This is a genomic window from Myxococcus sp. SDU36, assembly GCF_030168875.1.
Taxonomy (GTDB): domain Bacteria; phylum Myxococcota; class Myxococcia; order Myxococcales; family Myxococcaceae; genus Myxococcus; species Myxococcus vastator.
Genome location: NZ_CP077414.1, coordinates 4,817,941 through 5,044,095, shown reverse-complemented (window position 1 = coordinate 5,044,095; position 226,155 = coordinate 4,817,941). Strand labels below are relative to the sequence as shown.

Annotated in this window: 191 protein-coding genes and 1 pseudogene (1 of these 192 only partly in view); 76 read left to right on the top strand and 116 right to left on the bottom strand. The window is 70.2% G+C overall.

Annotation, left to right across the window (positions count from 1 at the left end; all coding sequences use genetic code 11):
* Positions 1-10: 10 nt before the first annotated feature.
* Positions 11-853, bottom strand: a complete 843-nt coding sequence (locus tag KGD87_RS19980; RefSeq protein WP_284661858.1) for a sigma-70 family RNA polymerase sigma factor — start codon at positions 851-853, stop codon at positions 11-13.
* Positions 854-910: 57 nt separating this feature from the next.
* On the bottom strand, positions 911-3,835 hold the full coding sequence (locus KGD87_RS19975; protein WP_284661856.1) for a serine/threonine-protein kinase: 2,925 nt from the start codon (positions 3,833-3,835) through the stop codon (positions 911-913).
* 89 nt (positions 3,836-3,924) lie between these two features.
* Between KGD87_RS19975 and KGD87_RS19970 the strand changes: the two genes are divergently transcribed.
* Entirely contained in the window at positions 3,925-5,682 is a 1,758-nt protein-coding gene (locus tag KGD87_RS19970; RefSeq protein WP_284661855.1) for an RCC1 domain-containing protein, read from the top strand.
* Between the two features lie 48 nt (positions 5,683-5,730).
* Here KGD87_RS19970 and KGD87_RS19965 read toward each other — a convergent pair whose 3' ends face one another.
* The 8 genes from KGD87_RS19965 to KGD87_RS19930 form a co-directional block, all read right to left on the bottom strand.
* Complete coding sequence (locus KGD87_RS19965) at positions 5,731-6,807, bottom strand: lipase family alpha/beta hydrolase (protein ID WP_284661854.1); 1,077 nt, start codon at positions 6,805-6,807, stop codon at positions 5,731-5,733.
* Between the two features lie 218 nt (positions 6,808-7,025).
* On the bottom strand, positions 7,026-10,253 hold the full coding sequence (locus KGD87_RS19960) for a hypothetical protein (RefSeq protein WP_284661852.1): 3,228 nt from the start codon (positions 10,251-10,253) through the stop codon (positions 7,026-7,028).
* 12 nt (positions 10,254-10,265) lie between these two features.
* Entirely contained in the window at positions 10,266-11,216 is a 951-nt protein-coding gene (locus KGD87_RS19955; protein WP_284661851.1) for a hypothetical protein, read from the bottom strand.
* The gene (locus tag KGD87_RS19950) at positions 11,213-11,575 is read right to left on the bottom strand and encodes a hypothetical protein (protein ID WP_240358323.1); all 363 of its coding nucleotides are present in this window, start codon (positions 11,573-11,575) and stop codon (positions 11,213-11,215) included. Before KGD87_RS19950 ends, KGD87_RS19955 begins: the two co-directional genes overlap by 4 nt.
* 150 nt (positions 11,576-11,725) lie before the next feature.
* A complete protein-coding gene (locus KGD87_RS19945; protein ID WP_284661849.1) occupies positions 11,726-12,415 on the bottom strand; it encodes a helix-turn-helix transcriptional regulator in 690 nt (229 codons plus the stop codon).
* A gap of 12 nt (positions 12,416-12,427) precedes the next feature.
* A complete protein-coding gene (locus tag KGD87_RS19940; protein WP_284661848.1) occupies positions 12,428-12,838 on the bottom strand; it encodes a DUF1761 domain-containing protein in 411 nt (136 codons plus the stop codon).
* Between the two features lie 103 nt (positions 12,839-12,941).
* Positions 12,942-14,420, bottom strand: coding sequence for an FAD-dependent monooxygenase (locus tag KGD87_RS19935; RefSeq protein ID WP_284661847.1), 1,479 nt, complete (start codon positions 14,418-14,420; stop codon positions 12,942-12,944).
* 192 nt (positions 14,421-14,612) lie between these two features.
* Entirely contained in the window at positions 14,613-15,722 is a 1,110-nt protein-coding gene (locus tag KGD87_RS19930; protein ID WP_284661846.1) for a sensor histidine kinase, read from the bottom strand.
* Positions 15,723-16,252: 530 nt separating this feature from the next.
* Here KGD87_RS19930 and KGD87_RS19925 point away from each other — a divergent pair.
* The 4 genes from KGD87_RS19925 (at position 16,253) to KGD87_RS19910 (ending at position 20,826) form a co-directional block, all read left to right on the top strand.
* The gene (locus KGD87_RS19925) at positions 16,253-17,296 is read left to right on the top strand and encodes an oxygenase MpaB family protein (RefSeq protein WP_284661845.1); all 1,044 of its coding nucleotides are present in this window, start codon (positions 16,253-16,255) and stop codon (positions 17,294-17,296) included.
* Positions 17,297-17,432: 136 nt separating this feature from the next.
* Complete coding sequence (locus tag KGD87_RS19920; protein ID WP_284661843.1) at positions 17,433-17,924, top strand: hypothetical protein; 492 nt, start codon at positions 17,433-17,435, stop codon at positions 17,922-17,924.
* Positions 17,925-18,079: 155 nt separating this feature from the next.
* Positions 18,080-18,865, top strand: a complete 786-nt coding sequence (locus tag KGD87_RS19915) for a transposase (RefSeq protein WP_284661842.1) — start codon at positions 18,080-18,082, stop codon at positions 18,863-18,865.
* A gap of 350 nt (positions 18,866-19,215) precedes the next feature.
* The gene (locus KGD87_RS19910; protein WP_284661841.1) at positions 19,216-20,826 is read left to right on the top strand and encodes a tryptophan halogenase family protein; all 1,611 of its coding nucleotides are present in this window, start codon (positions 19,216-19,218) and stop codon (positions 20,824-20,826) included.
* 22 nt (positions 20,827-20,848) lie between these two features.
* Here the strand turns inward: KGD87_RS19910 and KGD87_RS19905 are convergent, their stop codons facing one another.
* From KGD87_RS19905 to KGD87_RS19895, 3 genes are all read right to left on the bottom strand, one after another.
* Positions 20,849-21,988 carry a Rieske 2Fe-2S domain-containing protein gene (locus tag KGD87_RS19905; RefSeq protein WP_284661840.1) on the bottom strand — a complete coding sequence of 380 codons (1,140 nt, stop codon included), beginning with the start codon at positions 21,986-21,988 and terminating at the stop codon, positions 20,849-20,851.
* Positions 21,989-22,050: 62 nt separating this feature from the next.
* Positions 22,051-23,748 (bottom strand): NAD(P)/FAD-dependent oxidoreductase, encoded by a 1,698-nt coding sequence (locus KGD87_RS19900; protein ID WP_284661839.1) that lies wholly within the window; start codon positions 23,746-23,748, stop codon positions 22,051-22,053.
* A 57-nt stretch (positions 23,749-23,805) separates the two neighbouring features.
* A complete protein-coding gene (locus KGD87_RS19895) occupies positions 23,806-24,918 on the bottom strand; it encodes a monodechloroaminopyrrolnitrin synthase PrnB family protein (RefSeq protein WP_284661838.1) in 1,113 nt (370 codons plus the stop codon).
* Positions 24,919-25,215: 297 nt separating this feature from the next.
* Here KGD87_RS19895 and KGD87_RS19890 point away from each other — a divergent pair, with 297 nt between their 5' ends.
* Complete coding sequence (locus KGD87_RS19890) at positions 25,216-25,701, top strand: hypothetical protein (protein WP_502887949.1); 486 nt, start codon at positions 25,216-25,218, stop codon at positions 25,699-25,701.
* Entirely contained in the window at positions 25,677-26,018 is a 342-nt protein-coding gene (locus KGD87_RS37080) for a hypothetical protein (protein WP_502887948.1), read from the top strand. Before KGD87_RS19890 ends, KGD87_RS37080 begins: the two co-directional genes overlap by 25 nt.
* 184 nt (positions 26,019-26,202) lie before the next feature.
* On the opposite strand, the gene KGD87_RS19885 is transcribed toward KGD87_RS37080, so the two are convergent.
* From KGD87_RS19885 to gstA, 3 genes are all read right to left on the bottom strand, one after another.
* Positions 26,203-27,276, bottom strand: a complete 1,074-nt coding sequence (locus KGD87_RS19885) for a GIY-YIG nuclease family protein (protein ID WP_284661837.1) — start codon at positions 27,274-27,276, stop codon at positions 26,203-26,205.
* Between the two features lie 133 nt (positions 27,277-27,409).
* The gene (locus tag KGD87_RS19880; RefSeq protein ID WP_284661835.1) at positions 27,410-27,769 is read right to left on the bottom strand and encodes a VOC family protein; all 360 of its coding nucleotides are present in this window, start codon (positions 27,767-27,769) and stop codon (positions 27,410-27,412) included.
* Positions 27,766-28,374, bottom strand: a complete 609-nt coding sequence (gene gstA / locus KGD87_RS19875) for a glutathione transferase GstA (protein ID WP_284661834.1) — start codon at positions 28,372-28,374, stop codon at positions 27,766-27,768. The genes KGD87_RS19880 and gstA overlap by 4 nt, the downstream gene beginning before the upstream one ends.
* 208 nt (positions 28,375-28,582) lie before the next feature.
* On the opposite strand from gstA, the gene KGD87_RS19870 reads away from it, so the two are divergent.
* A complete protein-coding gene (locus KGD87_RS19870) occupies positions 28,583-29,431 on the top strand; it encodes a hypothetical protein (RefSeq protein WP_284661833.1) in 849 nt (282 codons plus the stop codon).
* A 197-nt stretch (positions 29,432-29,628) separates the two neighbouring features.
* The gene (locus KGD87_RS19865; protein ID WP_284661832.1) at positions 29,629-30,480 is read left to right on the top strand and encodes a DUF1206 domain-containing protein; all 852 of its coding nucleotides are present in this window, start codon (positions 29,629-29,631) and stop codon (positions 30,478-30,480) included.
* 8 nt (positions 30,481-30,488) lie between these two features.
* On the opposite strand, the gene KGD87_RS19860 is transcribed toward KGD87_RS19865, so the two are convergent.
* The 4 genes from KGD87_RS19860 to KGD87_RS19845 form a co-directional block, all read right to left on the bottom strand.
* Entirely contained in the window at positions 30,489-30,863 is a 375-nt protein-coding gene (locus KGD87_RS19860) for a hypothetical protein (protein ID WP_284661830.1), read from the bottom strand.
* A 220-nt stretch (positions 30,864-31,083) separates the two neighbouring features.
* The gene (locus KGD87_RS19855) at positions 31,084-32,781 is read right to left on the bottom strand and encodes a sensor histidine kinase (protein WP_284661829.1); all 1,698 of its coding nucleotides are present in this window, start codon (positions 32,779-32,781) and stop codon (positions 31,084-31,086) included.
* Positions 32,782-32,787: 6 nt separating this feature from the next.
* Positions 32,788-34,047: a hypothetical protein gene (locus KGD87_RS19850; RefSeq protein ID WP_284661827.1), complete on the bottom strand. Its 1,260-nt coding sequence runs from the start codon at positions 34,045-34,047 to the stop codon at positions 32,788-32,790.
* Positions 34,048-34,141: 94 nt separating this feature from the next.
* A complete protein-coding gene (locus tag KGD87_RS19845; protein ID WP_502887947.1) occupies positions 34,142-35,212 on the bottom strand; it encodes a hypothetical protein in 1,071 nt (356 codons plus the stop codon).
* Between the two features lie 228 nt (positions 35,213-35,440).
* On the opposite strand from KGD87_RS19845, the gene KGD87_RS19840 reads away from it, so the two are divergent.
* The 3 genes from KGD87_RS19840 (at position 35,441) to KGD87_RS19830 (ending at position 41,166) form a co-directional block, all read left to right on the top strand.
* Complete coding sequence (locus tag KGD87_RS19840; protein WP_284661823.1) at positions 35,441-38,650, top strand: ATP-binding protein; 3,210 nt, start codon at positions 35,441-35,443, stop codon at positions 38,648-38,650.
* An 89-nt stretch (positions 38,651-38,739) separates the two neighbouring features.
* Positions 38,740-40,476: a DUF6311 domain-containing protein gene (locus KGD87_RS19835; RefSeq protein ID WP_284661822.1), complete on the top strand. Its 1,737-nt coding sequence runs from the start codon at positions 38,740-38,742 to the stop codon at positions 40,474-40,476.
* A gap of 45 nt (positions 40,477-40,521) precedes the next feature.
* Positions 40,522-41,166 carry an HAD family hydrolase gene (locus tag KGD87_RS19830; protein WP_163785570.1) on the top strand — a complete coding sequence of 215 codons (645 nt, stop codon included), beginning with the start codon at positions 40,522-40,524 and terminating at the stop codon, positions 41,164-41,166.
* Between the two features lie 91 nt (positions 41,167-41,257).
* Here KGD87_RS19830 and KGD87_RS19825 read toward each other — a convergent pair whose 3' ends face one another.
* The 3 genes from KGD87_RS19825 to KGD87_RS19815 form a co-directional block, all read right to left on the bottom strand.
* On the bottom strand, positions 41,258-41,824 hold the full coding sequence (locus tag KGD87_RS19825; RefSeq protein ID WP_284661821.1) for a hypothetical protein: 567 nt from the start codon (positions 41,822-41,824) through the stop codon (positions 41,258-41,260).
* Positions 41,825-41,960: 136 nt separating this feature from the next.
* Positions 41,961-42,545, bottom strand: a complete 585-nt coding sequence (locus KGD87_RS19820; protein WP_284661819.1) for a nucleotidyltransferase family protein — start codon at positions 42,543-42,545, stop codon at positions 41,961-41,963.
* A complete protein-coding gene (locus KGD87_RS19815; RefSeq protein ID WP_284661818.1) occupies positions 42,542-43,654 on the bottom strand; it encodes an XdhC family protein in 1,113 nt (370 codons plus the stop codon). The genes KGD87_RS19820 and KGD87_RS19815 overlap by 4 nt, the downstream gene beginning before the upstream one ends.
* A 177-nt stretch (positions 43,655-43,831) precedes the next feature.
* Here KGD87_RS19815 and KGD87_RS19810 point away from each other — a divergent pair, with 177 nt between their 5' ends.
* Positions 43,832-44,233: a hypothetical protein gene (locus KGD87_RS19810; RefSeq protein WP_163785578.1), complete on the top strand. Its 402-nt coding sequence runs from the start codon at positions 43,832-43,834 to the stop codon at positions 44,231-44,233.
* A gap of 43 nt (positions 44,234-44,276) precedes the next feature.
* On the opposite strand, the gene KGD87_RS19805 is transcribed toward KGD87_RS19810, so the two are convergent.
* Complete coding sequence (locus tag KGD87_RS19805) at positions 44,277-45,254, bottom strand: NADPH:quinone oxidoreductase family protein (RefSeq protein ID WP_284661816.1); 978 nt, start codon at positions 45,252-45,254, stop codon at positions 44,277-44,279.
* 317 nt (positions 45,255-45,571) lie between these two features.
* On the opposite strand from KGD87_RS19805, the gene KGD87_RS19800 reads away from it, so the two are divergent.
* Complete coding sequence (locus tag KGD87_RS19800; protein ID WP_284661815.1) at positions 45,572-47,806, top strand: M4 family metallopeptidase; 2,235 nt, start codon at positions 45,572-45,574, stop codon at positions 47,804-47,806.
* 83 nt (positions 47,807-47,889) lie between these two features.
* Here KGD87_RS19800 and KGD87_RS19795 read toward each other — a convergent pair whose 3' ends face one another.
* A complete protein-coding gene (locus KGD87_RS19795; RefSeq protein WP_284661813.1) occupies positions 47,890-48,720 on the bottom strand; it encodes a metallophosphoesterase family protein in 831 nt (276 codons plus the stop codon).
* 20 nt (positions 48,721-48,740) lie between these two features.
* Positions 48,741-49,100: a response regulator gene (locus tag KGD87_RS19790; RefSeq protein ID WP_284661811.1), complete on the bottom strand. Its 360-nt coding sequence runs from the start codon at positions 49,098-49,100 to the stop codon at positions 48,741-48,743.
* A gap of 141 nt (positions 49,101-49,241) precedes the next feature.
* On the opposite strand from KGD87_RS19790, the gene KGD87_RS19785 reads away from it, so the two are divergent.
* Positions 49,242-49,607 carry a helix-turn-helix transcriptional regulator gene (locus KGD87_RS19785; protein WP_011556052.1) on the top strand — a complete coding sequence of 122 codons (366 nt, stop codon included), beginning with the start codon at positions 49,242-49,244 and terminating at the stop codon, positions 49,605-49,607.
* Between the two features lie 8 nt (positions 49,608-49,615).
* Here KGD87_RS19785 and KGD87_RS19780 read toward each other — a convergent pair whose 3' ends face one another.
* Both KGD87_RS19780 and KGD87_RS19775 read right to left on the bottom strand, forming a co-directional pair.
* Positions 49,616-50,821, bottom strand: coding sequence for a DUF790 family protein (locus tag KGD87_RS19780; RefSeq protein ID WP_284661808.1), 1,206 nt, complete (start codon positions 50,819-50,821; stop codon positions 49,616-49,618).
* A 1-nt stretch (position 50,822) separates the two neighbouring features.
* Positions 50,823-52,202: a DEAD/DEAH box helicase family protein gene (locus tag KGD87_RS19775; RefSeq protein WP_284661807.1), complete on the bottom strand. Its 1,380-nt coding sequence runs from the start codon at positions 52,200-52,202 to the stop codon at positions 50,823-50,825.
* Between the two features lie 105 nt (positions 52,203-52,307).
* Between KGD87_RS19775 and KGD87_RS19770 the strand changes: the two genes are divergently transcribed.
* From KGD87_RS19770 to KGD87_RS19760, 3 genes are all read left to right on the top strand, one after another.
* Entirely contained in the window at positions 52,308-52,757 is a 450-nt protein-coding gene (locus KGD87_RS19770; RefSeq protein ID WP_284661806.1) for a DMT family transporter, read from the top strand.
* Between the two features lie 13 nt (positions 52,758-52,770).
* Positions 52,771-53,178 carry a response regulator gene (locus KGD87_RS19765; RefSeq protein ID WP_176413325.1) on the top strand — a complete coding sequence of 136 codons (408 nt, stop codon included), beginning with the start codon at positions 52,771-52,773 and terminating at the stop codon, positions 53,176-53,178.
* Between the two features lie 802 nt (positions 53,179-53,980).
* Positions 53,981-54,586, top strand: coding sequence for a hypothetical protein (locus KGD87_RS19760; RefSeq protein ID WP_284661804.1), 606 nt, complete (start codon positions 53,981-53,983; stop codon positions 54,584-54,586).
* A gap of 31 nt (positions 54,587-54,617) precedes the next feature.
* On the opposite strand, the gene KGD87_RS19755 is transcribed toward KGD87_RS19760, so the two are convergent.
* From KGD87_RS19755 to KGD87_RS19735, 5 genes are all read right to left on the bottom strand, one after another.
* Positions 54,618-55,589: a hydrolase gene (locus tag KGD87_RS19755; protein ID WP_284668667.1), complete on the bottom strand. Its 972-nt coding sequence runs from the start codon at positions 55,587-55,589 to the stop codon at positions 54,618-54,620.
* A gap of 57 nt (positions 55,590-55,646) precedes the next feature.
* A complete protein-coding gene (locus KGD87_RS19750; protein ID WP_284661802.1) occupies positions 55,647-55,994 on the bottom strand; it encodes a YkgJ family cysteine cluster protein in 348 nt (115 codons plus the stop codon).
* Positions 55,991-57,133: a hypothetical protein gene (locus KGD87_RS19745; RefSeq protein ID WP_284661801.1), complete on the bottom strand. Its 1,143-nt coding sequence runs from the start codon at positions 57,131-57,133 to the stop codon at positions 55,991-55,993. Before KGD87_RS19745 ends, KGD87_RS19750 begins: the two co-directional genes overlap by 4 nt.
* A gap of 21 nt (positions 57,134-57,154) precedes the next feature.
* Positions 57,155-58,111: a GNAT family N-acetyltransferase gene (locus KGD87_RS19740; protein WP_284661800.1), complete on the bottom strand. Its 957-nt coding sequence runs from the start codon at positions 58,109-58,111 to the stop codon at positions 57,155-57,157.
* Positions 58,112-58,187: 76 nt separating this feature from the next.
* Positions 58,188-58,859, bottom strand: a complete 672-nt coding sequence (locus KGD87_RS19735) for a hypothetical protein (protein WP_284661799.1) — start codon at positions 58,857-58,859, stop codon at positions 58,188-58,190.
* A 166-nt stretch (positions 58,860-59,025) separates the two neighbouring features.
* Between KGD87_RS19735 and KGD87_RS19730 the strand changes: the two genes are divergently transcribed.
* Positions 59,026-60,012 carry a DUF481 domain-containing protein gene (locus tag KGD87_RS19730; RefSeq protein WP_284661798.1) on the top strand — a complete coding sequence of 329 codons (987 nt, stop codon included), beginning with the start codon at positions 59,026-59,028 and terminating at the stop codon, positions 60,010-60,012.
* Between the two features lie 74 nt (positions 60,013-60,086).
* Here KGD87_RS19730 and KGD87_RS19725 read toward each other — a convergent pair whose 3' ends face one another.
* From KGD87_RS19725 to KGD87_RS19645, 17 genes are all read right to left on the bottom strand, one after another.
* Entirely contained in the window at positions 60,087-60,542 is a 456-nt protein-coding gene (locus KGD87_RS19725; RefSeq protein WP_284661797.1) for a cytochrome C oxidase subunit IV family protein, read from the bottom strand.
* Between the two features lie 14 nt (positions 60,543-60,556).
* On the bottom strand, positions 60,557-61,225 hold the full coding sequence (locus KGD87_RS19720; RefSeq protein WP_176413461.1) for a cytochrome c oxidase subunit 3 family protein: 669 nt from the start codon (positions 61,223-61,225) through the stop codon (positions 60,557-60,559).
* Positions 61,215-62,885: a cytochrome c oxidase subunit I gene (gene ctaD / locus KGD87_RS19715; protein ID WP_163786618.1), complete on the bottom strand. Its 1,671-nt coding sequence runs from the start codon at positions 62,883-62,885 to the stop codon at positions 61,215-61,217. The genes KGD87_RS19720 and ctaD overlap by 11 nt, the downstream gene beginning before the upstream one ends.
* A complete protein-coding gene (coxB, locus tag KGD87_RS19710; RefSeq protein ID WP_163786617.1) occupies positions 62,869-63,915 on the bottom strand; it encodes a cytochrome c oxidase subunit II in 1,047 nt (348 codons plus the stop codon). Before coxB ends, ctaD begins: the two co-directional genes overlap by 17 nt.
* Positions 63,912-64,793, bottom strand: coding sequence for an SCO family protein (locus tag KGD87_RS19705; protein WP_284661795.1), 882 nt, complete (start codon positions 64,791-64,793; stop codon positions 63,912-63,914). Before KGD87_RS19705 ends, coxB begins: the two co-directional genes overlap by 4 nt.
* Before the next feature lie 36 nt (positions 64,794-64,829).
* A complete protein-coding gene (locus tag KGD87_RS19700) occupies positions 64,830-65,315 on the bottom strand; it encodes a hypothetical protein (RefSeq protein WP_284661793.1) in 486 nt (161 codons plus the stop codon).
* Positions 65,312-66,550 (bottom strand): hypothetical protein, encoded by a 1,239-nt coding sequence (locus KGD87_RS19695; protein ID WP_163786895.1) that lies wholly within the window; start codon positions 66,548-66,550, stop codon positions 65,312-65,314. Before KGD87_RS19695 ends, KGD87_RS19700 begins: the two co-directional genes overlap by 4 nt.
* The gene (locus KGD87_RS19690) at positions 66,547-67,140 is read right to left on the bottom strand and encodes a c-type cytochrome (protein WP_163786894.1); all 594 of its coding nucleotides are present in this window, start codon (positions 67,138-67,140) and stop codon (positions 66,547-66,549) included. The genes KGD87_RS19695 and KGD87_RS19690 overlap by 4 nt, the downstream gene beginning before the upstream one ends.
* Positions 67,137-67,682, bottom strand: coding sequence for a DUF3341 domain-containing protein (locus tag KGD87_RS19685; protein ID WP_163786893.1), 546 nt, complete (start codon positions 67,680-67,682; stop codon positions 67,137-67,139). Before KGD87_RS19685 ends, KGD87_RS19690 begins: the two co-directional genes overlap by 4 nt.
* A 4-nt stretch (positions 67,683-67,686) precedes the next feature.
* Positions 67,687-69,102, bottom strand: a complete 1,416-nt coding sequence (nrfD, locus tag KGD87_RS19680) for an NrfD/PsrC family molybdoenzyme membrane anchor subunit (RefSeq protein WP_163786892.1) — start codon at positions 69,100-69,102, stop codon at positions 67,687-67,689.
* Positions 69,103-69,105: 3 nt separating this feature from the next.
* Positions 69,106-72,300 (bottom strand): TAT-variant-translocated molybdopterin oxidoreductase, encoded by a 3,195-nt coding sequence (locus KGD87_RS19675; protein ID WP_284668666.1) that lies wholly within the window; start codon positions 72,298-72,300, stop codon positions 69,106-69,108.
* Positions 72,297-72,959 carry a cytochrome c3 family protein gene (locus KGD87_RS19670; protein ID WP_163779600.1) on the bottom strand — a complete coding sequence of 221 codons (663 nt, stop codon included), beginning with the start codon at positions 72,957-72,959 and terminating at the stop codon, positions 72,297-72,299. The genes KGD87_RS19675 and KGD87_RS19670 overlap by 4 nt, the downstream gene beginning before the upstream one ends.
* A 398-nt stretch (positions 72,960-73,357) precedes the next feature.
* Positions 73,358-73,723 (bottom strand): HNH endonuclease, encoded by a 366-nt coding sequence (locus KGD87_RS19665; protein ID WP_163779602.1) that lies wholly within the window; start codon positions 73,721-73,723, stop codon positions 73,358-73,360.
* 1 nt (position 73,724) lies between these two features.
* Positions 73,725-74,378 (bottom strand): ligase-associated DNA damage response endonuclease PdeM, encoded by a 654-nt coding sequence (pdeM, locus tag KGD87_RS19660; protein ID WP_284661787.1) that lies wholly within the window; start codon positions 74,376-74,378, stop codon positions 73,725-73,727.
* Positions 74,348-76,819, bottom strand: coding sequence for a ligase-associated DNA damage response DEXH box helicase (locus KGD87_RS19655; protein WP_284661786.1), 2,472 nt, complete (start codon positions 76,817-76,819; stop codon positions 74,348-74,350). Before KGD87_RS19655 ends, pdeM begins: the two co-directional genes overlap by 31 nt.
* A complete protein-coding gene (locus KGD87_RS19650; RefSeq protein WP_284661785.1) occupies positions 76,806-78,401 on the bottom strand; it encodes an ATP-dependent DNA ligase in 1,596 nt (531 codons plus the stop codon). The genes KGD87_RS19655 and KGD87_RS19650 overlap by 14 nt, the downstream gene beginning before the upstream one ends.
* A 3-nt stretch (positions 78,402-78,404) precedes the next feature.
* Entirely contained in the window at positions 78,405-79,460 is a 1,056-nt protein-coding gene (locus KGD87_RS19645) for a ligase-associated DNA damage response exonuclease (protein WP_350099240.1), read from the bottom strand.
* A gap of 182 nt (positions 79,461-79,642) precedes the next feature.
* Here KGD87_RS19645 and KGD87_RS19640 point away from each other — a divergent pair, with 182 nt between their 5' ends.
* Both KGD87_RS19640 and KGD87_RS19635 read left to right on the top strand, forming a co-directional pair.
* A complete protein-coding gene (locus tag KGD87_RS19640) occupies positions 79,643-81,136 on the top strand; it encodes an anthranilate synthase component I family protein (protein ID WP_284661783.1) in 1,494 nt (497 codons plus the stop codon).
* Entirely contained in the window at positions 81,133-81,696 is a 564-nt protein-coding gene (locus tag KGD87_RS19635; RefSeq protein WP_284661782.1) for an anthranilate synthase component II, read from the top strand. The genes KGD87_RS19640 and KGD87_RS19635 overlap by 4 nt, the downstream gene beginning before the upstream one ends.
* 1 nt (position 81,697) lies before the next feature.
* Here the strand turns inward: KGD87_RS19635 and KGD87_RS19630 are convergent, their stop codons facing one another.
* From KGD87_RS19630 to aroF, 9 genes are all read right to left on the bottom strand, one after another.
* Positions 81,698-82,303 (bottom strand): histidine phosphatase family protein, encoded by a 606-nt coding sequence (locus KGD87_RS19630; RefSeq protein WP_284661781.1) that lies wholly within the window; start codon positions 82,301-82,303, stop codon positions 81,698-81,700.
* Between the two features lie 62 nt (positions 82,304-82,365).
* The gene (locus KGD87_RS19625; RefSeq protein WP_284661780.1) at positions 82,366-82,899 is read right to left on the bottom strand and encodes a hypothetical protein; all 534 of its coding nucleotides are present in this window, start codon (positions 82,897-82,899) and stop codon (positions 82,366-82,368) included.
* Positions 82,900-83,135: 236 nt separating this feature from the next.
* Positions 83,136-87,665 (bottom strand): CARDB domain-containing protein, encoded by a 4,530-nt coding sequence (locus KGD87_RS19620; protein ID WP_284661779.1) that lies wholly within the window; start codon positions 87,663-87,665, stop codon positions 83,136-83,138.
* Between the two features lie 129 nt (positions 87,666-87,794).
* Positions 87,795-88,586, bottom strand: coding sequence for a tryptophan synthase subunit alpha (gene trpA / locus KGD87_RS19615; protein ID WP_284661778.1), 792 nt, complete (start codon positions 88,584-88,586; stop codon positions 87,795-87,797).
* Positions 88,583-89,788: a tryptophan synthase subunit beta gene (gene trpB / locus KGD87_RS19610; protein WP_284661777.1), complete on the bottom strand. Its 1,206-nt coding sequence runs from the start codon at positions 89,786-89,788 to the stop codon at positions 88,583-88,585. The genes trpA and trpB overlap by 4 nt, the downstream gene beginning before the upstream one ends.
* A 5-nt stretch (positions 89,789-89,793) precedes the next feature.
* Entirely contained in the window at positions 89,794-90,432 is a 639-nt protein-coding gene (locus KGD87_RS19605) for a phosphoribosylanthranilate isomerase (RefSeq protein WP_284661776.1), read from the bottom strand.
* The gene (locus KGD87_RS19600) at positions 90,429-91,217 is read right to left on the bottom strand and encodes an indole-3-glycerol phosphate synthase TrpC (RefSeq protein WP_284661775.1); all 789 of its coding nucleotides are present in this window, start codon (positions 91,215-91,217) and stop codon (positions 90,429-90,431) included. The genes KGD87_RS19605 and KGD87_RS19600 overlap by 4 nt, the downstream gene beginning before the upstream one ends.
* Positions 91,214-92,230, bottom strand: a complete 1,017-nt coding sequence (trpD, locus tag KGD87_RS19595) for an anthranilate phosphoribosyltransferase (protein ID WP_284661774.1) — start codon at positions 92,228-92,230, stop codon at positions 91,214-91,216. The genes KGD87_RS19600 and trpD overlap by 4 nt, the downstream gene beginning before the upstream one ends.
* A gap of 3 nt (positions 92,231-92,233) precedes the next feature.
* The gene (aroF, locus tag KGD87_RS19590) at positions 92,234-93,259 is read right to left on the bottom strand and encodes a 3-deoxy-7-phosphoheptulonate synthase (protein WP_090492163.1); all 1,026 of its coding nucleotides are present in this window, start codon (positions 93,257-93,259) and stop codon (positions 92,234-92,236) included.
* Positions 93,260-93,466: 207 nt separating this feature from the next.
* On the opposite strand from aroF, the gene KGD87_RS19585 reads away from it, so the two are divergent.
* From KGD87_RS19585 to KGD87_RS19570, 4 genes are all read left to right on the top strand, one after another.
* Positions 93,467-94,717, top strand: a complete 1,251-nt coding sequence (locus KGD87_RS19585; protein ID WP_284661773.1) for an NAD(P)/FAD-dependent oxidoreductase — start codon at positions 93,467-93,469, stop codon at positions 94,715-94,717.
* Positions 94,714-95,376, top strand: coding sequence for an Isoquinoline 1-oxidoreductase subunit (locus KGD87_RS19580; RefSeq protein WP_284661772.1), 663 nt, complete (start codon positions 94,714-94,716; stop codon positions 95,374-95,376). Before KGD87_RS19585 ends, KGD87_RS19580 begins: the two co-directional genes overlap by 4 nt.
* Positions 95,377-95,409: 33 nt before the next feature.
* Positions 95,410-96,387: a sigma-70 family RNA polymerase sigma factor gene (locus KGD87_RS19575; protein ID WP_284661771.1), complete on the top strand. Its 978-nt coding sequence runs from the start codon at positions 95,410-95,412 to the stop codon at positions 96,385-96,387.
* Positions 96,388-96,481: 94 nt separating this feature from the next.
* Positions 96,482-96,901, top strand: a complete 420-nt coding sequence (locus KGD87_RS19570) for a VOC family protein (protein ID WP_284661770.1) — start codon at positions 96,482-96,484, stop codon at positions 96,899-96,901.
* 63 nt (positions 96,902-96,964) lie between these two features.
* On the opposite strand, the gene KGD87_RS19565 is transcribed toward KGD87_RS19570, so the two are convergent.
* The gene (locus KGD87_RS19565; protein ID WP_284661769.1) at positions 96,965-97,504 is read right to left on the bottom strand and encodes a hypothetical protein; all 540 of its coding nucleotides are present in this window, start codon (positions 97,502-97,504) and stop codon (positions 96,965-96,967) included.
* A 163-nt stretch (positions 97,505-97,667) separates the two neighbouring features.
* Between KGD87_RS19565 and KGD87_RS19560 the strand changes: the two genes are divergently transcribed.
* Positions 97,668-98,678: an AraC family transcriptional regulator gene (locus KGD87_RS19560; RefSeq protein ID WP_284661768.1), complete on the top strand. Its 1,011-nt coding sequence runs from the start codon at positions 97,668-97,670 to the stop codon at positions 98,676-98,678.
* Between the two features lie 37 nt (positions 98,679-98,715).
* Here the strand turns inward: KGD87_RS19560 and KGD87_RS19555 are convergent, their stop codons facing one another.
* On the bottom strand, positions 98,716-99,564 hold the full coding sequence (locus KGD87_RS19555) for an alpha/beta hydrolase (RefSeq protein WP_284661766.1): 849 nt from the start codon (positions 99,562-99,564) through the stop codon (positions 98,716-98,718).
* A gap of 83 nt (positions 99,565-99,647) precedes the next feature.
* A complete protein-coding gene (gene budA, locus KGD87_RS19550) occupies positions 99,648-100,466 on the bottom strand; it encodes an acetolactate decarboxylase (RefSeq protein WP_284661765.1) in 819 nt (272 codons plus the stop codon).
* 108 nt (positions 100,467-100,574) lie between these two features.
* On the opposite strand from budA, the gene KGD87_RS19545 reads away from it, so the two are divergent.
* A complete protein-coding gene (locus tag KGD87_RS19545) occupies positions 100,575-101,558 on the top strand; it encodes a LysR family transcriptional regulator (protein ID WP_284661763.1) in 984 nt (327 codons plus the stop codon).
* Here KGD87_RS19545 and nhaA read toward each other — a convergent pair.
* The 3 genes from nhaA to KGD87_RS19530 all read right to left on the bottom strand — a co-directional run bounded on the left by nhaA (position 101,491) and on the right by KGD87_RS19530 (position 105,759).
* Positions 101,491-102,903 carry a Na+/H+ antiporter NhaA gene (nhaA, locus tag KGD87_RS19540; RefSeq protein WP_284661762.1) on the bottom strand — a complete coding sequence of 471 codons (1,413 nt, stop codon included), beginning with the start codon at positions 102,901-102,903 and terminating at the stop codon, positions 101,491-101,493. The two genes, KGD87_RS19545 and nhaA, sit on opposite strands and share 68 nt — an antisense overlap.
* Positions 102,904-103,081: 178 nt before the next feature.
* Positions 103,082-105,295 carry a xanthine dehydrogenase family protein molybdopterin-binding subunit gene (locus KGD87_RS19535; protein WP_284661761.1) on the bottom strand — a complete coding sequence of 738 codons (2,214 nt, stop codon included), beginning with the start codon at positions 105,293-105,295 and terminating at the stop codon, positions 103,082-103,084.
* Complete coding sequence (locus KGD87_RS19530) at positions 105,292-105,759, bottom strand: (2Fe-2S)-binding protein (RefSeq protein WP_284661760.1); 468 nt, start codon at positions 105,757-105,759, stop codon at positions 105,292-105,294. Before KGD87_RS19530 ends, KGD87_RS19535 begins: the two co-directional genes overlap by 4 nt.
* Positions 105,760-105,999: 240 nt before the next feature.
* Between KGD87_RS19530 and KGD87_RS19525 the strand changes: the two genes are divergently transcribed.
* Positions 106,000-107,376 (top strand): sensor histidine kinase, encoded by a 1,377-nt coding sequence (locus KGD87_RS19525; RefSeq protein ID WP_284661759.1) that lies wholly within the window; start codon positions 106,000-106,002, stop codon positions 107,374-107,376.
* Positions 107,377-107,473: 97 nt separating this feature from the next.
* On the opposite strand, the gene KGD87_RS19520 is transcribed toward KGD87_RS19525, so the two are convergent.
* From KGD87_RS19520 to KGD87_RS19510, 3 genes are all read right to left on the bottom strand, one after another.
* Positions 107,474-108,952: a tetratricopeptide repeat protein gene (locus KGD87_RS19520; RefSeq protein ID WP_284661758.1), complete on the bottom strand. Its 1,479-nt coding sequence runs from the start codon at positions 108,950-108,952 to the stop codon at positions 107,474-107,476.
* Between the two features lie 184 nt (positions 108,953-109,136).
* Positions 109,137-111,089: a molecular chaperone HtpG gene (gene htpG, locus KGD87_RS19515; protein WP_284661756.1), complete on the bottom strand. Its 1,953-nt coding sequence runs from the start codon at positions 111,087-111,089 to the stop codon at positions 109,137-109,139.
* 98 nt (positions 111,090-111,187) lie between these two features.
* A complete protein-coding gene (locus KGD87_RS19510; RefSeq protein WP_284661755.1) occupies positions 111,188-112,003 on the bottom strand; it encodes a carbohydrate-binding protein in 816 nt (271 codons plus the stop codon).
* A 163-nt stretch (positions 112,004-112,166) separates the two neighbouring features.
* On the opposite strand from KGD87_RS19510, the gene KGD87_RS19505 reads away from it, so the two are divergent.
* The 4 genes from KGD87_RS19505 (at position 112,167) to msrQ (ending at position 116,391) form a co-directional block, all read left to right on the top strand.
* The gene (locus tag KGD87_RS19505; protein WP_284661754.1) at positions 112,167-113,861 is read left to right on the top strand and encodes a DUF8614 domain-containing protein; all 1,695 of its coding nucleotides are present in this window, start codon (positions 112,167-112,169) and stop codon (positions 113,859-113,861) included.
* 79 nt (positions 113,862-113,940) lie between these two features.
* Positions 113,941-114,729, top strand: a complete 789-nt coding sequence (locus KGD87_RS19500; RefSeq protein ID WP_284661753.1) for a fatty acid desaturase — start codon at positions 113,941-113,943, stop codon at positions 114,727-114,729.
* A 33-nt stretch (positions 114,730-114,762) separates the two neighbouring features.
* Positions 114,763-115,752, top strand: coding sequence for a protein-methionine-sulfoxide reductase catalytic subunit MsrP (gene msrP / locus KGD87_RS19495; RefSeq protein ID WP_284661752.1), 990 nt, complete (start codon positions 114,763-114,765; stop codon positions 115,750-115,752).
* 12 nt (positions 115,753-115,764) lie between these two features.
* Positions 115,765-116,391: a protein-methionine-sulfoxide reductase heme-binding subunit MsrQ gene (gene msrQ, locus KGD87_RS19490; protein ID WP_284661751.1), complete on the top strand. Its 627-nt coding sequence runs from the start codon at positions 115,765-115,767 to the stop codon at positions 116,389-116,391.
* A 21-nt stretch (positions 116,392-116,412) separates the two neighbouring features.
* Here msrQ and KGD87_RS19485 read toward each other — a convergent pair whose 3' ends face one another.
* The 4 genes from KGD87_RS19485 to KGD87_RS19470 all read right to left on the bottom strand — a co-directional run bounded on the left by KGD87_RS19485 (position 116,413) and on the right by KGD87_RS19470 (position 122,337).
* Positions 116,413-116,889 (bottom strand): response regulator, encoded by a 477-nt coding sequence (locus KGD87_RS19485; protein WP_284661750.1) that lies wholly within the window; start codon positions 116,887-116,889, stop codon positions 116,413-116,415.
* Positions 116,890-116,975: 86 nt separating this feature from the next.
* Positions 116,976-118,217: a hypothetical protein gene (locus KGD87_RS19480; protein ID WP_284661749.1), complete on the bottom strand. Its 1,242-nt coding sequence runs from the start codon at positions 118,215-118,217 to the stop codon at positions 116,976-116,978.
* Positions 118,214-120,736: a TonB-dependent receptor domain-containing protein gene (locus KGD87_RS19475; protein ID WP_502887946.1), complete on the bottom strand. Its 2,523-nt coding sequence runs from the start codon at positions 120,734-120,736 to the stop codon at positions 118,214-118,216. The genes KGD87_RS19480 and KGD87_RS19475 overlap by 4 nt, the downstream gene beginning before the upstream one ends.
* Entirely contained in the window at positions 120,736-122,337 is a 1,602-nt protein-coding gene (locus tag KGD87_RS19470; RefSeq protein ID WP_284661747.1) for a serine/threonine protein kinase, read from the bottom strand. The genes KGD87_RS19475 and KGD87_RS19470 overlap by 1 nt, the downstream gene beginning before the upstream one ends.
* A gap of 269 nt (positions 122,338-122,606) precedes the next feature.
* On the opposite strand from KGD87_RS19470, the gene KGD87_RS19465 reads away from it, so the two are divergent.
* Complete coding sequence (locus tag KGD87_RS19465) at positions 122,607-123,476, top strand: ABC transporter substrate-binding protein (RefSeq protein ID WP_284661746.1); 870 nt, start codon at positions 122,607-122,609, stop codon at positions 123,474-123,476.
* Here the strand turns inward: KGD87_RS19465 and KGD87_RS19460 are convergent.
* Positions 123,473-124,735: an endonuclease gene (locus tag KGD87_RS19460; RefSeq protein ID WP_284661745.1), complete on the bottom strand. Its 1,263-nt coding sequence runs from the start codon at positions 124,733-124,735 to the stop codon at positions 123,473-123,475. The genes KGD87_RS19465 and KGD87_RS19460 overlap by 4 nt on opposite strands.
* 136 nt (positions 124,736-124,871) lie before the next feature.
* Between KGD87_RS19460 and KGD87_RS19455 the strand changes: the two genes are divergently transcribed.
* Positions 124,872-126,644 (top strand): BamA/TamA family outer membrane protein, encoded by a 1,773-nt coding sequence (locus KGD87_RS19455; protein WP_284661743.1) that lies wholly within the window; start codon positions 124,872-124,874, stop codon positions 126,642-126,644.
* A gap of 13 nt (positions 126,645-126,657) precedes the next feature.
* On the opposite strand, the gene KGD87_RS19450 is transcribed toward KGD87_RS19455, so the two are convergent.
* Entirely contained in the window at positions 126,658-127,434 is a 777-nt protein-coding gene (locus KGD87_RS19450) for a hypothetical protein (RefSeq protein ID WP_284661742.1), read from the bottom strand.
* 122 nt (positions 127,435-127,556) lie between these two features.
* Here KGD87_RS19450 and KGD87_RS19445 point away from each other — a divergent pair, with 122 nt between their 5' ends.
* Positions 127,557-129,761: a DPP IV N-terminal domain-containing protein gene (locus KGD87_RS19445; protein WP_284661740.1), complete on the top strand. Its 2,205-nt coding sequence runs from the start codon at positions 127,557-127,559 to the stop codon at positions 129,759-129,761.
* Positions 129,762-129,867: 106 nt separating this feature from the next.
* Here KGD87_RS19445 and KGD87_RS19440 read toward each other — a convergent pair whose 3' ends face one another.
* The 3 genes from KGD87_RS19440 to KGD87_RS19430 form a co-directional block, all read right to left on the bottom strand.
* Entirely contained in the window at positions 129,868-130,074 is a 207-nt protein-coding gene (locus tag KGD87_RS19440) for a cold-shock protein (RefSeq protein WP_176421346.1), read from the bottom strand.
* A 157-nt stretch (positions 130,075-130,231) separates the two neighbouring features.
* Positions 130,232-131,440: a 2-oxoglutarate dehydrogenase complex dihydrolipoyllysine-residue succinyltransferase gene (odhB, locus tag KGD87_RS19435; RefSeq protein ID WP_284661737.1), complete on the bottom strand. Its 1,209-nt coding sequence runs from the start codon at positions 131,438-131,440 to the stop codon at positions 130,232-130,234.
* The gene (locus tag KGD87_RS19430) at positions 131,430-134,321 is read right to left on the bottom strand and encodes a 2-oxoglutarate dehydrogenase E1 component (protein WP_284661736.1); all 2,892 of its coding nucleotides are present in this window, start codon (positions 134,319-134,321) and stop codon (positions 131,430-131,432) included. The genes odhB and KGD87_RS19430 overlap by 11 nt, the downstream gene beginning before the upstream one ends.
* Before the next feature lie 209 nt (positions 134,322-134,530).
* On the opposite strand from KGD87_RS19430, the gene fabI reads away from it, so the two are divergent.
* From fabI to KGD87_RS19390, 8 genes are all read left to right on the top strand, one after another.
* Positions 134,531-135,349 (top strand): enoyl-ACP reductase FabI, encoded by an 819-nt coding sequence (gene fabI / locus KGD87_RS19425; protein WP_284661734.1) that lies wholly within the window; start codon positions 134,531-134,533, stop codon positions 135,347-135,349.
* A gap of 181 nt (positions 135,350-135,530) precedes the next feature.
* Positions 135,531-135,917 carry a response regulator gene (locus KGD87_RS19420; protein ID WP_163784769.1) on the top strand — a complete coding sequence of 129 codons (387 nt, stop codon included), beginning with the start codon at positions 135,531-135,533 and terminating at the stop codon, positions 135,915-135,917.
* Between the two features lie 5 nt (positions 135,918-135,922).
* Positions 135,923-136,789 carry a response regulator gene (locus tag KGD87_RS19415; protein ID WP_284661730.1) on the top strand — a complete coding sequence of 289 codons (867 nt, stop codon included), beginning with the start codon at positions 135,923-135,925 and terminating at the stop codon, positions 136,787-136,789.
* Positions 136,786-138,024 (top strand): CheR family methyltransferase, encoded by a 1,239-nt coding sequence (locus KGD87_RS19410; protein WP_284661729.1) that lies wholly within the window; start codon positions 136,786-136,788, stop codon positions 138,022-138,024. The genes KGD87_RS19415 and KGD87_RS19410 overlap by 4 nt, the downstream gene beginning before the upstream one ends.
* Positions 138,021-138,569, top strand: coding sequence for a chemotaxis protein CheW (locus KGD87_RS19405; RefSeq protein ID WP_176419879.1), 549 nt, complete (start codon positions 138,021-138,023; stop codon positions 138,567-138,569). Before KGD87_RS19410 ends, KGD87_RS19405 begins: the two co-directional genes overlap by 4 nt.
* A complete protein-coding gene (locus tag KGD87_RS19400; protein ID WP_284661727.1) occupies positions 138,559-140,703 on the top strand; it encodes a hybrid sensor histidine kinase/response regulator in 2,145 nt (714 codons plus the stop codon). Before KGD87_RS19405 ends, KGD87_RS19400 begins: the two co-directional genes overlap by 11 nt.
* The gene (locus tag KGD87_RS19395) at positions 140,700-141,767 is read left to right on the top strand and encodes a chemotaxis protein CheB (protein ID WP_284661726.1); all 1,068 of its coding nucleotides are present in this window, start codon (positions 140,700-140,702) and stop codon (positions 141,765-141,767) included. Before KGD87_RS19400 ends, KGD87_RS19395 begins: the two co-directional genes overlap by 4 nt.
* 76 nt (positions 141,768-141,843) lie before the next feature.
* Positions 141,844-143,439: a methyl-accepting chemotaxis protein gene (locus KGD87_RS19390; protein ID WP_284661725.1), complete on the top strand. Its 1,596-nt coding sequence runs from the start codon at positions 141,844-141,846 to the stop codon at positions 143,437-143,439.
* A gap of 81 nt (positions 143,440-143,520) precedes the next feature.
* On the opposite strand, the gene clpA is transcribed toward KGD87_RS19390, so the two are convergent.
* From clpA to KGD87_RS19370, 4 genes are all read right to left on the bottom strand, one after another.
* Positions 143,521-145,818, bottom strand: coding sequence for an ATP-dependent Clp protease ATP-binding subunit ClpA (clpA, locus tag KGD87_RS19385; RefSeq protein WP_284661724.1), 2,298 nt, complete (start codon positions 145,816-145,818; stop codon positions 143,521-143,523).
* A 3-nt stretch (positions 145,819-145,821) separates the two neighbouring features.
* Complete coding sequence (locus KGD87_RS19380; protein WP_011555974.1) at positions 145,822-146,145, bottom strand: ATP-dependent Clp protease adaptor ClpS; 324 nt, start codon at positions 146,143-146,145, stop codon at positions 145,822-145,824.
* Positions 146,146-146,185: 40 nt separating this feature from the next.
* Entirely contained in the window at positions 146,186-147,346 is a 1,161-nt protein-coding gene (locus KGD87_RS19375) for a GNAT family N-acetyltransferase (RefSeq protein ID WP_284661722.1), read from the bottom strand.
* Positions 147,347-147,413: 67 nt separating this feature from the next.
* Positions 147,414-147,854 (bottom strand): hypothetical protein, encoded by a 441-nt coding sequence (locus KGD87_RS19370; RefSeq protein ID WP_284661720.1) that lies wholly within the window; start codon positions 147,852-147,854, stop codon positions 147,414-147,416.
* A 313-nt stretch (positions 147,855-148,167) separates the two neighbouring features.
* Here KGD87_RS19370 and KGD87_RS19365 point away from each other — a divergent pair, with 313 nt between their 5' ends.
* Positions 148,168-148,734, top strand: a complete 567-nt coding sequence (locus KGD87_RS19365) for a NifU family protein (protein WP_163785332.1) — start codon at positions 148,168-148,170, stop codon at positions 148,732-148,734.
* 143 nt (positions 148,735-148,877) lie between these two features.
* A complete protein-coding gene (locus KGD87_RS19360; RefSeq protein WP_502888041.1) occupies positions 148,878-149,660 on the top strand; it encodes a class I SAM-dependent methyltransferase in 783 nt (260 codons plus the stop codon).
* A gap of 59 nt (positions 149,661-149,719) precedes the next feature.
* Here the strand turns inward: KGD87_RS19360 and KGD87_RS19355 are convergent, their stop codons facing one another.
* From KGD87_RS19355 to KGD87_RS19345, 3 genes are all read right to left on the bottom strand, one after another.
* Positions 149,720-151,399, bottom strand: coding sequence for an RluA family pseudouridine synthase (locus KGD87_RS19355; RefSeq protein WP_284661717.1), 1,680 nt, complete (start codon positions 151,397-151,399; stop codon positions 149,720-149,722).
* 93 nt (positions 151,400-151,492) lie between these two features.
* On the bottom strand, positions 151,493-152,644 hold the full coding sequence (locus KGD87_RS19350) for a THUMP domain-containing class I SAM-dependent RNA methyltransferase (protein ID WP_284661715.1): 1,152 nt from the start codon (positions 152,642-152,644) through the stop codon (positions 151,493-151,495).
* Between the two features lie 34 nt (positions 152,645-152,678).
* Positions 152,679-153,431, bottom strand: coding sequence for a lysophospholipid acyltransferase family protein (locus KGD87_RS19345; protein WP_284661714.1), 753 nt, complete (start codon positions 153,429-153,431; stop codon positions 152,679-152,681).
* Positions 153,432-153,625: 194 nt separating this feature from the next.
* Between KGD87_RS19345 and KGD87_RS19340 the strand changes: the two genes are divergently transcribed.
* A complete protein-coding gene (locus KGD87_RS19340; protein ID WP_284661713.1) occupies positions 153,626-154,516 on the top strand; it encodes a ferredoxin reductase domain-containing protein in 891 nt (296 codons plus the stop codon).
* Here the strand turns inward: KGD87_RS19340 and KGD87_RS19335 are convergent.
* The 3 genes from KGD87_RS19335 to KGD87_RS19325 form a co-directional block, all read right to left on the bottom strand.
* A complete protein-coding gene (locus KGD87_RS19335) occupies positions 154,494-156,122 on the bottom strand; it encodes a sensor histidine kinase (RefSeq protein WP_284661711.1) in 1,629 nt (542 codons plus the stop codon). The two genes, KGD87_RS19340 and KGD87_RS19335, sit on opposite strands and share 23 nt — an antisense overlap.
* A 239-nt stretch (positions 156,123-156,361) precedes the next feature.
* Positions 156,362-157,432: a TIGR02266 family protein gene (locus KGD87_RS19330; protein WP_284661710.1), complete on the bottom strand. Its 1,071-nt coding sequence runs from the start codon at positions 157,430-157,432 to the stop codon at positions 156,362-156,364.
* A 16-nt stretch (positions 157,433-157,448) separates the two neighbouring features.
* Entirely contained in the window at positions 157,449-157,823 is a 375-nt protein-coding gene (locus KGD87_RS19325; RefSeq protein ID WP_284661708.1) for a response regulator, read from the bottom strand.
* An 82-nt stretch (positions 157,824-157,905) separates the two neighbouring features.
* Here KGD87_RS19325 and KGD87_RS19320 point away from each other — a divergent pair, with 82 nt between their 5' ends.
* Positions 157,906-159,306: a M20/M25/M40 family metallo-hydrolase gene (locus KGD87_RS19320; RefSeq protein WP_284661707.1), complete on the top strand. Its 1,401-nt coding sequence runs from the start codon at positions 157,906-157,908 to the stop codon at positions 159,304-159,306.
* A gap of 96 nt (positions 159,307-159,402) precedes the next feature.
* Positions 159,403-160,230 carry a YhfC family intramembrane metalloprotease gene (locus KGD87_RS19315; protein ID WP_284668663.1) on the top strand — a complete coding sequence of 276 codons (828 nt, stop codon included), beginning with the start codon at positions 159,403-159,405 and terminating at the stop codon, positions 160,228-160,230.
* 3 nt (positions 160,231-160,233) lie between these two features.
* Here the strand turns inward: KGD87_RS19315 and pip are convergent, their stop codons facing one another.
* Positions 160,234-161,202: a prolyl aminopeptidase gene (pip, locus tag KGD87_RS19310; protein WP_284661706.1), complete on the bottom strand. Its 969-nt coding sequence runs from the start codon at positions 161,200-161,202 to the stop codon at positions 160,234-160,236.
* A gap of 230 nt (positions 161,203-161,432) precedes the next feature.
* On the opposite strand from pip, the gene KGD87_RS19305 reads away from it, so the two are divergent.
* Positions 161,433-161,624, top strand: coding sequence for a hypothetical protein (locus KGD87_RS19305; protein WP_163783317.1), 192 nt, complete (start codon positions 161,433-161,435; stop codon positions 161,622-161,624).
* Between the two features lie 48 nt (positions 161,625-161,672).
* On the opposite strand, the gene KGD87_RS19300 is transcribed toward KGD87_RS19305, so the two are convergent.
* The gene (locus KGD87_RS19300) at positions 161,673-162,887 is read right to left on the bottom strand and encodes a small ribosomal subunit Rsm22 family protein (RefSeq protein ID WP_284661704.1); all 1,215 of its coding nucleotides are present in this window, start codon (positions 162,885-162,887) and stop codon (positions 161,673-161,675) included.
* Positions 162,888-163,012: 125 nt separating this feature from the next.
* Here KGD87_RS19300 and KGD87_RS19295 point away from each other — a divergent pair, with 125 nt between their 5' ends.
* The 5 genes from KGD87_RS19295 to KGD87_RS19275 all read left to right on the top strand — a co-directional run bounded on the left by KGD87_RS19295 (position 163,013) and on the right by KGD87_RS19275 (position 169,260).
* Positions 163,013-164,020, top strand: coding sequence for an ABC transporter ATP-binding protein (locus tag KGD87_RS19295; RefSeq protein WP_284661702.1), 1,008 nt, complete (start codon positions 163,013-163,015; stop codon positions 164,018-164,020).
* Entirely contained in the window at positions 164,017-164,820 is an 804-nt protein-coding gene (locus KGD87_RS19290) for an ABC transporter permease (protein WP_284661701.1), read from the top strand. The genes KGD87_RS19295 and KGD87_RS19290 overlap by 4 nt, the downstream gene beginning before the upstream one ends.
* Position 164,821: 1 nt before the next feature.
* On the top strand, positions 164,822-165,628 hold the full coding sequence (locus KGD87_RS19285) for an ABC transporter permease (RefSeq protein WP_284661700.1): 807 nt from the start codon (positions 164,822-164,824) through the stop codon (positions 165,626-165,628).
* A 165-nt stretch (positions 165,629-165,793) separates the two neighbouring features.
* Positions 165,794-167,974 carry a Kelch repeat-containing protein gene (locus KGD87_RS19280; protein ID WP_284661699.1) on the top strand — a complete coding sequence of 727 codons (2,181 nt, stop codon included), beginning with the start codon at positions 165,794-165,796 and terminating at the stop codon, positions 167,972-167,974.
* 170 nt (positions 167,975-168,144) lie between these two features.
* Positions 168,145-169,260, top strand: a complete 1,116-nt coding sequence (locus KGD87_RS19275; protein WP_284661698.1) for an esterase/lipase family protein — start codon at positions 168,145-168,147, stop codon at positions 169,258-169,260.
* 12 nt (positions 169,261-169,272) lie between these two features.
* Here the strand turns inward: KGD87_RS19275 and KGD87_RS19270 are convergent, their stop codons facing one another.
* The 4 genes from KGD87_RS19270 to KGD87_RS19255 all read right to left on the bottom strand — a co-directional run bounded on the left by KGD87_RS19270 (position 169,273) and on the right by KGD87_RS19255 (position 172,844).
* A complete protein-coding gene (locus KGD87_RS19270) occupies positions 169,273-170,175 on the bottom strand; it encodes a helix-hairpin-helix domain-containing protein (protein WP_284661697.1) in 903 nt (300 codons plus the stop codon).
* A gap of 119 nt (positions 170,176-170,294) precedes the next feature.
* Complete coding sequence (locus KGD87_RS19265; RefSeq protein WP_284661696.1) at positions 170,295-171,686, bottom strand: sensor histidine kinase; 1,392 nt, start codon at positions 171,684-171,686, stop codon at positions 170,295-170,297.
* Positions 171,683-172,372 carry a response regulator transcription factor gene (locus tag KGD87_RS19260; protein ID WP_284661695.1) on the bottom strand — a complete coding sequence of 230 codons (690 nt, stop codon included), beginning with the start codon at positions 172,370-172,372 and terminating at the stop codon, positions 171,683-171,685. The genes KGD87_RS19265 and KGD87_RS19260 overlap by 4 nt, the downstream gene beginning before the upstream one ends.
* A 76-nt stretch (positions 172,373-172,448) precedes the next feature.
* On the bottom strand, positions 172,449-172,844 hold the full coding sequence (locus tag KGD87_RS19255) for a RidA family protein (protein ID WP_284661694.1): 396 nt from the start codon (positions 172,842-172,844) through the stop codon (positions 172,449-172,451).
* Positions 172,845-172,957: 113 nt separating this feature from the next.
* Here KGD87_RS19255 and KGD87_RS19250 point away from each other — a divergent pair, with 113 nt between their 5' ends.
* Complete coding sequence (locus tag KGD87_RS19250; RefSeq protein WP_284661693.1) at positions 172,958-174,583, top strand: peptide chain release factor 3; 1,626 nt, start codon at positions 172,958-172,960, stop codon at positions 174,581-174,583.
* A gap of 69 nt (positions 174,584-174,652) precedes the next feature.
* On the top strand, positions 174,653-176,335 hold the full coding sequence (locus KGD87_RS19245; protein WP_284661692.1) for a sensor histidine kinase: 1,683 nt from the start codon (positions 174,653-174,655) through the stop codon (positions 176,333-176,335).
* A 10-nt stretch (positions 176,336-176,345) separates the two neighbouring features.
* Here KGD87_RS19245 and KGD87_RS19240 read toward each other — a convergent pair whose 3' ends face one another.
* Positions 176,346-176,888: a hypothetical protein gene (locus tag KGD87_RS19240; RefSeq protein ID WP_284661690.1), complete on the bottom strand. Its 543-nt coding sequence runs from the start codon at positions 176,886-176,888 to the stop codon at positions 176,346-176,348.
* A gap of 70 nt (positions 176,889-176,958) precedes the next feature.
* Here KGD87_RS19240 and KGD87_RS19235 point away from each other — a divergent pair, with 70 nt between their 5' ends.
* From KGD87_RS19235 to KGD87_RS19220, 4 genes are all read left to right on the top strand, one after another.
* Positions 176,959-178,452 carry a carboxypeptidase M32 gene (locus KGD87_RS19235; RefSeq protein ID WP_284661688.1) on the top strand — a complete coding sequence of 498 codons (1,494 nt, stop codon included), beginning with the start codon at positions 176,959-176,961 and terminating at the stop codon, positions 178,450-178,452.
* Between the two features lie 375 nt (positions 178,453-178,827).
* A complete protein-coding gene (locus tag KGD87_RS19230; RefSeq protein ID WP_284661687.1) occupies positions 178,828-180,198 on the top strand; it encodes an NHL repeat-containing protein in 1,371 nt (456 codons plus the stop codon).
* Positions 180,199-180,356: 158 nt separating this feature from the next.
* Entirely contained in the window at positions 180,357-182,609 is a 2,253-nt protein-coding gene (locus KGD87_RS19225) for a tetratricopeptide repeat protein (RefSeq protein ID WP_284661686.1), read from the top strand.
* Between the two features lie 158 nt (positions 182,610-182,767).
* Positions 182,768-183,382, top strand: a complete 615-nt coding sequence (locus tag KGD87_RS19220; protein WP_284661685.1) for a hypothetical protein — start codon at positions 182,768-182,770, stop codon at positions 183,380-183,382.
* 1 nt (position 183,383) lies between these two features.
* Here the strand turns inward: KGD87_RS19220 and KGD87_RS19215 are convergent, their stop codons facing one another.
* Positions 183,384-183,737 carry a four-helix bundle copper-binding protein gene (locus KGD87_RS19215; protein WP_284661684.1) on the bottom strand — a complete coding sequence of 118 codons (354 nt, stop codon included), beginning with the start codon at positions 183,735-183,737 and terminating at the stop codon, positions 183,384-183,386.
* 98 nt (positions 183,738-183,835) lie between these two features.
* Here KGD87_RS19215 and KGD87_RS19210 point away from each other — a divergent pair, with 98 nt between their 5' ends.
* Positions 183,836-184,477 (top strand): O-methyltransferase, encoded by a 642-nt coding sequence (locus KGD87_RS19210; RefSeq protein ID WP_284661682.1) that lies wholly within the window; start codon positions 183,836-183,838, stop codon positions 184,475-184,477.
* Positions 184,478-184,479: 2 nt separating this feature from the next.
* Here the strand turns inward: KGD87_RS19210 and KGD87_RS19205 are convergent, their stop codons facing one another.
* Both KGD87_RS19205 and KGD87_RS19200 read right to left on the bottom strand, forming a co-directional pair.
* Complete coding sequence (locus KGD87_RS19205; protein ID WP_284661681.1) at positions 184,480-187,257, bottom strand: M1 family metallopeptidase; 2,778 nt, start codon at positions 187,255-187,257, stop codon at positions 184,480-184,482.
* Positions 187,258-187,301: 44 nt separating this feature from the next.
* A complete protein-coding gene (locus KGD87_RS19200; RefSeq protein ID WP_284661680.1) occupies positions 187,302-188,471 on the bottom strand; it encodes a ribonuclease D in 1,170 nt (389 codons plus the stop codon).
* 65 nt (positions 188,472-188,536) lie between these two features.
* Between KGD87_RS19200 and ttcA the strand changes: the two genes are divergently transcribed.
* The 4 genes and pseudogenes from ttcA to KGD87_RS37075 all read left to right on the top strand — a co-directional run.
* Entirely contained in the window at positions 188,537-189,391 is an 855-nt protein-coding gene (ttcA, locus tag KGD87_RS19195; RefSeq protein ID WP_284661679.1) for a tRNA 2-thiocytidine(32) synthetase TtcA, read from the top strand.
* Positions 189,370-190,194, top strand: a complete 825-nt coding sequence (locus KGD87_RS19190; RefSeq protein ID WP_163783195.1) for a TerB family tellurite resistance protein — start codon at positions 189,370-189,372, stop codon at positions 190,192-190,194. The genes ttcA and KGD87_RS19190 overlap by 22 nt, the downstream gene beginning before the upstream one ends.
* A gap of 12 nt (positions 190,195-190,206) precedes the next feature.
* Positions 190,207-191,031, top strand: a complete 825-nt coding sequence (locus KGD87_RS19185) for a phosphate/phosphite/phosphonate ABC transporter substrate-binding protein (protein WP_284661678.1) — start codon at positions 190,207-190,209, stop codon at positions 191,029-191,031.
* A 25-nt stretch (positions 191,032-191,056) separates the two neighbouring features.
* Positions 191,057-191,290 (top strand): annotated as a pseudogene (locus tag KGD87_RS37075) (GFA family protein); the annotation flags it as partial.
* 8 nt (positions 191,291-191,298) lie between these two features.
* On the opposite strand, the gene KGD87_RS19180 reads toward KGD87_RS37075, so the two are convergent.
* The 6 genes from KGD87_RS19180 to KGD87_RS19155 all read right to left on the bottom strand — a co-directional run bounded on the left by KGD87_RS19180 (position 191,299) and on the right by KGD87_RS19155 (position 201,387).
* A complete protein-coding gene (locus KGD87_RS19180) occupies positions 191,299-192,411 on the bottom strand; it encodes a serine/threonine protein kinase (RefSeq protein WP_284661677.1) in 1,113 nt (370 codons plus the stop codon).
* A gap of 104 nt (positions 192,412-192,515) precedes the next feature.
* Positions 192,516-195,512 carry a choice-of-anchor D domain-containing protein gene (locus tag KGD87_RS19175; protein WP_284661676.1) on the bottom strand — a complete coding sequence of 999 codons (2,997 nt, stop codon included), beginning with the start codon at positions 195,510-195,512 and terminating at the stop codon, positions 192,516-192,518.
* Between the two features lie 229 nt (positions 195,513-195,741).
* The gene (locus KGD87_RS19170; RefSeq protein WP_284661675.1) at positions 195,742-196,596 is read right to left on the bottom strand and encodes an alpha/beta fold hydrolase; all 855 of its coding nucleotides are present in this window, start codon (positions 196,594-196,596) and stop codon (positions 195,742-195,744) included.
* A gap of 79 nt (positions 196,597-196,675) precedes the next feature.
* The gene (locus KGD87_RS19165) at positions 196,676-196,855 is read right to left on the bottom strand and encodes a hypothetical protein (protein WP_240358890.1); all 180 of its coding nucleotides are present in this window, start codon (positions 196,853-196,855) and stop codon (positions 196,676-196,678) included.
* 214 nt (positions 196,856-197,069) lie between these two features.
* Entirely contained in the window at positions 197,070-198,989 is a 1,920-nt protein-coding gene (locus KGD87_RS19160; RefSeq protein ID WP_284661673.1) for an AAA domain-containing protein, read from the bottom strand.
* Positions 198,990-199,077: 88 nt separating this feature from the next.
* Positions 199,078-201,387 carry a S8 family serine peptidase gene (locus tag KGD87_RS19155; RefSeq protein WP_284661672.1) on the bottom strand — a complete coding sequence of 770 codons (2,310 nt, stop codon included), beginning with the start codon at positions 201,385-201,387 and terminating at the stop codon, positions 199,078-199,080.
* Positions 201,388-201,654: 267 nt separating this feature from the next.
* Between KGD87_RS19155 and KGD87_RS19150 the strand changes: the two genes are divergently transcribed.
* Complete coding sequence (locus KGD87_RS19150; protein WP_284661671.1) at positions 201,655-202,125, top strand: ATP-binding protein; 471 nt, start codon at positions 201,655-201,657, stop codon at positions 202,123-202,125.
* Positions 202,115-202,882, top strand: coding sequence for a tRNA(His) guanylyltransferase Thg1 family protein (locus tag KGD87_RS19145; RefSeq protein ID WP_284661670.1), 768 nt, complete (start codon positions 202,115-202,117; stop codon positions 202,880-202,882). Before KGD87_RS19150 ends, KGD87_RS19145 begins: the two co-directional genes overlap by 11 nt.
* A 12-nt stretch (positions 202,883-202,894) precedes the next feature.
* Here KGD87_RS19145 and KGD87_RS19140 read toward each other — a convergent pair whose 3' ends face one another.
* From KGD87_RS19140 to KGD87_RS19125, 4 genes are all read right to left on the bottom strand, one after another.
* Entirely contained in the window at positions 202,895-203,755 is an 861-nt protein-coding gene (locus KGD87_RS19140; protein WP_284661669.1) for a hypothetical protein, read from the bottom strand.
* Positions 203,752-204,294: a DUF350 domain-containing protein gene (locus KGD87_RS19135; protein WP_350102570.1), complete on the bottom strand. Its 543-nt coding sequence runs from the start codon at positions 204,292-204,294 to the stop codon at positions 203,752-203,754. Before KGD87_RS19135 ends, KGD87_RS19140 begins: the two co-directional genes overlap by 4 nt.
* Before the next feature lie 63 nt (positions 204,295-204,357).
* Complete coding sequence (locus KGD87_RS19130) at positions 204,358-204,966, bottom strand: CAP domain-containing protein (protein ID WP_284661667.1); 609 nt, start codon at positions 204,964-204,966, stop codon at positions 204,358-204,360.
* 60 nt (positions 204,967-205,026) lie between these two features.
* The gene (locus KGD87_RS19125) at positions 205,027-207,258 is read right to left on the bottom strand and encodes a S41 family peptidase (RefSeq protein ID WP_284661666.1); all 2,232 of its coding nucleotides are present in this window, start codon (positions 207,256-207,258) and stop codon (positions 205,027-205,029) included.
* 77 nt (positions 207,259-207,335) lie between these two features.
* On the opposite strand from KGD87_RS19125, the gene KGD87_RS19120 reads away from it, so the two are divergent.
* Positions 207,336-208,367: an MFS transporter gene (locus tag KGD87_RS19120; protein ID WP_284661665.1), complete on the top strand. Its 1,032-nt coding sequence runs from the start codon at positions 207,336-207,338 to the stop codon at positions 208,365-208,367.
* Between the two features lie 4 nt (positions 208,368-208,371).
* Here KGD87_RS19120 and KGD87_RS19115 read toward each other — a convergent pair whose 3' ends face one another.
* Both KGD87_RS19115 and KGD87_RS19110 read right to left on the bottom strand, forming a co-directional pair.
* Entirely contained in the window at positions 208,372-209,244 is an 873-nt protein-coding gene (locus KGD87_RS19115) for a phosphatase PAP2 family protein (RefSeq protein WP_284661664.1), read from the bottom strand.
* On the bottom strand, positions 209,237-210,196 hold the full coding sequence (locus tag KGD87_RS19110; RefSeq protein ID WP_284661663.1) for a fatty acid desaturase family protein: 960 nt from the start codon (positions 210,194-210,196) through the stop codon (positions 209,237-209,239). Before KGD87_RS19110 ends, KGD87_RS19115 begins: the two co-directional genes overlap by 8 nt.
* Here KGD87_RS19110 and KGD87_RS19105 point away from each other — a divergent pair.
* The 5 genes from KGD87_RS19105 (at position 210,195) to KGD87_RS19085 (ending at position 214,200) form a co-directional block, all read left to right on the top strand.
* The gene (locus KGD87_RS19105; RefSeq protein WP_284661662.1) at positions 210,195-211,184 is read left to right on the top strand and encodes a DUF3419 family protein; all 990 of its coding nucleotides are present in this window, start codon (positions 210,195-210,197) and stop codon (positions 211,182-211,184) included. The genes KGD87_RS19110 and KGD87_RS19105 overlap by 2 nt on opposite strands.
* The gene (locus KGD87_RS19100) at positions 211,181-212,101 is read left to right on the top strand and encodes a GNAT family N-acetyltransferase (protein WP_284661660.1); all 921 of its coding nucleotides are present in this window, start codon (positions 211,181-211,183) and stop codon (positions 212,099-212,101) included. Before KGD87_RS19105 ends, KGD87_RS19100 begins: the two co-directional genes overlap by 4 nt.
* The gene (locus KGD87_RS19095; RefSeq protein ID WP_284661659.1) at positions 212,071-212,778 is read left to right on the top strand and encodes an iron-containing redox enzyme family protein; all 708 of its coding nucleotides are present in this window, start codon (positions 212,071-212,073) and stop codon (positions 212,776-212,778) included. Before KGD87_RS19100 ends, KGD87_RS19095 begins: the two co-directional genes overlap by 31 nt.
* Positions 212,779-212,915: 137 nt before the next feature.
* Positions 212,916-213,662, top strand: a complete 747-nt coding sequence (locus KGD87_RS19090; protein ID WP_284661657.1) for a hypothetical protein — start codon at positions 212,916-212,918, stop codon at positions 213,660-213,662.
* On the top strand, positions 213,655-214,200 hold the full coding sequence (locus KGD87_RS19085) for a PIN domain-containing protein (RefSeq protein ID WP_284661656.1): 546 nt from the start codon (positions 213,655-213,657) through the stop codon (positions 214,198-214,200). Before KGD87_RS19090 ends, KGD87_RS19085 begins: the two co-directional genes overlap by 8 nt.
* A 60-nt stretch (positions 214,201-214,260) precedes the next feature.
* Here the strand turns inward: KGD87_RS19085 and KGD87_RS19080 are convergent, their stop codons facing one another.
* Positions 214,261-215,559: a glycosyltransferase family 39 protein gene (locus tag KGD87_RS19080; RefSeq protein ID WP_350102567.1), complete on the bottom strand. Its 1,299-nt coding sequence runs from the start codon at positions 215,557-215,559 to the stop codon at positions 214,261-214,263.
* A gap of 199 nt (positions 215,560-215,758) precedes the next feature.
* Between KGD87_RS19080 and KGD87_RS19075 the strand changes: the two genes are divergently transcribed.
* Positions 215,759-217,849 (top strand): thioredoxin domain-containing protein, encoded by a 2,091-nt coding sequence (locus KGD87_RS19075; RefSeq protein ID WP_284661654.1) that lies wholly within the window; start codon positions 215,759-215,761, stop codon positions 217,847-217,849.
* Positions 217,850-217,871: 22 nt separating this feature from the next.
* Here KGD87_RS19075 and KGD87_RS19070 read toward each other — a convergent pair whose 3' ends face one another.
* The 3 genes from KGD87_RS19070 to KGD87_RS19060 all read right to left on the bottom strand — a co-directional run bounded on the left by KGD87_RS19070 (position 217,872) and on the right by KGD87_RS19060 (position 220,893).
* Positions 217,872-219,371, bottom strand: coding sequence for a transglutaminase-like domain-containing protein (locus KGD87_RS19070; RefSeq protein ID WP_284661653.1), 1,500 nt, complete (start codon positions 219,369-219,371; stop codon positions 217,872-217,874).
* Positions 219,372-219,434: 63 nt separating this feature from the next.
* The gene (locus KGD87_RS19065) at positions 219,435-219,902 is read right to left on the bottom strand and encodes a GNAT family N-acetyltransferase (RefSeq protein ID WP_163778801.1); all 468 of its coding nucleotides are present in this window, start codon (positions 219,900-219,902) and stop codon (positions 219,435-219,437) included.
* Positions 219,814-220,893: a D-alanine--D-alanine ligase family protein gene (locus KGD87_RS19060; RefSeq protein WP_284661650.1), complete on the bottom strand. Its 1,080-nt coding sequence runs from the start codon at positions 220,891-220,893 to the stop codon at positions 219,814-219,816. The genes KGD87_RS19065 and KGD87_RS19060 overlap by 89 nt, the downstream gene beginning before the upstream one ends.
* 134 nt (positions 220,894-221,027) lie before the next feature.
* On the opposite strand from KGD87_RS19060, the gene KGD87_RS19055 reads away from it, so the two are divergent.
* Both KGD87_RS19055 and KGD87_RS19050 read left to right on the top strand, forming a co-directional pair.
* Positions 221,028-222,323: an HD domain-containing protein gene (locus KGD87_RS19055; protein WP_284661648.1), complete on the top strand. Its 1,296-nt coding sequence runs from the start codon at positions 221,028-221,030 to the stop codon at positions 222,321-222,323.
* The gene (locus tag KGD87_RS19050; protein ID WP_284661647.1) at positions 222,320-223,849 is read left to right on the top strand and encodes an MBL fold metallo-hydrolase; all 1,530 of its coding nucleotides are present in this window, start codon (positions 222,320-222,322) and stop codon (positions 223,847-223,849) included. Before KGD87_RS19055 ends, KGD87_RS19050 begins: the two co-directional genes overlap by 4 nt.
* 8 nt (positions 223,850-223,857) lie before the next feature.
* Here the strand turns inward: KGD87_RS19050 and KGD87_RS19045 are convergent, their stop codons facing one another.
* From KGD87_RS19045 to KGD87_RS19035, 3 genes are all read right to left on the bottom strand, one after another.
* On the bottom strand, positions 223,858-224,820 hold the full coding sequence (locus KGD87_RS19045) for a WD40 repeat domain-containing protein (protein ID WP_284661645.1): 963 nt from the start codon (positions 224,818-224,820) through the stop codon (positions 223,858-223,860).
* A gap of 153 nt (positions 224,821-224,973) precedes the next feature.
* Positions 224,974-225,654: a hypothetical protein gene (locus KGD87_RS19040; RefSeq protein ID WP_284661644.1), complete on the bottom strand. Its 681-nt coding sequence runs from the start codon at positions 225,652-225,654 to the stop codon at positions 224,974-224,976.
* A gap of 128 nt (positions 225,655-225,782) precedes the next feature.
* Positions 225,783-226,155, bottom strand: the final stretch of a protein-coding gene (locus KGD87_RS19035) for a GlsB/YeaQ/YmgE family stress response membrane protein (protein ID WP_284661643.1). 392 nt of this gene lie beyond the right edge of the window; 373 of the gene's 765 nt are visible here — the last part of the coding sequence; its start codon lies off the right edge, out of view; its stop codon occupies positions 225,783-225,785.

Here is a 226,155-nt window from a genome sequence, read left to right as displayed (position 1 = left end):
CGCGGCCCGCTCACCGGTCCCCCACCCGGAAGATGCTGCTCAGGGACAGGCCAAGCTGGCTCTGGACAATTCCGATGAGGCTCTCCACCTCTCCTCTTCCGATGCGCAGCCGCTCCGTGAGCAACTGATGCGTGCCTCTCAGGAGCGCCTCCCGGCCTCGGGACACCCAGCGCGCCACCGTGGCGCGATGGACGCCGTAGACGGCGGCGATCCGCTCGGTGCTCAGCCCGTCCAGGAAGTGCAACCGCAGGACGTTGCGCTCATCGGCGTCGAGCCCCGCCAGCGCATCCTTCAACGCCCGACAGACTTCGTCCCGGTAATGCGACTTGAGGAAGGCGAGCTCCGGATCCGCGGTGGCGGGCTCGCGGACCTCGTCCACGGCATCGCCCAGCCGCAACGGGTCTCCCCGCTGCTGCTCGAGGAAGTTGAGCGCCGCGCGGACCGCCGCCACCCGCACCCATCCCCCGAGCGGCCCTCGCCCCGAGTAGTCGCCGACCTTCGCCAGCGCGCCCTTCTGTCCCACGAGGAGCTTCTCCCAGAAGTCCTGCATCAGCTCGTCGCGCGCGTCCGGCGGGACATTCCGGCCACGCAGCGCGGCCAGGGCTGTGGCTCCGTGGCGCTCCTGGAACGAGGCGACCGCGCCACGAACCCCTTCGGTACAGGCACAGGCCAGGTAGAGGTCCGCTCCATGCAACCCCGCCAGGTATTCCTCGGGGCTGCGCCGCTCGGGGACGTGGCGAGAGACATGCCGCGCGAACGCCTCGGATGAGAGCGGCAGCGACGGCCAGGCCGCTCGCCCGTCCTGAAAGAGCCGCGCCAGCGCTCGCTCCATCGCGTCTCGCCCACCCGCCATGGCCTCTTCCCGGGAGCGTGAGTCGAAGAGCGCTCCCGGACCCGGAGGATAGCACCCTCACCGCGGGAGCGGATGCGCGGACAGCCACCGCTCCAGCACGGGGACCTCCTTCACGACTTCGCCGCTTCCTCCGCGCGCCAGCTCGAGCGCGCCCGTCACCAGGGAACGCGCCTTCCCGTGCTCGCGACGCAGGGCCCAGAGGGTCTCCGCCAGGGCCTTGCGAATCTCCACCCGCACCTCCCGCCCGCTGGCGGTCGCGCTCGTGAGGGGACGTGACTCGGCGATGGCCAGCGCCCGCTCCAGGAGCGGCAGGGCCTTGGCGGGTGCGCCGAGCCGCTCATGCGCCTGTCCCATCAACAAGAACGAGTGCCCCAACTCCGGGGCATCCGGGGCCAGGACCTTCTGCTCGAGCGCCAACGACTGGCGCGCGTAGTCGAGCTGCTCCACGGCGTGCCCGAGCAGGCCGTGGTTGACGGCGAGGTTCTTCAGGATGAAGACCCTGTCGGGCTCATCCCCCTGGGAGGACTGCTGGTGGAGCGCCAGGGCTCGCTCCAGCAGCGGGACGGCGTCCGCGGCCTCGCTCTGGACGTTCGAGAGGATGATGAGCGACTTCAAGATGGCCGGGTGCTCCGGGCCAAGCGCCCGCTCCTCGATGGCCAGGGCCCGCGCCGCGTGGGGAAGTGCCTCGGGGAGCCTGCCGATGACCGACAGGACGAACGCGATGGCGTGCAGCGACGTCACACACTGCGGATGATGAGGGCCCAGCAGCTTCTCCTGGATGGCGAGGGCGCGCTGTGCGTGCGCGAGCGCCTCCGAGGGGCGTTCGAGCGCCGCGAGCACGAAAGCCAGGCGCCCCAGCGTCCTCGCGACATTGAGGTGCTCGGGGCCCAGGACCCGCTCCTGGAGCGCGAGCGCCTCTTCGAGGAGCGGGAGGGCCTCGGTCGTGTGTCCCTCGTCGTTCAAGAGGTTGCCCAGGACGAACAGCCGCTCCGCAGAGAGCTCCGGCGCCGGCCCGAGGCGCTCCAGCAGCGCTCCACAGAACGCCCCCCAGAAGTGTCCCTGCGCATGTCGGCGCTGGCGCAGCCCCTGGACCAGCGCCAGCATGCAGGCCGTCCTGGCGGAGACCTCCACGTGGCCGCCCGCCTCCGCGGCCACCAGGGCCCGCTCGAGCGCCTGCTCCGCCGGGGCGGTCTCCTCGAGCCGCTCGTGCGCGAGGCCGAGGGCCAGGAGCGCCTCGGCTTCGAGTGGCTTGTAGGCCAGGGCGCTCGACGCTTCGACGGCCGACTCCGTCAGCGCGCGGCTGGGCGCATACCGCCCCGCCGACAGCAACGCCTTCGCATCGGCGAGCCGTGAGCGGACCTGGTCGATGCTCGCCCGGGTCGCCGCGTCCTGGGGCGGGCGCAAGGGCGCCATGAGCGCCTCCGTCGAAGCGCACCCTTCGAGCGAGGGGAGCTGCCCCGCCGCCTCCACGGCCCGCTCCACGACGCCCGTGTCCGCGGAGCCCAGCACCTGGGACAGCGCGCGCAGCGACTCGCGGCGCTGCGCGAGGCAGGCCATGCGCAGGTCCAGGAGCTCCCCGGACTGTTCGCCGCGCACATGCGTGGCCTCGCACGCGTCGGTGCGCATCTGGACCCACGCGTTCGCGAAGCGGTCCACGAGGAGCTCCGTCCCGGACCAGGCGGCCGGGGCATGCGGCGAACCGGTCGCGAGGAAGGCGGCGTGTATCTCGCGCTTGCGGGCCTCGTCCCAGGCGCCGGCGAGCCGCTCCCGGGCTCCGGCGCACACGTCCCTGGCGCGCTCCCTCCCGCCGAAGAGCCCGAAGCCCGCCGCGAGCAACCCCACCCCGCCAAGAAGCGCCAGCGCCCTCTGGCGCCGCTTGCGCCGCGACGCATGCCCGCGCTCGAGCGCGTCGAGCAGCGCGGCCAGGGAGGGGAAGCGCTCCTCGGGCCGTGCCGACAGGCCGCGCGTCAGACTCCGTCGCCACCTTGGAGGGATGCGACCGGCCCGTGGCAACTCGCGTCCTCCGGGCCACCTTCCTCCGTCCGCCAGTTCCTCCACCGTGAAGGGGCGCTCGCCCTGGAGCGCCTCGTAGAAGGCCACGCAGAACGCGAATTGATCGCTGCGCGCATCCGCCGGGGCGCCGCGCCACAGCTCGGGCGCCATATAGACTGGCGTCCCGAGCCGCCCTCCCGTCTGGGTCCGGGCCTCCGCGCCAGCGGGCAGCGCGCGCGGAGACAACGCCACGTCACCGGATGGCGGCTCCCCTGGGAGGGCCATCCTCGCGAGCCCGAAGTCCGTCACCCGCACCCGTCCATCCCGGCCCACCAGGACGTTGTCCGGCTTGAAGTCGCGGTGCACGAGCCCGGCGCGATGGGCCGCCGCGAGCCCCCGTCCGGCGTCGAGGAACATCGCCAGGACCTCGTCCGCCGAGCGTGGCTCCGCGCGCAACCATTGCCCCAGCGTGCCGCCCTCCATGAACTCCATGGCCAGGAAGACCTGCCCGTCGAAGCGCCCCCCATCGAACACGGTGATGACGTGCGGATGGGAGAGCCGGGCCAGCGCCTGCGCCTCCCGGAGCAGCCGCGAGGCCGCCTCCTCCCGCGAGGCCGCGGGGAGCACCTCGTCGTGGACCAGCTTCAGCGCGACGCGGCGGTCGAGCTCCGGGTCATACGCCGCGTAGACGACGCCCATTCCGCCCGCGCCGACCAGGTGGAGCACGGTGTAGCGCCCGATGCGCTCACCCGAAGCGAGGCGCGGCCTGGCCTCCACCGGCGCCCTGGCGGAGTCCGTGCGTGGTGTCGCGGTGCCAGGGGGGCTCATCGCCTGCCCCAGCGCGGCCAAGAGCCGCCGGCAGTCGTCGCACCCGTCGAGGTGGCGCGCGGCGGCCTCACGCTCCTCGGGAGTCAAGAGCCCGCGACTCAACCCATCCAGGGTGTTCTCTCCCAGGCAGCGCCGCTCGACCTCTTCCGTGGGACCGCTCATCCAGCGCTCCTTCCACACTTTGATGCGACGACTGGCGGGACCGCCTGTCACTCCCCATGAGGCTCGAACCGATGAGCCCAGGAGAACCCATGTCCGTCCGCCGAATGACATCCATGTCCCACCCCGCCCATCCGGAGCCTGGGGCCACCCCGCCACTCGCCGCAACCCTGGCCCTGACCGCCGCCATCGTGGCCACGCTGCTCCTCCCGTCCGTGGGCCACGCCTCCAGCACGGGCCATGTGACGGTCCTCTGCGGCAGCCCGGCGCCGCTCCCCTGGGGCTACACGGGCAGCAGCCCCACACCCCAGTGCGAGGGGGTGTGCTACTCGGGCTGGACCGACGGCGTCTGCAATGATCCCGCGGACCCGGGGAGCCGCGTCGTCGTCTACGGCTGTGCCGGGAAGACCTCGGGCAGCGGGTACTCGTGTGACGGCGACACCAACGGAGGGGTGCTGCTGGCGACCTTCACCGCGGGGGAGGCGGTGTCCATCTCCTCCTTCCTCGGCAACACGGACTACTGCACCTTCCAGCTCGACGTCCTGCGGCCGCACGCGCAGGACCCCATCGGCCTGCGCGACTTCATCGTCTGGGAGCGCGACGAGTGCGAGCCGCCCGAGCCCCCCTGCTACTGCCCCAACGGCACGGACCACCAGGGCAACCCCGTCACCTCGCACACGTGTGGCGAGCCCGTCTGTGGCGCCGACTTCCAGTGGTACTCCTGCCAGCCGGGCGGCTGGTCCTCCGAGGGGGGCGCCTGTGGAGACCCGGGGAGCGACTGCTCGTGCACCGGCACCGACTTCCTGGGCCACACCGTCACGGTCGACTCGTGCGGTGAGCAGGTCTGCGGCGCCGACTTCCAGTACTACGCCTGTGGGACGACGGGCTGGACCGCGCAGGGCGTCTCGTGCGGCGCGCCTCCCGAGGAGTGCTCGTGCACCGGAACCAACGCCCAGGGCCATCCCGTCACCATCGACATGTGTGGCGAGCCCGTCTGCCTCGACGACTTCCAGTCGTATACCTGCGAGGAGAGCGGCTGGGTCTCCCAGGGGAGCTCGTGCTCCGGTGGGACGTCCTGGAGCGCGGTGAGCGCGGGCGGCTACCACACCTGCGGCCTGCGCGCCGACGGCAACATCCAGTGCTGGGGCGATAACTGGTGGAACCAGGCGCCCGCCTTCGTCCAGGGCCCCTTCACGCAGGTCAGCGCCGGCTTCGACTTCAACTGCGGCCTGCGCGCCGACGGCAACATCCAGTGCTGGGGTAGCAACGTGTACGGGCAGGCCCCCAGCTTCTTCTCGGGCCCCTTCACGTCCCTCAGCGCGGGAACCACCCACGGCTGCGCCGTGACGTCGGTCGGCACCATCGCCTGCTGGGGGATGATGAATGGCACCGCCCCGACGGGGCTCTTCACGCAGGTGTCCGCGGGCGGCTACCACTCGTGCGCGCTGCGGACCAATGGCACCCTGGCCTGTTGGGGCGACAACGGCTCGGGGCAGGCCACCCCGCCCTCCGGCACCTTCGTGGAGCTCAGCGCCAACTACACGACGAGCTGCGGAAGGCGGAGCAATGGCACCGTCGAGTGCTGGGGCCAGGACATCGGCCAGCTCGACGACCCTTCATGGCCGTTCACGCAGGTCGCCGCCGGGTACGCGACCCACTGCGGTGTGAAGACCGACAGCCAGGTGGCGTGCTGGGGCAATGGGTCCATGTACCCGGAGATGCTCGCCGTTCCCCAAGGCTCGTTCACGCAGGTCGCCACGGGCTACCAGCACACCTGCGCGCTCAGCACGTCGGGAGCGCTGAGCTGCTGGGGCGACAACGACGTCGGACAGCTCGACGTCCCCAACTGACACGACGCGCTCCGAAGCGCGCTCACCCCCGCGCTTCGGAGCCGCCGCTCAGCGCTCCTTGGGCATGTTCAGCGCCATGGCGACCAGCGAGAGGGTCAGGTCCTCGGGCTGGTAGGGCTTGAACGGGTTCAGCGTGGTGCCGGTGGCGTCCAGGTGGTCCAGGCCGGACAGCGTCACGGACTTGGAGCCGGGGATGAACGCGTCCTGCGGGAGCACCAGGCCGTCGGACTTCACGCCGTAGCGCTGCTGCATGTAGCCCTCTGCGGCGAACAGCGGCGAGGTGGGGTTCGAGGTGGTGGAGGCCATGCACACGGTGGGGATGCCCGGGGGCATCGGGTGCCTGGCCAGGAACGCCTTGCGCGAGTCGTAGGTCAGGTCCTCTCCGGCCTGGATGCTGCCGCCCAGGGCCTCGATGGCGCCGCCCACGCCGTAGCGCACGAGCGGGTTGTCCAGCAGGTCCTGCGCCATGGGCGAACCCCCGTACGGCGACTGGAGGGTGACCAGGGCGCGCACGTGCTCCTGGAGTTCCGGGTACATGGCCAGGGCCGCCGCGGAGTCCAGGCCGCCCTTGCTGTGACCGATGAGCACCACCTGCTTGCCGTCCTTCGCGGCGTCGAGCACCGCCTGGCGGACGATGGCCGCGTTGTTCTCCACGCCCATGTCCGTGTCCACGGGGACGCGGCCGACCTGGAGGCCCTGGGCTTCCAGCGCGTCCAGGTTCCGGTCGAAGTAGAGCTGCTTGGGCGCCGCTTCGGAGAGCAGTCCGCCCACCGCCAGGTACACGCAGTCCTTGGCCTCGGCGGGCAGCACGTCCTTGCCCGCGCGCACGGCCTGGTTGAGCTTCGTGAACTCCGCCGTGGAGTCCTTGGCGGGCGGATACGCCTTCTGAATCCAGCCAATCTTGTCCGCCTCGCCCTTCCCAGGCCAGGGAATGGGGAGGCGCAGGGCGTTGGCCTGCGCCAGCGCGTTCGACCGCTGCATTGCCGCCGGGGGGCTCGCCGTGAAGCTGTCGCCCTCCACCACGGCGTTGATGCCCTGCGCGGCCTTGGCCGGGACAGGCGCCTCCGGCGTGGCCCGCGTCCGCGTGGAGGGCGTGAGGCTGGAGGGACGTGTGACCTGGACCATGGAGGACCTCGGGAGGGGGAGCCGAGCTGAGGATCGGGGAGGCTTGCCTCCATTGTCGGGGCGTGGCGCCGGAAGTTGCGCCCCATTCCAAGGTCGTGAGAAGACGAGAACTCCGAGTGTGTGTCGCGGCGCGGCAGGTGGACGCGCCAGAGGCGCCGCGGCTTCTCCTGGTGCCGCGGAGCGCTCCACCTGACTGGAGGCTGCGCGGTCATCGTCGCTCAGGGCACGAAGTCCACCGGGGGGATTGGGGTGGCGTTGTAGACGACCACGTGCCCCTTCTCCTCGAAGTAGTTGGCGTCTTCGCTGAGGGGGACGGGCGTGGGGCCGCTCGCGACGGTGAGGAGCGACCCGATGGGCGCGAAGGGCTTCGGGCAGCGCCAGGGTTGAGGGGCGAGCGTGGGGTGCTGCGGACAGGGCCCTGGCGTGGCGTACATGAACTCGCAGAGCGCGGGCGGCTGATTCCAGCCGCAGCCGCACGCGAGGTTCACCGGGGGGACGGGGGTCCACGACGGCGCATGCCCCATGGCGCACGTACTCTGGAGCCAGCGGGGGTAGGGGCCCGCGTGATTGATGCACGGAGCGAACGCTCCGCAGCCGCATACGGAGACGTACTGGGCCGTGTTCGGCGCTCCACCACAGGTGGCGCACATGGGGGCCGCCGGAGCTCCCCAGTGGGGCTGGTTGCAGGCGGTGTTCGCGCAGACGACCACCGGCCTGGGAACGGCTGGCGCCAAGGGGTGGGTCACACAGGGGTACGCGCCCGAACAGGACTGGCACACCCAGTAGAGCTGGAGCTTCGGGTGCGCGCACTTGTGATAGGTCGTCACCGGGTTCGCGCACCGTGAGCAGGCGCCCGTCGCCGACCGGGTCGCGCCGCAGGTCCCGCACCACCGTGTCTCGGTGACCCGCTGACAGTATCCCGCGACACCGGAGTAATTGTCGGGATGGTCATCGCAGTAGAGCTGTCCATCGTGGATGCGCGCCGTCGAGTCACACCTCGCGCCGTCGACGTTGAGGACGGGGCCATTGGGAGCGGGGGCGCACACCGCGCCGCCGCCAATGGAGCTGCCCCACGAGGGGATGAGGTGGACCTGGACCTTCGGCTCGTCTTGCACCGCGCGGTTCGTGTAGAAGTCGTGGAGCTTGCTCTTGTTGTGGTCGAGGCACACCTCGATGCCGAAGGTGACGCCGTCGATGGTCACCACGGAGCCCCCTCCGAGCCCGGAGGTGGTGACCTCCGTGTTCACGTTGGGCCTGGCCCCCAGCGTGTCCCGGGAGCCGCTCGTAGGCAGGGCGAGGCGGTTGGGGTCGTTGTGAATCTGGATGAGCCGGCCGCTCCCGTCCACGGTGTTGAAGTTGGCATTGGCGAAGTTCGGCCCGAGGAAGTCGATCCAGGAGATGTTCTCCTTGTCGACCACGGCGCTCTTCAGCCCTCTTTCCCCGACGTGGGGCGCCGGCCAGCCCTTCTGCAGGAGGGCCACGTTGAACACCTCCGTGGCCTGCGGCTCGAGGAGCTCCGCCTTGCCCGCGACGAACAGCTTGTTGCCCGCGAGCGTGAGCTCGTATCGCCCCGGCGCGAGCTGTGTGCAGGTCTCAATGTCGTCATCGGTGCCCGCCGCGTCCGTGATGCTCCAGCGCGCCGTGGGAGCGACGTTGTTCTGAATCCAATCGCAGACCCTGGAGGCGACGACCAGCTTCGTCTTGGGAGGTGTCGGGTCGCTCGACTCAATCCACACCCGGGGCTGGGCGAGCACCGCCGGCGCCGGAATCAGGGCGGGCTTGCCCTGGAGCGTGAGCTTGTATTGGTTGAGCCCGTCATCCACGACGGCCTGGATGGCCGCCGTGACGAGGCCCTGCTCGACCTCCCACGCCGGGTCTGGCTTCGTCGCCGCGCCGATGACGGTGAGCACGGTGTCGGCGCCCGTCTCGTCGACTTCGGAGACCGTCACCGCGTGCTTCACGGGGTCCTTGTGGGCGAGCCGAGGGCCGCCCGGCTCGCCGTGCGGCAGGTATCCGATGGCGGTGCCGAAGACGAAGAGCCAGTCGGCGTAGTCGACCTTGTCCGTCTCCTCTCGCATCGTGTGGACGATGGATGAGAGCTTCTCGACCGGGTAGCCGCCCTTCTGTCCGCGGAAATAGAACTCGGGCGCCATGAAGACCTTGAGGACGTCCTCCGAGGGGTCGACGTTCGGCGCGGCGAGCTGGATGGCCTCCTTCATGGCGTCGCAGCGCGTGGTGATGTCGGTGTCGTCGTCGACGTCCCCGAGGTACGCGCCCGCCTGGGTGCCCGGCTTGACGTTGAACGCGACGAACTGCACCTGCTGGTAGTTGAAGGCGCGCACCAGTGTGGGCATCACCGCGACGGCCAGCCCCAGCTCCTCGTCCTCTCCGCTGTGCGCTTGGAGTTGCACGCGGTAGGGCATCCTGGCGCGGTCGACTTCGGACCGGTCCCACCGCTTGCGCGGGTCGTTCAGCAGGTCGTACTGCCGCTGTGTCCGGAGCGTGTCCTCGGAGAGCGGCGCGAAGAAGACGCGCTGGTCGTCCTTGTCCCAGATGCTGAGCTGCCCGCGGACGAGCTTGTCGTTGTCGCCATCGAGCGTCCACTTGACGATGAGGGAGGCGTCGTCGAGCGGCGCGGTGGGTTCGTGCTTCCAGCGCGGGCTCCACGGCTCGATGAGGAGCCGCGCCTTGTCGTCCGCGTCGTCCTGGTAGTAGCGGACGAGCACGTTGTACGGGGCCGGGCCCGGGCCGACGTAGACGTCGGACACGCCCGCCTTTCGCAGGACGCCCTTCGTCGCTTCGCTCTTCCCCTGCCAGTCAGGGGCCTGCTGGGCGTCGGCGGGCGGGCGCTTGTCCACGACCACCTGGAAGCTCCGCCGCTGGAAGAGGTGCGTGGTGCCCGGCTCGTCCAGGGTATCGCAGGGCACCTCCACCCACTCCTTCGGCTGGGTCATCACCACGGGGTCGGAGCGGCGGACGTCGTAGTACCGCGTCGCGTGGACCTCGAAGTCGACCTTGCTCGCGCGGGCCGACACGCCCTCGAGCTGATACTCGACCTCACAGGTGTCCGTGCCGGGCTTGAACCAGCGGGTGAGCTGGGTGATGGAGACGGCGGGGACGGGGCGCCTGCGCTTGACCTTGATGGTGTGCGCCTTCTCCAGCTCCAGCGCGGGCGCGGGCTGCCACGGCACGGGCTTGTAGATGACCTTCGTCGTGCCGAGGTCCGGGTCAAGCTCGGACTGGAGCGGGTCGGCGTCCACCTTGGCGCAGCCCACGAGCTCGACGAGCGCGCGGTTGATCTCCGCCGGGACGCGGGTGCCCCAGTTGTAGAGGGCGACCTCATCGAGCTTTCCCGTGAGGTCATGCTCGTCGAGAAGCGCGCCGAGCGTCTTCTTTCCGAGCGGGAGCTCATGCTTGGGGGCGCGTGCATCGAAGACCTTGCTCATGACCGCCTCACCTCACGCCGTGGTCATTTCCACGAACTCGTACACCTCGGGCTCGCCGTCGTCCGGGAGCTCGAGTGAGACCACCTCGCACCGCGTCGCGGGGCCGCTGGCCTGGGGGATGTCGTCTATCTTCATGGGCTCGCCCGCGGTCTCGAAGGTCTTCGGGTCCGCGCCCTCTGGCCATTGGACGGTGAGCCGGGCCTGGTCGAGCCGCTGGGTGTCGGCGCCCGGCACGTCATGCACCACGTCGAACGTGAGCCACGAGAGCCGCTCCACGTAGAAGGTGAAGCAGTGCGCGCCGCGCGGCAGCTCGACGGTGGCCGCATCCAGGAGCTGCTTCGCGGGGTCGAAGAGCCGGTGTGGCGCGTTGTCGCCGAAGGTGAGCGTGAGGGAGTAGGCCTTGGGTTCCAGCGGCTCGCCTTGCCACCGGGCGCGTCCGTCACCGTCGGTGGGGTGCTCGAACTCCAGGTCGCCGAGCTGGACGCGAACGCCGGGCACCCCGGCGTCATCGTGCTTGAGGCGCAGCAGGACCTCGGGCCTGGCCAGGACGGGCACGGGAATCACGCGCACCGGGCACTCCTGCGCGGGGACCCGCAGGAGCTCCTCCGCGGGCTTCCCGAAGATACCCTCCGGGTCCGGCAGCCCGACGGCGGTGACGTGGTACTCCCCTGGGTTGCAGGGCAGGAAGCGGGCGATTCCATCCGCGTCGGTGGGCTCCTGCCGGTCGATGCGGACGTCGGAGCGGCGGTAGCGGGGCGGCTTCTTCTTGCCGACCCGCTCCTCCGTGTACATCCGCCCAATCCCTGAGATGGCTCCGGACGCGCCCTGGATGCCCTCGCCGTCGTCCTCCCGGTACACGATGAGCAGCAGCCCCGTTTTCATGAAGGGGCAGGGCATGACCGCTTGCCCCAGGAACCGCTTCGCGGCCCGCTGCGCCACACGTTTGGCGGCCTCGAAGTTCACGGGAGCCCCTTGCCGGAGGAGGCCTCCAGCCGTGCATAGACAGCATCCATCCGCACGGAGGGCGGGAGCTCGGGGTCGCGCAGGAGGCGGCCCATCCAACGCGTCCTGGCCGCGTCCTCGAAGCCGGGGCCCAGTTCGTGCAGCAGGAAGACGTAGCGGGAGACCTCACCGCCTCCCGTGAGCCCGAGGCGGCTCGCGCGGGCAATGCCATCCTCGATGAGCGCGCGCATCGGTTGGCGCTCGAGGACCCGCGCATCCCCGGGGAAGACCTCGGGGAGGGCGCTGAGGATTTCCTCGATGAAGTGCTCTTGAGCTGGTGCGTCAAGGGCCTCCAGTTGCGCGTGTCGGATGACGAGCATCCTCGAATAAGAACGGCAGGGTATTCGAGTGTCAATCCTGCTCAAGACATTCTGGCGCTGCCAGCAGTTGCGTGGCCATCAGGGCAATCCACACGGTGCAGCTCGAGCGGCGCTTCCTGCCATCGGGGGACGTGTGCCCCCCGGTCCAGGCTACTTCGTGTGGCTCAGCTGGGCTTCCCAGCGTCGGCGCAATGCAGAACGGCGCTCGGGGTAGGGCGCGTCGAGGAACTCCACGCTGAGCAGTCGCTCCGTCCTGAAGATCCGAAAGTCCCGACGCAGCTCACACCATGCGATCAACACGCGAACGCCGGTCACGTAGCCCACGAGAATCGGCCAGACGGTACGCTTGCTCGCTGTGCCTTCCGCATCGGCGTAGTGGATGTGGAGCTTCAATTGCTTACGCGACCACTCACGCAGTCGGCTCAGGTCGACGGTTCCGTCCGGATGCCGCTGCTTCGCCGGCGGAGTGCCCACCACCGGGTCGTCGACCAGCTCGCGCAGGTGCTTCGGTACGATGGCGGCGACCTTCGCCAATACATCCCCCGCTGCTGCCGACAACGTCTTGTCTGCGTTGGCCGCCACCCACTGTGCGCCGAGCACCACCGCCTCGATTTCGCTCGGCGTTAGCATCAACGGCGGCAGGTCGAAGCCGCGCTCGAGCACGTAGCCGACACCCGCTTCTCCTCGAATCGGCACGCGACGCGCCATCAACGCCGCGAGGTCCCGGTACACCGTGCGCTGACTCGTCTCGAGCTGCTCGGCGATCGCGCTGGCCGTCATCGGCCCCCTTGCCCGCCGCAGCACCTGCAGAATCTCGAACAACCGGTCAGCGCGTCGCATGGGTCCTCTGCCCTATGCCATCGCGGTAAGGATAGCGCAGCTCACGAGGTTGCTGAGCAGGAAGTAGGGAGCGTTGATGGCACCGTACAGAACCGGCCGCGGGATGTTCGGGTTGATGGCCACGTTGAACACCGTGGCGACGAGATAGCCGATTCCGCTGATGGCTCCGAACACGAGCGCATTCGACATCGAGTCGATGTGAAACGAACGCAGCAGAATCGCGTTCGCCATCGTCACCACGAGTCCGCAGAGCAAGGGCCCTGCGATGAAGATCGGCTCCGGCTTACGGCCCACGAGGTCGGTGCGCTCGAGCGCCAGCGCATACGGCTTCGGGATGACACCCATGAACCACGCCGCGCCGAGCATCTGCAGCGCCACGGCCGAGAGAAGAACCGCGAGCCAGTTGATCGAAAGAGTGAACATCGTGTGCGTCTCCAGTTGAGGTGAGACGCATGAAGTACCGCCACCCTGTTGCCACCGTGGTGGCAGCAGGGAATCGCTTGTCCGCGGTGGCAGGCGAAACGCGTTACGTCGCACGCGGCGGACCGAACCATCGGGTCAGCGCCTCACGCAGCCCCTGGTCCGTGCCCTCCCCGACCCACGCGACGTGTCCGTCCGGTCGAATCAGCACCGCAACGGGCGCGGTGACCGCGCCGAGCACCGGGAGCTCCCACTCCCCCGTGTAGCGAGCAGCGACCCGCCGAACCCGGTCCTCCCAGGGCGTGACGTCGAGCGTGCCGGGCTCGCCCAGGTTGAGCAGCACCGGCCGCGCGTCGTGCAACAGGTGGAATACGCGCCGCGGGCCGTCGGCGGTGACCAGGTCGAGGTCCGGCATGCGGCGCCCGAGCAGCGGGTGTCCATTGCCCAGGTCGTAGTGGACGTCCAGCCCCGACATCATCGCCGCGTACTGCTTGCGTGGCTCGTCCATCCGCAGCAACTCCGCCAGCGTCTCGCGCACGGCGTCCATCCGCGCGTCACCGCGGCTCAGCGCGGTCTGCGCCATCGTCTTCCGCAGCGCACGGGCCGCGACGGGGTGCCGCTCGGCCTGGTACGTGTCGAGCAGGTCCTCCGGCGAGACGCCGCGCACGACCTGGGCCAGCTTCCACCCCAGGTTCACGGCATCCTGCACGCCAAGGTTGAGCCCCTGTCCTCCCATCGGCGAGTGCACGTGGGCCGCGTCGCCGGCCAGGAGCACCCGCCGCTCCCGGTAGGACGCCGCCTGCCGCGTCATGTCGGTGAACCTCGAGAGGGACGAGGCGCCGCGCAGGCCGTAGTCCGTCCCGTAGAGCGCGACGAGCCCCTCGCGCAGCCCCTCGAGGGTCGGCGCGTCGCCCGTGCCGACCCGCTCCTCTCTCAGCACGACGCCCACGCGCCCGTCCTCCAGCGGGCCCATGGCGTAGGTGCCCTTCTCGTCCCGGCGGATGCCGAACGCGGGCGCTTCGGTCATCTCGACCTCGGCGATGAGGTAGCTGATGGACGCGTCCCACCCCGGGAACTCGATGCCTGCCGCCTTGCGGACGAGGCTGCGGCCCCCGTCGCACCCGACGAGATACTTCGCCCGCAACGCACGGCCGTCGGACAGCTCGACGTCGACGCCGGTATCGTCCTGCGCGAAGCCCGTCACCTCGCACCCACGGTAGATGGGCACCGCCAGCTCACCCACCCACTCCGCCAGGATGCGCTCGAAGCGCTCCTGCAAGAGCGCGAGCCCATGGTTGTGACGCGTCGGGAAGTCGCTGAGGTCCAGAGGCGCCTGCCCGAACGCGACGTTCTGGACCGCTTGCCCTTGCGAGACGAAGCGCTCGACGACCCCGCGCTGGTCGAGCACCTCCAGGCTGCGCGCGTGCAGGCCGCGCGAGCGCGAGCCGGCGACCTCCTGGCTGGCGCGCCGCTCGACGATGGCCACGTCCACCTGCGCCAACGCCAGCTCCGCCGCCAGCATCAGCCCGGTCGGGCCCCCTCCCGCAATCACCACTGTGTGCTGCGTCACCACGTCCGTGTGCATCTCTCCGCCCTCCCGTTCATGGAGCGAAACGGGTGATGGTGGAGCACGACCGGGGGGGCTTGCGGCAACACCCGGGGTCTGGCATCTGCTGGCAGTGGAAAGAGCGGAGAGGGTTGCCGTGGCTCCTCCAGCGGCCCGTCGCGTGCCCGGAAAGCGCGCGCGCCTCCGTCGCGGTCCGCCTTGAAGTGGCCCCTATGTGGGTGAGGCAAAAGCACCCGGCAGCGTGAACGAGAAAGTACTGCCCTTTCCAGGCTGACTCTCAGCCCAGATCCGCCCACCGTGCGCTTCAACAATGCCCTTGGAGATGGAGAGACCGAGCCCCAATCCTCTGCGGTCTTCGCTGCGGGCTTGCCAGAACCGCTGGAACACCTCCTCCAGTTGATGGCGCGGAATTCCAGATCCGGTGTCCACCACCGAGAAGCGAACGTCCTGGCCCACCGGCTCTAGTCGAAGAGAAATACCACCTCCTGCCGGAGTGAACTTGATGGCATTGGTCAACAGGTTGGCGAGCACCTGAAGGATGCGCTCATGGTCAAGCTTCGCCATCAGCGAGTCTCCGCGTATCTCCATATCAAGCGAGAGATTTTGCACGGAGGCCAGAGGCTGAAACGCCTCGAGCGACTCCCGCACGGTCGCGGTCGCATCCTGTAGCGTGGGGTCGACGCGGAGTACGCCCGCCTCGATGCTGACCAAATCCAGCAAGTCGTCAATCAGCCGGGTCAGCCGCGCGGTGAAGCGCTGGATTTTCACAGCGGCTTGGAGGGCCTTCCCGCCCGCCTCGGTTTCGGCAGCATCCCGCTTGAGCATGGAAGCCTGCAACGCGATGCCCCCGAGGAGCGCACGCGAGTCGTGGCTGACCATCGCCATGAACCGGTCCCGCGCCGCCAGTCCGTCATCGGCGCTGGCCCGCTCAATCAGCAGCCGAGAGTTGGTCGCCTCTCGTTCCGTCTGAAGGAGGGCAGCCAAGGCGCGCTGGCGCTCCGCGCGTTCGTCTCGCAGTTCGCCATCAGCGGTCGCACGCTCTCCTAGCAAGGCTACGTCCTCATGTGCCCGCTCCCGCGAAATGCTCTGACGCGCCTGGGCGGATGCCTGGCCATGGGCCATCCGCGCATCTGCGTTCTGGCGGCTCTCTCGTAAGACTTCGTCAGCCCTTCCCCGGGCCTTTTGGACGGCAGCATCTGCCTCCTCCTCAATCGATGCCTGCCTGTTGCTGTATTCGTCATCAGACCGCTCCCGCTCGAAGCGCAGGCTCTTGTCTGTGTCGTCACGCTCAGGTTGCGATTTCTTGTCCTTTGCGGCCATGGAGAAGTCCCCCCGTCCTTGGAATACCCGCTATAGCTTGGAACACCCGCTACAGGAAGAGTAATGTCCAGGAGGCAGGCGACCTTGGGTCGACGCTCGTGTGTTGGGCATGCGCCCACCTTCGTTCGGAAAGATAGGTAGCGACTGAAATGAGGCGGTGCCAACTGCTGCTTCAGTTGGGCGCAAGAGCGGCTGCTTGCTGCCCCTGCAGCGGTGCATGGCCATGGTGGATGTGGCCTGGAGCGAGAGTTGCCATGTCACAGGCAGGCTTGCACCCGGAGACGTGTGGTAGCGGGTAAGACGGACGCGGTGGCGGCCGGGAGGTCGGCTCCCCGGTCAAGGTCTACGACGCCGCCGTGAAGCGCTGGACCCTCAAGAAACCCTGGACGACGCCAACTCCACCATCGGCAAGACCCTTTGCCCAGTCGCTACTCCGGTGTCGCCGGGGGGATGGCGCGCTGGCGCGGACGTGATAGGGGCCGACCTGCTAGAGAAGTGACGGGCGTGACTCGCATGATGGGGATGGATTCATGAATACGCATACGAACCCGAGGCGGTGGCCGCCCCCTCCGGAAGTGGAACAGCAGCTCAACCAGGACCGCGAGCGTTTCCGCAGGTGTCTCGACTACATGCGAGAACACGCGCCAGGCGAGGTCGAGGGCGTTTACGGCCCCGACAGCGTGACCTGGGTGCTCTATCGCGAGCCGGTGGTCCTCCTCGGCGGACTGCGCGCCATCCTGCTGCAGCTCGCCCATCCGGCAGTGGCCTACGGTATCTCCCAGAACAGCAACTTCCGGAATGACCTGCTCGGCCGTGCACGACGCACCTATACGGCGATGTACCAGCTCACGTTTGGTGGCCTCTCGGAAGCGACGGGCGCCGCGAAGCGGATCCACAGCGTGCACAGCCGCGTCTACGGCGCACTTCCGGACGGCGCCGGCCCGCAGGGCTCCGGCACCTATCGCGCGAACGATCCTTCGCTGCTGCGTTGGGTGCACGCCACCCTCATCGACACCGCCATGCGGGTCTTCGACACCTTCGTGCGGCCGCTCAGCGTCGAGGAGAAGCGCCGCTACTATCAGGAGACGCTGCGCGCCGCGGCGTACTTCGGGATCCCGCCGGAGCAGGTGCCGCCCACGCTCGAGGCCTTCTACGAGTGGTACAACGGAGAGCTGGTGGGGCAGCGGCTGCGCGTGGGAGACACGGCGCTTGAGCTGGCGGGCCTGCTCTTCAATTCGCCGTTCACCCAGGGACAGTTCGATGAGGTGCTCACCGCCGGCCTCCTACCGGAGCGCTGGCGCGAGGCGTACAGGCTGCCTTGGGGGCCGGGACAGCGGCTCACGTGGAGGCTCCTGAAGGGCTCGATGCGTCGGGGAATCCACCTCACCCCGCCAAAGCTCCGCTACGTCACGGCCTGGCATCAGGCCCAGATGCGGCTGGCCATGGCTCGGGGAGAGCGGCCGACGCTCATGGCCCGGGTGCTGAACACCATCGACTCCTACGTCGACGTGCCGTTCAGCATCCGGCCGGTCGCGGCGAAGGCCCCAGTGGACAAGGATGTAGATGCCGCGTGAGAGGATTCAGCCGATGCGCTTCAACTCCTCCGCTCAACCGGGTTCTTGTTCGCGCCAGACGTCGAGCATGGTTGAACGCGGGGCTTCTTGAGTTTCTGCCGACGGGGTTGTGTGTGTGCTGCTGGGAGGGTGTTGGATGACGGCATTGTTCATTCGGACCCAGTCGGGTCGTCTCCTGGTGATGCGCGGTCACTCCGGACAATCGGGCGAGCTGTCCGAGGTGTGGCCGGGCGAGGATTTCTACGGTGTGACTTACTCCGAGCTGCGGAGGTTGGGGGATGGTCGACATGAGGTCGAATTCGCGACGAACCGTTCTTCGCGCACTGGATTGGCGCAGCGGATCGTTTCGATTGTCGAGGAGGTCGGAGCCATTGAGTTTGAATGCTCTCTCGGAATGCTCAGTAAGCAGATGGCTGCGCGTGAAGTCGCTCTGCTGTGCATGTCGAATACGATAGATGCAGTGCTGGCTGGCGCGTCCGCGGAGATGCGCGAGCATGTCTGTTTGTTCGTCCGGGCGGCGAACGCGGTGCCGGGCGATGAAGACGACGTCTCGATCGGTCGTCCCAACCTCCCGCGAAGTGTGATTCGGGAAGTCGTCGCAGCCTGTGAGGACGAGCGTTGCGTATGAGTTGGTGACCGCCGGGGATGAGGCGGCGCCGAGAAGTTCCGCCGTCCGATGGGACTCATCCCCTGAGCGATCCCCGCATTTAAGCGAGTGGATCGCCAGGCGCCTACCTGACAGCTCCGTGCGAAGCGGAGTGGTGGGGTACAGGAGGAGAGGCCATGCTGGTACGCAAGGTGGCCATCAACGAAGAGCAGGTGCGGGCGTTCCTGGAGAACTTGTTTGAGGAGGACCTGCACGCCAAGCGGGTGCTGTCGCTGTCGCGTGCGACGTTGGGAGTGGTGCACGCCGCATCCTTGTCGGTGCACGCCATAGGCCAGGCGCTGGCATGGGCCCGAGGCGGCGTGCAGAAGCACGGCATCAAGCAAGTGGACCGCCTGCTGTCCAATGACGCGGTGGACGTGTGGAAGCTGGCGGTCAAGTGGATTCCTGCCAGTGGCCACGCCAAGAAACTGACGGACGTGCGCGTCACCGCGGGCCGGACATCGGTTCCCGCGGTGGTGCTGGTGCACCAGAAGGGCATGAAGGAGCCTTGGTGTCTGGCCACCAGTCTGGACAGCGCCAGCGCGCGCCAGGTGGTGGACCTCTACTCTCAGCGCTTCTCGTGCGAGGAGACGTTCCGTGACGTCAAGGACTTGAGATTCGGGATGGGGCCGTCCACGGTGCGCGTGAAGAGTCCCGAGCGCAGGGACAGGTTGCTGCTGGTGAGCGCCCTGGCCCAGGTGCTGCTGACGCTGCTGGGCGCCGCCGGGGAGAGTCTCGGTATGGAGAAGGGCTTGAAGGCCAACACCGTCAAGACGCGCACCTACTCGCTCTTCCGTCAGGGCTGCATGTATTACCAGGCCATTCCCATGATGAAGGAGGAGCGCCTACGGCCTCTCGTCGAGTGCTTCGCCGAACTCCTTCACGGCCATCGGGTTTTCCAAGAAACGCTCGGTTTCATTTGAGGGGATGGCTCAGACCTCCGCCCCCGTCTATCCCAGCGTGCCTCGAGGCTCCTTCATCCTTGGAGTCTCTTTCCGCAAGCCCGCCCATGCCATCACGCACTCCCATCTCTGGATCCGAATCTGTGGTAGACATACATGTCTGGAGATTCGTCCACCCGTCACGACAACCGGTTTGCAGCAGCATTGACGCGCGCATGACGCAGCGACCGAATCTTGGGTAGGGACAGGAGAAAGGGAAATATGATTGACTCCTGCCTCCTGAGGGACGGGCGGGGCCTCTCATCGAGCCGACGCACCAGTCGCGCTCGCTCCCAGTCTATTCCTCACGTGACACAGCCCAAGGGAAAGCCATGGACCAGAGCACACCTGAAAGTGACAACAGGGTCAGGAAGATCATCATCGTCGGCGGCGGAAGCTCGGGATGGATGGCGGCCGCCTACCTGAACAAGGCCTTGAACTTCAACGTCGACATCACCCTGGTCGAATCGCCCAACATCCCCAGGATTGGCGTTGGCGAGGCCACCATTCCCACCATCAAGGAGGAACTGTTCGACTTCCTGGAGATTCCAGAAGAGGAATGGATGGCCGAATGCAAAGCCACCTACAAGCTGGGCATCCGATTCCAGAACTGGAAGAAGCCGGCCTCGCAGGGGGGCGATCACTACTATCACAACTTCGGTGAGATGCCCCAGGTGAAGGGAGTGCCGCTCTCCCACATCTGGATGTACAGCCATCAACAGCGTGGCTTCGCCGAGCCCATGGAGTACACCTGCTACCCCACCTCTCCCATCTGTGACGCCCAGAAGTCGCCCCGGTACATGGATGGCACCAAGGCCGTTCATTACGCCTACCACTTCGACGCGCTGTTGATGGCCAATTACCTGAAGAAGTGGTCCATTGAGCGAAACCTCACCTACATCAGCGACGACATCGTCGAAACCCAGCTCGACGAGGGAGGAAGCATCAAGGCCCTGCGGGGCGCCAGCGGGCGACTCTACGAGGCGGACCTCTACATCGATTGCAGCGGCTTCGCGGGCCTGCTCATCGAAAAGGCCCTGGGCGAGCCGAAAATCACCTTCCACGACTGCCTGCTCACGGATCGCGCCGTCGCCCTCAACGTCCCCTCGGACCCGACGGAGGAAGGCATCCGCCCCTACACGACCGCGACCGCCTTCAGCTCCGGGTGGACGTGGGAGATTCCCCTCTACGGCCGCTCGGGCAACGGGTACGTCTACTCCAGCGCCTTCCAGACCGCCGAGGACGCCGAACGCGAGCTGCGCTCCTGGTTTGGAAAGAAAGCGGACGCCCTGGACGCGCGCCACATCCGGTTCATCTCCGGCAGGCGCCGCCGCTCCTGGGTGAAGAATTGCGTGAGCTTCGGACTGGCCAGCAGCTTCCTTGAACCGCTGGAGTCCACGGGCCTCTACTTCGTGTACGCCGCGCTCTACCAACTCGTGGCGTGCTTCCCGAACAAGCAGATTGAACCGGCCCTGAGAGACAAGTTCAACGAACGCGTGTCCTTCATGGTGGATGACGTGCGCGACTTCATCGTGCTGCACTTCTGCACGTCACCGCGCACCGACACGCCCTACTGGAGGGCCAACCAGAACGAGCTCAAGCTGCCCGACACCCTCAAGGAAGTCCTTGAGCTTCAGCGGGCGGGCATTCCCATCCGCAAGAGCTACCACTCGAACGAGGCGCTCTACTCCTCCTTCGAGGCGGGCTTCGACAGGTTCTGGACCAACAGCAACTTCCAATCAATCTTCGCCGGGGTGGGCTACCTGCCACGGCAACCCATGCCGTTGCTCCACCACCGCCCCGACATCCTGATGGAAGGGGAGCGGATGTTCGACGACATCCGGAAAAAGACTGCCCAGATGATGTCGCGGCTGCCCTCCCAGTACGACTACCTGACCGCGCTGTACGCGCGGGGGGAGCGAACCAGGGAGGCCAGCCGGTAGCGGGCAGGCCCGCGCATCGAGGCTAGCCGTGTGTGCCAGTCCTTGAGTCCGCACGGCTGTCCCTCATGCGGCCCGGGTGATCCAGGGCGACCTTGTTCACCCAGCGCCGGTAGAAAGCGCGGTACTTCAAGACGAGCTGGTCGTACTTGCAGAAGGCCCCGCCCCCATCCGACTTCATGCTGTTCCAGATGGCCACATCGTAGCCGGCGGCCGCCCAGGTCTGCAGGCCAAAGAGGATGAAGTTGGCCGCGCTGCCCACCACCCCCTCGCCCTTCTTGATGGCGAGGAACATGTGCATGACGGTCTCGTCCTTGTCCACGGGCGTGACGCACTGGAGCAGCCTGTATTTCATGTCGCCATCGAGGCTGACCGTCATGAGGCAGCCACCGGGGTAGCCATCAAAATGCAGTTGCATCCTGCTCATGCTCAAGCCCAGCGCCCGGGAGACGATTCCCACGGGCCCGAAGTAGCGCTCGACCTGGAACTCGATGCCCGCGCCAAACCAGGCCCCCTCCCGGGCCAGCACCTCCTGTCCCGGAGGAGGGCTCGACTCGTCGAGGAGCTTCAGTTCGAAGGCAGAGATGGGCAGTTGATGCACCGGAGCCGCGTGTTGGGCGTCGTAGAAGTTCTCGACGATGCGCAGCACCGACGTCCGAGTGTCATAGGCGAAGCGCAGACACAGGTGATTCCGGGGGCTCTCCGCCTCCGGCATCTCTGGCAATGGGAACAGGGGGGCCTGGGTGCCGTACCAGACCCAGACGAAGCCATACCTCTCCGCCGTGGCGTAGACGGACTGGCGGGCCGTGGGAGGAATGGGCTCCAGCCGGGGCACCGCCGTGCTGTGTCCCGGCACATAGCTGCAGGCCCCCGTACTGTCATAGCGCCAGTGGTGGAAGGGGCATTGAATGCACCCCTCCACCACCCTGCCCTTCGCGAGACTCGCGCCGAGGTGCGAGCAGTAGCGCTCCATGATGACCGGCTGGCCGGCCCCATTGCGCCAGGCCACCAGCGGCTGCCCGAAGAGCTTGATGGCGACAGGCTTGTCCTTCAACGCGTCCGACCTCATGGCGACATACCAACTCGCCGCGAGCTGGGTCGTGATGTCGTTCGCCCCAGAGGGTTGCCTGATGCGTTCCTGCTCCTGGTGGATGTCGCCACTCATGCGTGCCACTCCTGCGAGTTCGTGATGGGCCTGCCCGCCCCAGGGGCCGGCTGCGCGACCGCCTACTTCAGCGCGAGTTCCAGCCGGCTCCCGACGTACGACTTCAGCAACGAGAACATGGGGTTGTAATCGAAGTACTTCTTGACCTCGGGAGGAGCGCCCGTCTGGGTCCAGTTCAGCAGCCGCAACGCGGGCACGAGGCTGTACTTGGAGTTGTTGAGGTGCCGGTTGGCGCCGGTGATGCAGTAGCCGAAGCTGAAGAGCGGCCGCGCGAACTCCTGCTGTTCAATCAGCTCATGGATGCGGACCGCGGCCTCCTTCGGGGACTTGCGCTTCTCCGTGACGGCGTCCACCTCCGCCTTCGCCGCGTCGAACAGACGGCAGTACTCGTCCATGTCCGCGCACAGGTAGCCCAGGTGGGGCGGGTTGTCGTCCAGGTGGTCCAGGTGGGCCTCGTTCCGGTCCACCTTGAACCGAGCATGGGCCTGTATCAGCCGGAACTGTCCGAGCATCGTGCCCACGGCCCACAGACGATGGAAGGCGTCCCAGAGCTCGAAGTCGGAGAAGGCCGTGTAGCAGCAGCTCACGAAGTCGTCGTTGTGCTCCAGGAGCTTCTGCTGCAAGCGGTCGATGTACTCGAAGCGCTCCGGAGAGAAGTCGTCATCGCGCAGCGCCTTGATGAGGCGCGCCGCGAGGGCATGGATGGTCACGGACGTGTTTTCGAGCCCCCGCGAGAAGAGCGGATCAATGAAACCCGCCGCGTGGAGCATCAAACAGTAGCGGTCCCCCACGGTACTCTTGGACGAGTACTGCAACCGGTCCGTCTTCACCCAGTCGCGCACGGGCTTCGCGTCCTTGAACTGCGCGGCGATGGTCGGGAAGCGCGCGAGGAACTCGTCGAACTCCTGCTGCGCCGGAATATCCGTCTTCGGGTGGATGCGGGGATCCAACTGCAGGCCCACGCTGACGAGCTCATTCGTCGCGCGCGAGTGGTTGTTGAACGGAATCACCCACATCCAACCCCCGTGGAACATGTGGTGCAGCGTGCCCTCGTGCCACCGCCACCGCTGCCCCTTGGGCTTGAAGATGTCGTCGAAGGGTTTGACCCCCACCATGTGCGTGTAGAGCGTGCGCGAGTGCGTCTTGTAGCGGCAGGGCTCTTCCCGGAGGCCGAACTTCATCGCCAGCGGAGCCCGGGGGCCACCACAGTCAATCATGTAGCGGCCCGTGAAGCGCTCGCCCTGGGTGCTGGTGACGGCCACGCCCGTCTTCCCCAGCTCGTAGTCCTTGATGGTGGTCTTCTGCTTGACCGTGCACCCATGGCGAATTGCCGCGTGCATCAGATAGGCATCCACGTCCTGCCGGTAGAAGTGGCTCTCCGGCCCCCAGGGCAACTCCGGGATGACGCACTGGGTGAACTGCGTGGGATCGTGCTCCTCGCCGGGCTTGTGGAAGACGAAGCCAAAGTTGCGCTTGATGCCGGTGCTCGACGACACCTTCTTGAAGGCGGAATAGAACGAGGTGATGTCGTTGATCTCCGGGACGCCATAGCGGTCCGCGATGATGCGGTTCATCAACGACGTTTCGGGGATGGAGGACTCGCCAATCGTGAAGCGGGGATGGGATGCCTCCTCGACAATCAGGACCCGGAAGCCCTGCCGGGCGAGGATGGCTCCCATCTGACTGCCCGACATTCCCGAGCCCAGGATGATGACATCGAAATGATGGCTGTCGTGACTCGCATTGACCGTCGGCTTCATGGACGTATTTCTCCCTGAGGTGGGACGTCGAACTGATGAGGGGTGACCTCCGTGGGCTCACCTCGCGTTGCGCGTCCAGAGCGGCTCCTCGCCCACGGCGGGAGCACGCGAAACCGGGGCCAGACGCAGCCGGGCCTCCCGGGTCAGCGCAAGGAGTTCATCGAGCATGCCGGGCGCGTAGCCTCCGCTTCCCACGGCGTGCGCCTCGCGCTCGGCCAAGTAGGCCTGTTCCGCCAACTTCACGTGGGGTGCACGAAAGCGCAACAGCACCTCGAATATCCTGTCGAGGGACTTCAGACCGCGCCGGTGGTTTTCCGTCAGGAGTTCGGATGCGCCCGCCTCGTCCAGCACCCGATCGAGCAGAGAGGGCTGCCCTGAGAACCGGCCGTAGACCGCCCGGAACTGGGGAAGCACGTAGGGCACATACGTCTCCTTGAAGTCCTTGTAGCCCTGGTGCTCCGAACGCGAGCCCCACAGGACATGCTCCAGCACGAAGAGTGGCATCTCCACGGCGCCAGGCCCCAGGTATGACTGGCCTCCCACGCGGATAGGCTCGTAGTAGGGCCTGAGCTCCTGCATGAAGGTGCGGGGTGAGATGTTGCGGTATGCGTAGACGATGGAATCCACCATCTTCCTGAGCTGGTCTGCGATGTCCTCACACATCGGAGCGAACAAGGTGGAGTCCAGCGGCACGTCGTACAGTTCCACCGTGCGGTGAAGCGCCGACTCCAGCGCCGCCATGGAAATCCTGACACTCTCCAGCAGGTGGACCTCGTCGCGGCAACAGGTGTACCGGCGCTCCAGGCCCTCCGCGGAGGGGTTCCAGACCGTCACGTGGAGCAGGGTCTCCCGGGGAGGGAGCTGTGTCGTCCGGGCGAGCGCCAGCAGGATGGGCTCCAGGCCGGGAACCACCTCGACCGGCTCATGCCCATGCCTTTTGAGCGAACCCAGGAAGAAGCCAATGTCACGCATGGCTGCCGCTGCCACCGGAAAATCCCACCGCTCGACGAGCCCCAACTTCGGGAGGATTCCCTGGAGCAGCCCCAGAACCCCTCTCACATCGCTCCGCTGATTCAGCTCCGGAAGGCGCTGCAGGGTCGCCACCGCATCTAGAGGATCCAGAGCAGCGATCATTTCATGGGTAAATGGAAAATTCCGCACCGGATTCATCAATGACAACCTCAAGGAAGCGCCGCCGAGTGCCGTATCCAGACTCTAACAGATACCTGTGCCAATCCCAAAGCCGGTCGCCGCGTCACGAGCGCGTCAAGGCGGCATCAGCAGTGCTTCCTGGCAGACAGGCTCTATGCGAGACTTGGCCGACGGGTCTCCCGTCTGAGTCGTCCCCTCATTGGAGCCGAGCGTCAAGGGCCGTCCCCAGCGGTTGAATGGGGCCGGAGCAGCGAGGGAAGCAGCAGTGAGGCGCGCTCTTTTCAGCGCCAGAGGCTCTCCTTCCGCGTGCGGAGCATGTCGAAATCCATCACGCACGCCGAGGTGCATCGGTTCATTGAGGAAGCCGTCGGCCCGGACACCCATGCCAAGCGTGTGCTGGCGCTGGCCAATGCCACCTTGGGCGCCGTGCACGCCGCCAGCCTCTCGGTGAGGGCCATCGGACTGGCGCTCTCCCAGGCGCGGGGGTTGGAAGGCAAGCACGCCATCAAGCAGGTGGACCGGTTGCTGTCCAACTCTGGCGTCGACGTGTGGCGGTTGTTCGCGCGGTGGGTGCCTTTCGTGGTGGCCGAACACAAAGCGGTGACAGTCACCATCGACTGGACGGACTTCGAGTCGGACGACCACACCACGGTCGCCATCCAGCTTGTCACCCGGCACGGCCGCGCCACGCCGTTGCTGTGGAAGACGGTGCCCAAGAGCGAGTTGGCCGGGCAGCGCAAGCCCATGAGGACGCGTTGCTGGAGCGGTTGCACCAGGTGCTGCCCTCCGACGTGGAGGTGACGGTGCTCGCGGACCGAGGATTCGGAGACGTCGCCCTGTATGAATTGCTGGACAGACTCAGCTTCGGCTACCTCATTCGCTTTCGTGGCGTCGTGCACGTCGAAAGTGCCGGAGGGGAGGTGCGCAAGGCGAAGGAGTGGGTGCCCCCAACTCATTTGATCAAAGGCGTGGTTGAATCGCTCAAAGAAGGCGCTGGGCGGCAGCGTCTGTCTGGTGAGCGCGATGTCGTTGGCGAAGGCCGTTGTCTGTGTGCCGGGCCGCGGCGTCACCTCGGCCACCGTGGACGCCACCAGGGCCACCTTGCGCTGGCGCTGTAACGCGCCCAACCGCCGCGCCGCCTCCAGGATGTCCTCGGCCGACTCCAGCGCTCGGAGTACCTCCGCCACCTGCGTCCTCGGCGTGTTCTCCTTCATGCCGGAAGAATGTTCCTGGCCACCCTGTTTCGGCGGACCTGCCTGCTCGGCTGCACTCAGGTCCTTGATTCTGCGCCACTTTTCTCCATCACGTTGAACGGACGCGGATGGCCGGCTGGCAGGGCCCTTCGTTCAGCTCCTCCGGGTGCAGGCGGAACCAGCGGGCGATGAGCATCACCTCCTGCGCTTCATGCGCGCGGAAGCCCAGCGTCTCAGGCTCGGGCCGCTCGAGGATTTCACGGGCCTGGGCCTCCAGCGCCTGGTGTTGCTCAATCGTGACGGGCGCGGGCAGCTCCGCGCGCACGCTGCCCCGGCGCACCACGTAGACGCGGTCCTCACCGCCATGGCCAGGCACCGTGTAGACGAAGGAGAGGCGCCTGAGCATCTGGCTCAGCTCCACCACCCAGCCGCGCATCAGCTCCAGCCGCTCCGCCCTGTCCCGCAGCTCCGCGGCGTATTCGAACTGGAGCCTGCGCGCCGCCAGCGCCATGCGCTCGCGCAGCAGCGTCAGCGGCGTGTCGGACGTGCCTTCGAGGAAGGCGCGGGCCTGGGCGACGCGCGCGTCGTACTCCGCATGCGTACAGCCGCCGGCACAGGGCGCCAGGCAGCGTGAGAGCTGCCCGCGCATGCACAGCGGCTCCTGCTTCAACGGGAAGAGCTGGCCCTGGTCCGCCAGGCGCATGGGCGTGTCCGCCGCGCAGTCCCGCAGCTCCAGCAAGTCACTCACCGCGCGCACCACGTCGGACACGGCGCTCCGGCCGTGGAAGGGCCCGTAGTAGTCGCCGCGCTCGCCGGTGGCCTGACCCACCACGCGCAGCCGGGCGACGGGCTCGCGCGTCAGGTGGATGAAGCAGTGGCCCCGGTCCCGCTTGTGCTCCACGTTGTAGAGGGGGCGCTGGGACTTGATGAGGCGGAACTCGAGCAGCAGCGCCGCGAACTCGCTGGGCGTGTACTCCCAGACGATGCGGTGCGCGTGGGCGATGATCTCCGCCGCCTTCTCGTGCGCCTCCGCGCGGAAGTACGACAAGAGCCGCGTGCGCACCCGCACGGACTTGCCCACGTAGAGCACTTCATCCGAAGGCCCCAGCATCCGGTAGACGCCAGGACGGTTCTCGGCGTGCTCGCGGACGTGGGCGAAGAGGGCGGCGACGCGGGGTTCCATGAGGCAGGCGGCCCGCACCGTACCGCGTGCGAGGCCCACGGTGTGGCGCACGCCGGCCGCCTCGCCCGAGCCGCCTCGGTGGGCGGGCAGCCTCGGGTGGAGGCCGCTCACCCTGTCCCGTGGTGAAGCCTGGCTACGCCGGCTCGATGAAGTTCAGCCGGTAGCCGTCCGGGTCGGTGACGATGAGCTCCCGGGTGAACCAGGGCTGCACCGCGGGGCCATCCACGGCGGCGCCCTGCGCTTGAGCCCGCAGGAGCACCTCGTCCACGCTGTGAGGCGCCTCGGCGCGGAGGCCGACGAGCACGCCCGTGCCGCGCCGCCCTTCCAGCTTCAACTGCGGCGGCGGCGTGACGAGGTAGACGTCCAGGGCCTCCGCCCACCGGAGGTGGACGAAGGGGGGCTCGGCGCTCACACGCTCGAAGCCCAGCGCCTCATAGAAGGCCACCGAGCGCGCACTGTCCGTGACGAGCAGCTTGACGAAAGCCGCCGTCACTTCGCGAGGCCTTCCGCCTTCAGGGCCTCCTGCACGGAAGGCCGGTCGGCCACGCGAGCGTGGTAGGCGCGCAGCCCGGGGAAGGGCTCCAGGTCCACCTTCGTGTGCCCAACCCAGTTGAGCGTCGTGAAGAGGTACGCGTCCGCCACGGTGAACTGGTCGCCCAGCAGGTACGGCTGCTTCGCCACCACCGCCTCCAGCACGCCCAGGCGCAGCGCGAGCCGCTCACGCGTCAGCCGCTTGCCTTCATCCGGGAACGCCGGGTTGAAGAGGGGGCTGAAGCCCTTGTGAATCTCGGTGGAGATGAAGTTGAGCATCTCCTGGAGGCGGTAGCGCTCCAGCGTGCCGTTGGCCGGGGCCAGCTTCTTGTCGGGGACCTGGTCGGCGAGGAACTGGACGATGGCGGGGCCCTCCGTCAGCAGGCTGCCGTCATCCAACTGGAGCGCCGGGACGTAGCCCTTGGGGTTGATGGTGACGAAGTCCTCGCCCGCCGCCGTCTTCTTGGCGCGGATGTCCACCTTCTCGGTGGTGAAGGAGAAGCCGCCCTCGCGAAGGATGATGTGGGGCGACAGCGAGCAGGCGCCGGGAGCGTAGAAGAGTTTCATGGCGCGGATTCCTGCACGACTCCGACGCCGTCCGCCATGAATTCGGATGCAGGTCGGGCCCGCCCCCTGGGTCCGCCCTGCCCAGGTGACCCGCGGGCACTGTGGGTGATAGGGATTCGCGAAGGTCGGCACCGGTCCGGGGAGCCCGCCCGACCGCGTCCCCTCAGCGCATGCCCGGCCCCGCGGGCCTGTCCGGATACCTGAACCTATGCGTCTCAAGCCGTCTCTCCTGCTCCCTCTCGCGGTCCTGTCCCTGGGCGTGTTGCCGGCGTGCTCGGACGAGGGTGACGACAACCCTCCCGGCACTGACGCGGGCACCGACGCGGGGACGGACTCCGGCACCGACGCGGGCGACGACAACCCGGGGCCCAGCACCGAGCCCGGCACCTGTCCCTCCAACGCGCTGCTCTGCGAGCTGTTCGACAGCGGCAACGACACCAGCGGATGGACGGCCAGCGCGGAGAACGCCTCCATCCAGGTGGACAGCACGCGGACGCGCAACGGCCCGGGCGCGCTGCACGTCCTCACCGAGGATGGACACGACGAGCGGCAGCAGGCCGGCAAGGCCATCGCGCAGTGGCAGCAGCGCATCCCGGCCTTCAAGACCCGGCTCTTCGTGCGCGCGCACGTCTACATGCGCTCGCTGCCAGGGGTGTTCGGGCAGATGGGGACCTTCTTCGTCCTGTCCAACTTCGACGCGGACTTCGGCGGCTTCGAGCTCCAGGTGATGCAGGACAGCGGCTTCGCGCTGGATGACTGGTCCTTCCGCGAAGGGCAGGGCTGGAACCGCCAGCCCGAGCCCGTCCAGCTGGGCATGGAGGCGGGGCGCTGGGTGTGCCTGGAGTGGGAGGTCCGCCGCGACAGCACGTCGAGCACGCACGGCAACACGCGCGTCTACGTGGACGGAACGCTGGCGCACGACTTCACCCACATCGGCATGCGCGCCTTCAACAACTTCTCCGTGGGCTACGGCTTCGTCCACCCGCTGGGCGCGTCCGGCTCCGAGACGTGGATTGACAACGTCGTGGTGAGCACACAACGCGTCGGCTGCGACTGATGCGCGGAAGTGGCATGGCCCCGCGGCCCTCCTGACGGGCTGCCTGGCCGTGCCCTTCAAGGTGGCTGGATGAAGCGCACAAGCCACCCCAGTGTCCTGAGCGGGCAGCCGAGCGAGCGCCCGTTGGGGGCCGCCGCGTCCATGTGCATCGTTCCCCCCTCGGATGTGGCAGGAGCACCGGAAAGGAACGAGGACACATGGCGACGGGGACATGGCGCCGGCCCGACCTCCAGCGGGCGGCCCGGGCGGGGCAGGACGCGAGCCGGAGCGGCGTGGAGTGGGCGGCCCGCGTGGGCTACGCCGCGCGCGGGGCCGTCTACGCGGTGATTGGGGTGCTGGCATTGATGCTGGCCGCGGGTGAAGGAGGCCAGGCGACGGACACCCATGGCGCCGTGGAGGAGGTGGCGCGCCAGCCCTTCGGCTCGGTGCTGCTGGTGCTGCTGGGGGTGGGACTGGTGGCCTTCGCGCTGTGGCGCTTCGCCCAGGCCGCCTGGGACCTGGAAGACAAGGGCCGCTCCGGAAAGGGCATCGCGGCGCGCGTGGGCATGGCGGGCAGCGGCGTGATTCACGCCAGCCTCGCGCTCACGGCCTTCAACCTCCTGCGCGGCCAGGGTGGCGGTGGTGGCGGCGGCAATCAGGGGCTCACCGCCAGGTTGATGTCCCAGCCCTTTGGCCAGGTCCTGGTCGTCCTGGTGGGGCTGGGGGTGATGGGGTTCGCCGGGTACCAGCTCCACCGGGCCTGGAAGGGGCGCATGCTGGAGAAGCTGTCCCTGTCCGGATTGGCGGCGCGCCGGCGGACCGAGGTGGAGCGCATCTGCAAGGCCGGCGTCGCGGCCCGCGGCGTGGTGTTCCTGCTGGTGGGCTCGTTCTTCATCCAGGCGGCGCTGCGCGCGGACCCGGGAGAGGCGGGTGGCCTGGGCGAGGCGCTGGGCACGTTGGCGCGTCAGCCCTTCGGCCCCTGGCTGCTGGGCCTGGTGGCGTTGGGGCTGGTGGCCTACGCCGTCTACCAGCTCTTCGCGGCGCGCTACCGGCGCATCCCCACGCCGTGAAGCGGGCCCTACACGCGCCGCTGCAGGTGGGGCATGGCCGAGGTGAGCAGGGCCTCGGGGGCCACCTGGCCCTGCGTGCCGACCAGCGCGGGGTAGACGTCGATGGGCGCCGCGCTGCCCACCACGAAGTCCGCGGCTTCGCGCAGCTTCGCCAGCGCGAAGTCCGTGCAGTGGATGGTGATGACGGGCAGGAGGCCGGGCTCGCTGAGCCACCTCACGCCGTCCGACAAGTCGTGGGCGCTCACGAAGCGCTGCACCGTGTCGCGCAGCTGGTGGCTCTCCTCCAACGCCGCCGCGAGCCCGCCGCGCCGGTCCCTCCGCGGCGCGGGGACGTAGGGCTCCGAGTCGTCCTCGCGCGGCATGATGATGCTCTCAATCCACATCGGGGCGCCTCCTGACGGAACGGTCATGACGGGCAACGAACCCACACCCGCTGGACGCCGAACCGGCATGACATGATGCACGCCTTCGGCGAACCCCGATTCACTGATGGCGCCAGGTCCTTCACGAAAGGCGTCAAGGTGTAAGAAATCGGAGGAAGGGCCGGGTGTCACCGCGTGGGCGGCGCCCCGCATGTGTCCATGAGTGGATGCCGCACCTGCCCTACCGTGGCAGCTCCACCACGAAGGCGGCGCCGCCTCCGGGCGCCTCCTCCACGTGGACGCGCCCGCCGTGCGCCTCGATGATTTGCCGGACGATGTGGAGCCCCAGCCCCAGGCCCCCGCGCCGCTGGGCGTTGTCGCCCTGGGTGAAGCGCTCGAAGACCCGGTCCCTGTCCGCGGCGGGGATGCCCGGTCCGCTGTCCTGCACCACCAGCCGCATCGTGTCCGGTGCGTGCGTCAGCGACACCTTCACCGGCTTGCCCGCGCCGTAGCGGAAGGCGTTGGTGAGCAGGTTGCTCACCACCTGCTCCATGCGCAGCCGGTCGAAGCGGCACGGGGCCGGCGCGTCCACATGCGAATCAAGGAGCACGCCCGCCAGACGCGCCTCCTCGGTGAAGCGGGACACGACGTCCGACACCACGCCGGCCAGGTCCCCGTCGGCGAACTGGAAGTCCAGCTTCCCCGTCTGGATGCGGCTGACGTCCAGCAGGTTGTCCACCAGCGCGCCCAGCCTGCGCAGCTGGCGCTCCGTGTTGTCCAGCTTCCCCGCGACCTTGTCCGAGCCGAGCGTCGCGCCAGGCGTGGAGTCGCCCAGGCGCCGCAGCAGCTGCAACTGGAGTCGCAGGGACGTCAGCGGTGTGCGCAGCTCGTGGCTGGCCATGGAGAGGAAGTCATCCCGCGTGCGCACCGCCTGCTGCAGCGCGGCCTCCGTCTCCTTCAGCGCGGTGATGTCCAGGATGGCCCCGCGCACCACCGCGACGTTGCCGGAGGCATCGCGAATCACCGACGCCCGGCTGGTGAGCCAACGCCAGCTCCCGTCCGGCCAGCGGGTGCGGAAGGTGGACGTGTAGGCGTCCACGTGCCGGGTGAAGAGGGAGGACACCTGGGCCTCCACCTCCGCGCGGTCGTCCGGGTGGATGGAGGCGAGGAACTTCTCGTGCGTCCACTCCGCCTGCGGCTCGGCGTAGCCGTAGAGCCGGTCATGGGCCTCGGAGCGGAACACCTGGCCGGTGACGAGGTTCGTCTCCCACACGGCCATCTGCGCGGAGTCGAGCGCTACCTGGAAGCGCTCGCCCAGCTGGCGGAAGCGCTCCTCGGTGCGCGCCACTTCATTCTCCGCGTGCTGGCGCTGGGTGATGTCCGCGGCCAGCACCCACGTCTCCTCACCCACCACGCGGACCGTCACCTCCAGCCAGGTCCGCGACGGCAGCTCGGCCAGGAAGCGGCCGCCCTCGCGTGCAGTCAACGCCGTCATCAGCCGCTCGTGCAGCACCGTGCCCGAAAGCCCGGGCTGGGCAAGCCAGGGCTCCTGGCCGCGCACCTGCTCGGCCGGCACACCCAGCAGGGCGGCGGCGCGCGCGTTCAGCTCGCGGACGCAGCCGTGGGCGTCGAGCGTGAAGAAGGCCTCGCCCATCATCTCCCGCAGCACACACAACCGGGCCTCATCGGACAGGCTGACCTCGTCGGCGGCGTGAGAGGGCAGCTCGGTGGTGGTGACGGCGGGGCGAGGCTCCAAGGGACGAACGGGCTCGGAGGACGGAGCGAGTCTCATGGGGGCTGGAAGGGTCTCCCGGCCATCCGGAGGCGTCAAGCCGCCCGGCCCGGCGCTCGCAGGGCCCCCTGGCGTGTCAGGAGGCTCACGGCGCCGGTGCCCGCGTCCCCGTTTCCGGCCCCCCCCAGGCCGCCCCGACTCACCCATTCGCGCTCAGCCTCCGTTCGCTGCCGCCGTGGGGTCCACCAGGGGTTCAGGCATGACCCAGAGCGCCGTGGGCTGAAGATAGGCCGCATCGAACGCGAAGAGAATGCCCGTCCAGCGGTCCCAGAAGTGGGCCCAGTTGTACTCAGTGGGCGGCGAGGTGAGCGGGTTGCCGTCGCGGTCCGGCTGGCTGTAGGCGAAGTCCGCGTACGTCCACGTCATCGTCCCGAAGTCCGTGGACAGCAGCGGGGTGATGGCGCGCAGCAGCTCGACGCGCGACACCTCGTCCGGCCGCTGGACGGCGGGGGAGAAGACAGGCTGGGCCATGTCGTGCTGCTCGCGCCAGGCGATGTAGTTGTTGCCCATGGCAATCAGCGCGTCGCGCGCGGCCGGCGTGGGCGCCAGGCGGGCCTCTTCGTACAGCGCGAAGGCCGCCACCAGCAGGCTCTTCCAGTGCATGTCAGGGAAGAGGGTGTCGAATTCGAACGGGCGCGGCGTGTCGAAGGCGTGCGCGAGCGCGTAGTCATAGGCCTGCCGGGACTGGGCGGGCACCGCGTCCACCAGCGTGAACTCCGTCAGCACGCGCTCGGGCGTCACCACGCCGGCCCCCGCGCGCCAGTCCAGGTAGAGGCGCCCCGAGCCGCCGATGTCCGTGAAGATGGCGAGGTTGCTCTCGTTGAGCGTGCGCTCCAGCGTGTCCACGATGCGCTCCGCCTTGTCGAGCGGGAGCACGCCGGGTGCGCTCGCGTAGAGCGCGGCGAAGCGCGCCGTGGTGGTGAAGAGCGTGCGCGGGTCCAGCAGGGCGGCGCCGTTCAGCGCCGTGGTGAGCGAGGCGAGGGAGGCCGCCACGTCGAAGGGCAGGCCCGACAGCACCAGTTGAAGGCCCAGTTGCTCGACGGACAGATGCAGGGTGCCCGTGAGGCCCACGCGCCCCAGCGCCTGCTGAAGCGACAGGGAGGGCTGGCCGCGGGCCGCGCGGATGATGCTCCGGGCCAGTGACGCGCCCAGGAGGCCTTCGCCGCCGGTGCGCGAGGCATGCGGCGCGAAGACGAACCAGTTGGGCCGCACGGCGCTGGTGCCACCCGGGGTGAGGGTGGGGTCCAACAGCCCGCCGACTTCATAGGCCAGCTCGATGTAGCCCGCGGTGATGCGGTTGTTGTCCTCCAGCGGCGTGGTCTGGGCGTGGGACGTCGAGGCCAGCAGCACGCTCGCGACGAGCAGCGCGCGGGGCAGGGCCAGGGGGATGGGACGGGACGGGGTTGGGTGCATGGGAGAGGGAAGTAGCCACGCCCATGCGCCTTCCAATCCATTCCGTCACGCGCGCGCGAAAAGCGTCTGACAGCGGACGCTCGCGGGGCTCACCTCACGGGCAGGGGCCGCAGTCCTGTGCGCAGCTGTCGTACCGGTCGGAGGTGCCACATTGCTCCGTGGCCTGGCACACGCCGTCCCCACATTGATTCACATTCGCGGGGGACAGCCGCGTGGTGAGGGGGCGGTAGGTGATTCCGCCGAGCGTGCACGTCTCGTAGTAGAGGCCGCTCGCGTCCAGCGTGCAGTGGGACGCGCAGGCGCCCACGTACACCATGGGCGCGCAGGGCACGAGCGCCTCCGTGCCGTCGTGGAGCAGGCCCGCGCAGGCGCGCGAGGTGCTCTCCTGGGGCCCCAGCGGAGCGCGGTCCGCGCCCACGTGGATGCCCTCGGAATTGAAGAGGTTGCCGAAGAAACACGACTCCTGCCGGGCGTGCGTGGCGAGCTCCTGCGCCGTGTAGGGAATGACGGCCCCCGCGCCGTCCAGGCCGAGGAGGGAGATGAGCAGCTCCTCTCCCATCCGGTTGACGTGGGCTGCCAGGCACGCGGAGACGACCTGCTGTTCGGCGAGCGTGGCCGCGCTCCCACCGGCCCAGTCCGGCGCCAGTCCCAGGCCGCCCTCCCAGGTGTACGACTGCTCCAGCGCGGGGGCCGTGTAGGTGCGCGTCTGCCCCGCTGGCACGGCGCAGCGGACCACGTAGCGCATCGCCATGTCGGCCAGGGAGGGGTCGGCCTGGAACCAGGTGTTGAAGGCCTCCGACGACAGGCCATTGAAGGTCAGCCCGTTGAAGGACAGGCCATTGAAGGACAGCCCGTTGAAGGACAGGCCATTGAAAGACAGCCCGTTGATGGACTCCTGTGGCTGCGTCAGCGCGCCGGTCGGAGACGCGGCGTCGGGTGGCAGCGGCTCGCAGCCCGCAATGCCAAACATCGTCAGGGCGAGCATCGGAAACGTCTTCGGAGACAGTGGCTTTTTCATCGACTCCCCAGTGGGTCCAGGTCGCCGGACGGCTCGCGGTGCGAGTGTCCCGGCGGGGCCACCCCGAGGAGTGCGGGCCGGGTGAAGGGTGGCGGGCGCGAAAAATTGCACCGGGGACGCATGCGGGCAACCCGTACCCACGGGCAATGTTTGCAGTCGCGGACAGTCGAGGCGGGCCGGAGGTGGGCACGGGGTTCACACCGGCGGTGCCTCCGGGGGCGAGGGCGGCGTGGCGTTGTGGACGGGTCCGCGCGCGAGCGTCGCGTGCCGGATGCTGTCTGTGTTGAGGCCCGGAGCATGTGCCCGTCACGCATGGGCGGTGTTCGTTCCGCGTGGTGTCATCGCCTCCGCGTGGTGTCATCGCAGGAGCGTGCGATGGGTGATGTGTCCTCCAGAAGGTTGGCAGGCTCCTCGGCGGGCATGCTGAGGGCACTGCCCGGTGAGGACGCCCAGCCGTTCTCCGCGACGCCTCCCGAGGGCTCGGTGGCGCTGGTGTTCACCGACGTGCAGGGCTCCACGCGGCTGTGGGAGCGGTGTGGCGCGGGCATGCGTGACGCGCTGGAGGTGCATGACCGCGCCCTGCGCTCCCTGCTGGCCGGCGGCACCGGCTACGAGGTGAAGACGCAGGGGGACTCCTTCATGATTGCGTTCCCCTCGGTGATGGAGGCGCTGGCGTGGTGTCTGGAGGCGCAGGACGTGCTGCTGCGCGCGCCCTGGCCGGTGGACATCCTCTCCCAGCCCGAGGCCGCCGAAGAGGTGGGGCCCGGAGGGCTGCTGTTCCGGGGCCTGCGGGTCCGCATGGGCGTACACGTGGGCGAGCCGGAGTGCCGCGTGGACGCGCGCACCGGCCGGACGGACTACCTGGGCCGCATGGTGAACGTGGCGGCGCGCGTGGCGGCCGCGGGCCATGGCGGTCAGGTCCTGGTGAGTGGCGGCGCCTGGGCGCAGGCCGCGCAGGTGCTGGAGGCGCTGGGCCGGCCCGCGGTGCGTCCCCTGGGCGCGTTCCGGCTGAAGGGCATTGATGATGCCGTGGCCTTGGTGGAGGTGCTGCCCGCGCACCTGTCGGAGCGGCGCTTCGGCGTTCCACGAGCGCCCAGAGACAGACAGGGGAATGTGCCCGTGCTCCAGGCCGGACTGGTGGGGCGGAGCATGGAGCTCGGGTGGCTCCGCCGCGAGTTCGCGGACGGCACGCGGCTCGTCACGCTGCTGGGGCCCGGCGGCATGGGAAAGACGCGGCTGGCCACGTCCTTTGGCGCGCTGGAGCTGGAGTCGGGGGACTGGGAGGGCGGGGTGTGGCTGTGCGAGCTGGCCGAGGTCCAGACGGCGGAGGCGCTCTGCCTGTCGGTGGGCCATGCGCTGGGCATCCCCCTGCGCGCGGACGGAGACCCGACGGAGCCGGCGGAGCGGCTGGGGCGCGCGCTGAACGACTGTGGTGACGTGCTGCTCATCCTCGACAACCTGGAGCAGGCCGTGCAGCACCTGCCCGCCACGTTGGGGCGCTGGCTCCAACTGGCGCCTGGCGCGCGCTTCCTGGCGACGTCGCGCGAGGCCCTGGGGCTCCCCGGTGAGCGGCTGCTGGACCTGGCGCCGCTCTCCGTGCCGGAGGAAGGTGAGTCCCGGCTGGAGGAGCTGGTCCGTTCGGACGCGGTGCGCCTGTTCGCGCAGCGAGCGCGTGAGGCCCGAGGCCACTTCGAGCTGACGGCCGGCGAGGCGCCGATGGTCGCGGACATCGTGCGGCAGCTGGATGGAATCGCCCTGGCCATCGAGCTGGCCGCCGCGCGCATGGCGCTGTTGAGCGTGAGCCAGCTTCGGGAGCGGCTCACGCGTCGCTTCGAGCTCCTGCGCACGGGACGGCGTGACGGCTGCGCGCGACAGGCGACGCTGAGAGGGGCCATCGACTGGTCCTGGAACCTGCTGGAGCCGGAGGAGCGGGCCGCGCTGGCGCGCTGCTCGGTGTTCCGTGGCGGCTTCACGCTGGAGGCGGCCGAAGCGGTGCTGGGGCTGCCCCCGGACGGGCCCGCCGTGCTGGACGTGCTCCAGTCGCTGCGCGCCAAGTCGCTGCTGCGCGTGCTGGAGGCGGAGCTGCCCGGCGGTGACTCCCGGCTGGGCCAGTACGAGAGCATCCGTCAGTACGCCGCGGCCCGGTTGGCCGAGGAGGGCGTGGCAGACGCGGCCGCGTTGGCGGAGCGGCACGCGGATTGGTACCTGTCGCTGGCCCGCGGCCTGCGCGCACAGGTGCGCAGCCAGGGCGGCGCGGAGGCATTGCGGTGGCTGGCGCTGGAGCGGGAGAACCTCCTGGCGGCGTGTGACAACGCCCTGGCCGTGACGCCCGCGACGTCGCGCTCGGTGGAGCGGGCGCTGGAGGCGCTGGTGGCGCTGGAGCCGGAGGTGGTGACGCGGGGCCCGGTGCGCCTGCTGCTCGAACGGCTGGACGCGGCGCTGGCGCTGGCGGACCGGGTGACGGGCGCGCCCAGGCGGGTGGCCGAGGCCGTGGCGGTGCGTGGCCGCGTGTTCCTGGAGGCGGGCGACCTGATAGCGGCCCGCGGGAATCTGGAGTGCGCGCGCGCGTCGCTGCGGGTGTTGGGCGCGGTGGCGGGCGAGAAGCGCGTGCTGGTGGACCTGTCGATTGTGGCCCGTCACGAAGGCGCGCTGTCCCAGGCCTGGGAGCTGGTGCGCGAGGCGCGGCTGTTGTCGTCGGAGGGCGACCGCTGGCTGGACGCCTACACCGTGGGCAACCTGGGGCTGGTGGAGCAGGCGCGCCGCGGCGCGGAGGCGGCCATCCCCCACCTGCGCGCGGCGCAGGCGCTCTTCCACGGCGTGGGGGACGTGACGTTCGAGGTGGGCTTCCTGTCCAACTGCGCGGTGGCCATCGGGGAGATGGGGCGCACGAGCGAGGCGATGCGCCTGCTGGAGGAGGCGATGGCGCGCTCGGCCAGCGTGGGCGACAGGGCGGGGCACGCGCTGGCTCGCCTCAACCTGGGCTGCTACCTGCTGGAGGAAGGACGGCCGCAGGAGGCGCGCGCGCACCTGCTGGCCGCGGCGCGCATCGGCCGGCAGTTGGGGCAGCGGCTCTTGGAGGGCACCGCGCTGGGCGAGCTGGGGCGCGCGGAGCTGGCCCTGGGGGCGTGGAGCGACGCCTGGGCCCGGCTGTCGGAGGCGGTGTCCGGCCTGGGCCGCGTGTCGCGGGGGCAGGTGCTGCGCTTCGCGGTGTACCGGGCCGTGGTGGAGGCGTGCATGGGAGACGCCGCGGCGGCGGAGGCGAGCTTCGTCGTGCTGGAGGGCGCGCCGGAGCTGCGGGATGACCCGGTGCTGCGCGAGCTGGCCGCGCTGCTTCGCGCGGCGGTGGACCTGGCGGAGGCGCGGGCCGCCTGGGACGACGTCGCGCGGGCGCAGCGGGCCTTCGCGTCGGCGCGCCAGCGCATCGCGCGGGCCCGGAGCGCCCCTCCGGAGGCCGCCTCGTCGGACCTGCGTGGCGCGCTGGGGTTCCTGGAGGGCGCCCTGTGGCGGCTCACCTCGGAGCCCGAGGACGTGGAGGCCGTGGAGGTGGAGGGCAGGGGCGCCCCTGTCTGCGTCGGGGCCGCTTGACGCCCCTGAAACGGCTGTGCTTCAAGCGGCGCTCCCATGCCCGAAGCGCGCGTCACCTTCGTCTCCGTCGCCTCGCGTGAGTGCCGTTCATGACGCCCGCCCTGCTGCCCGAGCGGCCGCGGCGCATCCTGGACACGCTCGCATCGTTCGTCATGGCGAACGCGGGCCCGCTCGGGGCCGGCGGGGTGGGGCTGCTGGCGTTCCTGGCCATCTACGGGCCGGCGGCGCTGAATCCCACGCGCCTGTCGTGGCTCATCCGTGACGACTTCAGCCAGCACCTGCTGGGCTGGCTGTTCTTCCGCAACGAACCGCTCCGCTTCCCGCTGGGCGCCATCGACGGCTACCTGCATCCGCTCGGGACGACGCTCGGCTACATGGACGCCATCCCCTGGGTGGCGTTGGTGCTGCGGCCGTTCTCCGGCCTGCTGCCCGCCGACTTCCAGTACATCGGTCCGTGGATGTGCATGTGCCTGGTGCTCCAGGGCGCCGCGTCCGCGTGGGTGGCGCGGCGGATGGGCGCGACGGTGCCGCAGCAGTGGCTGGTGGGCGCGCTGCTCGTGCTGTCGCCCACGCTGCTGGCGCGCATGAGCATGGCGCACGAGGCGCTGTGCGCGCACTGGACCCTCGTGCTGCTGGTGGGGCTGAACCTGCTCCCGCAGCGGGACGCGCGCGAGGCGAAGCAGGCGCTGGGCATCGCGCTGGCGCTGTGCGTGTTCGCCGCGGGCGTGCACCCCGTGGTGACCGCCATGGTGCTGGCGCTCGCGTTGGCGCTGTGCGCGCGGACCGCGCTGGAGCGGAAGCTGCCCTGGCGGTGGCCCCTGCTGGGCGCCGGGGTGAACGTGGGCGTGGTGCTGGCGCTGTTCTACGTGCTGGGCTACCTCGGCACGGTGCGCACCCTGGGCGCCGGCGCCTTCGGTGGGTTCTCCGCGGACCTCCTGACGTTCGTCAATCCAATGGGCTACCGGGACTCCTGGTCGCGCTTCCTGGACTCTCTGCCGAGACAGGGCGCCCAGTACGAGGGCTTCGGCTACCTGGGGCTGGGCGTGCTCTTCGCGCTCTGGGCCGCGCTCATCCTGCTGGTGCGGGACGCGCCGCTCGTCGCGCGGCATTGGCGCAGGCTGGCGCCGGTGGGGCTGGTGGCGCTGGGCCTGGGCTTCTTCGCGCTGTCCTCGCGCGTCACCCTGCGAGGCGAGCTCATCGCGGACCTGTCGGGCCTCTACGCGCCGGTGATGCGATGGGTGGAGCCCTTCCGTTCCTCCGGCCGCTTCGTGTGGCCGCTGTACTACCTGCTGGCGCTGGGCTCCGCGCTCGCGCTCATCCGCCTGCCCCGGCCCACGGTGGCGCCGTCGCTGCTGGCGCTGGCGCTGGCGCTGCAAGCCTTCGATGTGAACCTGGGGCGGGGCCATCAGGCGAAGGAGGGGCCGGCCTGGAACACGCAGCCGTCCCAGGCGCTTCGCGAGGCCGCCGTGGGGCGCAGGCACCTGGTGCTCTACCCACCGCAGATGCATGACGGCTCCGGGCGGGGCTGCCGCGCCGGGCCCATGGACTTCCACCGTTGGGCCTACCGCGCCTACCTGCTGGGGCTCACCTTCAACAGCGGCTACGTCGCGCGGCTGGATGACGCGCGCGCGCAGCCCTACTGTCTGGGGCTCGACGACGATATCCGGGCGGGCAGGCTCGACCCGGAGGCCGTCTACCTCTCCATTCCGCAGCGGCTCCACGAGTTCCGCGCCATTCGCGGGACGCGCTGCGTGCAGGAGGAGCGGCTGTGGCTGTGCGTCCTGGAGCAGGCGCCCGCGGCTCCGGCGGAGCGCGCCTCGCCCTGAGCCCGGAGGGAGGACAGGGGACACGAGAGGGGGTATGGAAGGTGCGTGAGCGCTTCCTCTTCTCGCGGCATCCTCTTCGACCTCGACGGCACGCTGGTGGACTCGCTGCCGGACATCATCGACAGCTTCCTCCATGCCTTCGGGCACCTGGGGCTTCCAGCGCCGACGTATGAGCAGGTGCGCGCGCTCATCGGCCACCCGCTGGACTGGATGTACAGCCAGTTCGCGCCGGACCACGTCCCCGCGTTGTGCGTGGCGTACCGTGAGCACTACCCGCTCCACTTCCACCGGCGCTCGCGGCCCTATCCGGGCGTGGTGGAGGTGCTGCGCGCGCTGCGCGAGCGGGGCTACCTGCTGGCGGTGGCCACCACCAAGCGCCCCGACATGGCGCGCAAGTTCGTGGACGCCATGGGCCTGGGCCCGCTGCTCCACCACGTCCAGGGCACTGAGGGCTTCGCGCACAAGCCCGCGCCCGACGTCATCCACCACGCCCTGGCGGCGCTGGGCACGGGCGGGCTGTGGATGGTGGGGGACACCGCGCTGGACTTGCGCGCGGGACAGGCTGCGGGGCTGCGGACCTACGCCGTCACCTGGGGCACGCATCCGGTGGACGTGCTCGCGAGCGCCTCGCCGGACGAGCTGCAGCCGGACCTGCAGCGGCTCCTGACGCACCTGCCGCCACTGGCGTGACGGCGGGCGTCTTCGGGGGATGAAGCCAGCGCCTGGCCCACCTGGACGACGTGGGGGGGGCGGGACCTGGGGCGCTGGCCTCAGGCCGTGTTCAGTCCGCCGCCATCCCCGGGCACTTGCCCGTGGCCAGGTACTCCGCGTTCCGGTGGATTTCGGAGCTCAGCTTGTCCTGCCGGGCCGGGTCGACGGCGGTGTAGACGATGACGACGCCCTCCGGAGAGTCGTGCACGCTGGCGATGGACGGCACCGACGGCGCGCCCGCGGAGCCCGGCTCCTCGCGGCCGCCCATCTCGTCGTAGTCGACGCCCGGTGGCTGGGCCATGCCGCTGCCGCCCGTGCCGCGCTCCTGCTGGAACTGCATCATCCTCCGGCTGCGCTGCTGGAGGTCCGCCACCCTGTCGGTTTCGGGCGTGACGATGATGAGGGCCACGCCCTCCGGGATGTCCTCCGCGCGCGCCTGTGCGCCGGACACGTCCATGGGGCAGTCCCGCTTCATCTCCGCCTGCGCGTCGGGCGGCAGGCCTTCGTCCTGCTGTGGCATCTGCTGCGCCGTGGGTGGCATCCCGCCCTGGGATGTCTTGGCGTTTCTGGAGCAGCCGACCGACAAACACATCACCGCCGAGGCGGCCAGCGCCGCCGGGAACCTGAGTCTGGACATGAGCCCCCCTTTGCTGAAAGTCCTGCGCGCAGAAGGTGGGGCGCGGTGCGTGGTGGTGGCAATACGCACTGCCGTCCCAGAGGGCGCGCCTCGGGGCCGATGCGCGTATCCGCGACGCGACGGATGAGGCTTCGGCTCACGTCAGCCGCGAGACATCCTCGGGCGTGTCCACGTCTTCACCACCGCCGGGCAGCGGGACGTCCACCACGCGCGAGGGCACGCGCGCAATCACGCCGCGCGCGCCCTGGGCCGGGCTCAGCGCCTCCAGCTCCGGGAAGACGGCGCGCGCGAAGAGGGCGGGGACGCCCCGGGTGTCCTCGTAGGCGGAGGCCACCACGGACGCGCGAGTCCGTTCGAAGGTCTCCAGCAGCGCACTCAAGTGTGCGGCCTCCACGCGGAGTTGGTCGCACAGCAGCACGAGCACGGCGTCCAGCGCCGGTGGCTCCGTCTCCCGCAGCGCGCCGAGCCCCACGCGCAGCGAGCCTCCAGGGCCCGCGGCCCAGCCCGCATGGTCCACGGTGCGCACGGCGAGGCCCGTCAGCTCCGCTGCCACCGCATCCCGCGACGCGCCCAGCACCACCACCACGGGGCCGCACCGCAGGGACGCCGCGGCCTCGGCGGCGCGCCGCACCAGCGTCGTGCCCTGGTAGCGCACCAACTGCTTGGGGTGGCCCAGCCGCGAGGAGCCGCCCGCGGCCAGCAGCACCACGCCCACCGTCACGCGAGCCTCCGCACCGGTGGGGGCGCGGCGGTGTGGATGGGCGCGCGCCGCTCGCGAAGCTTGCCGCCCTGGCGTCCGGCGACCACCGCTTGAAGCTCGGCGATGATGGACAGGGCAATCTCCTCCGCGCCTTCCGCGCCCAGGTCCAGGCCCACGGGCGCGTGCAGCTTCTCCAGGTGCGCGTCGGTGGGCGCGGAGGGCAGCTCCGCGAGCAGCCGGTCCGTGCGCGAGCGAGGTCCCAGCACGCCCAGGTAGCGCAGGGGCCCTGGGAGCAGCCGCGCCAGCAGCTCGCGGTCCTGCGGCAGGCTGTGCGTCATCAGCACGGCCAGCGTGCGGGGTGACAGGGGCAGCGCGCCGGGAGCGTCCGGGGCCTTCGCCGACACCACCGCGTGGGCCTGGGGAAAGCGGCGCCGCAGGGCCTGCGCGGGCCGGTCCGCCACCACCGTGACGTGCCAGCCCAGGGCCGCGGCCTGGTTCACCACCGGGGCCACGTCGAAGCCACTGCCGAAGAGCACCAGGGGGTGGGGCGGCTCCACGACTTCCACCAGCACGTCCGCGCCGCCGCAGGGGCCGCTCCACGTCCGGCCCGCCACCAGCGCCTCGCGCGCCGCTTCACGCACGGCGTCTTTCAGCGCGCCGGACAGGTGTCCCGCTTCGGTGCCGTCATCGCGGAGCATCCACCGGAAGCCCACGGCGCTCGCGGGGCCCCGGTACACCGTCACCACCACCGCCCGGCGTCCCGCTTCCCGCGCCTCGGCGGCGAAGGTGAGGGCCTCGCCCGCGCCCGCCTCCCAGCGCTCCAGCAGCACGTCCACCACGCCGTTGCAGCCCAGCGCGAAGGAGAAGGCCCCTTCGTCCTCCGCAGTGTCGCTGGTGGAGTCGTAGCGCAGCAGGCGAGGCCCGGTGGTGGTCCAGAAGAAGGCCTTGCGGACGACGTCGGCCTCCAGGCAGCCACCGCTGATGCCGCCCGCGAGCCATCCGTCCTCGCTCATCAACATCCGCGCACCTGGCCGCCGGTAGGCGGAGCCCGACACCTCGACCACCGTGGCCAGGACCAGGGGGCCGCGAGCTTGCGCCCGCGCGCGGAGGATGGCGTCCAGGTCCTTCATGTCTCGTCGTCCTTGGCGGGGGGTGACTGGAACGCGACGGGAAACTGTAGTCGGCGCCATTCCATCCCGGCCAGTGACGTTCTTTCGCGTCGGGGCCTCAAGGTGGGCCTGGGTGCGGCACTCGACACACGTGGTGACTGGATGAATCCCCGCGGCTGGGGTGTAGTTCCCATCCGCATGCCCGTCCTGCGTTACGCCTTCACCCTGAATGCCGTGCGTGAACTCGGCCGCCTGGCTCCGGACATCGCCCGGGCGCGGGCGGAGGCGGCCCTGGACACGAGCCTCCTGCACATCCGCGAGGCCTGCACGGCCACGCTGGGCATGGAGTTCGACACGCTGGTGTGCTTCGACGCGCGCTCCGTGGTCCGCCTGTTCTCACACGCGGAGCAGGCCCGTATCCTGGCCCGGCTGGTGGACGAGCGGGCACGCACGCTGGCGCGGGTGGGCCGCTTCCAGGAGGCGCTCGAGGACACCGTCTATGCGGGGCAGTTGCTGGCGTGCTCGCGCCAGCGCTTCGGCCTGCCCAAGGACGCGCGCGCGGCGGAGACGCTGGAGCGCGAGGTCCCCGAGCTTCGCTGACCCACGCGGGGTGGGCCGCGCTTCACCGGGAGCGCCCGCCAGGTCAGCCTTCGCGCATGCGCAGCACCACCTTGCCCGTGGCGCGCCGTGCATCGAGCTCGCGCAGGGCCTGCGCGCCCTGCTCCAACGGGAACACCGGGCCCACGACGGGCGTGAGCACCCCGCGCTCCGCCATGGCCTCCAGGTCCTTGGCGATGGTGGGCGTCAGGGACGGCTCGTGCAGGAGGAAGCCGCCCCAGGCCACGCCGACCACGTCGATGTTGCGCAGCAGGAGCCGGTTCACCTGGACCTCGGGGATGCGCCCGCTCGCGAAGCCCACCACCAGCAGCCGGCCTTCGGGCGCCAGGCACTTGAGGCTCTTGTCGAAGACGTCGCCGCCCACCGGGTCCACCACCACGTTGGCGCCCAGTCCGCCCGTCTTCTCCCGCACCTGGGAGAGCCAATCTCCGGTCGACAGCAGCACCTCATGCGCGCCGGCCCGCCGGGCGACGTCCGCCTTGCGCTCGTCGCTCACCACGGCGATGACGCGCGCCTGCGCGCCGCGCGCCACCTGCACCGCCGCCGTGCCCACGCCGCCCGCGGCGCCATGGACCACGACCCACTCCTCCGCCTTGAGCCGGCCTCGCCGGTGCAGCGCGAAGTGCGCCGTGTGGTAGTTCATCACCACGCCCGCGGCCGCCTCGAAGCTCCAAGCCGCGGGGATGGGGAACACCATCTCCGGCTGAATCGCAGCCACCTCCGCGAAGCCGCCCAGCCCGAAGCTGAAGGCCATCACCCGCTGCCCGGGCTTCACCGCCGCGCCCGCCGGCGCCCGCCGCACCACCCCCGCCACCTCCACGCCCGGGATGAAGGGCAGGGCGGGCTTGAGCTGGTACTGCCCCCGGGTGAGCAGCAGGTCCGGAAAGCTCACCCCGGCCGCCACCACGTCGATGAGCACCGAGTCCCCCGCCTCGGGCTCGGGCACGTCCACCAGTTCGAGCCCGTCAGGGCCGTCCAGCCGCTGTAGCTGCAATGCGCGCATCGTTGCCTCCCGGACAGGCAGCGTAGTGGCCAGCCACGACGATGCCAGTGTTGCCGTACGCGCGCGGGCGGACCCGCGGTTCGGTACGGAGTTCACGCGACTCGTGGAAAACCGAGGCCTGCTTGGATGACCCGTCACGTCATGTGCCAGGTGGCCCGCATTGCCAGTAGACCCTGTAAGTCCATGAAACTAAAGGATTAATCGTGATTGGCCTGAAATCTTAGAAGTGGATAATAGCTGAAATAATCGCGCAACCTTGAAATTCGTGTCATCCCTGTGGCATCGTGCTTCCTAATCTTTCCACTTAGGAGGATTACATGGTGCAGAAGAGAGTGCGCGGAGCGCTTGGTATCGCGGCGCTGTCTGTCGTCGTCGGTTGCAATGAGTCCACCCCTGCCCCCGAGGCCGACAAGCCTACGGATGCCGCGAAGGCGGCGACGCTGGAGAATGGCGCGAAGGTCATCCTGACGGACAGCCAGAAGGTGGCGAAGTTCGTCACCGGTCTGTCGATTCCCCTGCCGGAGATTCCCGCCGCGGGCCCCAAGGCGCTCAACGCCGCCGCGCTGGCGCCGGTCATCGACACCCTGGCGCCGATGTTCCGCCTGGACCCGGCCAACCTGGTCTTCAAGAAGGCGCAGACGGACAAGCAGGGTGACGTCCACTACCGCTATGCGGTGAAGCACAACAACATCCCGGTGCTGGGCGGCGAGCTGCGCGTGCACGCGCGCAACGGCAAGGTGTTCGCGGCGAACACCAACGTCCGCGGCGACCTGCGCGCCGAGCTGAAGCCGGCCATCGCGGGTGAGATTGCCACGTCCTCGGTGGACTCCGACCGCGAGACGCTCGCGGGCTGGGTCACCGACAAGAACCCGGAGCTGGTGTACTGGCGCATCGATGACGAGCTGCGCCTGATGTACAAGGTCGTCCAGCACGGCAACAAGGCGGACGGAACGCCTGTGCGCGACTGGGTCCTGGTGGACGCGCGCAACGCCGATGTGATGCTGCGCATCCCGCAAATCAAGGAAGCGCTCGACCGCCGCCTCCACGACGGCAACAACACCACCACCCTGCCGGGCGCGGTCGCGCGCACCGAGGGCCAGGCGCCGGTGGCGGACCCCGTGGTCAACACCAACTACGACCACCTGGGCACCGTCTACGACTGCTACAGCACCCTGTTCGGTCGCGACTCCATCAACGACGCGGGCGCCACGCTCATCAGCACGGTGCACCACCGCGTCAACTACGTGAACGCCTTCTGGGACGGTACCCAGATGGTGTACGGCGATGGCGACGGCGTGACGGCCACCAACCTGGCCAACTCGCTGGACGTGACGGCGCACGAGCTGACCCACGCCGTGACGGACAACGAGTCGGACCTCATCTACTCGGGTGAGTCCGGCGGCCTGAACGAGTCGATGTCCGACGTGTTCGGCGCGGTGTGCGAGTGGTACGGCGACGGCGCGGACGAGGTCTCCCCGCGTCACTGGCTGATTGGCGACGACGTGTGGACCCCGTCCATCCCGAACGACGCCCTGCGCTACATGAACGACCCGGCGCTGGACGGCGACTCGCTGGACCACTACCACAACTACGTGCCCGGCACCGGCGTGCACTACAGCTCTGGTATCTCCAACCTGGCGTTCTACCTCCTGTCGCAGGGTGGCACGCACCCGCGTGGCAAGAGCCCCATCGTGGTGGCGGGCATCGGCATCGAGAAGGCCGCGCAGATTTTCTACAAGGCCAACACGTTGATGGTGCCGACGTCCAACTTCGAGGCCGCCAAGGCGATCACCGAAGAGGCCGCGCTGGAGCTCGGCTACGACGCCGCCACCATCGAGTCGGTGTCGAACGCGTGGAAGGCCGTGGGCGTCAGCGTCCCGGTTCCTCCGCCGCCGACGGACCCCATCGTGAAGGACGAGCCCATCGTCGTGTCGGGTGGCGCCAACGAGAAGAAGTACTTCGAGGTCACGATTCCGGAAGGCGCCTACAACCTGAAGTTCACCCTGTCGGGTGGCACGGGTGACGCGGACCTGTACGTCCGCTACAACAGCGCGCCCACCACCGCGCTGTACGATTGCCGCCCGTACGCCGGTGGCAACAACGAGGTCTGCAACTTCCCGTCGCCGCAGCACGGCAAGTGGTACGCGATGCTGAACGGCTACCGCGCGTACTCCGGCGCCACCCTGACGGTGACCTGGGAGGGGGGCTTCGTCCCCATCGAGAGCGGCATCGCCGTGGAGAACCTCACGGGCGCGGCGGGCTCCTCGCAGGTGTTCATCCTCGACGTGCCGGAGCGTCGCCCGGGCCAGGGGAAGAACAACATCTACATCCAGACGGGCGAGGGCAAGGGCAACCCCGACCTCTACGTCAAGCGCGGCGGGGCCCCGACGCACGCGGACTACGACTGCCGCAGCGTGAAGGACCACCAGTCGGAGAAGTGCAACCTCATCAACGCGCCGGCCGGCCGCTACTACATCGAGGTCTACGGCGCGAAGGATGGCTACGAGGGCATCGTCCTCATCGGCTCCTTCCTCGAGCCGCAGACCAAGTAGCTTGAAGTGACGGCGCGGCCCTTGTCCGCGCCGATGAGGCCCCGGGTGCTCCGCTTCACGCGGCGCCCGGGGCTTCGCATTTTCTACGGCGTGGGGCCGGGCAGGATGACGCGCAGGCAGCTGTCCCACGCGTGCACGCCCCGGTACTTCCACTGCATGGGGTAGCCCAGCGACACCTCTTCGAAGCGCACGCCGTCACGCCACAGCGTCGCGGGCATGTGGAGGTGGCCGGTGACGACGACCTCCGCGCGGTAGCGGGTGTGCCAGTCCTCGGTCTGCTTCGTCCCGCACCAGATGGAGAAGCGGGGGATGCGCGGCAGCCGCACGTGCTCGTGGCGCAGCGGGTAGTGGTTGATGAGGACGGTGGCGCAGCCCGGGGGCAGGGCGTCCAGCCGGGCCCGCGTGGATTCGACGCGCGCGGCGCACCAGGCGGAGCGGCTGGCGTGGGGCTCGGGGTGCAGCAGCACCTCGTCGGTGCACAGCAGGTCATCCTCCCAGGCCCACTCCAGCGCCTTGTCCGCGGGCACATGGTCCGGGCGGAACGTGTAGTCGTAGCCCAGGAACATGGGGACGATGACGCGCTCGGGGCCAGGGCCGGGCCAGCGGGGGTAGGGGTCCTCCGGCGTGAGGGCGCCGTAGCCGCGGCACAGGCTCACCAGCCGCTGGTAGCGCGCCTCGCCCTTCAGCTGCGGCTGCTCCGACGGCAGGGTCCACAGCTCGTGGTTGCCGGGCACCCAGATGACCTGCCGGAAGCGCTGGGTGAGGGTGCTCAGCATGAGCTCCATCTCCGACAGCGTCTCGCCCACGTCCCCCGCGACGATGAGCCAGTCCTCCGGGTGGGCCGGAAGCGCCTGGAGCGCCAGGCGGTTGTCGTTGTGGCGCAGGTGCAGGTCGCTGATGGCGTAGAGCTTCATGGCGCGTCCAGGGGGGCACCTTAACGCGGGCTTCCCGCGGATGTCGCACCGATGCCCAGCATTCGCAGCAGGGCATGCACCTCCCAGGGCGGCGCGGCGCGGTCCATCCAGGTGATGTCCCGCGCCAGGGGCGGCATCACCGCATGCAGCGCGCAGGCGGTGCGTGGGTGGCGCGCGCGCACCTGCTCCAGCAGGCCCAGCCCGTCCCCGTCCGGGAGCAGCTCGCCCGTCACCACCACGGACGGCGCCTCTTCCTTCACCAGCGCGAGGGCTTCCTCCATGCAATGGGCGAAGCGCTTGCCGCCGGGCAAATCCCTCACGAGGCGCCGCAGCGCCGCGAGTGAACGTGGGTCTTCATCCACGAACAAGAAGGTCAGCATGTTCTTCGCGCCAGCAGGGTGAGACCTGTGTGGTTGGCCAAACGCACGAGGTTGCCTACCTACAAGACTACTCAGGAAGTTCTTGGATGCCAACCTCTCAAGTCATATCGACATGGGCGGACCCGCCAGGTTAACGACCCCATGGAAAAGACTCTCGCATCCCGCCTTGGCGGAGCGGCTCGCCTTGCTCGGACCCGCCTGAACCTGACGCAGGCCGACGTGGCGGAGCGGATTGGCATCGCGAGCGAAGTCTATGGCCGGCTCGAGCGCGGCCACATGCTGCCGAGCATCCAGACGTTCCGCAGGTTGTGCACGGTGCTCTCCATCTCCGCGGACGAGGCGCTGGGCCTCAAGCCGGTGCAGGAGGTGAAGTGGGCCGCCGAGCCGCCCAGCGACTACGGCGAGTCCGCCGAGCTGCGGCGGCTCATGCGCCGGGCCAAACAGTTGGACCGGACGTCCATCCGAATCCTCAGCGTGCTCGCGGCGCAGTTCAAGCCGCGCGGCTGACGCGCCGCTCACCGTCCGGGCTCCAGCTTCGCCAGGCGCTCCCGCAGCTTGCGCGCGGAGGGGAAGCCGTTGAAGAGCACCACCTGCGGGTGGGCCTCCAGCGCCGCTCGCTCCACGGCCTCCCTGGCCAGCGCCCGGTCCACGCCCAGCAGCAGGCCCGCGTCCGGCCGCGAGCGCAGCTCCGTCAGCCGCCGGGCCAGGGGCGCCGCGTGCCACGCGTGGAAGAGCTCCAGCGCGACCTCTCTCCTGGACGCGCGGTGGCGGAAGGTGAGGTCCGGCACGCACAGCCCGGAGGCGCCCACGTGCCGGGGCAGGGGCGTCAGGTCCAGCTCCCACGCGTCATCCGCGAAGCCCTCCGCGAGCGAGGCCACCTCCGGAGGGATGTGACCCAGCGCGGCGGGTAGGGGCGAGCGCAGCGGGTCCTTGTGGCTGAGCATCAGCGTGGCCTGCCGCCGTGAAGGCTCCACGGTGGCGGTCAGCTCCCAGCGCTCCAGCACCGGCACGACGGACAGGAAGGTCGCCAGCTGCAGGCCGTACTTCTTCTGGAGCGCCAGCATCGCTCCGGGGCCCTCCACGTCGAGCGCCCAGTTGTCGTCGTCGCGCCACACCTCGGCCACCAGGCGGCAGAACTTGAGCCACCGGAGCACCTTGCGCACGCGCAGCAGGTCCGGCGCCTGGGCGCGCAGGCGGAGGCGCCGCGCGGACAGCAGGGGGCCCTGCGCCAGCGCCAGGTTGTAGCGGTCCACCAGGTCCTGGGCGTCCAGCCCCTCACCGTCCCAGCCCACCAGCCGGCGGTGGCCGGGCAGGTCCGAGTACAGCGCCTCGCGGGCCTCGGCCAGGGGGGTAGGCAGCGTCTGGGCCAGCCGCGCCTCGAAGTCCTCGACCGAGGCGTCGGGCGGCAGGGCGCGCAGGACGTGTCCCGCCGCCTTGATTCGCTCCCAGCGGGCCTCCGTCACGCCGGGCGCGGGCTCGTCGAAGAGGAGCCGGTCCTGCACCAGCTTCACCAGGCCGCGCGCCACCTTGGGCCTGGTGAAGGCGCCGGCCTTCAAGCCCAGTGACTCCTCGATGTCGTCGCGCTGGCCGCCGCGCGACGCTTCCACCTCCGCGAGCAGTTCCTGGGCGAAGGTCAGCAGCTCCGCGTCATCGCGCTTCACGAAGACGGGGCGGAGCACGCCCTGGCGCACGCGGAAGTTGAGCAGCTCGCGCGTCAGCATCTCAGCCACCCTCCTGATAGGCGCCGTGCTGGCGTCGCCGCTCGCTGATGCTGCTCTCCGCCGTCTGCGCGGAGCACACCTCGTACAGCAGGGCGCGCTTCCCCGGCCGCTTGCGGAGGATGCGCCCCAGCCGCTGCACGTGCTCGCGCACGCTCGCGCTGCCGCTGAGCACCACGCCCACGCGCGCCTCGGGCACGTCCACGCCTTCGTTCAGCACGCGCGAGGTCAGCAGCACCGGCAGCTCCCCGGACGCGAAGGCCGCCAGCAACGCCTTGCGCTCCGGCACCGGCGTGTGGTGCGTCAGCGCGGGCAGCAGGAAGCGGCGCGCCAGCGTGTACACCGTCTCATTGTCGTCGGTGAACACGAGGACCCGGTCGTCCCGGTGCTCCAGGAGGATGCGCCACAGCACCTCCTGCTTGCCGCTGGACGTGAGGGCAATCCGCCGCTGCTCGCGGTAGGCGCGGTACGCCGCGCGGCCCTCGTCGCTGCGCTGGCTCTGCGCCAGGAAGCGCGCCCACCCGTCCGGCGCGGAGAGCGGCACGGCCAGCCTGCGCACGAAGCCCAGGTACAGCGCGCGCGCCGTGTCGTAGCGCGCCTTCTCGTCGGGCGTCAGGGGGACCTCCACCCGCTTCACCTCATAGGGCGCCAGGTATTCACCCTGCAGCTCCCGGATGTCCGAGCGGTGCACGCGGGGGCCCAGCAGCTCCTCGCAGACGCGCTCGCCACCATCCGCGCGCTCCAGCGTCGCGGTGAGGCCCAGCCGGTACGGCGCCAGCGAGCCCTCCGCGATGAAGCGGTAGCTGGGCGCGGGCAGGTGGTGGCACTCGTCACACACCAGCAGGCCGAAGCGGTTGCCGTGGAACTCCGTCTGCATCGCCGCCGAGTCGTACGTCGTCACCGTCAGCGACTGCCGGTCATTCACGCCGCCGCCCAGCAGGCCCACCGGCACGGAGAAGTGGCGCGCCAGCACGCCCTGCCACTGCGTCATCAAGTCCAGCGTGGGCACCACCACCAGCGTGGGCCGCTTCACGTGGGCGATGGCGAGCACCGCCAGCAGCGTCTTGCCCGCGCCCGTGGGCAGCTCCACCAGGCCGCGTCCGCCCGCGCGTGTCCACGCCTCCAGCGCCTGCTGTTGATGCGGAAAGGGTTGGATGGGCGAGGTGAGCGGGAGCTCCAGCGGCTCGAAGCGCTTCGCCTTGTCCTCGTAGGGGAGGCCCAGCTCCCGCAGCCGCAGCACCGCGTCGCGGTAGTGCCTGGCGGGCGCGCGGTAGACGCCAGTGCGTCCGTCCTTCTGGAAGAGGGTCCGCAGGCGGGCATCCTCTGGCAGCGTGGGCGCGACCAGGGTGCCGCAGTCGAAGTGGAGCTCAGTGGGCGGCGGCATCGGCGTGAAGGGACCTATCCGGTCATCCTGGGTTTCGCCAGCCTCATCGGGGACGTGGGGGGTAGGCTTGCAGGGGGGCGCTGTTCACGGTACCCAGCGCGCCGCATGCGCTTCATCACGCTCGTTCCCATGCTGTGTGGCCTGGCAGTCGTAGCCCAGGCCGGTCTCAACCGCCGCTTCGCGGGCCAGTGGGGCCTGATGAGCGCCGTGCTCCTGAACATGGTGGTGGCGACGGCGGCCACCTTCGCGGTGTACCTCGCCGTGCGCGCGGTGCCGGGGCTCTGGCCGGAGGCCGCGGCGGGGCAGGGTCGCTTGAGTGGCTTTTCGCCCTGGCACCTGGTGCCGGGCCTGTGCGGCGTCATCATCGTGCTGGGCATGCCCTGGGCCATGAGCCGCCTGGGCGCGGTGCAGTCCGCCCTGCTGCTGATGGCGGCGCAGCTCCTCACCAGCCTCGTGTGGGATGCGATGGTGGAGGGCCGCCCCGCGACGCTCCCCCGGGTGCTGGGCTCCAGCCTCGCCTTCATGGGGGCCGCCATCGCCGTCTGGAAGGGCTAGATTCAGCCTCGAGATGCGCCGGGTCCTCATCGTCAGTCCTCATGCGCCTTCGCGCGAGCTGCTGCGGCGCATCCTCGAGGCGCCGGACCTGGCCATCTCGGTCACCGGGGATGCGGACGACGCCTTCTCCTCGCTGACGTCCCGGCCCCCCGCGCTGGTGGTGGTGGACGTGCGCCGCCCGGATGAGGACCACCCGCTCTTCCTGGGCCTGCTCCGCAAACGTCACCCGACGCTTCCCGTCATCGCGCTCGTCCCTGGCAGGCTGCGCATCTTCGACGGGCGGCACGAGCGGGTGCTCGAAGCCCCCGGTGACACCGCCGAGTCTCTCCATCAGATGCTCGTCTCGCTTCAGCAGGCCCTGCACGAGCTGCTTGCCCAGGACTCGCTCCGGCTGTGGCGCCCACCTGTCGGGCGCGCCTGAAGGGCTTCGTCGTCGCTGCGACAGTGGACCGGTACGGCGGGACGGCGCGTTCGGCCCGCGAGCGTAGTTTTTTCCGGCCGCCGCCCGGCTCCGCGCCCGCCCCTGGGTGCCATTCCTTCGTAAGCCTCTGAAACAATTGGCATTTCGTCCTCCGGCTGGCATGGCACGGTGAATGCTATGGGGTTGGGCACGGTGCGACGCGGGCCGGCGGATGGGGATGGTTGGCGGGTGTGGGAAGTCGGTGCGGGTCGCGGGTTGCGAGGGCGGGGACGGAGCTGGGGCGGCGCCTGGAGTGGGGAGGCGGGCCTTGGTGGGGTGGGGGCGAAGGACGGCGCGGGTTGCCGGCGCTTCGTTGGGGGACGAGGGCGGCGGCGGACGTGACGGCAGGGCCTGGTTCGAGTCGGGACAGGGAGCAGGACTGGGGAGGGGTGGACCCGCCGCGCTTCGTGGGGGCGGAGCGCGGCGGGTTCGCACCATCAGGCAGGACGGGGGGCGTGACGGATGGGGCCGCGGTGCTTCGTGGGGGCGGAGCGCGGCGGGTTCTCGACGGCATGGCGAAAAGGGGCGCGGGTTCCGGTGAGGTGGGGGCCTCCCGGAGCCCGTCGCGCCTTTTTGCTCGCTCGCGGTCCCGGCGCGGCGGTGGAGCAAGGCTCCCGCCCAGCGCTGACCAGGCGGGCAGTCAGGACATTTCAGGGACGTGGATGCAGGGTGGCCAGTGAGCAATAGCTTCACCCGAGAGGCCCGTCACAGCGGCGGGGTGGGAGGACGGGCGGGACGGGGCATGCGTCACGGGAGGCAGGGCATGGGGGTGGTATCCGCGCTGGCAGTGGTCGGGGTGCTGCTGACGGCGCAGACAGCGGCGGCTTCGGGGCTCCAGCGGCGCGGCACCCAGGACCCGGAGCGGCTGGCGCCGTTCGGCTTGATGCTGGACGCCAGCGCCCCCGAGGGCGCGGGCCTGTCGCTCTCCTTCCGGCCCATGCGAATGCTCCGGCTCCACGTGGGCGGCACGCACAATGGGGTCCGTCCCGGAGCGCGCGTGGGCCTCACGTTGCTGCCCTGGAAGGGCAGCCTGACGCCCGCGCTGACGCTGGAGGCGGGGCATGCGCGGCCCGCGAATGGTGCGGGCCTGGAGCGGCGCATCGTGGACCGCACGCAGATGCCCATCCATTCGCTGGAGCGCGTGGGCTACTCCTACGCGAGCGCCCTGCTGGGCTTCGAATGGCAGGCCCCGAAGCGGCTGACCTTCTTCGTGCGCGGCGGCTTCAGCATCATGCGGCTCTACAGCCCTGGCATCGTCGGCGTGGACGAGCAGTTCCGCGCCGCGCTGGAGCCCGCGAACTTCCACGGCTGGAGCCTGAGCAACATCGAGCCCACCGCGAAGCTCGGCATCCTGTTGTCCTTCGGCTGAGCCGAGGCCGCTGCCTCAGGCCGCGCGCGGCTTAGGACAGCACCGCGTCGAAGAAGGCCAGCACCTGCGCCTCGGCCCAGAAGTGGGGCCTATGCACCTGGCCTCCGACGAAGCCGACGTGACCACCGTGCTCCGTCACCACGACGCTCAGGTGGGGATTGTCGGCGGCGGCGGGCGGGATGACGGGCATCTCCAGCATCGGGTCGTCCGCGGCGCTCAGCAGCAGCGTGGGCCTGCGGATGGCGTGCAGCCGGGGCCCGGCGGAGGACTCCGCGTAGTAGTGGGCGGCGTCGCGGAAGCCGTGCAGCGCGGAGGTGACGGCGTCGTCGAAGGCGCGGATGGTGCGCGACGCCTCCATGGCCCGGCCGTCGAAGGCGGTCGGGAAGTGGCGCAGCTTGTCGCGCGCCTTCTGCTTCAGCGTCCGCAGGAAGCGCTCGCGGTACAGCCGGTGGAAGGGGCCGCCCGTGTCGAGCTTGCGGCAGCAGGCGCTCAAGTCATACGGCGCGCTGACGGACGCGGCGGCCTCCACGGGCGCGTCGTCGCCCAGCGACTCCAGCAGCCGGCACAGCACGTTGGCGCCCAGGGAGAAGCCCACCGCGAACAGCGGGCCGGTGACGCGGGCGCGCGTCTCGTTCAGCACCCGGAGCGCGTCATCGATGTCGCCCGAGTGGTACGAGCGCGCCAGCCGGTTGGGCTCGCCGCTGCATGAGCGGAAGTTGAGCGCGGTGGCGCCCCAGCCGCGCGTCCGCGCACCTCGGAGGATGGCGGTGACGTAGCCCGCGCGGGACGAGCCCTCCAGGCCGTGCAGCGCCACGACGTGTGGCGCGCCCGCCGCGCCGTCGAAGGTGTCCAGGTCGACGAAGTCGCCGTCCGGCAGCTCCAGGCGCTCGCGCCGCAGCGCGGGCACGCGGGTGGGGCGCACGAGCGAGGCGTAGATGGTCTGCGCGTGCTCATTCGCCAGGCCGGGCGCGGGCACGAAGGGCTGGGTGGGCTGGAATCGCACGGCCGGGGGATAACGCCCGTGCGCGGGGACGACAAGCGCTCTTGCCACCAGGCGCTCTCAGTCCTTCGCGCCGCCAGGGCGGGGCAGGCTGGCCAGGCGGCGGGCCATGCGCATGGACGCGCAGCCCTGCTCGCGCGAGGCCCGGGCCTCCGACTGGAGCCCGAAGAGGCCCAGGTACTTCTCCACGCGCTCGTCCAGCGTGGGCGCCTCGATGAGGGCGCAGAGTTCATCCGCCTGGTAGTCGCGGCAGATGGCGGGCCGCTCCTCGTACACGTCGCAGAGGTTGTCCTCCTTCAGGTGCGGGCAGCGCAGGCCCAGCGGCTTGTCCAGCGCGGCGATGTCGGGCGCCACGCAGCAGGCGCCGCAGCGCGTGCACTCCACGGGCTTGGAGGCGGCGTCACTCACCGGGGCACGACCGCCTTCACCGTGCCCAGGTTCGTCACGGTGAGGCGCGCGCCCTGGCCCTTCTTCCAGGCGAGGAACGCCCGCTCACCCCGCGGCTCCAGCACGTGCTCCTGGGCGCCGTCGTCCTCGTAGCGCAGCCGCACCGTGTACGTCTCCTCGCGGCGCAGCCGGTCCTCGGCGCCCACGGCCAGCTCGGGCCAGCGCGGCGCATCGTCGGTGCCGGACGCCTCCCGGCGCGTCAGCGGCTTCCACGCATGGGTGTCGTAGGTGCACTGGTCGGCGTACACGGGCTCCCGGCGGTAGCGCGTCTCGTTCTGGCAGTCCTCGTAGGACTCGCGGCAGTACCTCGTCACGTCCTCGCACACCTCTTCCATGAAGCCGTTGCCCAGGTCCCTGCGGCGGCACTTCTCCTCCGAGCCGCAGGCCACCTTGCGCGACTTCGTCCGGCACACCCGCTCCGTGCCGTCGGGGACGCGGCGGGTGCCTCGTTGGATGGACACGCAGTCGCGGATGTTGGCCACGCCCGCCACTTCGCCGGCGCCGTTGACGGGCATGCGCGGCGCGACGGCGCGCAGCTCGTCGTGCCACCCCCGCTTCGTCACCCGGGTGAAGCGCTCCTGCACCACGGTGCGCTTCCAGGCCGTGCCCGTCACCTCGCCGGGGAGCTCATGCGTCGTGTTGGCCCAGAGGCCGAAGGCGCCGGCACCCAGGCAGCAGAGGAACAGCGCGCCCAGCGCCAGGCGCATCCGCGCCGTGCGCTTCGGCTTCGCGGGACGTGGCGGCGGCGCTGGTGGCGGCTCGTCAAAGGCCTGGCGTGGGGCGGCCTTCGCGTCGTCGGTGCGCTCGGCGCCGCAGTGCTTGCAGCGCGTCGTGTCGCCCCGGGTGGCCGCGCCGCAGAAGGCGCAGAACCAGTCCTCCCCCGCCTTGGCCTGCTCCAACGCTGACGCGTCGGTGACGCCCTCGCGCAGCGACTTCCCGCTGGCCGCGTCCACGCCGCCGAAGTCGAACTCCGACTCCTTGCCCGTCAGCTCGCGCGGGTTGTTGCACTGGGGGCAGCGCTTGTGCCGGGCGCGAATCGACTTCGTGTCACACGAGGTGCAGTTCCACGTGCCCTCGATGATGCGGGTTCTGCGGGCCATGCGCGCATCCTAGCCGGACGCTCACGCCCACAGCGCGCGAGCGAAGGGGATGTCCACGGCGGCGGGCAGACCCTCGCGCAGGGGCCGCACCATGGGCAGCGAGCCGTCCCGGGCCTCGCGGCTGGCCTCGGGCAGCCGGGCCACCCACGGCATGGTGCCCGGCTCCTCCCACAGCACCACCTTGGACAGCCCGGCCTTGTGCGCCTGGGCCCCCGCGGCCTCCAGCAGCGCGGCGGCGTCGTCCTCGGAGCGCGCGTCCAGCATCAGCACCACCAGCTCGCCGTGGCGGGCCACCATCGCCCACAGCGCCGTGGACGCGCCCACCACCGCGCCGCAGGCCCGGGGACGAGGGCGGCGCAGCAGCTCCGCGTAGATGCGCTCGCGCTCCAGGTGCCAGTCCACCTGCGTGGCGTCCGGCCACAGGTAGAAGGGCACCTCCGGCCTCCACATCCGCTCGAGCGCCGAGGGCACGTCCGCGTCCTCCAGCAGCGCGTCCACCTTGCGCGTCACGGGCCCATTGCCCACCGGCAGGTGCCAGTCCCAGGCGGGGACCTCCTGGTAGCCGGAGCGCCGGTAGATGCGGGCGCCCACGTCGGAGTAGAGCACGGCGGCCTGGGCGTCCGGCTCCGTGCGCTCCAGCTCCGCGGCCACCCGGTCCATCAGCCGCGTGGCATGGCCGTGCCCGCGCAGCGCCGGCTCGGTGAAGACGCTGGCGATGACGAAGCTGTCGCCGCGCGTCGTCCGACAGCCGGGGCCGCGCAGGTAGCTGGGGGTGCGGAACGTCTCGCACGAGGTGAGCACGCGGCCGGCGTCGTCGCACAGCAGCCAGGTGCGCAGGGTGTCCCGGCTCCAGGCGTGGGCGCGCAGCCGCTGCTCCCGTTCGAGGAACTGCTCGACGGTGAGCGGCGAGCCCCAGGCGGCGTAGGTGTGGCGGTCTCTTTCGGCCTGCTGTGCTTCGTTGGCGACGACCAGATGCATGGCGGAGCAGGGTAGCCGCGCGCGCGGCGCTTCGCAGCAGCCCTGGAGGACCCGTGAGGCCCGCCTGCCCTCCGCCTTACAGGCGCACCGTGTAGGGGAAGCGGAAGTGGAGCTGAAGGTAGACCTGTCCCACGTGGAAGATGCCCTCGCTCAGGCGCTCGGGCAGACCCAGGCCTCCCAACTCCTGCGGGACGTAGAACGCGGACTCCCAGCCCACGCCCAGCAGGAAGCTCTTGGAGAGCGGGAGCTCCAGGTCGATGCCCACCTCCGCGCCGGGCCGCACGAAGTGCGTGTCGGGCAGCGTGTCCGAGTGCATGTAGACGTACGTGAGCAGCAGCCCCGCGCCGAGCGACAGCCGCGCCGGACTGGACGTCAGCGGCACCCCCAGTGACAGCGGCTTCCAGGTGGCGCCATACATCCCGGTGTCGCGCAGCTTGGGGGAGATGATGAGCGCGTCCGGGATGAGGATGGACGGGGAGATGCGGACTTCATCCAGGCTCTTGGCGTACTTGCGGTAGCGCGGGGGCACGCGGCGCTGGTTCTTCTTCAGCCACTCCTTGTCCAGCACCGCCTCCACGGAGAGCTTCAGCCCGGTGTGGATGGGCTGGTCGTCGAACACGGGGCCGAAGAAGGCGAAGGCCGCGGGCCCCACCCCCACGTCCACCGGGACGGTGACGCGCTGGGCGGGGGCCGCGGCGGGGACGAGCAGGGCGCAGAGCAGCAGGAGCGGTGCGGGGCGCAGGGGCATGGGGCTTTTTCTTTCAAGCGCCACCTGAGAGGCGGTGGGAACGGACCCACCCTGTGCGGCGGCGCGGGACGTGTCCGAATTTGACCATTAAGCCATTGAAGCGCGGAGGGCCTTTGAAGCAGGAAGGCGCCAGGCTTTTCGCCGGCGCCGTTGACCTGGAGATTCGATGCTTTCCGCTGCCTTCTTGATTGCCACGTCCCTGCAGGCCCAGACGCCTGCGCCCGCTCCCTCCACGCCGCCGGCGCCCGCCGCCGAGGCCGCGTCCGCCGCGCCCCTCAGCGTGGAGGAGCGCGCCGCCGCCGCCGCCGAGCGCGCCGCCCTCGCCGCCGAGCGCGCCGCCGAGGCCAGCGTCCGCGCCGCCGAGGCCGCCGAGCGCGTTGCCACCGCCACCGCTCCGCCCCCGGCCCCGGCCCCCGCGCCCGCCACCGACAAGAAGCCGGGCGTGTGGGACGTCACCGTCGGCATGGGCCTCATCTCGCTGACGGGCAACGCCTCCACCCTGACGGTGAGCGGCCTGGCCAGCGCCCAGCGCACGACGGACAACTGGATTTACGCCGTCAGGTCCTACGGCTCCTATGGCCGCAGCCGTCCGCCCGAAGTCACGGGGGAGGATGCCCTGTCCCAGGTGGTGGCGTTCAACGCGGGCCTGGAGCTGCGCGGCGACCGTCGCTTCACCGAGGTCATCAGTGGCTACCTGCTGGCGGGCGCGGAGACGGACCACGTGAAGAGCATGGAGTCGCGCACCTTCGGCGAAGGCGGTCTGGGCGTGCTGTGGTGGGATGAGAAGAAGGAGAAGGGCCGCGAGTCCTACCTCCGCACGGACGCCGCCTTCCGCTACGCCCACGAGACGCGCTTCCAGTACTACCCCACGCGGATGGACCTGCCGAACGTCGACCTGGGCGGCCCCCGCTTCGGCGCGGTGTTCCGCTACGGCCTGGCGCAGAACGTCACCTTCAAGGAGGACGTGGAGGTGCTGGTGAGCGTCATCGGCGACTCGCGCATGCTGTTCAACAGCCAGACGCAGCTCTCCGTGGGGCTCACCAAGAAGCTGTCGCTGGGCACCAGCTTCGTGGTGAGGCACGACAGCGCGCCACCTCCGGGCAAGGTGTCCACGGACACCGCGCTGGCGCTGAACTTCGAAGTGCTGCTGTAGCCCGCAAAAGCAACGCGGCGCCGGGGAAGTCCCTCGGCGCCGCGTGCGTGTGGCGGTGGGCCGCCCCGGCTGCCTTACTGCTTGGGCGCGCCGGACTCCTCGCCCATCTTCCCTTCCTTGCGGATGCCGCCGCCGTAGCGGCCTTCCTGCGCGTCCGCGCCGATGTCGAGCGCCTGCAGGTCGCTGTACGTCGAGCCCGGAGGCGTGGCGCCGCGGTAGCGGGTGCCCAGGTCCACCAGCGGAATGGCGAGCATCAGCAGCACGAAGAGGATGGAGACGGCGAAGACCAGCCGGTTGGCGCCGCGGTGGTCAATCAGGTGCATGAAGTACAGCAGCACCAGCGTGCCCTTGGTGGAGGCGATGACGAGCGCCAGCACCAGGCCCCACGTGGGGATGTGGATGCGGCCGGTGAGGACCGTGACGACCGTCAACACCAGCAGCAGGCCCCAGATGAGCCAGTAACGGCCCGCTCCGTGGTGCTCCTCGCGCATGTTCTGTTCTTCTTCCCGGGATTCGTTGGCAATGCCCATGGTGGAGGAACCCTTCAAACGAGGTACAGCATCGGGAAGAGGAAGATCCACACCAGGTCGACGAGGTGCCAGTACATGCTGCCCAGCTCGACCATCGTGTAGTTGTTCGGCCCGAAGTCGGCCTTCTTCAGCGCGCGGACCATGGAGAAGGCCAGCACGATCATGCCGATGACGACGTGCAGACCGTGCAGGGCCGTCGAGCAGAAGTAGACCGTGAAGTACAGGGGCACGCCCGGAAGCTGGATGCCCTCATACGAGTAGAAGCGGCCCGGCAGCGTGCCAATCTCGAACTTGTGGTGGTACTCGAAGTACTTGATGACGAGGAAGCCGACGGCCATCACCAGGGTGAGGGCAATCTGCACCGCGACCATCTTGTTCTTCCCCTCCTTCGCGTAATGCACCGCGAGCGCCGCGGTGAGCGAGGAGGTGATGAGCACCACCGTGTTGATGGTGCCCAGCGTCAGGTCCAGGCTTCGGCTGGCGGCGGCCCACGCCTCCGGGAAGAGGAAGCGGTAGACGCCGTAGCAGATGAAGAGGCCGGCGAAGAGCAGGATTTCCGTCGCCAGGAACAGCCACATGCCCAGGCGCGCGGCGTGGTTCTGCACCTCCAGCGACGCGAAGTGGCCGGCGAGCCGGGGGACGGGCAGGGCGGCGCCCCCGGCGGCGTGAGAGCTAGACTGCATCGGGCACCTCGGCCTTCTTGGGGTCCACGTAGAAGTGGGGCTCCTCCGGGAACACCGGCTGCGGCCCCACGAAGTTGTGGGTCGGCGGCGGCGACTCGGACATCCACTCGTAGCCCTTGCTGCGCCACGGATTCTTTCCGGACGCCTTGCCGTAGACCAGGGCGTACGTCAGGTACATCGCGATGATGATGAACCCGAACGCCAGCAGGGACGCGCCCGCCGTGGAGGCCACGTTCAGCGCCTGGAAGCGCTCCGGGTACTCGTAGTAGCGGCGCGGCATGCCGTTGTTGCCCAGGAGGAACTGGGGGATGAACGTGGCGTTGAAGCCCAGGATGATGAGCGCCGCGGACACCAGGCCCCACCCCTCGTGGTACGTGCGCCCGAACATCTTCGGGAACCAGTAATGGAGGGCGGCCAGGAAGGCCATGATGGTCGCGCCCACCATGATGAAGTGGAAGTGCGCCACCACGAAGTAGGTGTCGTGCCACGGGACGTCCAGCGACACCGTGCCCAGCGCGATGCCCGTCATGCCACCGAACACGGTGAAGAACAGGAAGCCGCAGAAGTAGGCGAAGGGCGTCCTGAAGTCGACCGCGCCCTTGTAGACGGTGCCCACCCAGTTGAAGACCTTGATGGCGGTGAACACGCCCACCAGCATGGTCAGCACGCCGAACAGACCACCCGTGAAGGTGGACTGGCCGGACACGAACATGTGGTGGCCCCAGGCGAAGAAGCCGACGAAGGCGATGCCCAGGCTGGAGTACGCCACCGCGCGGTAGCCGAAGATATTCTTCCGGCTGTAGGTCGCGACGACCTCGCTCATCACCCCGAAGGCGGGGAGCACCATGATGTACACGGCCGGGTGGCTGTAGAACCAGAACAGGTGCTGGAAGAGCACCGGGTCACCGCCGCGGGCCGGGTCGAACATACCGAACCCGAACAGGTTCTCCACCGTCACCAGGCACAGCAGCAGACCGATGACGGGCGTGGCCAGCACCTGGATGCAGCTGGTGGCGTAGATGGCCCACACGAACAGCGGCATCTTGAACCAGGTGATGCCCGGCGCCCGCATGGTGTGGCACGTCACGATGAAGTTGATGCCCGTGACGATGGAGCTGAACCCGATGATGAACGCGCCGAACAGCACCGGCGCCACCGTGGTCGTCGTGTGCGCGCTGTACGGGGTGTAGAACGTCCAGCCCGTGTCCAGGCCGCCGTTGAGCATGCCCCACAGCGCCAACATCGCGCCGGCCAGGTAGATGTAGAGCGACAGCAGGTTCAGCCGGGGGAAGGCCACGTCCTTGGCGCCCAGCATCAGCGGCAACATGAAGTTGCCGAAGACGGCGGGGATGGCCGGAATCATGAACAGGAAGATCATGACCAGGCCATGGAGCGTGAACGTACGGTTGTACGTCATCGCGTCCATGATGGTCGGGCCCGGCGTCAAGAGCTCCACCCGGATGAGCAGCGCGAAGATGCCGCCCACCAGGAAGAACAGCAGGACCCAGAACAGGAACATGAGCCCGATACGCTTGTGGTCGACCGTCAGCAGCCACGACTTGATGGTGGTGCCGTCGACCAGGTAGTTCGGGTGATGGTCGTGATGCTCCTCGGGCGCGGGGGTGGCGCCCGGGGCTGCGATGCTACTGGATGGCGTCATAGGCGGGTCCCTCGGAGGCGCCCTCGCGGACGTTCGGAGTGCGAAGCGACTTGATGTACTCGACGATGGCGGCCGTCTCCGGGCCCTGCAGCTTGCCCTGGTAGGTCGGCATCACGTTCTGGTAGCCCGCCACCAGGTGGGCGCCCGGGTCCATCATCGACTGGGTGATATAGGCCTCGTCCACGCGGATGCTCTGGCCGTCCTCGAGCTGCTCCACGCGGTCATACATGCCCAGGAAGGTGGGGCCGATGTGCTGCGAGCCGTCCACCGAGTGGCACTTGAGGCAGCCCTGCGTGCCCGCGAGCACCTGGCCCTGCTCCACCATGCGCGCCACCGGCGGCACCAGGGAGTTGTCCGCCAGCGCGTCCTGACGGTCCTGCAGGCGGCCGCGGCGCTGCTCCTGGATCCAGTTCTCGTACTCCTCCTGCGGGAGCACGACGACCTCGGCCAGCATCTTCGAATGCGACAGGCCGCAGTACTCGGTGCACAGCACCTGGTACGTGCCCGGCTTGGTCGCCTCGAACCAGATCTGCGTGTAGCGGCCCGGCAGCGCATCCATCTTGATGCGGAAGGCCGGCACGTAGAAGGAGTGCAGCACGTCACGCGAGGTGATGAGCAGCCGCACCGGGCGGTTGGCCGGCACGTGCAGCACGTTCACCCCGTTGGGGCCCTCCGGGTAGGAGAACTTCCACATCCACTGCTTGCCCATGACGTAGACGTCCATCGCGTCCTTGGGCGGCGTGGTGACCCACGTGAAGTCCCGGAACCCGATACCGAACCAGGCCAGGAAGAACACGAGGGGAACGGAGACGAAGAGGAACTCCGTCTTCAGGGTGGGGACGACGTACTCCGTCGCCTGCGCCGGGAGGCGGCGGCGGTAACGGAAGAAGAAGAACAGGGCCGCCAGACCGACCGCCGTCGACATCACCATCGTCGTACCCACGACGAAGTGATGCAGCGTGTCGATGCGCTCCGCGAACGTGGACGCGGCCTCCGGGAGGAACAGGATATCGTTGAGAAGCTCGCTCATGCCGCCGCGCCTTTCTTCAGCTCGCGCCTCCAGAAAAAGATCAGCATCGTCGCCAGGGCGCAGAACACGGCAATGCCGCCCAGGCGGATGAACCCGAAGATGTAGAAGCCATACCGCCGACTGGCGGTGTCATACTTGAAGCAGGACAGGATGATCTGATCGAAGCTGGTACCCACGCGGCCATTGGCCGCCTCCAGCAACGCCAGCTTCATGTCCGAGGGAGGAAACGTCGTCCCGTAGAGATACCGGGAGATGCTGCCCTCCGGCGTGAGCACGTGCACCACGGCCGCGTGGGCGTACTGCTTCGTGCTCTCGTCGTAGGTGTATTTGAAGCCCAGGGCGTCCGCGAGCCGGCGAATCTCCGCGTCCGTCCCCGTCAAGAAGTGCCAGGGGGCCGTCTCCGGCTTGCCCATGGACTGCAGGTGCCGCCGCCGCCGCTCCAGGCTCTGGGCCGGGGTGTCGTCCGGGTCGATGCTGACGGTGACGGCTTCGTAGTCCTTGCCCAGCTCGAGCCCGAGCTCCTTCATGGACTGCACCTGGGCGTTGAGCACCAGGTTACAGAGCATGGGGCAGTTGTAATAGACGAGCGTCAGCAGCGTGGGCAGCGACTTCGGCACCACGTCGCCCAGGCGCACCTCGCGCCCGGAGGCGTCGAGGAAGCGGGTGTCCATGGGCACCAGCTCCCCCAGGTGCTCCTGCACGTCCACACCCTGGATGGGGGGCGGCAGGTCCCGCTGCGCCTCCAGGATGGCCCGGGGCGTCTTCCCGGCACCCGGCATGGCGGAGGCCGGCACCGCGACGGCCAGCACCAGCGCCGCCGCGGCGAGCAAGCCCGCGCGGCAGGCGCGCGGAAGGATGTAGGAGCAGGTGGACATCATTGCAGGACGGCTCTTACGACAGGGGAGCGGTGATGGCTACTGCTGCGGCGACGGAGGCGTCTGCCCGGGAGCCGTCTCCGGGGCGGGAGCCGTCTCCGGAGCGGGCGTGGGGGCAGGGGGCGGGGGCGGGTTGCGCTTCTGCTCGATGACCGTCTTCATCGCGGCGTCGATGGCGGGGTGCTGCTTCACCCCCGGCTGGTCACCCCAGCCGGCGCGCAGCGCCTGGTCCTGGGCGCTGAGCTTGTCCTCGGCGTGCCAGTCCTGCTCGAACAGGCGCTGGTTGACGATGCCCACCTCGTACTGGCCCATGGCCGCGGGACGCGGCGGCGGACCGTCCGGCTGGATGTCGGCCATGGTCCGGACCTGGATGTAGTAGGCCCAGACGATGCCCACCGCGAAGATGACGAGCGAACCCACGCCGATGCCCACCACCTTGCCCATGACCAGGTGGTCTTCTTCGGCCGCCACACCGTGCGCGCCGACGATGACGCGCGACTCGAGCTCCACTTGGGTCTTCTTCATGGCTGCACGTACCTCAAGGACTCGGCGATGTAGGGGTCCTTCACCGTCAGCGTGTACTGGCCACGCGCCAGGAGGAGGGCCGTGCCCACCGCGATGCCGCCCACCCCGAAGAAGGCCGTGAGCAGCGACCAGTGGAACGTCGGGCCCGCGTCACCCGTCAGGGCCGGCCACACCAGCCAGTACAGGTCCACCGCGTGGATGACGAGCAGGTACACCGCCACCACCGCCAGCTTCCGGGGCTGCAGCTTCAGGTTGCGCGACAGCAGGATGAAGAAGGGCAGCAGGAAGTGCAGGAAGAACAGGGCGATGGAGAGCGGCCGCCACGCACCGAAGATGCGCAGGCCGTACCAGGGCGCCTCTTCCGGGATGTTCGCGATCCACACCAGCATGAACTGGGAGAAGGCGATGTAGGCCCAGAACGCGGTGAAGGCGAGCATCAGCTTGCCCAGGTTGTGGAAGTGGTCCAGCTTCACGACGCTGCCGTAGAGGTCCTTGCCCTGAGCGTTCACCGTGACGATGGTCAGGATGCAGAAGGCCGCCAGGAAGCTTCCGGCGAAGTAATAGACGCCGAAGATGGTCGACTGCCAGAGCGGCGTGAGGCTCATCAGCCAGTCGAAAGAAGCGAACGTGATGGTGAGTGCAAGGAAAGGCAGCACACCCGGGGAGAACTTCCGCTGCTTCACCGTGAAGTCCAGCCCGCCCACCGTGTCCTGCTTCAGGCTCCAGGTCCGCAGCCGCCAGGCCGCGAACGTCCACAGGCCGAAGTAGATGATGTGGCGGACGCCGATGCCAATGGGCAGGTGGTTGTTCAGGTAGCCATGCTGCTTGTGGCTCAGGTGCTCCAGCTCCAGGCCGGAGTAGCCCTTCGTCAGCTCGGAGCCGGGCCACCAGGGGTAGAGGTAGGCGGCCATGGCCAGCAGCGGCAGGGCCAGCACGAAGAACACCGGAATCACCGCGGAGGCCGTCTCCATCGTCCGGCGCAGCACGATGAGCCACTTGGCCTTCGCCGTGTGGAAGATGGCCTGCATGATGAGGAAGGCGACGCTGATGCCCACCCAGTAGGTGAAGCCAATCAGGTAGGCGTGGGCCGTCTCACCCTTGGCGCCGGTGGCGAAGAAGCCACCCAGCGTGGCCAGCAAGCCGAGCACGCCCACGGCGAACGCGGGCACCATCAGAGTCGGCGTGCCGTTGTAGGGCTCGAAGCCCGTGTGCGAGTTGGTGACGGGGGGGCTCATCGGTTCTCCTGCGGAACGGGCTGCTGGCCGTCCGTGCGGGTATTGCGGGCCGTCTGGAGCGCGCGGACGTAGGCGACCACGGCCCAGCGCTCGCGCAGGTCGAGCTCACCGGAGAAGGACGGCATCACGCCGTAGCCCTCGTTGATGGCCATGTAGAAGTGGCCGTCCGGCTTGCTCTCCAGGTCCAGCAGCGAGGGCGGCAGGCGCAGGCCCATGTTCTCCGCGACAATGCTGTTTCCATCGCCCAGCACGCCGTGACACTGCGAGCAGACGATGTTGTACTTCTTCTGACCCAGGGTCAGCAGGTTCTGGTCCACCGTGACGGGCAGGTGGGCCACCGGCTGGCCGTCGCTGCGGCCCGTGAGGGCCACCTGACGCTGGGCGGGGTCCTTGAGCTCGGGGAGCCCGGCGAAGCGCTCACGCGGCACCGTGCCCGCGGGGGGCGTGCGCATGGCGCGGCCGTCCGCCCAGAAGGTGGACGCCTCGTAGTACTCGTACTTCGCCTGGTGCTCCATGCGCTGGAGGAACTCCGAGCTGACGTTGCAGCCCGTGAGCGCGGCGAGTCCGGCGGCGGGGATGAGCCACCTCATTCCTTCTCTCCCGTGACGAAGGTCACCTGGGTCGCGCCCAGGGCCTTGAGCTGATCCATGACCGGCGCCGCGTCCGTGCCCGTCGCCTGGGGAACGCTCAGCCAGTAGCCGTGCGTGGAGGCGGTGCGGAACTCCTCGGACTCGAAGACGGGGTGGTACGGCTGGGGCAGGCGGCTGAGCCCCAGCAGACCGAAGAAGATGCCGAAGGCGGCGAACAGCACCCCCAGCTCGAACGTGATGGGCACCCACGCCGGCAGCGACAGCAGCGGACGGCCGCCGATGTTGAGCGGGTAGTCGATGGTGTTCATCCACGTCTGCATGGCCAGCGCCGTGGCCACGCCCGTCAGGCCGCCGCACAGGGCGATGAAGGGCACGCGCGAGGGCGGCAGGCCCAGGGCCTCCGAGCCGCCGTGCAGCGGGTACGGAGAGTAGGTGTCCATTCCCTCGAAGCCCTTCTCCCGCATCTGGCGGGTGGCAACCACGAGGGCGTCCGGCGTCGGGAACTCGGCCAGGACCCAGGATTCGAGAACGGTGGCTTCCATGGCTCTAGTGCGCTCCGTGGGAGTCGGCGCCGTGGTGGGCGTGAGCGGCGTGCTTGAGCTCCAACTGCAGCTCCTTCACCTCGCTGATGGCGACCGCGGGCACGAACTTCAGGAAGAGGAGGAACAACGTGCCGAACAGGCCCAGGGTGCCCACGTAGATGCACCAGTCGACCCACGTCGGCGTGTAGATGCCCCATGAGGACGGCAGGAAGTCCTGGCTCAGCGAGGTGACGATGATGATGAACCGCTCACACCACATGCCGATGTTCACCGCGATGGACGCGACCCACATGATGGCGATGTTGGTGCGGGCCTTCTTGAACCAGAAGATGTTCGGGGTGATGACGTTGCACGCAATCATCAGCCAGTACACCCCGGCGTAGGGGCCGGTGGCGCGGTTCACGTAGAAGGTCCAGATTTCATACTGGTTCTGCGAGTACCAGGCGATGAAGTGCTCCATCAGGTACCCGTAGGAGACGAGCAGGCCCGTCGCCAGGATGACCTTGTTCATGTTCTCCAGGTGCCGGTCCGTAATCACGTCCCGCAGGCCCAGGTACTTGCGCGCCGGGACGATGAGCGTGATGACCATCGCGAAGCCGCTGAACACGGCGCCGGCCACGAAGTAGGGCGGGAAGACGGTGGTGTGCCAGCCGGGCAGCAGGGAGACGGCGAAGTCGAACGAAACGATGGTGTGCACCGACACCACCAGCGGCGTGGAGAGGCCGGCCAGCAGCAGGTACGCAATCTTGTAGTTGTGCCAGTGCCGGCCGGAGCCGCGCCAGCCGAGCGCGAACAGGCCGTAAATGGTCCGCTGCAGCTTCGTCTTGGACGAATCACGCAGCGCCGCCAGGTCCGGGATGAGGCCCACGAACCAGAAGAGCGCGGACACCGTGAGGTACGTGGAGATGGCGAACACGTCCCACACCAGCGGCGAGCGGAACTGCGGCCACGCGCCCAGGGTGCTGGGGTAGGGGAACAGCCAGAAGGCGAACCAGGGACGGCCGGTGTGCAGCAGGGGGAACAGGCCGGCGCACATGACGGCGAACAGCGTCATGGCTTCGGCGAACCGGTTGATGCTCGTGCGCCACTTCTGCTGGAAGAGCAGGAGGATGGCGGAGATGAGCGTACCGGCGTGGCCGATACCGACCCACCAGACGAAGTTGATGATGTCGAACGCCCAGCCGACGGGCTGGTTGTTGCCCCACACGCCGATACCGCGGGCCAGCGTGTAGGTGACACCGATGACGAGCAGGCCCAGCGCGCTGAGCGACAGGCCGAAGAGCATGAACCAGCCCTTGCCCGGCTTGCGCCAGACATGGTCCAGCAGCGTCTCGTTCAGGGACGCGTCGTCATGGTGCGGCGCGACGAGGGGCCGCGGCTCGAGCGGATCGAGGGCGGCGTTGGCAGCAGTTTCAGCCATGGCTCAGTGGCTCCCTTGGTTCGCGGCGGCGGTCGCGGCGGGCTCGAGGGCGGGGTTGGGATTTCGGACGCGGATGAGGTGCGCGGTGCGCGGGCGGGTGCCCAGCTCGTGGAGCAGCTTGTACGCGCGCTCATCTTCGTGGAGCTGCGTGACGCGCTGCCGCGGGTCGTTGAGGGAGCCGAAGGTGATGGCCTGCGTGGGGCAGGTCTGCTGGCAGGCCGTCTGCAGTTCCTTCTCGTTGATGAGGCGCTTCTCCACGCGGGCTTCGATGCGCGTGCGCTCGATGCGCTGGACGCAGTACGTGCACTTCTCCATCACGCCGCGGTTGCGGACGGTGACGTCCGGGTTCATCAGCATCTTCTCGGTGGCCGTCTTGTCCGCCGTGTAGTGCAGGTAGTTGAACCGGCGCACCTTGTACGGGCAGTTGTTCGAGCAGTACCGGGTGCCGACGCAGCGGTTGTACACCATGTCGTTGAGGCCCTCGTCCGAGTGCACGGTGGCGTTCACCGGGCAGACGTACTCGCAGGGGGCCTTCTCGCAGTGCACGCACATGACGGGCTGCATGACCATCCGGGGGTCGCTCTCGCTGCCCTCGAAGTAGCGGTCGATGCGCAGCCACTGCATCTCACGGCTGACGGAGACCTGCTGCTTGCCCACGACGGGGATGTTGTTCTCCGCCTGGCAGGCAATCACGCACGCGCTGCAGCCGGTGCAGCGCGACAGGTCGATGGCCATGCCCCACTTGTAGCCCTGGGGGTTGTCGGGGCCCTTGTCGTAGTTGAAGGGCGGCAGGTTGTCCTGGACTTTGAACTTCAGCTCGCCCTTGACGCGGTGGAGCGTGTGCTGGGTCGCGGTGGACGGGTTCTTCAGCTCGGACAGCGGCATGTCCAGCGCCAGCGGGCGGTTCTCCATCCGCCAGTGCGTCTGGGTCAGGCTGAACTTGTAGCTGCCGCGCACCTTGGTGAGCGTGGCGCCGCCGTCGAACCAGGGGGCCTTCAGGGTGCGCACGGCGTTGGCGTTGAAGCCCACCGCCTTGGCCACCTGCTCGTGCAGGCCGTCACGGCCGTAGCCCAGCGACATCGTCACGGTGTCGTTGGCGTGGCCCGGCGTAATCCACACCGGCACGGTCAGCTTGCGCCCGCCGTAGCTCAGCTCCGCCAGGTCACCGGGCTCCAGGCCCAGGCCCTTGGCGGTCTCCGGGCTCAGCAGCGCGGCGTTGTCCCAGGTCATCTTGGTGATGGGGTCCGGGAGCTCCTGCAGCCACGAGTTGTTGCCGAAGCGGCCGTCGAAGATCTTGTAGTCGTAGACGAAGTTGATCTCGAGCTCGCCCGCGGCGGGGGCCGCGTAGCCCGTCACCAGCGCGGAGGCTGCGCCGAAGTCCGGAGCGCCTTGCACCGGGGCGGCCTGCGTGCCGGGGATGGCGCCGTCGGAGACCCAGCTCTCCCAGCGGGCCTCGAAGTCACCCTGGCCCTCGGCCTGACCCTGCCAGTAGTCGCGCAGCATCTGGTACGCGGGGCGGTAGGGCTCGTCGAGGAACATCGCCAGCAGCTCGGACTCCGCCACGCCGTTGTAGAGCGGCTGGATGAGCGGCTGGGCAATGGCCACGGTGCCGTCGAACGAGCGGCCGTCGCTCCACGTCTCCAGCGGGTGCGCCGCGGGGACGAACCAGTCGGCGTACTGGCTGGTCTCGTCCTCGTAGAGGCCCGTGTAGAGGACGGTGAGGTTGCCACGGTTGGGGTTGGTCGCCGGGTCCAGCAGCTCCTTCAGACCCGTGTCCGCCGGAACCGAGAACACCGGGTTCCAGCTGGTGATGACCAGCGTGTCCACGCGGCCGGCGGTGAGGTCCTCCACCAGCGCGCGGACCTGGCTCAGGCCCTCCTGCTCCGCGATGGACGACTGCACGTACTTCACCGTGGTGCCGGTGTTGCCCAGCGCGGCGTTGATGGCGTGGGCCAGCGCGTGGACCGCGGCCGGCTGACGCTCACCCGCGACCACCAGGCTGCGGCCAGGACGCGCGGCGCGCAGGTCCGCGACGACCGCCTGCACCCACTTGTCGTGGTCCGCCTTCAGCGACGCCTTGTTGGCGGCGGCGCCAGCCAGCGAGGCGGCGGGGCCGCCCACGGCCTGCGCCACCGCGGCGGCGACCGCGAGCACTTCCTGCGACTTCACGCGCAGGCGGTGGTCGGCCATGCCGCCGGTGATGGAGAAGCGGGCCTCGGCCACGTAGAGCCGGTTGAGCGGACCGCTGTTCGGGTCGCGGCGATTGGCGAACTGGCGCGCGTAGGCCAGGTTCTCCGGGCGGCTCTCCAGGAAGTCCGCGTCCAGCGCCAGGACGATGTCCGCCTGGGCGAAGTCGTAGATGGGCGTGACGGCCTGGCCGCCGAAGAGCGCGCGGGTCGCCTCGGCCTGCGTGTCGTGCGTCTGCGCGGTGTAGCTGTGGAAGCGCGCGTTCGGCAGCTTCTTCAGGATGCGGTTGCGCAGGTCGCCGGTCAGCGGCGAATTGCCGGGCTCGGACAGGAAGCGCACGCGGCTGCCACCGTCACCGGCGGAGGCCTTGTTGGCGCGGTTGACCAGCTCCTCGCGCAGGGTGCGCAGGGCGCGGGGGCTCTTGCCCTGACGGAGCACGCGGGCGCGGCTCGGGTCGTACAGGGACAGCAGGAACGCCTGCTCCCAGGGGCCGGCGGCGCCCTGGTTGACCGGGTGGTCCGGGTTGCCCTCGATCTTCACGGGGCGACCCTCGCGGGCGGTGATGAGCAGACCGGAGGTGTGGCCGGCCAGCGTCATGCCGGACGCGTAGTGGAGGGGGTTGCCCGGGACGAGCTCGGGAGGCGTCTTGGTGTACGGCAGGAGGCGCTCATCCACCGGACGGGTGCTGCACGCCGTGGCGCCGGCCAGGGCCAGCGAGGCGCCCAGCAGGTGCATGAACTCGCGGCGGGCGAAGCCGGTGGGCGCCAGGTCCGCGCCGGCGGGGAACTCCGGCCGCGTCTCTTCCAGGTAGGCGGGCGCGCCGAGCTTCTCCTCCAGGCTGCGCCAGTACGTCTGGCCATAGCCGGGCTCGGAGGAGGAGGCGTTGGCGGCGGCGTGCTCGAGCGCCTCGCCGACAACGTCGGACGCGGCGGCGGGCCGGTCCGTGACGACCGGGAGCGCGAAGGAGGAGGGGGTGTCCTGCGACGGGGCGCCGTCGCGCTTCGTGTTCATCGGTGGCATGTGGAGCAGCTCTCGCGCGAGTGGACGTCGTACGCTTCTGCCAACTGGCGGCCAAGCTCAGCGGCCTTGGCCTTGTCTTCGGGCGGGGTCCACGTCATGGACGTGATGAACTCCGCCGGACGCAGGTGGGGCTCCGGATTGCGGTGGCAATCCAGGCACCAGGCCATGGTGAGCGGCGCGGCCTGCTCCACGGCGGCCATCTGGTCGACGCGGCCATGGCAGGTGGCGCAGCCAACGCCCTTGGCCACGTGGATGGAGTGGTTGAAGTAGACGAAGTCCGGCAGGTTGTGCACGCGGACCCAGGGGATGGGCTGGTCGGAGAAGAACGCCTTGCGGACCTCGGTGAGGTACGGGCTCTTGTTCCAGACCTGCGCGTGGCAGGACATGCACACCGTGGTGGAGGGGATGCCCGCGGAGGGCGACTCCTCGACCGTCCAGTGGCAGTACCGACAGTCAATCTGCTCATCACCCGCGTGGTGGCGGTGATCGAACTCGATCGGCTGTTCAACGGGCCGCTGCTGGCCAGTGACGTACGGCGAGCGCACGTAGGCCATGAGACCGCCGATGCCGATGGCGGGCACGGCAAGGAGCGCCGCGGCTGACAGCCGCGACACCGTGTTCGTCCAACGTGGGAAGAGAGGGCCGCTCATACCAGGACCATGGGCAAGGGGGCTTCGAAAGAAGCGGTGACGGGAACGAAAGGCGAGGCGTGGGCGTTGCCGGGCACGGGGAGCGGAGGGGCGTTCCCGGCCCCAACGGGGCGGGTGGGCGGTGGCTCCTGGCGCACTGAAGGCGAAGCGGACACGTCCAACGAGACCTCTATTAGTAATGCCGTGGGCGGGGCCCTCCTTCTCTCCCTGCCCTAATGCGGCGCGGGACCATCGGGCATCGACACGGCAGTGTCAACCATTCAGATGTGGCGGTGCGGGGATACCACTTCCACGTGCGAGGGCGGAAAGTCGCCGTCGCGCGGTGATGAATCTCTCTTCTGGCGGGAGGTAGGGGTGATTGAGCAAAGCACCCGCCGGGGTGGATCACTCCGGGTGTTTCACGGCTCTTCGTCGGTCTCCCGCTTTCGCCAGCGCGCGAGGCGCCGGGCCAGCAGCCGTTCCACCAGCTCCCGGGCGCGTGCGTCCCGGTGATAACGGGCGTCATGCCGGGAGCCCTTGCCTTGGTTGCACCGTGCGCAGGCCAGCCCCAGGTTGGTCAGCGCCTCGGTGCCCCCGGCCGTCTTCGGGAGGATGTGCTCGATGGTGGCGCGGCTGATCGGCTCGCCATCCAAGCCGACCCATAAGTGCGCGTTGCAGTGCAAGCACTTGCCGAGCCACGCCTCGCGGCCCCGGTGGTCGGCGCGCTCGAAGGTATTATCCGTTTCGATGATACCCAGTATCTTGCGACGCTTGGCGTAGCTCATCCTACACCTCGACGACTGCGGTGCCGGCGACGGCGAAGATGCGATCGCCCGCGCGGCGGGAGACGTTGAGTCCACCGGTGAAGGCGCTGAAGGCCGGGAGTACGCCCACGCCGCGTCCCACCTGAAAGCAGGGAAGTCGCAGTGTGTCGCTCTTTCCACCCAGCCGCACCATGGGGTGGAGGTGACCTGCCCAGACATAACGGCCGGACACGGGCTCCGGGTGGTGGGCGAAGTGGAAGGGGCCTTCGTCGATGGAGGCCTCGCGGACGTCCAGGCGCCAGCGCTCGGGCAGCGTCTTCACGTGCCGGTCATGGTTGCCCCTCACCAGGACGCACGCCACGGAGGCGTGGAACTCCCGCCACACGGCCAGCCGTTCGACCACGGCGGGGGTGAGTCCCTGGCGGGAGTGGATGAGGTCGCCCAGCAGGAGCAGGCGGCGGGCACCGGTGGAGGTGAGCGCCGCGGACAGGCGGGCCAGGTCGTCCTCCAGCACGCCGGTGGGCAGGGGGATGCCGTGCTGCTGGAAGCTCTCCGTCTTGCCCCAGTGCAGGTCCGCCACGGCCAGGGTGCCGGTGTCGGGCCAGTACAGGGCGCGCTCCGGGAGCAGCTCCAGCAGGGCGCCCGCTATGCGGACCTGGCATCTTCGCGAGTCCATCGCTCCTTCAAGCGCTCCACCCGCTCCAGCAGGGACTCGCTGGACAGGCTCGCGCTGATGCGCTCGACGACGAGCGGGAAGCCGAGCGGCGTGGGCCGGCGGACCTGGATGAGCTCCAGGGGCGCGGCCTGAAGCCGCTCCAGGGTCCGCTCCAGGCGCCCCTCCTCGAACTGTTGCTCCAGCACCTCCCGGCGTGCCTGGACGAGCAGGAGGTTGTCCGGGTCGTATTTGATGAAGACGTCGTGCAGCAGCGACGCGCTGGCCTGGACCTGTCGCGAGGACTTGCGCGCGCCGGGCAGGCCCGGCAGCACCAGCCCGGCGATGCGGGCGATGTCGCGGAACTGGCGCTTCGACAGCTCGCCGACGTTGACGCTCTCCAGGACGTCCGCCTCCAGCCGCTCGCGAGTGAAGAGGGCGGGGCGCAGCGCCTCCTCGAAGGGGAAGGGCGTGGGCGTGAGCAGCTCCAGGCCGTAGTCATTCACCGACAGGGTGAAGGTGGCCTTGCGCAGGCGCGTCAGCCGCAGCGCCAGCAGCGCGGCCAGTCCCTCATGCACCAGGCGCCCCTCGAAGGGATAGAGGAAGAGGTGGTGGCCGTCGCGCGTCTGGCACGTCTCCGCGAGGAGGAGGTCCGCCGCGGGAATGCGGGACAGGCGGGCCTGCGCGTCCAGCACGGGCCAGGCCGCGGCCAGCTCGTCCGAGGTGACGTCGCCATGGCGCGCGGTGTCCAGCGTGCGCCGCACGGCGGCGGCCAGTGAGCTGGACAAGGGCAGGCGGCTGCCGCCCCAGCGCGGCGTCTGGGTGACCTTCGTCTTCGCGGGCCGCACGTATGCGGTCATGTCCTGGAGGCGGCTGAACTCCAGCTTCTTCCCCGCGAAGATGAAGGTGTCGCCCGGCTTGAGGCGGCTGACGTAGGACTCCTCCACGCTGCCCAGGCGCCCGCCGCTCCAGTAGCGCAGCTGCACCACGGCGTCGGAGGTGATGGTGCCGATGTTGATGCGGTGCATGCGGGCCACGCGCGCGTCCGCGACGACGCAGCGGCCCTCGTGCTCCACCACGCGGCGGAACTCCGGGTAGGCGCGCAGCGTGGGGCTGCCCTCTCGGACCAGGGACAGGGCCCACGCGAACGCCTCGTCGGTGAGGCTGGCGAAGGCCGCCGCGGTGCGCACTTCGTCGCGCAGGGCATCGGGCGTGAAGCCGCCGCCCAGCGCGCACGTCACCAGGTGCTGCGCCAGGACGTCCAGCGGCTTGCTCGGAGGTGTGCGGGCCTCCACCTCGCGGCGCAGGAGCGCGTCCTTGGCGGCGGCCATCTCCACCAGCTCCAGCGCGTGCGTGGGGACGAAGAGGATGTGACAGGTGGCGCCCGGACGGTGGGCGCCGCGGCCCGCGCGCTGCATCGTCCGGCCAATGCCCTTGGGGCTGCCCACCTGCACCACGCGCTCCACCGGGCCGAAGTCCACGCCCAAATCCAGCGACGAGGTGCACACCACGATGCGCAGCGAGCCTTCCTTGAGGCCGCTCTCCACGCGCTCGCGCTCGTCGCGGTCGATGGAGCCATGGTGGAGCGCGATGAGGTGCTCCCACTCTGGACGGGCGAAGCGCAGGCCCTCGAACCAGCGCTCGGCCTGGGAGCGCGTGTTGGTGAAGATGAGCGTGGAGCGCTCCGGGTCCAGCCACGCGCCCACGCGGGCCAGCATGGAGAAGCCCAGGTGGCCCGCCCAGGGGAACGCATCCACGGACTCGGGCAGCAGCGTCTCCACGACGACGGGCCGCTCCAGCGCCGCGCTCACAAGCGTGGGCGTCTGGCCGGTGCCCACGGCGTGACGGGCGGCCTCTTTCAGGTTGGCCAGCGTGGCGGACAGCGCCCAGGTGCGCAGGCCGGGGGCGAAGTGGCGCAGGCGGGCCAGCGCCAGCTCCAATTGCGAACCCCGCTTCGAGCCGAGCAGCTCGTGCCACTCGTCCACGATGACGGAGCGCAGCGACGCGAACAGCTCGGGGGCCCGCTCATGCGTGAGCAGGACGCACAGCGACTCTGGCGTGGTGATGAGCACCTGCGGCAGCCGCTCCCGCTGACGCTGGCGCACCGAGGAGGACGTGTCGCCGGTGCGGCTCTCCACGGTGATGTCCGCGTCCAGCACGGTGAGCGGCTCCCGCAGCGCCTTCTCCACGTCCCGGGACACCGCGCGCAGCGGCGTCACGTAGAGGAGCTGGAGCCCGGGCTGTCCCTGCGCCGCGACGTCCGCGAGCGGCCCCAGGTAGGCCGCGTACGTCTTGCCCGCGCCGGTGGGGACGTGGATGAGCCCGCTCTCGCCGCGCGCGTGGGCGGCCCAGGCTTCTTCTTGAAACGGGTAGGGCGTCCACCCCTTCGCGCGGAACCAGCCGCGCAGGGCCTTGCGACTGGCGGCAATCCGCGCCCGCAGCGCGCGAGGCCTACCCGCTGGCACGGAGCAGCTCCTTGAGCGAGTCCAGCGTGTCCGCGTCCCGCGGCTTCTTGTCCGTCCGCCAGCGGGCGATTCGGGGGAAGCGCAGCGCGACGCCCGACTTGTGGCGCGGCGAGGACTGGATGCCCTCGAAGTGCAGCTCGAAGACCTGTTCAGGCTCCACCGAGCGCACCGGGCCGTACTTCTCCCGCGTGTGCGCGCGAATCCACCGGTCCAGCCGGCCAATCTCCGCGTCCGTCAGGCCGGAGTACGCCTTCGTCACCGGCTGGAGCTCCGTGCCGTTCCACACCGCGAAGGTGTAGTCGGTGTACAGCGACGAGCGCCGGCCGTGGCCCGGATGCGCGTACAGCAGCACCGCGTCCACCGTGAACGGGTCAATCTTCCACTTCCACCAGTCGCCCCGCTTGCGCCCGGTGAGGTACGGCGACTCCAGGCGCTTGAGCATGAAGCCCTCGACGTTGCGCGCTCGCGCCTCGCCCCGCGCGGTGGCCAGGTCCTCCCAGGTGGCCGCTTGCACGACGGGGGAGACAGGCAGCCGCGGCACGTCCTCCAACAGCGCCTCCAGCTTCGCGCGCCGCTCGCGCAGCGGCTGGCTCCGGAGGTCCTCGCCTCCCAGCTCCAGCACGTCATAGGCGATGAAGGCCGCGGGGGCTTCGGCCAGCACCTTGGGCGTCAGCTTCTGCCGGCCGATGCGCCGCTGGAGCAAGGCGAAGGGCAGGGGCGTTCCGTCCGCGTAGGCCAGCACCTCGCCGTCCAGCACCGTGCCTTCGGGCAGCGCCACCGCGGCGTCCGCGATTTCGGGGAAGCGCTCGGTGATGAGCTCCTCGCCCCGGCTCCACAGGTGCACGCGGCCCTTGCGGCGGATGAGCTGGCCCCGGATGCCGTCCCACTTCCACTCCACCAGCCACTCCGCCCGGTCGCCCAGGTCTCCGGGTGGCTGCTCCAGCGGTGACGCGAGATAGAAGGGGTAGGGCCGGGAGCTGTCGCCGTCCGACACGTCCTGGGACACGAGCTGCCGGAAGAAGGTGGGTGAGGGCGTCCACGTCCCCATCAGCCGGTGCGCCACGCTGGGCGCGGGCAGGCCCGCCACCTGCGCCACCGCGCGGACCACCAGCGTGGAGGAAACGCCCACGCGCAGCTCGCCGGTGAGCATCTTGTTGAGCAGGAACAGCTCGCGCCGGGGCATGGCGTGCCACCAGGACACCACCTGCTCGCGTTGCCCGGCGGCATCCAGTCGCCGCAGCGGCAACAGGCGTTGCTCCAGCCAGGTGGACAGGGGCAGCTCCTCGGTCCGTGCCGGGCGCTCGCGTGCGTCCAGCAGCAGGGCAATCACCTCCGCCAGGTCGCCCACGGAGGCGTAGACCTCCTCGAAGAGCCAGCCGGGGATGCCCGTCAGCTCCTGTGTCCACCCCACCAGCAGCTTCGTGGGAATCAGCCGCTTCAGCTTCTGGCCCGTGAGGAAGTAGAGCGCCCACGCCGCGTCCTCCGGGGGCGCTTCCTGGAAGTAGCGCGCGAGCGCTTCCACCTTGGCGTTGGTGGACGTGGTCTGGTCCAGCGCTTCGTAGAGGTCCGCCAGTCGCCGCACGCGTCAATCCTCCGCTTCGCCTTCGAAGGGCGTGGCCAGGGGCGCGGCGTCCACGCCCTGTTCGCGCAGGTAGTGGGCCAGCGGCTCGGTGTAGCCGTGCGTCACCAGCACGCGCTCCGCCTGGGTGTCCTTCACCGTGCGCAGCAGGTCCGGCCAGTCCGCGTGGTCCGACAGCACGAAGCCGCGGTCGAAGCCCCGGCGGCGGCGGTTGCCGCGAATGCGCATCCAGCCGGACGCGAAGCCCGTCTCGTAGTCACCGAAGCGGCGCATCCACGTGGAGCCGCTCGCGCTCGGCGGCGCCAATACCAGCGCTCCCGCGAACGAAGTGCCCTTCTCCACCTCGGACACCACTCGCGTGGGCAGCATGCGGACGCCCGCGTCCCGGTACACGTCCACCAGGGCGTGCAGGGCGCCGTGGACGAACACGGTGCGGTCCGTCCGCTTCGCCAGCTCCGCGAGCAGCCGCTGCGCCTTGCCCAGCGCGTAGCAGAACAGCACCGCCGCGCGGCCGCCCAGCGCGCGGTTGGCGTCCCACCACCGCAGGATGTCCTCGGCCACCTGCTCCGTCGCGTCCCAGCGGAAGATGGGCAGGCCGAACGTCGCCTCGGTGATGAAGGTGTTGCAGGGGACGACCTCGAAGGGCGCGCACGTAGGGTCCGGCGCGCGCTTGTAGTCACCGGACACGACCCACGTCTCCCCGCCGTGCTCCACGCGCACCTGCGCGCTGCCCAGCACGTGGCCCGCGGGATGGAAGCTGATGGTGACGCCGTTGATGCTCAACCGTTCGCCGTAGTCGAGCGTGTCGATGGTGGCGTCCGCGCCCAATCTCCGGTGCAGCAGTCCCTTGCCTGCCCGAGCGCCCAGATAATGGCGGCTGCCACCGCGAGCGTGGTCACCATGCGCGTGGGTGATGAGCGCCCGGTCCACCGGACGCCAGGGGTCGACGTGGAAGCCGCCGGGAACGCAGTAGAGCCCCTGAGGCGTCACCGTCATCAATGGAGCGGAAGGAGCGGCACTCAAAGTCCCATTCAGATAGCGAGGGGCTCGGAGCCGGACCACCCTGGGTGGGACTTCGCCTCACCGGCGGGAGCTCCCCGGGCTGCTCCCCGGGCACCCGCTGGCCCGGGGGCTTGCGCGACGCATGCAGAGGAATATCGGACCGCTTGGAGGACTCCCCCTGGACGGGGGATAACCCCAGTTCCCCCCTGCCGTGATGCGCGGTGGGAAGCGAGTCAACGACGATGGATGCACAGGAGCGGAAGTCAGCCTACCGGCAGCGCGCGGAGCAGGGCGAGGCGGTGCCGGTGTCGGTGGAGCTGCCGGCGGACCTCGACACGCCGCTGTCGGCCTACCTGAAGCTGGGCGGTGGTTCGCGCGGCTTCATCCTCGAGTCGTGCTACGGCGGCGAGCGGTTCGGCCGCTACAGCCACATTGGCGCGGAGCCCGCGGGCCGCGTGCGGCTGGACCGCGGCGGCGCCACCTTGTGGCGGGGCTCGAACGAGGAGCGTCGGGACGGCAAGCCCCTGGACGTGCTGCGCCAGCTCTGGCGCGAGCTGGCCGTGGCGCGGCTCCCCGGTGAAGCGCCCTTCCTGGGCGGGCTCGTGGGGTACATGGGCTACAACTGCTTCTCGTGGCTGGAGCCCACGGTGCCGGACCGGCACCCCAGCGACCTCTCCTTCCCGGACTCGGAGTGGCTGGTGTGCGAGGACTTCGTCACGCACGACACCCGCACCGGGACGCTCAAGGCCACCGCCATTGCCCGGCCGTCGCTGCACGGCAGCGTGGCCGCCGCGTTGAAGGACGCGGAGGCGCGCGCGCAGTCCATGGCGGACCGGCTGCTGAAGCCGCTGCCTCCGGAGGCCTACGCGCCCGCGCCGCGCATGCGTGGGGACGTGGCGCCCGCCGCGTGCTGGGAGCGCGCGGGGTATGAGGCGGCGGTGGCTCGGGCGCAGGAGTACATCCGCGCCGGAGACATCTTCCAGGTCGTGCTCGCGCGCCGCTTCGAGTCCCGGGGCGCGCCGCCGCCGCTGTCGCTCTACCGCGCGCTGCGGCGGGTGAATCCGTCGCCGTACCTCTTCCTGGTGGCGCTGGGCGAGGCCCGCGCGTTGGTGGGCGCATCGCCGGAGCTGCTGGTGCAGGTGCGTGACGGGGACGTGGTGGTGCGGCCCATCGCCGGCACCCGGCGGCGCGGCGCGTCCGAGGCCGAGGACCTGGCCCTGGAGAAGGAGCTGCTCGCGGACGAGAAGGAGCGCGCCGAGCACATCATGCTGGTGGACCTGGGGCGCAACGACGTGGGCCGCGTGGCGGCGCCTGGCTCGGTGCGCGTCGAGGACATGATGCTCATCGAGCGCTACAGCCACGTGATGCACATCGTGTCGCAGGTGCGCGGCAAGCTCGACGCGAAGTATGACGCGCTGGACGCGCTGGCCAGCACCTTCCCCGCGGGCACTGTGTCAGGCGCGCCCAAGATTCGCGCGATGCAAATCATCGACGAGCTGGAGGTCCAGCGGCGCGGGCCCTACTCGGGCGCGGTGGGCTACCTGTCCTTCTGCGGCACGCTGGATGTGGCGATTGCGCTGCGCACCTTCTTCGTGGACGGAGACCGGACGATGTGGACCGCGGGCGCGGGAGTGGTCGCGGACTCCGTGCCGTCGAAGGAAGCGGACGAGACGGAGGCCAAGGCGGGCGCCATGGCCGCCGCGCTGCGGCTGGCGCGCGAGGGAGGTGGCCGGTGATTCTGGTCATCGACAACTACGACTCCTTCACCTTCAACCTCGTGCAGCTCCTGTACACGCTGGGGGCCGAGGTGAAGGTGGTGCGCAACGACGACCTGGATGCGCAAGGCGTGGCGGCCTCGGGCGCATCCCACCTGGTGATTTCGCCGGGGCCCTGCACGCCGCACGAGGCGGGCGTCAGCGTGGCGGCCATTGCCCAGTCACGCGTGCCAGTGCTGGGCGTGTGCCTGGGGCACCAGTCCATTGGCGCGGCCTTCGGAGGCAAGGTGGTGCGCGCGCCAGAGCCGGTGCACGGCAAGGCGGCGCACATCCAGCATGGCGGCACGGGCCTCTTCGCTGGGCTCAGCGCGGGCTTCGCGGCGGCGCGCTACCACTCGCTCATCGTGGAGGCGCCGTCCCTGCCCGCCGAACTGGAGGCCACCGCGTGGAGCCAGGATGGCCTCATCATGGCGCTGCGCCACCGCGAGCGGCCCGTGGTGGGCGTTCAGTTCCATCCAGAGAGCGTGCTCACGCCGGATGGGCCGGCGCTGGTGCGCAACTTCCTGGAGGGGCGGCTGTAGCTCAAGCGCGCAGGTGCGTGGTGTCGTTCCACGACACGATGGCCGGGCGGCGCCTGTCGCCGTCATGGCCGAGCACGCTGATGGACGCGGTGCTCAGCAGGAAGAGGCGGCCTTCCCACGGGGGCAGGCCCAGCCACCGCGCCGCGAGCACGCGGAGCAGGTGCCCGTGGGCGAAGATGAGCACGTCCCCGTCCGTCCGGAGCGCGTCGGAGATGACGCTGTCCACGCGCGTGGCCACCTGCGCCGCCGTCTCTCCGTTGGGGACGCCGCTCTTCCAAATGGTCCAGTCGGGCCGCTCCGCGCGAATCTCCGCGCTGGTGCGTCCCTCATAGTCGCCGTAGTCCCACTCCATGAGGTCCTCGCGCGGCTGGGCCAGGTCGCCGTAACCAGCGAGCGCGCAGGTGTCCGCCGCGCGGCTCAGCGGGCTGGTGTAGACGGCGTCGAAGCGCCAGGCCTTCAGCGGCGCGCCCAGAAGGCGGCCCATCTCCCTTCCGGCGTCCAGGAGCGGAATGTCCGTCCGCCCTGTGTGCCGGCCATTGTGGCTCCACTCCGTCTCACCGTGCCGGACGAGCACCACCTGTTTCCCGGGGGTCTTCATGGTGCGCATTCTGGCAGGGCCCGGGCGCGCGCGCAGGTGAAAGCCAGAGGGGCCTCGGGGCGCCGGGACTTTCAGTGGGCGATGGATGTCGACGGCAGGAGCGTCTTTCCGCCCCTAAACTCGAAGAGGCTGTCCTTCAGGTGCAGGTGGATGACGACGCGTGAGCGCTGCTCCAGGGCGCCGCGCGTGGTCGAAAACTGGATGGTTCCGGCCTGGGCGTTGACGAGCCCCGCCAGGCTGTCTTCCTTGAACGCGCCCACGTCGTCCAGGCGCACGGTGATGTCCACCTGCTTCACGTACCTGGGCAGGAAGAAGCGCCCCAGCAGGTGGGCGTGGTTCGTGTCCGACAGGTCCATGGCGCGTGCGTTGGGCGAGGGCTCGAAGCGGACGGGCTCGCCGAAGGACGTGACCTCCACCTGTCCCATGCCCAGCAGGACCTTCTCGTACCGTGCCGCGTCCTGGCCCCGCAGGCGGAGCTCGAAGGCGTCCAGCACGGGGTCGCCCAACGCCCGCACCAAATCGTCCTCGCTGCTGTCGCAGGCGCCTGTCGTCCCCAGCGCCACGAGCAGGGCCGGAGCCCACCTGGATTGGGATGGAAGCTTCATGGCCGCGGTGTTGAGTGGCGTTGTCTGTCAATGCCATCAGGAGGGCGAGAGGATGGCCTGGAGGTCTGTTTTATGTCCGCCGGGTGGCACGCGAGGGCAGGAGGCGGTGACTCCGGAGCGGCGCGCGCCGTCGCGGCTGTGTAGAAATTACAGGAGGACGGCTGGCATTCGTTCAGGGTTGCAGGATGCCCGGCCGGACGGCGGTGCGCCCGGCCGGGCCTGTTCTCAGACAGTGACTACGGCGTCACGATGATGAGCCGGTCCGCGCGGGCGTTGTTGTCCTCGCGCAGCTCCTCCTGGTGATTCCAGGGGTCGGCGATGCCGCCCAGGTAGAAGAACCCGGTGGGGCCCGAATCCGGAGGCGTGTAGGCCGTCACCGAGGCATTGCGCGTGACGCACTGCCCGGCGTCCAGTGCGTGGACCTGAACGGCGCCGATGGCCGTCTGAGATTCGGAGGGGCCTCCCGGTCCGCCTTGAGGTGGGAGATCGAGCGTGTTGCTGCTCGATAGGTACAGCTCCACGTCCGTGTAGCCGCTGGTGGAGAAGGTGCCCTGGTTGCACACGCGCACGGTGGCGGTGAAGGTGCTGCCTGTCCTCACGGAGGTGGGGCCGGAGATGGAGGTGATGACCAGGTCGGGCCGGTCGCCCACGCCCATGAGTCCGCTCACGAAGGTGTTGTTGTCCTCGCGCAGCTCCGCCTCCATCTGCGAGGTGTCGACAGCGGCGCCCAGGTACAGGGGGTGATTGGGCGACGCCTCGGGGGGCAGCGCCACCCAGGCTGAGGCGGGCTCCGTGACGCACTGCCCTGGGTTCATGGGCTGCACGTTGACGTAGCCAATGGGCATCTGGGTGTTCGGGTAGGGCATTCCCGGGCCATTCCACTGGGGCATGACGACCCGCGCCTGCGTGGAGAAGAACAGCTCCAGGGACGTGCCGTTCGAGTACTGCGTCCCCTGATTACAGACTGTCACGATGGCGGTGAAGGTGCCATTGGACGGCACGCTCGCCGGTGCGCTCACGGCGGTGATGACGAGGTCCGGGCCGTACCCCACGCCGATGAGGCCGCCCACGAAGGTGTTGTTGTCTCCGCGCAGCTCGTCGTGCGGTGCATGTGCGCCGACGGTGGCACCCAGATAGAGCGGCCCGTCCGCCACCGTCGCCGGAGGGCGCTGCGCCCAGGAGGGGACGTTCAGGGTCATGCAGTCGTCCACTTGCAGGGGCGGAAGGCTCAGCCCGCCAATGAGTCGCTGGGTGTCCGGCATCGGCTGGCCCGGACCACTCCACTGCGGCATGTGCAGGGTGGCTTCCGTGGAGAGGTAGACCTCCACCAGGGTTGACGACGACGTGCTCGTTCCCTGATTGCAGACCGAGACGGCGGCGGTGAACGCGCCGTGGTCCTCCACGCTCGCGGGGCCGGTGACGGAGGTGATGACCAGGTCGGGGCCCTCCCCCACGCTGATGCGGCCGCTGACGAAGACGTTGTTGTCCTCACGCAGCTCCTGCTCGGAGAGGTTCATGTCGATGAGGGCGCCCAGGTAGAGCGGCTGGCCGGGCGTCGCCGCTGGAGGCCGGTTGGCCGTGGCGAAGGCGCTCCCCGTGAAGCACCTGCCGGCGTTCAACGAGGGCACGCTCATGCTACCGACAGGCTGTTGCGTGGCCGGCAGGGGATTGCCCGGCCCGTTCCACCGGGGCATGACCACCTCCGGCACCGAGGAGAGGTGCACCTCCACGGAGTTGCTGGTCGAGGATTGCGTGCCCTGGTTGCACACCGTGACGGTCGCGTGGAACGTGTCATTGGGCAACACGCTGGCGGGGGCCTGTATCGCGGTGACGACGAGGTCGGGCCCGTAGCCTACGCCCACGAGACCGCTCACGAAGGTGTTGTTGTCCTCGCGCAGCTCATCCGTGTTGTCCCATCCGTCGATGAAGGCGCCCAGGTAGAGCGGTTGGTTGGGCGTCGCCGCTGGAGGCCGCTGCGCATAGCCCAGGACCTCTTGCGTGACGCACTGTCCCGCTTCCAGATGAGGGACCGGCATCATTCCGGCATGGGCCTGCGTATCCGGGAAGGGGGCGCCGGGGCCATTCCACCTGGGCATGTCCAGGCTTGCCTTCGTGGAGAAGTGCAGCTCCAGGTCCGAGGAACTCGAGTAGGCAGTACCCTGGTTGCAGACGGTGACGGTGGCGGTGAACGCGTCATGGGGCTGCACGCTCGCGGGGCTGGTGAGCGCGGTGACGATGAGGTCGGGGCCGTCACCCACGCCGATGCGGCCACTCACGAAGGTGTTGTTCTCCTCTCGAAGCTCATTGACGTCTCTCCACACGTCAACGATGGCGCCCAGGTGGAAGGCTTCGCCTGGAACGGCGGGCGGGAGGTAGGGCGTGCCGAGGGCATTGCCCGTGAAACATTGGCCGACGCTCAAGGAGGGAATGCTCAGCTCACCGGCGGGTGTCTGGCTCTCCGGGAGCGGGGCACCTGAGTTGTTCCAGTCCGGCAAGACGAGGCTGGCTTCGGTGGAGAGGAACACTTGTGCCTGGCTGGGGCTGGACTGCGCGGTGCCCTGATTGCAGACCGTGAGGGCCGATGAGAAATGCTCGTTCCTCCGCACACTGGCCGGGCCGGTGACGGCGGTGACGACGAGGTCGGGACCTTCACCCACGCCGATGACGCCGCCGATGAAGGTGTTGTTGTCCTCGCGCAGCTCCTGCACCGCGGACCACGGGTCGACGATGCCCCCGAGGAAGTAGGCCGTGTTCCAGCTCCCGCCAGGGACCTGAGCCAGAGCGGTCGTGGAGAGCGCCCTGCACTCGCCGGGGTCCAGCGGCGGGAGCGTGAGCATTCCAATGGGGGCGCGCATGAACGGCTCGAATGTGGGACCGCCCTCTGGAGTTGGCGCATTCAGGAATTCGCTCGTGGAGAGGTAAAGCTCCAGCATGTCGGAGGAGCTGCCCTGGGTGCCCTGGTTGCAGACCGTCGCGGTGACGGGGAAGGGGGCGTGCCCGACGTTGGCGGGACCCTTCAGCGAGGTGATGACCAGGTCCGGGCGCTCGCCCACGCCGATGCGGCTGGCGACGAAGGTGTTGTTGTCCTCTCGCAGCTCCTGGACGTTCGACGTCGGGTCGACGATGGCGCCCAGATAGAAGGACTCCATTCCAGGGGGCGCGTCGTGGGGCCGGCCCGCGCTGATGACGACGTCGCCAGTGACGCATTGGGCCGCGTCCAGGCCGGGGAGGGTCAGCGAGCCGATCGAGGCCTGGGTGCCATGTTGGCTGTACATATAGGACCGCAGGTCCAGCGTCGGCACCATGGAGAGGAACAGCTCGACGTCGACCATGGAGGTCGAGTTCATGCCCTCGTTGCAGACGGTGACGGAGACGTTGGCGGAGCTCCAGGGGCTCAAGCTCGGGGGGGCCGTTATCGCGGTGACGACGAGGTCGGGCGCTTGCCCCACGCCGATGGCTCCCTTCACGAAGACGTTGTTGTCCTCGCGAAGCTCCGGGACGCTCTGCGCGGCATCGACGATGGCTGCCAGGAAGACGACCCTGTCGAGAGGGCCGCCAGGGGGCGGGGCCGCATCACCCAGCACGTCGCGTGTGGCGCAGTGGCCAGGGCCCAGCGGAGGCAGGCCCGTCTGGCCCACCATCGCCTGTCCCGGTGGAGGCGGCGTGCCAGCGCCGGGCATGGCGAAGGCGCCATCCAGGGAGAGGTGCAGCTCGACGGCGCTGGTGGGCGCGGGCTGGGTGCCCTGGTTGCAAACCCTCACGGTGGCGATGAGCGGGTGGCTACCCCCGGTGTTGGCGGGCGCGTGGACCTCCGTGACGACGAGGTCCGGCGCGTCCCCCACGCCGATGGGGGCGCTGACGGTGATGTTGTTGTCCTCGCGCAGCTCCGAGGTGCTCTGCTGGGCGTCGGCGATGACGCCCAGGTAGAGCGGCTGCCCGGGTGAGGCGCCGGGCGGCAGCGTCACCAGGGAGGACACCTCGCGGAGGGTGCACCGGCCCTGGGGCAGCTCCGGCATGGGGAACGAGCCAATCAGCAGCTGGCCCGAGGTGGGCGGCAGGTTCGGGTCGGGCCAGGACAGGGTGTCATCCGAGGAGAGATAGAGGTCCACGGACCCCTGCTCCGACATCGTCGTGCCTTGGTTGCACACCTTGACGGTCGACGTGATGCTCTGGCCGCTTCGGGCACTGGCGGGCGCGTGGACCTCCGTGACGACGAGGTCCGGCCGCGTCCCCACGCCCAGCACTGTCACGCCGACGTTGTTGGCTTCGTCCAGCTCGACGACGGTCTGCTGCACGTCGATGATGGCGCCCAGGTGGTAGGCGCCGTCCCCCTGGCTCTGCGCGGGCGGCGTGGCGTACCCGGTGAGGCCACGCGTCTCACACTGCCCCGCCTCCAGCGCGTTCATCTGGACCGTGGCGACGAGCACCTGGTCCAGGGGCGGCGGCAGGCCCGGGTCGGGCCAGGACAGGGTGTCGTCCGTGGAGAGGTAGAGGCCCAGCTCGAGCGCGCCGAAGGGCCCCTGGGCGAGCGCTGTCCCGTCGTTGCAGACCCGCACCGTGGCGGTGAACGTCTCCCCGAACCGAACGCTCGCGGGGCCCCGTAGCTCCCGTATCACCAGGTCGGGGCCAAAGCCCTGGCGCTGGGACTGACTTCTTGTGGGTACAGGCTCGGTGGGAGCTGCGTCGCCCCCACAGCCCGTCCCTGCCAGCAGCCCCGCTGTCAGCAGGAACGCACCGCTCCAAGACGGCCTTCGCCGTTGCAACATATTGCCTCCGGATGGATGGCGCCGCGTACGAGCCCGCTCGATGCGGGTGTCCAGGGCGCTCCGGAGTGTTTATAGGGATGGCGAATTATTCCCGAAAATCGAATTAAGCTGGGGAGGAGCGGCTGGGCCTCAGCGGCGCAGTCCGCGCTTGATGTCGGCGCAGAGCGCCTTCGCCGCGGCGGGGCCTTCTGTGTGCGCGGCACGCACCAGCGCGCTGCCCACCACCACGCCATCCGCATGGGCAGACAGGGTGCGTGCCTGCTCCGCCGTGGAGATGCCAAAGCCCGCCACCACGGGGACGGGCGCGGCGCTTCGCACCAACTCCAACCGCTGTGACAGGTCCGGCGGCAGCTCCGCGCGCATGCCCGTCACGCCGGACACGGACACACAATAGACAAAGCCACGGCCTTCCTTCGCGATGGCCCGCGCCCGCGCAGGGGGCGTGGTGGGCGCGCACAGGGGAATCAAGTCGAGGCCCTCCGCGTCGAACGTGGCGCGCAGGCTGGCGCTCTCCTCGGGGGGCAGGTCCGGGAGGATGGTCCCCGATACGCCGCGCTCGCGGGCGAGCTTCGCGTAGCGCGCCTCGCCCATGGCCATGATGACGTTGACGTACGTCATGATGACCAACGGCGTCTGGGGGCAGCGCTGGCGCACCGCGGGCACCACCTGGTCCAGCACGCGCTTGAGCGTGGAGCCGGCCTTGAGCGCCCGCTCCGCCGCGCCCTGGATGACGGGGCCGTCGGCGATGGGGTCGCTGAACGCCACGCCCAGCTCCAGCACGTCCGCGCCGCCCTCCACCAGCGCGGCGAACACGTCCACCGAGCGGGGCAGGTCCGGGTCGCCCGCCATGGCGTAGGCCACCAGCACGCCTTCGCCTCGCGCCTTCGCCTGGGCGAAGGCCTGTGCAATCTCGTCGCTCACGCCTTCACCCCCACCGGCGGAGGCACGCCCCGCGCGGAAATCGTGGCCACGTCCTTGTCGCCGCGGCCCGAGCAGTTGATGACCAGGTGCTTGCCCGCCCCCAGCTCGCGCGCCAGCTCCCGGCCGCGCGCGAAGGCGTGGGACGTCTCCAGCGCGGGGAGGATGCCCTCCAGGCGCGCCACCTCGTAGAAGGCCGCCAGCGCCTCGTCGTCCGTGGCGACGCGGACCTCCATGCGCCCCGTCTTCGCCAGGTGCGCCAGCTCCGGGCCCACGCCCGGATAGTCCAGACCGGCGGAGATGCTGTGCGCCTCCTGAATCTGGCCGTCCTCGTCCTGGAGCACCAGCGAGCGCGAGCCGTGCAGCACGCCCTCCGTCCCCAGCGTCAGCGACGCGCCGTGCTGCTTCGTCTCCAGGCCGTGGCCTCCCGCCTCCACGCCCACCAGCCGCACGCTGGCGTCACCGATGAACGGGTGCAGCACGCCAATGGCATTCGAGCCACCGCCCACGCACGCGATGATGGCGTCCGGCAGGCCGCCGAAGGCAGCCTGGGCCTGCGTCCGCAGCTCGCGGCCGATGACGGCCTGGAAGTCGCGCACCACCGTGGGATAGGGATGCGGCCCCGCCGCGCTGCCGATGACGTAGTGCGTGTCCGACACCTGCGACACCCAGGTGCGCATGGCCTCGTTCATCGCGTCCTTCAGCGTGCGCGAGCCGGACTCCACCGGCCGCACCACCGCGCCCAGCGCGCGCATGCGGAAGACGTTGAGCGCCTGCCGCTCCACGTCCAGCGCGCCCATGTACACCTCGCAGGGCAGACCGAAGAGGGCGCACGCGGTGGCGGTGGCCACGCCGTGCTGGCCCGCGCCCGTCTCCGCGATGATGCGCTGCTTGCCCATCCGCTTCGCGAGCAGCACCTGCCCCACGGTGTTGTTGATTTTGTGCGCGCCGGTGTGCGCCAGGTCCTCGCGCTTGAGCCACACGTTCGCGCCGCCCCAGGCCTGCGTGAGGCGCCGGGCGGGCGTCAGCGTGGTGGGGCGGCCCACGTACTCACGCAGCACGCGGGCGACCTCCTCGCCGAAGGCCGGGTCCGCGCTCGCCGCGGCATAGGCCTCTTCCAGCTCCTGCAGCGCGGGGACCAGCGTCTCCGGAACGTAGCGTCCGCCGTAGCGCCCGAAGCGGCCGGCGACAGTCTCCGTCGTCATGTCTGTCACTCCCAGAGGTTGATGGACTTCGCGGCGCGCACGAAGGCGCGCACCGCTTCCACGTCCTTGATGCCAGGGGCGGACTCCACGCCGCTGGCCACATCCACGCCGTACGGCCGCGTCGCGCGCACCGCGTCGGCCACGTTGGAGGGCCGCAGGCCTCCCGCCACCAGCACGGGCACGCCACTGCCCGCCAGCCCCGCGACGAGCGACCAGTCGAAGCCCACGCCGCCGCCGCCATAGCCCGGCGCCGCGCCGTCCAGCAGCAGCCCCGCGACGTCCCCTACGCCCACATACGCCTGGGCCCGGGCCACGTCTTCCGGCCCCGTGACTCGCAGCGCCTTGATGACGGGCACGCCGTACCCCGAGCAGGCCTCCGGGGGCTCGTCCCCATGGAGCTGCACGGCCGTGAGGCCACAGGCGCGCACCGCCTCCCGGATGGTGTCCGGCGCCGCGTTGACGAACACCCCCAGCACCGTGCCCAGGGGCGGCCGCGTGCGCGCCAGGGCCGCCGCCGTGGGGAGGTCCAGGCAGCGGGGGGACTTCGGGTAGAAGTTGAGGCCCAGCGCGTCCACGCCCGCCTCCCACGCGGCCCGCGCGTCGGACAGGCGCGTGACGCCGCACACCTTCACGCGGACGCTCATGGCGCCGCGTCCTCCACCCCGAGCAGCCGCCGCAGCGCGTGTCCGGGGTCGGGCGCTCGAAGCAGGGACTCGCCCACCAGGACAGCGTCCGCGCCCGCTTCCCGCGCCGCCTCCAGGTCCGCCAGGGACTTGAGGCCGCTCTCCGCCACCAGCACGCGGGCCCGGGAGCGCAGCTTCGGCATCACCCGCAGCGCCGTGCCCGTGTCCGTCTTCAGCGTGGCGAGGTCGCGGTTGTTGATGCCCACCAGCCTGGCGCCCGCGGCCAGCGCGCGCTCGGCGTGCGCCTCCGTGTGGGCCTCCACCAGCGCGGCCACGCCCACCGCTTTCGCCGTGGCGACCATCTCCCGCAGCTCGCCATCCTCCAGCGCGTCGGCGATGAGCAGCACCGCGTCCGCGCCCCACAGCGCGCTCTCCTCCACCTCGCGCGCCGCCACGAGGAAGTCCTTGCGCAGCACGGGCAGCGACACCGCCGCCCGCACGGCCACGAGGTCCTCCAGGCCGCCGCCGAAGTCCGGCCCATCCGTCAGCACGCTGATGGCGCTGGCGCCCGCGGCCTCATAGGCCCGGGCCACCGCCACCACGTCGGCGTGGGGGAAGTCCCCGCCCGAAGGGCTCTTGCGTTTCACCTCCGCGATGACGCTCAGCGGCCGCCCGGAGCGGTGGGTCACCAGCCCCTGGGCGAAGTCGCGGGGCGTGGGCCGGGCGCGAGGCGCCATGGGCGGCCGCGCCGCGAGCTCCTGGCGTTTGCGCGCCATGATGCGGTCCAACGTTCCTGCCTGGCTCATGACAAGCCCCCCTCGATGAGGGCCGCCAGCTTGTTCCGGGCCGCGCCCGAGTCGATGGCGTGCTCCGCCTTGCGCACGCCGTCACGCAGGTCCGCCGCGAGCCCCACGACGACGAGCGCCGCCGCCGCGTTGAGCAGCACCGCCGTGCGCAATCCGGAGCGCTCGCCGTCCAGCAGCGCGCGCAGCCGCTGGGCGTTCTCCTCCGCGTCGCCACCCGCGATGGCCTCGCGAGGCACCACGTCCAGCCCCGCGTCCTGGGGCGACACCGTGAAGGTGTGGACCGTGCCGTCCTCGCGCAGCTCCGCGACCTCCGTGGCGCCGCACGGGGAGACCTCATCCAGCCCGTCATGGCCATGCACCACCCACGCGCGGCGGCTGCCGAGCCGGCCCAGCACGCGCGCCGTCTGCTCCACGCGCTTGCCGTCGAACGTCCCCAGGAGCTGGTAGCGCGCGCCCGCCGGGTTCGTCAGCGGCCCCAGCAGGTTGAACACGCTGTGGAACCCCATGTCCCGCCGCGCCTGCGCCACGTGCCGCAGGGCCCCGTGGTGGGAGGGCGCGAAGAGGAACCCCACGCCGTGCTCGTCGATGTCCCGCGCCACGCGTTCGTGCGGACGCTCCATGGAGACGCCCAGCGCCGCCAGCACGTCCGCGCTGCCGCAGCGGCTGGAGACCGCGCGGTTGCCGTGCTTGGCCACCGTCACGCCCGCCCCGGCGGCCACGAAGGCCACCGCGGTGGAGATGTTGAAGGTGTGCGCGCCGTCGCCGCCGGTGCCGCAGGTGTCGAGCACCACGTCGGCGCGCGGGGACAGCTTCGCCGCGCAGGCCCGCATGGCCTCCGCCGCGCCGAGGATTTCATCCTCCGTCTCACCCTTCATCTTCAGCGCCGTCGCCAGCGCGCCAACCTGGGCAGGCGAAGCCTCCCCGGCGAGCATCAGACCCATGACGCGGGTCATCTCCTCGCGGGTGAGGTCGCGCCGGCCCACCACCTTGCCCAGCGCTTCCTTGAGGGTCATGGCCTATCCCAGACGGACGACTTCGCGGCCCATCGCCTGGGCGATGGCGCGAACCTCGTTCATGGACTTCTCGAACTCGGAGAAGTCCAGGGACTGGGCACCGTCCGACTTCGCGCGCGGCGGGTCGGGGTGCACCTCGACGATGATGCCGTCCGCCCCCACCGCCGTCGCCGCGCGCATCATCGCCGGCACCGCCTTGCGCACGCCGATGCCGTGCGACGGGTCCACGAAGACGGGCAGGTGCGAGAGCGCCTTCAGCATGGGCACCGCGTTGAGGTCCAGCGTGTTGCGCGTCATCGTCTCGAAGGTGCGGATGCCGCGCTCGCAGAGGATGACCTGCGTGTTGCCGCGGGCGACGATGTACTCGGCCGCCATCAGCAGCTCCTTGATGGTGGCGCTCATGCCGCGCTTGAGCATCACCGGCTTGCGCAGGTCGCCCACGGCCTCCAGCAGGCTGAAGTTCTGCATGTTGCGCGCGCCAATCTGGAGGATGTCCGTGGCGTCGGCGACGGCCTGGAGCGTCGCGGTGTCCTTCACCTCGGTGGTGACGAGCAGGCCCGTCTCCTGGCGCGCCTCGGCCAGCAGCGCCAGGCCGTCGCCCTTGAGGCCCTGGAACTCATAGGGGCTGGTGCGCGGCTTGAACGCGCCGCCGCGCAGCATGGTGGCGCCCGCCTTCTTCACCGCGTGGGCGGTGGAGAGGATCTGCTCGCGCGACTCCACCGAGCACGGACCGGCGATGACGTGGAAGGCCGAGCCGCCAATCGTCAGGTCGCCGATGCGCAGCTGCGTGTCGTCCGGCTTCACCTCGCGGCTGACGAGCTTGAACGGCTGGGAGATGGCCACGGCGTCAGCGACGCCAGGGAGCACGCGGAAGGGCTCTGGTTCCACCGCGCCCGGGTTCCCGGTGATGCCAACGGCCGTGCGGGTGCCCCCTGGAATCGCGTGCGGTTGCCAGCCACGGCGGCGGATCTCGTCGTTCACACGCTCGATGTCCTGGGCCGTCGCGTCGGGTCGCATCACGATCAACATGGGGCTGCCTGCTTTCTCTCGCTCCGAGGGGTGTTGGTGGGCCGGGAGCATTCCGGCGCCGGGTGAGACGGGGGTGAGGGGCAACAGCCGGTGTTTCTGCATCAAGTGTCGGTTGCCCGCAACCGCCTCCGAGTCTCCCTTGCGCCTCCCACGCTTATCAAGCGAGCGTGGACGCTTTTCTTGAGCAGGAAGTGTGGAGGCGCGTGCGTGTCGACTCCGGAGGTCATCGTCGTCGGTGCGGGTCTCGCGGGGCTGGCGTGCGCGCGGGCGCTCGTCGCCTCACGGGTGAAGGTGCTGGTGCTGGAGGGGAGTGACGCACCGGGGGGCAGGGTGCGCACGGATGTCCATGAGGGCTTCCTGCTAGACAGAGGCTTCCAGGTGTACCTGTCGGCCTATCCGGAAGGCCGGCGCACGTTGGACCTGGGGGCGCTGTCGCTGCGCAGGTTCATCCCCGGCGCCAAGGTGTGGCGGGGTGGCAAGCTGCACACTGTGGCGGACCCGCTGCGCCGCCCCGTGGAGGCGCTGGCGCACCTGTTCGCTCCCGTGGGGACGTTCGGGGACAAGCTGCGCATCCTGGAGCTGCGGCAGTTGGCGCTCTCCGGTGAAGTGGAGGACGTGTGGCAGCGGCCGTCTCGCACCTCGCGGCGCTATCTGGACGAGCTGGGCTTCACGCAGGCCCTGCGGGAGTCGTTCCTGCGCCCCTTCTTCGCGGGCATCTTCCTGGAGCGGGAGCTGACCACGTCCAGCCGCTTCCTGGAGTTCGTCTTCCGCATGTTCTCGTCCGGGTACGCGGCGGTGCCGGAGGCGGGGATGGGCGCCATTCCGGAGCAGCTGTCGGCGCGCCTTCCGCCGGGCGTGCTGCGGATGCGCGCGCCGGTGGCGGAAGTGTGGGGACACCGCGTGCGGCTGGCGGACGGAGAGCTGATTGGCGCCAGGGCGGTGGTGGTGGCCACGGACCCGGCGAGCGCGGTGGGGCTGCTGCCGGGCATGGTGCCACCGGTGATGAACCGGGTGACGTGCCTCTACTTCGCCGCGCCGGAGCCGCCCGTGGAGGGGCCGTGGCTGCTGCTCAATGGCGAGGGCCGGGGCCGGGTGAACAACGTGGCGGTGATGAGCGAGGTGTCACCGGCGTATGCGCCGCGGGGCCAGGCGCTCGTGTCCGTGTCCGTGGTCGGCGCCACGCCGGACCTGGACACGCTGCGCGCCGAGGTGCTCGCGGAGCTGACGGACTGGTTCGGTCCGGCCGTGTCCGCCTGGCGGCATCTGCGCACCTACGCGCTTCCGCTCGCGCTGCCCGCGCAGCCTCCGGAGGTGCTGGAGCCGCCGCACCGGCCGGTGCGGCTGTCACCGGGGCTGTTCGTGTGTGGAGACCACCGTGACAATGCCTCCATCGACGGCGCGCTGGTGTCGGGCCGCCGCGCCGCGGAGGCTGTCATGAGAGAGTTGGAACGCGAATGAGACACCCGGGGCGCTCCGTCATCGTGTTGGGCGCCGTCCTCTCGGCGGTGGCCTGCAAGTCCACCAAGAGCGCACCGGAGGCCTCGGGAACGCAGGCGGCGCAGGCGCGGGACGCGGGGCCGTCACTCCAGCCCGTGTCCGCGTTCGCCGCCATCACGGATGAGAAGCAGCGCTCCGCCGCGCTCTTCGTCGAGGCGGGGCGTGTGATAGCGCACCCGCGCTGCGTCAACTGCCACCCGGCCGATGGTGTACCCCTGCAGGGCATGGAGCAGCGTCGGCACGTGCCCGCCGTGACGGGCGGGCCCACGGGACATGGCACCCCCGGGCTGCCCTGCACCTCGTGCCACCAGGCGCGCAACACGCCGCTGGTGGGCACGACGCTGCGGAGCATGCCTGGCAATCCGAAGTGGGCCCTGGCGCCAGCGGAGATGGCATGGGTGGGCGTGCCCCTGGGGAAGATTTGCGAGCAGCTCAAGGACCCCGCGCGGAACGGCGGGAAGTCCCTGGAGGCGCTGCAGCACCACATGGCCGAAGACGTCCTGGTGGGGTGGGGTTGGGACCCGGGCGCTGGTCTGGAGCCCGTGCCGGGCACTCAGCGTGCGTTTGGTGAGCTCATCCGCGCATGGATTGACACGGGAGCTGCCTGCCCGAGCCCCTGACACGACCTGACGGGCCTGATAGACAGCCCATTGATGAGGGACCTTCCGGATTCTGGGAAGCAGGCATTCGGCTTCGAGGAGCACCGCGCGGCGCTCATCGGCCATTGCTATCGCATGCTGGGTTCTGTCTCGGAGGCGGACGACGCCGTCCAGGAGACGATGGTGCGTGCCTGGCGCGCGATGGACCGGTTCGAGGGCCGTGCGTCTCCACGCACCTGGCTGTACTCCATCGCCACCCGCGTGTGCCTGGACGCCTTGTCAGCGAGCGGGCGCCGCGCGCGGCCGATGGCGCTGGGGCCCGCGTACTCCATCGACGGGCCGTTGACGCCGCTGCCGGCGAACAGCTGGATTGAGCCCATTCCGGACGCGCTGGCCGTGCCCTCGGACGTGGACCCCTCCGAGCAGGTGTCGCTGCGCCAGAGCATCCGGCTGGCGTTCCTCGCGGCGCTCCAACACCTGCCCCCCAAGCAGCGCGCGGTGCTGCTGCTGGCCGAGGTCCTGGGCTGGCCTGCCACGGAGGTCGCCCAGACGCTGGAGACGTCGGTGGCCTCGGTCAACAGTGCGCTCCAGCGTGCCCGGGCGACCGTGTCGGAGCTGGGGCTGGAGGACTCCGACTTCCGAGTGCCTCAGTCTGACGCGCAGGCCGCGTTGCTGAACCGTTACGTGGAAGCGTTCGAGCGCTATGACATGGACGCCTTCACGGCGATCCTCCACGAGGAAGTCACCCTGTCCATGCCCCCCTACGCGCTGTGGCTCCAGGGGCACGAGTCCATCCGCGGCTGGTTCCTCGGGCGGGGGGCGGTCTGCAGGGACTCCCGGCTGGTGCGGACCGAGGCCTGTGGCTCACCGGCCTACGGCCAGTACCACGCGAGCAGTGACAGCGGGCCCTTCAAGCCGTGGTCGCTCATCGTCCTGGAGCTGTCCGGTGGGCGCATCGCGGCGATGACCCACTTCCTCGATACGGAGGCGTTGTTCCCACGGTTCGGCCTCCCCGAGGAGCTCCCTCGGTAGGCGGGGCGCGGAAGATCTTTCTGAAAAAGGACCGATGATTCCGGTCCGCCGCTGGAGTCAAAGCCTTCGTAACCCACCCGCCCTGGAGGCGAACATGAAGGTCAGCCGTCCCCGTAAGCTCTTCCTCAACCTGCCGGTGGCCGACTTGAAGCGGTCAGTGGACTTCTTCACGAAGCTGGGCTTCGAGTTCAACAAGGACTTCACCGACGAGCACGCCACCTGCATGGTGGTGGGCGAGGACGCGTTCGTGATGCTCCTCACGCATACCCGCTTCAAGGACTTCATCAAGAAGCCCCTGCACGACGCGACGCAGAGCACCGCCGGCACCTATGCGCTGTCCGCCAACAGCCGCGAGGAGGTCGATGAGCTGGTGAAGACCGCGCTGGCGAATGGGGGTTCTCGCGCCGCGGACGCCATGGACCTGGGCTTCATGTACGGCGGGAGCTTCTACGACCCGGACGGCCACCACTGGGAGGTGGCCTGGATGGACCCGAACCAGATGCCTCCGCAGTAGCCAGCGGACGTGGCGTGCCGCGTGGATGCTCAGGGCTTCCGCGCGGCGCGCGGGCACGGTGGGTCAGAACCGGTAGCCGAGGTGCACCGTGGGGAAGAACCCGAACGGCGACAGCTCGAACGCACGGCCGTCGATGACCGCTTCGTCCTGGTACAGCGAGTAGGACACGCCCACCCAGGGCGTGATGTAGAGGTGGTCCGTCACCGCGAACCGGTAGCCGATGCGCGGGCCCACCGAGACGTCGAGGCCCCTGACGTGCTGCCCCGTCTCGTCCAGCGTGAAGCGGCTGCGCGCGACATTCAGCTCCAGTCCCGCGAAAAGCCCCCGCACGTCCGAGCCGAAGTAGTCGAACTTGGCGCTCACGCCCAGTGTGGACTGCGTCCACCCGTCGTTGCCGTGGAAGAACTTGGGGACCCGGACGCCGAAGACACCCAGGTTGAAGCGCACGTGGTCGAATGCGAGTGCCACGTGGCCAGAGCCGCCCTTCAGGAACAGGGCGACGGGGTCCGTCTCCAGCTCCACGGTGGGCGCCGCATGGGCGGTGCCTGCGAGGAGCGCGCAAGCACTGGCGAGGGAGCGGAGAATCATTCGAGCGCGACGCATGTGGAACTCCGTGAAGTGGTGCTGCTGCCGTTCGTGCCGAATGCATAGGGCTGGCGCGGCGTTCGGGCGGTGACGCGGCCTGCCAAATCCGTTGACTCTCCTCGCCACCGGAGGTCAGGGTTGCGGCGCAATGCGCGGCCCTGCGACGCGAAGTGGAGCGACGGTGTCGGGCCGGACGGTCCTTCCCGCCATCGGCTGGCTCATGGCCCTGGGCGTGGACGTCGAGGCGTTGCTGGGGGAAGCCAGCGTCCCTCGCTCACTCCTGGAAGACGCCGACGCGCGCCTGCCTCATGAGGTCGCGCTCGAGGTGTGGCACCGCGCGGTGATGCTGAGCCGAGACGACGCGCTGGGCATCCACGCGGCGGAAGCCGTGCGGCCCGGTGCCTTCGACGTGCTCGACTACACGCTGCGCAGCAGCGCGACGCTGGGCGAAGCCTGGGGACGGCTGACGCGCTACTACCGCCTGCTGCACGACGCGGCCCAGGTGCGGCTGACGGTGTCTGGAGGGCAGGCCCACCTGTCGCATGCGCTGCCTCCGTCGATGCCGCCGCTGCCACGGCAGGTCGCCGAGTTCATCATGACGGCCTTGTTGGTGGCGTCCCGGCAGGCCACGGGCGTTGACCTGGTGCCGGTGGTCGTCTCCTTCCACCACGCGGCCCCGGCCGACATCTCCGAGCACCGCCGCATCTTCCGCTGCGAGCTCCGCTTCGAGCAGCCGTTCAACGGCGTGTCGGTGGCACAGGCGGCGATGGAGTTGCCGTTGCTGAAGGCCGACTCGGGCTTGTCCGCGGTGCTCGAGCGCCACACGCGGGAGTTGCTCGCGAGGCTCCCACAGGTGGAAGGCTTCGTGGAGCGCGTCCGGGCGCATGCCGCGGAGGGGCTCGCGAGCGGTGGCGCGACGAACGAGGCCATCGCGAAGCGACTTCACATGAGCGTCCGGACCCTGAACCGGCGGATGCGGGACGAGGGGGCGTCCCTCCAGGAAGTGGTCGACACCCTCCGGAGGGAGCTGGCCCTGCGGTACCTCGAAGAGCGCAGGTTGGCGATTCCCGAGGTGGCCTACCTCCTGGGGTTCTCCGAGGCGAGCGCCTTCCACCGGGCCTTCCGGCGCTGGACGGGGACGACGCCCACCGAGCATCGGCGCGGCACGGCTGTCGGCTCGGCGGACGTCTGAGCGATGACGTCGCGGGAGCGGCCGTGAGGGCGCTGCGTCAGGGCGCGCTTTCGGCGGCCACCACGGGGGGCAGCCACTTGCGCAGCACGCTGGGCGAGCTCTTCCGGTAGATGTTGTCGTGGCGCAAGTCGGGCCGGGGTTCGACTTCCCACTTCAGCCCCGCGGGAGCGCTGGCGCGGAGGACCTCCTGGAGCCTCGCCACGGCGGGGACGATGTCGTCCGTTTCATTGGAGGAGGACACATAAAGTCCCGCACGCAGGTCCGGCCGTGCCGCGAACCATTCACCCGCCCCCTTCACCAACGACTCCGCGTTCCACCACAGGCTGGGGCTCAGCGCGAGGTAGGTGTCGAACAGGTCCGGCTGGAGGAAGAACGTCTCCACGATGAAGTAGCCCGCGAGCGACTCGCCGATGATGGCCCGCTCCTGCGTCACCCGGTAGCGGCGCTCCACCTCCGGCATCAGCTCTTCGTGGATGAAGGCTCGGAACGCCGCCGAGCCTCCCGTGACAGGGGCGACCTCCAGGTCCGTCGCCACCGTGGTCGGGCCCGTCATGTCCCGCCGTCGCACGGTGTTTTCGATGCCCACGATGATGAGGGGCCGCAGCTCGCCCGCGCGGATGGCCATGTCGACGGTGGTGGCCAGGTGCGGGAAGTCCTCCTTCAGGCCGCCATCGGGCATGTAGAGCACCGGGAAGCGGGCGTCCGCCGCCGCCGTGTAGCCTGGCGGCAGGTAGACGGTGATGTGGCGGGCCTCCTTCAGCTTCGCGGAGTCGAGCGTGAACATCTGGTGGGGAGGCAAGGGCTCGACCACCGCGGGCCGGGTGCTCGCGCATGCGCACCCCAGGACGAGCAACAGCAGCCCCACACACTTCATCGATGTCCGCATCACTTGCTCCCGCAGGGTTCGACGAGCCCTCGAGGCCCGTGACCGGGATGGTGCCCGAGCCCTGGATGTGTGGCCAGGAGGCGTCAGGGGGCTCCGGGGCCTGCCGCCGCGGGCGCGGTTGTCGCGTCGTCGATGGGCGCCGCGTTGAACAGCGGGTCGTCTGGCAACACCAGCGACAGGGACCGGCTGCTGTCGAACTGGGCGGTGAGCGCGCTGGCGCGCAGGTCCAGGACATGGCCCCCCAGCTTCCGGTCCGCGTCCACGAAGTGGAAGTGCCAGCCGGGGATGATGACTCCAGCGACATAGGTGGGAAATCGGAAACCCACCAGCGTCCCCGTGACGTCACGGGCGTCGTAGACGCGCTGCTGTGAAAGCAGGGCCTTCATGCTGGGGTAGGGCGGCTTCTGGCGCGGCACACTGCGCAGCTTCACGTGCTGGAAGCGGCCGTCGATGCGCACGGCATGGAAGTGGTTGCGCGAACCGAGCCGCGCATCGAGCGCCCTCGCGAAGGCGCTGAAGTCCGCGACGGCGGGGAGTGTGAGCTGCCTGTCCGGGACGAACCGCTTGAGGGTGGCGAAGGACGTTCGCGCATCGTCGGGCAGGCGCCGCAGCTTCCCGGTGACGTCGGCGTGCCACACGACGCCGTCGAGGATGATGACCTCCCCATCCGTGGGGCTGAGCGCGCCCGTGCCGAAGTCCCCGAGCCGGAGCAGGTCGCCGAAGCGGGTCGGGCCTTCATGCACGCCCGCCATGAAGCCGGCCGCGGGGGCGAGCTGGTGAACCGTGTCCTCGTTCGCGGGCGGTGCGGCCTGAGCCAGGGTCGAGCACAGGAGGAAGGCGAGTCCGGAGGCGCGCAGGCGGTGCCGGGCGTTGTCACGAGGGAGAAGGGGCGAATCGGGCATGGCGCGAAGCTCCTCGTTGGAACCGAAAACGGAAAGCTGACCCGCTGAGGGCTCCGGCACAATCGGGATGAAACGCACCAGGATGTTGCGTACGGTGCAGCAATGCCGATGCTCGATACCGATCGCCTCGGCGGCATGCGCGCCTTCGTCGCCGTCGCCACCCGGCACAGCTTCGTCGCCGCCGCGGACGAGCTGGGCCTCAGCGCCTCCGCGCTCAGTCGCCGCATCGCGCAGCTGGAGCGGGCGCTGGGCTGCCGGCTGTTGCAGCGGACCACCCGGCGTGTCGCGCTCACCGAGGTGGGCGCGTTGTACCTGGAGCGCTGTCTCGATGTGCTGGCTCGCGCCGATGAGGCCGACGCGGCGGTGTCCGCGTTCTCCGCGCAGCCTCGCGGCCTGCTGCGCGTGTCGCTGCCCAACCTCTATGGCCAGCTGCGCGTCTCGCCCTTGCTGCCGGAGTTCATGCGCCGCTATCCGTTGCTCCGCCTGGAAGTGACGATGGAGGACCGCTACATCGACCTCGTCGAACAACGCATCGACGTGGGCGTGCGGATTGGCGACCTGCGCAGCGGCGACTACGTGGCACGCCGCCTGGCGCTGAACCGCCGCCGCCTGTGCGCGTCACCCGAATACCTGCGACGCAAGGGGACGCCGCGCACGCCTGCGGACCTTCGTGGGCATGCCTGCCTCCAGTTCGCGCCGCAGATGAAGGAGGTCCCCTGGGTCCTGACGCGGGGCGGGCGGCGGACCCAGGTGGCAGTGGAGCCGCTCCTCCGCGTCGACAACGCCGAGGCGCTCCGGCAGGCGGCGCTCGGCGGTTGCGGCATCACGCTGCTCGCGGACTTCGTGATGGGGGCGGACCTGGAAGCGGGCCGCCTGGTCGAGGTGCTGGCGTCGTGGCGCGTGGCAGACAGCTGGGTCTGGGCCGTGTACCCGCACGCGCGCTTCCTGCCGATGAAGACGCGCGTGTTCGTCGACTTCTTGAGTGAACGGCTGGGCGGCTCGGGCCCGTCACCAGCGGAGCCCGTCACATCACCGTCGAGCGCTCCGCCTCCTCCACGGACGTCGCGGCGCCGGGCCTCGACGCGGTACTGAGGAGCAGCCGGCCCAGGAGGAGCGCCAGGCCCGCCGCGGCACCGCTCGCGCCCAGCACGCCCAGCTTCGCGGCGGCGAGCAGCTTCGCGTCCGTGAAGGCCAGCTGCGCGATGAACAGGGCCATGGTGAAGCCGATGCCCGCGGTGCACCCCAGCACCAGCAAGTCTCGGATGCTCAGGCCGCGCGGCAACGTCGCCAGCCGCAAGCGCAGCGCCAGCCAGCAGGCCCCAATCACCCCCAGGGGCTTGCCCACCAGGAGTCCGGTGGCCGTCGCGGCGACCACGGTCCACGAGACCGCATCGAGCGGCTCACTCGAAATCGTCACGCCCGCGTTCGCGAGCGCGAACACCGGCATGATGCCGAACGCCACCCACGGATGCAGGGTGGCAATCAGGCTCTCCGACGGCGACATGGCCTCGCGTCGCGCGGCGTCCACGCGGCGCAACGTCGCGGACAGGTGATGGGAGGAGAGCGTGCCCGGCTGCGCCTGGGCGATGTGTTCGATTTCGCTCCGCGCGCCGGTGACGAAGCCCTCGGTGCCGAGCCAGGCGCGCACCGGCGTGATGAGCCCGATGATGACGCCTGCGATGGTCGGATGAATTCCCGCGGAGTAGACGCCCGCCCAGGCGACGAACGCCGGGACGAGGTAGGCCCACTTCGAGCGCACGCCGAAGCGCTGCATCGCGAAGACCCCCAGGATTCCCAGGGCCGCGACGATGAGGCCCGTGATGGCCACTCCCGACGAGTAGAACAGCGCGATGACGATGATGGCGCCCAGGTCGTCGATGACGGCGAGCGCGAGCAGGAGCACGCGCAGGGCGGGGGGCACCCGGCTCCCGAGGAGCGTGAGGATGCCCACCGCGAACGCGATGTCCGTCGCCATGGGGACGCCCCATCCCGAGCGGGTGGCCGGGGCGCCCCCCAGGAGGAGGTACAGGCCCGCCGGCACGACCATGCCCCCCAGCGCCGCCGCGGCGGGGAGCGCGGCGCGCCGCAATTCAGACAGCTCGCCCTGATGGACCTCGCGGCGAATCTCCATGCCCACGACGAAGAAGAAGATGGCCATCAACCCGTCGTTGACGACCCATTCGAGGCTGCGCTCGAACGTGAAGTCGCCCACGCGCATGCCGAGCGGCGTGTGCCAGAAGTGCGCGTAGCTCGCCGCCCAGGGCGAGTTTGCCCACAGGAGCGCGATGGCCGCCGCCACGAGGAGCAGGATGCCGCTGGCCGCCTCGATGTGGAGGAAGCGCTCCAGCGGCCGGCTCGCGAGCCGCGAGAGGCGATGCAGGGGGGCCCAGGCTTCGGGCGGAAGGGGGGCTTGCCCCGGTGGCGTGGCGGTCGACATACGCGGACCCTGTCGGCGGTGTTGCCGGCTGGGATGGCGGCCCGACCATCCATGTTCCTGCGGCGTGCATCGCCGCACCCTTCAGCTTTGGACGGCACATTCACATGGCGCGCGGCCTCCGTCGAGCGTTGTCGACATGCGCGCGGACCATGCCTGGGCTTGCCTCCTTGGTGCCGTCTCAGCGCGCCTGGAGCGCCGCCGCCAGCCGCTCTGGCGTCAGCGGCAGCGCTCTGAGCCGGGCCCCCGTGGCGTCGAAGATGGCATTGGCCAGGGCCGCCGAAGTGGGGCCCTGGGAGGCCTCGCCCACGCCCAGGAGGGGCTCCCCAGGGCGCTCGATGAGCGCGACCTCCACGGGCGGGACTTCGGAGAAGGTGAGGATGGGGTACGTGCCCCAGTCTCGCGAGGTGACGCGCTGGGCGTCGTAGCGGACCGCCTCCTTCAGGCTCCAGCTCAGCGACTGGATGAGCCCGCCCTCGAGCTGGTTGGTGAGCCCGTCCGGGTTGACGACCTCGCCCGCGTCGGCGGCCAGGACCGCGCGCAGCACCTGGATGGCATGATTTCCAGGGTCGACGCGCACCTCGATGCAGACGGCGCAGTAGCTCGCGAGGTTCTTGTAGCGCGCGAAGCCGATGCCGCGCCCATGGCCCTGGGGCCGGGGGGCGGCGTTCCAGCCGAAGCGCTCCGCCGCTTTCTGGATGACGGCCTTCGCGCGCGCGTCGTGGAGCTGCCGGAGCCGGAAGGCCACCGGGTCCACCTTCGCGGCGTGGGCCAGCTCATCCATGAAGGACTCGATGGCGAAGACGTTGCCGTAGGCCCCCAGGCCCCGAAGCGAGGAGACGCGCAAGGGCATTCGGGTGACGAGATGGGTCGTCACCTTCCGGCCGGGGAAGTCGTAGAGCGGAATGGCGTTCCGGTCCGCGGCGTAGTTCGGAGGCCCGCCATTCCCGGGGATGGGCATGCGGAAGGGCGCCGAGAGCGAGCGCCCCGCCAGCAGATTGCCGGGGTGGCCTCCAGGCCGGGTGCCGTGGGGCGTGGACCAGAGCGCATAGTCCCAGTCCAGCACGTTGCCTTCCGCGTCCACGCCCGCGCGCGCCTGCATCACCATCGCGGAGCCATACGGCTCGCAGGCGTGCTCGTCCTCTCGGGACCACTGCACGCGCACCGCGTGGCCGGGAAGGGCGCGCGCGAGCAGCGCCGCGTCGGCGGCGACGTCGTCCGCGCCATTGTGGCCGTAGCAGCCGGAGCCGGGCAGGTGCTTGCCGTGGACCCGGTCCACGGGGAGGCGGAGCATCCTCGCGATGGCCGCGCTCGTCTCGAAGACACTCTGGCTGTGGGTGTGCAGCGTGAGGCGCTCGCCGTCCCACTCCGCCACCGCGCAGGACGGGCCAATGGCGCCGTGCATCTGGTACGGCCGCAGGTAGCGCGCCTCCAAGGTGCGCGTGGGCGCGACGTCGGTGGGCCGCACCGTGTCCTCGATGACGCTGTCCTGGCTGGGTTGCTCCAGCAGCCAGGTGTACGGGTCCGGAGGCAGGGTGGCCTGTTCGCGCCAGCGGGCGCTTTGCGCGAGCGCCGCCGCGGCCTGGATGGCCTGCCACTCCTTCGTGGCGATGACGCCCAGGAAGTCTCCGTCACGCACCACCTTCCGGACGCCTGGCAGTTGCTCCACCCGCGAGGCATCCACCTCCGTGAGCGAGGCGCCCTGGGACGGCGCGCGGATGATGCGGCCATGCACCAGGTTGGCGGGCCGGAGGTCGTGCACGAAGCTCGCCTCGCCGGAAATCTTGCCCGGCAGGTCCACGCGCGGAACCGAGCGGCCCGCATGATGGCGCTCGATGGGCGGCTTGGGCTTCACCGTGCCCGTCGCCTCCCGGTTCAGCGCCTTCCCGCCGACGAGGCTCCAGTACGTGATGGAGGCGCCCTTCCCGCCGCCCACTCGGATGGTGCCGTCCCGGACGCGCAGGTGCTCCACCGGGACGCCCAGGTGCTTGCTGGCCATGTCCAGCAGGATGGCGCGAACCTCGGCGGACGCATGGCGTATCGCGGCGCCGCTCTGGGAGACGGAGTTGCTGCCGGCGGTGGTGCCTTCGTAGGGCGACAGCTCGGTGTCGCCGGAGATGAAGGTCAGCCGTGAGAGGCTGACGCCCAGCTCGTCCGCGCACAGTTGCCCGAGCGCCGTCAGGATGCCCTGGCCCAGCTCCACCTTCCCCGTCTTCAGCGTGACGACGCCGTCCGCGCCGATGCGCAGCCACGCGTCGAGGCCGCGGGTGCGCCGCAGGCTCCCGGGGAGTCCGGTGGTTGCCGGTGCCGCGCCCAGGGCGCGTGGGCCCGTGAGGGCGAAGGCCAGCACCAGGGCGCCCTGGAGCACCTCGCGGCGGCTCGGGCGGAGGCTCATCGTGCCAGCGCCTCCGCGGCGCGCTGAATGGCTCGGACGATGCGGTTGTGTGAGCCGCACCGGCACAGGTTGGCATCCAGCGCCGCGCGAATCTCCGCCTCGGTGGGCCGGGGCTTCTCCTTCAGCAGCGCCGCCGCCGTCACCACCATGCCGGGGATGCAGTAGGCGCACTGGCCGGCCTGCTCGGCCACGAAGGCGCTGTGGAGCGGATGCGGCGTCCCATCCGGCGCGCGCAAGCCCTCCACGGTGGTGAGGTTCCGGCCGCTCAGGGTGGCCGCCGGCACGACGCAGGCGCGCAGCGGCGAGCCGTTGCTCAGCACCGTACATGCGCCGCACTGGCCCACGCCGCAGCCATACCGGGCCCCGTGAAGTCCCAGCTCATCGCGCAGGATGTAGAGGAGGGGCGTGTCCTCGGGCGCGTCGACGGCGTGCTCGCGGCCGTTGACGTTCAAGGTGAAGCTCATGGCGCCTGCTCCTCCCGGAAGACGGTGGACTCCGCAGCGTAGCGCACGCATGTCCAGGCCCGGAGGAGATGTGGCCTGGCGCGGCGATAGCCCGCCACCGGGTTGCCATGCCGTGAAGCAGTGCACATCCCGGGGAGGGCGGTTGCGGCGCGGGGAATGGACGCCGCGCGCGAGGGGCGGGTTGGGCTGCCCGTTCACGCCACGCATCGGGTAGGGTGGGGCTTTCCCCTGGAGGGCGTGATGCGGCTGCGGACCTTCCTCACCCTTGGAGCGGTACTCCTTGCGGTTCTGGGGCTGGGGTCCGCGGGTGGGCTCTTCTGGATGACCACCCTGCTGCAGCGGCAGACCACCAGCCTCATCGACGCGGCGGAGCGGGTGCGCGCGGCGGCCGAGCTGGAAATCACCCTGCTGCTGCTCCAGTACGCCCACGAAGTGGAAGGAATCGGCCCCGCGGACATGGGGCCGCCCGGGGGGGTGGACGCGCTGGTGCGCGAGGTGCCGGAGCGGTTGGCCCACGTCGAGCTGTACACGGAGACGGAGGCGGAGCGCGGGCTGGTGGCGGCCTCCCGCGCGGGCGTCGAGGCTTATCTCAATGCGCCGGAGCCGGACCGGCGGCTCCGGTTGGCGCAGGCGGTGGATGCGACGCGGGCGGTGATGGACTCCAGCATCGCGCGGGCGCGCGCCGCTCGCGACGAGGCGACCGCCGTGCGCAGGACAGGGCGCTTCATTGGAACGTTGCTCGCGGTGTCGGTGCTGACGGGCGTGGTGCTGTTTCTCGCCATCGCGCAGACGCGCATCTACCGGCCACTGGTGGCCATCCGCCGCGCGTTGAGTGCGTTCAAGTCAGGGCGGCGAGAATCCCGGGTGGCGCGCGCGGGGCCGCCAGAGCTCCAGGAGATTGGCGCGGAGTTCAACGACATGGCGGAGACCGTCACCAGTCAGGACGCGCGGCAGCTCCAGTTCCTCGCGGGCGTGGCGCACGACCTGCGCACGCCGCTCAACGCGCTGAAGCTGTCGGCGCAGATGCTGCTGCGGGCCAAGACGGCGCCTCCGCCGGAGAAGGTGCGGGAGTCGCTGGTGCGCATCTCCAACCAGGTGGACCGGCTGGAGCGCATGGTGGGCGACCTGCTGGACAGGACACGCATCGAGGCAGGGAACCTGGAGCTGCGGCTGGAGGAGTGTGATTTGCGCGGGCTGGTGGAGGAGGTGGTGGAGCTCCACCGGCCGTCCAGCGAGCAGCACCGGCTGGAGTACTCCGTGCCGGACTCGCCCGTGCCCTGGCGGTGTGATTCGACGCGGCTGGCGCAGGTGCTCACCAACCTGGTGAGCAACGCCATCAAGTACTCGCCCAAGGGCGGGGTGGTGTCGCTGCGGCTGGAGTCCTCGGAGCGCGAGGTGGCGGTGTCCGTGGCGGATGAAGGCGTGGGGATTCCGCCTGGAGACCTGGACACCCTCTTCGAGCCCTTCAAGCGCAGCGGGTCCGCGGCGAAGGACATCCCAGGCGTGGGCCTGGGACTCTCCGTGTCTCGCCGGATTGCCCGGGCGCACGGGGGAGACATCGAGGTGGAGAGCGCCGTCGGCACGGGCTCCACGTTCCGGCTCCGCTTGCCGCGCTGATGGGGCGCGTCTGGGGCTGTCCACGCCCGGAACGGTGCTCCGGGCGTGGTGCAGCCGTGTTGGAAGCCGGAAGCCGTGTTCCCGGCCCCGTGGGGCGTCAGTGAGTCGGCGAGGCGACTTGGCCGCGGCCCGGCGGCGGAGGCCGCGCACCGGGAGGCTGTGCGCCGGGAGGCGGCGCGGGCAGCACGCGCGCCATGCCGGCGTACGGTCCCGGCTGACGGCCATCACCACCGGTGCTCAGCGTCAGCGCGATGACCGAGCGGCCCTCCAGCGACACCTCGCGGTGCTCCACCAGCTCGCGCATGGGCACGTCCACCGAGCCGAGCAGCTCGCTCCCGTTCGGCCCGTCCATGTACACCTGGAAGCCGACCCGCCGTTCGTCGAAGGCATTGGCGACCGCGACGAACTCCGCGTCATACGCCGTGTAGATGCCGTCACGCCCGAGCGTCGTCAGGTGCATGCCATCCGGATGGAGGACCTCGACGCGCAGCCGCGGGCGGTTCTCATGCGGGATGCTCATGGCCAGGTCCTTCACCAGCCCCGACATCCCACTCTGCCGCGCCATCTGGGTCAACCGGTTGGCCAGCCGCGTGAAGATGTCGTTCGACGTGCCCACCCACGCCCGGCCATCCGGCCGGACCGGCGTCACCAGCACCGAGCGCAGCACGACGCGGTAGGGCCGCAGCTGCACCCGCTCCAACTGGTGGTTGGCGTAGCCGTCGTCCTGACCCGTGCGCAGCGCCACATGGTAGGCCTCCGCCGCTCCGTTCCAGTCCCGGCCCGCGATTCGCTGGTCGGCGAGGGCCATGTGGCGCGCGTAGTCCTCCAGCGGCGCGGCCCGGCCTCCCTGCCGCAGGCTCAGCGCGGCGCCGTAGCGCTGCTGCGCGCGCACCCAGTCGTGCTGCGCCCGCGCGGCGTCACCCTCGCGCGACAGCCGCTCGACCTCCTCGGTGATGAAGTGCTCGTACTCCGCGGCGATGTTCTGCGCCCACGCCGACGCGGAGCCGTCCAGCCGCAGCACCAGCTGCGCCAGCTCGTGGGCCGCGATGAAGTTGCCCTCATGCAGGTGCCGGTCCGCCTGGGCACGCCCCTGGGTGATGATGATGCTCCGCACGTCCTCCGCGTGCGTCTTCACCTCGGGCGCCGGGGACAACTGCAGCGCCCGGTCCATCAGCGAGGCGGCCTCCGCGTACTGCCCCTGCTGCGCCTGCTCGACGGCCGTGTCCAACTGGCCCATCGCCACCTGCTGCGCGGCGTTCGCGCGGAACGAGGCAATCTCCGCGTTGCCCGGCTCCACCGACAGCGCGAAGTCGGACTCGGCGAGCGCGCAGCCCCAGTCATTCACCTGCGCGCACGTCTGCGCCCGCTGCTGCGCATCCTGGAGCGCCTTGGCGCGGGCCGCGTCGAACTTGAGCTTGATTTCGGGGCTGTCCGGCTCGCTCGCCAGCGCTTGCCGGTAGGACGCATACGCGGACTTCCAATCCCCCATGGCCGCGGCGCGGTCCCCCGTCTTTTCGTGCGCTGCGCACGCACTGAGGACCACGGCTGCGAACAACCCCAGAACCACTCGCTTCATGTCGTCGGACTCCCCTCGATATTCCGAGCGACCATAGCCGACGCGCCCAGGAGAAGCCGAACCCCCCGTCCGGGGTCGGGAATGCCCCCGTGCGAGGCGCGCCGGAGCAGCCAGGCGCACCGGGGGCTCGCTCGGACCGGGGGCGCCCCCCGTGAAGAAGGAGGGGGGCGCCGGGGACTGCGTCTCAGCTCGCCGGCGGGGGCGAGGCCGGGGCGGGCGCCGCCGCCAGGGCCGCCACCTGCGTCAGGAGCCCCGTCATGCGGCGGGCGAAGCGGTTGGGGTCGGCGATGGTGCTGCCCTCGGTGAGCAGCGCCTGGTCGTGGAGCAGCTCAATCCACTCCGCCACCTGGGTCGCGGCCGGGTCGCGGTCATGCACGGACTTCAGGTGCTCGATGACGGGGTGCTTCGGATTCACTTCCAGGATGCGCTTCACGCGCGGCGCGCCCATGCCCCGGCCGCGCTGCTGGAGCAGGCGCTCCAGGTAGGCCGGCGAGCCGCCCTCCGGCACGACGAGGCACACGGGCGAGTCCGTCAGGCGGTCCGACACGCGCACCTCGCGCACGGACTCCTGGAGCACGTCCTTCATCTTCTCCGTGAGCGTCTTCAGGCCTTCGGCGTGCTGCTCCTGCGCCTTCTTCTGCTCGTCCGTGGACTGGAGCTTCAGGTCCGCCTGGAGCGCGGACACCAGCGGCTTGCCCTGGAACTCGCGCAGGCCCTGCGCGGCCCACTCGTCCACCGGGTCCGTCATGTAGAGGACCTCGAAGCCGCGCTGCTTCAGCGCCTCCAGGTGGGGGCTGTCCGCCACCGCCTTCCGGGACTCGCCGTAGACGTAATAGATGGCCTCCTGGCCTTCCTTCATGCGGCCCACGTAGTCCGCCAGGGACGTCAGGCCCTCATCGCGCGAGCTCTCGTAGCGCAGCAGGCCGCCCAGCTTGTCCTTCTGCTCGGCCTCCGTGGCCAGGCCCTCCTTCAGCACCGTGCCAAAGGCCTTCCAGAAGGTGAGGTAGTCGTCCGGCTTGTCCTTGGCCAGCTTCTCCAGCAGGTCCACCGACTTCTTCACCACGTGCTTGCGGATGGCGCGCACCACCTGCGAGTCCTGGAGCAGCTCGCGCGACACGTTCAGCGGCAGGTCATCCGAGTCGATGACGCCGCGCACGAAGCGCAGCCACTGCGGCACCAGCTCCTCGCAGCGGTCCATGATGAACACGCGCTTGACGAACAGCCGCACCCCGCGCTGCTGCTGCGCGTCCAGGTCGAACGGAGGCTGCTTGGGCACGAAGAGCAGGCCGGTGAACTGGGTGTTGCCGTCCGCCTTGAAGTGCGTCCACGCCAGCGGCGCCTCCCAGTCGTGCGTCAGGTGCTTGTAGAACTCCTGGTACTGCTCGTCCGTGATTTCGGACTTCGCGCGCTGCCACAGGGCGCTGGCCTTGTTGACCACTTCCAGCGACGTCTCCGTCTTCGCCTCGTCGCCCGTCCCCGTCGTCTTGCTCACCTGGAGCTTGATGGGGTGGCCCACGTAGTCGGAGTACTGGGTAATCAGCGAGCGCAGCCGCCACTCGCCCAGGAACTCCTTCTGGTCCTCCTTCAGGTGCAGGGTGATGGAGGTGCCACGCGAGGCGCGCTCGGCGGGCTCCACCGTGAAGGAGCCCTTCGCCTCCGACGTCCACCGCCAGGCGGACTGTCCCTGGCCGGCGGCGCGGCTGACCACCTCCACCCGGTCCGCGACCAGATAGGCGCTGTAGAAGCCCACGCCGAACTGGCCGATGAGCTGCATGTCCTTCTGTCCCTTCTGCGCCAGCGCCTCGATGAACTCACGCGAGCCGGAGTGGGCGATGGTGCCCAGGTTCTTCACCAGCTCGTCATGGGACATGCCGATGCCGGTGTCCTCGATGGTGAGGGTGCCCTTCGCCTCGTCGGGGATGAGGCGCAGCTCCAGGGACGGCTCGTCCGCCAGCAGCTCCGGCTCCGTAATCGCGCGGAACCGGAGCTTGTCGAGCGCGTCCGACGCGTTGGACACCAGCTCGCGGAGAAAAATCTCCTTGTGGCTGTAGAGCGAATTGATGACCAGGCTGAGGAGCTGGTTGATTTCCGCCTGGAAGGCGTGGGTCTCCCGCTGAGGGGCGTTTTCGACGGTCATGGTGACAGGGGCCTCCGGGGCGCCCGGTGGGGCGCCAGCGTCGCTCTCCCTTAACCATGGAAAGCCGCTTGTCGAGTCCAGAGCGTCCGCCCGCCCGCTCAGGGCCGGGTGTGCTGGTGGTCCACGCCGAAGTTGTTGTCCCAGTACGTCTGGCCGGCGACCTCGTAGCGCACGGCGAAGAGCACCACGTTGCCGGGGAGGGCGGGGATGTGGGCCTGCCAGCGCTCCACGCCCTGCACGTTGGGGCTGGAGATGTAGGCGTACCCGAAGGTGTAGCCGGAGACGTAGGACGCGGGCGCCTCGTGCGCGGTGGCCCAGCCGTCCGTGGAGTACACCACCGTCACGTTCTTGGCGTAGTCCAGGTTCTTCACGTCGATGCTGACGTCCAGGTCGCCATTGTCCCGCCAGAAGCTGGCGGCCACCAGCACCGGGTCGTAGGGCTGGTAGGGCCCGTCACCGCGGCCCACGTGGTGGTGGTTCCATTGATGGGTGTCCCAGTACGTCTGGCCCGCCACGGTGTATTTGGCCACGAACTCCAGGTCGCGCGAGGGCTGCGGGTCCACGCCCCAGCTGGCGTACATGCGCGTCACCTTCCAGATTTCATGCCCGGAGGCGCCGCTGCCCGCGGGCCCCACGTAGGAGGCGGCCAGGTCCGCCCAGGTGCCATCCGGCTGCTTCATGCTGACGGAGACCTCCTTGTGGTAGGCGAGGTTCTGCACCAGCAGGGTGATGGAGACGTCCTGCCAGCTCTGGCCGTAGCGCGAGCTCACGGTGCTGACCGCCTTCTGGACCCGGATTTCCTCGCCGGCCTGGGCTGGGGTGGCGACGAAGCCCAGGGCCAGCGCGGCCAGCGCGCCCAGCAGGGCCTTCCAGCGGAGGGGGGACACGGCGGGGGCGTGGAATGCGGGCGTCATCGAGGGCCTCGGAGGTAGGAGGGAGCACGGCGGCTGCCACCGCGCATGGTGGCATGGGCCCCCGACTTCCGGGTGTGCGCGAATGGCGGGGAAGTGTCGGACGTTGGGTTTCCAGGTGTGCGGAACGTTGGGAGGGGGGCCTGGGTTGGAGTAGGGAAGGGACATGAACCGTACCCTCCTGTCCCTGCTCGGCGCGGCGCTGCTGTCGAGCGCCGCCGCCGCCGCGGAGAAGACGCCCCCCGCCCGTTTCCCGGATGCCGCGGAGCTCCAGCGCCTGACGGCGCGCTTCGCCCCGGTGGAGCTCCGGGTGGACCTGAAGGCGCTGCCGGAGTTCGAGCGCCGCGCCCTGGCCCGCATCGTCCAGGCCTCGAAGCTGATGGACGCGCTCTTCCTGCGTCAGCGGTGGGCGGGCAACGAGCCGCTGCTGCTGGACCTGGTCCAGGACACGACGCCGCTGGGCCGCGCGCGGCTGCAGGCGTTTCTTTTGGACAAGGGGCCCTGGAACAGCCTCGACGAGGCGCGGCCCTTCATCCCGGGCGTGCCGGCCAAGCCCGCGTCCGCCAACTTCTACCCTGCCGGCGCCACCCAGGCGCAGGTGGAGGCGTGGGTGAAGTCGCTGCCCGAGGCGCGGCAGAAGGAGGCCACCGGCTTCTACACCACCATCCGCCGCGGCACGGACGGCGGCTTCATCACCGTGCCCTACAGCGTGGAGTACCAGGGTGAGCTGGCCCAGGCCGCGGCGCTCTTGCGCGAGGCCGCGGCGCTCACCCAGCAGCCCACGCTGAAGGCGTTCCTCACCTCGCGCGCGGACGCGTTCCTGTCCAACGACTACTACGCCAGCGAGGTGGCGTGGATGAAGCTGGACGCCAGCATCGAGCCCACCATCGGGCCCTACGAGGTCTACGAGGACGAGTGGTTCAACTACAAGGCCGCCTTCGAGGCCTTCGTGGGCCTGCGCGACGACGCGGAGACGCAGAAGCTGGCGAAGTTCAGCGGGCAGCTCCAGGGGCTGGAGGACCACCTCCCCATCGACCCGAAGCTGCGCAACCCGAAGCTGGGGGCGCTGGCGCCCATCCGCGTCATCAACAGCCTGTTCTCCTCCGGTGACGGCAACCGGGGCGTGCAGACGGCCGCCTTCAACCTGCCCAACGACGAGCGGGTGTCGGAGAAGATGGGCTCCAAGCGCGTGATGCTGAAGAACGTGCAGGAGGCCAAGTTCGAGCGCGTGCTGCTGCCCATCGCCAAGGTGGCCCTCACCCCGGCGGACCAGAAGGACGTCTCCTTCGAGGCCTTCTTCACGCACATCCTGATGCACGAGCTGATGCACGGCCTGGGGCCCAGCAACATCACCGTGGGCGGCAAGGCCACCACCGTGCGCAAGGAGCTCCAGGCGGCCTCCAGCGCCATCGAAGAGGCGAAGGCGGACATCTCCGGCCTGTGGGCGCTCCAGCGCCTGGTGGACACCGGCGTCATCGACAAGTCGCTGGAGCGCACCATGTACACGACGTTCCTGGCCTCCGCGTTCCGCTCCATCCGCTTCGGCGTGGACGAGGCGCACGGCAAGGGCATCGCCGTGCAGCTCAACCACTTCCTGGACACCGGCGCGGTGAAGGTGAACGCGGACGGCACCTTCTCCGTGGTGCCGGCGAAGATGAAGCAGGCCGTCACCTCGCTGACGAAGCGGCTCATGGAGATTCAGGGCCGCGGCGACCGGAAGGCCGCCGAGGCCCTGCTGGCGAAGCACGGCGTGGTGCGCCCGCCCGTGCAGCGCGTGCTGGAGCGCCTCAAGGACGTGCCGGTGGACATCGCCCCGCGCTACGTCACCGCGGAGGAGCTGGTCCGCGACGTGAAGAAGTAACCACCGGTCCGCTGCCCCGCCCCGCCGCCTGGGCGTTTCCCATGCGCGGCGGGCTGGCGATGGCCAGAAAGCAGGAGAGATGGAGACTTCCGCCCGCCAACTCCGTCCAGCGCCGCCCGGTCCCTGGGGCGTTGTCATCGCGCTCATCGTCATGGGCGCGTGGAGCGGGCACCTGGCCTGGGCGCTGACCCGGGCGGAGCTGCCGTGGGTGGAGCCGCTCACCTGGCTGCACGTCGCCCTCCAGGCCTGGCTGTGCACGGGGCTCTTCATCACCGGCCACGACGCCATGCACGGCACGGTGTCTGGCCAGCGCTGGGTGAACGAGTCCGTGGGCACGGTCGCCTGCTTCCTCTTCGCGGGGCTGTCCTACCGGCGGCTGGTGGTGAACCACCGCGCCCACCATGCCCGGCCCACGAGCGAGGAGGACCCGGACTTCTCCACCCGGAGCCAGTCCTTCTGGCCGTGGCTGGGCACCTTCATGGCCCGCTACACCACGCTGCCCCAGCTTGGGGTGATGGCGGCCAAGTTCAACGTGCTGCTCTTCCTGGGCGTCTCCCAGCCGCACATCCTCGCCTTCTGGGTGCTGCCCTCGGTGCTGGGCACGTTGCAGCTCTTCTACTTCGGCACCTACCTGCCCCACCGGCGCCCGGAGACGCCGGACATGGCCCCGCACCACGCGCGCACCCTGCCGCGCAACCACCTGTGGGCCCTGCTGTCGTGCTTCTTCTTCGGCTACCACTGGGAGCACCACGAGTCCCCGGGCACGCCCTGGTGGCGGCTGTGGCGCTTGAAGGACGCCCGTGCCCGCGAGGCCGCGCTGACGCAGGGCGCCGGGACGCTCCCGGGACAGGAAGGCACTGCCCGGTAACGCACGGGCGGCCTGGGCCGTTATACAGGGGCCATGCGTGACAAGCCGCCCGCCGAGCCGCCCAGCTCCGAAGTCACCCCCGAGAAGACGTACCTGCGCCGGCGCGAGCTGCTGAAGAACGCGGGCCTCTTCGCGGGCACGGCCGTCGCCGTCGCCGGAGGGCTGCACCTGCTGGGCCGCAAGCAGACGCGCCCCATGGACCGCTTCGTCCCGGACGCGGGCCTGGTGGAGCAGCCGGTGGCGAAGGCGATGGGCCCCTTCGACACGGACGAGCCGCGCACGCCCTACGAGGACGTCACCACCTACAACAACTTCTACGAGTTCGGCTTCGACAAGAACGACCCAGCCCGCTTCGCGCACACGCTGAAGCCCAAGCCGTGGAGCGTCGTCATCGACGGCGAGGTGCACAAGCCCCAGACGGTGGACGTTGAGCAGCTCACGTCCTGGTTCTCCCTGGAGGAGCGCGTCTACCGCATGCGCTGCGTGGAAGCCTGGTCCATGGTGATTCCGTGGCTGGGCTTCCCGCTGGCGGCGCTGCTCCAGCGCGTGGAGCCCACCCGCCAGGCGAAGTACGTCGCCTTCACCACGCTGCTGGACCCGGAGCAGATGCCGGGTCAGCGCCGCGCGCTGCTGGACTGGCCCTACACGGAAGGGCTGCGCCTGGACGAGGCGATGAACCCGCTCACGCTCCTGGCCACGGGGCTCTATGGCCGGCAGCTGCCCAATCAGAACGGCGCGCCGCTGCGGCTGGTGGTGCCGTGGAAGTATGGCTTCAAGGGCATCAAGTCCATTGTCCGCATCAGCCTCACGCGGGAGGAGCCCATGACGACGTGGCGGCTGTCCGCGCCGCGCGAGTACGGCTTCTACGCCAACGTGAATCCCGCCGTGTCCCATCCGCGCTGGAGCCAGGCCAGCGAGCGCCGCATCGGCGACTTCGAGCGCCGCCCCACGCTGCCCTTCAATGGCTACGCGGAGCAGGTGGCCCACCTCTACACCGGCATGGACCTGCGCCGGTTCTACTGAGTCTTCCGCGCCATGGCCTCGTCTCCGTATCCCTGGCTCAACCCCGCGCTCGTCGCGGGTGGCCTGTCGCCGCTGCTGATGCTCGCCGTCCAGGGCCCTGGGGGGGAGTTGGGGCCCAACGCGATTGAAGCCGCGCTCCACCAGACGGGGCTGCTGGCGCTGGTGCTGCTGCTGGCCTCGCTGGCGTGCACGCCGCTGCGGCTGGTGGCGGGGTGGACGTGGCCCGCGCGCGTGCGCCGCACGTTGGGCCTGCTGGCCTTCACCTACGCGGCGGCGCACTTCCTCGTGTACGCGGTGCTGGACCAGGGGCTGGCGTGGGGCACGCTGTGGGCGGATGTCACCGAGCGCCCCTTCATCACCGTGGGCTTCGCCGCGCTGGTGCTGCTGGTGCCCCTGGCCGTGACGTCCACCCAGCGGTGGGTGCGGCGGCTGGGGTTTCCGCGCTGGCAGCGGCTGCACCGGCTGGCCTACGCGGCCGCGGCGCTGGGCGTGGTGCACTTCGTGTGGCGCGTGAAGAAGGACGTCACCGAGCCGCTCATCTACGGCGCGGTGCTGGCGCTGCTGCTGGCCATCCGCGTCGGTGAGGCCCTGCGAAAACGCCGAGCCCGCGCCGCCGCTGCGGCCCGGAACCCGGCGTGAGTGACGCGGCCCAGCGGCGCGCTACTTGCGTGGCAGCGGGAGGATGGTGTCCACCAGCGTCATGAGCTGCGCGCAGCTCACCGGCTTGCGGACGAAGGCGCTGATGCCGGCCTTCTGCCCCAGCGCGCGCACCTCCGCCACGTTCGGGTCGCCCGTCATCATCAGGATGGGCACCTTGGCCAGCCTCGGGTTGGCGCTGGCGCGAATCTGCGCGGCGAAGTCCGCGCCGTTCATCCCATCCATGTGGAAGTCCGTGAGGACCAGGTCCACCGGCTCCGCCTCCGACACCTTGAGGCCTTCCTCGGCGGATTCGGCTTCGAGGAACTCGAAGTTGCGAGCCATCAAATAAATCTTCAGCAGCGTGCGAATGGAGCGGCTGTCATCCACCAACAGCACGCGCTGCGGAGTGGTGCCCGCGGCGGGGCGTGCGCCCAGGGGGCGGGTCGTCTCCGTCGTGCTGCGGAGGGGGAGGGGCTCGGGGAGGGTTCCGGCCTTCATCGGATCATCAACCTCAAGTGGGGCAGTTCCCCGGGGAACAGAAATCATGTTGGCGGATGGAGCCTCCGAAGTCAAAGCACCAACCCTCAGGGAACCTCCAGGAAGAAAGCCTGACTTTCCACCGCGGGAAGCCCCAGTCCAGACGCCAGGGTGGGCGCCAGTTCATTGGGCACACGCCATGTCTGGCCACTGGGTTGGATCAACACCACCGCGTAGCGACCTCGGGGCAGCGCCAGCAGCGGCACTGGGTTCTCGGGCACCCGGACGTCCAGTGCCTGGGGCCGCACCACCACCTGCAGCTCCGGAACGATGGCGCCCTCCATGCGCGGGTTGCCATTTTCGTCGGTGAGCGCGGCGATGGGGCCGTCCGGGACGAGCCCCGCGGCGAGCACGACGACGTCCGGCTGGCCGTCCAGGGCGCCGGTGTCCGCGCGTGCGTAGTCCACACCCAGCGCGTCCGGGACGCCATCGCGGTCCAGGTCGTTCTCGTCCACCAGGTTGCTGGCGTCGTCCGCCAGCTTGCGCACCACCACGCGCGGCCAGAGGTCGGGGACGCCGTCCTGGTTGGCGTCGTCGGGAACACCGTCGTGGTTGGCGTCCACGTAGCTGACGGCGAAGCCGTCCGGGCGCTGGTCCACCGCGCCGTCGTGGAGCGACAGCGGCTGGAGGCGCAGCAGCTTCTGCGCGCTGCCCAGCTGCCCGTCGCCCTGCACCACCTGGAACGTGGGCCGGTCCCGTGTCACGCGCGCGGTGTCGGAGAAGCTCACCGCCACGCCGCTGACGGGCTGCGGCTGGCCGTTTGCGTCCACGACGACCTCCACCGTGAGCGGCCTGCCAGTGGTGTCCACCGCCGCGCCGCCCACGTCGCCCGCGTTGGGCTCGCTGGTGACGCCGTACCAGGGGTTGAAGTCGGAGCGGCGGCAGGAGGCGTCCGCGGCCGGGCCGCAGCCGTTCACGTCGATGAAGCCGCGGAGCAGGTAGCGGCCCGCGGGCACCAGGCTGAAGCTGAAGGGCGCGACGAAGGGGCCGGGCGTGTCACCCGCCAGCGCCGGGCCGAAGAGCTGCTCGGCGGAGACGACGGTGAAGGTGATGGGGCGGCCGGTGCCCTGCGGCGGCGGGGGCCGGTCCGCGTCGTAGAGGAACACCACCGCGTTGCCACGCGCGCGTGACTGCACCACCAGGTGGCCGTCGATGCGCGCGGTGCGCGTGTTCTGCCGCACGTCGGCGGTGGGCACCACGGGCGGTGAATCACAGCCGAGCCCGAGCACGGACGCGAGGGCGAGGCCACCTGCGGCCCGCTTCCAGGAGGACAGGGTGGGGCGGCTCATGGAGTCACCGTCAGGGTCGCGTAGACGCGCCGCTCGATGCGATTGCCGAAGGGGTGCTGCGAATGCGCGCCGCCCAGGTGGCTGCCCACCAGCGCGACGGTGACGGTGTCCTTGACGGCCATGTAGCCCACGCGCGCGTTCACCACGGTGTAGGCGCGCAGCGGGTTGGACACCAGGTCGATGCGCGTGGGGTCCGCGGCGGCGGGCTCGCGCTCAATCCACGTGGCGGCGGAGGTGTAGGCCGCGTCCACGCCGAACTCCAGGTCCGCGCGCGAACGGTAGGTGAGGCCGCCGTACAGCCGGAACTGCGGCGCCTGGTTGCACGGGCCACACTCGGCCGTCGACTCGCGGTCCGACGTCACGTCCTGCAGCGACGCGCTCAACTTCAGGCCCAGGCCGTCCACCGGCGCCAGGGTGACGCCGGCCTCGGCGCCCCGCGCGGTGTAGACGGCGTCCTCGTTCTGGAAGGACGAGCTGCCCAGCAGGTACGAACCGGTGCCCGCGTCGTACGACTGGCCTGGCGGCAGCCGCGTCACCCCGGACAGGCCAATGAGGTCCCTCACCCGGTTCTGGTACACGGCCACGTCCAGGTCCATGCCCAGCTCCGGGGACTCGCCGCGCCAGCCCAGCTCGAAGGCGGTGAGGCGCTCGGGGCGCAGCTGCGTGTTGCCGGTGGTGAGCGTGCTCACGCCGTTGATGCCTGGCACGGGCACCGTCAATTGCGTGTAGCTCTCCAGGAACGTGGGCTCGCGGAAGGCGGAGGCCGCGCTCGCGCGGAAGGCGTGGTTTTCAAAGGGCTTGAACAGCGCGGAGATGCGCGGCGAGTGCGCCAGGCCCGGGCTGCCCAGGTTGAGCAGCGGGTGCCGGTCCACGCGGTAGCTGGCCACCAGCGCCAGCGGCTCCACGATGCGCCACTCGTCCTGGACGAAGAAGGCCGCGTGCACCTGCTCGCGCAGCGGCCCCAGGTAGTCTCCCCAGTCCACGCGCTTGAGCCGGCCCTCCACGCCGATGTTGAGCTGGTGCGTGCCCGCGAGCTCGAAGTCGCGCGCGAAGAGCAGCTCCGCGTTGAAGAGGTTGGAGCTGAGCGACGTCACCAGCGAGCGCTGGCCGGTGGCTTCATACTGCGGGCCCGCGTCGCTGGAGATGTGGTTCCAGAACGTCTTCAGCTTCAGCGGCCCCAGCTCCACGTCGCCCTTGGCGAAGGCGTTGACGCCGTCGATGAAGTAGTTGCGCAAGAGGCCCGGCGGATAGATTTCCGTGGTGAAGCGATTCACGCCGCCGGACAGGCCCACCTGGCGCCCCTCGGCGAAGGTGTACACGGCGGACAGTGACGCGCGCGCGCCGCGGGCGCCCAGGTCCGGGTCGGGGCCGCGCAGCGTCACGTCCGGCAGGCCGCTGGCGTAGTCCCGGCTCCACTTGTCCGTCTGCGAATAGCCCGCCGCCGCCCGGTAGCGCATCGCGCCCGAACCGCCATGGCTGACGAAGGAGCCCGCGGCGGTGTTGCCGGTGCCGCCGGTGACGTTGAACCGCGCGCGAGGTCCGGTGCCGGGCGCGCGGGTGATGATATTGACCACGCCCAGCATGGCGTTGGCGCCGTACAGCGCGCTGCCCGGGCCGCGGATGACCTCGATGCGCTCAATCTCCTCCAGGCCGATGGGGATGGAGGACCAGATGGTGAGGCCCAGGAAGTCCTGGTACTCCGTGCGGCCGTCCACCAGCACCAGCACCTTGTTGGCGATGCGCTGGTTGAAGCCGCGCAGCGACACGTTGGCGCTGCCCACGCCCAGGGCCATGACGTCCGCGCCGGGCACGCGCCGCAGCAGCTCCGGCAGCGACGTGGCGCCCGACAGGCGGATGTCCTCGGCGGTGATGACGGTGGTTGCGTTGGGCGCGTCCAGCGAGGACTGCGCGCGGCGGCTCGCCGTCACCACGCGCTCCTCGTAGGGCACCGCGCCCAGGTCCACGCCGCCGGCCGCGTCGTCCGCGCTGGCGGGGGCGGCGCCGGTGGGCGTCAGTCCCGGAATGGTGGCGCTCCCCACGGGCATGGCCTCGGCCCGCTCAATGGCCTTCTCCAGCCGCTCCAGCAGCGCGCTGAGCTGCTGCTGGGACTGCATGCCCGCGGGGGGCGGCGGCATGGGCAGCGACGACGGGTCCTGCGCGGCGGCGGCCTGCGTCTCCTCGGCCTTCAGTTGCTCCTCCAGCGAGGCCACCATGGGCAGCACGGAGGCCGCGTCCGGCGGATTGCTGGCCAGGTAGCGCTGGTACACCTCCAGCGCCTCCCTCGGCCGGGCCGAGTCCTGGTAGGCGCGGGCGATGTTGAAGAGCACGTTGGGGTGCGGCTTGATGGCGTAGGCGGCTTCGAGCTCGGCGATGCCCGCGTCGTACTGCTTCTGGGCGATGAGGCTCATGCCGCTGCGGAAGTGGCGGCGAGCCTCAAGGCGGGCGTCCGCCAGGGCCTCCCCCGCGCACAGACACATCGCGAGGAGGCCCGCTCGTTTGAGGGCTGTCAGGGTTTTCACTAGTACGGGTCGTCCTTGTAGGGCGACGAGTCTGGGGCCTTTCCGGGCCGCGTGCTCGCCTTCTTCTTGAGCTGGAGCTTCTGCGTGAAGCGCTCCTCGGGGCCCGCGCCCTTGGCGACGGCGCGGGCGCGCTGGTAGCCGTCCAGGGTGAAGGTCAGCGCCGCTTCCGCCACGCCGCTCGCATCCGGAGCCACCTCGAGGTTCAGGGGCGTCTCGCCCAGGTCCTTCCCCTGGTACGTCACGCGCGCGCCCATGGGGTCGCTGACGATGAGGAAGCGCACCGGCTCCACGGTCGGCCGCGTCAGCGGCGCCAGGGCCAGCTCCTCGTCGGACGCGCCCATCGCGGACGCCTCGGGCGGGCTGGCGGCCTCGGGCACGTTGGCTTCGGGCACGGCCTGGGCGGTGGCGGGCGGTGGCGGTGTGACGGCGGGTTCGGCGGGCGGGGTGGGGCGCAGCGCCACCATCAGGGCCGCGCCCAGGCCCACCAGCAGCGCGCCGCCGCCCAGGAGCAGGCCCAGCGGCTTGCGGCCACCTTTGCCGGGCGCCTCCTCCACGGAGATGTCCAGCGCCACGGTGGCGGGACCGGAGCCCGCCGCGCCGTGGGGACCGCTGATGGGGCCGCTGCCACTGGCGCCGCCGACGCCGGCGAAGCGCGCGCCACTGAAGGCGCCGCTGACGCCCACCGTGGACAGGGTGCGGCGCATGGCCTCCATCACCTCGTCCATGGACTGGTAGCGCTCCGGTGGCGTCTTGGCCAGGCACTTCATCACCAGGGCCTCCACCTCTCCGGGGATGCCATGGTTGGGGTAGAGCGAGCCGAAGGCGGGCGGCAATTCGTTGATGTGCATGACGATGACGTCGATGCTCTGCGCGGCCAGGAAGGGCGGCCGCCCCATCAGCATCTGGTAGAGCACCACGCCCAGGCTGTACACGTCACTGCGCGGGTCGGCGATGTTGCGCGCCTGCTCCGGCGCCATGTACTGCGGCGAGCCCAGGATGATGCCCGCCTGGGTGATGGACGTGTCCTGCGGCACGGGCGCCGCGTCGCCGATGAAGGACTTCACCAGGCCGAAGTCGAGCACCTTCACCACGTCGTGGTCCGTCTCCTGGTTGAGGACCATGACGTTGGCGGGCTTGAGGTCGCGGTGGATGAGGCCGACCTTGTGCGCCTCGCGCAGCGAGCGGGCGATCTGCTGGGTGATGTTGAGCGCGCGCGGCCACGGCAGCGGGCCCACCTGCGTGAGGAGCTGGCCCAGCGTCAGCCCCTCCAGGTACTCCATGGCGATGTAGTAGATGCCGTCGTCCGTCTTGCCGTAGTCGATGACGGTGACGGTGTTCGGGTGGCGCAGCTTCGAGGTGACGCTGGCCTCCAGGAAGAAGCGCTTCTGGAAGCCCGGGTCCTTGCCCTCGCCGTACTGGGGGTTGAGCACCTTGAGCGCCACCAGCCGGTCCAGCGGTGACTGCACGGCCTTGTAGACGCGGCCCATGCCTCCGACGCCGAGCGTCTCCAGGATGCGGAAGCGCTCGTTCAGGACCCGGCCCAGCATGGGGTCCGCGACGTCGGGTGGGGCGCCATTCGTCGGGGCGTTGCTCTCCATCATGACTGCCCCCACCGACCGGTGAGGCACGTGACACGCCGGTCGAACATGAGGGCAGATGCTAGCACTGCAATCCTCCACCTCCCAAGCGACCTGCCGGGTTGGCGCAGTGCGCCACCGGCCGAGAATCCGGCTCGGGCGCGACAACGTTTCACAGGTGACACACGTGAGACGTGGCGTGACGGGGAGTCCGGTGAAAGCCCGGCCCCCGCGCGCTGCCGGATGCTACGGACACGTAGCGCGGCGGTGGCCGCGTTAGGGTGCGGCCTCGCATGAATGCCCGCCTGTCCGAGCTGCTCTCCGGTGCGCCGCCCTATCCCCGCCGCGTCGTGTGCCTCACCGAGGAGACGACGGAGGTGCTCTACCGCCTGGGCGCGGAGGACCTGGTGGTGGGCGTGTCCGGCTTCACCGTGCGCCCGCCCCAGGCGCGCAAGAAGCCGCGGGTCAGCTCGTTCCTGGACGCGAACTTCGAGCGCATCCTGGAGCTGAAGCCAGACCTGGTGCTGGGCTTCTCCGACTTGCAGGCGGACATCGGCCGCGAGCTGGCGAAGCGGGGCGTGCCCGTCTACCTGTTCAACCAGCGCTCGCTCGCTGAAATCCTCCAGTCGGTGCGGCTGACGGGCGCGCTGGTGGGACGGCCCGAGGCCGCGGAGGCGCTGGCCGCCGAGCTCACCGCGAACCTGGAGCGGCACGCGGACGCGGCGGAGTCGCTGCCACGCCGGCCGCGCATCTTCTTCGAGGAGTGGCACGAGCCGCTCATCTCCGGCATCCGCTGGTGTTCGGAGCTGGTGGAGCTGGTGGGCGGCGTGGACGTGTGCCGGGAGTCGCGCGCGTCGCAGGGGGCGCAGGGCCGCATCTTCGCGCCGGAGGAGGTGGCGCGGCGCGACCCGGAGGGCGTCATCGCCAGCTGGTGCGGGCGCAAGGCGAAGCGGGAGAAAATCGTCGCCCGCCCCGGGTGGAGCCAGGTGCGGGCGGTGGTGGAGGACCAGCTCTATGAGGTGAAGAGCTCGCTCATCCTCCAGCCGGGACCGGCCGCCCTGTCGGACGGCGTGGACCGACTGGCGCGAATCGTCGCGGCGGTGGCGCGGGGCGAGAAGCTGCCGCCCCTGCGCGATGGGGAGCTGCGCTCCGCGGGGGCCTAGAAGTCCTTGATGCGGTCGGCCAGCGCCGCGTCTTCAACGAAGGCGTTGGAGTTGCCCTGGATGTTGGCGATGCGGCGGTTGCGCTCGATTTCGGCGGAGTCCACCGTGTCGAGCTTGTTCCACGCCTTGAGCACCGCCTCCTCGTCGTTGGAGATGGACTTGTTGTAGGTGGCGGAGAAGTAGAACATCGCCCGCGCCACGTTGCCCTTGTGGGAGTCGGGCGGCTCGAACACCATGTTGCCCCGGGCGTCGGTGCCGAACTTCGCGCCGTTCTGGCTCCACCGCTCGTTCACCACCACCCCGAACGGGAAGCTGCCGCGCCGGGAGTTGGCCTTGCTGTCGGTGGGGTAGAGGTGGTGCAGGTCGCTCTTCGCCGAGCCCGTGGCGCCCTTCGACTGCGGCCAGGTGTGCTCGGTGTTCATCACCGAGTTGTTGGGAATCTTGCCGCCCTTGACTTCGGCGCCCGTGTACACGCAGACGACGTTGCCGCTCTCGTTCACGTCCAGGCTGGAGAACATCAGCCGGCGGGCCTCGTTGTAGCTGACCGTCCGCTTGCCGGAGGAGTAGTCCTGGAGCGCGTCCAGCAGCGCGCCGTCGCGCAGGCCCTCGAAGAGGCCGTCGTCGGGCTCTTCCGGCTCCTCAGGCTCCGTCACCGGCGTCTTTGGGGTGATGTCCAGGCCCCACGACTTCAGCGTGCCGGTGTCGCCGCGCGCCGCGTCCTGCACCTCCAGCGTCCAGGTGCCCTTCGTGGGCTCGTCCTTGAACGCGGACAAGTCAAAGGCGCCCGTCAGGTCATCCGCCGAACCGCCCTTGCGGTCCGACACCACCGCGCTCTTGCCGGACGGCGAGGTCAGCGTCACCTTCAGGTCGCCCCGGTAGGTGTGTTCGATGTCCAGGCTGAGCGTGAGCGACTCCACCGTGGCGTCCTCGGGGACGTCGAGGGTGCTCTCGATGGTGGTGTGGTCCTTGATGTCGGCGTTGGGCGTCGTGCTGTGGACCAGCGCCGCCGCCCGTGTGCCGACCGCGGCCTTCAGGTGGGAGGCCGCCGCCTGCGTCGCGGTGGGCGTCTGGGGAACGAAGACCGCGCCGAGCTTCGTCAGCATCGAGGGCGTCGTGCCCTCGAGTCCCGGCCGCGCGGGCTGGAACGAGCTGGTGGCCGCGGAGGAGGTCGTCCGGGGTGCGGACGCCGTCTCACGGGCGGTTTCGGTGGTCGGGCGAGCGAAGAGGGGCGAGCGGCGGGGGCCGACGACGCTGGTCATGCCGTCATTATCCACCGAGTGGACTTCGCGGTTGCTTCCCCCGTGTATATTTTTGACGCGACCGTGAAAGCGGGAAATCCCGCGATGTAACAGAGCGCGGCATTGTCCAGGGGGCAATGGCGCGGCTCATGACAGGATGCCTTGCGTGCCGCTTTCGCTGCCTGCGCTGCTCGTTGCCATGTCTCTCGCGGCCGCGCCTTCCCCGTCTGACGCGCCGGCGGAGGGGCCCGAGTCGGCCGTCGAGAACTACGAGGACGCGCTGATTGAAGAGGCCCTGGCCCGGCACGGACGGGTGCTGGAGCCGGCGCCGGAGGGCAAGCTTCTGGAAGAGGTGTTGGTGGCCACCGAGGACGTGGTGGCCGAAATCGACCCCTTCCCGGACTTCCTCAACATCTTCCATGCCCGGACGCGGGACGACGTCGTCCGGCGCGAGGTGCTGCTCCAGGTGGGGGCGCCGTACTCGGACGCGCTCGCCCAGGAGACGGCGCGCAACCTGCGCGGGCTGCGCCTGTTCTCCATGGTCCGCCTGGTGGCGGTGAAGGGCCGCGCGCCGGGCTCGGTGGCGTTGATGGCCGTCACCAAGGACATCTGGTCGCTGCGGCTCAACAGTGACTTCGCGGCGGTGGGCTCGCTGCTCCAGTATCTGAAGCTGCAGGGCACGGAGCAGAACTTCCTGGGGCGCGGCAAGCGCATCGCCGTGGACTTCGTGCTGCGGCAGGACACCCTCAGCCTGGGGCAGAGCTACACCGACCCGCGCGTGCTGGGCAGCCGCTGGTCGCTGAGTGAGTCCATCGCCGTCATCCAGGGGCGGGAGACGGGCAAGACGGAGGGCTCGCGCGGCAGCCTCGCGGTGAGCCGGCCGTTGTATTCGCTGTCCACGCCGTGGAGCGCCAGCGCCTCCGTGGCCTGGAACGTGGAGACCCAGCGCGTCTACCGGGGCGCGTCCATCTGGCAGTTGCCCTTCCCCGGCGGGCCCGCGGTGCCCTACGTCTACCGGACCGAAGAGGTGGTGGGCGGCGTCTCGTACACGCGCTCGCTGGGCACCCGCTACAAGTGGAACGTGGGCGGCACGGTGGGGGCCTACCACTACGCCTACGGCGCGCCGCTGGCGTCCGGCCTGTCTCCGGAGCAGTCGGAGTGGTTCAACCGCAACTACCTGCCGCGCGCCGAGGACGCCGGCTACGTGGGCCTCAGCCTGCGCGCCTTCGACGCGCGCTACGAGGTGCTCCGGGACGTGGACTCGTACGTCCTGGCCGAGGACTTCCAGATGGGGCACTGGCTGGCGGCCACCCTGCGCTACGCGCCGCCCGTGTTCGGCGAGCAGAGCCACTTCGTGGAGGGCGGGCTGGCGCTGCGCTACCGCCTGCGGCTGGGGGACACGCTCACCACCGCGTCCATGTCGGGCGCCGTCCGCCGGCCGCTGGGGCCTGGGGGAGCGTGGACCAACCGGCGCTGGGCGGCGGAGCTGATGGAGGTGTCGCCCAAGGTGCTGGGCGGGCGCTTCGTGGCGCGCGGGCTGCTGGACGTGAACATCGACGACTTGTTCGACCGCATCCACCTGCTGGGCGGCGCCAACGGCCTGCGCGGCGCGGGCGCGGATGCGTACTCCGGCCGGCGGCTCCTGCTTTTCAACCTGGAGTACCGAAGCCGCCCCATCGTCGTGAAGACGGTGCACCTGGGCGGCGTGCTCTTCTGGGACTCGGGCAGCGCCTTCAATGACCGGCCCGCCATGGTGCACACGGTGGGCATGGGTCTGCGGCTGCTCTTCCCACAGTTCAACGTCCTGCCCTTCCGCGTGGACTTCGGCTACGTGCTCAATGACGCCCGGCCGCCGGTGGGCAGCCGCTTCTCCTTCGCGGGCGGACAGATGACGGACGTGCGGCCCAACTTCATGGAGACGCCGCTGTAGCGGACGGCGTGGCTCACGGGGGCTCGGTGTGTAGGAGCTCCCGGAACAGCACCTGGGCCGCGTCCCGGAACAAGTCCCCGGACGCGAGCAGCCCGCCGCAGTGGTGGGGCTCGCGCGCCAGCGTCAGCGCCACCGTCTTCTTCAGCACCGCGTCCCAGAAGGGCTCCGAGTCTTCTGGCAGCAGGAACTCGCGAATCACCTGCCGGGGCCAGGGGAGCACCGTCGTCGGGTCCGCGTCGCTCAGGGACGTGAAGCAGTCCAGGTCCACGTCCAGCAGCACCCGGCCGGCCGCGTCCAGCACGTCGCGCACGGCGTCGCCGGGGGCGGGGCGGCTGTAGGCCTCCGCGGCCCGGTCCACGGTGGACACGGCCACCAGCCGGTGGGGCCGGCCCCGGCTGTCCATGTAGGTGTCCTCCGTGAAGGCGCCACGGGGGCGGGCGCGGGCAATCAGCAGCGCGTCTCCCACCAGGCCCGCCTCCATGGCCGCGAGGATGTGGTCGTAGTTGCGCACGTCCAGCGCCCAGCGGGCGTGTTCGTCCAGCGCGCGCAGCCCGGCCGCCCGGTCCGGCACGGCCGCGGGGGCCCGGGGCACCACGGTGTCCAGGTGCCGGTCCAGCGTCACCAGCAGGGCGGGGCCCTCCGCGTCACCCAGGGCGCAGGCCCAGGCGGGGAGGGCGAGCCGGTGCGGGTCGAACACGTAGGCGTCCTTGGGGCCCCGCCCGCCGCCCAGGCCCAGCCGGATGACTCCGGCCAGGCGCAGGTGCCGCGGGGCGTCGTCTTCCGTTTCCATGGCGTCGGGAATCCTCCAGCAGCCCAGGCGTTTGCTCCGGCCGCGAGGCCGCCGAGTGTAGGCTGCTCCGCGCACCTTTCCACGAAAGGAGCCCCGCCCTCCCCGCGGGGACTCGACGACGCATGCGCCACGTCCTCACCGCCGCGCTCCTGCTAGCGAGCGCTTCGTCCTCCGCCCAGGAACTCAAGCCCCTGACCATGTCCCAGTCGCAGCGGAAGCAAGACCCCTTCCTGCGCCAGTTCTCGGAGACGCGCCGCTTCATGAGCGGCCGGCCCGGCGGCGTGCGCATCTCCCCCGACGAGAAGAGCGTCCTCTTCCTGCGCACCCAGCCCACGTCCAACGTGCAGACGCTCTACGCGTTCGACGTGGAGAGCGGGCAGACGCGGGAGCTGCTCACCCCCGAGGCCATCCTCCAGGGCGCCGAGGAGACGCTCACCCCCGAGGAGAAGGCCCGCCGTGAGCGCATGCGCGTCAGCGCCCGGGGCTTCACCAGCTACCAGGTGTCCGAGGACGGCAACCGCCTGCTGGTGCCCCTGTCCGGCCGCCTCTACGTGGTGGAGCGCGCCAGCGGCAAGGTGACGGAGCTGAAGACGGGCCCCGGCACGTTGGACCCGCGCTTCTCCCCGGACGGCAAGCAGGTGGCCTACGTGCGGGAGCACGACGTGTACCGCATCGACGTGGCCGCCAACCGCGAGCAGCGCGTCACCAAGGGCGGCACCGAGGCGAAGTCGCACGGCGTGGCCGAGTTCGTCGCCCAGGAGGAGATGGGGCGCTTCACCGGCTACTGGTGGAGCCCGGACGCGAAGTCCGTCGCGTACACGGAGGCGGACACGACGGACGTGGAGAAGCTCACCATCGTCGACGTCATGCACCCCGAGCGCGGCGGCGAGGACTTCGCGTACCCGCGCCCCGGCAAGGCCAACGCGAAGGTGCGGCTGGGCATCACCCCCGTCACCGGCGGGCGCACCGTGTGGGCGAAGTGGGACGCGGCGAAGTACCCGTACCTGGCCACCGTGACGTGGCCCAAGGGCGGCCCGCTCACCGTGCTGGTGCAGAACCGGGAGCAGACGGAGCAGCAACTGCTCGCGGTGGACCCGCGCACGGGCAAGTCGCGGGAGCTGCTGACGGAGAAGGACGACGCCTGGCTCAACCTGGAGCAGGCCTTCCCGCTGTGGCTGGAGGATGGCAGCGGCTTCCTCTGGTACACCGAGCGCAACGGCGGCCCGGAGGTGGAGCTGCGCAAGGCGGACGGCTCGCTGGCGCGCACCGTGGTGAAGCCGGCCGCGGGCTTCCGCTCGCTGGCGCGCTACCTCCACCAGGACGGCACGCTCTACTTCAACGGCGGCCCCAACCCCACGCAGAGCCACCTGTGGCGCGTGAAGGCTGGCGGCGCCCCTGAGAAGGTGACGGCGGGGCTCGACATCGAGTCGGGCGCGGTGTCCAAGAGCGGCGGGCTGGCGGTGGTGCATGGGCAGGGCCTCAAGGCCATGCCCAAGGTGCTGGTGGTGCGCGCGGACGGCACGCGCGTGGGCGAGCTGCCCTCGGTGGCGCAGGAGCCGCCCTACACGCCCAGCGTGGAGCAGCGGCAGGTGGGCCCCGAGCGCTTCTGGACGTCCCTGGTGCGCCCGCGCGACTTCAAGCCCGGAAAGAAGCTGCCCGTCATCGTCGAGGTGTACGGCGGCCCCACCACCACCGTGGTCCACCAGAGCATGGCCGCGCACCTGATGTCGCAGTGGGTGGCGGACCAGGGCTTCCTCGTGGTGAAGATTGACGGCCGCGGCACCCCGCTGCGCGGCGCGAAGTGGGAGCGCGAGGTGAAGGGCGACTTCTCCGGCGTCACGCTGGAGGACCAGGTCGCCGCGCTCCAGGCGCTGGCCAAGGAAGTCCCGGAGCTTGATTTGTCCCGCGTGGGCATCTCCGGCTGGAGCTTCGGCGGGTACATGTCCGCGCTGGCCGTGCTCAAGCGCCCGGACGTCTTCAAGGCCGGCGTGGCCGGCGCCCCGGTGGTGGACTGGCTGGACTACGACACCCACTACACCGAGCGCTACCTGGGCGTGCCGCAGCAGCGCCCGGAGGCCTACGAGAAGAGCTCGCTCCTGACGTACGCGAAGCAGGACAAGCCCATGGGCAAGCTGCTGCTCATCCACGGCACCGCGGACGACAACGTCTACTTCTTCCACACGCTGAAGCTGAGTGACGCGCTCTTCCGCGCCGGCAAGCCGCACGACTTGCTGCCGCTGAGCGGCCTGACGCACATGGTGCCCGACCCGCTCGTCACCGAGCGCCAGTGGGAGCGCGTCATGGACCACTTCAAGCGCCACCTGTAGGCCGCGCGGCCCCCCGGGGCTCGGAATAAACAGAGGCCCGGTCCCCAGGTGGTGGGGCCGGGCCTCTTGTCATCGGCCAGTCCGGACGGAGTGGCTGACGGACGCGCTAGCTGGCGGCGCGGACGTTCTGCGCCTGCAGGCCCTTGGGGCCACGGGTGACCTCGAACTCCACCTTCTGCCCCTCCTGGAGGGTGCGGAAGCCATCCATGTTGATGGCGGTGTGGTGGCAGAACACGTCCTCACCACCGCCGTCCTGGGTGAGGAAGCCAAAGCCCTTCGCGTCGTTGAACCACTTCACGGTACCGGTTGCCATTGCACGTCCTTCAGTCTTGCGGGGCGGCGCGAGGAGAGCCGCCCGTTCTTCCCGCCCCCCGACAACCGGGAGACACTCCCAGTTGTAGTGAAACGGCCGGCTGGAAGTCCAGCCGGCCGCCCGGAATGAAAGTCTTGCCCGGCTGCCGGGCCTGACGTCAGACGTCCAGGAGCAGCCGCTCCGGGTCCTCGATGCACTCCTTCACGCGCACCAGGAACTGCACGGCCTCGCGGCCGTCGACCAGCCGGTGGTCGTAGGTGAGCGCGACGAACATGATGGGCCGAATCACGACCTGGCCGTCGCGGGCCACGGGGCGCTCGACGATGTTGTGCATGCCCAGGATGCCCGTCTGCGGCGGGTTGAGGATGGGCGTGGACAGCATGGAGCCGAAGATGCCGCCGTTGGTGATGGTGAAGGTGCCACCCTGGAGGTCGGCCAGGGCCAGCTTGTCATTGCGCGCCTTGGTGCCCAGCTCGCCCACGGACTTCTCCAGCTCCGCCAGGCCCTGCTTGTCCGCGTTGCGCACCACCGGCACCACCAGACCGCGGCTGCCGCTGACGGCCACGCCGATGTCGTAGTAGTGCTTGAAGATGACGTCCTCGCCGTCAATCTCCGCGTTGATTTGCGGGAAGGCCTTGAGGGCCTCGACGGAGGCGCGGAGGAAGAAGCTCATGAAGCCGAGCTTCACGCCGTGCTTCTGCTGGAACTTGTCGTTGTACTTCTTGCGCAGGGCCATCACCTCGCCCATGTCCACCTCATTGAAGGTGGTGAGCATGGCGGCGGTGGACTGGGCCTGGATGAGGCGCTCGGCCACGCGCTTGCGCAGCGGCGTCATCCGCACGCGCTCCTCGCGGGCGGCGTTCGGGCGGGGACCGGTGGGCTGCGCCGGGGCGGCGGGGGCCTGGGCGGGCGCGGCCGGGCGGTTGAGCTGACCCAGCACGTCGTCCTTGTGCACGCGGCCACCGGCGCCGCTGCCCTTCACCTGGGAGAGGTCCACCCGGTTCTCCTCGGCCACCTTGCGCGCGGTGGGCGTGGCGCGCGCATCGGACGCGGCGGGCGCCTCCGCGGCGGCGGGAGCGGGGGCGGCAGCCGGAGCCGCGGCGGCGGGACTGGCGGCGGGAGCGCCGGCGCCCGCCTCGATGAGGCCCAGCACCTCGCCCACGCGGACCTTGTCGCCCTCCTGGAAGGCGATGCTGGACAGCGAGCCCGCGGACGGGGCCGGAACGTCAATGGTGACCTTGTCGGTCTCCAGGACGACGAGCGGCTCGTCGGCGCTGACGGCCTCGCCTTGCTTCTTGTTCCACTTGCCGACGACGGCTTCGGTGATGGATTCGCCCAGGGGGGGCACCTTGATTTCAACGGCCATGCTTGGTCCCTCGGAGGATGGCTTCCTCGATGATGAGCTGCTGCTCGTATTCGTGTGTCTTGGGGAAGCCCGTGGCGGGGCTGGCGGCTTCGGCGCGACCGATGTAGCCGATCTTCACCTGCTGCTTCGACTGCGTGGAGGCCAGGTCGTGCAGGCGGGGGAACATGAAGTGCCACGCGCCGGCGTTGCGCGGCTCTTCCTGCACCCACAGCAGCTCGGCCAGCTTCGGCATCTTCGCGATGAGCCCCGAAAGCACGTCAGCGGCGAACGGGTAGAGCTGCTCCAGCCGGACGATGGCGATGCTTTCGTCCTTGCGCTCGTCCCGCGCCTTTACCAAGTCGTAGTACACCTTGCCGCTGCACAAGAGCAGCCGCGTCACGCCCGCCGGGTCCACCCGGTCCAGGATGACTTCCTGGAAGGTGCCCGTGGCCAGCTCGTCCACCTTGCTGGTGGCCTCCGGCCGGCGCAGCAGGCTCTTGGGCGACATGATGACCAGCGGCTTGCGCACCGGGCGCAGCACCTGGCGGCGCAGCAGGTGGAAGATCTGCGCGGGCGTGGTGGGGTAGCAGACCTGGATGTTGTCCTCGGCGCACAGGTTCAGGAAGCGCTCCAGGCGCGCGCTGGAGTGCTCCGGGCCCTGGCCTTCGTAGCCGTGCGGCAGCAGCAGGGTGAGGCCGCTGAGGCGGCGCCACTTGCTCTCACCGGCGGCGATGAACTGGTCGATGATGATCTGCGCGCCGTTGCCGAAGTCGCCGAACTGCGCTTCCCAAACCGTCAGGCCGTCCGGCACGTCCAGGCTGTAGCCGTACTCGAAGCCGAGCACGCCCATCTCCGACAGCGGGCTGTTGTAGACGTGGAAGCCGTTCTTTCCCTTGCCGCTGACGAACTGGCGCAGCGGGACGAACTTCTCGCCCGTCTTCACGTCATGCACCACCGCGTGGCGGTGGCTGAAGGTGCCGCGCTCGCTGTCCTGGCCGGTGATGCGGATGTTGTAGCCCTCGGAGAGCAGCGTGGCGTAGGCCAGCGACTCGCCCTCGCTCCACTGCAGCTCGCCGCTGTCCAGCATGCCCAGGCGCTTCTTGATGACCGTGCGCTCCACGTCGCGGTGGACGTTGAAGCCCTCCGGCAGCGTGGACAGCTTGCGCAGCGCATCGCACAGCACCTGCTTGTCCACCGCGGTGGACACGTCCGCCGCGCTCTTCAGCGAGCCGCCCTGGTAGGGCTTCCACAGGCCCTCCAGCGCGCTGGGCTCCTTGAACTGGCTCTCCTGGCGCGCGCGGGTGAGCGCCGCGTCGAAGTCCTGCTGGCACTTCTGCTTGATGGCCTCGGACTCCTCGGCCGGAATCTTGCCCTGCTCCGCCAGCTTCGCCGCGTAGCGCGTGCGCACCGTCGGGTGCTTGCGGATGATGTCGTACATCGCCGGCTGCGTGAAGGCGGGCTCGTCACCCTCGTTGTGGCCGTAGCGGCGGTAGCAGACCAGGTCGATGACGACGTCCGTCTTGAACGTCTGGCGGTACTCGGCCACCAGCTTCGCGATGTGGACGCAGGCCTCTGGATCATCCCCGTTCACGTGGAAGATGGGGATGTCCAGCATCTGCGCGATGGCGGTGGCGTAGAGGGACGAGCGCGAGTCATGCGGGTCGGTGGTGAAGCCGACCTGGTTGTTGATGACGACGTGGACCGTGCCGCCCGTGGTGTAGCCCTTGAGACCGGACAGGTTGAGCGTCTCCGGCACGACGCCCTGGCCGATGAAGGCCGCGTCGCCGTGGATGAGCAGCGGCATCACGCTGGTGCGCTCGGTGTCGCCGGCGCGGTCCTGCTTGGCGCGCACGCGGCCCTCCACCACCGGGTCCACCGCTTCCAGGTGGCTGGGGTTGAAGGCCAGCGACAGGTGCAGCTTGCGGCCCTGGCGCGTGGTGTGGTCCGACGAGAAACCCATGTGGTACTTCACGTCGCCGCGGCCCAGGTAGGCCTGCGGGTTGCGGGGCCCGTCGAACTCGCTGAAGATCTGATCCGGCTGCTTGCCCAGGATGTTCGTCAGCACGTTGAGGCGGCCGCGGTGGGCCATGCCGATGACGATTTCCTTCAGGTTCATGCCGGTGGCCACTTCGCCCAGCGCGTCCAGCATGGGGATGAGCGCCTCGCCGCCGTCCAGGCTGAAGCGCTTGGCGCCCACGTACTTGGTGTGGAGGAAGTGCTCGAAGCCCTCCGCGTAGGACAGCTTGGTGAGGATGTGCCGGCACTCGTCCGGGGAGAGGTCGGTGCGGTTCTCGTTGGACTCCATCCGGTGCATCAGCCAGCGGCGGCGCTGGCTGTCGAGCATGTGCATGTACTCGACGCCGATGGTGTCCGTGTACGTGCGGCGCAGGCGCGCCAGCAGGTCCGCCAGGCGCACGCGCTGCTCGCCGAACACGCCGTTGGTCTCCACGCGCTGCTCGGCCTCGGCGTCCGTGAAGTGGCTGTCATCCACCAGGGCCACGTCCGCCACGTGCTCCAGCGCCGGGCGCGGACGGCCGAGCGGATCCAGCTTCGCGCGCAGGTGGCCGCGCAGGCGGAAGGCGAAGATGACGTGGTCCACGCGCGCCTGCAGCGAGATGTCCTGGGCCGTCTGACCGGGCGCGGCCACCGGGGCGGCCTGCGCCGCCGCCGCGGGCTGGGCCTTCGCCGCGGCGCCCTTGCCGCCGCCCTGGGTCGCCGCTGGAGCCGGTACCGGCTCCAGCAGCCGGGTGCTGAAGATGGGTCGGCCGGCGCCGTTGCTGCGGTCGAAGACCTCCCGCCAGCTCGCATCCACGCTGGCGGGGTCCTCCAGATAACGGGCGTAGAGGCCCTCGATGAAGTCGATGTTGGCGCCGGAAAGGAACGTGTCCTGGAAATTCGCCATGGCGGTGTCGTCTTTTACTGGATGGGCGCCCCGTTGGGGGGTTTTCGCAGCAACTTTTGTAGCGCCGGCCCGCTGCCCGATAAGCCGCACCCCTTGCCGTGGAGCAGGTGGATTCATGCCCCGGGTGAGCGCAACTTCAACCGTTCCATCCAGAAGGAATGGTAGAGAACGCGTTTCCTGTCTCCCCTTTCCGCAACGAGGCTGTCTCCATGCTGCTCCAAGGCAAGAAGCTGCTCATCACCGGAGTGCTCACGCCTCAGTCCCTGGCCTACGGCATCGCCGAGCACGCGCTGGCACAGGGCGCCGAGGTCCTCCTCACCGGCTTCGGTCGGGCCAGGTCCCTCACCGAGCGGAGCGCCAGGCGCCTCAAGCCGGGGCTGGAGGTGCTGGAACTGGACGTCTCCAACTCCGCCCACTTCCCCGCGCTCACGGACGCTTTGCGCCAGCGTTGGGACCGGGTGGACGGTGTGTTGCACTCCATCGCCTACGCGCCCGAGGATGCTTTGGGTGGCAACTTCCTCAACACCCCGTGGGAGAGCGTGCAGACGGCGTTCCGCATCTCCACCTTCTCGCTGAAGGAGCTGTCGGTGGCGTGCCTGCCGCTGATGACGCAGGGCGGTTCCATCGTCACGCTGGACTTCGACAACCGCGTCGCCTGGCCCATCTACGACTGGATGGGGGTGTGCAAGGCGGCGCTGGAGTCCACGGTGCGCTATCTGGCGCGCGATCTGGGCCCCAAGGGCATCCGCGTCAACGCGCTGGCCGCCGGGCCGCTGGCCACCATCGCCGCGAAGGGAATTCCAGGCTTCAAGGCCCTGGAGCGTGGCTGGAGCCAGCAGGCCCCCCTGGGCTGGAGCTCCAAGGACAGCCACGACCTGGTGGCCCGCACCGCATGTGCTCTGCTGTCGGACTGGCTGCCCTCCACCACCGGCGAAATGATCCACGTGGACGGTGGCTACCACGCCATTGGCGCCCCTCCGGCGACGCCGGACGCGGACGAGCTCCCGCCCAAGCCGGCCGGCGAGTAGTCCCCCCCGGGAGCATCTGGACCCAGGGGGAGGCGCCCTGAGGTCATCCGACACCTGCCTGCCCGGACGGATGCCGGGCCGGACCGCCCCCTGTTCTCACGTGAGCGCCCTCACGGTAGAGTCGTGAACGTTTCGCAGGGCTCTCCGCGCGTCGCGGGGCCTGCGCAGGAGCCGCCGCACAGTGAGCACCCACAGCACCAACGTCTTGCTGGTGGACGACAGCCCGACGGTTCGCAACATCGTCAAGATCTACCTGATGAACCTCAAGGTCTCGACGCTCGAAGCCGACGATGCGACCCGGGGGCTGCAGATTCTCCGGCTGGTGCCGGTGAGCCTCGTCATCGCGGACATCAACATGCCGGGGATGGACGGCATCACCTTCGTCAAGGAGGTGCGCGCCAGCGCGATGCCGCAGGTGCGCTCGGTGCCCATCCTGCTGCTGACGGCGGAGAAGAACGTGGACCTGCGTCAGCGTGGCACCGAGGCCGGCGCCAACGCCTTCATCCAGAAGCCGGTGTCCCACCACGAGCTGACGGAAACGGTCCGCCAGTTCCTCGCGAAGGCCTGACCGCCGTGAGCCTGCCGTCCCTGCTGCTCGTCGACGACAGTGATGCGATTCTCGCGCTGGAGCGGGCCATCCTCTCCGGCCACTACACCATCCACACCGCCAGCAACGGCCGCGAGGCCCTGGAGAAGGTGGGGCGCCTGCGTCCGGTGGCGGTGTTGCTCGACTTGTCCATGCCGGAGATGGACGGCGACGAGGTCCTCCAGCGGATGAAGGCGGATCCGGCCACGGCCGACATCCCCGTCATCATCATCTCCTCGGAGAAGTCCCGCGCGGAGGCGTGCCTGGGGCTGGGCGCGGAGGCCTTCCTGGCCAAGCCGTTCCGCGCGGCGGAGCTGCTGCAGACGGTGGGCGAGGCCATGACGAGCGCGCGGCAGCGGGCGCGCACGGGCTCGCTGCTGGTGCTGCGCGTGACGGTGGGCGAGCTGGAGTTCGCCATTCCGCTGGACGCGGTGCGGGAGGTGCTGCTGCACCCGGCGACCCGGCCGCTGCCCACCGGGCCGGCGTACCTGCGCGAGTACGTGGAGGTGCGGGGCGCGGCGCTGTGCGTGCTGGACGTGGCGCGCCGGCTGAGCGTGGAGCACAAGCTGACGCGCGTGGAGCGCATGCTCGTCGTCATCGAGGCGGAGGGCGTGTCGCTGGCGCTCGCCGTGGACACGGTGAAGGACCCCGAGGAGTACGCGGCGGCGGACATCGACCGGCGCGAGCGCGTGGGCGGCGCCGACCATGGTCCGCTGCGCGATGGGCTCATCGGCATGCTGCGGTCGGGAGGGCGCTCGCTGCCCATCCTGGATCCGCGGGTATTCATCGCGCGGGGGCTCCTGCGGGAGCTGCCCGCGATGCTCGAGGCCGCGGAGGCCGGGCGGAACGCATGAGCGGAGCGCTCGACCCGCGGCTGCTGGCCCGCGCGCGGGAGGTGGTGGCCAGCATCACTGGCTTTCGCAATGACGCCATCGCCGCCGAGGCGGTGGAGCGCGTCGTCCGCGCGGAGCTGACCCGCGGGCGCACCGCGCCCGACCTGCTGGGCGAGCTGCTCCACCCCGTCTCCCACCTGGGCACCGCGCTGGTGAAGGCCGTCCTGGTGGGGGAGACGTACTTCTTCCGCCACCCGGAGCACTTCCGCTTCATCTCCCACGCGGCCGTGCCCGCGGCGCTCCAGCGTGGCGCCCTGGCCCTGCGGGGCTGGAGCGCGGGCTGCGCGTCCGGCGAGGAGGCGTATTCGCTGGCCGCGTGTCTCCAGGCGTCTTTGCCGCACGGCTTTCCGGTGGAGGTGCTGGGCACGGACCTCCACGAGGCCAGCCTGGAGGCGGCGCGCCGCGCCACCTACGGGACGTGGTCCCGCCGCGAGTCCGCGCCGCGCCTCTTCCCGCTCTACTCGGAGACGGGCGAGCGCGAGGTCGCCATCCTTCCCCCTGTCCGCCGCATCACCACCTTCGCCCAGGCGAACCTGCTGGCGCCGCTGCCCGAGCGCTTCGGCCGCTTCGACTTCATCCTCTGCCGCAACGTGCTGACCTACTTCACTCCCGCCGCGCGTGACGCGGCCATCTCCCTCCTGTCGCGCACGCTCAACCCCGGCGGCTGGTTGTTCCTGGGCGCCGTGGAGGTGGACCGCGTCCCCGCGGGCATGGTCCGCGAGGGGCCGCCGGAGCTGCAGGCCTTCCGCCTCCTCACGCCGGAGGAGCTGAACGCCCGCGCCTCCGCCGCGTCGCGCGCCGCCGCCCGCGCCCATCCGGTGGCGGCGCCGTCCCGCCGTCCGGTGGCGCCGCTGATGCCCGCGCCGGCGCGCGAGGTGCCCGTGGCGCCGCCGCCGCCCACGCGGCTGCACCTGAACGCGCTGGAGCGCATCGAGGAAGGCGACGAGGCGGGCGCGTCCTCCGTGCTGGAGGCCCTGGTCCGCCAGGCGCCGGACTATCTGCCGGGGCTGCTGGAGCTGGCCCTGCTGCGGGAGCGCTCCGGGGCGCGGGAGGGCGCGGTGCCGCTGATGCGCACCCTGCGCTCGCGCGCCGAGCGGCTTCCACCCGACCAACTCGTGGAGGGGCCAGAGGCCCTGCCCGCGCGTTTCTACCAGGCGTCCGCTGACGCCTACCTCAACCAGGGCGCGCTCGAATGAAGGTCACCCCGCGGACGTTGGAAGAGGCCCAGGAGGCCGAGGCGCGCGAGCTGTTGGAGCGGCGCGCGTCCCGCCTGCGAGAGCAGGGGGAGAACACCGTCGAGGAGGCGGTCCACTGGATTGCCGAGTTTCCCCTCGGTGAGGAGCGCTACGCGCTCTCCCTGGAGTCGCTGCGCGCCGCGCTGCCCCTGAAGATGGTGTCGCCGGTGCCGCTGTCGGCGCCGCACGTCGTCGGGGTGCTGCGCTTCCAGGGCCAGGTGCTGGCCGCGCTCAGCCTGGCGTCGCTGCTGGGCGGCCACGGCTGGCGGCAGGACCCGGCGGTGCTGCTGGTGGTGGACCGCGGAGACGGCGAGCTGTGCGCGCTGGACTGCGAGGCCATCCCCCGGCCCACCACGCTGCCCATGAGCGCGGTGGAGGCCGCGCGGGCGCGCGCGGAGGGGGCGGTGATGGAGGTCTTCACGCAGGACCGGCAGCTCATCCACCTCATCGACCTGAAGCGACTGTTCTCCGCCACGCGCGGCACGGGAGCCCGTCATGCCCGTTGATCCGATGCTGCAGGGGCTCGTCGCGGGCTTCGCCGTCGAGGCCCAGGAAGTGGTCCAGAAGGTCACCATGGACCTGCTGGAGCTGGAGCGCGAGGGCCTGGAGATGGACGCCCTCACCAGGCTCTACATCCGGCTGGGCCGTCACCTGCACACCCTGAAGGGGAGCGCCGCCTCGCTGGGCATGCAGGACCTGAGCGACATCGCCCACAAGCTGGAGGACGCGCTCGCCCCGCTGAAGGCCCACCCGCGGAAGATGCCGCGGTCGGTGGTGGACATCCTGCTCCACGGCCTGGACCTCTTCCTGCTCCGCGCGCAGGCCCACGCGGATGGGCGTGGGGACGCGCTGCCAGACCCGGCCGCCGCCCTGGCGCAGCTGGTGGCGGACGCGCCGCCGCCCGACGAGGCCGCGGCCATGGTCGCCGCCTCCGGGGCGGAGGCCGCCGTCGCCGCGCCGGCCGCGCCCGCGGAGCCCGTGTCCGTGCCAGACGCGCTGCCGGAGTCCGCGGACGCGGGCTGGCGGGTGTCGTCGTGGCAGGTGACGTCGCTGATGCGCGAGGTGGAGCGCCTGCGCGAGGTGCGCCTGCGCGTGGAGGAGCGGGGCCGCGAGCTGGAGCGGGTGGCCGTGCTGCTCGCGAAGGAGGGGCTGCTGGCGGAGACGGCGGAGGCGCGCACGGCGCTGTCCGGCACCGCGCGCTCGCTGCGCACCGACGGCGAGGAGACGAGTGACATCGTCGACGCGCTGGAGGACGGCCTCAAGGCCATCACCACGCGCCCGGTGCGCACCATCCTGGACCCGCTCCAGCGCATGGTGCGCGACCTGTCCCGCCAGCTGGGCAAGGAGGCGCGGCTGTCGGTGGTGGGCGCGGAGGTGTCACTGGACCGGCGCCTGCTGGAGAAGCTGCAGGGCGCGCTGGTGCACCTGCTGCGCAACGCCGTGGACCACGGGCTGGAGCTGCCGGCGGACCGCGAGCGCGCGGGCAAGCACCACGAGGGCGCGCTCACCCTGCGCGTGGAGCAGCAGGGCAACCTGCTCTACCTGGAGGCGTCCGACGATGGTGCCGGCATCGACGTGGAGGTGGTGCGCCGCCTGGCCGAGCAGCGCGGCGTCGTCACGCCGGAGGAGACGGCGCGCCTCAACGAGAACCAGCTGCGGGACCTCATCTTCCGGCCCGGCTTCAGCACCCGCACGGACGTGACGGACACGTCCGGCCGCGGCGTGGGGCTGGACGCGGTGCGCGCGTCGGTGGAGGGGCTGCAGGGCCGCATCGAGGTGGCGAGCACGCCGGGGCAGGGCACGCGCTTCATGCTGACGCTGCCCACGGACCTGGGCAGCTCCCCGGTGCTGGTGGTGCGCGTGCTGGAGCAGCTGGTGGGCCTGCCGATGCTGGCGGTGGAGGCCACGCAGCTGGCGCGCGCGGAGTCGCTGCGCCTGGGCAAGCGCCGGGCGCACCTGGAGTACCAGGGGCAGCTGTTGTCGGTGGTGGACCTGGGGGCGCGGCTGGGCCTGCGCGCCCTGGCGCCGCCGGCCGAAGGGCAGCCGCTGCTCATTGTCCAGAGCGGTGGCAAGCGCGTGGCGCTGGTGGTGGACGCGGTGGTGGGGGACAGAGATTTGGTCATCCGCCCGCTGCCCTCGGAGGTGCGCGACGTGCCGGCCTGGCAGGGCGCGGCCACGCTCAGCCGCGGTGAGCTGCTGCTCATCTGCCGCCCGGACTGGCTGGTGACGGAGACGGTGCAGGCGCAGGTGTCGGCGCAGCGGCGCGCGCTGGTGGTGGACGACTCGCTGACCGCGCGGGCGCTGCACCGGGCCATGCTGGAGGCGGGCGGCTTCACGGTGCACCTGGCGGCCAGCGGGGCCCGGGGCCTGGACCGGCTCCAGTCGGACACCTACGACGTCGTCATCTGCGACCTGGACATGGAGGAGATGGACGGCATCCAGCTCATCGCGAAGCTGCGTGAGCGCCCGGAGACGGCGTCGCTGCCCGTCATCCTCGTCTCCGCGCATGACAGCGCGGTGGCGCGTGAGCGGGGCCTGAAGGCGGGCGCGGACGGCTACCTCAGCAAGCGCGAGTGCGCCGCGGGCCGGCTGCTGGCGGAGGTGCTGGACGTCATGAGCCGCCGGGGGAGTCGCGCGTGAGCGACAAGCGGCCCATCCGGGTCCTCGTGGTGGACGACTCGCCCACCATGGCGAACATGCTGACGGCCCTCCTCACGGAGGAGCCGCGCATCGAAGTCGTGGGCCGCGCGGGAGACGGCAACCGCGCCGTGCAGCTGGCGCGCCTCTTGCGCCCCGATGTCATCACCATGGACCTGCTGCTGCCCGGCCTGGATGGACCGGGGGCCATCGCCGCCATCATGTCCCAGTCCCCCGCGCGCATCCTCGTGGTGAGCGCGGTGGCGGAGCAGCGCGGCGTGGACCTGGGCTTCCAGGCGATGAGCGCCGGCGCGCTGGAGCTCATCGGCAAGCCCAACGTGACGAACGCGGAGGAGCTGCGCCGCTGGGGCAAGGAGCTGGCGCACTCGGTGTGCCTGATGGCGGAGGTGCCCGTCATCTCCCGCCGGCCGCGCGCGGCCACCGCGCCGCCGCCGCCCACCGGCGCGCGGGTGGACATCTTCGGCGTGGTGGCCTCCACGGGCGGGCCGCCCGCGCTGGCGGACGTGCTGTCCAAGCTGCCGCGCTCGCTGCCGGTGCCGCTGCTCATCGCCCAGCACATCACCGTGGGCTTCACCCAGGGCATGGTGCGCTGGCTGTCCCAGGTGACGCCGCTGCAGGTGGCCATCGCCAGGGACGGCGAGCGGCTGGAGCCGGGCCGCGTGTACTTCCCGCTGGACGGGAACGACTTGCTGGTGGACGAGGCCGGGCTGGCGCGCCTGCAGCCCAGCCGGGGCGGACCGTGCCCCAGCGGGGATGTGATGCTGACGTCGCTGGCCTCCGCCTTTGGCCGGCGCAGCGGCGGGGTGGTGCTCACCGGCATGGGCGAGGACGGCGCGCGGGGCCTCCTGGCCATCCGCAGGGCGGGCGGCGTCACCTTCTCCCAGGACGAGGCGTCGTCGGTCGTCTTCGGCATGCCGCGCGCCGCGCTGGATGTGAAGGCCACCGACCAGGGCGTGCCCCTGGCCTCGCTGCCGGAGCTCATCCTCCAGAGCTGTACCTTCGCCCCCTTCCGGGGCGGACGCCCCGAGGGAGGTCCCACCCGGTGAGCCCCTCCCGTGCTTGTTTCGCCTGCCCGCCTCCGCGCGGGTGCCGTGCTGACGTCGTTTCCCCGGCGGTGATTCCGTGAGCCTCCCGCAACAATCCTTCGCCTCCCAGTGGTCGCAGCAGTTCCGCCAGTCGCTGGGGCTGGCGCCGAAGTTCGTGCTCGTCACGGCGCTCATCAGCGCGACGGTGGCCACCCTGCTCACCGGCATCGCCACGCGGCGGCTGGAGAGCGACCTGGCGGACAGCTACCTGGGGGCGGGGCGGCACGTGGCCCGCGGGCTGGCGGTGGCGGCGGAGCAGGGCGTGGCGACGGGCGCCAGCGCGCTCCAGCCCATGCTGGACGCCAGCGTGGGCCACTCGGACCTGGCCTATGCCTTCATCCAAGACTCGGCTGGCAACGTGGTGGCCCACACCTTCCCGGACGGCTTCCCGGACGCGCTGAAGGAGGCGGTCGCCACCGCGGGCGCGGGCGCGGTGCTGGAAGCGGACGCCGGGGGCCGCCGCCTGCGCGCCATGGACGTGGTGGCGCCGGTGGCCGGTGGCCGGCTGGGCTCGGTGCACGTGGGCGTGTCCAGGGACCACATTGACGGGCTGGTGTCCGCGCTGCGGGTGCGGATGGTGGGCTTCGCGGCGCTGCTGGTGGCCCTGGGCGTGGCGGTGTCCGCGCTGTTCGGCCGCAGCATCGTCGGGCCGCTGAAGAGCCTGACGGAGGTGGCCGGCCACATCGTGGAGTCCGGCGACTTGACGCGCCCCATCCAGGTGAAGAGCGGCGACGAGGTGGGCCGGCTGGCCAGCTCCTTCTCTCAGATGGTGGCGCGGCTGCGCGAGGTGACTGTCAACCTCCAGCAGGCGGCCGTGGCGCTCACCCAGTCCACCGAGCACTTGAATTCGTCTTCCACGGAGCAGGCGCAGACCATCTCCCGGCAGGCCGCGGCGCTGCAGGAGACGCAGGTGACGGCGCAGGAAATCAAGCAGACCTCCATGCTGGCCGCGCAGAAGGCGGAGAGCGTGCTGTCGGTGGCCGAGCGCGCCGACACGCTGGCCAAGTCCGGCGAGGCGTCGATTGAGCTCACCATGGCGGGGCTCAACGACATCCGCGCCCAGGTGGGGGAGATTGCCCAGAAAATCGTCGAGCTGGGCGAGCGCACGCAGCAGATTGGCGGAATCACCCAGACGGTGAAGGACCTGGCGGACCAGTCCAACATGCTGGCGCTCAACGCCGCCATCGAGTCCGTCCGCTCCGGCGAGCACGGCAAGGGCTTTGGCGTGGTGGCGCGGGAAATCCGCGCCCTGGCGGACCAGTCCATCGAAGCTACCACGCGCGTGCGCGAGCTGCTGGACGACATCGCCAGCCAGGTGGCGTTGGCGGTGCGAATCACGGAGCGCGGCGCTGAGCGCATGGAGTCGAGCCTGGCCCAGGTGCGCACCAGCGGGCAGAACCTGCGGGAGCTGTCCTCCATCGTCCAGGACAACGCCGCCGCCGTCCGGCAGATTGCCGCCGCCGTCAGCCAGCAGAACGTGGGCATCAACCAAATCACCCTGGCGGTGAACGACTTGTCCAAGATGATGGATGAGACGGTGGCCCGCATCGGCTCCACCGGCGAGGCCGCCACCACGCTGCAAATCGTCTCCGAGCAGCTCTCCAGCGCGGTGAAGAGCTACCGCGTCGAGTAGCGCTCCGGACGGACGAAGGCCCCGGCTCCCTCGGGAAGGGGACCGGGGCCTTGTCATGTCAGCCGCTGGCGCGGCCAGACGCTACGCCACGGCGGCGGCGGCGGGCTGCGTGCGCAGCTTGAGGCTTTCGCCGTCCACGTCGTAGTGGGCGGTGCCGCCATGCTTCAGGTCCCCGAAGAGGAGCGCCTCGGCGAGCGGCTTCTTCAGCGAGTTGTCCACCAGCCGGGCCATCGGCCGCGCGCCGAAGGCCGGGTCGTAGCCGTGCTCGGCCAGCCACGCGCGGGCGGCGGGCGTCAGCTCCAGCTTCACCTTCTTCTCGTCCAGCATCTTCTGGAGCAGGCGCACTTCCTTGTCCACCACCTTGAGGATGACCTCGGGCGGCAGGCCGGAGAAGAGAATCCACCCGTCCAGGCGGTTGCGGAACTCCGGCGTGAAGGTGCGCTCAATCGCCTTCTTCGCGCGGCTGGCGTCCACGGGCTTGGCGAGGTCGCCGAAGCCAATGGCCTTGGTGCTCATCTCCTGGGCGCCCGCGTTGGTGGTGAGGATGAGGACGATGTTGCGGAAGTCGGCCTTGCGGCCGTTGTTGTCCGTCAGCGTCGCGTGGTCCATCACCTGGAGCAGGATGTTGAAGAGGTCCGGGTGGGCCTTCTCGATTTCATCCAGCACCACCACCGCGTAGGGGTGCTTGCGCACGGCGTCCGTGAGCAGGCCGCCCTGGTCGAAGCCGACGTAGCCCGGCGGCGCGCCGATGAGCCGGCTCACCGTGTGCTTCTCCGAGTACTCGCTCATGTCGTAGCGCAGGAACTCCACGCCCAGCGACTGCGCCAGCTGCTTGGCCAGCTCCGTCTTGCCCACGCCCGTGGGGCCGGAGAAGAGGAACGAGCCAATGGGCTTCTCCGGCGCGCGCAGGCCGGAGCGGGCCAGCATGATGGCGCTGACCAGGTCCTTGATGGCCGAATCCTGCCCGAAGATGACGCCCTGGAGGTCCTTCTCCAGGCTCTGGAGCTGCACGCCCTCGCTGGCGGACACGCTCTTGGCGGGGATGCGCGCCATCTTCGCGACGACGGCCTCCACGTCCGCGCCGCTGACGGTGTTGGAGCGCTGGCCCTCCGGCTTGAGCCGCTCGGCCGAGCCCGTCTCGTCGATGACGTCGATGGCCTTGTCCGGCAGGAACCGGTCGTTGATGTGCTTGGCGGACAGCTCCGCCGCCGCGCGGATGGCCTCGGGCTGGTACTTCACCCCGTGGTGCTCCTCGTAGCGGCTCTTCAGCCCCTCCAGGATGAGGATGGTGTCCTCGACGGAGGGCTCGCTCACCTCCACCTTCTGGAAGCGGCGGGACAGGGCCCGGTCGCGCTCGAAGGCGGACTTGTACTCCTGGTATGTCGTCGACCCGATGCAGCGCAGCCGCCCGCTGGCCAGCGCGGGCTTGAGCAGGTTGGACGCGTCCATGGAGCCGCCACTGGTGGCGCCCGCGCCGACGATGGTGTGGATTTCGTCGATGAAGAGGATGGCGTTGGGCTGCTCCTTCAGGGCCTTGAGCACGCCCTTGAGCCGCTCCTCGAACTGGCCGCGAAACTTGGTGCCCGCCAAGAGCGCGCCCATGTCCAGCGAGTAGACGACGGCGTCCTTCAGCACCTCCGGCACGCGGCCTTCGTGGATGTGCAGCGCCAGCCCTTCCGCGATGGCCGTCTTGCCCACGCCCGCCTCACCCACGTAGAGCGGGTTGTTCTTCCGGCGGCGGCAGAGCACCTGGATGGTGCGCTCCAGCTCCTTCTCTCGGCCGATGAGCGGGTCGATGCGCCCCTCCTGGGCCTCGATGTTGAGCTGCACCGTGTAGGCCTCGAGCGGGCTCTTCTTCGGGGCCTCTGCCTCGTCGTCGTCGCCCATGGGGGCGGCGTGGCCGGCGCTCTCCTCGCCTTCACCCTCACCCTCGCCGTCCTTGGTGACGCCGTGGGAGATGTAGTTGAGCAGGTCCAGCCGGGTGACGCCCTCCTGCTGGAGCAGGTAGAGCGCGTGGCTCTCGTCCTCGCGGAAGAGGGCCACCAGCACGTCTCCACCGTCGATGAGCTTCTGCTCGGCGGACAGCGCGTGCATGGCGGCGCGGTGGAGCACCCGCTCCACGCCGATGGTCTGCTGCGGCTCTGCGTCCACGCCCTCCGGCAGGCGTTCAACCGTCTCCTCCAGGAAGGAGACCAGGCGCTCCTGGAGTTGCTTCACGTTGGCGCCGCACCCCTTCAAGACCTCGCGCGTGCGCGCGTCCCGGGTGAGCGCCAGGAGCAGGTGCTCCAGCGTCAGGTACTCGTGGCGCATCTTCCGCGCCTCGTCCAGGGCGGTGCGGAAGCTGGCCTGCAACTCTTTGGCAATCAGCGGTCCTGCCACGTTTCAACCTTCCTCGGGTTCCATGGAGAGCCGCAGCGGCATGTCGTTCTCCTGCGCCGCGGCCTCCACCGTCTGAATCTTCGTTTCGGCGACGTCGTACGTATAAACGCCGGCCACCCCGACACCGTTGTAATGAACGTGCAGCATGATCTGCACGGCATCCGTCTCCGACTTGTGGAAGACCTCCTTGAGCACGGCCACGACGAACTCCCGGGTCGTGTAGTTGTCGTTGTGCAGGAGCACCTTGTAGAGCGGCGGTTTCTTGAGCTTCTGCTTGGGGGCGGACTCCGTGATGACGGAGGTGTCGTGCTCATGCTTCTGCGCCATAAGTCGTTCGGACTCCCTTTGCTGAACGGGCGGGGGATTTTCAGTCCCCCTCCTTGAAACCAGTCTCCGCCCGCCACTGGGGCAGGCCTCCTTCGACGGCTGCCCGCTCGTGGGCCAGGAAGCCGCGCACGGCCTTGTCCATGCCCGGGTGGAGGAGCAGGTGCGCACTGTACGTGAGGTGTGGCTCGAAGCCCCGGGTGAGCTTGTGCTCTCCCCCCGCGCCCGGCTCGAAGCGCTCCATCCCGGAGGTGATGCCCTCCGAGAGTGGGTGGTACAGGCAGACGTTGAAGTGAAGGAAGGGGTGCTCCTCGAAGCAGCCCCAATAACGGCCATACAGAACGTTGGCACCCCTGAAGTTGAAGGCACCGGCCACCAGCCGGCCTTCCCGGCGGGCCTCCACCCACTCGCAGCGGTGCCGGAAGCGGGCGAGCATGCGCGCGAAGAAGTCCGGGGTGAGGAAGCGCTGGCCCCACGGATACTTGTCCACCGTGGCGGCGTACAGGCGGTGGACGGTGTCCGCGTCCACGTCCGCCAGCGCCTCCCCGCGCAGGGTGCGGACCTCGATGCCGTGCTCAGTCAATGCCCGCAGCTCCCGGCGCAGCTGGTTGCGGCGCTTGGCGTGGAAGCGGGCGAGGAAGTCCTCCAGCGTCCGGTAGCCCCGGTTACGCCAGTGGTACTGCACGCCCAGCCGCACGGCGAAGCCCTGGGCCTCCAGGACGGGCAGCTCCTCCTCGGTGGAGAACAGGACGTGGACGCCGGACAGGCGCTCGGCGCGGGCGAACTCCTGGGCGGCGGCGTACAGCTCCGCCTCGCGCGCGGCGCGGTCCTCGCCCGGGGCCACCAGCACGCGGCGCCCGGTGGCGGGGGTGAAGGGGACGGCGAGCACGAGCTTCGGGTAGTAGCGCAGGCCGGCGCGCTCGGCGGCGGTGGCCCAGGGGCTGTCAAAGACGAACTCCCCGTCGCTGTCGTCCTTGAGATAGGCGGGCGCGGCGGCCACCAGGCGCGAGCCGCGCCAGAGCGTCAGGTGCCGGGGGTGCCAGCCCCGCGCCGGCACCGCGCAGCCGCTCTCCTCCAGCGCGGCGAGGAACGTCCACTCCAGGAACGGCGTGGCCCGTGCGTCCACCAGCGCGTCCCACGTGGCGCGGGGGACGTCGGTGAGGGCGCGCAGGATGCGCAGCGTGGTGGGGAGCGGTGTCGACATCGTCGGAGCCTGGGCCAGGGCGAGCCTATAACGATGCGTACCCGCTGCTGCCACGCCTGTCCGGGCGCTACTTCCCGCGAGTCAGCTCCGCGGCGAGGAAGCGTCCGGCTTCCGCCAGTCCTTCCTCCCCCCGGCGGCGGCCCTCGTCCGATTCCATGACCCGCCGCGCGGCGTCACCCGCGGTGCCCACCTCCAGGTCCACCAGGATGAAGAAGGCGCTGAGCGCGGGGCCCACGGGGGCGATGCGTCCCGGCCGCTGGGGCCGCTCACTCAGGGTGGCGGCCACCTTCTCCACCAGCCCGTCGTCGGTGAGCCGCTTCGCCTTGCCGCGCATGGCGGTCCACGCGGCGTCCAGCAGCGCGGGCAGCATCCGTCCGGAGAGCGCGCTGGACAGCCGCTGCGCCGCTTCTTCCTCATCAATGGCGTGGGCCTGCGCGTAGGTGGGGACGAGCTTCGCCACCACCACGGCGCGGGTGGCGAGGTGGGCGAGTCTGGGCGGGTAGGACACGCGGGGCTCCGGGGCAGGGCTGGCGGGCTACCAGCGCACGAACAGACGCTACCCCCCGCTGCTGCGCTCCTCCACGAGGATTCGAGGCCGCTGGAGCCCCCGCGCGAACAACCCCTCGGACACGCTGGCGGGCGCGTGGGGCCGTGGAAGAGGCATGCCCTCAGTCTACGCAGAATCCACTATGAGTTCATGTATTGCTTGAATTACGGATTGATTCCGGAGTGGAGTGGAGGCGCGGGGGCGATTGCCAGTCCGCGAGCCGGGTTGCTATGGGGCCGCGAGCGCCTTAGAGGAGTCGTCCAAGGAGAATTGAATGTCGGTGAACATCCAGCTCGAGTGGACCCCGAACCCCAGCACGCTGAAGTACGTGGTGGACCGGCGGTTGTTGGCCGGCGGGGCGGTGAACTTCACGAACCCCGAGGACGCCCAGGCGAAGTCCCCGTTGGCGCGCAAGCTGATGGACGTGCGCGGCGTCACGGCGGTGATGATTGGCACCAACTTCGTGACGGTGACGAAGGGGGAAGAGGGCGAGTGGGACGAACTCAATGACGAGGTCATGTCCACGTTGGACACCCACCTGACGGCCAACGAGCCGGTGGTGGACGAGGCGGCGCTGGCGGCGGCCCGCGAGTCGGCGGGACAGGCCGGTGGTGGCACGGTGGAGGGGCGCATCCAGGACATCCTGGACAGCGAAATCCGCCCGGCGGTGGCCATGGACGGTGGTGACATCACCCTGGACCGCTTCGAGGACGGCATCGTCTACCTGCACATGAAGGGCTCGTGCGCGGGCTGCCCGTCGTCCACGGCGACGCTGAAGATGGGCATCGAGGGGCGCCTGCGGGAGATGATTCCCGAGGTCCTCGAAGTGGTGTCCGTCTGAGGCGCAACGTCAAGGCCTCGCAGGTCCGGCGGGAGCTGCTGCCGGACCAGTCCCCCGCGCTGCTGCGCGAGCTGCACCTGCTCACGCGCGAGGGGCACCTCAACGCGGACGCGCTGCGCAAGCTCAAGCAGGTGAACCACCTGATGGGCCTGCTGCGCCCCGCCGTGGAGGATGTCCAGGCGCGCCACCCGGACACGGTGCTGGTGGACGCGGGCAGCGGCAACGCCTACCTGGGCTTCGTCCTCTACGAGCTGTTCCTCAAGGGCGCCGCCAGCGGCACGCTGCTGTCCATTGAAGGTCGGCCGGACCTGACGGAGCGGGCCCAGGGCCGCGCCCAGCGGCTGGGCTTCACGCGGATGCAGTTCCAGACGGCGCACATCGACACGGCGCGGTACCCGGAGCGCATCCACCTGCTGATGGCGCTGCACGCGTGTGACACGGCCACGGATGATGCGCTCGTCGCGGCCATCCGCCATGGCGCGGACCACGTCGCGGTGGTGCCGTGCTGCCAGGCGGAGGTGGCCGCGCAGCTCAAGGAGAAGCGCCCCGTCGTGGCCAGCAGCGGCAGCATGTCGCTGCTGTACGCGCACGCCTGGCACCGGCGCGAGTTCGGCTCGCACCTGACGAACGTCATCCGCGCGCTGACGCTGGAGGCCTTCGGCTACCAGGTGACGGTGACGGAGCTGACGGGCTGGGAGCACTCGCTGAAGAACGAGCTGATTCTGGGGCGCCGCGTGCACCGGGAGAACCGGCGCGCGCGCGTGCAACTGGAGCGGCTGCTGGCGGAGACGGGCGTGAATCCCAAGCTGACGCGCGAGCTGGGCGTGAAGCCCGCGGCGGCGGCCGTGGAGCCTGTCTCCGCGCCGGAGCCGGAGGCCCCTGAGGCCTCCGAGCCGGTGGAGGCTTCGGACGTCTCCGGCGCGTGAGCCGCACCGCGTCGCGGTGACTCCACGGAGCGCGAGGCTGGCGGTCGAGACGCCCGAGGTCAGAAGGGCGCCGGCCGCTCCAGCGTGATGCGCTGTCCCGTGACAGGGTGCTGGAACGACAGGGCCTCCGCATGCAGGTGCAGCCGGGGCCCTGGATGGCCGTAGAGGCGGTCGCCAACAATGGGGGCGCCCAGGCCGAGCGGATGGGCCGCGTGGACGCGCAGTTGGTGTGTCCTGCCGGTGAGCGGGAAGAGGGCCACCTTCGTGCGGCCGTGGCTGCGTTCAAGGACATGCCACTCCGTCACCGCGGGCTTGCCGTGCACGGGGTCGTGAATCTGCCGGGGCCGGTCGTCCAGGTCCACGCGCATGGGAAAGTCGATGGTGCCGCGCTCGCCCCGGACGTTGCCGTCGACCCAGGCCACGTAGCGCTTGTGCACCTCGCGCCCGGCGAACTGGCGCTGCAAGGCCGCGTAGGTGCGCGCGTCCTTGGCCGCGACGAGCAGCCCCGACGTGTCCAGGTCGAGCCGGTGCGCGAGCATCATCCCCGCCGCTTCCGCAGACCGCGCGCGCAGCCGGGCCAGCACCGAGTCCTCCACCGAGACGTCCTTCGCGGGCACGGAGAGCAGGCCCTCCGGCTTGTCCACCACCACGAGCCATTCGTCCTCGAAGACGATGGGCAGCCCTCGTGACGACAGCACGGGCACCGCGAAGGGCTGGGGCGCGGAGACGGGGAGGCCGTCCAGCATGTACGGCAGCAGCGGCCCGCACTTGTCCTTGCAAGCGGGGTAGTACGCGCCGGCGGCCCGGCCTCCCGCGGGAGGAGGAGCCCCCCACCAGAACTCGGCGAGCGCGAGCGGACGGAAGCCCTGGGTGAGGGCCCGCGCCAGGAGCTTGGGCCCGGCGCAGTCCGCCGCGCCTGATGGGGGCTCGCCACCGGCGTAGAGGCCGCGCAGGTGACGGTGTTCTCCTCGTGCGTTGGGCACCACGTAGGTGTCGTGCAGGCGCTTCATCAGCGCGCGGCAGACGATGCGCCGCAGTCGCTCCATGGCGCGAAGCCGCCGCTCCATGCGGGCCCGCCGGGGCGCGAGCGCCCGCTGCGCCTCGTCATGTTCCGCGTCCAGTCCGCGCAGCTCCGCTTTGTCCCCCCGGCTGTCCTGGTCGAGCGCATGCAGCGCCGCCCGCTTCGCCTCCTCACTCAGTGCGTCGGAGGCCATGACCTCCGCGCGCCTCGCATGACGCTGCTTCTTCCGGGCGTCGTGTGTGGCGCGCAGCGCCGCGCGGGCCTCGGTGTGGCGCGCTTGCAACGCGTCGTGCGCGGTCAGGATGGAGGCGCGCTCGGGGGACTGGCGGAAGGACGCCTCACGGGCCATCAGGCGCTTGACCAGGGCGTCGCCCGCGGGCTCCAGCCGCTCGCGCTCGTCACGGTCGAAGAGGGGCGGCACGAAGCCGGGGAGGTCCCACCGCCCGCACAGCATGCCCGAGAAGGCGCGGAGGAAGCCGACGCGTCCGTCAGGCGCCTGGACCACGAGGACGCCGAACATCTTTCCACCCTCGGACGTGTCGAGGCACGAGGCCGCGAGTCCAGGCGCGCCATGGCCTGCCCGGAGCTCTCGCTGGAGCCACTCCGCCGCCCGGCGGGCCAGCGCGTGGGGCGCGCCCTCATCGAAGGGGTTTGGGAAGCTCCCGGGGAGCTCGTCCGCGAGGGGCTTCGGCTCGAAGGGCGTGAACCACGTTTCCACAGGCCCGCGTTACCACGGCACGGCGGCGCGGCGCATCCGGACGGCCGTCTTCATGGGCGTTCCACCCCTCGCGCCGTGGCGGCAGCCTGGTCCTCACGTCGCCCCCCGTCCCGACAGCAGCAGCCTGCACTTGAGCCCGCCGTTGCGCACCGGAAGGCTCGTCGCCCCCGTCAGCCCCAGCGCCTTCAGCAGCGCCGCCTCATCCGGAAGGATGACCGCCGCGCGCCACCCCGCGAAGCCCTGGCGCAGCGTGTTCCCCAGGGCCCGGTACAGCGCGGGCAGGTCCTCGGCTTCGCCCACGCGCTTGCCGTAGGGCGGATTCACCACCACCAGCCCCGGGCCCTCCACGGGCGCCTTCAGCGTCCGCGCGTCCTGCCGCTCCAGCGCGAGCGTCACCCCCGCGCGCCGGGCATTGCGACGCGCCGTCCCCAGCGAGCCCGCGTTGAGGTCGTAGCCATGAAGCGCCGCTCCTGGCGCGGGCAGCGCGTCCGCCTCCGCGCGCGCCTTGCGCCCGGCCCAGGCCTGGGCATCGAAGGAGGGGAAGGACTCGAAGGCGAAGGCGCGCAGCAGCCCCGGCGCCCGGCGCATGGCCATCCACGCGGCCTCCACCAGGAAGGTGCCCGAGCCGCACATCGGGTCCACCAGGGGCTGTGTGCCGTCGTAGCCCGCCAGCCGGAGGATGCCCGCCGCCAGCGTCTCACGCAGGGGCGCGCGGCTCACTTCCTGGCGGTAGCCGCGGCGGTGTAGCGCATCCCCGCTGGTGTCGGCGCTCACGGTGAACGCGTCACCCTCCACCCGCACCAGCAACGTCAGGCCCGGGCCTCCGCCCTCTTCATCGAGCGGCCCCGCGCGCTCCACCGAGGGCACGTTCCACGCATACGCCGCCGCGGAGAGCACCACGTCGGCGCCTGGCACGGGGGAGCGGGTCAGGCTCACCGACAGCTTCGGGGGCGAGCGCCCATCCCAGACATGAGACAAGTCCAACTCGGCCAGCCGGTCCGAAAGGGTGTCGGAGTCACCCGCGCGGAAGGTACCCACGCGCAGCAGCACCCGGCTGGCGCAGCGAAGGCGCAGGTTGGCGTCCTGGTGCAGGCCGGCCGGGCCTTCCAACTCCACGCCACCGTCCACGCGGCGGGGCCTCCAGCCCAGCGCGGAGGCCTCTGCCTCCAGGGCGGGCTCCAGGCCGGGGAGGGTGGAGACAAAGAGCTGTTCGTCGGTGCGGGCGCGTGTCACGGGAGCGTCCATTGTCCGCGTCCCGGCGCGCGCCGCAATGCTTCATTCAGGACGCGGGCGCGGAAGGCCGCTCCCAGTCCGGGGCCGGAGCCGGCTGCGCGGGGGCCTCCGCGTAGAAGCCGCGGTACTCGGGCGGCAGCAGCTCCGCCACCCGGCGCATCATCGCATCCACCAGCGCCTGTCGCGGGTCCTCGGCGCCCGCCACCTCGACCTCCAGCGCCTCCACGCGGAAGGGCGGGCCGAAGCGCACGAAGACGTCGGCGTTGAAGAGCCGCTCGCCGCCCATGTCCGAGTCGTTGATGGGCATCAGCTTCTCCGTGCCCTGCAGCGCCACCGGCACCACCGGCACGCCCGCGCGTTTGGCTATCAGCGACAGGCCCTTCTTCGCCTGGGTGAGCGTGCCCGTGCGGCTGCGCGCGCCCTCCGGGAAGATGAGCACCGACTTGCCGGCCTTGAGCGTGTCCAGCGCCCGCCGCATCGCCTCGATGTCGGGCGAGTTGGGCTTGATGGCGATGGTCTCCATCGTCTCCGCGGCCAGGCGCGTCATCACCGTGCTCTTCAGCTTCACCCCGGCCAGGAAGACGACCTTGCGCGGCCGGAAGGCCCGGTCCAGCGTGAAGCCGTCCGCGTTGGACAGGTGGTTGCAGAGAAAGAGACAGGGTTGGTCCGGGATGTTCTCCCGCCCCAGGACCTTCTCGTTCGCCAGGGTGTCCCAGACGCCGTCCATCAACGCGCGGACCACCTGCTGGCGGGCGCCTTCCGGCAGCTTGGACATCAGGAAGAAGAGAATGCGCAGCACGTGTCGGTCGCCTCTGAACGTTCCACCCGCAGATGTAGTTCCAACCAGTGTCGCGCGTCAGCCCCTCTCTTGTCCCGGCGCCTCGCCTGCCGGGCGGCCCGTCGTACAGCCAACGCTCATGTGGGACTGGGGGGCGGGACGGTTTTTCCTTCCCCTCTTCCCACCCTCCATGCGGGTTGGTTATGGGAGGGCGCATGAGTCTGGTCGAAGCCCGCGCGTCGCGCGCCAGGAAGCCCGTGGAATACGAGGTCACCGTCGACCATGTGCGGATGGACACGCACGACACGGCGACGCTGTTCCTGGATTTCGGCGGAGTCCCGCTGGACTACAAGGCCGGGCAGTTCCTCAACATCGACCCGCACCAGTTCCCAGCCCTGGGCCGCCTGTCGGCCTACCTCCAGGCGCAGAAGGGGCGGAAGGAGCCGCAGCGCTCCTATTCGCTCGCCTCCGCGCCACACGAGCCGCTGGTGGCCATCACCGTGAAGGACGAGGAGTTCATCCCCGGCCTCACCCGCTACCCGCCGCTCTTGTCGCCCTACCTCGTGCATGGCCGGCTCACCGGCGCGCGGATGAAGGTGATGGCCTTCATGGGGCCCTACGTGCTGCCGGAGGACGTGGAGACGCGCACGGAGCACGTCGTCCACCTGGTGGCAGGCTCCGGCGCGGTGCCCAACTTCGCCATCCTCAAGGACGCGCTCCACCGGGGGCTGAAGCTGCGCCACACCTTCCTCTTCTCCAGCAAGACGTGGGGGGATGTGCTGTTCGGCGACGAGCTGGCCGCCCTGGAGCGCCAGCACCCCGGCCGCGTGCGCGTGGTGCACACGCTCACCCGAGAGACGGACGAGTCCCGCTTCGGCGCCGCCGTGCGGAAGGGCCGCATCCACCAGGCCCTGCTGGAGGAGCTGATTCAGGACCGGGACACATGCCTGGTGTACGCCTGCGGCCCGGCGATTACGCCGTGGGACCGGCGCAAGGCGCTGGAGACCCGCACGCCCTCCACGCCGCGCTTCATGGAGACGGTGCTGGGCCACCTCCACGCGCTGGGCATCGAGGACAAGCGAATCAAACGGGAGACATACGGCTAGGCGCTCGCGGCAGCCACAGCTCGAAGCGAGCGCCGCCGCGAGGCCGGCTGCTGGCGCGCACGCTGCCCTCGTGTGCCAGCACCACGCGCTGGACGATGGCCAGCCCCAGGCCCCGTCCATTGGCGCGGGTGAGGAAGAAGGGCTGGAAGACGCGCTGCGGGTCCACGTCGGGAATGCCGGGCCCTTCGTCCTCCACCACCAGGCGCACGCCGCCGTCCGCGGGCTCCACCGTCAACCGCACCTTGCCGCCCTCGGGTGAGGCCTGGACGGCGTTGCGCACCAGGTGCGTCACCGCCAGTTGAAGCAGCGTCTCGTCGCCTTCGAGCGAGGGCGTCTCCGCGGCCTCGTCCACGCTGAAGCGCAGCGTGGGCGCGTCCGGCGGGCCATGCATCTGCCCCAGCGCGCGGCGCACCAGCTCGCCCAGTTGCACGGGGCGGGGGCGCGGCTCCAGCGGACGCACCACGTCCAGCAAGTCCCGGACGATGTCCTCCAGCCGGATGGCCTCCTCCTCCAGCATGCCCACCGCGGCCTGTCCCGTGGGCCCCAGGTGGGCCTCGCGGCGCAGCACCGCGACCGCGTTGAGGATGGCGCCCAGAGGGTTGCGGACCTCGTGGGCCACGACGCCCGCGGCCTCGCCCAGCACCTCCAGCCGCTCGCGCGCGACCAGCTCGTCCTGGAGCCGGGACACTTCCTCCAGCCGCACCGCGGACGTCTGGTGGTGGCGCACGTTCTCCAGCGCGCCGCCGACCAACTGCGCGAACAGCTCCAGCGTGCTGGCGCCCGCGGGGGTGAGGGCGGGGCCCTGCACGGAGAGCACGCCGAACGGATGCCCGTCCACGAGGATGGGCGCGTCCAGCCCGCGCAGGTCCGGCGGATGCAGCTGGCACACGGGGCTCCCCCCGTTGGCGGGAGGCGGGAAGCGCGTCACGCCGAGCATGTCGTGGTGGAAGGCCGCCTTGCGCCGCTCGAGCACCTCCAGGAAGTGCGGCAGCGCGGCGCTCGGAATGCGCACGTCCGCCAGGGGCATGCCGTAGAGCTGCTCGGCCTCGGCCACGATGAAGGGGCTCTGCCGCAGGGGCCCGTACCGGAAGGCGTCGCCGTCCACGGAGATGACGGACACGGAGAAGCCCTGGCGGAAGATGGCGTCCACGGCCGTCTCCAGCACCGAGCGCTCGTCGCGGCAGCGCAGCATCGTCGCGGCGGCCGCCACCAACGCCTCCGTGAGGCGCCGCACCGAGTCCTCCGCTTCCGCCTCCATCATCACCACCACCCGCTCGTCCGGGTGCGCTCCGGGCGCGTGCCTCAGGGCCAATGTGCGCTGGGGGCCGTTCACCGGCTGGACGCGCACCCACACGGGGCCTTCTGGCAGCGGCCCACCCCGGATGAGGGATTCGTACAGCGGCTCCACCCAGCCGCGCTCCTCGGGCACGAAGCGGCGGATGCTCTCGGAGAGCGAGAGGGCTTCCAGCTCCGCCGCCGGAACGCCCAGCAGGGTAGCGAGCGCCGCGTTGACCCGTAGCACCTGTTCGCCGCGGATGAGCGCGGTGGGGAGGGGCATCGCTTCGAACAGCCGGTATTCGGCGGAGGCGGTGGACACGGCGGTCATCCTCTGAGTCCACCGCACCGTCCGCAAGGGAACTTCAGCGGAGCCGGCGGCGGCGGACGCAATGGGTTCTCCCGCACCCCGTATGGAAGGGCGAGGGGCAACACTCGGAGGGAACGACGATGAACTTCATGAACCTGATGGACCGCGATGACTTGGAGTTGAAGGCTGTCATGGCCGTGATGGCGGCCTTCGTGATGATGGGCGCCGTCTTCCTGGGACAGATGCTGTAGCGCCTGGTGTCAGGGCTTCTTCTTCAGGTCCTTCGCGCGAGCCAGATACTGCTGCACGAACTCCTTCTCCTCCTGGCGAAGGTGGCTCAGTCGCAACCCGTAGCCGCGCGGGTTCTTTCCGTCCTCCAGCGAGTTCTCCCAGATGACGGAGCTGCGGAGCGTCAGCACCCGGGGCGGCTCATCGAAGCGCAAGGTGAGCTCCACCAGCGTCCCCAGCCGCAGCGGCTTGTCCGTGGCGATGAACAGTCCGCCCGATGACAGGTTGATGATGCGGTGGTCGGTGAAGATGCCCGCGTTCTGCAGCGTCACCTTCACGTCCGCGTGGATGCGGTCGTCCGAACGCCGCTCCAGGCCGACGAACTCCGCGCTGGAATAGGTGGGCGCCGCCGCGGCCCGGCGCATGGCTGGCGCGGGCGGCGGTGGAGATGGCGGCGGCGGGGCGGGCGGCGGCGGGGCAAGGGGGGCCCGCGCCATCACCGGCGCGGCCTGCACGGCGCGCGGCGGTGGAGCGGCGGGCACGACGGGCGCTCGCACCGCCGAGGGGGCCGCGTGCACCACCGGCGGGGGCCGGGGCGGCGCGGCGGGCACGACGGGCGGCGGCGGGCGGGGGGCCTGCGCCGCCTGCGTCCAGGTGGCCTCCGCTTCGCGCATGCGGCGCGACAGGAAGTCGAAGATTTCCGCCGACACCTTCTTCAGCTCCGGATGCGTGTCCGGCGACACGTGGTCCGGCGTGAAGCGCTTGGCCATGCGGAAATAGGCCAGGCGCAGCTCATCCAGGTTGGCGGTGGGCTTGAGGCCAAAGACTTCATGGGCTGGCAGGCTCTGCATGGCGCGCATCTGCGCGCGCAGGCGCTCGGCTTGCTGCAGCTCCAGGGAGGGCGAGGGCCGCTCGCTGGCGAACAAGTCGCGCAGTTCGGGCAGCTCCGGCAGGGCGACCCAGTTCGTCCCATCCCGCGAGGCGCGCACCGCGGCCTTCAAGCGTCCGGAGGAAATCAGCTCCCGCAAGGCCTGGAGCGCCAGGGGCCCCAGCACACGTCCGAGATTGTCCGCGACCCAGTAACCGACAGCAGAAGACGACACGCAGACACCCCGGGGGTCAGTGAGCCAGCGCCTGGCGCACTGCCGAGGCGATCTCTAGCGGATGGAAGGGCTTGCCCACGAAGCCCACGGCGCCTGCCGCCATGGCCTGCTCCACGACGGGCTCCGCGTCCATGCTGCTGATGACCAACACACGCGTGGTGGGCGACACCGTCTTGATGGCGCCCAGGACCTCCAGTCCACTCTTCTTCGGCATGAACAGGTCCAGGAACATCACCGCGGGCTGCTCCCGCGCGGCCACGGCCAATCCTTCCTCGCCGTCCGCGGCCTCGAGCAGCCGCAGCTCGATGCCCGTGTCGGCGATGACGTCCTTGAGGATACGGCGCACGAAACTGTCGTCATCGACGAGCAGCAGGGTCGGGGTGTCGGACATGGCCATGGATGATACTTGGACCGCGCAACATCCGCGCGGGGACATGGCACGCCTGCCCGTCTTTTTGGGTTAAGGGGTGCGCATGTCCACCGACAACGCTCTCTCACACTTCGAGTCGAAGAAGCAGACGTACCTGGAGGACCTCAAGTCCCTCGTCCGCATTCCCAGCGTCTCATTTCCTGGCTTCGATGCGACGCAGGTACGTCGCAGCGCGGAAGCGACCGCGCGGCTGCTGAAAGACCGTGGTTTTGAAAACGTTCAGCTACTCGAAATCGAGGGCACGCACCCCTACGTCTACGGCGAGGTGCTCAAGGCGCCCGGCAAGCCCACGTTGCTGCTCTACGCGCACCATGACGTGCAGCCCGCGGGTGACGCGGCGGCGTGGAAGAGCCCTCCATTCGAACCGGTGGAGCGTGATGGCCGGCTGTACGGCCGCGGCTCGGCGGACGACAAGGCGGGCATCGTCGTGCACACGTCCGCGGTGGAGTCGTGGCTGAAGGGCGCGGGGGCGTTGCCGCTCAACGTGAAGGTCATCATCGAGGGCGAGGAGGAGATTGGCAGCAACTTCCTGGGCGCCTTCCTCCAGAAGCACGCGGCGCTGCTGAAGGCGGACGCCATCGTCCTCACCGACACGTCCAACTTCGACACCGGCCTGCCGTCCATCACCACCGCGCTGCGCGGGCTCGTCACCGTGGACGTGGAGGTGCGGGCGCTGCGACAGGCGGTGCACTCGGGCATGTGGGGTGGGCCGGTGCCGGACCCCGTCATGGCGCTGTGCCGCATGCTGGCCACGCTGACGCACGCGGATGGCTCCATCGCCGTCGAAGGAATCCGCGAGCGCGTGAAGCCGCTGACGGACGCGGAGCGTCAGAGCATCCAGTCCCTGCCCGGAGACGAGGCGCACTTCCGCGCGCAGTCCGGCCTGTTGCCGGGCGCGCAGGTGCTGGGGGGCGGGGCGCATCCGTGGGAGCTGAACTGGCGCCAGCCGAGCATCGCCATCAACGCCATCCAGGCCAGCAGCCGCAAGGACGCGCGCAACATCATCTGTGATTCGGCCTGGGCGCGGGTGGGCATCCGCATCGTCCCGGACCTGGAGGCGCGCGACGTGGAGCAGCGCCTGAAGGAGCACCTGCGCAACGTCTGCCCATGGGGGCTGGAGGTCCACTTCGACACGGAGGGCGCGTCCGGCTGGTGGTACACGGACCCGTCCCACCCCGCGTTCCAGGCGGCCTTCCGCGCGCTGGAGAAGGGCTACGGCACGAAGGCGGTCGCCATTGGCTGCGGCGCCTCCATTCCCTTCGTGGAGCCCTTCGCGAAGGAGCTGGGCGGCGTGCCCGCGCTGCTCATCGGCGTGGAGGACCCGTACACGTATGCCCATTCGGAGAACGAGAGCCTGCACCTGGGCGACTGGGAGAAGTCCATCCGCAGCGCCATCCACCTCTATGCGGAGCTGGCCGAGGCCCTGAGCGCGCGGAAGGGTTGAGTGCCTTGCGGGATGAGGCCGGCGCTTCGCTGGTATCGTCGACGCTGGGAGCCAGGAACCCGCGCTTCCTGGAAGGGGAGAGACCGCTTGGACGCTGTGGATACGAGGCTGGTCGCCAGCTACGCGGTGGCCATCGCCTTCGACGTGCTGATGCCGGTGGGCATGGTGCTGTGGGCACGACGGCGGCTGGGCGTGGCCTGGAAGGTGGTGGGCTGGGGCGCGGCGGCGTTCGCGCTGTCGCAGCTGCTCACCCGGGTGCCCCTGGTGCAGGTGGCGCAGTACTTCATGCGCGACGCGCTGAAGACGTCCTCGGTGCTCCTGGGCGTCTGGATTGCCGTGCTGTCCCTCACCGCGGGCCTCTTCGAGGAGACGGCGCGGCTGTGGACCTTCCGCAAGCCGCTGAAGGACTTCCGCCGCTGGCGCGACGCGGTGGGCTTCGGCGTGGGCCACGGCGGCCTGGAGTCGGCGCTGCTGGTGGGCGGACTGGCGGCGCTGGGGCTCGTCAACGTCATCGCCCTGTCCTCGGTGGACGCGTCCACCCTGCCGCTGAAGCCGGAGCAGGTGGCGCAGGTGGTGGAGGCCAAGGCAGCCATCGCCGCGCTGGACTGGTGGATGCCGCTGCTGGGGGCCTACGAGCGGCTGGGCGCCATGGCGGTGCACATCGCGCTGTCGGTGGTGGTGCTCCAGCGCTTCATCCGCGACGAGGTGAAGTGGTACTGGCTCGCGGTGGGCGCCCACGCCTTCTTCAACGCGCTGACGGTGGTGGTGGGGAAGCAGGCCACCGCGGCGTGGGGAACGCAGGCCGGGGCGTTCGCGGCCGAAGGCATGGTGACGCTGGCCGCGCTGGCCAGCCTCTGGGTCATCCTCTATTTCCGCCGCGTGGACGCGGAGCGCGACACGGCGGACGTTCCGGCGCTGACGTGAGGTTCAGCGCCCGCGGAAGCGGTCGGTGGCTTCCACCAGCGCGGAGGTGTTGCCCGGCTCGTTGGCGGAGTGCCCCGCGTCGGACACCATGACGAACGCCGCCTCCGGCCAGGCCTTGTGCAGCGCCCAGGCGCTCTCCGGCGGGCACACCACGTCATAGCGCCCCTGGACGATGACGGCGGGGATGTGGCGGATGCGGTGCACGTCGTCGAGCAGCTGCGTGTCGCTGCGCAGGAAGCCCCGGTTGATGAAGTAGTGGCATTCGATGCGGGCGAAGGCGAGCGCGAAGGTGTCCGCGCTGTTGCGCGCCACCAGCTCCGCGTTGGGGTACAGGCAACTGGTGCGGCCCTCCCACACGCTCCACGCGCGCGCCGCCTCCTGCTGCGCCTTCACGTCGGGGCCCATCAGCCGGCGGTGGTAGGCCGCCAGCAAATCGCCGTGCTCCGCGGGAGGAATGGGCTCCAGGTAGTACTCCCAGGCATCCGGGAAGAGGGCGCTGGCGCCTCGCTGGTAGAACCAGTCAATCTCCTGCTTGCGCAGCAGGAAGATGCCGCGCAGCACCAGCTCCGAGACGCGCTCGGGGTGCGTCTGGGCATAGGCCAGGGACAGGGTGCTGCCCCATGAGCCACCGAAGAGCTGCCACCGGGAGATGTCCAGGAACTCGCGCAGCCGCTCCATGTCGGCCACCAGGTCCCAGGTGGTGTTCTCCTCCAGGCTGGCGTGCGGCGTGCTGCGTCCGCAGCCGCGCTGGTCGAACAGGATGATGCGGTACGCGGTCGGGTCGAAGAAGCGGCGCTGGCGCGGGTCCGTTCCTCCGCCAGGGCCCCCGTGGACGAAGAGCACCGGCTTGCCTTCCGGATTGCCACTCTCCTCGAAGTACACCTCATGCCCGCCGGAGACGCGCAGGCGGCCGGTGCGGTAGGGCTCCAGGGGCGGGTACAGCGAACGCAGCGGCCGGTGGGACACGGGCACGGGCAGGCCTTCCGTAGCGGTGGGTGCGGCTGACCCTAACAGGGCCTCCCGCCTGGGCCTGCCGTCCTCCGGTGGCGGGATGTCTGGAATGGGCGGCGCGCTCCCTGCCAGGGCAGCGCTCTGTCAGGCAGGCCACGGACGATGTGACGGCGAGTTCACCGCGCCGCGACGTGGACTTCGCGGACGGGGTGGAGACTGCCGGCTGTCTCCCACACCCCACGGAGCACGCCATGAACATCGCCTCGCTCATCCGTCCCATGACCGCGTCCCACCCGGTGCCCGCGCCGCGCCGGCTGCGGCTGGTTCGCGTGCAGGCCACCGTCCTCGCGCAGGGCGCGGTGGGCGCCATGAAGGACGGCGTGAAGGCCTTCCGCCACATGCGCGACGTCCTCACGGGACGTCATGCCCTTCTCCGGCACTGAGCCGGGCCGTCCGTCTTTCCGGCCCCGGGGCGTCAGGGGCCGGGTGCTTCACGCAGGGGGGCGCGGGCCGGTTCCCGGGCTTGAAGGCGCGTCCTCCTTCGGCGGCGGGGGCGGCACGCCCTTGCCCGCGGGGGCCACCACCCGCACCTCGGTGCGCTCGTCGAGCGCGAGCCCGTCACCCTTGGGCTCCGTCTCCGTCACGGAGATGACGTCGCCCCGGTTCAGCTTGAGGAAGCGCTCATTGCGCTCGTTGCGGTGGCGCTCCTGCATCGCCAGGCCCACGCGGCCCTCGGGGCCACAGCCGATGTAGCGGTGCCGGCCCTTGCCCTCCAGGGGCTCGGAGACGATGCGGAACAGGCGCCCGGGCGTCAGCTCCGGCCAGGCCTCGTCCTTGGGGGCCAGCACCAGGTAGCTCATCTTCAGCGACTCCTTGTGCAGGCTCGCCGCGCGCGCCAGCTCCTCCACCACCCGAGGCATGGGCCAGGCGCGCTCCGCGTGGCACCAGTCCGTCTCCTTCACCAGGGCGGGGCAGGGGCCGCGGTACATGCACGGCGCGCGGACGGCGTAGCCCTTGGCCACCATGGCGTCGCGCACGTGCAAGAGGCCGCGGCTCGTCTCGCGCAGCGCGGGCTCCATCACCAGCAGGCTGCCGCCGCGCTTCACCTTCGCCAGAATCGTCTCCAGCAGCGCGGCGCGGGGGGCCGTGGCCGCCTCGCCCGTGCCGTACAGCTCGTTGACGACGTGGCCCATCGTAATCAGGTCGAACTGGCCGTCGGGCAGCGTGGCGCCCTTCTTCGTCGGGTCCCAGTCGCGGGTGGCCAGGGCCTCACCGGCCTCGGCGGCCAGGTTGCGCGCCAGGGTGAGGGCGGCCTTGCTGCGGTCGGCGGCGGTGACCTGCCCCCCGCCCGCGTCCAGGGCGGCGAAGGCCACCGGGCCCGGGCCGCTGCCCAAATCCAACACCTGCCGGGGGCGGCTCGGCAGCTCGCCGAGCACCTGCCGGGCCTGGGCATACGACACCGGCCAGTAGAAGAGGAGGTAGGCACCCAGGAGCTTCGGGTCGTCCATGTACCGCGCGCCGGCGAGCTGCCGCTCCCGCGTGAGGCCCAGGGAGAGCTGGCGGACACCCGCCGCCACCTCCTTCACCTCCTGGGGCGTCAGGCGCGTCTCCGGGGCGCCGCCACCGCCCCGGCCGCGTGACGCGCGCCAGACGGCGATGAGCCGCGGCATCCATCGCTCCAGGTCCTTGCTGTATGCGTTGCTCATCTGGCCCAGCCTTCACCTGTGAGGCCGCGTCCCGCCGCGGCCGTTGCCAACCCATTGTCGTCCCGCCAAGGCGTCAACGGTGAGATCGCCATGGAGGGGGAGACCGCGTTAAACCCTGGTCGCACATGATTTCCGTTCGCGGCCTTCGCAAGCACTACCAGGTCCATAAACGCCCGCCGGGCTTGAAGGCGGCCCTCCGCTCGCTCGTCCACCGTAGCTACACCACGGTGAAGGCCGTGGATGGGATTTCCTTCGACATCCGCCCTGGGGAGCGGGTGGGCTTCCTGGGCCCCAATGGCGCCGGGAAGACGACGACGCTCAAGGTCCTCTCCGGCCTGCTCCATCCCTCCGACGGCGAGGTGACGGTGGACGGCCACGTCCCGCAGAAGCGGGAGGAGGCCTTCCTCAAGAAAATCATGCTCGTCATGGGGCAGAAACAGCAGCTCCTGTGGGACCTGCCTCCGGCGGAGACCTTCGAACTCAACCGCGCCATCTACGACGTGCCCCAGGCCCAGTACAAGAAGACGATTTCGGACCTGATTGAGCTCCTGGAAATCGGGGACCTCATCGGCAAGCCCACCCGGCAGCTGTCGCTGGGGGAGCGGATGAAGTGTGAGCTGGCCGCGGCGCTCATCCACCAGCCGCGGGTGCTCTTCCTGGACGAGCCGACCATCGGCCTGGACGTGGCCATGCAGGCCACCATGCGGACGTTCATCAAGGAGTACAACGAGAAGTACGGCGCCACGCTCATCCTCACCAGCCACTACATGGACGACGTGGCGGCGCTGTGCCCCCGCGTCATCGTCATCGACAAGGGCCTCTTGTCCTACGACGGCGGCCTGGACGCGCTGGTGCAGCGCGTGCGGCCGGAGAAGCGCGTGGTGCTGCGCCTGTCCGAGGACGTGGACGCCGCGCGCCTGGCTTCGCTGGGCCGAGTGGTGACGCACGAGTCCGGCAGGGCGGTGCTCCAGGTCCAGCAGGAGGCGGTCAACGCCACCGTCACCCGCGCGCTGTCCACGCTGCCGGTGATGGACCTCACGGTGGAGAACGCGCCGCTGGAAGAGGTGATGAGCGAGCTGTTCGCGGAGTCAAAGGCGCGCCGGACGGCGGCGTCGGAGCCGGTGCCCGCATGAGCGCCAGGACGACGCTGCGCGCCTTTCCCACGCTGCTGCGGGTGGGGTTCGCGGAGGCGGTGGCCTACCGCGCGGAGATGCTCATCTGGGTGCTGTCCACCACCATGCCGCTGGTCAACATGGTGCTGTGGATGGCGGTGTCGCGTGAGGCGCCCGTGGGGCGCTTCGGCGAGGCGGACTTCATCAGCTACTTCCTGGCCACCTTCGCGGTGCGGCAGCTCGCTACGTCGTGGGCGGCGTGGCTCATCAACTGGGAGGTGAAGCAGGGGACGCTGGCCATGCGCCTGCTTCGTCCCATCTCCCCGCTGTGGGCCTACGCGGTGGAGAGCATCGCCGCCTTCCCCATGCGGTTGATGGTCGCGGTGCCGGTGATTCTGCTGAGCGTGGCGCTGGTGGGGCAGAAGGCGGTGCCCCAGCACGCGTGGCAGTGGGGCTGCTTCGTGCTGGCGGTGATTGGCGGGTGGGCCGTGGCCTTCCTGGCCAACGTGGCCATTGGCGCGCTGTGCTTCTTCCTGGAGAGCAGCCAGAAGGTGCTGGAGGTGTGGCTGGTGCTCTTCTTCGTGTGCTCCGGCTACATGTACCCGGTGGAGCTGCTGCCGCCCACGCTGCGCACCGTCATCGACTGGTTGCCCTTCCGCTATCAGATTGGCGTCCCGGTGGAGATGCTCACGGCGGACTATGGCTGGGAGGAGTCCCTGCGGCTGCTGGCGGCCCAGTGGGCCTGGGTGGCGGTGCTGGGCGCGTTGGCGGCGGTGGCGTGGAAGCAGGGCGTGCGGCGCTTCGCGGCGTTCGGGGGCTGACGTGAAGGTGAAGCGCTATCTGCGGCTGCTGGGCATTCAACTCAAGGCGTCGGGGCTGCTGTCCCTGCAGTACCGCGCGGACTTCTTCACGGAGGGGCTGACGTCCCTCTTCTGGACCTTCACGGCGCTGGCGCCGCTGTTCGTCGTCTACAGCGAGCGGCCCAACCTCGAAGGCTGGAGCTTCGGCGAGGCCCTGCTGGTGGTGGGCTGGTTCACGTTGCTGCAGGGCATCCTGGAGGGCGCCATCAACCCCAGCCTCACGGGCGTGGTGGAGCACATCCGCAAGGGCACGCTGGACTTCGTGCTGCTCAAGCCGGCGGACGCGCAGTTCCTGGTGTCCACGCAGCGCTTCCAGCCGTGGCGGGCCTTCAACGTGCTGACGGGCGTCGGGCTGTTCGTCTACGCCTTCATGCACCTGGGACGGTGGCCGTCGGTGACGGGGCTGCTGGCCTCCGTGCTGCTGCTGGGGACGAGCACGCTCTTGCTCTACTCGCTGTGGATTCTGACGGTGAGCGCGGCGTTCTTCGTGGTGCGGGTGGACAACCTGACGTACCTGTTCACCTCCATCTTCGACTTCGCGCGCTGGCCGTCCTCCGTGTTCCAGGGCGTGGGGCGCGGCGTCCTGACGATGGTGTTCACGTATGTCATCCCGCTGGCGCTGATGACGACCTTCCCGGCGCAGGCCATGCTGGGCCGGCTGCCGCCCCAGTCGCTGGTGGGCGCGGTGGTGGGCGCGGGGCTCTTCGCCTGGGGCTCGCGTCAGGTGTGGCTGCGCTCCATCCGCCGGTACACGTCGGCCAGCAGCTGACGCGGCGGTCTTTGGCAGTCACCCCGCACGGTGGGTGCCCAAGGCCCCATGTATTTCATGTGTTCAGTTTTGAGTGCTGCGATGGTCCGCCCGTGCAGGGCTGGGGTAAAGGCGCCGGGCGCGGTCCTTCCGCGCATCCCCCCGAAACAAAAAGGACCCCCACTCATGTTTGAACCTGTCGGGTTCGGCCGCAAGGCCGCGCTCTTGATGACGCTCGTGTTCGCGGGATGCTCACACGAGGATTTTGCAGACGCGCTGAATGCGCCAGGGACCCAGGACGCCGAGCTCGCATCCGTCAGTTGGGTGGGCACCCCCAGCATGTCCACCCAGCGCCTGGACCATACGGCCACGGTGTTGCCCAATGGCCGGGTGCTCGTCACGGGTGGCCAGTCCTCCACGAGCGCCGAGCAATACGACGTGGCGACCGCGCGGTGGCTCAGCGCGGGGAACATGACTGTCATCCGCCGGCGTCACACCGCGACGCTGCTGCCCAATGGTAAGGTGCTGGTGGTGGGCGGTGATGTCGCCGCGGCGAACACCGGCACCGCGGAGCTGTACGACGTGGCCACGGGAACCTGGTCAACCACCGGCAGCCTGGACTCCCTTCGCTCGGGACACACCGCCACGTTGCTGCTCAACGGCCAGGTGCTGGTGATGGGCGGCGAGGACGGCAACGGAACCGCGTTGATGACGGCGCGTCTGTATGACGCCGACACGGGGACCTGGAGCGCCACCCACAGCATGCGCGTACCGCGCATGGGACACGCGGCGACGCTGCTGGCGGATGGCAAGGTGCTGGTGTCGGGCGGGCGCTCCAGCTCGTGGGGCACCGTCCTCCGGACCGCGGAGCTCTATGACCCCGCCACGGGGACCTGGTCCTCCACCGCCGCCATGAGCTCGCCGCGCACGGGGCATGCTTCGACGGCGTTGCTGAATGGCAAGGTGCTGGTGTCCGGCGGGCTGGTGGACGACATCGCCGCGACGCGCAGCGCGGAGCTGTACCACGTGGAGACGGGTGTCTGGGGTCCCGCGGGGAACCTGATGCCCGTCGAGCGCGCACACCACACCGCGACGGTGCTGCACTCCGGCGAGGTGTTCATCACGGGTGGCTCGGATGGCAGCGAGCCCTATCTCCAGAGCGCGGCGCTGTATGACCCCGTCAACGCGCTCTGGACCTCCACGGCGTCGATGGCCACCAGCCGGCTGGGCCATACCGCCGCGCTGCTGGGCACGGGGGAGGTGCTGGTCGCGGGAGGCAGCCCGGACGGCGTCCTGCGCACCGCTTCCGCCGAGCGCTACCTTCCGTCCACGCTCCCCTGGCGCGCGGCGAATGCCATGCTGTCCGCGCGGTATCATCATTCATTGACGGTGTTGTCTTCGGGCGAGGTCCTCGCGGCGGGTGGCACCGCGAATGGCAGCACGGCCCTGACGGGCGCGGAGCGCTACTCCGAAGCCACGGGCCACTGGCTGCAGACGGGCGCGCTGCTCACCGCGCGCTACCTCCACACCGCGACGTTGCTGCGGGATGGAAAGGTGCTGGTCGCGGGAGGCCAGAGCACGTCGTCCAGCTATCTGTCCTCGGCGGAGCTCTATGACGCGGCCACGGGCACGTGGACCGCCACGGGGGTGCTGGCGGCGCCGCGCGCGCGCCACACCGCGACGCTGCTCCCCGACGGCAAGGTCCTGGTGGCGGGCGGGCGGAGGAGCTCCAGCTTCTCCGGCATGCTGGCCACCGCGGAGCTGTATGACGGAGCGACCGGAACGTGGACCGCCACCGGGGTGATGAGCCGCCAGCGGCAGTACCACACGGCGACGTCGCTGCCGTCCGGCAAGGTGCTGGTGGTGGGAGGCAACACGCAGAATGGAGACACGTCCTCGGCGGAGATTTATGACGTGTCCACGGGGCAGTGGACGCTCACCGGCTCCCTGTCCGGGCCGCGATATGGGCACACGGCGGTGGCGCTGCCGTCGGGCAAGGTGCTGGTGACCGGAGGCTGGGGCGCGCGGGGGGCGCTCGCCACGGCGGAGCTCTATGACCCGGCGACGGGCACCTGGACCTCGCTCACGTCGATGCAGCACTCCCGCTACGGACCGATGTCCACGCTGCTGCCCTCCGGCCGCGTGCTGGTGCTGGGCGGTGACGGAGGTGGCACCGTGGGCTTGCTGGCCTCGGCCGAGGTGTATGACCCGGCCAGCGGCCAGTGGCACGGCGCTGGAACGTTGCCCACGGCGCTCACCAGCGCGGGCGTGGTGACGCTGGTGGGCTCTGTCCGCGTGCTGGTGTCGGGCGGTCTGAGCCCCAGCGGCTCGCTGTCCGCCGCCGGGCTGTACTCGCCCGCGCCCTGAGTCCACGTCCCGCCCCGGGGGCTTGTGTCACCGGGGCGGGCTTTCGGATGCGGCCCGCAAGACAGCTCGAGCGCTGGGGTGTCGCCTGGGTGATGGCGGCGCGCTTTCGGGTGACTCGAGCCGCGGCTCCCCTGCTCCAATCCTCCCAGCGGTGCATCCGAGGGGGGCGCATGAAACGGTTTCAAGCGGTGGTCATGACGGGGTTGCTCGCCGGAGTGCTGGGCGGGGCCCCAGCGTCCTGGGCGGGCGCGGCGAAGACGCAATACCCCGTGGTGTTCGCGCACGGCATGGGCGGGTTCGATGACCTGCTCGGCTACGACTACTGGGGGAACGACTTCGGCACCTTCGTGGGCGAGCCGTGTGAATCGCGCTTCGACACGAACTGCAACAGCGACCTCGACCCGGGACAGCGCGCCTTCATTGCCCATGTGGCGGCGTTTCAGTCCTCGGAGGTCCGCGGGTTGGAGCTGGCGGACGACATCGAGGGCTTCATGGCGACGGCGGGTGTCTCAAAGGTGAGCATCGTCGGCCACTCCCAGGGAGGCATCGACGCGCGGAAGGCGGCGCGCGTGCTGCGAGAGCGGCGCGGCGTCACGTCGGTGGCGGTGCTGGTCAGTGTGTCTTCGCCGCACCGGGGATCGCCCGTGGCGAAGTACATCCTCGACCAGAAGCCGGGCGTCACCAGCGTCATCGCGGCGCTGGCGCGCTACTACGGGGACTCCGTCCATGCGCCGGGCAACGACGCCTATGCGGCGGCGAAGCAGCTCGTCTTCAATGACTATTCACCCTCGGATGGTGTCGTCACGGGCATGAAGGCCTTCAACGAGAAGTATCCCGTGAGCAGCAGCTACGCGGAGCGCTACGTGTCCCTCGTCACCGCGCAGCACGGAGTGAACGTGAATCCGGCGCTGTACCTGATGAAGGAGTTCCTCTTCGACATCGACGGCAACGGCTACTGCGCGGGGGATGGGGACAACGACGGCGCGGCGGGCTGCGGTGACGGCGTGCGCGACGAGGCGGATGACGATGGCATGGTGGGCATCAGCTCGCAGCAGATGGGGCGCCGGCTGCGCTACCACGACGCCTTCTTCGGCTTTGACTCGGTGACGGACGACACGTCCATTCCGGTGCTCAATGCCTTGAACGCGCCATCGCGGCTGCAGAGCACGTCCATGTCCAGCGTGGTGCCTCAGGACCATGTGGACGTCGTGGGCGTCGGGCCGGATACCTTCGATGAGCCGGAGTTCTACGCCGCCCTCATCCACTACATCGCCCTGCACGATTGACGCGCCGGTGGGTCAGGCCCCGGGCCGCGGGGCTTCGACCTCCTCGGACTCCACGCCGTAGTAGGCCAGGCACTCCACCTCGCGTCCGCGCACCACGCGCCGACTGTCGAGCGGACCGCCATGCGCGGTGACGACGGTGCATTGGCCCTCGTCGCCGTCCTGGTCGAAGTAGAGCACCACCCAGTCTTGGGTGGCGTTCTGCTGGTGGGCCAGCGCGGTGTTGGAGAAGAGCGCGCGGAAGTTCCACCCCTCCAGCTTCTTGCGGAGCACGGGCAGCCACGCTTCTCCGGAAGGGTTGAACCGGCGCGGTGCAATCCGTCGCAGCTCGCCCGCGTCCGCGCGCCGCCGGTACTCCTCGTCCACCTGGAGCAGCACGCCCACGTCTGGCCGGGGGCCTTCATCCCGCCCCTCGCTCCGCCGTGCAGCGCCGCGCCGCTCCCTGCCAAGCCTCGCGCCCAGCAGCTCGCGCACCTGTTCGCCGCGCCGGGGGCCGAAGCCCTCCACGCGCTCCAGGCGTCCGTCATGGGCCGCCTGCTCCAGCTCCTCCAGCGACCGCACGCCCAGCTCGTCATGGATGCGGCGGGCCAGCTCCGCGCCAATGCCCGGCACGCTGGCCAGGAGCTGCTCTGGAGAGTGGTCCGTCTCCAGCCGCTGGAGCAGGGAGAGCTGCCCGGTGCGAATCAGCTCCGTCATCGCCGCGGCGATGCTCTTCCCCACGCCGGGGAGCTTGCGCAGCCCCGCTTCACCTTCCTCGGCCAGCAGCTCCGCCACGGGTTGAGGCCACTGCGCGATGGTGTCCGCGGCCTTCCGGTAGGCGCCGACCCGGAAGGGCATCGCGTCCTGCTCCTCCAGCAGGTCCGCGACGCGCTCCAGCGCATCCGCGACGTCGATGTTGTCCTTCCAGGCAACGCCCATGGCTGCCTTCAAGGTGGGGCGCGTCGGAGACGGCGGCCACCCTGTCGCGCCGTGGCACCGGGCTCGGCGGGCAGCCGACAAGGCGGCCACTTCGCCGCCCGTCCTCTCGGCAGCGGCGCTCAGCGTGGCTCGCTCGCGGAGGCGCGAGGACCCTCGATGACCACCTTCAAGCCCCTGGGCACATTGGGCTCGAAGTCGAGCGAGAAGCCGACGTGGTGGCACAGCTCGCGGACGATGGACAGGCCAAGCCCGCTGCCCCGGGTCGCCCGCCGCCGCGTGGCCTGCGTGCGAAACCCGCGCTCGCCCAGGCGCTGGAGCTCCTCGGACGAGAGGCCTGGGCCGTCGTCGAGCACGGTGAGCCGGAAGCGCCCGGGGGCCGCATCCTCCAGGACGGCCACGACGTGGCCCCCCGCCTCGCCGTGCGTGACGGCGTTGTGGAGCAGGTTGCCCAGGGCCTGCTCCAGCATCGTGGGATTGCAGCGCACCCAGAGCGCCTCGTCGGGCCGCGAGCACTCCACGGTCAACCCCAGCAACCGCGCGAGCTGCTGGAGCCTGCGCACCACGCGCTCCACCGTCTGGCCCAGCTCCACGCGCGGGTCGCCCGCCGTCGGGTCGATGCCCTCTCCGAGCTGGCAGGCGAGGTGGAGGTTGTCCACCAGGGAGGTGAGGTAGACGGTGTCCTCGATGCCCTGGCGGAGGAGCGCCGCGTTCGGGTCGGCGGGCGTCGTCGAGGCCAGCTCCAGCGACAACTGGAGCGAGGCGATGGGCGTCTTCAAGTCATGCGCGACGTCCGCCAGGTGCCGCTCCAGCGCGTGTTTCTGGGCCTCGATGCGGGTGGCGTCCTCCTGGACACGGGCATGGGTGGCGTCGAGCACGCGTGACAGCTCGCCCAGCTCGTCGTCCTGGCCATCCGCCGCGGAGCGATACCGGGGCGCCCCGAGCATCCCCGCCGCCCGATGCAGACCGCGCAGGCGTTGGAGGAGGGGATGGACGACGACGAAGGTGGACAGCGTCGCCGCCAGCATCGTGAAGAGGACGGCGGACACGAGGACCCACCCGCCCACCGTGGCGCGCTCGTGCATGATGGGCCAGCGGAACTCCAGGAGGCTGCAGGGCCCCGCCTCCGCGAGCTTCAGCAAGGAGGCCCCCGCCCACGCGGAGTCCGGATGGAAGAGCGGGAGGTAGAAGGTGGAGGGCTCACGCTCGCCTCGCGCAACCCTCGCGAGCAGCTTGGGGTCGGGCCGTGCGCCGGGCGAGCCCGCCCCCACCTGGGCCAGGTCATACGCCTCCACCTCCACGCCGTCCGGACTCCGGAAGCGCCATCCCGGCGTCGTCCGGCACTCCGAAGCCCGGGGCGCGAGCACAAGCGCCGCGGACATCCGCACGCCATGCGCCAGCGCGGCATCCACGCCCAGGACAATCGCGAGGACGGACGCTCCCAGCGTCCCCAGCAGGCCCACGAGCGCCGAGGCCACGAGGATGCGTTGGGCCAGGCGGTTGCGCAGCCTCAACGCGGCTCCTCGTCGGGGACGAACCGGTAGCCAATCCCCCAGGACGTCTGGATGCACGCGCCCGCCGGCCCCAGCTTCTTGCGGATGCGCGCGATGTGAGAGTCCACGGTCCGGTCATCGCGCTCCTCGCTGGGCGGCAGCGCGTGCTGGGCAATCTGGGCGCGTGTCAGGGCCCGTCCCGGGCGCTCCGCGAGATAGGCGAGCACGTCGAACTCGTGGCGCGTGAAGGGCAGGGCACCCGTGCCTTCGCGGCTCGCCTCGCGGGCGTCGAGGTCCAGGCTCACGTCGTCCCATTGGAGCACGCGTCGCGGGCGCTCCTCCTGCAGCAGCAGCCGTGTGCGGATGCGGGCGACCAGCTCCTCCATCCAGAAGGGCTTGGGGAGGTAGTCCACCGCCCCCAGTCCGAAGGAGCGCAGCCGGGCTTCCAGCTCCTGCCTCGCGGTGAGGACGATGACGGGGACACGGAGCCGGAAGCGCCAGGCTTCCAGCAACTCGAAGCCGTCCTGTCCCGGCAGGTTGAGGTCCAGCACCACCAGGTCGGGGTGCTCGCGCTCGGCCATTTCGAGCACGAGCACACCGTCCGTGGCGAGCGCCACCTGGAAGCCCGCGAGCTTCAGGCCACGCACGATGCCCGCGGCGATGGGGGCATCGTCCTCCACGACCAGGATGCGCGCCGACGGGTTCATGGACACGGGGCCCCAGGTGGCTGAGTGGAGGGCCCCACCTTGCGGGAGAAGTGTTGAGGGACTGTGGAGCGCACCTTCAGCCGCCATCCGCGACGACGGCGTCCGCTTCAATCTCCACCAGGATTTCGGGGGAGATGAGGCGGCGGACCTCCACCATCGACGTGGCGGGGCGGATGTGGGCGAAGAGCTCCCCATGCGCCCGGCCCACCGCCTCCCACTGCTGGATGTCCACGACGTACATGCGCGTGCGCACCACGTCCTCCAGCCGGGCGCCCAGGGCCTCCAGGGCGGCCTGGATGTTCTGGAGCGCCTGCCGGGCCTGCTGGTAGGCGTCCCCCACGCCCACGATGTTCCCCTGGGCGTCGGTGGCCGTCGTCCCGGACACGGAGACGAAGGGGCCCACACGCACCGCGCGCGAGTAGCCCACCTGCGGCTCCCACGGGGTTCCAGTGGAATGCTGGGTGCGCTTCATGGGGTCTCCAAGGGTAGGTGGGGGTCGGCAGCCTCGCATGGAGCCCCGGCCGGGCGGCAAGCGCCGCTTGCAAGCTGCAAGGAAACACCGCCCGTGATAGTTGGCCCCGGGTCATGACGAACGAGCTCCAAAGGGAGGTCGCCCGGCGGCGCACCTTCGCGATCATCTCCCACCCCGACGCGGGCAAGACGACCCTCACCGAGAAGCTGCTGCTCTACGGTGGCGCCATCCACCTGGCCGGCAGCGTGAAGGCCAAGCGGGCCCGGCGGCATGCCACGTCCGACTGGATGGAGCTGGAGAAGGAGCGCGGCATCTCCGTCACCTCCTCCGTCCTCCAGTTCTCCTACCGCGACCACGCGGTGAACCTGCTGGACACGCCGGGTCACCAGGACTTCTCCGAGGACACCTACCGCACCCTGGCCGCGGCGGACGCGGCGGTGATGCTCATCGACGCCGCCAAGGGTGTGGAGCCGCAGACCAAGAAGCTCTTCAAGGTCTGCCGCCTGCGGAACATCCCCATCTTCACCTTCGTCAACAAGCTGGACCGCTACGGCCGCGAGCCGCTGGACTTGATGAACGAGCTGGAGCAGGTGCTCGGCATCCGCTCCTACCCGATGAACTGGCCCATTGGCATGGGCCCGGACTTCCGCGGCGTCTATGACAGGCAGGCCCGCGTCGTCCACGTCTTCTCCGCCGAGGGCTCCCACGGCGAGTCCGAGGTGGGCGAGCGCTCGGTCTCCATCGACTCGGAGGAAATCAAGTCGGTCCTCACCGAGTCGGAGCTGGCGAAGCTGCATGAGGAAATCGAGCTGCTGGACATTGGCGGTGACGAGTTCACCCGCGAGAAGAGCGACACGGGGCAGCTGACGCCCATGTTCTTCGGCAGCGCGATGACCAACTTCGGCGTGCGCCCGTTCCTGGATGCCTTCCTGGACCTGGCCCCCGCGCCCACGTCGCGCTCGACGACGCAGGGGCCGCGCGAGCCCACCCACCCGAAGTTCGCCGGCTTCGTCTTCAAGATTCAGGCGAACATGGACCCCGCGCACCGCGACCGCATCGCGTTCATGCGCGTGGTGAGCGGCCGGTACGTGAAGGGCATGAGCGCCTTCCACTCGCGCCTGGGCAAGGAAGTCCGGCTGGCCAAGCCGAGCCAGTTCATGGCCGCCGAGCGCACCTCCATCGAGGACGCGTGGCCTGGGGACGTCATCGGCCTGTTCGACCCGGGGCAGTACCGCATCGGCGACACGCTGGCGGAGGGCACCGGCGTGGAGTTCGAGGGCGTGCCGCGCTTCAGCCCGGAGTTCTTCGCCGTCGTCCGCAGCAAGGATCCGCTCCGCCGCAAGCAGATGGAGAAGGGCCTGGAGCAGCTCTCCGAGGAGGGCACGGTCCAAGTCTTCCAGCAGCTGCAGATGGGCATGAAGGACCCCATTGTCGGCGTGGTGGGCGCGCTCCAGTTCGAGGTCCTCCAGTACCGCCTGGAGCACGAGTACGGCGCGAAGATTGCCCTCGACCGGCTGCCCTTCAGTCATGCGCGCTGGGTGGTGGGCGCCAACTTCGACCCGAAGGCGTTCGACTGGGAAGGCAACCGCCAGACGGTGCAGGACCGGGACGGCTTGCCCCTGGTGCTGTTCCGGGATGACTGGGCGCTCCAGCACGCCGAGGACAAGCACCCGGAGCTGAAGTTCGTCTCCGAGGCCCCGCAGCTCCGGCAGGCCACGGTCCTGGCGCCGGGCACCTGAGCCGGGCCGTCCCAAGCCCCTCCGCCGGCCCACTGCATGTCTGAGCGGCACCCCCCACCTCACGAGTCCGTGCGTGCCTGGCGCCAGCGCCAGTTGCCGCACCCTTCCCCTCCCGCGCTGCTGGACTTGTTCGAGCGAGGCTTCCAGGCGCTGTGGCGCCGTGGCCGTCTGGCCCTGGGTGAGGTCACCCTGGTGGTCATCCTGGAGCGGGTGCTCCACCGGGTGGTCCAGGCCCATCCGCACCTGTCGGTGCTCGCCGTCACGCCGGAGGGCCTTCGCTTCGAGGGGCTGCATCCGGTCGTGGCGGAGCTCGAACTGGAGCGGCTGGAGGCGTCGCTGGTGGTCCTGGTCGAGGAGTGGCTGCGCGTCCTCAAGGCGCTGATGGGCGAGGTCCTCTCCGCCTCGCTCCGTGAGGCGCTGCTGGCCGTGGAGCGTCCGGCGGGGGATGACTCCGCCCACCCGGAGGTCCCTGCCTCCCGCCGGCGGCCCCGTCGCGCCTGGCGAAGGCGGGAACAGGCCCGCCGCCATCTGGCGCGGCTCCACGAGGTGGGGCAGCTGCTCTGCGGTTCTGATGGCGTCGCGGCCAGCTTTCCCGCGCTGGTGGACCGCCTTTCCCGATGGCTGCCGGTCCGCGCCGCGCTCCTGCTGGAGGGGGTGGACGCGTCCGGGGTGCCCGTTCCGGAGCGACCCTGGCTGCTGGCGTGGCATCCGTCCGCGGGCGCGGAGTCCCCTCCGTCCCACGCCGTGGCGCATGCCGCCGCCGCGTACGCGTACCTCGTGGGCCTGGAGCGCGTCGCGCCGCAAGGGTGTGACGCCAGCGGAGGTGTGTTCGAAGGGGGAACGGCCCAGGTTCCGGGGACAGTCCCCCTGCCACTGGTGGCGAAGGACGGCGTCCTGGGGGTGCTCCACGTGGAGTCGGTGGAGCTCGGGGAGGACGGGCTGTCGCTGCTGGACGCGGTGGCGAACCTGCTGGCCGTGGCCTTGTCCAGGGAGCATGTCCTGCGCCGGGAGGTTCGCCTGCGGGAGCGCGCGGAGGCGCTGTTCCTTCAGGCCCAGGAGGCGGTGCGCTGGCGTGACGAGCTGCTCACCGTCGTCTCCCATGACATCAAGACGCCGCTGCTCGCGGTGCGGATGAACGCGGAGATGATTCTGAATGCGGGCACGGCGCCGGAGAAGGAACACCGGCGGCGCCGCTACCTGGAGAACATCGTCCTCGCCGAGCAGCAGATGAGCAGCCTCATCGGCAACCTGCTGGACCGGGCGCGCCTGCGCGGGATGCCCATTCCGCTGTTGCTCCAGCCCTTGCCGGTGGACGCCTTGCTGGCGCAGTCGCTGGAGGTGCTCCGGCCGCTCGCGCTGGAGAAGGGGCAACGCCTGACGGTGGCGCTGGCGCCGGGGTTGCCGCCGGTGCTCGCCGACCGCGAGCGCATCCTGCAGGTGCTGGCCAACCTGGTGAGCAACGCCATCAAGTTCACGCCCCCCGGCGGCGCCATCGAAGTGCGGGCTGGCCTGGTGGAGGGGGAGCAGGTGTGCGTCTCAGTGAAGGACTCCGGACCCGGCATCCCCGCCGAGGACGCGCCGCACCTCTTCGAGCGCTTCTGGCGGGCCAGCCATTCACCGGGACGCGGCACGGGGCTGGGGCTGAGCATCGCCTGGAGCCTGGTGGCCGCGCACGGCGGGACGCTCAACGTGGAGAGCCGCGAGGGGCAGGGGAGCACCTTCTTCTTCACCCTGCCCGTGGCCCTGCGCTGAGGCGCCGCGGCTACTTGTAGGGCGCCACCGTGCCGCCGCGGAAGGCGGAGTCGCGCAGCACGAGCCCTTCCTTGCAGAGCCGCGCCGTCTTGGGGCCCACGTAGAAGCCCTTGGGCTCGCTTCGGCGGCACGTCTTCTTGATGTACTCCTCGACCTCCAGGAACAGCCGCCGGAACTTGTCGGGCGCCGCGTTCTTCCGGCCCGTCTGCGCGGTGATGTCCAGCTCCGCCCACATCTTCCCGCTGAGCAGCTCGCCCTCTTCGTTGGGGCGGCAGCGCTCCATGAAGATGACGGGCGAGCGCACCTCGTCGATGCGCCAGTAGCCCTTGTCCGGGCCCCGCTTCACCTTGTCGACGATGGCCGGACCCAGCTCCGAGGCCACCATGTAGAGGTCCTCCGGGGGGATCCGCTCCAGGTTCTCCATGTTCGCGCGGAAGGTCTCCCAATCCTGTGGGACGCGCCGGGGGTACACCTCCAGGACGAAGCGCTCCAGGAAGCGGAAGAAGGCGACTTCGTCCTCGGGGGACATGAAGAACTGAATGACGTTGGCCATCGCGCAGCCCTCATACCCCCGACTGCGTCTTTCGCGATAGTGCGCCGCGAAGCGGGCTATGAATCCGGGCATGGATACCTGGCTGCTGACCCGGATGCAGGAGCTTCGCGACCTTCAGGGCCTCATCGGCCTGGCCACCTGGGACATGGAGACGTACCTGCCCACCAAGGCCGGCCCCGCGCGCTCCCATCAGCTCTCCACCCTGCAGGGGCTGCACCACGAGCGCCTGGTGGACCCCCGGCTGGGGGACGCCCTGGCCCAGGCCGCCTCGCGGGCGGACCTGTCCGACGACGCCAGGGCCATGGTGACGGTGCTGACGCGGGAGCGGGAGCGGGAGGTGCGCGTCCCGGCGCCCCTGGTGCGGGCGCTCGCGGGGGCCATCAGCGATGCCATCCCCGCCTGGCGGGAAGCCCGGCAGACAAGGCGCTTCAGCGTCTTCCAGCCCGCGCTCCAGCGCCTGCTGTCGCTGCGCCGGGAGCAGGCGGATGCGTATGGCCATGACGGAGAGCGCTATGACGCGCTGCTGGAAGGCCATGAGCCGGGCATGCGCGTGGCGCGCCTGACGCCGGTGCTGTCCGCCCTGCGCGAGCACCTCATCCCCATGGTGGGCAAGCTCACCGCGGTGCGCCGGCCGGTGGCGCCCTTCCTGCTGGGCCGTCACTACGACAAGGACGCGCAGTGGGCCTTCACCCTGCGGCTGTTGAAGGACATCGGGTTCGACCTGGACGCGGGCCGGCAGGACCTGAGCATCCACCCCTTCACCGGGGGCACGCACCCGTTGGACGTGCGGCTCACCACGCACGTGGACACGGCCACGCCATTCCCAGCCATCTTCAGCACCATTCATGAAGCGGGCCATGGTTTGTATGAGCAGGGCTTCGCGCCGGAGCTCCACCGCACGCCCCTGGCCGCCGCGCCTTCCATGGGGCTGCACGAGTCGCAGTCACGCCTGTGGGAGAACATGGTGGGCCGGAGCCTGCCTTTCTGGCGGCACTACTTCCCCGCGCTGCGCGCCGCCTTCCCGGAGGCCCTGTCCGGCACCGACGTGGAGACCTTCCACGGCGCGGTGAACGCGGTGGGGCCGTCGCTCATCCGCATCGAGTCGGACGAGGTGACGTACAACCTCCACATCGCGCTGCGCTACGAGCTGGAGCTGTTGCTGGTGCGGGACGCGCTGCCGGTGGAGGACCTGCCCGCCGCGTGGAGCGCGCGAATGGAGACGTACCTGGGCATCACGCCGCCGGACGACACGCAAGGCGTGCTCCAGGACATCCACTGGGCCTGGGGCGAGCTGGGCTACTTCCCCACGTATTCGCTGGGCAACCTGTACGCGGCGTCGCTCTACCGCGCCGCGAAGCGCGACCTGCCGGAGCTGGAGGAGCACCTGGGCCGGGGCGAGCTGCTGCCCCTGCGTGACTGGCTGCGCACGCACGTGCACCAGCACGGCTTCCGCCTCTCCGCGGAGGAGCGCGTGAAGCAGGTGACGGGGCAGGGCCTCACGGACACGGACTTCCTGGCGTACCTGAAGGAGAAGTACGGCGCGCTCTACGGTGTCTCGCTTTGAGCGCTTGAGGGCGCGCAAGGCAAACCTGCTGTGCTGACGCAGGCGGATATCGCGAAGGATTGGGAGTAGAGGTTGGCGGTGCGAATCATTGCCGGCGGCTTCGCGGGGCCTGGCGTGCGGGGGCATGTCTCCAAAATGCATGTATAGACATGCATAAAGGTGTGCCTGAGGTCGCTGTGGCCCATCGCTGATGCGTGGAACGCCTTACTCCGTCCGGCGCATCGGCAGTCGCCGCGAATTCAGTGGGCCTGTCAGGCTTTGCGAGGTCTGCCGTCATTGCGTGGTCGTGGGCACGGGAGTTCCGAGTCCACGTTTGCAATGCATTGCGCGGGAACCGCACTTGTCGTATTGGACCCGCGCGGAGGGGGAACATTCATGAGAATCCTGAGTCGAGTTGGGCTGATGTGGGCGGTCGGCGCGCTGGTGGCGGCGTGCAACAGCGAGGGACTGTCCGGGAACGCGGGTGAAACCGAGTCCGTCCGGATGGAAATCTCCCTGGCGGGGGATGTCTGCGGCGTCGTGTCCGCCGATGCCGTTGTTTCCGGCCTGGGCATGTCGGTCATCGGGCCTGTTCCGCTTCAAGTGGACGGCACGGCCATCCGGGGACAGGTGTCCGAGGTGCCTGCGGGAACCGGTCGGGCAGTGCGTGTGATTGCGTATAACGCGTCCATGCTGGAGGTGTACGCGGGCAGCGCTGTGGTCGACGTCGTGGCCGGCGAGGTGGTTTCGGCGAGCCTCGTGCTGCAGCGCAACCCGGTCAACTGCCCGGGCGCCACCACGGGTGGCATCGACATCTCGGGGCACCTGGAGACGGGGGAGCCCACGCCGGATGGTGGCAGTGATGGCGGCGTGGACCCGGATGCGGGCGTCGTGCTGGGCGGGGCCGCGTTCGCCTTCACCTACCAGGACGCGACGCTGACGGGCGATGGCGTCATCCACTTCCTGGACGGCAACGCGGATCGCATCCGTCGACTCGACCTGACGACCCGGAGCTTCCTGTCCGCTCACGTCGGGACGGGTGATGCGACCTCGATGGCGGTCGCTCCGGACGGCCAGACCGCATACCTGGCCTACACGGGTGGGCGCATCGACGCCTTCACTTCGACGGAGGGTGGCACGGCCCGCTTCTTCGCCGCGGCGCCTGCGTCGGTGTCTCGCATGGTGGTGGCGGACCGCTACCTGTTTACCATTGATGGCTCCGGGGCCTGGGGGACGCATGCGCTCTATCAGCGGGCCACGGGCGCTCGGGTCGCGGCGGTGGACTGGAGGAACAGCGCGGTGAACCTGCTGTTCTCGGAGGCGAACAACACCATCTACTTCGCCGATAGCGGCGTCTCGCCACAGGACCTGAACCGGGTGCAGGTGGATATGGAGGCGGGTACGCTGGGCGCTGAAATCGACTCGCCCTACCATGGTGCCTACAACCTGAGGGCGCCACTGCGGCTGTGGCCGGATGGCTCCGCGGTCGTGACGGGGAGTGGTCTCCTCTTCAACACGGCGGACCTGACGTACCGCACCAGCATCGGCCTGTCGTTCGTGGACATCGCCTTCCACGGTGAGCGCCTCTACCTCATCGACACGGTGGGAGACAGGACGCAGCTGCGGGTGCTCAGCCGCCAGTTCGACATCCTCTCGGCCGCGTACTACCCGGGAACGGCCCAGCGGGTCTTCGTGCACAACGGCCAGCTGGTGCTGCTCACCTCGACGGGGAGCAATGGATTCCAGGCGCGTCTGCTGAACCTGTAGTCCCGGCGTCAGCTTGAACGCTGGTTCGTGAGACCGGGGCGCGGAAGGAGCGACTCTCCTCCCGCGCCCCGTCGGTCATGACGCTGGGCGCGCTGCCGGGTGGCATCGGTGGCGCCGTCACCCGTCATGCTGGAACGCAAGACACCGTCGGGGGTTGCATGCACGCGCTCGTACTGACTCTGTTTTTCGCCTTTCAAGCTCCCAACTCGGAGCAGAAAGCGCCCGAACTCTTCCCGTTCACCGAGGAACTTGAGACCGTCTATGACTCGGCGTTCGAGGCCGCGCACGGCGCGACCCCCGCTGATGCGGCGCCGGCCATCGAGCGTCTCCTGAAGGAGGCCGCGGGCAATCCCCGCGTCTCGCGTCTCGCGGGGCGGTACTACTTCACGCTCGAGAACTTCGCCGACGCCGTGAAGTACCTGAACCTCGCGCTGGAGCAGGGCATCGACGGCCCGCGCCGGGCGGACGTGCTGAGCACGTTGGGCGCCATCCGGATTCAGCAGGAGCAGCTCGCCGAGGCGCAGCCGCTCCTGAACAGGGCCCTCCAGCAATGGCCGGATGACTTCCAGGCGCACCAGCAGTTGTGGATTCTCCACATGAAGCGCGGGCAGGGCGATGTCGCGCTGAAGCATGCGCGGCGCATGGTGGAGCTCGCGCCGGGCGCGCCCATGTCGCAGCTGGCCCTGGGCGCGGCGCTGGCCGAAACGGAAGCGCCGGATGAGGCGATGGAAGCGGTCGATCGCGCGCGCGAGCTGGGCGCAGCGCCCAGCCCGTTCATCACCGCCATCGAGGAAGCCGTGTCGCGGCAGCTCTGGATGCGGCGCGCCTGGCAGGTACCGCTGGGGATGGCGCTGTTCCTGGGGGTGGCGCTGCTGTTCTCGTGGGGCGCGGGGCTCGTCCTCTCGAAGGTGCAACTGGGCCAGCTCCAGTCGGACAACCTCCACTTGCTGCGTGCGGAGCAGACGAGCCAGGAGCGCTGGGTGGACCGGTTCTATGGCGCGGTGCTGTGGTTCGCATCGCTGCTGTTCTACGTGTCCGTTCCGATGCTGCTGCTGTTGACGGTGTCCATCGCTGGCGGCGTGCTGCTGCTGGTGTTCATGCTGCCTGCCATCCCCGTGAAGCTGATTGTCGTCATCGGCGTGATTGGTTTTGGGGGGCTCTTCGCCATCCTCCGAGGCCTGTTCACCAGCCCCGAGCAGGGCGAGGAGGGCAGGGAGCTCGCCGTCTCGGAGGCTCCCGCCTTGTTCAAGGCCCTGGAGGAGGTGGCGGACGTCGCGAAGTCGCGCAAGGTGGACCGCGTCCTGGTCGACGCCGGTACAGGGATTGGCGTGCGGGAGACGGGCGGCCGGTTCCGGGTGCTGATGGGACGCGGCGAGCGCATCCTTCATCTGGGGCTCGGTGCGATGCGCGGCCTGACCGTGACGGAGCTGAAGTCCATCCTCGCGCACGAGTACGGACACTTCTCGCATGGCGAGACGCGCCTGACGCCCATCATCTCGCGCATCCAGACGCAGGTCATCCAGGTCATCCAGAGCATCTTTTCCATGGGAGGTGGCAACCTCAATCCGGTGGGCTGGTTCCTGCGCGCGTACTTCTTCGTCTACCTGCGCATCACCGCCGGTCATGGGCGCCGCCGGGAGTTGCTGGCGGACCGTGTCTCCGCGCTCGCGTACGGCGGCGACGCCTTCGGCGCGGCGCTGTCGAAGGTGGTGGAGAACAGTGCTGCCTATGACCGGGGCATCGTCGTCGCGCTCCGACTGCGCGAGGCTGGCCGGCCCACGAAGGACCTGTTCCGCACCGTGGACACGGTCGCGCTGAACACGCCCCCGGTGCTCCAGTCGCTCATCCGGGAGGAGCTGTTCTCCCGGCCCGTGGATGCCTATGACTCGCATCCGCCTCCGACAGAGCGCGTCGCACGGGTCGCGGGCATTCCGGGGCAGCGTCCCGAGGAGCGCGAGCCGGCGCTGAGTCTGTTCGCGGACCCCGCGGCGCTCGCCGCCGAGCTGGGAGGCAAGGTCCTGGAGGAGCTCGACAGCACGCTCCTCGAGCGGGGTTATCAGGCACCGGCGCCCGTGGCCGTGACGGACGAGGAGCGGGACCGGCTCGCGGGCGCCATCGTCCTGCAAAGCTCCGCGTTCGATTTGAAGGAGCGCAACCACGCGGATGCCTATGCGCTGCTCCAGGAGTCCCTGGTGCAACTGGAGCAGGCGGCGGGAGCGCAGGATCCGTACCTGGTGCCGCAGCTCGTGGAGCTGTCCCGCCTCCATGCCCAGCATGACGCTCCCGAGGCGGCGAGGCGCGTGCTTCAGCGCGCCATCGACATCGTCCAGGCTCAGCCGGGCCATGAGCAGCAACAAGTTGATGCGCTCAATGAGCTGCTGTCTGGGATTCCTGTCCAGCAGGCCGCTTGACCGCACCTGCGGCTGCGCGCGGGAACGGTCCTCGAATTTCGAGTAACCGGAGGCCGGACGTCCAGGGGGACCGCCAAATCGTCTGCCATTTGGCTGCGCCGACCGCTATATTCACGACAGCACCCGGGCCGGCGCGTGCGCTCGTGAGGAAGTCATTGATGCCTGCCCGCCTGATGACGTCTGTCCTGGTGCTCAGCCTGCTGATGCCTGGTATTGCGAAGTCGGAGGCACCGTCGCCGCCGGGGTGGGGCGTTCTGCTCTCCGGCGGCGGAGGCCTCTTCGCCGGCAGAAACGCTGCCAGTCGCGGTGGCCTCCTGAGCGCGCAGTTGCTCGTGGTGACCCCGCTCGATTTGGAGGTCGGTCTGACGCTGCAGTGGGGCCGCATCTTCAAGACGTCCCTCGCGGCGGACCTGGACAATGGGGAGCCCGGGGGGCGCGAACTCCGACAGTATCCGCGGGGCGCATTCTGGGGCCTTGCCGGAGAGGCGCGCTACCGCTTCCTGCGGGAGCGGAGTGTGTCGCCCTGGGTGGCGCTTCGCGTGGGGCGAAGCACCTCCACCAAGATTGATTCAGATGCCGTGGGTCCGCGCCTGTACACCAACACGCATCTCGCGCTGGCCGCGGGTGCTGGAATGGACGTCCGCATCCATGGCCCCCTGGGCGTCACCCTGGCGGGCTACTACCAGCGCTGCGACATCAACACGAAGCCCGCGGACACAATCTGTACAGGCGCGGGCCCCACGCTGGTGCTCAGCCCGCACCTGCGCTTCTGACTCAGGCGAAGAGCAGGGGCCTGCACGCGCGGGCCAACTGCAGCGCATCCCGCGCGAGCGTGTAGGAAGCCCGGTCCTCCGCGTCCAGCCACGCGGCCCGGGCCACCAAGTTGGCCAGGTCGAAGCACAGGCTCGCGGTGCGGCGGGCCAGCCGGCTCTCCTTCTGGAGCGCACGGGCATTGAGTTCGCACAGCTCGGCGCACTGGCGAAGCAGGCGTACCACCTCGCCGGACAGCGGCTCCCCACGCGCCACCCGGCGGGCCATGCCCTCTTCGCAGGAAACCTGACACTGGAGGCTCGCGGCGATGCACCGGGACACATCCGCGTGCGCACCACCGATTCTGGCTGCCAGCATCGAGACCTCCTCCATCCAAAGCGACGACAAAGTTATGCACGAGGCGTCTGACGGCAACCTGAAGTGGGGGCCCCGCGGTACGTGCTAATCGATGGGACATGCCCAAGCTCACCCTCGTTCCTCCCGAAGTCGAGGCGTACGCGGACGCTCACACCACGGCACCCGCGCCCCTCTTTGGTGAACTCCGTGATGTCACGTATGCGCGGATGTCCTCCCCCCACATGCAGGTCGGGTCCGTCGAAGGCACCTTCCTGCGCATGCTGGTCGCCCTGACGGGTGCGCGGCGGGTGTTGGAAATCGGGACCTTCACCGGCTACTCGGCCTTGATGATGGCGGAAGCGCTCCCGGATGACGGGGCGCTCATCACCTGCGACGTCAACCCGGAGGCCACTGACGTGGCACGCGCCTTCTTCCTTCGCAGTCCGCATGGACGGAAAATCGACCTGCGCATGGGGCCGGCGCTGGACACCCTGAAGACGCTCCAGGGGCCGTTCGACCTGGCGTTCATCGACGCGGACAAGCCGAGCTATGCCGCCTACTGGGACGCGGTGTTGCCGTTGCTGCGGCCGGGCGGGCTCATCATCGCGGACAACGTCCTGTGGTCGGGCCGGGTGCTCCAGCCGGAGGCCCCCAATGACCATGCGATTGTCGACTTCAACGCGAAGGTCTCGGCGGACCCTCGCGTGGAGCACGTTCTGCTGACGGTGCGGGATGGGATGATGCTCGCGCGCAAGCGCTGACGTCAGTAGCGGCGCAGGAAGCGCTCCAGGCCGGGGCGCAGGGCCTCGCGCTGGGTGATGCACAAGTCCACGCGCTCCAGCGCCTGCGCCAGGGCGCGCTCACCCCCTTCAAAGGTGGGCGCGTAGGGCGCGAAGAAGGTTTCGAATCGCGCGCGGTGCTCGGCGTCGCAGAAGAATCCGCCGGTGCCCAGCAGCCAGGGCGCGATGTCCCGAGGCAGCCGCTCCCGGAGCGTCTCGAAGTGTTCGCGCAGGAAGTCGAACGCGCCCGCGCGGGTGGACGGCTCTTCGAGCTGCCGGAAGAGGATGGGCAGGGCCTCGCGCGTGTCCACCTCCGGCGCCAGCAGCAGGGCCCGGCTGGCGCTGGCGAGCACGGCCTCCTGGAAGCCCCCCAACGCGGCGAAGAGCAGGTCCCGCTCACGGCGCTCCGTGGTGGTGCGCAGGGCTTCGAGCATGCGCTGGTGCAAGGCCGCGTCCCCTGAGGCAGCGGCGGTGCCCAGCACGCCCTGGGCCGCGTCCATGGGAAGTGTGCGCCGGTCGTCCAGCCACCGCAGCGCCAGCTTCCGGGCCTCCGTGCGCAGGAGGGCGTCCTCGCCGGACTGGGCCACCATCCACACCAGCCGGGGCCGCAGCATGCGCACGTCGTCGCTTTCGCCCGGGCGCGGCACGAAGCCCAACTGGCGCGCCTGTCCCCCAAAGAGGCCGCGAACGAAGCGCGCCCGGTTCGGCCACGCGGAACGCGGGACGAAGTCATCCCGCACGCTGGCGACCAGGGCCGCCGCGCCCATGACGAGGTCCGGGTCGTCCGCGCGCAGCAGGCGCGTGGCCAGCGTCAGGGCCCGCGCCACGTCCAGGTCGCCACTGGCCACCAGGGCCTCGGCGTCATCCAGCAGGACCCGGCGCTCGGCGACGCTGAGTCCCCTGCCTCCCTGCCGCGTCAGCCGCTCCAGCGCGTCACCGCGCAGCAGCGCGTGGTAGTAGCCGCGGCCTTCCGCGTTGGGGTGGACCCAGGCCGGGCAGACCTTCGCGCCATCCAGAGGCAGCGTGCCCGTGGACTCCGAGAGCACCGTGCAGGCGCGGCCCTCCGTGCCCCCGGCGGCGTAGCGCACGCACACCGGCACCCGCCACACCTGCGCCTCGCCGCGTCCGCCCGGTGAGCCCAGGGGGAGATAGCGCCGCTGCTCCAGGGCCAGCCGGGGTGTCCCCTCCCTGGGGCACTCCAGCGTCACGGCGACGCGCGGCGCGCCCGGCTGGTCCAGGAAGGAGGAGAAGGCGGGCGCCACGTCCTTGCCGGTGGCCAGGGTGAGGGCTTCGAAGAAGTCCGAGGTGGTGGCGGTGCCCCTCGCGTGGGTGTCCAGGTAGTGCCGCACGCCTTGCTGGAAGGCGTCGGGGCCCACCCAGGACTCGAACATGGCCAGCACCGCGGCGCCCTTGTTGTAGGTGATGCCGTCAAAGGCGGAGTGGACGTCGCCTGGCACTGCGATGGGCTGCCGGACACTGCGCGCGCTGACGAGCCGGTCCTCCACCAGGGCATCGCCTCGCGCCTCCACGCGGCGCACGTCACCACGCCATTCGGGCTTCCACTGCGTGACGACTTTGTAGGCGAGCCAGTCCGCGAAGGACTCGTTGAGCCACAAGTCCTCCCACCACGCGGGCGTGACGAGGTTGCCGAACCACTGGTGGGCCAGCTCGTGCGCCTGCGTCAACGCGAAGTAGCGCTGACGCCACAGGGAGTCCCCCTCCACGGGGCCCAGCATGAGCGGGGCGCTGAAGGTGATGAGGCCCGGGTGCTCCATGGCGCCCCCCTGCGTGCCGGGCAGGGCCAGCACGTCCAGCTTCGCGTAGGGGTAGGGCGTGCCGAACCACGTCTCCAACTGCTCCAGCAGCGGGGGCGTGGCCCGCGCGGCCCAGGCCGTCTCCGCGGCGCGGCCCTGGGGCACCAGCATCCGCACTGGCACGCGGCGCTGGCCCGCGACGCCCGCGTCCACGGCCTGGAAGGGCCCCACCGCGAAGGCGACCAGGTAGGAGGGCAGCGGGGGCGTCGTCTGGAAGCGCACCGTCTTCCAGCCATCCGGCCCGTGCGTCTCCGCCTCCACCGGTGAGTTGGCGAAGGCGCCGTCCTCCTCGCGCACGCGCAGGGTGAGCCGCCAGGGAATCTTGTACGCGGGCTCGTCGAAGCAGGGGAAGGCGCGCCGCGCGGCCAGCGGCTGGAACTGCGTCATCGCGTACCAGCGCCCCGCGTCCAGCTCGCGGTAGACGCCCGAGCTCTCCCGGGCACGCGCCCGGCCCGTGTACGCCACGCGCAGGGTGACGGTGCCGGGGCCCACCGCCTCACGCGGGAGGAAGACGAGCGTGTCGCCAACGGGCAGCGTGGACGTCCTCACCCGCGCGCCGGCCACGATGAAGGCCGCGTCCTTCACGGAGAGCTCCTCCCCGTGCAGCCACACCTGGTGCGTGGCCTGGGGCAGCTCGATTTCGATGTCCGTCGTCCCGCTGAACAGCTCCCGCCGCGGGTCCAGCTCCAGCGTCACCGTCTGCCGCACGGGCCGCGCGGCCGGGGACAGCCGCAGGCCCGGTGGGGTGAGGACGGGGGCCTCCTCCTCGGGTGTCACGGCCTGCGCGACAGGGCGGACAGGATCGGACGGCGTGACGGCTGGCGGGGGCCGCGAGCCCGCACAGGCGCCGAGGCAGAGGACGAGCAGCGGGAGGATGAAGTGTCGGCACTGCACCGGGAGCAGCTCCAGCCGCGGCACGAAGGGGGCGCGCGGGCGGACATTCTCCATGACGGGCGTCAGGGCCGCGAGCAGGTCGCGGCCCCGACGTCACGTCAGGCGTTGAGGACGGGGTAGGTGGCCAGCAGCTCCACGAGGGAGGGGCCGTACAGCCGGGCCCGCTTCTCCCCAAAGTAGGGCACGTGCGCCAGCGCCTCCACGTCCTTCGGGGGCTGCGAGGCCAGCGCTTCCATCAGCGGATTGGTCAGCACCACGCTGGGCGTCACCTTTCGCTCGGTGGCCTTCTCCACGCGGAAGAGCTTGAGGGCCTCCTCGCGCTTGCGCTTGTTGGCGTCCTTGGGGCCCTTGGGCTCGCGCTCCGGGGCCAGCTCGCCCCGGCGCGACTTCTCCAGCAGCTCTCGCACCATGGCCAGGAGCTCCTCCCCGTGCGTGCGGATGAAGGAGCCCCGCACGCCGGCCATGCGCGCCAGCTCCTTGGGGTTGGTGGGCAGCTTCACCGCGATGTCACCCAGCGCCATGTTGGAGAGCATCCGCCCCATGGGGACGTTGTCCTGCTCCGCCCACTCCAGCCGCTTGCGGTGCAGGGCGTGGGCAATGGCGTGGGCCAGCGTCAGCTGCGTGGGGTTCAGCCCGGCGCGGGGCAGCTTGGGCTTGAAGTCCGCGCCCACGTCGGGGCGCGCCACGGCCTCGTCGCACAGGCGGTCGCAGTCCAGGAGGACCTCCTCCAGGATGTCGGCCTCGCGGCAGGCGTCGCGCACCTGGCGGCCCAGCTCGCACAGGTAGCGCACGTCGTTGGCGATGTACTCCCGCATGCCCGGGGGCAGGGGGCGGATGGAGAAGTCCGACTGCTGGTGCTCCTTCGGCAGCTCCACGCCCAGCCGTTCCCGGGCGAGGTCGGCCAGGCCCACCTTGGGCCACCCCAGCAGGGTGGCCGCCCGGTGGGTGTCGAAGAGGCCCTGCACCCGGACGCCCACCTCGGCGAGGAACTGGAGGTCGCCCTGGGCGGCGTGGAAGAACTTGGTGCGCGCCGGGTCGGCCATCAGCGGGGCGAGCATGCCCGGCACCACGCCCGGCTGGAGCGTGTCCAACAGGAAGACCTGGTCGTCGGTGGCGAGTTGGAGGAAGCACAGCCGGGCGCGGAAGGCGTGCATGGAGTCCGCCTCCAGGTCCACGGCGATTTCACGCGCGGCTTCCAGCGTGCGCGTCGCTCGCTCTTCTCCAGAGGCATCTACTACGTCAACGGCACCTTGCGGGTAGGTCGGCATTGCGGGGGGCAGGCTAGCGGACCGGGCCTTGGGATTGAGGTGTTTTTTCCCGGGCCGCCGCTAGGATGGCCGCGCCGATGAACGACGTCCAGCGCCTGGAAAAGAGTTTGCTTGGCCACATGGGCCGAGCCATCGCGGACCACCGCCTCATTGAGGACGGGGACCGCATCATGGTGGGCGTGTCCGGAGGCAAGGACTCCTACACGATGCTGCACCTCCTGCGGGAGCTCCAGCGCCGCGCACCCGTGAAGTTCGAGTTGCTGGCGGTGAACCTGGACCAGGGTCACCCCGGCTTCCCGGCGGACAAGCTGGAGGCGTACTTCCAGCGTGAGGGCTACTCGTACAAGCTGTTGAAGGAGGACACCTACAGCATCGTCCTGGAGAAGACGCCTCCGGGGAAGACGCAGTGCTCGGTGTGCTCGCGCATGCGGCGCGGCATCCTCTATACGGCGGCGGTGGAGCTGGGGTGCACCAAGATTGCCCTGGGCCACCACCGCGACGACCTCATCCACACGCTGCTGCTCAACCTCTTCTTCGCCGGCTCCATCAAGGCGATGCCGCCGCTCTTGCGCAGCGATGACGGGCGCAACGTGGTCATCCGCCCGCTGTGCTACGCGCCGGAGAAGGACATCGCGAAGTTCGCGGAGTTGATGGCCTTCCCCATCATCCCGTGCGATTTGTGCGGCACGCAGGAGAACCTCCAGCGCAAGCGGATGCAGCGGCTGATGGAGGAGCTGGGCAAGGAGATTCCCAACGTCCGCCAGAGCGTCCTCAACGCCATGGCGAACGTGCGGCCCAGCCATTTGCTGGACAAGACGCTCAACCCCGACCCGCTGCACGCCAGCGAGGAAGGGGCGACGACGACCGAACCGAAGGACACGCAAGGGAGCGCCAGCCCATGGCTCGAGAGCAGGCAGTGAAGGCGCGGAACGACCGCAACGGCGCACTGGTGGAGGCGATGCTGCTGGCCGCGATGGCCGACGGGCGCGTCTCGCAGCGGGAGATGCAGACGCTCCTCAGCCGCGTGCTGGAGCGCCCGGAGTTCGAGGGCACCCGCCCCGACGAGCTCAACGCCCTGGTGGAGACCAGCGCCGCGCGGCTGTCGGAGGCCCGGAACCTGGAGGACGTGCTCGCGTCGCTGCGGCGCCGGCTGCCGGACCACAAGAACCGGATGCTGGCCTTCGGGCTGGCGGCGGCGGTGGCCCTGGCGGACCAGCGCGCCACGCGGGACGAGCTGGGCCTGCTCAAGACGTTCCAGGCCGCGCTGGGCATCTCCGAGGACGAGGTGGCGCAAATCATCGACGTCATCGAGAACGGCGGCAGCCTGGCGGAGGCGCTGGGCGAGCCGCTGGAGCGGCTGTTCGCGGAGGTCATGGTGCTGGTGAGCGCCGCGGACGGGAAGCTCCAGGAGGCGGAGGCCCGGGCGCTGGTGGAGAGCTTCGCGGCGGACCCCCTCTTCGAGAACGTCAGCCCCGAGCGCGCCCAGAGCTTCGTCAGTGAGTCCGTGTCGGCCCTGGCCGCCGAGGGCCTGCCCCAGCGGCTCCAGGTGCTGGCCCACGGCCTGACGACGCACACCCAGCGGGTGAAGGCCTTCCGGCTGGCCACCAAGATTGCCCACGCGGGGGGCGCCCCGAGCCATCCCGAGCAGCGAATCCTGGATATGCTCCAGGCCACCTTCGGCCTGGCCGACGATGAAGTGGCGCGCCTGGGCAGGGAGGGGTAGTTAGGGGGTCGTATGACCCTGCAAGCCCCCTCGACGCCCCGGCATTCCTTCCGGTTCGGGCTGCCCCCCTCCCTGGGCAGCGAGACGGCGCGAGAGCGCGCAGACCGCCTGGCCTCGTTCCTCCAGCGAGCCCTGGGCAAGCTGGTGGAGGTGAGCGTCGCGTCCAGCTACGAGACGCTCGCCAAGGATTTGCTCTCCGGCCGCGCGGACGCGGCCTGGGCCCCGCCCTTCGTCTGCGCGCGCATGGAGGCCATGGGCGTGCGCGTGGTGGTGCGGGGCGTGCGCCGGGGCATGTCTTCCTACCGGTCCGCCCTGGTGTGCCGGGCGGGCGCGGGGCTGACGGTGGAGCGGCTGAAGGGCACCTCCGCCGCGTGGGTGGACCGGGATTCGGTGGCGGGCTACCTGCTGCCCACCGCCTACCTCAAGACGCAGGGCCTGGAGCCGACGCGGGCCTTCTTCGCGCAGCACTTCGCCGGCTCGTACCAGGGCGCGCTGGAGTCGGTGCTGGACGGCAAGGCGGACGTCACCAGCGTCTTCTGCCCGCCGGCGTCCACGGGGCTGACATTCGCCACCGGCGTGGAGGACGTGCTGGGCGCGGGCGCGGGCCGGCGCTTCGAGCTGATTGCGTACACCGACGAGGCCCCCAACGACGGTGTCCCCGTGGCCATGGGGCTGCAGCCGCAGCTGGTGAGCTCGCTGGAGTCCACGCTGCTGAGCCTCCAGTCGTCGCCAGACGGGCAGGCGCTGCTGAAGGACATCTTCAACGCGGAGCGCTTCGAAGCCGCGCCGCGCATGGGCTACCGCGCGCTGTACCGCGTGGCGCTGGCCAGCCTGTAGCCACACCTGCCAGGCGTCATCGTTTCGTGCCGCTCCCGCGGAGCAGTTCAACCTCCAGAAGGGGGCCGAGCACGTCACCGACTACCAGTTCGGCAAGAAGGCCATCCACCACCTGTTCTGTGGCACGTGTGGGGTCCGCTCCTTCGGCAAGGGCACGATGCCGGACGGCAAGGAGATGCGCGCCATCAACGTCCGCTGCCTGGACGGCATCGAGCTGGACGGCCTGCCGGTGATGAAGGTGGACGGGAAGCGCTTCTAGCCCGCGGGCTACTTGCCGCCGTCGCCCTGTCCGCCGGGGCCCTTCGGTGGAGGCCGCTTCGCCGGGGTGGGTTTCGCACCCGGCGCGGCGGCCGGCGGACGGGCCGGGGCGGCGGGCCGCGCCTGGGCCCTGGCCGCCTGACGCGGGTCGAAGTTGATGACGGTGGGCTCGGTGGCGAAGCGGTCCTCTTCCAGCTCCTCCGCGTACATGCCCCGCATGAAGGCCGCCAGGTGCGCCGTCGTCGCGTGCAGCTTCTGGGTGAGGAGGAACTCCTCCAACGCGAGCTGCAGCTCTCCCGCCGTGGAGAAGCGTTCATCCCGCTTGCGCGCCAGCGCCTTGAAGACGATGGCGTCCAGCGCCTTGGGAATCTCCGGCACCACCTCCGACGGGGGGACAATCTTCGTGCCCACCACCGCCTTGAGCGTGGCCAGCTCCGTCTCGCGCTTGAAGAGGCGCTGCTGCGTCAGCAGCTCGTAGAACACCGTCCCCAGGCCGAACACGTCCGAGCGCGAGTCCAGCGGCTCACCCCGGGCCTGCTCCGGGGACATGTACGCGTGCTTGCCCTTGATGGTGCCGACAATCGTCTGGGACAGCTTCCCGGACGCCTTGGCCACGCCGAAGTCGATGAGCTTCACGCCGCCGTTGAAGCCCACCAGCACGTTCTGCGGGGACACGTCCCGGTGAATCAGCGCCAGCTTCCGGCCCGAAGGGCTGCGCGCGTTGTGGGCCGCGTCGAGGCCGGCGGCGGCGTCCGCGATGATGCGGCACTTGAGCCCCAGGGGAATCGTGATGCCGTGCTGCTGGGCCCGGGCGCCCAGGGGGCCCACGGCCTCCCCATGCACGTACTCCATGGCGATGAAGTACTGCCCGTCCACGTCTCCCAAATCGTAGATTTGCGCGATGTTGGGGTGGTTGAGGTGCGCGGCGATGCGCCCCTCGTCCAGGAACATGTCGATGAACTCGTCGTCCTCGGACAGGTGGGGCAACAGCCGCTTCACCACCAGCAGCTTCTGGAACCCCACCGGCCCCTTCTGCCGGGCGAGGTAGACGGCGCCCATGCCGCCAATGGCGAGTTTCCGAAGCAGCTCGTAGCGGCCGAATGTTTCCACGACGTCCGCCACGATAGCCGCGCCGGGTGGGAGCACGGAAGTCCACGGCGCATCATTTCCTGTAACACCTGGACTTCCATGTTTTGTCCGGGGTGCTCCGGACCTCCCCGCCGGGCCTACGGGGCCGCGCAGACGCTGCGGTAGCGGACCTCCACCGACTGGCCGGCCAGGGGGATGGCCCCGGGCTGGAAGACGATGGCGTTCTGCTCCGCGTCGTAGACCCACTGCGTCGCGGGCACCGGCTGGCCCTGGACGCGCACGCCCATCTCTCCCAGGCCCGTGGGCGCCGCGGTGAGCGGGAAGTCCGCCTGCGGCTCCCCGGCGTGTTGGATGACCTGCTCCAGCAGCCCGTCGTAGTTCTGGGCGCAGATGTTGGCCACCTGGCCCCCCGTGCCGTTGGCCACGGCGGTGAAGCGGTCCGAGCCGCTGCCCGCGGTGGCGCACCCGGAGTCGGTGGGCACCAGGCCGTAGAGCTGGCTGCGGTGGGACATGCCCGTGCCCTTCAGCGTCTGGAGGAACTGGATGTAGCTCTCCGGACCGAAGCCGGAGTTGTCGTCCTCGTCGGCCAGGACCACCACCGCCATGCGGGCCGCCGCGCGGACGAAGCCGGAGTTGCCGTCATTGGGCTGCGGGGTGCGCGAATCGTCCATCTGCTCGGACAGGGGCGCGGAGAGCGCCTGGCGCATCGTCTCCAGGCCCTGCACCAGGTTGTGGCACATGCCCACGCCCAGGTTGGCCTGGAGGTCCTCGGCCGCGGTGGCGCTGGTGCTGGACACCACGCGGGGCCGGCTGCCGTCCACCGGGAAGAGGCGCCCGGCCTCGCCGCCGTTGGCGCCGCCGCCGCACTGCGGGCCCCGGGCCACCAGGCCCGTGCTGGTGACGCCCACGCGCACGTCCACGCCGTTCGTCTGGGCCGTCTGCAGCCACTGCGGAATCGCCGCCTTCAGCCGGTCCTGGTACGGCTGCATGGTGGTGGTGTTGGACACCACGAAGAGGACGTCCAGCTGGCTGTCGGTGCCCTGCGTGTAGCGGTCCACCTGGATGCCCTCGTGGTTCGTCTCCGCCAGCAGCGGCACGAGGAAGGGTGAAGGCTCATTGGGCGTGCGCAGGTACAGCGGGCTGAAGTGCTGGCCGTGCACGTTGCGCGCGTAGCCGACCTCCAGCTCGAAGCCCTCGCCCGGCGCCAGGGTGACGGGCGCCGTCATGGGCGTCACCAGTGAGAACTGGTTGCTGGTGCCGTTGCCGATGTCCGCGCCCGTCACGGTGATGGGGCTGCTGCACCGGTTGGCCACGTACGTCTTGCGGGGCGCCGCGGCGCAGTCGTAGCGGATGGGGCCGAAGTCCACGAAGGACGGCGTCGCCACCAGGCAGCTTGGCCGGGACACGCCCTTGAGGGGCAGCCGCACCGTGGGCGCGGCCGGGTTGCTCACCGTCAGCTGCAGCTCGCCGGTGAAGTCGCCCTCCGCCTGCGGCCGGAAGGCCACCATGGCGCCGAAGCCCGTGTCGTACTGCACCACGCCGCCGGTGAGCCGGCCGCCCGGCATGGAGAAGACGCCGCCGCCGTCGTTGCTGATGTGGATGTCCTTCACGGCGCACTCGGCGCTGCCCGGGTTGCGGAACTGGAAGCCCAGCACCGCGCCCCGGCCCGGCGTCACGTTGCCGAAGTCCATCACCGGCTGCGGCACCAGTTCGTACACACATGGCGCGGTGGCGCGCGAGCGGCCGGTGAGGATGATTTCGCGCTCCGGGTTGAACAGGTCATCCGAGCGCACGCGCAGCGCCGCCGTCCACGTGCCCGCCGCGGTGGGTTCGAAGTAGACCTTCAGCTCCAGCGCGTCGGCGCCGGGGGCAATGGGCAGCCCGGGCGTCGTCTCCAGCACGGGCCAGACGCCGCCGCTCCACGGATAGGCCTCGGCGCCGCGCGTGGGCACGTCCACGCTGAACTGCGGGCTGTCACCGCCGGCCGCCACGCCGACGAACTGGAGGTTGCCGTTGGTGCCCGCGTTGGTGATGCGGACGACGCGCTCCACCTTGCCGCCCACCGGCACCTCGCCGAAGTCCAGCGACACCGGCGTCACCGCCAGCGTGGGCCGGCCGCCGCGCGCGTCCAGAATCACCTGCGACGCGCGCGCCTTGTCGGACGTGTAATGCACCGTGAGGTCGCCCACGTTGGGGCCGGAGAAGCGCGCCGCGAACTCCATCTGCATCTCGACGACTTCGCCCGGCCCGACGGAGGAGCCCTCCGGTCGGGAAATCGGCACGAAGGCATGGTCGCTGGTCACCAGCCGCTCGACGGTGACGGGGCGCCAGGTGATGTTGCGCGCGCGTGTGTATGACTGCGTGCGCTCATGCACCGGAATCAAGTCGAAGGGGACGGGCGCCGGGTCGAACACGAAGGCGGAGGCCACCGAGTTGCCCTTCAGCTCCACGGTGGACGGCGTGCAGCCCTCGCAGGAGAGAATCTCCAGGCGCGCGCCCATGTTCCCCAGCGCGCGGGGCAGGTACCGGGTGCTCACCTTGCGCGACGACAGCGGGGGAATGGTGATGGTGTCCGCGGTGAAGGGGTCCGCGTGCGCGCCCGCCACCGACAGCGTCAGCGGCAGGTCCACGGGGTTCGTCACCGTGACCTCCAGCGTCCGCTCGCTGTCCACCTCGAGCGTCTCGTAGTCCAGGAAGGGCGGCTCCACGCCGATTTGCGTCGGCGTGCCCATGCCCATCACCTGCACCTGGGCCTCCGCGCCCTGGTTGGCGTCCGTCGTGACGTGCACCGTCTCCGTCGCCAGGCCTTCGGTGAGCGGGTGGAAGCGGACGTGCACCACGTGGGACTCGCCCGGCATCACCCGCTCGCCGCCTTCGCCCAGCTCCACTTCATAGGAGGGGTTGTTGGCCAGTCCCAGCGCGTCCAAGGCGGAGAAGGGCACGTACCCGACGTTGCGGATGCGGACCTCCCGCTCCCTCCACTCGCCCACGGGCACGTCGCCAAAGTCGAGGAGGTCCGTGTCCACCACCGCGGTGGCCTGCACCGCGCGGGTCTCCACCCCCTCGTGGCACGCCGTCCCGACGGTTACGAGCAACGCCAGTGTGAGCCTACGCCCTGTCAGCCCCATCCTCATCTCCCGCTCCCCACCCTTCTCCCCACACCCACCGGCTGGGCCCGATGCGTGATCCGCCGCCTGCTCCCTAATCAATTTGCGTACCAACCCAGAGGGCAAGGGGGCGTCCTCCTGATTTCAGGAGGTTGGCGGGATGTGGGTGTCGTCAGGTGGGCAAAGAGGAAGGGCGATGCTCTGGAGGGTGAAAGACTTTCCCGTCCTTCTGTCGGTGAGGGCATGTAGGCGGGTGTCAGCGGATGAAACGAATGAGCGCCTCCGCGACCATTTCGGGCTGCTCCATGTGGACGTGGTGCCCGCCAGGGAGGTGCAGCGGTGGCTGGGCGAGGGTTTGGAGCGCCTGCGTACGGTTGCGCATGAGGGCTTCGTCGTGGCGCAGCCCGTCGGTGGCGAGGATGAGCTGCAGCGGGCAGGTGATTCCGGCCTGGAGCGCCATCCATTGGGCCTCGTCGTAACCCATGCCGAAGCGGCGGCGGTGGCGCGGGTCGAAGGTGAAGGCGAAGCCGCCTTCGGAGGGCTTTGTCCCGTGCCGGGCGAGGTGCAGCGCCGCGTCTTGCGTCAGCGTGGGGCTGTTCTCCAGCAGCCGCGCTGCGGCGGCCTCCACGGTGGGGTAGCGCTTGCGGTTGGGCGGGCGGCGCGCGTCATCCAGGGCGCTGCGCAGCCGGCCCAGGGCCCCTTCCGCGGGCCCTCCAGCGGGGCCCAGGCTTTCGATGAGCGTCACGCTCTTCACGCGCTTGGGGCGGGCGGCGGCGTAGGCCTGGGAGACAATGCCGCCCAGCGAGTGCCCCACCAGATGCACCGCGTCCAGGCCCAGCCCGTCCAACGTGGCCTCCACGTCGAGCGCGTAGTCGCTGAACTGGTAGGTGGCGCCGGGACCCACGTGGGCGCTGCGGCCCATGCCCCGAAAGTCGAGCAGCACCAGCCGCCACGTTGGGGGCAGGTGCGGGAGGAGGGCGTCGAAGCTGTGGGAATGGTCCAGCCAGCCATGCAGGAAGAGCACGACGGGCGCGTCGGGCGCGGGGCGCTGCCGGACATGCAGCGCCAGGCCTTCGGCATCAACAGTGAGGGATTCGAGCGCGTTGGACACGGGAGCCTCCTGCCCCGTGCCTTACCCGGTTCACGCGCTCGGGAGAACCGTCATCCACGCCCGGACGCGGCGCGCGCGTTCAGCGGGGCCCAGGGGGCGGCCGCGGCGGCCCCCCCGTGTCGGGCCGGGAGAGAATCATCGCGAGCTGGCGCGCCTGATTCTCGGTGGCGCAGCGGTACTCCTGCTGCTTGCCGTTGTCCTTCTCGATACGGAGAACCCAGACGTCGTTTTCCTTCGTGACATTCGCCTGCTGGGACATGTGGCGGTTCCTCCCCGCCGCGGGGAAGAGCATGTTTCATGCCGCACTGGTGGAGAGGCCTCAAGGCCCCGAATTTCCGGCACCGCCCCACTCCGCCTGTCGAGCGGGGTGACAAAAATTGTGCACAGTTGCGACAAATTTGGCCGGAAAGCCTCGCATTGATTGCGTAGTGCCCCAGGGCGGGTCTGCCTTTACCCTGTTACAACCCGAGGTGTCAGGGGTCCTGGGCGTCGGGCCACTCCCAGGCGGAGCGGTAGCCGCCGGTGGACTGGGTGCCCTCGACGAAGCGGGCGTAGAAGGGGTGAGCGCTGAGGGTGGCGGAGTCGCCCACGACGAAGAGGTGGCGGCGGGCGCGGGTGAGGGCCACGTTCATGCGGCGCAGGTCCGTGAGGAAGCCGAGCTGTCCTTCGCTGTTGGAGCGGGTGAGGGAGACGATGACGGCGTCCTTCTCCCGGCCCTGGAACGCGTCGACGGTGTCGACCTCCACCTCGGGGCTGAGCGCCTCGAGGCGTTCGCGGAGCTGATGGGCCTGGGCGCTGTAGGGCGTAATCACCGCCAGCTCGCGGGGCGACAGGCCGGCGGCGAGCAGGGCGCGCACGCGGGCCTCCACCAGGCCGGCCTCGCCGGGGTTGAAGAGGCTTCGCGTGGTGGGCTCGACTTCTTCGTCGAAGCCCTTGCCGGCGGTGTCCAGGTAGAGCACGGGGGGCGCGTCCACGTCCGCGCCGGGCGTGAGGACGGCGTCCAGCGTGCGGTCCGCGATGGAGGGGTGGGCGCGCAGCTCGCCGCCGTACATCTCCCGCGAGGGGAAGTCCATGATGCGGGCGTTCATCCGGTACTGTTCGCGCAGCATGCGTTTGACGCCCTCGCCGTGGTCCTTGAGCAGGCGCTCGAAGAGGCTCACGCCCAGGCCGGCCTTCGCGGCCTCCTGGGAGAGGACGGTGGGCGGGAGCTGCTGCGGGTCGCCGGCGAGGATGACGCGGGGCGCGCGCAGGAAGCAGAGCAGCGCCAACGGCTCGGTGGCCTGCGTGGCTTCATCGAGCAGCGCCAGGTCGAACTGCTGTCCAGAGAGCACGCTGGAGTCGAGGCTGGAGAGCGTCACGCAGATGACGTCCGCGTTGGCGAGCACGGACTTCACGGCCTTGCGCTCCAGGGCGCGGGCCTCGTCGAGCATGCCCTTGGCCTCGGAGGTGGACGCGCGGGCGTTGGCGAAGCGCGCGCGGCTGCGGCCCTGGTTGCGCTGGCGGCGCGCGTAGCCGAGCAGGGAGAAGGCCTCGTCGAAGAGGTCGCGGGACACGGCGCGGTCCGGGTGGGACTCCACGACGATGTCCAGGGTGTGCTCCTGGAGCCGCGCGGCCACGCGGGCGGGGTGGCCCACGCGGATGGCGCGCAGGCCCTTGTCCAGGCACAGGTCCAACAGGTGGTCCACGGCGGCGTTGCTGGCGGCGGTGCAGAGCAGGCGCTTGCCGTCCGCCACGGCCTGGGCGGCGACCTCGGCCAGCACGGTGGACTTGCCGGTGCCCGGGGGGCCGTGGACCAGGAAGAAGTCCTCGGCGGCGAGCGCGCGCGCGGTGGCGTCCTGCTGCTCGGGGTTGAGGGGGCGGGTGGGCTCGAACTCGCGGGGCTTGTCGAAGCGGGGCGGCTCGTTGCCCAGCACGACCTCGCGCTTGTGCCGCTCTGCGCCCTTGTCCAGGGCCTTGATGCGCTGGAGCCCGGCGCGCAGCCTGTCGTAGGTGACGTCGTTGGGGACGACGTCCAGGCGCAACAGGCCCTCGTGGACGTAGGGCGGCGGGGAGCGGTCGAAGGCGAGCTGGATGCGCGTGGCGGTGGCGCGGGAGATGAGCGCGCGGGCGGGCTCCTTCACCTCCGCGCGGCGGGGCAGCACGGCCACCAGGTCGCCGTTGTGCAGGCGGGTGGGCAGGGGGCGGCGGTCCGCGCGGCCCAGGGTGACGAGGAAGCGGCCTCCCAGGCCGACCTCCTCCTCGATGGACTCCAGGTCCAGGACGGACAGGCCGTGCTCCTCGCGCTCATGCAGCGAGAGGCTCTGGGCGAGCGCGGCCAGGCGGGCTTTCTCGGCCTCGCGCTCCTGGGCGAGGAGCGCGCCGAGCTGGTCGAAGAAGGAGACGTCACGGGGCATGGGCCTGTCATGCCATTGGGGCAGGGCCAGGGCCAGCACTCCCGCGAAGGGAGCACCGGCCCGGCGCCTGCTTCAGCTCAACCCAGGCCTACTGAATCTTGCCGCCGCTCACGACCAGGGCGTAGTTCGCGTCCACCACGCGCGTCGTCAGGTCCGCGTCCTCGACGATTTCGTCGGCAATCACCTCCACGGTCCACGTGCCCGCGGCGGGTTCGAGGAGGAACACGTTCTCCACCGTGTCCACCGTGTTCGACACGCCGCCCGACGTGGAGACGTTGCTCGCCGTCAGGCCATTGTTGCCCCAGTAGACGACGCCGGAGGGAGACGTCACGCGCAGCGACAGGTCATTGATGCGCGCCTGCGCCGCGCCCACCGTGCCGGCGGGGTCGGTGTAGACCATGGTGACGTTGAGCTCCTTCTGTCCGGCGGGCACGGCGACGCGGTACGTGTTCGTGCCGAGCGGGAGCAGCCGGTCCGTCTCGTTGATGATGCTCGTCACGGCGGCGCGGTCATACAGGCGCTTCACGTCCGCGGTGCCCCAGCCCTGCCGCGCGCGCGTCAGGTCGCCGTTGGAGCCACCCGCGAGCCAGTTGTAGCGGTGCGCCATGTTGATCATCAGCGCCTTCGCCGTGGCCATCTTCGGACGGCTGGCGAAGACATCCGCGCCACCACCGAAGCCCGCCCAGACGCCCTCGTGCCACATCTGGAACAGCAGGCCGAAGTGCCCCGCCGTCTGCGGCGTGGCCGCGCTGGTGCCACCGAAGTTGGTGTAGGCCGTGTTGCTGGAGTTCGACGCGGAGCGGATGGAGTCGTAGTAGTACGACAGGTCCGGCTTGAGGCGGCCGTCCGCAGCCGGTCCCACGCTGGCGCCGCCGTTCCACCGGTCATCCGCGCGGTTGGCATTGTCGTAGTGGTACATGCCACCCACGGACACGATGTTCTTCGCCCACGCCTGTGGCCGCGAGTTCTGGTTGCCGGTGTTGCTCTGCGACTGCGTGCTGAGGATGGGGTACTGGAACAGGTAGTCATCCACCTCCGCGGAGATGGTGGTGTAGCCCGTCACCTGCGCGCTGCCCACGCTGGATGTCTGGAACACGGCGCGGTACGGCCCGGCCGGGTCGATGAGCTCCCGGTTGATGTCGTAGCGGGACTTGGGGCCGCCGAACTGGGAGGACTCGTTGTAGCGGTAGAAGATGCCCTGGCCGGAGGGAAGCAGGCCGCGGGCGTTCGCATCCACGCCTCGGGCGAAGTTGATGCTGTAGCAGGCGCTGCCGTGGAAGCTGCCCGTGGTGCTCGTGCTGTGGATGAGGGGCGCCGTCGCCCACTCCTGGTGCGTGGTGCGCAGCTCGGTGTCGAAGATTTCGCCGCGCACCCCCTGGCCCGTGAAGCCCTCCAGGTCCTCCAGGTAGGTCGCGCCGCCCACCTGACGGACGTTGTTGTTGTCGAGCTCACCCGGACCGCCCCAGCGGTCCACGTACTGCACGGCGTTGGAGCGCACCAGCCGCTCCAACTGCGACTGGGTGAGGGTGGCCTCCACGCGCAGGCCGCCCGCTTCAATGAGCTCCACCGTGCCGCCCAGCGCGCGGACCAGCGAGGCGACCTCGCCCTGCCGCGCCGCGCCGCGCTCGCCCACCATGATGGAGTAGCGCTGCGGCTCCAGCTTCAGCGCGCGGCCCTGGAGGGACTCGCGCAGCACGCCCTCCACCCGGTACTCCGGATGGTATGCGCCCACCCAGCGGACATAGGGCAGCCCGGCGACGCGCTTGTGCGTGCCGGCGTTCATCTCCACGAGGAACGTGTGGTCCGTGAGGAAGCGCAGCACCTTGCCGCCCGCGGCCGTGATGGCGTCGCGGTACTCCGGCAGGGGCGTGGCATGGAACTGCACCAGGTGCAGGGTGTTGCTGGCGTCCGCGGTGAGCAGGCCCGCGACCAGGGGCTGCGCGCCCTTCAGCGGGTCGAACCGCGCGTGCTCCAGCCGCACCAGGTACTCCGTCGCCTGCACGCGGCCCAGCAGCGCCACGCCGCCCTGGCTGTAGGCGAAGTAGTCCTGGCGCCTGCCGTCCGCCGTCTCCTCCTGCCAGGTGTGGAGCTGGACGGACGCGCGCGGCACGTCGAGCGTCTTCAGCGCATGGATGGGCTGGGCCGTCCGGTGGAAGACGTGCCCGGCGCCCGTGGCAAGGGCATACATGCCACTCGCCGCGCGGTCGATGCCCGTGGCGAGGCGCGCCTTCTCGACCTCGGCGCCGGTGAGGACCCGGGCGGGGCCCAGCGCCGCGGTGCTCCGGATGACGCCGGGGCGCAGGTCCGGCGTGTTCGCGGCGAGCGCCGTGACGGGCGCGGAGAGGCCCCAACCGAGGGCCAGGAGGGACAGCGGGGACAACGAGGACGGCAGACGCATGGCGGTGTCTCCTTGAGAGGGACTTCCGTGCTGCACAACGCAAGAATCCTCGAAAAGCTAGATGTGCTTGTTAGTCTGCTTAAGACGAGTGTGTCAACGCATGCCCAAGTCTGGGAGTTCATTGGAATGACAGGCATTCGTGATGTTCTGCCGACACTCCGGACGCGACAGATGTGTCGGGTTGACTGTCTTTTTCGCGTGGCAGCGTTATGGCTGGGGCCGGCACTGTCAGGCCCTCTCACGGGGAGGCGTCCGGAGCCGCACGTCATGGACCTGGTTCTCTTCGTTGGCTTGCAGGGCTCGGGCAAGAGCAGCCTCTACCGACAGCGTTTCGCGGCTACGCACACGCACGTCAGCAAGGACCTGTGGCCTCACGCGGTTCGCAAGGAGGCCCGCCAGCGCCGGTACATCGCCGAGGCGCTGGCGGCGGGCCGGTCGGTGGTGGTGGACAACACCAATCCCTCCGCGGACGTGCGCGCGCCCCTCATCGCCCTGGGGCGCGAGTACCAGGCTCGAGTCACGGGCTATTACTTCGCGTCGAAGCTGGAGGACTGCCTGGCGCGCAATGCCTTGCGTGACGGGCGCGCCCGGGTGCCGGAGGTGGCGTTGCGCGTCACCGTGAAGCAGCTCGAGCGGCCCCGGCTCGATGAGGGCTTCGACGCACTGTTCTACGTGACGCTGGCCGCCGGCGGTGGCATTCGCGTCCAACCCTGGAGGGAGGAGCCCGATGGATCCTGAGGAACTGGCGGCGCGCGCAAGGCAGGGCGAGGTGTTCCACAACCAGCGCATGCTGCCGGGCGCCTGGGTGGTGCTGCGCGTGGATGGGCGGGGCTTCTCGCGCTTCACCGAGGCCCGCTACGAGAAGCCCTTCGACCCGGTGTTCCACCAGTTCATGGTGCGCACCGCCAGCGAGATGCTGGAGGAACTTCAAGGCGTCTACGCCTACACGCAGAGCGACGAAATCTCCGTTCTCTTCCGGCCGGACTGGACGCTCTTCGACCGCTCCGTCGAGAAGGTGGTGTCCCTGGCGGCGGGCCTGGCCAGCGCCACCTTCACACACGCCGCAAGTGTCCCGGCGGTGTTCGACGGCCGCGCCTGGCTGGGGGCCTCGGAGCGCGCGGTGCTGGACTACTTCCTCTGGCGGCAAGCGGACGGCAGCCGGTGTTCGCTGCATGGCTGGTGCTACTGGATGCTGCGCAAGGAGGGCCGGAGCGCGGCGCAGGCCACCCGTGAGCTGGACGGCAAGCCCGTGAGCTACAAGAACGAGCTGCTCTTCCAGCGAGGCCTCAACTTCAACGACGTGCCCCTGTGGCAGCGGCGTGGAAGCGGGGTGTGGTGGGAGGCGTACCAGAAGGAGGGCGTGGACCCTCGGGATGGCCGGCGGACCCAGACACTCCGGCGGCGGCTCAAGGTGGACTCCGAGCTGCCGATGAAGGAGGCCTACGCGCACCTGGTGCGGGGCCTGCTCGCGGCGCCAGGCGCCGAGGTGGACTGAGGCCCAGGGGCGTCAGCCCGCCGTGTCCGGACCCCCGCTCAGGGGCAGCACCTTCCACAGCCGAAGCTTGTCGTATTGGGGCGGAATCATGCCCAGCGGCCAGCCCTGGGCGGTGACCTCCGCGTACTGGTAGCTGCGCCCGGCGTAGCGCAGCGCCGTGCCCTTGCCGGGCAGCCCCACGCCCACCGCCGCGTGGGACAGCGGGTCGGAGTACAGCACCACCGCGTCGACGCCCGCCTGCCGCAGCAGCATCACCGCGAGCACCGCCTTGGAGTCGCAGTCGCCGCGGTTCTCCGCGGGGACCAGCGCCGGCGGGACGATGCCGAAGGCGTCGTGCGCCGGCAGCTCGTAGTCGATGCGCTGCACGAAGCCGAGGATGAGCTGCGTGGCCTGCGCGGCGTCCAGCCTCCGCTCGCGGATGGAGGCGACGAACGTGTCACCCAGCCTCCGCACGGGCTCGGCGTTGGTGCGCATCAGCTCCTCGTAGATGCAGCGCAGGTCGGCGCTACAGCCGGGCGGTGCGTTGAACGAGAAGCGCTCCCTGCCCAGTGAGCGGTAGTGCAGCCGGCGGCCCAGCGCCGCGTGTTCATCCGCCAGCGTCTGGACAAGCGCCGTCCCCAGGCCGTAGGAGACGTGGTGCTCGGGGGGCTGGATGCTGTCCGCCCGCCAGTCGTAGTCCCGAGCCCGCTGCGGCGAGGTGCTCGGTGGCAGCAGCACCAGACCCAAGTCCACCGCGCGGGCGCCGCTGGGACGGCCGGGCTCGGGGGGCGCGATGTCCATGCCCGCCAGATGGCCCAGCGTACCCAGGCCGCAGCAGCAGAAGCAGCTGGCGAGGCCCACCACGCCGAGCATCCACTTGAAGAACGTCTTCACGCGGGCGCGCGCAGCGCCCCTTCAGGGAGCTGGGGAAAGGGGATGAGTCCGTTGAGCGCCGCCTGGAGTCCCGGGGCGGTCAGCAGCGCCAGCACCAGCAGGATGGCGCAGAGGATGAGCGCCGCCGCGACGTTGCCCTTGCGCACCTCCGCCAGCTCGTCGATGCCCGGCGTCATCCGGTCGAACAGCAGCACGCCCGTGCCGAGCACCGTGACGCCCACGCCCAGTGACAGCCCCACGTGCAGGACGGCCACCGCGACCAGCCGGCCCACGACCAGCAGCTGCAGGGTCGAATTCTGCACGGTGAGGTCCAGCGCGTCCGACGTGGCCTGCACCGCGTGCTGCACCAGCAGGCCCAGCGACACCAGGCTGGCGGCGTGGACGAGGCAGGCGGCGACGTTGCCCTGGCGCAGCTCCTCCGTGGGGTTGGCGCCGAGGATGCGGCTCAGGCCGCGCAGCGCGAGCCAGATGCCCAGCGCGGCGACGAGGCCGCCGAACACCACCTTGATGAGACCGACGAAAAGCAGGAGGAGGTCCATGACGAGCGAGGCGAGCCGGGCGCCCTGGATGAGCGCCCGGCCGCCACACACTCTAGCCCGGTGTTACTGCCGGCCGAAGGCCTGCGTCCAGTAGTGCCGGTACGTGCTGCTCGGCGCGTTGAAGTAGCCGACGCCGAGGTCGAGGAGCGCCGGGTTCATGATGTTGTTGCAGTGCCCGGTGCTGCTCATCCAGCCGTTCACCACGGCCAGGGCCGTGGAGTAGCCGGCCGCGACGTTCTCCGCGGCGTTTCGGTACGTGTAGCCCGCCTGGTTCATCCGCTGCCAGGGCGTGGAGCCGTCCGAGCCCGTGTGGCTCATGAAGTTGTTGGTGCCCATGTCCTTGGAGTGCTTGCGCGCCGCACACCGCAACTGGGCGTTGTTGCTGAGCGGGGGCGCGGGCGGTTTGGCCACGCCGCCACAGACGGCTCCGGCGGCGCGGCGCTGGTTGACGAGCACGAGCACCTGGTCTTCCAGTGCCGTCCACGCGGTGTTCCACGTCGCCACGTCGTCGCAGTACGCGGCGGCGGTGACGGTGGAGGACCCTCCCTGCGTCTCCACCGGCGGGATGACAACGCCTTCACCAGCGGGCGTCTCAGGGGTGGTCTCCGGCGCACCACAGCCGGTGAACATCGCGGCACCCAGGACAGCGACAGCAAGAAAACGTGCGTTCATGACTGCTCCTTTCCACGGGGTGAGGAGCGCCATCCTGCCGCTTCACGCGCGGGCAAGCGTCTATTCGTGTGCCTGGAGCACGTCGATGGCCTTCAAGAGCACCGCGTCTCTGCCCGCCGCGAAGTCTTCCGTGGTGGGTACAATCTCTTCATCCGGGACAATTCCCACGCCATGGAATGTGGAGCGGTCGGGACGAAGAACTTCCATTCCGGTGTACATGAACCGGAAGCCGCCGGGGAGCGTCAGGTGGGTGATGTTGCCGTTGGTGCCCGCGCTGCGCTGCCCCACCACCCGGACGCGGTTCGCGCCGACCAGCATGGTGGAGAAGTTCTCCGCCGCGGACACCGAGCGTGGCCCCACGAGCAGCACCATGGGCCCCGTGTATGCGCGCGTCGTGCTTCCGGTGAAGGCGTGTTGAGTCTCGCGCACTTCATGCGTGTCCGGGCCCGTCCAGCGGCCCACGCGGAAGAGGGGGCTGACGTAGGGGCCTTGGATGAGATGCCGGGTGAAGTCGTAGTGGCTGAAGCCGGGGTAGCCGCGCATGTCCACGATGAGCCCCTGGGCGGCTGACGCGGTGTCGAGGTGCTGGAGGGCGGCGCCCAGGTCCGTCGTCACGTCGCTGCTCATGGTGATGTAGTAGAGCGTCGGCGCGCCCACGTCGCCCAGCCAGCCGCTGGCGCGTCGCGAGGAGGAGTAGCCGAGCGCCGCGCCAAGGTTGGCGCCAGTCCAAGGCCGGGCCTGCACGGTGCGCTCGGTGCCATCCATGGCGCGCATCACGAGCGACAGGGGCCCTGTCAGCTGAAGCAGCCTTCGCGTGGCCAGGGCGTGCCGGTAGCCGTGGGTGGCGGCGGACGTTCGGGAGAGCTCTTCCGCGTACCACTCCGCCGTGGAGCGGTCGCCAACGCGCACCAGGGTGTCGCCCGCCTGGAGCTCCGGGACGAGCGAGCGGCGGACCACCACGTCCCCTCCGGCGACCTCCTCCAGCAGCGCGGGGAGGTCGCCGATGAAGGGAGACGGTGACGCGGAGACGAAGACGTGCCCGTCCTGGAGCACGGCGCCGAAGCGGCGCAGGAGTTGAAGTGTCTGGAGTTGGCTCACGGGCGCGGCGTCCACCGCGGCCAGCGTCTCCTCCAGCCGCGCGTCGATGCCGTCCCCCACCACATGGAAGTAGGGGAAGAAGCGCCGCACGGCGCCGTGGGTGATGAGGAGCGACGCGCGCGCGATGCCGGCCGTCTGCGCCACCTGTGCCGTCGTACCCGTCGGGCGCTGGCGCTGTGTCATGCCCGTGCGAGCGACCGCGGCGCTCCGGTCCAGGGCGGCAGGCATCCCGAGCGCGGGAAGCTCGCTCAAGCTGTCGGCCAGGGCGCCGGCCAGCGCCCGGTCCGCGGGGAGTTGGTCGGGAAGCGGGCCGGTGCTGTCCTCGAGCCGCGACGTGCGAATCGACAGGCCCTGGGCCGCCAGGGGAGCCCAGCGCGACTCGGCGACGGCGGTCGCGACGGGCTCACCCCACAGCCAGGCTCGCCGCGCCGTGCGCAGGTCGACCACGAAGCGCGCCGCCGCGGGCGGCAGCGTGGGGCCCGTGAGCAGCGCCACCGGCAGGTCCACCGCTCCCGAGGCGGGGTGGTCCGGCGCGGCCAGGAGGTCCGTGGTGTTGCTGTAGAAACTCTGGGCGCTGTATTCGTCCGTCATGCCGTCGTTGACGCGCACGCGCGCGGAGACGCGTGGCACTGGCTGACTGCTGGCGACGGAGATGGCGCGGGCCAGGGCCTCTTCCAGCCCCGGGGCGTCGGGCAGGCCGCGCAGGTCGATGGCGACGGCCCGCGTGCCCTCTGGGAGGACGGGCTCACCCGTGCCGGGACGGATGACGGCGACGGCGTCGTGCTGCTCGACCTGGACCATGGGAAGGTCCGCGGAGGCGGTGGCCTCGTGGACGCAGACCGAATCGAGTGCCTCCGCGTAGGCCCGCGCCACGCCGTTCCAGTCGACGGTGGACCCCTCCATCGCGCCAGCGAGCGCGGCGTCGATTTCCCGGTAGTGGCTGCCGGGGCTGAAGAAGCGGACCAGGGCGTGGGCGTTGGACATCGCCAGGGCGGCCGAGGACGTCCCGCTGGGGCCAGGCGTGACGCGGGGGCACCAGTCCAGGGCCTGGGGCGGAGGCTGCTCGGTGGGGGGCTGGGGCGGGTCGTCCCCACAGGCCGTGTGGAAGGCACAGGCCGCCGCGAGCAGCCACGTGGCGAGCGTGGGCGTGGGCGGCGTTCCAGGCTTCGTCGTTTCAGGCTGGGGCATCGTCATGCCGGTGCTCTCTTCCGGGGTGTGGGGCGCGCGTTTGCCCGGGGAGGAACGGCGGGAGCCCACCTGTATATCGTTGCGTGCCGGCGTTGGGCGGACCGGGCCAGGTGCCCGCCTGTCCGCTGATTGCCTGCGAGCTGCTCCAGGGGGCGCTCCTGGCGCTCATCGCGCTCACGATGCCGCCGCTGCCGGTGCTGCTGGCCCTGGTCGCCGCGCGGGCGATTGCCGGACAGGTGTTCCAGCCCGCCTCCCGGGCGGTGGTGCCCGCCTTGGTGCGGAGCGAGGACCTGGAGTCGGCCAACGCCAGCGTGGGCTTTGGGACGCAGGCCGGCGAGGCGCTGGGGCCACTGCTCGCGGCGGCGATGTTTCCGCTCGTGGGGCTCCAGGGCGTGCTGCTGGTCGACGCGGCGTCCTTCTTCCTGTCAGCGGGCTTGTTGGCGGCGCTGCCGTCCGTGCCGCCCGCGCATGACGGCGCCGCGCCGCCTGTGTCGTTGTTCCGTCAGGCACGGGATGGGCTCGTCTATCTCTGGCGGGCCCGAGTGGCCCGCGTCGTCGCGCTGGGCTTCTGCGCCGTGGTGGCCTTCAACGGCGTGGATGACGTGGCGCTGGTGCTGCTCGCGAAGGACACGTTTCAGGCGGGGGACTCGGCGGTGGGGTTGCTGCTGGGCGCGGTGGGGCTGGGCCTGGTCGCGGGCTACGCGCTGATGGCGCGGCTGGGCGCGCAGGCGGCGATGCCGGTGATGTTGGTGCTGGGCTTCGCGGTGAGCAGCGTGGGCAACCTGCTGACCGGGTTGGCCTGGGCCGTCTCCGCCGCGTTCGCGATGCAGGCCGTGCGCGGTGTGGGCATCGCCGCCATGGACGTGGCCAGTCACACGCTCATCCAGCGCTGGGTGCCGGTTGGGATGCGGGGCCGGGTGTTCGGCAACTTCTACGGAGCCATTGGCGTGGCCGCGGGGCTGTCCTACGTCGCCGGGGGATTGTTGCTGGATGCGACGTCCGCGCCGGTGACGCTGCTGGTGGTGGGCGCGGGTGGAACGCTCGTCACCCTGGTGGTGGCGTGGCGGCTCCCGGGCGCGCTGCGGACAAGCGCCGCGCCGCGCGAGCTGGAATGACGCCTCAAACGCGCTTGAAGTGGGTTCGCACGGTGGTTGCCGTGGCGTGCTGGACGCGGGGGAAGCAGGCGCGGAACGCCATGAACCACGCGGCGCCCGCCAGCAGGTCCACGGCATAGTGATAACGCAGCACCAGCGTGGACATGAGGATGGCCACGGCGACGGGCACCATCAGACGGAAGCGCCACGGGTGCTGGCGCCGGTCGTGTTCGAGCAGCACCAGCGTGATGTACGTGTGCAGGCTGGGGAAGAGGTCGTAGGTGGACGAGCCGCTCGCCACGACGACGGCATTCAGTTGCGTGAACCATCCGCCTTCGACGGGGACGGTGAACAGCTCCGGCCAGGCGGCCACGGGCCCGAGGGCGGGCATCAGGTAGTAGCCGGCGATGCCCGGGACATAGGCGGAAAAGACATCGACGAAGAAGCGCTCCGCTCGCGCCCGTGGCCCTACCAGCGCCCAGGCCATGGCGAGGTGCAGGTAGCCGTGGAACGCCAGATAGCTGGCACTGAAGAACTCGTTGACCCAGGGCGTGCTCCACCGCTGGAGCCACGCGGCCGGGGTGATGCCAAACAGGAACACGTCGGCGGACAGGAGCCACGCGTCACGCGTCACGAGCCCCAGCGCGGGGACGGCCTGCTTCACGGAGGCATAGAAGAAGAACGTCGCGAGGTAGGCGAGCAGCAGCCGTGCCCGGAAGACATGGGCCACCGCGTCCAGTCGCGCCAGCAGCGCCACGCTGCCCATGAACAGCACCGTGCCGCCAACAGCCTGCACGGTGACGGCCGCGGAGCTTCCCGCGACGAACACCAGCGCCGTCGAGAGAAGGATGCCGAACGCCGCCAATAGCACTTCGTGCGGGTACAGCCGCTCAGGCATCCGGCGTGGCGGGCTTCGCCCCTCGGATGAGCGAACCGGAGAGGACGCCGCGCACGAACGAGAAGTAGGACGGGATGAAGGGGGCCCCCTGCGCGACGAGGTCCGCGCGCAGCGTCCGGTGCAGCGCGGGCAGGTTGTACCAGGGCACGCGGGGGTACAGGTGGTGCTCCAGGTGGTAGTTCTCGTTGCACATGAAGAAGCGCGTCACCGGGTTCGACAGGATGGTCCGGGAGCCCCGGACCGGGTGCGTGCTCTCCGGCAGGAAGGTGTGCTGGCTCATGCCCCGGACGTTGACCAGGGTGTTGAGGAGGAGCATCGGAATCGCCCAGGCATGGAGGAGCACTTGTCCGGGGATGAAGATGACCGCGGCTGTCAGGCCAGCGCCGGCCAGCGCCACTTCGAGCAGCACCCATCGCCGCTCGGCGGTCGTTCCTTGTCGCCAGCCCAGGATGGGAATCATCGTGATGTACGCGGGGTACCCCAGCAGCAGCCGGCCCACATGCATCAGCAACTCCAGCCACCGCCGGCCCGTGTAGTTGGCGTAGTGGTCCGGGTCCTTCCCTCCGCCCAGGTCGGCATGGTGCTTCAGATGCAGCACCTTGTAGGCCGCGTAGTTCTGCAACACCGGGAGCGCGCAGGCGATGCCACCCAGCCGGTTCAGCCAGGGCCACCGCGCGAGGCCACCGTGGACGGCCTCGTGGGTGAACAGGCTGATGCCATGCAATGACGCCGCGGCGATGAGGTACAGCGGGGCGCGAGCGAGCCACACGGACCCGGTGGCGTCCCGCGCCGCGAGCACTACGGACAGCGCCGCCGCGCCCAGGTAGAGCACGAGGAACACGACGAGCCGCGGAACGTGCCGCGCATCGACCTGCTCCAGTTCACGCAACTGCGAAGGGGTGAGGGATTCTGTCGCGAGCGGCATGGTGGTTCCGAGGTAGAACCATGCCATGGAACCTGTCCTGGTTTCGACGCCGCCCCATCGCTTGAAGTTCGCCGTGGTCCGGGAGGATGCCGCGCTGGAGCTGGCGCTCGTCGAGCGCACGCGGGCGCGGGCCGTGCTCACGGTGGCCTCGGGAGGCTGCACGCTCCTCACCCTGGCGTGGCGCCATCCAGCGCTTGAGCTGGTGGGCTTCGACTTCAACCCCCGTCAGCTCGCGCATGTCCGGGAGAAGGCGGAGGGGCTCGGCCGCCTTCCGCTGGCCCGCTACAGCGTGGAAGCGGAGGACACTGCGGCCCTGAATCAGCGCGGCGACTTCGAGGGGCTCTTCCGCACGCTGCGCCGGTTCATCGAGGAGTTCGTCGCGCCCGCGCACGAGCTCGCCGCCTTCTTCGCGCCGGCCACCCCGGCCGCACAACGCCGGGAGGCCTGTGGCCGCTGGTTCGCTTCGCCCTACTGGCCCGTGGCCTTCGAGCTGGCCCTGGCGGCGCCGCTGCTGAACACCATGTTCGGGCCCGCTGCGACTCAACACGCGGAGCCCGGCTCGTATCCTGGCTATTTCCAGGCGGTCTTCGAACGCGGGCTCCAGCGGGAGGATGCGCCTCGAAATCCCTTCCTCCAGCACGTGCTGCTCGGCGGGTACCTGCGTGAGGATGCTCCCGAGTATCTCCAGGCCGAAGGCCCGCTGACGCTGACGCTCGTCCAGGGCTCGTTGCCGGAGGTGCCGCGCCTGGACCGCTTCGACGTCATCTCGCTCTCCAACATCTTCGACTGGTCGGAGGACGCGCTCGTGGCGGAGTGGGCGGGGTTGCTCGCGCGGGAGGCGCGGCCCGGCTGCGCCGTCCTCATCCGCCAGCTCAACAACCGCCGGGACCTTCGCCGCTTCTTCCAGCCTGCCTTCGAGTTCGATGACGCGCTCGGCGCGGAGCTGCTCGCCAGGGACAGGAGCCTGTTCTACGAGCGCATCGAGGTCGGCTTCCGCGTGCCAGCCAGCCCATGAGTGACGTGCGCTTCATCGTTGCTCGGCCCGACACGATCGGGCCCTATGTCGAGCGGCTGCGCCTGCTGGAGCGTGACATCCTCTATCCGCTCGCGGATGGGGCCGACCATTTCTTCATCGACCATGGGCCCGGGTACCACTCGTTCTTCTCCTCCATGGGCGAGGCGTACTTCCTGCTGGCGCTCCGTGGCGACGACCTGCTCGGCTCCGTGACGGGCGTCTTGCGTCCGGTGTGGCATGGGACGCGGAAGGTGGACGCGCTCTACATCTGCGACCTCAAGCTGGCGAAGCACGCGCGGGGCTCCGGCCTCGCCACGAAGCTCCTGCTTCAGGGCCTCAAGCACCTCTTCCTCATTCCCCCGCTGCGCCGGATTCGTTTCCTCTACGGCGCGGCGATGCGCGGCGCCCGGGGCGACGTGATGCGCATCGCCCGAGGTTGGAACCCGCTGCGCATGGGGCGGCCGGCGAGCCGGCTCGCGCTCTACTTCGTACCGCCCTCGCGGCTCGAGGCGCTGGAGACCCGGCGTGCGCCCCCGCGTCCCACGGGCGTGGGGCTCCGCCTGGGGCCCGCGCACGCCAGGAAACTGGAAGGGGCGGGGTGGTGCACCACGGCAGGGGACAAGGACCTTCAGCGGCTGTCCACGGGTCGCCCGTGGCCCCTGGTCCACCTGGCGGCGCCGCCCGAAGCCTGGACACACGGTTGGGGCGAGTACCTTCGTACCTGTGGCGTGGAATTGGCGGCGCTCGGGGGCGAGGCGCTCACCTGTTTCAGCATCGACGAGCGGCTGGAGGACCATGTCCACTGGCTGCGTGAGGCGGGCATCGCGCCGGATTCGGTGTGCACCGTCTATTCTCTGGACCTCTCCTTTCCCGTCAGGTCGCCAGCATGGGTGCACCTTCCCACGTCCGAAATCTGAAGCTGCGTCAGCACATCGCCGGACTCAAGGCGGCGTGGGCCGTGCTGGACGCGCCCTACCTGCGCGCACTGAGAGACGGCACCTTCGCGCGGGAGGACTTCGCCGAGACGCAGCTCCAGTTCTTCTCCGCGGTGGCGCACTTCTCCAGGCCCATGGCGATGCTCGTCAGCCGTCTGCCGCATCCCCACCAGCGGCTGCCGCTGGTGGAGAACATCTTCGACGAGCACGGCCGCGGCACGCTGGCCCACGGGCACGAGCGTACGTTCCACTTGCTCCTCTCTCGCCTGGGCGTTGAGGCGGCTCGCGTGGAGCAGCACGTGACGTGGCCAGAGGTGCGTGCCTTCAACGTGGCGCTCACGGGCATCGCCGCGTTCGAGGGGCCGCTCACCGGGCTCGCCGTGTTCGGCATCATCGAGGACCTGTTCAGCGGCATCTCCCTGGAGTTGGGACGCGGCATCGTCGCGCGGGGCTGGCTCCAGCCCGGCGAGGTGGTGCACTACCCCACGCACGCGGACCTCGACGAGGCGCACGCGGAGGGCTTCTACCGGCAGCTCGATGCGCCCTACGAGACGGAGGCCGGGGCGGCCGAGATTGAGCAGGGCCTGGCGCTGGGCGGGCACCTCTTCCTGGGCCTGTACGACGCGCTGTTCCGGGCGCGTCACCGCCGGCTTCCTTGACGCTCCTCAGGGAAGTCGGACAAGGACCCGGTTGTTGCCCCCTCCCATGGCACTCGACGGATGTAGTACACCTGTCAACTCCCCAACCGGCCGGGAAGTGCCTACCTGCATGCGGTCATTCCAAGTCGGAGGCGCGGATGAGCGACGAGAACCTCACGTTCGAGATTGATGGGCCCGAAGTCCACAAGGCCACCGTCGACGCCGAGGCGGCGCTGAATCTCTTCGTGACCTATCTGGGCCTCATTCGGAAAGTGGCTAAGGCGCGCGGCACCGAATTGACGTTCCATGGGCTCGAAGTCGAGGAGAAGTGTCTTCGATTTGGGGCCGCTCCCTCCAACCCGGGCGCTGCCCAGGCCGGAGTGCTCGACATCAGCGCGATGCTGGCGAACCAGTTGGAAATCCCCAACGCCATCAGGACGCCCCTCTCGAAGTTCCAGAGGCAAGTCCGCGAATTCCCCCAAACCATCCTGCGCTCATCCGCGCAGGTTGGTCACTGGCAGCCCGTCATCCTTCACTTCGATACGCCCGTGGCCGAGTTCACGCCCGTGGCCGAGTCATTCAGCGGACGCGCCATCGTGACGCGCGTTGGTGGCAAGAAGCCCACGGTGCGTCTCATGACCCGGATTGAAGACAAGGAGATGACGCTCACCCTCGAGAAAGAACTCGCGACGAGGATTGCTCCCTTTCTCTACAAGGAAGTCGACATCGACGCGCGTGTGTTTCGGGACGAAGAGGGGCACATCGCGGACGGCAACCTCCTGGACTTCGAGCCTGTGTCTGATGGAGACCCGACCGCGGCATGGGAGGAAGCGCTTCGCGAGGGCATGGGGCCGCGCTCGGGCCTGACGCTGGAAGAGCTCCACGAGGAGTTGGGGCGTGATTGACCCTTCCAGGTTGCCCAACCGCGTCATGCTCGACACGAACATCCTCTATTTCGTGTTCGACCAGCCCACGGGGCGGGCACATGAGGTTCCCTCAAAAGCCCTCTGGGATGCCCTTGTTCGGCACAAGAAGGAAATCCTCATCGCGGCCCCCACGCTCGCCGAGTTTCTTCGCCACGGGGGCGCAGCGCCCGCCGTGCACAACGTTGAGTACATCGCCTTCGATGCTCGGGCCGCGCAGCTTGTTGCCGCCGCGCTTCCCTTGCCGGCGATGAAGAAGTCGCAGCAACAGTCGGGCGTCACCAAGGCGGCGATGAAGTTCGACACGCTCATCATGGGGTGCGCCGCCCGAGGCCGAGCCGATGCCCTCATCACGTACGACGCCGACTTCACCGCGCTGAAGGCGAACTCCGTGGGGGCGACGTTCGGTAAGTTGCGCATCCTCTCGCCCAACGATTTCCTGGTTGTACCGTTGGCGCAGGGGCAGTCTGTGGCGGCGGCGCCTGTTGCTCAGCTCACACCCGGAAGCGTCGCCGACTGAAGTCGCGCCCGGCTTGGCACTGCGGCGCCAGAGGTAGGTCCAGTACCCGTTTGTCGGAGGTCAGGGCCTTCGCGCGCGCAGCCGCCACACCTGAAATGTGTGCAGCCTGCGTCCACGGAAGTCGCCGATGAGCTCCACGGGGCCTTCCAGCGTGGTGAAGCGAGAGACCAGGTCCTCGGGAGGCAGCGGTCCGCCTTCGCTCACCCACAGCGCGTCGTGCCCGGGCGTCACGTCCGGGCCGGACCAGAGGTCGTACTGACTGAAGCGCGCCGGCGCCCCCGTCTTCGTGCGCCGCCGCGCGTAGAAGGCCACCTGGGACGCCAGTTGGTAGTTGGGCGCGTACACGGCGGCCACGCTATCGGGCGACAGGCCCGGGAACAGCCGCTGCGGCGTGGCCAGCTCGCGCAGCACGCTCCAGCCGTGCGTCCGCCACAGCGCCGTGTCCCGGCGGAAGTGGAGCACGGGGAAGAGCAGGTGCGAGCCCACCACCAGCACCACCGCCAGCCCGCTGAACGCCGCCGCGCGCTGCCAGAGAGGCCGCATCCCCGCCACGCCCACGCAGGCCGCGATGTACGCCGCGGACGGCCAGTTGGCCTCGCCCCGGGTGCGCAGCGACGCGTAGCCGAAGAAGAGCAGGGGAATGCAGGCCGCCATGCGCAGCAGGAAGTGCTCGCGCGGACCGCGCACGCCGTACACCAGCGCGAGGGGAAAGAGCACCGGTCCTCCCATGGCGAGCTGTCCCGCGAGGAACTCGCCGAAGGTGCTCCAACCGCTGCGCCAGCCGCGGCCCAGGCCATGGCTGAGCTGAAAGGTGAAGCCCACCCAGTCATGGCCCGCGTTCCAGAACACCACCGGCGCGAAGCAGGCGCCCGCCAGCGTCGCCGTGCGCCACGCCCCCCAGGGCATGCGCCGCGCCCGCACCGTGGCGATGAGGAACGCCACACCCAGCAGCACGGCCGGGTACTTCGACAGCAGGGCGCACCCTCCAACCAGTCCCGCCAGGGCCCAGCGCTCCCGCCACAGGGCCCACAGGGCCAGCGTCCAGAACAGGAGCAGGGGCGAGTCGGGCGTGGGCCACACACCCGCCACCGCGCCCGCGGGGACGACGCTCCACAGCGCCGCTGCCCGCCAGGCCGTCGCCGCGTCACCGTGGACGTCGCGCGCCAGTCGCCACACGGCGGCCACCGTCCCCACGCCGCACAGCATCGCCGTACCTTCGATGCCCAGCAGCGCGATGTGCCACGCCACCAAGGGCGGGTGGTCGAAGTAGCCCCAGTCGAGCTTGCGGGCCCATTGCCAGTAATAGGCAGTGTCGAAGTAGACGTCCGTGCCCAGCACCAGGGCGAGCCGCGCCCCCATCGCCACGCCGAGCAGCGCCACGCAGGTCTTCAGACGGAGGCCCGGCGAGGCGGGACGCGAGACAACGGGAGGCGGCGGAGACACGGCGGCGACCTACCCGGCCTGCCCCGCTGTTGACCAGCATCCCTCCAGTGCTTTCGGCTTGCCCGCCCTCACGCAGGTTCGTATCTCGACAGCCATTCCCCTTCCTGGAGCCCCGATGGCCACGCCCCCTCCGTCAGCTGACACTTCCAATCGTCTGGCCCGGGAACCCTCTCCGTATCTGCGCCAACACGCGCACAACCCCGTGGACTGGTTCCCCTGGGGGGCGGAGGCGCTCGCGAAGGCGAAGGCGGAGAACAAGCCCATCCTCCTGTCCGTGGGCTACTCCGCCTGCCACTGGTGCCACGTCATGGCGCACGAGTCGTTCGAGTCGCCCGAGACGGCCCGGGTGATGAACGAGGGCTTCATCAACATCAAGGTGGACCGCGAGGAGCGGCCGGACCTGGACCAGCTTTATCAAGGCGTGGTGCAGCTCATGGGGCAGGGCGGCGGCTGGCCCCTCACGGTGTTCCTCACGCCGGACCTGAAGCCCTTCTACGGCGGCACCTACTTCCCACCGCAGGACCGCTACGGCCGCCCGGGCTTCCCCCGGCTGCTGATGGCGCTGCGGGACGCGTGGGAGAACAAGCAGGACGAGGTGCAGGGGCAGGCGGCCCAGTTCGAGGAGGGGCTCGGCGAGCTGGCCACCTACGGGCTGGAGGCCGCGCCCGCGGTCCTGACGGCGGCGGACGTGGTGGGCATGGGCCAGCGCATGGCGAAGCAGGTGGACGCGGTCCACGGGGGCTTCGGCGGCGCGCCCAAGTTCCCCAACCCGATGAACCTCGCGCTGATGCTGCGCGCGTGGCGAAGAGGCGGGGGCGCGCCGTTGAAGGACGCGGTGTTCCTGACGTTGGAGCGCATGGCCCTGGGCGGCCTCTATGACCAGTTGGGGGGCGGCTTCCACCGGTACTCGGTGGACGAGCGCTGGCTGGTGCCCCACTTCGAGAAGATGCTCTACGACAACGCGCAGCTCCTGCACCTCTACGCGCAGGCGCAGCAGGTGGAGCCGCGCCCGCTGTGGCGCAAGGTGGTGGAGGAGACGGTGGCCTACGTGCGCCGCGAGATGACCGACGCGGGCGGCGGCTTCTACGCGGCGCAGGACGCGGACAGCGAGGGCGAAGAGGGGAAGTTCTTCGTCTGGCGCCCGGAGGAGGTCCGCGCGGCCTTGTCGGAAGCGCAGGCGGAGCGGGTGCTGCGCCACTTCGGAATCAAACCCGGCGGCAACTTCGAGCACGGCGCCACGGTGCTGGAGGTGGTGGTGCCCGTGTCGGAGCTGGCGCGCGAGCGCGGCGCCTCCGAAGACACCGTGGAGCGCGAGCTGGCCGCGGCGAAGCAGACGCTCTTCGACGTGCGGGAGCGGCGGGTGAAGCCGGGCCGGGACGACAAGCTGCTGTCGGGATGGAACGGGCTCATGATTCGCGGGCTCGCGCTGGCCTCGCGGGTCTTCGGCCGGCCGGAGTGGGCGAAGTGGGCGGCGGACGCCGCGGACTTCGTGCTGGAGAAGGCGTGGGATGGGGCGCGGCTGGCGCGCTCGTACCAGGAGGGACAGGCGCGCATCGACGGCTTCCTGGAGGACTACGGCGACCTGGCCTCGGGCCTCACCGCGCTCTACCAGGCCACCTTCGACGTGAAGTACCTGGAGGCCGCGGACGCGCTGGTGCGCCGGGCCGTGGACCTCTTCTGGGACGCGGAGAAGGCGGCGTACCTCACCGCGCCTCGGGGGCAGAAGGACCTGGTGGTGGCGACGTATGGCCTCTTCGACAACGCCTTCCCGTCCGGCGCCTCCACGCTGACGGAGGCGCAGGTGGAGCTGGCGGCGCTCACGGGAGACAAGCGGCACCTGGAGCTGCCGGAGCGCTACGTGGCGCGGATGCACGACGGGCTCGTGCGCAACGCCATGGGCTATGGCTACCTGGGCCTGGCGGCGGACGCGCTGCTGGAGGGCGCGGCGTCCGTCACCGTCGCGGGCGCGTCCGACGACGTGGCGCCGCTGCGGGCCGCCATGGACCGTGCCTTCGCGCCCACCGTGGCGCTGGCCTGGAAGGCACCGGGACAGCCCGTGCCCGCGTTGCTGCAGGGGACTTTCGAGGGACGCGAGCCGGTGAAGGGGCGGGGCGCCGCCTACCTGTGCCGGGGCTTCGTCTGCGAGCTGCCCGTCACCGAGCCGGACGTGCTCGCCCAGCGGCTGGCGGCGCTCACCGGCCCCTGAGCAGGGGCCGGCGCGGCCCGCGTCACTTGACGGCCGTCACCTTCAGCGCGCCGATGAGCGGCGTGATTTCGGCGTTGCCTTCCTTGCCGAAGGCGAAGTGCGTGGCGTCCGCCACCACCTGGTTGAAGGTGGGGTCCAACTGGGTCCACTCGCCCACGAAGGCCTCCACCCACTCGTGCCAGTAGAGGGCGGGCACGCCGTCCTGGTTCACCATGTAGATGACGCCGTCCACGCGCCGGGCGGGCACCCCCGCCGCGCGCAGCAGCGCCACCGACAGCAGCGAGTGCTCCGTGCAGTCGCCCTTCTTCTGGCTCAGCACGTCCGTGGCCCGGTCCGCGCTGGCGCCGTAGTCCTTCTCCAGGTTGGAGTACACCCAGGTGTTCACCTTCTGGGCGATGCGGTACGCGTCCTTCTCCGTCCCCACGAGCTGCTTCGCCAGCGCGCGGATGGCCGGCGCGTCGCTCTCCACGACGAGCGTGGACTTGAGATTCTCGCCGCCCTCCGGGTCCTTCAGCGGCAGGGGCTTGCGCGCCTTGGGCGCGGCGGCGGACAGCGTCACCTCCACGCTGCCGTCCGGCAGCGGCTTGAACTGCTGCCGGTACGTCTGCTCCTGGAACTTCGCGGGCAGGCCCTGCACCACCAGCGTGACGTGGCCGGGCACGGTGCGCGCGGAGTCGGGCAGCGGCTTGGGCAGCACCACGCGGGTGAGGCCAAAGACTTCCACCAGGTCCAGCCGCTTCGCGACGGCCTCCGTCTCCTTCCGGGCCTGCATCGTCGTGCCGTAGTCCACCAGCACCATCTCCCCGCGCTGGGTGACGTACGAGACGACGGGGACCTTCTCCTTCTCCGACACGGTGACGGCCTTGCCCAGCTTCACCCGCACGCCGTTGATGGTCCGCTGCTCCTCGGGCTCCACGGTGGTGGAGAGGCCGTAGGACTCCAGGTCCATTCCATCCAGCGAGAAGCCCGTCACCTTCGCCTTGCGCAGCAGCGCCACGCGCGGCGGGTCGGCGTCCTCCACCCGCTCCTTCGTGGGCGGCAGCCTGGGCAGCGTCTCGTCGGGGCGGCCCGGGCGCTTGCGCACCACCTGCACGCCGTCCGCGGTGGCCGTGCCCTCCAGCGTCTGCGTGCCGCCGTCACCCGTCTGCTTCACCACGAAGGACAGCAGGCGCCCGCCGGGCTTCGCTTCGTAGATGCGCTCCTCGTCATGCATGCGCTCCGACACGCGCGAGCCCACCATCGCCTTGAAGACGAGCTGGTTGGTCGTCTTCACCCGCGCGGGCTGGCCCGGCAGGACTTCCAGGTCGGTGAAGAGCCAGCCGACCTTCTTGTCCATGAGGTACAGGCCGAAGTACTCGCCGCCCTTGGGGCGGGCGGCCTTCACCACGTCGGAGACGGGCGCCTGTGCGGCAGCGGCCTTGACTGCCGGGGCGGGCGCCCTCGCGAGCGCGGACGGTGCGCCCACCAGCAGGGCGCACAGGGACACGAGGGCCAACAAGGTCGGTCGGTGCGTGCGAGTCATCGTGCCCCTTCTAACGAGGGAAGGGCCCGTTGTCTTCACCCGCCCGGCCTGGCGGCGCGGGGACTACAGCCGCTTGGTGAGGATGATGAGGTCGTCCCCCACCTTGTAGAAGTCCCGGATGCGGGCCTCCTCGCCGTACTTCATGGAAGCGTAGAAGCCGCGCGTGGGGCCGTAGGCCTCGGTGGCGCTCGTCTCCACGCGGATGAGGCGCCCGTTGCGGCGGCGCAAATCACCCTCCATGGCGGACACCAGCGCCGCGCCTACGCCCTGACCGCGAACTTCCGGTGCGGACGCAATCCAGTACAAGTCATAGGTGTCCTCCGTCATCGGCGTGGGGCCGTAGCAGACGTACCCCACGAGCTCCCCGCCGCGGTCCGCGACGATGATGGCGTAGTCCGTGTTGCCCGCGGTGAGCGTGGTGTTCGCCAGCTCGGTGGCGACCTCAACCTCCTGCGGCGAGAAGGTTTCGATCTTTCGAATCAGGGCGGCGATTGGCGCCCTGTCCTTTTCTTCGATGGGACGGATGTCCATGTGCTCTCTCGAGCGCGACCTCCACGAGCCGGGACGCCAGGGCCGGGTAATCCATCCCGGTGGCCAGGGCGGCCTTGGCGAACCCCGCGCTCGGATGAAGGTCGCAGTTGGGGTTGATGTCGATGACGTAGGGCACGCCCTCCGGGGATACCCGGAGGTCGACCCGTCCATAGTCCTGGCAGTCCAGTGCTGCAAAGGCTTCCAGCGCGACCTGCACGCAACGGGCTTCCAGCTTCCCGTCCAACCGGCACAATCCGCTGGTGGTGTCCCGGTACTCCGCCGACGCCGCCTCCCACTTGGCGTTGTAGGAGACGATGTTGGGTCTGTCCTCGAACGTACTGCCGAAGACGATTTCCGTCAGGGGCAGCGCCTGGCGCGGCTGGTTGCCGAGCAGCGGCACATAGATTTCCCGCCCGGGGATGAACTGCTCCACCAGGGCCGGCTGATGAAACTCGCGGAGCACCGCGTCACAGGCGCGGACCAGCGCGGCGCGCTCGTGCACCACGGACTCCGACGTCACGCCCATGCTGGCGTCCTCGCGCGCGGGCTTGACGATGAGCGGCCAGGGCAGGTCCACCGCCAGCGCATCCTCCAGTCGCTCCACCACGCGGAAGGGCGGGGTGGACACGCCGCGCGCGGTGAGCACTTCCTTCGCCTTGGGCTTGTGCAGCGCCAGGCCCAGGGACAGCGCGGACGAGCCCGTGTAGGCCAGCCCCAGCGCGTCCAGCAGACAGGGGACGGCCATCTCTCCGCGGCTGTCAGCCGCCAACGACTCGCAGAGGTTGACGACCAGGTCCGGCTGACACCGGCGCAGGATGTCCACGAAGTCGAGCCGGTCGCCTTCGATGGCGAGCGGTTCGGCCAGGGTGTCGCCCTGGTTGAGGGCGTCCGCCATGGAGGAGACGACACGGACCACATCCTCCCGGGCCTCCCGCCCAGGGTCGTCCTCGAGGAGGTCGTGGTCGCGGTTGTGCAGCAGGATGATGTGCATTCGGTGGTGCCGGAGGGTTACCACGTCCCCTTCCGCCATCACAGTCCGCACGTGAGGTCGGCTGCCCCCCGGAGAGGTTCGCGGTACGTTTGATGACCTCCCGAGGGGGTATCCAGGAGTATGGAAAGGGAATCATGCGCATCCGTGACCCCATCCACGGCACCATCCCGGTCAGTGACGCCGAGAAGGCCGTCATCGACAGCCGGCACTACCAGCGGCTGCGCTATGTCCGGCAGCTCGGCTTCGGGGACCTGGCCTTTCCCGGGGCCACGCACACGCGGCACATCCATTCCCTGGGCGCCATGCATGTCGCCTCGCGCGTGTTCGGCGCGGTGGCCGCCCAGTCGTCGCTGCCGGAGGAGGTGCGGGAGCGCTTCTGCGCGGCGGTGCGGCTGGCGGTCCTCTGCCATGACCTGGGGCACATGCCGCTGTCGCATGCCTCGGAGCGCATCGCTCCGAAGCGCTCGCTCCTGCGTCTGCCGTCGTGGCTGGACGGCGCCGCGGAGGGGGAGCAGGCCACGCATGAGGACTACACGGCGAAAATCCTCCTCGACAGCTCGCTGACGCCCATCATCGAGAAACATTTCGGCGACCTGGGGATTACGCCCATGGCGGCGGTGGCGCTGGTGTCGGGCGCGAAGCCGCCGAAGGACCCGGGCTTCACGCACCAGGGCGTGGACTGGACGCCGCTGCTGCGCGCCATCGTCTCCGGCGAGCTGGACGCGGACCGCATGGACTACCTGCTGCGCGACTCCTTCTACACGGGAGTCAACTATGGCCGGTACGACATGGATTGGATTGTCAGCAACCTCAACCCCGCGATGAAGGACGGGCGGGCCTACCTCGCCCTCAGCCGGGCGGCGGCCTTCGCCTTCGAGGACTTCCTCCTCAGCCGCTATCACATGTTCGTGTCGGTGTACCTGCACCACACCTCGGTGAACTTCGACTACATGCTGCGGCGCTACTACGAGGAGTCGCCCGGCGAGTTCGAGATTCCTTCGGATCCGGAAGAGTTCCTGCTCTGTGACGATTCGGCGCTCTGGTACACGCTGCGCCGCTCCAGGAATCCGTGGGCCCAGCGCATCAGCCAGCGGAAGGGCTACAAACTGCTGGCGCAGTTCACGGAGCGGGACACGGGCTACGATTTGGACGTGCTGCGCAGCGCGCTGGTGTCCCACAAGTTCGACCACTACGTCGTCGAATCCCAGAATGTGCTCAGCAAGTACACCTCCGGGCCGTCTGGCCAGGGGCCGAGCCTGTACATCATCGACGCGTCCACCGGCCGGCTGACGGAGGTGGCGCGCTACACGCCGCTGTATCAACGCTACAGCGGCGCGGTGCGGCTGGTCCGGCTGTACGTCCGGCCAGACCAGGCGGACAAGGCGCATGCGTTGATGGGCCGGCTGCTTGGCCAGGCGGTGGAATCATGAGCGAGCGTCTTCCCAGTCTGGGCCTGGGCCTGGACCTGCTGGCCCACAGTCCGGTGGAGGCACGCCCTTCTTCCGTGGCGCTGCTGTACCGGCGCGCGGGGGAGGGCGTGGAGGTCTTCTGGGTGAAGCGCGGCAAGGCGCTCCGCTTCGCGGGCGGCTTCTATGCCTTTCCCGGGGGCAAGCTGGACGCGGCCGACGCGGACGTGCCGGTGGCGGGCGCCAGCGGAGAGGAGGCGGCGCTGCGCTCGGCCGCGGCGCGCGAGCTCTTCGAGGAGACGGGCGTGCTGGTGGCCCACGGCGCACAGGCGCTGTCCCCCGCGAAGGTGGAGTCGCTGCGCAAGGCGCTCCTGGACGGGGCGCTGGGGTGGGGCGCGCTGCTGAAGGCGGAGGGGCTGTCGCTGAACGCGGACGACTTCCGCGCCGCGGGCCGGTGGGTGACGCCGCCGTCGCTGCCCGTGCGCTTCGATACGCGCTTCTACCTGGTGGAGCTGCCCGCCCACGCGCGCGCGGAGTGGTGGCCTGGCGAGCTCGCCGAGGGCGCCTGGGTGAGGCCCGCTGAGGCCCTGGCGCGGTGGGGAGATGGCTCGGCGCTGCTGCACCCGCCCGCGGTGCATGCCTTCCAGGTGCTGCGCGCCTTCACGGATGCGTCCGACGTCCTGGCGCGCCTGGCGACGCCTCCGTTCTGCCCGGGCTACGTCTCACAGCGCATCGAGTTCCAGCAGGGCGTGCGCGTGGTGGCGCTGGAGACGCCCACGCTGCCGCCCGCCGCGCACACCAACGCGTATGTGCTGGGCAATGGCGAGCTGCTCATCGTGGACCCGGGCGCCGCGGACGTGAAGCAGTACGCGAAGCTGCTGTCGCTGGTGTCGGGCCTGAAGGCGGAGGGACTGCGGCCGGTGGCGGTGGTGCTCACCCACCACCACGGTGACCACGTGGGCGGCGCGCGCGCGGTGAAGGAGCGCCTGGGCATCCCGCTGTGGTGCCACGCGCGCACGGCGGACCGGCTGGACTTCCCGGTGGAGCGGCTGCTGGAGGATGGCGACGTGCTGGCGCTGGCGGGCGAGGTGCCGCAGCGCTGGCGCGTGCTGCACACGCCGGGACATGCGCAGGGGCACGTGTGCCTCGTGGACGAGCGCAGCCGCTCGGCGGTGGTGGGGGACATGGTGGCCGGCGTGGGGACCATCGTCATCGACCCTCCGGAAGGGCACATGCGGGACTACCTGACGCAGCTCTCGCGGCTGCGGGACTGGCCCGTGAGCACGCTGTACCCGGCGCACGGCTCGCCGATTCCGGACGGGCCCGCGAAGCTCCAGGAGTACCTGGACCACCGGGCGGCGCGGGAGGCGCTCATCCTCCAGGCCGTGCCGCCCAACGGCGCCACGCTGGCGCAGGTGGTGTCCCTGGCCTACGCGGACACGCCGCCGCTGCTGCACCCCATCGCGGAGCGCAGCGCGCTGGCCACCCTGGAGAAGCTGGTGGAGGAGGGCCTCGTGCGCGAGGAGTCGCTCCATTACTTCCGCGCCTGAACGATGGTTTAGTCCAGAGGCACTGACAACAGCTCTCGCTGACACGTCACGTAGAGCGTCCGGTCGTGCACCAGCAGGCCGCCCAGGTCAGCGTGGCCGACGTCGTGCACGGCGAGGCACTCGGTGGAGTCGAGCGACCAGATGCGCACGGTGCCATCGGAGCTCCCGGTGCACAGCAGCCCGAGCGTGGGCTCCACCGCGACGAAGTCCACCCAGTGCGCATGGCCCTGCCATTGCCGCACGACGCGGCCGGTGCGGCTGTGGAACATGCGGGCCACGAAGTCCCAGGACCCGCAGAGGAGGTGCTCTCCGTCGGGGTGCCAGGCCAGCGCCCGGAGGGTGTTCGATGGGCGGTTCCACACGATGCCGAGCTGCTTCTTGCGCTCTTCGCCGAGGGGCTCATGGCGCGCGGTGGCCATGCTCAGGTGGAAGAGGGCGCGGACGTTGAGCGTGAGGTCTTCGAGCAGGTGCACGGCGCCGTTGCTTCCGCCCACGGCGACGAGGCCCTGGGCGGGCGCATGCGCGAGCGCGTAGAGCGGTCCGGTCCACAGCGTGCGCAGGTTCTCGCCCGTCCATGCGTCCCACAGCCGCGCGCTGCTGTCGGCGCTGATGGAGACGACGCGGTCCTCGCTGACGACCGCGGCGGCCTGGACCTCCTCTCCGTGGCCCTCGAAGGTCTGCACGCGTCGCCAGTCCTTGGAGTCCCAGACGGCCAGGCCGCGGATTTTGTGTGCCTCGAGCACGCGGCCCAGCTCGGCTTCACCCGCCAGCCGGAACCAGGGCTCTCCATTCCGACAGATGGCGTCCGTCTTCAGGACCCGCGTGCACTCCCCGGTCGCCAGACTCCAGAGGAAGATGCGCCCGAGCCCGTTCGCGGCGATGTGACGCCCGTCGGGCCACAGCATCGGCGCCCCGAGCGGATCTCCGTCGGGTTCGCCCGCATCGAGCCACTGGGGATGACGGCGCCACATCGCTTCAGTCTAAGCCAAGGTTCGTGATTCGAGGCAGCCCTGCCCAAGGGCAAGGCTGGGCTCTGGTTGAGTCGTCGGCAGCGCCAGCCGCTGCTGCGTTGGGGCGACCTCCGGCGTACCGCCTGAGGTCGTTAGAGCATCGCGTTCGGCCGTTTAGAAGCGGCCGGCGAGCCCCAGCGCCCCGCCTCCCGGGGTCAGGCTCGCCGTGGGCACCACCACCACGGGGCGCCCCTGCTGGCGCCGCCGCTGGTGGGCGCCGTGGGATAGCTCGAACGCGAGGATGGACGTCGCCACGGGCACGGCGAAGGTGGCGGTGAGGGCCGCCCAGGATGCTTCGTCCGACAGCGCCACGACGGCCAATGGCGCGGCCGTTCCCACCAGTCCGCCCAGCAGCGTGGGCAGGAAGCCGCCGCGTGCATCCATCAGCGAGCCTCCCAGGTACACGCCTGACGCCGCGCCGAGCCCCATCCCCAGCGAGGCGCTGATGAGGCTGAGGTTCCTCCCGGACCTGCACTCGCTGTAGCCACAGGACACCCGGTCCGCCACGAGGACGCCTCCGAGGAAGGTCACCGCGAGGCCGGAGGCGCCAATCAGCGCGCCGCCCACCGCTTCGCCCACGAGGCGCGCGCCCAGCGGGAACGGCGCATCCCGGGGCGGATGCAACCGGGGAGCGGCCGGTGGCCTGGAGGCCGGTGACGGACGGCCCACCGCGGGCCGCTGCTGCGTGGGCGTCACGGGCTCTGGCCTCCGCGGCGCGTCAGCCGTCGGCTGGGCGAGCGCGAGGGCGGGCAGCAGGAGCGTCAGCAGGAGGGGGCGGTTCGGATGGGAGAGCATGGGCGCTGATGCCCGGAGTGAGAGCACGGCTCGGGCACGGATGCCATCGCCTCCGTGACGGGTTTCGCGCTGAACGGACGGCGCGCGGCGGCTCGAGGCGCCGCGCCGCTGGCCCCGGGGGACTCGCCTCAGAAGCTGCCGGCGAGGCCCAGGCGCGGCCCGCGTTCACCCAGCCCCGCGACGGGGACCACCTGGAACGTGCTCGGGGCCTTGCGGGTGAGCGCGGGGCGCTCCTCTTCCGGAGATGAGAGCTCATACCCCGCGACGGCGCCCACCACGGGAAGCAGCAGCAGGAACACCGCGCCGCCGGGTTCGTTGTCTCCGATGCCCAGCAGCGCGGAGCCAATCAGCGCACCACCCCAGCCCACGAGGCTGCCACCCGCGGTGGCGAGGAGGGTGCCCCGGCCGCCCATGAGCCTGCCGCCCAGCCACGTCCCGGCGGGGATTCCTACCACCACGCCGGTGATGCCACCGACGCCCGCGACGATGCTGCACTCGTCG

Excerpts from the sequence above, each read along its gene's own strand:
- fabI (WP_284661734.1), top strand. The coding sequence starts at position 134,531 with ATGCTGCTCCAAGGCAAGAAGCTGCTCATCACCGGAGTGCTCACGCCT.
- KGD87_RS19360 (WP_502888041.1), top strand. The coding sequence starts at position 148,878 with ATGGGCCTGCTGCGCCCCGCCGTGGAGGATGTCCAGGCGCGCCACCCG.
- KGD87_RS19070 (WP_284661653.1), bottom strand. The coding sequence starts at position 219,371 with ATGACTCGCACGCACCGACCGACCTTGTTGGCCCTCGTGTCCCTGTGC.
- KGD87_RS19185 (WP_284661678.1), top strand. The coding sequence starts at position 190,207 with ATGACCCTGCAAGCCCCCTCGACGCCCCGGCATTCCTTCCGGTTCGGG.
- KGD87_RS19290 (WP_284661701.1), top strand. The coding sequence starts at position 164,017 with ATGAGCGCCAGGACGACGCTGCGCGCCTTTCCCACGCTGCTGCGGGTG.
- KGD87_RS19400 (WP_284661727.1), top strand. The coding sequence starts at position 138,559 with ATGCCCGTTGATCCGATGCTGCAGGGGCTCGTCGCGGGCTTCGCCGTC.
- KGD87_RS19210 (WP_284661682.1), top strand. The coding sequence starts at position 183,836 with ATGCCCAAGCTCACCCTCGTTCCTCCCGAAGTCGAGGCGTACGCGGAC.
- KGD87_RS19925 (WP_284661845.1), top strand. The coding sequence starts at position 16,253 with ATGAATACGCATACGAACCCGAGGCGGTGGCCGCCCCCTCCGGAAGTG.
- KGD87_RS19190 (WP_163783195.1), top strand. The coding sequence starts at position 189,370 with ATGGCTCGAGAGCAGGCAGTGAAGGCGCGGAACGACCGCAACGGCGCA.
- KGD87_RS19840 (WP_284661823.1), top strand. The coding sequence starts at position 35,441 with ATGGGTGATGTGTCCTCCAGAAGGTTGGCAGGCTCCTCGGCGGGCATG.
- KGD87_RS19605 (WP_284661776.1), bottom strand. The coding sequence starts at position 90,432 with ATGAGCGTCCGCGTGAAGGTGTGCGGCGTCACGCGCCTGTCCGACGCG.
- odhB (WP_284661737.1), bottom strand. The coding sequence starts at position 131,440 with ATGGCCGTTGAAATCAAGGTGCCCCCCCTGGGCGAATCCATCACCGAA.
- KGD87_RS19060 (WP_284661650.1), bottom strand. The coding sequence starts at position 220,893 with ATGCACATCATCCTGCTGCACAACCGCGACCACGACCTCCTCGAGGAC.
- KGD87_RS19865 (WP_284661832.1), top strand. The coding sequence starts at position 29,629 with ATGGCGACGGGGACATGGCGCCGGCCCGACCTCCAGCGGGCGGCCCGG.
- KGD87_RS19045 (WP_284661645.1), bottom strand. The coding sequence starts at position 224,820 with ATGTGGCGCCGTCATCCCCAGTGGCTCGATGCGGGCGAACCCGACGGA.
- KGD87_RS19775 (WP_284661807.1), bottom strand. The coding sequence starts at position 52,202 with ATGCCGCCGCCCACTGAGCTCCACTTCGACTGCGGCACCCTGGTCGCG.
- KGD87_RS19510 (WP_284661755.1), bottom strand. The coding sequence starts at position 112,003 with ATGACGCCCGCATTCCACGCCCCCGCCGTGTCCCCCCTCCGCTGGAAG.
- KGD87_RS19325 (WP_284661708.1), bottom strand. The coding sequence starts at position 157,823 with ATGTCCGACACCCCGACCCTGCTGCTCGTCGATGACGACAGTTTCGTG.
- KGD87_RS19530 (WP_284661760.1), bottom strand. The coding sequence starts at position 105,759 with ATGAGCTTCACCTTGAACGTCAACGGCCGCGAGCACGCCGTCGACGCG.
- KGD87_RS19470 (WP_284661747.1), bottom strand. The coding sequence starts at position 122,337 with ATGATGGAGAGCAACGCCCCGACGAATGGCGCCCCACCCGACGTCGCG.
- KGD87_RS19770 (WP_284661806.1), top strand. The coding sequence starts at position 52,308 with ATGCGCTTCATCACGCTCGTTCCCATGCTGTGTGGCCTGGCAGTCGTA.
- KGD87_RS19740 (WP_284661800.1), bottom strand. The coding sequence starts at position 58,111 with ATGCATCTGGTCGTCGCCAACGAAGCACAGCAGGCCGAAAGAGACCGC.
- KGD87_RS19790 (WP_284661811.1), bottom strand. The coding sequence starts at position 49,100 with ATGCTGACCTTCTTGTTCGTGGATGAAGACCCACGTTCACTCGCGGCG.
- KGD87_RS19350 (WP_284661715.1), bottom strand. The coding sequence starts at position 152,644 with ATGGACGCTCCCGTGACACGCGCCCGCACCGACGAACAGCTCTTTGTC.
- KGD87_RS19320 (WP_284661707.1), top strand. The coding sequence starts at position 157,906 with ATGTCCACCGACAACGCTCTCTCACACTTCGAGTCGAAGAAGCAGACG.
- KGD87_RS19040 (WP_284661644.1), bottom strand. The coding sequence starts at position 225,654 with ATGCTCTCCCATCCGAACCGCCCCCTCCTGCTGACGCTCCTGCTGCCC.
- budA (WP_284661765.1), bottom strand. The coding sequence starts at position 100,466 with ATGCCCGATTCGCCCCTTCTCCCTCGTGACAACGCCCGGCACCGCCTG.
- pdeM (WP_284661787.1), bottom strand. The coding sequence starts at position 74,378 with ATGGACTCGCGAAGATGCCAGGTCCGCATAGCGGGCGCCCTGCTGGAG.
- KGD87_RS19810 (WP_163785578.1), top strand. The coding sequence starts at position 43,832 with ATGCCCGTCCTGCGTTACGCCTTCACCCTGAATGCCGTGCGTGAACTC.
- KGD87_RS19505 (WP_284661754.1), top strand. The coding sequence starts at position 112,167 with ATGAACCGTACCCTCCTGTCCCTGCTCGGCGCGGCGCTGCTGTCGAGC.
- KGD87_RS19075 (WP_284661654.1), top strand. The coding sequence starts at position 215,759 with ATGGCCACGCCCCCTCCGTCAGCTGACACTTCCAATCGTCTGGCCCGG.
- KGD87_RS19220 (WP_284661685.1), top strand. The coding sequence starts at position 182,768 with ATGCCTGCCCGCCTGATGACGTCTGTCCTGGTGCTCAGCCTGCTGATG.
- KGD87_RS19295 (WP_284661702.1), top strand. The coding sequence starts at position 163,013 with ATGATTTCCGTTCGCGGCCTTCGCAAGCACTACCAGGTCCATAAACGC.
- KGD87_RS19150 (WP_284661671.1), top strand. The coding sequence starts at position 201,655 with ATGGACCTGGTTCTCTTCGTTGGCTTGCAGGGCTCGGGCAAGAGCAGC.
- KGD87_RS19205 (WP_284661681.1), bottom strand. The coding sequence starts at position 187,257 with ATGGAGAATGTCCGCCCGCGCGCCCCCTTCGTGCCGCGGCTGGAGCTG.
- KGD87_RS19665 (WP_163779602.1), bottom strand. The coding sequence starts at position 73,723 with ATGAGCTACGCCAAGCGTCGCAAGATACTGGGTATCATCGAAACGGAT.
- KGD87_RS19670 (WP_163779600.1), bottom strand. The coding sequence starts at position 72,959 with ATGAGCGGCCCTCTCTTCCCACGTTGGACGAACACGGTGTCGCGGCTG.
- KGD87_RS19630 (WP_284661781.1), bottom strand. The coding sequence starts at position 82,303 with ATGCGCACCATGAAGACCCCCGGGAAACAGGTGGTGCTCGTCCGGCAC.
- KGD87_RS19765 (WP_176413325.1), top strand. The coding sequence starts at position 52,771 with ATGCGCCGGGTCCTCATCGTCAGTCCTCATGCGCCTTCGCGCGAGCTG.
- KGD87_RS19480 (WP_284661749.1), bottom strand. The coding sequence starts at position 118,217 with ATGAGCCGCCCCACCCTGTCCTCCTGGAAGCGGGCCGCAGGTGGCCTC.
- KGD87_RS19095 (WP_284661659.1), top strand. The coding sequence starts at position 212,071 with ATGGGTGCACCTTCCCACGTCCGAAATCTGAAGCTGCGTCAGCACATC.
- KGD87_RS19885 (WP_284661837.1), bottom strand. The coding sequence starts at position 27,276 with ATGGAACCCCGCGTCGCCGCCCTCTTCGCCCACGTCCGCGAGCACGCC.
- KGD87_RS19410 (WP_284661729.1), top strand. The coding sequence starts at position 136,786 with ATGAGCGGAGCGCTCGACCCGCGGCTGCTGGCCCGCGCGCGGGAGGTG.
- KGD87_RS19535 (WP_284661761.1), bottom strand. The coding sequence starts at position 105,295 with ATGAGCCTCCGCCCGAGCCGCCGCGAGGTGCTCCAGGGCGCCCTGGTG.
- ttcA (WP_284661679.1), top strand. The coding sequence starts at position 188,537 with ATGGCCGCGCCGATGAACGACGTCCAGCGCCTGGAAAAGAGTTTGCTT.
- KGD87_RS19090 (WP_284661657.1), top strand. The coding sequence starts at position 212,916 with ATGAGCGACGAGAACCTCACGTTCGAGATTGATGGGCCCGAAGTCCAC.
- KGD87_RS19225 (WP_284661686.1), top strand. The coding sequence starts at position 180,357 with ATGCACGCGCTCGTACTGACTCTGTTTTTCGCCTTTCAAGCTCCCAAC.
- KGD87_RS19450 (WP_284661742.1), bottom strand. The coding sequence starts at position 127,434 with ATGGAAACGGAAGACGACGCCCCGCGGCACCTGCGCCTGGCCGGAGTC.
- nrfD (WP_163786892.1), bottom strand. The coding sequence starts at position 69,102 with ATGGCTGAAACTGCTGCCAACGCCGCCCTCGATCCGCTCGAGCCGCGG.
- ctaD (WP_163786618.1), bottom strand. The coding sequence starts at position 62,885 with ATGACGCCATCCAGTAGCATCGCAGCCCCGGGCGCCACCCCCGCGCCC.
- KGD87_RS19980 (WP_284661858.1), bottom strand. The coding sequence starts at position 853 with ATGGCGGGTGGGCGAGACGCGATGGAGCGAGCGCTGGCGCGGCTCTTT.
- KGD87_RS19700 (WP_284661793.1), bottom strand. The coding sequence starts at position 65,315 with ATGAAGAAGACCCAAGTGGAGCTCGAGTCGCGCGTCATCGTCGGCGCG.
- KGD87_RS19625 (WP_284661780.1), bottom strand. The coding sequence starts at position 82,899 with ATGAAGCTTCCATCCCAATCCAGGTGGGCTCCGGCCCTGCTCGTGGCG.
- KGD87_RS19340 (WP_284661713.1), top strand. The coding sequence starts at position 153,626 with ATGAGTCTGGTCGAAGCCCGCGCGTCGCGCGCCAGGAAGCCCGTGGAA.
- KGD87_RS19695 (WP_163786895.1), bottom strand. The coding sequence starts at position 66,550 with ATGAGCCCCCCCGTCACCAACTCGCACACGGGCTTCGAGCCCTACAAC.
- KGD87_RS19600 (WP_284661775.1), bottom strand. The coding sequence starts at position 91,217 with ATGAGCCAGGCAGGAACGTTGGACCGCATCATGGCGCGCAAACGCCAG.
- KGD87_RS19785 (WP_011556052.1), top strand. The coding sequence starts at position 49,242 with ATGGAAAAGACTCTCGCATCCCGCCTTGGCGGAGCGGCTCGCCTTGCT.
- KGD87_RS19895 (WP_284661838.1), bottom strand. The coding sequence starts at position 24,918 with ATGAATCCGGTGCGGAATTTTCCATTTACCCATGAAATGATCGCTGCT.
- KGD87_RS19260 (WP_284661695.1), bottom strand. The coding sequence starts at position 172,372 with ATGAACCCGTCGGCGCGCATCCTGGTCGTGGAGGACGATGCCCCCATC.
- KGD87_RS19175 (WP_284661676.1), bottom strand. The coding sequence starts at position 195,512 with ATGAGGATGGGGCTGACAGGGCGTAGGCTCACACTGGCGTTGCTCGTA.
- KGD87_RS19445 (WP_284661740.1), top strand. The coding sequence starts at position 127,557 with ATGCGCCACGTCCTCACCGCCGCGCTCCTGCTAGCGAGCGCTTCGTCC.
- KGD87_RS19580 (WP_284661772.1), top strand. The coding sequence starts at position 94,714 with ATGAGACACCCGGGGCGCTCCGTCATCGTGTTGGGCGCCGTCCTCTCG.
- gstA (WP_284661834.1), bottom strand. The coding sequence starts at position 28,374 with ATGAAACTCTTCTACGCTCCCGGCGCCTGCTCGCTGTCGCCCCACATC.
- nhaA (WP_284661762.1), bottom strand. The coding sequence starts at position 102,903 with ATGTCGACCGCCACGCCACCGGGGCAAGCCCCCCTTCCGCCCGAAGCC.
- KGD87_RS19145 (WP_284661670.1), top strand. The coding sequence starts at position 202,115 with ATGGATCCTGAGGAACTGGCGGCGCGCGCAAGGCAGGGCGAGGTGTTC.
- KGD87_RS19215 (WP_284661684.1), bottom strand. The coding sequence starts at position 183,737 with ATGCTGGCAGCCAGAATCGGTGGTGCGCACGCGGATGTGTCCCGGTGC.
- KGD87_RS19100 (WP_284661660.1), top strand. The coding sequence starts at position 211,181 with ATGAGTGACGTGCGCTTCATCGTTGCTCGGCCCGACACGATCGGGCCC.
- KGD87_RS19255 (WP_284661694.1), bottom strand. The coding sequence starts at position 172,844 with ATGAAGCGCACCCAGCATTCCACTGGAACCCCGTGGGAGCCGCAGGTG.
- KGD87_RS19570 (WP_284661770.1), top strand. The coding sequence starts at position 96,482 with ATGAAGGTCAGCCGTCCCCGTAAGCTCTTCCTCAACCTGCCGGTGGCC.
- KGD87_RS19690 (WP_163786894.1), bottom strand. The coding sequence starts at position 67,140 with ATGAGGTGGCTCATCCCCGCCGCCGGACTCGCCGCGCTCACGGGCTGC.
- KGD87_RS19705 (WP_284661795.1), bottom strand. The coding sequence starts at position 64,793 with ATGATGTCCACCTGCTCCTACATCCTTCCGCGCGCCTGCCGCGCGGGC.
- KGD87_RS19110 (WP_284661663.1), bottom strand. The coding sequence starts at position 210,196 with ATGGCATGGTTCTACCTCGGAACCACCATGCCGCTCGCGACAGAATCC.
- KGD87_RS19115 (WP_284661664.1), bottom strand. The coding sequence starts at position 209,244 with ATGCCTGAGCGGCTGTACCCGCACGAAGTGCTATTGGCGGCGTTCGGC.
- KGD87_RS19555 (WP_284661766.1), bottom strand. The coding sequence starts at position 99,564 with ATGCGGACATCGATGAAGTGTGTGGGGCTGCTGTTGCTCGTCCTGGGG.
- KGD87_RS19405 (WP_176419879.1), top strand. The coding sequence starts at position 138,021 with ATGAAGGTCACCCCGCGGACGTTGGAAGAGGCCCAGGAGGCCGAGGCG.
- KGD87_RS19455 (WP_284661743.1), top strand. The coding sequence starts at position 124,872 with ATGCCTTGCGTGCCGCTTTCGCTGCCTGCGCTGCTCGTTGCCATGTCT.
- KGD87_RS19500 (WP_284661753.1), top strand. The coding sequence starts at position 113,941 with ATGGAGACTTCCGCCCGCCAACTCCGTCCAGCGCCGCCCGGTCCCTGG.
- KGD87_RS19565 (WP_284661769.1), bottom strand. The coding sequence starts at position 97,504 with ATGCGTCGCGCTCGAATGATTCTCCGCTCCCTCGCCAGTGCTTGCGCG.
- KGD87_RS19725 (WP_284661797.1), bottom strand. The coding sequence starts at position 60,542 with ATGGGCATTGCCAACGAATCCCGGGAAGAAGAACAGAACATGCGCGAG.
- KGD87_RS19055 (WP_284661648.1), top strand. The coding sequence starts at position 221,028 with ATGCGCATCCGTGACCCCATCCACGGCACCATCCCGGTCAGTGACGCC.
- KGD87_RS19780 (WP_284661808.1), bottom strand. The coding sequence starts at position 50,821 with ATGCTGACGCGCGAGCTGCTCAACTTCCGCGTGCGCCAGGGCGTGCTC.
- KGD87_RS19685 (WP_163786893.1), bottom strand. The coding sequence starts at position 67,682 with ATGGAAGCCACCGTTCTCGAATCCTGGGTCCTGGCCGAGTTCCCGACG.
- KGD87_RS19960 (WP_284661852.1), bottom strand. The coding sequence starts at position 10,253 with ATGAGCAAGGTCTTCGATGCACGCGCCCCCAAGCATGAGCTCCCGCTC.
- KGD87_RS19935 (WP_284661847.1), bottom strand. The coding sequence starts at position 14,420 with ATGCACACGGACGTGGTGACGCAGCACACAGTGGTGATTGCGGGAGGG.
- KGD87_RS19890 (WP_502887949.1), top strand. The coding sequence starts at position 25,216 with ATGTCGAAATCCATCACGCACGCCGAGGTGCATCGGTTCATTGAGGAA.
- KGD87_RS19730 (WP_284661798.1), top strand. The coding sequence starts at position 59,026 with ATGCTTTCCGCTGCCTTCTTGATTGCCACGTCCCTGCAGGCCCAGACG.
- KGD87_RS19915 (WP_284661842.1), top strand. The coding sequence starts at position 18,080 with ATGCTGGTACGCAAGGTGGCCATCAACGAAGAGCAGGTGCGGGCGTTC.
- KGD87_RS19230 (WP_284661687.1), top strand. The coding sequence starts at position 178,828 with ATGAGAATCCTGAGTCGAGTTGGGCTGATGTGGGCGGTCGGCGCGCTG.
- KGD87_RS19970 (WP_284661855.1), top strand. The coding sequence starts at position 3,925 with ATGTCCGTCCGCCGAATGACATCCATGTCCCACCCCGCCCATCCGGAG.
- KGD87_RS19920 (WP_284661843.1), top strand. The coding sequence starts at position 17,433 with ATGACGGCATTGTTCATTCGGACCCAGTCGGGTCGTCTCCTGGTGATG.
- KGD87_RS19465 (WP_284661746.1), top strand. The coding sequence starts at position 122,607 with ATGAATGCCCGCCTGTCCGAGCTGCTCTCCGGTGCGCCGCCCTATCCC.
- KGD87_RS19130 (WP_284661667.1), bottom strand. The coding sequence starts at position 204,966 with ATGAACGCACGTTTTCTTGCTGTCGCTGTCCTGGGTGCCGCGATGTTC.
- KGD87_RS19240 (WP_284661690.1), bottom strand. The coding sequence starts at position 176,888 with ATGGCCAACGTCATTCAGTTCTTCATGTCCCCCGAGGACGAAGTCGCC.
- KGD87_RS19430 (WP_284661736.1), bottom strand. The coding sequence starts at position 134,321 with ATGGCGAATTTCCAGGACACGTTCCTTTCCGGCGCCAACATCGACTTC.
- KGD87_RS19365 (WP_163785332.1), top strand. The coding sequence starts at position 148,168 with ATGTCGGTGAACATCCAGCTCGAGTGGACCCCGAACCCCAGCACGCTG.
- KGD87_RS19720 (WP_176413461.1), bottom strand. The coding sequence starts at position 61,225 with ATGCAGTCTAGCTCTCACGCCGCCGGGGGCGCCGCCCTGCCCGTCCCC.
- KGD87_RS19940 (WP_284661848.1), bottom strand. The coding sequence starts at position 12,838 with ATGTTCACTCTTTCGATCAACTGGCTCGCGGTTCTTCTCTCGGCCGTG.
- KGD87_RS19870 (WP_284661833.1), top strand. The coding sequence starts at position 28,583 with ATGCGTCTCAAGCCGTCTCTCCTGCTCCCTCTCGCGGTCCTGTCCCTG.
- KGD87_RS19945 (WP_284661849.1), bottom strand. The coding sequence starts at position 12,415 with ATGCGACGCGCTGACCGGTTGTTCGAGATTCTGCAGGTGCTGCGGCGG.
- KGD87_RS19160 (WP_284661673.1), bottom strand. The coding sequence starts at position 198,989 with ATGCCCCGTGACGTCTCCTTCTTCGACCAGCTCGGCGCGCTCCTCGCC.
- KGD87_RS19525 (WP_284661759.1), top strand. The coding sequence starts at position 106,000 with ATGCGGCTGCGGACCTTCCTCACCCTTGGAGCGGTACTCCTTGCGGTT.
- KGD87_RS19745 (WP_284661801.1), bottom strand. The coding sequence starts at position 57,133 with ATGGCCCGCAGAACCCGCATCATCGAGGGCACGTGGAACTGCACCTCG.
- KGD87_RS19080 (WP_350102567.1), bottom strand. The coding sequence starts at position 215,559 with ATGGGGGCGCGGCTCGCCCTGGTGCTGGGCACGGACGTCTACTTCGAC.
- KGD87_RS19795 (WP_284661813.1), bottom strand. The coding sequence starts at position 48,720 with ATGAAGCTCTACGCCATCAGCGACCTGCACCTGCGCCACAACGACAAC.
- KGD87_RS19065 (WP_163778801.1), bottom strand. The coding sequence starts at position 219,902 with ATGGACATCCGTCCCATCGAAGAAAAGGACAGGGCGCCAATCGCCGCC.
- KGD87_RS19800 (WP_284661815.1), top strand. The coding sequence starts at position 45,572 with ATGGTGCAGAAGAGAGTGCGCGGAGCGCTTGGTATCGCGGCGCTGTCT.
- KGD87_RS19235 (WP_284661688.1), top strand. The coding sequence starts at position 176,959 with ATGGATACCTGGCTGCTGACCCGGATGCAGGAGCTTCGCGACCTTCAG.
- KGD87_RS19200 (WP_284661680.1), bottom strand. The coding sequence starts at position 188,471 with ATGCCGACCTACCCGCAAGGTGCCGTTGACGTAGTAGATGCCTCTGGA.
- KGD87_RS19760 (WP_284661804.1), top strand. The coding sequence starts at position 53,981 with ATGGGGGTGGTATCCGCGCTGGCAGTGGTCGGGGTGCTGCTGACGGCG.
- KGD87_RS19275 (WP_284661698.1), top strand. The coding sequence starts at position 168,145 with ATGAAACGGTTTCAAGCGGTGGTCATGACGGGGTTGCTCGCCGGAGTG.
- KGD87_RS19815 (WP_284661818.1), bottom strand. The coding sequence starts at position 43,654 with ATGAAGGACCTGGACGCCATCCTCCGCGCGCGGGCGCAAGCTCGCGGC.
- KGD87_RS19640 (WP_284661783.1), top strand. The coding sequence starts at position 79,643 with ATGGATGCACAGGAGCGGAAGTCAGCCTACCGGCAGCGCGCGGAGCAG.
- KGD87_RS19460 (WP_284661745.1), bottom strand. The coding sequence starts at position 124,735 with ATGACCAGCGTCGTCGGCCCCCGCCGCTCGCCCCTCTTCGCTCGCCCG.
- KGD87_RS19380 (WP_011555974.1), bottom strand. The coding sequence starts at position 146,145 with ATGGCGCAGAAGCATGAGCACGACACCTCCGTCATCACGGAGTCCGCC.
- msrP (WP_284661752.1), top strand. The coding sequence starts at position 114,763 with ATGCGTGACAAGCCGCCCGCCGAGCCGCCCAGCTCCGAAGTCACCCCC.
- KGD87_RS19860 (WP_284661830.1), bottom strand. The coding sequence starts at position 30,863 with ATGTGGATTGAGAGCATCATCATGCCGCGCGAGGACGACTCGGAGCCC.
- KGD87_RS19165 (WP_240358890.1), bottom strand. The coding sequence starts at position 196,855 with ATGTCCCAGCAGGCGAATGTCACGAAGGAAAACGACGTCTGGGTTCTC.
- KGD87_RS19735 (WP_284661799.1), bottom strand. The coding sequence starts at position 58,859 with ATGCCCCTGCGCCCCGCACCGCTCCTGCTGCTCTGCGCCCTGCTCGTC.
- KGD87_RS19440 (WP_176421346.1), bottom strand. The coding sequence starts at position 130,074 with ATGGCAACCGGTACCGTGAAGTGGTTCAACGACGCGAAGGGCTTTGGC.
- KGD87_RS19335 (WP_284661711.1), bottom strand. The coding sequence starts at position 156,122 with ATGACCGCCGTGTCCACCGCCTCCGCCGAATACCGGCTGTTCGAAGCG.
- KGD87_RS19930 (WP_284661846.1), bottom strand. The coding sequence starts at position 15,722 with ATGGCCGCAAAGGACAAGAAATCGCAACCTGAGCGTGACGACACAGAC.
- KGD87_RS19905 (WP_284661840.1), bottom strand. The coding sequence starts at position 21,988 with ATGAGTGGCGACATCCACCAGGAGCAGGAACGCATCAGGCAACCCTCT.
- KGD87_RS19485 (WP_284661750.1), bottom strand. The coding sequence starts at position 116,889 with ATGAAGGCCGGAACCCTCCCCGAGCCCCTCCCCCTCCGCAGCACGACG.
- KGD87_RS19105 (WP_284661662.1), top strand. The coding sequence starts at position 210,195 with ATGGAACCTGTCCTGGTTTCGACGCCGCCCCATCGCTTGAAGTTCGCC.
- KGD87_RS19675 (WP_284668666.1), bottom strand. The coding sequence starts at position 72,300 with ATGAACACGAAGCGCGACGGCGCCCCGTCGCAGGACACCCCCTCCTCC.
- KGD87_RS19825 (WP_284661821.1), bottom strand. The coding sequence starts at position 41,824 with ATGTCCAGACTCAGGTTCCCGGCGGCGCTGGCCGCCTCGGCGGTGATG.
- msrQ (WP_284661751.1), top strand. The coding sequence starts at position 115,765 with ATGGCCTCGTCTCCGTATCCCTGGCTCAACCCCGCGCTCGTCGCGGGT.
- KGD87_RS19250 (WP_284661693.1), top strand. The coding sequence starts at position 172,958 with ATGACGAACGAGCTCCAAAGGGAGGTCGCCCGGCGGCGCACCTTCGCG.
- trpD (WP_284661774.1), bottom strand. The coding sequence starts at position 92,230 with ATGACCCTCAAGGAAGCGCTGGGCAAGGTGGTGGGCCGGCGCGACCTC.
- htpG (WP_284661756.1), bottom strand. The coding sequence starts at position 111,089 with ATGACCGTCGAAAACGCCCCTCAGCGGGAGACCCACGCCTTCCAGGCG.
- KGD87_RS19125 (WP_284661666.1), bottom strand. The coding sequence starts at position 207,258 with ATGACGATGCCCCAGCCTGAAACGACGAAGCCTGGAACGCCGCCCACG.
- KGD87_RS19575 (WP_284661771.1), top strand. The coding sequence starts at position 95,410 with ATGAGGGACCTTCCGGATTCTGGGAAGCAGGCATTCGGCTTCGAGGAG.
- aroF (WP_090492163.1), bottom strand. The coding sequence starts at position 93,259 with ATGTTGATCGTGATGCGACCCGACGCGACGGCCCAGGACATCGAGCGT.
- KGD87_RS19850 (WP_284661827.1), bottom strand. The coding sequence starts at position 34,047 with ATGCACCCAACCCCGTCCCGTCCCATCCCCCTGGCCCTGCCCCGCGCG.
- KGD87_RS19050 (WP_284661647.1), top strand. The coding sequence starts at position 222,320 with ATGAGCGAGCGTCTTCCCAGTCTGGGCCTGGGCCTGGACCTGCTGGCC.
- KGD87_RS19520 (WP_284661758.1), bottom strand. The coding sequence starts at position 108,952 with ATGAAGCGAGTGGTTCTGGGGTTGTTCGCAGCCGTGGTCCTCAGTGCG.
- KGD87_RS19950 (WP_240358323.1), bottom strand. The coding sequence starts at position 11,575 with ATGCTCGTCATCCGACACGCGCAACTGGAGGCCCTTGACGCACCAGCT.
- KGD87_RS19305 (WP_163783317.1), top strand. The coding sequence starts at position 161,433 with ATGAACATCGCCTCGCTCATCCGTCCCATGACCGCGTCCCACCCGGTG.
- KGD87_RS19270 (WP_284661697.1), bottom strand. The coding sequence starts at position 170,175 with ATGGGCGTTGCCTGGAAGGACAACATCGACGTCGCGGATGCGCTGGAG.
- trpB (WP_284661777.1), bottom strand. The coding sequence starts at position 89,788 with ATGACGACGGAGACTGTCGCCGGCCGCTTCGGGCGCTACGGCGGACGC.
- KGD87_RS19900 (WP_284661839.1), bottom strand. The coding sequence starts at position 23,748 with ATGAAGCCGACGGTCAATGCGAGTCACGACAGCCATCATTTCGATGTC.
- KGD87_RS19280 (WP_284661699.1), top strand. The coding sequence starts at position 165,794 with ATGTTTGAACCTGTCGGGTTCGGCCGCAAGGCCGCGCTCTTGATGACG.
- KGD87_RS19965 (WP_284661854.1), bottom strand. The coding sequence starts at position 6,807 with ATGGTCCAGGTCACACGTCCCTCCAGCCTCACGCCCTCCACGCGGACG.
- KGD87_RS19545 (WP_284661763.1), top strand. The coding sequence starts at position 100,575 with ATGCTCGATACCGATCGCCTCGGCGGCATGCGCGCCTTCGTCGCCGTC.
- KGD87_RS19855 (WP_284661829.1), bottom strand. The coding sequence starts at position 32,781 with ATGGGTGAGTCGGGGCGGCCTGGGGGGGGCCGGAAACGGGGACGCGGG.
- KGD87_RS19975 (WP_284661856.1), bottom strand. The coding sequence starts at position 3,835 with ATGAGCGGTCCCACGGAAGAGGTCGAGCGGCGCTGCCTGGGAGAGAAC.
- KGD87_RS19620 (WP_284661779.1), bottom strand. The coding sequence starts at position 87,665 with ATGTTGCAACGGCGAAGGCCGTCTTGGAGCGGTGCGTTCCTGCTGACA.
- coxB (WP_163786617.1), bottom strand. The coding sequence starts at position 63,915 with ATGAGCGAGCTTCTCAACGATATCCTGTTCCTCCCGGAGGCCGCGTCC.
- KGD87_RS19805 (WP_284661816.1), bottom strand. The coding sequence starts at position 45,254 with ATGCGCGCATTGCAGCTACAGCGGCTGGACGGCCCTGACGGGCTCGAA.
- KGD87_RS19910 (WP_284661841.1), top strand. The coding sequence starts at position 19,216 with ATGGACCAGAGCACACCTGAAAGTGACAACAGGGTCAGGAAGATCATC.
- KGD87_RS19135 (WP_350102570.1), bottom strand. The coding sequence starts at position 204,294 with ATGGACCTCCTCCTGCTTTTCGTCGGTCTCATCAAGGTGGTGTTCGGC.
- KGD87_RS19300 (WP_284661704.1), bottom strand. The coding sequence starts at position 162,887 with ATGAGCAACGCATACAGCAAGGACCTGGAGCGATGGATGCCGCGGCTC.
- KGD87_RS19155 (WP_284661672.1), bottom strand. The coding sequence starts at position 201,387 with ATGCGTCTGCCGTCCTCGTTGTCCCCGCTGTCCCTCCTGGCCCTCGGT.
- KGD87_RS19835 (WP_284661822.1), top strand. The coding sequence starts at position 38,740 with ATGACGCCCGCCCTGCTGCCCGAGCGGCCGCGGCGCATCCTGGACACG.
- KGD87_RS19375 (WP_284661722.1), bottom strand. The coding sequence starts at position 147,346 with ATGTCGACACCGCTCCCCACCACGCTGCGCATCCTGCGCGCCCTCACC.